Raw genomic sequence first — 224,975 nt, 5'->3', positions numbered from 1 at the left:
CCCGGTCGAGCTGGGCCACGCCCGGCAGCAGCGGCTGTACGGCGAAATGTCCCTTAAACCAGAGCAGGTCAGGATCAAGATAAAGGGTTATCTCCAGATACCCGGGGCCAGGCTCGCGTCGTTCGATTTCAGGGATTTTCATGAAACAACTCCTGTAGCTGCGCAGTTACGCGCTTGTTCATGCTGTTGACCGGAATTTCATCAACGATCCGCCAGTAGCGCGGTACGGCAACCGGTTCAAGCCAGGGGCGAAGGGCGCGACGCCAGGCGAGCTCCTGCGCTTTTTTGCTCTGTTCGTGTTGCTGACGCACCGCTTCATTCAGCACCAGCAATACGCCAATACCCTGACGCCCGCCGCGCGTCACCGTCAGCGCGGCGGCTTCGCGGATGCCGTCCAGCGCCAGCAGGCGGCGCTCAATGTCATCGAGCGAAATGCGCTTATCTTCAATTTTGACCACCCGACCGCGGCGCCCGACGAGGCTGAACTGCCCGTCAGCCGTGAAGTGCAGGATATCATCCAGCAGGACCCCCTCCGCCTCGGGGATCAGCGGCGACGTCACGCGATCGCCGTGAAACGTCACGCCGGGGAAAGGCTGCCAGCGGATGCTTTCCTCCTGACGGTTGCGCCAGGCCATTACGCCTGTTTCCGTGCTGCCGTATATTTCATCCGGCCAGACGTTGAGCCAGGCCTGAACCGCAGCGACCTCCTGCCAGGGCAGCGCGCCGCCTGCGGAGACGAGCAGGTTGACGGGGGGCGGCGTCAGTGACGCGTCCAGCCGCTTGAGAAACGCCGGACTGCTGATGAAAAGATAGCGTTTATCGTCGGGAAGGGCAGAGAGCTGCTCGGCATAGTTGAGCAGGCTGGCGTGCAGCGGCAGGCCGAGCGCCATGGGTAAGACGACACGAAACGTCAGGCCATACAGGTGGTGCAGCACCACGGAAGCGACGACGTGACAGCCTGCCAGACGATCGCCAAAATGTTCCGCCAGCAGACGAGCCTCACGATCCAGGCTGACCACCGGCTTACTCACCCGCTGCGGCTTGCCGGTCGAGCCGGAGGTGTAAAGCTCGATCGTGCGCATCTCATCGATGGCAGGCAGCGGTGAAAAGGGATGGCCTGCCCGCTGAACGGAAGCCACCCGCAGCTGTCGCCCCTGAAAATCGAGCGTGGTGTCGCTCAGGACGCCGCTGAACAGCGCCCGCTGTTCGTTAAGCTGTGCCGCCCGGCTGTGCCCGGGGAGGACCGGCGTTTTACCCGCATGCAGCGTCGCCAGCAGCGCGACAATAAACAGATAGCCGTTTTCGATGCACAGCGCCCAGCGCTCGCCTTCTTCATCACGCAGCGTGTCGACCAGCTGAGTGACATCGTGGCGCAGATCGCCAAGCGTCCAGAGATGGTTGTCCTGCCAGGCGACAGGGGTGTCGTCAGGGCGGGGGGCACTGAGCCACTGGCTAAGCGGGAGAGGGTTAAGCATCGTTTTTCATCACCCGTTGTCGCACCAGCCACTCGCCGGCCATCAGCGTGCCCATCAGGAGATAGGCAATCATCCCGTTCCACAGCGTCCACAGACGGATATCGGCGTGTAATACGGTAAACAGCGCGATCGCCCCGTTAATAATAAAAAAGCCGCACCAGACCTGGGTAACCCGGCGCGTGTAACGTACCCCGACGGGGGAGAGGTCCGGTTCACGCAGGCGCGCCAGCCGTTCAACGACAGGCATTGCCGTCCACAGCGAACCACCAAACACCACCAGCATCACCAGATTCACCACCACCGGATAAAACAGCACCCACTGGTGCGCGTGCAGGACGTAGCTCGCCGCGCAAAGCGCTATGCCAGCCAGCGCCACGCTCACGAAAAGATAACGCAGGGGACCGCCCTGCCGACGGGCCTGGCAGACGCGTAACAGCAGCACCAGCGCCATCACGGGCAGTATCCCGTGCAGGCTATTATTTGCCAGCCCAAAGCCGATCAAAAACGGCCATGCCAGCAGCATCAGCCCCGTCAGGGCGGGAAGAACTGGAATCGAACGCACGTTACGCGTCGCGCTGAAGCTGTTCCACAACGTCCACGACGTCCTGCACCGTGCGCACCGCTTTGAAGGTTTCGGGCTTGATTTTATGGCCCGTTTTCTTTTGCAGGTGCACTACCATATCGACGGCATCAATGCTGTCGAGATCCAGATCCTCGTAAAGCCGTGCCTCAGGGGTAATATCCTCCGGGGCGACTTCAAACAGCGTAATAAGAAGCGCAGAGACTTCCTGATAAATCGTTTGTTGTTCTGTCATAGCGGTCATTCTCAGGCGCGTTGTTGATGAATAAAAGCCGCGAGCGTGGCAACGGAATAGAAGTGCTGACGCATCTCGTCACTTTCGGCAGAAAGCACTACGCCGTACTGATTTTTTACCGCCAGCCCCAGCTCAAGGGCGTCGATTGAGTCCAGACCGAGGCCGTCGCCAAAGAGCGCGGCGTCTGTATCAATATCCTCTGGGGTAAGTTCTTCCAGATTCAGCGTAGAGATAATGAGATTCTTAATTTCAAGATAGAGCGCTTGCATCTTTCGTTCCTGACAAAGATTGAAGACCGGTTGTTAACTGATGCTGCATATGCCGGTTTAACTGCCTTGCTGCCAGCGCCGGTTCGTGCTGACTCGCATCATAAAAATCATGAATGTTGATGCGTTCGCGAACATCCACGGTGAAAACAGGTTTGTTGGGGGGCACGTTATACCAGTTGCTCTGTTTATCCAGCATCCGTTCGCTACAGTGGATCACCACCACGCGCACGGCGCTGTTGCAGCGAACGGCGATATTCGCCGCCCCACGTTGCAGGGTAATGGCTTCCCCCACCCGGGTGCGGGTGCCTTCAGGGAAGATAAGCAGGGTGTCGCCCTGGGCCAGACGCTGCTGGCTTGCGGCAAGCAGCGTGTCGGCTTCGCTGTTAATCAGATAGTCCGCCGCGCGGATCACGCCGCTGACGAACGGGTTACGCAGCAACGCGCTTTTCACCAGACAGTCAGTTTCGTTCATCACCGACGCCAGCAAAACGTAGTCCAGCAGCGAGGGATGGTTCGCAATCACCAGACAGCCTCGCTCGGCGCGCAAAACGTCCAGGTTGTTGAAACGGTAATCCAGTACCCCTACACCGCGTACCACCGCGAGGAACAGGCGGAAACTGGCAGAAATAGTGCGGCGTGCCAGGCGGCGACGTTGAGTGCGGTCACGCTGGAAAATCAGCAGCAGGTTAAACCACACCAGCGACAGCGTCAGCCCGCCGAGGCCGAACAGGGCGAAGCACAATCCGGTCATCAGCATGCGCCATACCCGATCGAGGCGGGAACGTAACCCTCTCATTGGCGCGTCCATTGCCACAGCAGGCGCTCGCCCGGCAGCGTAAACTGGCGCTCGTCCCGCAGGTAATGGCGCAGGAACTGCAGGCTTTGCGGCAGCGCGGGCTCTTCAGGCCTGCGGTTGGCGTGCGTTTCACAGCTGAGCGTATTTCCGGCCTCAATTACCAGCGCCAGCGCGTAGGGCCAGACGGGCATCTGCGGCGGCAGCCCGGCGTGATAAAACTCCGGCAGCTGACCGTCGAAATCTACCAGCAACACGCGTGAGTAGCCCGCATGCAGCAGGCTCAGCACCTCGCATAAGCTCTGCTGGAAGGTATCCATACCGGCGGAAACCGACGAAGAGACAACCGGCTGACGCGCGGCGATAGTGAGATTGCCGACCGCCGAGTTGTGTACCGACATGGCAAAATCGGTGGGGGAAACGGGCTGATCTGTCGCCAGGGCCTGGAGAATACGAAAATTGCGTTCCAGCTCCCCGTGACGGCTGCTGTAGACGACGGCGTCGATGCGGTGTTTGCGCAGCATCATCAGGCCAAGATCAACGGCCAGCTTGCTGCCTGAATTCAGGCGGCGGGCGGTCATCATCGGCAGATCGGTCAGTTTCGCCAGCGGTGCATCAGGATCGATGGCGTCAGACCGGCGTGACCATGCCTGCCATTCGTCGGCATCGCTGAGTCCTGGCGCTCTTGCCTGCCAGTCGATAAGGGTAAGTGTAAATTTCATCTACGCGCGTCCGCGATAAACCTGTTTCTGTGACTTTTTCTTCGCCAGCGCGATTTGCTGCGCACATCGTACAATGTTGTCGTCGCGCTGGCGAATAAACGTCACTTTTAACCCTTTCCACCCGGTTATCCCGGCAAACGGCTTTTTGGCCGACCCGGACCCAGCAGAATGGCGAGTTTACTGCCTCCTTTCGTGGTTTCCATCCAGATTTTACAGACGCTGGTGAGCGGCACGGAGAGCAACATGCCCACCGGTCCCAGCAGCCATCCCCAGATCAGTAACGATAAAAACACCACCATCGTCGACATGCCCAGACGGTGACCCATCATGCGCGGTTCGAGAATATTGCCCAGCACCATATGCACGACGAGGAACAGCGCTCCTACCAGCATGCACTCATAAAAACCGTTAAACAGGAACGCCTGGATCATCGGCGGAACGGCAGAAAGCACCGCGCCGATATTGGGCACGTAGTTCAGTAAAAACGCCAGCACGCCCCACATCAGCGCGAACTGCACGTCCAGCAGCACCAGCCCCAGCCAGACGATCACGCCGGTCCACAGGCTTAACAGCGTTTTCAGCGCCAGATATTTGGACACACCCTTCAGCGCGCGATGCAAGCCGGCAATGTGGATCTGCGGATTGTTCAGGGCAAAACGCAGCTTATACGGCACGTGGCGCACTTCGAACAGCATAAACACCACCGTCATCACCAGCAGCAGAATGCTGGCCATTGCCCCGGAAAGCCCGGTCATCAACGTGGTGGCGTAGGTCATCACCTTCTCGGAATCCATCCGGCGCAGCATCCGTTCCGGTGAGATATGCAGATTAACGAACGGCAACATGCGCTGGAGATCGACCAGCTTGCGCGTCAGCTCTTTATTGTACTGCGGCAGCATGGTGGAAAATTCGCTCAGCGAGGCGGCGAGCACGCCGAACAGCGCCGTCAGGACAACCAGCATCACCATCACCACAATGGTAATCGCGACCGGGCGGCTGATGCCCCGGCGTAAAAACCACGTCACCAGCGGGTTGAGGACGATGGCGAAAAACAGCGCCAGCAGAAGCTGAACAATGATATCCGCCGCCGCATGGATACCCGCAAGGATAACCACCAGGCAGGCGAGTTTTAATAAAATATGAAGTCCGGCTTTGTCGGGCGGGCTGGCAGTCATAAGAATTCCTTTTTCCGGGGGGCTTGCTAATTGTAGTGCGCCGGATTCGCTTCGTCTGGAGCGTTAGTCTTAAAGTCATGGAAAAAAAATGGCCCCCGGCGCAAGCGACGGAGGCCACGTCATCCTGGTGAACGATTACTGGATCACGAGGGTGTTAATGATGTTTTCAGCGGTTGCCTGCGCTTTTTGCTGATTATCTGCAGGCAGAGTGATCTGCATGGTTAGCAGTTTATTATCTACCTTGCCGAGAACCACGGAGGAGTAAGCGGTCTGGCCTTTGGCGGAGATGATGCTGTCCAGCTGTTGCAGCGTGTGGCCTTTCAGCTCGATAGACTTATTGGTCACCACCTGAAGCTGCGGGTCGCGGCTGCGCTGCTGATCTTCCAGACGTTTGGACAGCACACCCAGATCTTCGCTGGTATCGTCACCGACAATCACAATGACTGCTTTTTGCCCGGTGGCATCGGAGTAGACGTGCATGTTGTTCGCCTGGGTGCCCAGCTTACCGCTCTGATCGGTCATGTCCGCGGGCAGAGAGAAACTGAGTTTGCCATCCATCAGGCTCACCGGCTGACCGGTGGCGTTGCTTTCTGCTGACGCGCCCTGAGCAGGCGTTTTGGTGTCGCTGTTATCACAGGCTGCAAGGCCAACAACCAGCAGGCCAATCCCGACATATTTAACCAGATTGCGCATTGACTTCTTCCTTTCGATAAACGGCCATAGCGGCTCATTCGTTCATCTTATCACAACTGATAAAGCGAACCCTTAACCTGCCTGCAATGCGGAGATTTCAGATTTATCTGCCAGTCTTTTCAGCAGCATATTCAACAGCACGCCGTACATCGGCAGGAAGAAGACCAGGCTGATAAGCACCTTAAAGGCGTAGTCCACCAGAGCGATTTCCATCCAGTGTTCTGCCATGAAGGCGTCCGGGCTGCGCCAGAAGGCGATGAAGAAGAAGGCCACCGTATCGCTCACGTTACCGAACAGCGTGGAGGCCGTTGGCGCCATCCACCAGCGATGGTTCTGACGCAGGCGGTTAAACACGTGGACATCGAGGATCTGCCCCAGAGCATAGGCCATAAAGCTGGCGGCGGCAATACGCGCGACGAACAGGTTGAAATGCGTCAGGGCTTCGAAGCCCTGCCAGCTTCCCATGTAAAACAGCGAGGAGATGGCGTAGGAGACAAACAGTGCCGGGATCATCACCGCAAAAATAATCCGCCGCGCCAGCGGTGCGCCAAAAATACGCACGGTTAAATCCGTCGCAAGGAAAATAAACGGGAAACTGAACGCGCCCCAGGTGGTATGGAAACCAAAAATGGAGATGGGGAGCTGTACCAGATAGTTACTGGAGATGATCACCAGCAGATGAAATAGCGAAAGCCAGAACAACGCCTTGACGCGCTGCGATTGTGTAAAGGAGTTCATATTGTACCTTTTTGATTAATATTTGGGGTGAGGGAACCCAATAAAGCCGCCGCATGATACTGCTTTGACGACACTTTGCAATGGCTAATTTTCACGCAATCGTTAACCTGGTTTGCATTGGCGATAGCGGGGCGTAAACTACAGCCGTTTTTACCTGAACGAGAAGAACATGACCGACCTGTTTTCCAGCCCAGACCACACGCTTGATGCTCAGGGCCTCCGTTGCCCGGAGCCGGTAATGATGGTGCGTAAGACCGTCCGTAACATGCAGAGCGGCGAAACGCTGCTGATCGTCGCCGATGACCCGGCCACTACCCGCGATATTCCCGGTTTTTGTACCTTTATGGAACATGAACTGGTAGCGCAGCAAACCGAGACCTTGCCGTACCGGTATTTGATTCGTAAGGGGTAAGCCCTCACCCCGGCCCTCTCCCAAAGGGCTGAGGGATCCCCAGTAATTTTTTATGCAGAAGCAATAAAGTTGCTTTCTAAATGACTGAGGGCTGTCAGCGATGCCCTGGTCCGGCTGTAAATCGCTGAGGCGTTTCCTGCAGGCCGGGGCGAGGCGCAGGGATGCGCCGAGAGGGCGGCTTTACAGGGACGTTGCCTCCGCCCGTACCCGATAAGCCGGAAGGAATAAGCCGAGGGCACCGCGAAGCGGCGATTTACCGCCGGGAGCCCGGGTCGCCAGGGTGGTGGCGACTGAGCCACCCTGGCACGTTCACCGGTCATGTCGTTACAGAGTAGCAAGGAACATAAAGTGAACGAAATGACCACCACCGCCGTATGTTCCCCTCACCCTAACCCTCTCCCCGGAGTGGCGAGGGGATTGCTCAGTGCTCGCATTAATTTGTGGGGAACCCTCAGCCCAAAGTGAGAGGGCGAAAACCTTTCTAAACCATCGTTTCAAAATTTCGCGCTTTTTGTGAGGCGCTTCACCCTCCTTTTTCCAGCCGTAGTCTAATTTTTAAACGTCAAAAACTAAAACATCGTTTTAACGCTTATTTCACTACCCTGGAGTTGACTCAATGAAAACGACCCTCAAGCCGTTACTGGCTGCTCTGTGCCTGTCTGCTTTTGCCTGCACCGTTTCTGCCCAGACCATCAAAGCCGCCGATGTGCATCCTGAAGGCTACCCGAACGTGGTGGCGGTTCAGCAGATGGGTGAAAAACTCAAACAACAAACCGATGGCAAGCTGGAGATTAAGGTCTTCCCCGGCGGCGTGCTGGGGGATGAAAAGCAGATGATTGAGCAGGCGCAGATGGGGGCGATAGACATGATCCGCGTCTCTATGGCGCCGGTTGCCGCCATCCTGCCGGATATCGAAGTGTTTACGCTGCCCTACGTATTCCGCGATGAAGACCACATGCACAAGGTGATCGACGGGGATATCGGCAAGCAGATTGGCGACAAGCTGACCGCCAACCCGAAATCGCGCCTGGTCTTCCTCGGCTGGATGGATTCCGGCACCCGCAACCTGATCACCAAAGAGCCAATCGTTAAACCGGAAGACCTGAAAGGGAAGAAGATCCGCGTCCAGGGTAGCCCGGTGGCGCTGGCCACGCTGAAAGCGATGGGGGCGAACTCGGTGGCGATGGGCGTCAGCGAGGTTTACAGCGGCATGCAGACCGGGGTGATCGATGGCGCGGAGAACAACCCGCCAACCTTTATCGCCCACAACTACATGCCGATCGCCAAAAACTACACGCTGAGCGGCCACTTTATCACTCCGGAAATGCTGCTCTACTCCAAAGTGAAATGGGACAAGCTCAGCGCTGACGAACAGCAAAAGATCCTGACGCTGGCCCGCGAAGCGCAGTTCGAGCAGCGCAAGCTGTGGAATGCGTATAACGACCAGGCGCTGGCAAAAATGAAGGCTGGCGGCGTGCAGTTCCACGATATCGACAAAACGGTGTTCATCAAAGCCACTGAGCCGGTGCGCGCGCAGTATGGCGACAAGCATCAGGATCTGATGAAAGCCATCGCTGACGTTCAGTAATCCGGAGTACGTATGTCCGAACTCTACCTGAAGTGGATGGATCGTCTGTACCTGCTCGCCATGGCGGTGGCGGGTCTCTCGCTGCTGGTGATGACGATAGTGATCCCCATCGGCATCTTCTCACGCTACGTGCTCAATCGCGGCGAATCCTGGCCGGAACCGATCGCCATTATCTGCATGGTGACGTTTACCTTCATCGGCGCGGCGGTAAGCTACCGCGCCGGGTCGCATATTGCGGTCAACATGCTTACCGACCGCCTGCCCGCGTCGCTGCAAAGGCTGTGCGCGCGGGTAGTGGATCTGCTGATGCTGCTTATTTCTGGCCTGATGTGCTGGTACAGCTACTGGCTGTGCGTCGAGCTGTGGGAGCAGCCGGTGGCGGAGTTTCCGCTCCTGACCTCCGGCGAAAGCTATCTGCCTCTGCCTGTCGGGTCGGCCATTTTGATCCTGTTTGTGCTTGAACGCCTGCTGTTTGGCTCGCAGGAAAACCGTCCGGTCGTGCTGATCGGCAATCACAGTTAAGGGGTGAACAATGGATGCTTTTGTTTTGTTATTCACCCTCGCCATTTTGCTGGCGCTGGGGATGCCGGTGGCCTTCGCCGTCGGCTTAAGCGCCGTGGCGGGCGCGCTGTGGATTGACCTGCCGCTGGAGGCGCTGATGATCCAGATCACCAGCGGGGTCAATAAATTTACCCTGCTGGCAATCCCGTTCTTCATTCTTGCCGGGGCGATCATGGCGGAAGGGGGCATTGCCCGACGGCTGGTGAATTTCGCCTACGTGTTCGTCGGCTTTATCCGCGGTGGGCTGTCGCTGGTGAACATTGTCGCCTCGACGTTCTTCGGCGCGATTTCCGGCTCGTCGGTGGCGGATACGGCGTCTATCGGCAGCGTGATGATCCCGGAGATGGAGAAGAAGGGTTATCCGCGCGAATACGCGGCGGCGGTGACGGCCAGCGGGTCGGTGCAGGCGATTCTGATCCCGCCCAGCCACAACTCGGTGATTTACTCCCTGGCGGCGGGGGGAACGGTCTCCATCGCCACGCTGTTTATCGCGGGCGTGCTGCCGGGCCTGCTGCTGGGGGTGAGCCTGATGGTGCTCTGCCTGTGCTTCGCCCGCAAGCGCGGCTACCCGAAGGGGGACAAAATCCCGTTCAGGCAGGCGCTGAAAATTATGCTCGATGCCCTGTGGGGGCTGATGACGGTGGTGATTATCCTAGGTGGGATCTTGTCCGGGATTTTTACCGCCACCGAATCTGCCGCCGTGGCCTGTCTGTGGGCGTTCTTCGTCACCATGTTTATCTACCGCGACTACAAGTGGAGCGAACTGCCGAAGCTGATGTGCCGCACGGTGAAAACCGTCACCATCGTGATGATTTTAATCGGCTTTGCCGCGGCGTTTGGGGCGGTGATGACCTACATGCAACTGCCGATGCGCATCACCGAATTCTTCACATCGCTCTCCGATAACAAGTACGTGATCCTCATGTACCTCAACATCATGCTGCTGCTGATTGGCACGCTGATGGACATGGCGCCTATCATCCTGATCCTCACGCCGGTGCTGCTGCCGGTGACCAATGCACTGGGTATCGACCCGGTGCATTTTGGGATGATCATGATGGTTAACCTGGGGATTGGGCTGATCACGCCGCCGGTCGGGTCGGTGCTGTTTGTGGCGAGCGCGGTGAGTAAGCAGAAGATCGAACACGTGGTGCGGGCGATGCTGCCGTTTTACGGTATGTTGCTGGTCGTGCTGGGGATGGTGACGTACATTCCGGCGATTTCATTGTGGTTGCCGGGGCTGTTAGGGATGCATTGACGCGTGCGGCCTGATGCCCTCACCCCGGCCCTCTCCCGCGGGGAGAGGGGGCAAACACGAGAAACGGCAACCCGGTTGCCGTTTCACTTTTACCTTTGACGCAACAACCGCAACGCGTTCGCCGTAACCAGCACCGTCGCCCCCGTATCCGCCAGTACCGCCAGCCACAGTCCGGTCATGCCGAGCAGCGTGGTGATCAGGAAAATCCCCTTCAGACCCAGCGCAATGCCGATGTTCTGCCGAATATTGGCGCGCGTCGCCCGCGCAAGTTCTATCATCTGCGCCAGCCCGGTCAGGCGGTTGTGCGTCAGCGCCGCATCGGCGGTCTCCAGTGCCACGTCGGTGCCGCTGCCCATCGCAATGCCGATGCTGGAAGCTTTCATTGCCGGGGCATCGTTTATTCCGTCCCCGACCATCGCCAGCGGGGCGTTGCTGTTCAGCTCGGTTACCGCGCTGACTTTATCCGCAGGCAACAATCCGGCCTTAAACTCCAGCCCCAGCGCGCCTGCAATCGCCGCCGCCGCGCGCGGATTATCGCCGGTCAGGATCACGCCCTGTACTCCCAGCCTGTGTAGCGCGTCGACGGCGTCTTTCGCATCGTCACGCAGGGTGTCGCGCAGCGCCAGCATGCCCATCGGCACACCGTCCTGCATCACGGTAATGACCGTCTGCCCGGCCTGCTCCAGCGCCTCAACCTGTGGAGTAGAGCGCGCGTCCGCCGCGGCGATCAGCACTTTTTTGCCTTCGACCACAGCTTCAATCCCTGACCCGACCAGCGCTCGCTGGGCCGTTGCCGGAGGGATGTTCAGCCCGCGGCGCTGTGCTTCACGCACAATCGCCTGCGCCAGAGGGTGGGTGGAACCCTGCTCCACGGCAGCGGCCAGCGTCAGCAGGGCGTCTTCACTGATGTCCTGCGGATACACGCCGGTCACCTGCGGCCTGCCGACGGTCAGCGTGCCGGTTTTATCGAAGGCGATGTGCTGGACCTGGCTCAGCTGTTCCAGCGCCGCGCCGCCCTTAATCAGCGCCCCGCGACGTGCCGCCGCCGCCAGCCCGGAGGTAATCGCCGCCGGGGTGGAGATCACCAGCGCACACGGACAGCCGATCAGCAGCAGCGTCAGCCCTTTGTAAATCCAGCCCTCCCACGGCGCGCCGAAGAACAGCGGCGGGACGACGGTGACCAGCAGCGCCACCAGCATGATGGCGGGGGTGTAAATCCGGCTGAAGCGATCGATAAAGCGTTCTACTGGCGCGCGGCGCTCCTCGGCGTCTTCAATCAGCCTGAGGATGCGGTCGATGGCGCTGTCGCCCGGTTCGGAAAGGACCGTCAACTGCACCAGTCGGTCGACGCTGGTGGCGCCCGCAGGCACCTTTTCACCCGCCGCGCGCGCAACCGGGATGGATTCCCCGGTCAGGGCACTTTCGTCAAAACTTGCGGTGGCGGTAACGAGGGCCCCATCGGCTGGCAGACGTCCGCCTGCGGGCACTTCAATCACGTCACCCGGGCGCAGGGTGTTGATGGCGACCGTTTCACGCTGACCATCAATAACCCGCGTGGCGGTTTCCGGCTTTAGCGCCATCAGCGCGCTCACCCCTTTACGCGCCCGGCTCGCCGCCCAGCCCTCAAGGCGTTCGCCAATTAAGAACAGCAGCAGCACCATCGCCGCTTCCGCCGTCGCGCCAATAAACAGCGCCCCGATAGCCGCCACGCTCATCAGCGTTTCGATGGCAAACCAGCTGCCGCTTCTCATCAGACGCAGCGCCTGACGGGCAATCGGGAACAGGCCAACCAGCGTGGTGGCGATAAACGCCAGGTTGCCGAACGGGTGGTTGATCTGCTCCAGCCCCCAGCTCAGGGCCATCATGATGATGAGGGTGATAAGGGGCAGGTTTTCTTTTAGCGGGGACGTTTTTTCTGCGGGCGCCGTTTCGCTGCGCAGGGTATAACCCGCTTTGCTGACGGCGGCTTCAACCTGTCTGCTGACGTCGTTTTCGGCGCTGACCAGCAGCTTTTCGGTAGCGAACAGCACCTGAACGTGGCTCACGCCCGGCACCTGCTTCACCGCGTTTTCCACTTTGCGGGCGCAGGCCGCGCAGTCCATGCCGTTGACGACCCAGCTGTAGTGATTGCCGCTTTCAGGCAGCGTTTGAGTTTGCGTTTCGCATGCGCCCTCGCAGCAGCAGTCCTCTTTTGGCGGAACCGGGCTGAGCTTAAGTGCCGAGAATTTGGGAACTTTTTTAGGTATTTCTGGAGTCGACATGGCAGTCTCCGGTAATGATAATTTTCTCATTAACCGCAGCATACACTCTGGAGTCGACTCCAGAGTCAAGCGTTATTTAGATATACAGTGAACGCACAATCAGGAAGTGTCCGGCAAAGTAACAGGCGGCAGAAATCGCATTATCCGCACGGAAGCGGCGGCGATAGTGGCTGCCCAGCCAGACGATGTTACCCAACAGCAACAGTGCGGCACCGAAGAACGCGGACATCGCAGGCGCTGTCGGACGGAAGAACCACAGCTCGCCTGCCAGCCACACCATCACCAGCGTCATGGCGATAAACGTACACACCGGCAGACGCATCTCTTCCAGACGCGACCAGATCACCGCGATCAGCAGGGCGCCAATCACCAGCAGCACCAGCGGCAGCGGCCAGAAGATGGAGAGCGTCATCTGGCTGGCAAAGTAGATGGTATAGAGCAGATGCGACAGGAAGAATGCCCCCACGGCGTACAGCAGACGCTGGCGCGGCAGCAGGGTTAAGGCATCGCCAATCAGGGACGCACACAGCCCCGCGAGGACAAGATAGCTGATGGCGTTAAACATCGGTGCCTGCCAGGCAAGCAACAGCAGGAGCAATAGCGTGACGGGTTTAAACAACCAGCGCTGCCAGGCTGGGCCACGGTAAGACGCATCGACGTAAAGCCATGCGGAAAAACAGACAGCGATAAATGACCAAAGCATATTAACTCCCTGTAACTGTTGAGGCTGAATGATCAGTTTCTGATCCAGTGTAGTGACGCGAGCGGGCGTTTGGCAATGCCGGGGCAGGCGAGGTATCCTGAATTCCGCATAATCTGATGGGATTTTTCAATGAGCAAGATGCCGCTGTTTTTTATTGTCGTGCTGGCGATTATCGTCATTGCCGCCTCGTTTCGCTTCGTGCAGCAGCGCCGTGAGAAGGCCGACAACGATGCCGCGCCGCTGATGCAAAAGCGCGTGGTGGTGACGAACAAGCGCGAGAAACCGCTTAATGACCGCCGATCCCGCCAGCAGCAGGTGACGCCTGCGGGCACAACGATGCGCTATGAAGCGAGCTTTAAGCCGGAAACCGGCGGGCTGGAGATGACCTTCAGACTGGAGGCGCAGCAGTACCACCAGTTGACGGTGGGGGAGAAAGGCACGCTGAGCTACAAAGGGTCGCGGTTTGAAGGGTTTGAACCGGAGCAGTAATTTTCCCCTCACCCCGGCCCTCTCCCCGAAGGGGAGAGGGTGTAAGCGTCCCCTCTCCCCTTCGAGGAGAGGGTTAGGGTGAGGGGGTTACTTCTTCACCTGCGCCTTAAACTTCTTCATCCACACCAGCAGCTCAAATACGCCGAAAATAAACACCCGTAGCTGCTGCCAGCCGGTCATCGGTGGGCTATCTTTCGGCAGTCCGTTTTTCAGCATCACCATCTGCAAGGCATGCATGAACGCGGTGAAAATCAGCGCCACGTTAATGAAGATATTCAGCGGACGCGGGAACGGGTGCACCAGATTCAAAATCAAAAATGCCCAGACGCCCAGCATCAGCAAGCGCCCTACGTTAATCAGTACTGGCATCGGATCCTCCTTGTGCCTGACGGTGATACAGACGATAAGCCACCTGGCCGGCGACCTTCTCGCGGTGCAGATCCCAGTGAACGGGAACGGACGGCAGACCATTTTCCACTTCGCTTTCAACGTAAATCAGCGCGTCGTCTGCCAGCCAGCCATTTTTTTCCAGCAACGATAATGTCTCTTCCAGCAGCCCTTTACGGAACGGCGGGTCAACAAACACCACGTTGAACGGCGTCCCCTGTTGCGCGAGGAAGCTCAGCGTGTTGGTATTCACCACTTTGGCGTTGGTTGCTTTCAGCGTAGCCAAATTTTGCTGCAACGTCTGCGCGACGCCGCGCTCCATCTCCAGCAACGTGGCGCTCGCAGCATAGCGCGACAGCGCTTCCAGCCCTAATGCACCGCTTCCGGCGAAGCAGTCCAGGCAATGGGCGTCTACCATTGACGGGGCGAGCCAGTTAAACAGCGTCTCGCGAACGCGGTCCGTGGTAGGGCGTAAACCGGGGCTGTCCGGCACCGGTAATTTCCGGCCTCGCCACTGACCGCCGATAATGCGAATTTGACCGGCCGGGGCGCGGGTGGGTTTCTTCATCTCAGGAAAGCTCTGTTAACAATGCCCTGCGATTGCGGGCGGTGATGTCAATTAAGTAAAGTGTTAGACTATTTCATCATTTTTTTAGCTTCCCTGTATATAGCGCCGCGAGGAGTGTAGTCGCAGATGGCAAAACAAAAAAAACGTGGCTTCTTTTCCTGGTTGGGTTTCGGTGAAAAAGAGCAAGAAACAGAACAGAAAACCGAAGAACAGCAGGTTGTAGAAGAGCAGTCACAGCCTGAAACGCCTGTCGAAACCGCTGCGGTTGTCGAAGCGGAAGAGCCAGCCCACAGCAAAGAAGAGATTGAATCCTTTGCCGAAGAGGTGGTTGAGGTTACCGAACAGGTTCAGGAGAGCGAAAAACCAGAGCCGGTTATCGTTGAAACCCTTACCGAAGCGCCGCAGGCCGCTATCGAACACGAAGCGCTGCCGCTGCCGGAAGAGGTGAAAGCTGAAGAGGTTTCTGCCGAAGAGTGGCAGGCCGAAGCGGAAACCGTTGAAATTGTTGAGGCAGTGGAAGAAGAAGCGGCCCTTGAGCCAGAGCTGACCGACGAAGAGCTGGAGGCCCAGGCGCTGGCGGCGGAAGCGGCTGAAGAAGCGGTCATCGTCGTGCCGGTGGAAGAGCAGGCCGAAGAAGAGATCGTTCAGGAGCAGGAAAAACCGACCAAAGAAGGTTTCTTCGCGCGCCTGAAGCGCAGCCTGCTCAAAACCAAAGAAAACTTAGGTTCCGGATTTATCAGTCTGTTCCGCGGCAAGAAGATCGACGACGATCTGTTTGAGGAGCTGGAAGAGCAACTGCTGATTGCGGACGTGGGCGTGGAGACCACCCGGAAAATCATCGCCAACCTGACCGAAGGAGCGAACCGCAAACAGCTGCGTGACGCCGAGGCGCTGTACGGCCTGCTGAAAGACGAGATGGGTGAAATTCTCGCAAAAGTTGACGAACCGCTTAATATTGAAGGCAAAATGCCCTTTGTTATTCTGATGGTTGGCGTCAACGGCGTGGGTAAAACCACCACCATCGGCAAGCTGGCGCGCCAGTTTGAGCAGCAGGGCAAATCGGTGATGCTGGCGGCGGGCGATACCTTCCGTGCGGCAGCGGTGGAACAGCTCCAGGTGTGGGGCCAGCGCAACAATATTCCGGTCATTGCCCAGCACACCGGCGCGGATTCCGCGTCCGTGATTTTCGATGCCATCCAGGCGGCGAAGTCGCGTAACGTGGACGTGCTGATTGCAGATACCGCAGGGCGTTTGCAGAACAAATCGCACCTGATGGAAGAGCTGAAGAAAATCGTTCGCGTCATGAAGAAGCTGGACGAAGATGCACCGCATGAAATTATGCTGACTATCGACGCCAGCACCGGACAGAACGCCATCAGCCAGGCGAAGCTGTTCAATGAAGCGGTAGGACTGACCGGGATCACGCTGACCAAGCTGGACGGCACCGCGAAAGGCGGGGTGATCTTCTCCGTGGCCGACCAGTTCGGCATTCCTATCCGTTATATCGGTGTGGGCGAGCGTATTGAGGATTTACGTCCGTTTAAAGCGGACGACTTTATTGAGGCACTATTTGCCCGAGAGGACTAACAATGATTCGCTTTGAACACGTCAGCAAGGCCTATCTCGGCGGGAGACAAGCGCTGCAGGGGGTAACATTCCACCTCCAGCCAGGCGAGATGGCATTCCTGACCGGCCATTCCGGCGCGGGGAAAAGTACCCTGCTCAAGCTGATCTGTGGGATCGAGCGGCCAAGTGCCGGGAAAATCTGGTTCAGCGGCCATGAAATTAGCCGTCTTAAGAACCGTGAAGTGCCGTTCCTGCGTCGTCAGATTGGCATGATTTTCCAGGATCACCACCTGCTGATGGATCGCACGGTTTTCGATAACGTCGCGATCCCGCTGATTATTGCCGGCGCCAGTTACGATGATATCCGCCGACGCGTTTCGGCGGCGCTGGATAAGGTCGGGCTGCTGGACAAAGCGAAGAACTTCCCGATCCAGCTCTCCGGCGGTGAGCAGCAGCGCGTGGGCATCGCCCGTGCGGTGGTGAACAAGCCTGCCGTCTTGCTGGCGGATGAACCGACCGGTAACCTGGACGATGCCCTCTCTGAAGGGATCCTGCGTCTGTTTGAGGAATTTAACCGCGTGGGGGTCACGGTACTGATGGCGACGCACGACATGGGGCTGATCTCACGCCGTTCGTACCGCATGCTGACCCTGAGCGACGGGCATTTGCACGGAGGCCACGGTGAATAAGCGTGATGCAATGAACCAGATTCGGCAGTTCAGCAACCGGTTTGACCGTTTCCGCAAGCCTCAGGGCGGCGGGGACGGCAATCGCCATGCGCCTAAGCGTGCCAAAGCGACACCGAAACCGAACTCCCGTAAAACCAACGTCTTCAACGAACAGGTGCGCTACGCCTTCCAGGGCGCGTTGCAGGATCTAAAAAGCAAACCGCTGGCGACGTTCCTGACGGTGATGGTGATTGCCATCTCCCTGACGCTGCCGAGCGTCTGCTACATGGTTTACAAAAACGTGAACCAGGCGGCGTCCCAGTACTATCCGTCGCCGCAGATTACCGTTTATCTGGATAAAGCCCTCGACGATAACGCGGCGGCTCAGGTAGTGGGGCAGATTCAGGCCGAGCAGGGCGTGGAGAAAGTGAACTATCTTTCCCGCGATGAAGCGCTGGGCGAATTCCGCAACTGGTCCGGGTTCGGCGGCGCGCTGGATATGCTGGAAGAGAACCCGCTGCCCGCCGTGGCGGTGGTGATCCCGAAGCTCGATTTCCAGGGCACCGATTCGCTCAACACCCTGCGCGACCGCATTACCCGCATCAATGGGATTGATGAAGTGCGCATGGACGACAGCTGGTTTGCCCGTCTTGCCGCCCTGACCGGGCTGGTGGGGCGCGTATCGGCGATGATCGGCGTGCTGATGGTGGCGGCGGTGTTCCTCGTCATCGGTAACAGCGTGCGCCTGAGCATCTTCGCCCGTCGCGATACCATCAACGTGCAGAAACTGATTGGCGCAACGGATGGTTTCATCCTCCGCCCGTTCCTCTATGGCGGCGCGTTATTAGGTTTTTCTGGTGCATTTCTTTCATTGATTTTGTCAGAAATTTTGGTGATGCGGCTGTCGTCTGCCGTCACCGAGGTGGCGCAGGTTTTCGGAACGAAGTTTGATATCAGTGGCTTAGGGTTCGATGAGTGCCTGCTGTTGCTGCTGGTCTGCTCCATGATCGGCTGGGTGGCGGCATGGCTGGCAACGGTTCAACATTTACGCCACTTTACTCCCGACTAATAAAAGCGTGATATAATCTTTCCCTGCACCGAGATGTTCGCTTGCAGGGAAAGCGTCCCTGTTGTCTCTTCCCCTGTAATCATCTTCATGTCACATTTTGTGCGTAATTTATTCACTGTTGCACCTGGAACTTGTGGATAAAATCACTGTCTGATAAAAGAGTGAATGCTAATCTCGTTGCTCAAACGCTTTGGCATGGTTGTTGCCTGACGGGGACAACCTGGACCAGAAGAAACATTGAGAGGAATGAATGACCAAAGAAATGCAAACTTTAGCTTTAGCCCCTGTTGGTAACCTGGAATCTTACATCCGGGCTGCGAACACCTGGCCGATGTTAACGGCTGAGGAAGAAAAGGAGCTTGCTGAAAAGCTGCATTACCAGGGCGATCTGGAAGCAGCTAAAACGCTGATCCTGTCTCACCTGCGCTTTGTTGTTCACGTTGCTCGTAATTATGCGGGCTACGGCCTGCCGCAGGCGGACCTGATTCAGGAAGGTAACATTGGCCTGATGAAGGCGGTACGTCGCTTCAACCCGGAAGTGGGTGTGCGACTCGTCTCCTTCGCCGTGCACTGGATCAAAGCGGAAATTCACGAATACGTCCTGCGTAACTGGCGTATTGTGAAAGTCGCTACGACGAAAGCGCAGCGCAAACTGTTCTTCAACCTGCGTAAAACCAAGCAGCGTCTGGGCTGGTTCAATCAGGATGAAGTGGAAATGGTGGCGCGCGAGCTGGGTGTTTCCAGCAAAGACGTCCGCGAGATGGAATCCCGAATGGCCGCGCAGGACATGACGTTTGATATGTCTGCCGACGACGATGCCTCCGACAGCCAGCCGATGGCCCCGGTCCTGTATCTGCAGGATAAAACCTCTAACTTTGCTGACGGCATTGAAGAGGATAACTGGGAAGACCAGGCGGCAAACAAGCTGACCTTCGCGATGGAAGGCCTCGACGAGCGTAGCCAGGATATCATCCGTGCCCGCTGGCTGGACGAAGATAACAAGTCCACGTTGCAGGAACTGGCCGACCGCTACGGCGTCTCCGCTGAACGTGTGCGTCAGCTTGAGAAGAACGCCATGAAAAAACTTCGCGCCGCTATCGAAGCGTAATTTCCTCGAAGTACACCGAGAACCCCTGGATGAGAGTCTGGGGGTTTTGTTTTTTTAGCGCCCGCTCTGGCGAATTTCTTCCCCCTGGCAAACACTTACTGATGCGCTAAGCAGGCGACATTCAGAGGGTGACAGGGTGAAAAATAACGAACTGAACGACCGGCGTTTACAGGCGACGCCGCGCGGTATCGGCGTCATGTGTAACTTCTATGCCGATAAAGCCGAAAACGCCACGGTGTGGGACGTAGAAGGTAACGAGTATATTGATTTTGCCGCCGGGATCGCCGTGCTGAATACCGGGCATCGCCATCCTAAAGTTATCGCCGCCATCGAAAAACAGCTTCATGCCTTTACCCATACCGCTTACCAGATCGTCCCCTATGAAGGTTATGTGGCGCTTGCCGAGCGCATCAACCAGCGCGTACCCATAGAGGGGCCAGCCAAAACCGCCTTTTTCTCAACGGGTGCAGAAGCGGTCGAAAATGCGGTGAAAATTGCCCGGGCGTACACCAGACGTCCCGGCCTTATCACCTTCGGCGGCGCGTTCCACGGCCGTACCTTTATGACCATGGCGCTGACCGGCAAAGTGGCGCCCTATAAGCTCGGCTTCGGCCCGTTCCCCGGCTCGGTGTACCACGCGCAATTCCCCAACAACCTGCACGGCGTCAGTACCGCCGAAGCGTTAAAAAGCCTGGAGCGCATCTTCAAAGCCGATATCGCGCCCGATCAGGTGGCGGCAATCATTATTGAACCGGTTCAGGGCGAGGGCGGATTCAACGTCGCGCCCGCTGATTTTATGCAGGCGCTGCGTGCCCTGTGCGATACCCACGGGATTTTACTGATCGCCGACGAAGTGCAAACCGGCTTCGCCCGTACCGGCAAGCTATTCTCCATGGAAAACCACTGCGTGAAGCCCGATCTGATCACCATGGCGAAAAGCCTGGCGGGCGGAATGCCGCTCTCTGCCGTCTCTGGCCGGGCAGAGGTGATGGACGCGCCCGCTCCGGGCGGACTGGGCGGCACCTACGCGGGTAACCCGCTGGCGATTGCGGCGGCCCATGCGGTGCTGGACGTGATTGACGAGGAAGATCTCTGCACGCGCGCGTCTCATCTCGGCCATCATCTTGTCGAGGTGCTGAATAAAGCGAAGGATGGCTGTCCCTGGATCGCCGATATCCGTGGACAGGGCTCGATGGTGGCGGTGGAATTTACCGATCCGCAAACCGGACAGCCGTCGCCGGAATTTACCCGTCAGGTTCAGGAGCGCGCGTTGAACGAAGGGCTGCTGCTTTTGAGTTGCGGCGTCTACGGCAACGTTATCCGCTTCCTCTACCCGCTCACCATCCCCGAAGCGCAGTTCCGTAAAGCGCTGGATATTATTTCCGCCTCGCTGACACGATAAAGCCAAAAGCCCGGCTGAAATGACAGTCGGGCTTATCATATTTTCATTTCAAATTAGCTATTCCAAAATCATAAAAATGGGGTATGTTTTAGCAGAGTATGCTGAAAAAGCGCGAACAGCACGCCTATAATTGAAATAAAGCGCTACACAACAACATCACAACAATCGTTATAACCATAATAATGGGGAATCTCAGGATGAACATGAAGGGTAAAGCGTTACTGGCAGGATGTATCGCGTTGGCATTCAGCACTATGGCGCAGGCCGATATTAAAGTGGCCGTGGTGGGCGCGATGTCCGGTCCGGTAGCACAGTACGGCGACCAGGAATTTACGGGCGCGGAACAGGCGGTTGCAGACATTAATGCTAAGGGCGGCATCAAGGGCGAAAAGCTGCAAATCGTAAAATATGACGATGCCTGTGACCCGAAACAGGCGGTCGCGGTGGCGAACAAAGTGGTAAATGACGGGATCAAATACGTTATCGGTCACCTGTGCTCCTCTTCCACCCAGCCCGCGTCTGACATCTACGAAGACGAAGGCATTCTGATGATCACGCCGGCTGCGACGGCACCAGAGCTGACCGCGCGCGGCTATAAGCTGATCCTGCGTACCACCGGTCTGGACTCGGATCAGGGGCCAACCGCCGCGAAATACATCGTGGAAAAAGTGAAGCCGCAGCGCATCGCGATTGTTCATGACAAACAGCAGTACGGCGAAGGCCTGGCCCGTGCGGTGCAGGATAACCTGAAAAAAGCGAATGCCAACGTGGTGTTCTTTGACGGTATCACCGCCGGTGAGAAAGACTTCTCGACTCTGGTAGCGCGTCTGAAGAAAGAGAATATCGACTTCGTTTATTACGGCGGCTACCACCCGGAAATGGGGCAGATCCTGCGTCAGGCGCGTGCGGCGGGTCTGAAGACACAGTTCATGGGGCCAGAAGGCGTGGCGAACGTTTCCCTGTCTAACATCGCGGGTGAGTCTGCTGAAGGGCTGCTGGTGACCAAACCGAAAAACTACGACCAGGTGCCTGCGAACAAACCTGTTGTAGATGCCATCAAGGCGAAGAAACAGGATCCAAGCGGTGCGTTCGTCTGGACCACTTACGCAGCGTTGCAGTCTCTGCAAGCGGGCCTGAACCAGTCAGCCGATCCGGCGGAGATTGCCACCTGGCTGAAAGCGAACTCGGTGGAAACCGTGATGGGGCCGCTGTCCTGGGATGAGAAGGGTGACCTGAAGGGCTTCGAGTTCGGCGTGTTTGACTGGCATGCCAACGGCACGGCGACAGACGCAAAATAAAAGCAAAAAGGCAACGTAAGTTGCCTTTTTTAATGTTTTCTCCCTCTCCCCGTGGGAGAGGGCCGGGGTGAGGGCATCAGGCCGCAGAGCCCCGCTTTTGCCCGGTGGCGCTTCGCTTACCGGGCCTACAATCAGCCTGGGAAAATGCGGCAGATAATGAATGTAGGCCGGGTAAGGCGCAGCCGCCACCCGGCTTTCTTTTAGCGCTTCTCCCACCCGTTCGCCTGCGCCGTAAACCCTAACGCCTGCATAAACGCCGCCATTACGCCGCGATCCTCCACGCCCACGTCGGCCATCCACCAGGAGGTCACGCTCGGGTTTTCGCGGATCACCTCTTCAATCAAATACTGCCCGACCCCGCGACGACGGGTCACGTCGCGCACGCGCAGGGAGTCCAGCGCCCCTTCCGTGCCGCTCAGCGTTACGCGGACGGCGGCCAGCAGGCGCTCGTTAAAGCGCGCGGCATAGATGCGGTGGTTCTCATCGACGGCCAGCGATGAAGAAGAATATTCCGGCCAGATCTTGCCCAGGTCGATATGATCCTGGTCGCTAAAGGTCACCAGACGCACGATAGTCAGTTTCATTAGCTGCTTGTCCAAATCAAAAAGAGTACGGCCAGTGTACTCAATTTAATTGCTCAGGCACTTTCTCTTTTCCTTCCCATTTACCAGGTGATTAGTTTTTTGGCAACGCGATGGGCAGTTTGAAAACACATGGATCGAAAAATAAGCAGAATTTTAACCTGAATGGTAGTGATTTATTCGGCGCTTTGTACCGTTATTTTATGCTGCAAACTGCGCTTTTATTTGTTTATCTCCGTCTGATTTCAGAATATTATCTTTGCTTAATCGCCTGAAAAATAGAGATATTAGTCTGGTTTTTGTTAAAAACCTGCGCTAAACCATTAAAGGCACTGGTAAAAATAGCGTTGTTCATTAAAAGTACAGAATGCTTTTTAACCATAATAAAACAAAATATATACATCACTTCACGAATGGGGATTCTGAGATGAAAAGGAACGCGAAGACGTTAATCGCGGGGATGGTCGCACTGTCGATCTCGCATGCCGCTATGGCAGACGACATTAAAGTTGCGGTAGTGGGTGCGATGTCCGGCCCCGTTGCCCAGTGGGGCGATATGGAGTTCAACGGCGCGCGTCAGGCCATCAAAGATATCAATGCTAAAGGCGGCATCAAAGGCGACAAGCTGGTGGGCGTGGAGTATGACGACGCCTGCGATCCAAAACAGGCCGTCGCGGTCGCTAACAAAATCGTTAACGACGGTATCCAGTACGTCATCGGGCACCTGTGTTCCTCCTCCACGCAGCCTGCGTCTGATATCTACGAAGACGAAGGCATCCTGATGATCACCCCGGGCGCCACCAACCCGGAACTGACCCAGCGCGGTTACCAGCACATTATGCGTACCGCCGGTCTGGACTCCTCGCAGGGGCCAACCGCCGCCAAATACATCCTCGAAACCGTTAAGCCACAGCGCATTGCCATCATTCATGACAAACAGCAGTACGGTGAAGGCCTGGCGCGCTCCGTACAGGACGGCCTGAAAAAAGGCGGGGCGAATATCGTCTTCTTCGACGGCATTACCGCCGGTGAGAAAGACTTCTCCGCGCTGATCGCCCGCCTGCAAAAAGAGAATATCGACTTCGTTTACTACGGCGGCTACTACCCGGAAATGGGGCAGATGTTGCGCCAGGCGCGCGCCACCGGTCTGAAAACCCAGTTTATGGGGCCTGAGGGCGTCGGTAATGCCTCCCTGTCGAACATCGCGGGCGATTCTGCCGAAGGCATGCTGGTGACGATGCCAAAACGCTATGACCAGGATCCGGCGAATAAAGCTATCGTGGATGCGCTCAAGGCACAGAAGAAAGATCCGAGTGGCCCATACGTCTGGATCACCTACGCGGCCGTGCAGTCGCTGGCCACGGCCATGGATCGCACCGGCAGCAAAGAGCCGCTGGATCTGGTGAAAGATTTAAAAGCACACGGGGCGAACACCGTGATTGGGCCGCTGAACTGGGATGAGAAAGGCGATCTGAAGGGATTTGAATTTGGTGTCTTTAAGTGGCACGCCGACGGTTCGTCCTCGGTCGCCAGATAATAATCCCACCGCCCGGTTTACCGGGCGGGTATAAAAAGGTTTTCTTATGTCCGAGCAGTTTCTCTACTTTTTGCAGCAGATGTTTAACGGCGTCACGCTGGGAAGCACCTACGCGCTGATCGCCATCGGCTACACGATGGTTTACGGCATTATCGGCATGATCAACTTCGCCCACGGCGAGGTGTACATGATCGGTAGCTACGTCTCCTTTATGATCATCGCCGCGTTGATGATGATGGGCATCGACAGCAGCTGGTTGCTGGTGGCCGCCGGGTTTGTCGGCGCGATTGTGATTGCCAGCGCCTACGGCTGGAGCATCGAACGGGTGGCCTACCGGCCGGTGCGCAGCTCCAAGCGCCTTATTGCGCTGATCTCCGCCATCGGTATGTCCATCTTCCTGCAAAACTACGTCAGCCTGACAGAAGGTTCGCGTGACGTGGCGCTGCCAAGCCTGTTTAACGGCCAGTGGATTGTGGGGGCCAGCGAAAACTTCTCTGCCTCTGTCACCACCATGCAGCTGGTTATCTGGATTGTGACCTTCCTGGCGATGCTGGCCCTGACCGTTTTCATCCGCTACTCCCGCATGGGACGCGCCTGCCGCGCCTGCGCGGAAGACCTGAAGATGGCGAGCTTGCTCGGGATCAACACCGACCGCGTGATTGCCCTGACCTTCGTGATCGGTGCAGCGATGGCGGCGGTGGCGGGCGTGTTGCTCGGCCAGTTCTACGGCGTAATCAACCCGTACATCGGCTTTATGGCCGGGATGAAAGCCTTCACCGCCGCGGTACTGGGCGGTATCGGCAGCATTCCGGGCGCGATGATTGGCGGCCTGATTTTGGGCGTGGCCGAAGCGCTCTCCTCGGCGTACCTGAGCACCGAATATAAAGATGTGGTCTCGTTTGCCCTGCTGATTCTGGTTCTGCTGGTGATGCCTACCGGTATTCTGGGCCGTCCGGAGGTAGAGAAAGTATGAAACCGATGCATTTTGCGATGGCGCTGCTTTCTGCCGCCATGTTCTTCGTCCTGGCGGGCGTCTTTATGGGCGTCCAGTTAGGGCTGGACGGCACGAAGCTGGTGGTGGATACCGCCCCCGATATCCGCTGGCAGTGGGTGTTTATCGGTACTGGCGTGGTGTTCCTGTTCCAGCTGCTGCGTCCGCTGTTCCAGAAGACGCTGAAGAACGTCTCCGGGCCGAAATTCGTCCTGCCGGCGATCGACGGTACAACCGTGAAGCAGAAGCTGTTCCTTGTGGCGCTGCTGGTGGCTGCCGTGGCGTGGCCGTTTATGGTATCGCGCGGGACGGTGGATATTGCCACCCTGACCATGATCTACGTGATTCTGGGGCTAGGTCTGAACGTGGTGGTGGGGCTGTCTGGCCTGCTGGTGCTGGGCTACGGCGGGTTCTACGCCATCGGTGCCTACACCTTCGCGCTGCTGAACCATTATTACGGCCTCGGCTTCTGGACCTGTTTGCCGCTGGCGGGGCTGGTCTCTGCCGCCGCGGGCTTCCTGCTCGGCTTCCCGGTGCTGCGCCTGCGCGGTGACTACCTGGCTATTGTGACCTTAGGCTTCGGCGAAATCGTCCGTATCCTGCTGCTCAACAATACCGAAGTGACCGGCGGTCCGAACGGCATCAGCCAGATCCCGAAACCGACCTTCTTCGGCCTGGAGTTCAGCCGTACCGCCCGCGAAGGCGGCTGGGATACCTTCAGCAACTTCTTTGGCATCAAATACGACCCGTCCGACCGCGTGATCTGGCTCTACCTGGTGGCGCTGCTGCTGGTGGTGATTACCCTGTTTGTGATCAACCGTCTGCTGCGCATGCCGCTGGGCCGCGCATGGGAAGCGCTGCGTGAGGATGAGATCGCGTGCCGTTCCCTGGGCCTGAATCCGACCCGTATCAAGCTGACCGCGTTTACCATCAGCGCCGCGTTTGCCGGTTTCGCCGGAACGCTGTTTGCCGCGCGTCAGGGCTTCGTCAGCCCGGAATCGTTCACCTTTGCCGAATCGGCCTTCGTGCTGGCGATTGTGGTGCTCGGCGGGATGGGTTCCCAGTTCGCCGTGATCCTCGCGGCCATCCTGCTGGTGGTCTCGCGCGAGCTGATGCGCGACTTTAACGAATACAGCATGCTGATGCTGGGTGGCTTGATGGTGCTGATGATGATCTGGCGTCCGCAGGGCTTGCTGCCGATGACGCGTCCACAGCTGAAGCTTAAGAGCGCGGAAGCGAAAGGAGAGCAGGCATGAGTCAGCCATTATTATCCGTTAACGGTCTGATGATGCGTTTTGGTGGCCTGCTGGCGGTCAACAACGTGAATCTGGATCTGCATAAGAAAGAGATTGTCTCCCTGATTGGCCCGAACGGCGCAGGGAAAACCACAGTATTCAACTGCCTGACCGGTTTTTACAAGCCGACAGGTGGCACCATCATGCTGCGCGACCAGCACCTCGAAGGGCTACCGGGCCAGCAGATTGCCCGCATGGGCGTGGTGCGTACCTTCCAGCACGTGCGTCTGTTCCGGGAGATGACGGTGATTGAGAACCTGCTGGTGGCGCAACATCAGCAGCTCAAAACCGGCCTCTTTTCCGGCCTGCTGAAAACCCCGGCCTTCCGCCGCGCGCAGGAGGAGGCGCTCGATCGCGCCGCCACCTGGCTCGACCGTATCGGCCTGCTCCAGCACGCCAACCGTCAGGCGAGCAACCTCGCCTACGGTGACCAGCGTCGCCTTGAGATCGTGCGCTGCATGGTGACCCAGCCGGAGATCCTGATGCTCGACGAACCGGCGGCGGGCCTTAACCCGAAAGAGACCAAAGAGCTGGACGAGCTGATTGCCGAGCTTCGCGATCATCACGACACCACCATCCTGCTGATTGAGCATGACATGAAGCTAGTGATGGGCATTTCGGACCGTATCTACGTGGTTAACCAGGGCACGCCGCTGGCGAACGGCACGCCGGAAGAGATCCGCAGCAACCCGGACGTGATCCGCGCATACCTTGGTGAGGCATAAGATGGAAAAAGCGATGTTAACGTTCGACAAGGTCAATGCGCACTACGGCAAGATCCAGGCGCTGCACGACGTCAGCCTGCATATCAATCAGGGCGAGATCGTCACCCTGATTGGCGCCAACGGCGCGGGGAAAACCACGCTGCTCGGCACCCTGTGCGGCGATCCGCGCGCCACCTGCGGGCGGATTGTGTTTGACGGCAAAGATATTACCGACTGGCAGACGGCTAAAATTATGCGTGAAGCGGTAGCGATCGTCCCGGAAGGGCGTCGCGTGTTCTCGCGCATGACGGTCGAAGAGAACCTGGCGATGGGCGGTTTCTTCGCCCACCGGGATGAATACCAGACCCGCATCAAATGGGTATACGAACTCTTCCCGCGCCTGTGGGAGCGGCGAATTCAGCGCGCGGGCACCATGTCCGGCGGGGAGCAACAGATGCTGGCGATTGGCCGCGCGCTGATGAGCCAGCCGCGTCTGCTGCTGCTGGATGAACCGTCGCTCGGTCTGGCGCCTATCATCATTCAGCAGATTTTCGACACCATCGAGCAGCTGCGCAAAGAGGGGATGACCATCTTCCTCGTCGAGCAGAACGCCAACCAGGCGCTGAAGCTCGCTGACCGTGGCTACGTGCTGGAGAACGGCCGCGTGGTGCTCTCCGATACCGGCGATGCGCTGCTGGCGAACGAAGCGGTGCGGAGCGCGTATTTGGGCGGCTAAGCCGTCTGTATCGCCCGGTGGCGCTGCGCTTACCGGGCCTACGGATACCATGTAGGCCGGGTAAGGCGAAGCCGCCACCCGGCTTTTTTTCATATTAACCCCTTCACACAACCATCATCCCTCTGACGCCTGGCTGTCACCTATCTGTAAACAAACAGTTATTTTTCTGTCATTCGAGCATGTCATGTTACCTCGCGAGCACAAAACGCGTGATATCGCGCATCCGGCATAATAAGAGAGATGACAATGACATCGTTACGACACACCGCTTTGGGTCTGGCAATCGGTCTGGCTTTTGCGGCGAACGCAATGGCTGTGACCACCATTCCGTTCTGGCATTCTATGGAAGGGGAGTTGGGTAAAGAGGTTGACTCCCTGGCGCAACGTTTCAACGACACCCACCCGGATTACAAAATTGTGCCGGTGTACAAAGGCAACTACGAGCAGAGCCTGAGCGCGGGCATCGCCGCCTTCCGTACCGGCAATGCGCCAGCCCTGTTACAGGTTTATGAAGTCGGCACCGCGACCATGATGGCCTCCAAAGCCATCAAGCCGGTCTATGAAGTGTTCAAAGACGCGGGCATCAACTTTGACGAATCCCAGTTTGTGCCGACCGTCTCCGGTTACTACACCGATTCCAAAACCGGCCACCTGCTGTCCCAACCGTTTAACAGCTCCACGCCGGTGCTGTACTACAACAAAGATGCCTTCAAAAAAGCCGGTTTAGATCCGGAACAGCCGCCAAAAACCTGGCAGGATCTGGCGGAGTACACCGCGAAGCTGAAAGCGGCGGGGATGAAGTGCGGCTACGCCAGCGGCTGGCAGGGCTGGATCCAGATTGAAAACTTCAGCGCCTGGCACGGCCTGCCGGTTGCCACCAAAAACAACGGCTTCGATGGCACCGCCGCGGTTCTGGAATTTAACAAGCCGGAGCAGGTGAAGCACATCGCGCTGCTGGCCGATCTGAACAAGAAGGGTGACTTCAGCTATTTCGGGCGCAAAGACGAATCCACCGAGAAGTTCTACAACGGTGACTGCGCCATTACTACCGCGTCTTCCGGTTCGCTGGCGGACATCCGTCACTACGCCAAATTCAACTACGGCGTGGGCATGATGCCGTACGACGCTGATGTAAAAGGCGCGCCGCAGAACGCCATCATCGGCGGGGCGAGCCTGTGGGTGATGCAGGGTAAAGACAACGGCACCTACAAAGGCGTGGCCGAGTTCCTCGACTTCCTGGCGAAGCCGGAAAACGCCGCCGAGTGGCACCAGAAGACCGGCTACCTGCCGATCACCAAAGCCGCGTACGACCTGACCCGGGAGCAGGGCTTCTACAGCAAGAACCCGGGCGCGGACATCGCGACGCGTCAGATGCTGAACAAGCCGCCGTTGCCGTTCACCAAAGGCCTGCGTCTGGGCAACATGCCGCAGATCCGCACCATCGTTGATGAAGAGCTGGAAAGCGTCTGGACCGGGAAGAAAACGCCACAGCAGGCGCTGGATTCAGCGGTAGAGCGCGGCAACCAACTGTTACGCCGCTTTGAGCAGTCGACGAAATCGTAATTAAAACCTTACCCCTCACCCTAACCCTCTCCCCATAGGGGAGAGGGGACTGCACGGAGCCGTCTTTTCTCCCTCGCCCCTATGGGGAGAGGGCCGGGGTGAGGGGCGAAAACCTACTTGAGCTAACCTATGTCATCATCCCGTCCGGTGTTCCGTTCCCGCTGGCTGCCGTACCTGCTGGTCGCGCCGCAGCTGGTCATCACCGTTATCTTCTTTATCTGGCCTGCGGGCGAAGCGCTGTGGTACTCGGTACAAAGCGTCGATCCGTTCGGGCTTTCCAGCCAGTTTGTCGGGCTGGACAACTTTACCGCGCTGTTCCATGACAGCTACTACCTGGACTCCTTCTGGACGACGATCAAATTCAGCGCGCTGGTCACCGTGAGCGGTCTCGTCGCGTCGCTGTTCTTCGCCGCGCTGGTGGATTACGTAGTGCGCGGCAGCCGTCTGTATCAGACCCTGATGCTGCTGCCTTACGCTGTGGCTCCCGCCGTGGCCGCCGTGCTGTGGATCTTCCTGTTTAACCCGGGGCGCGGGCTGATTACCCACTTCCTGGGCGAGTTTGGCTATGACTGGAACCACGCCCAGAACAGCGGTCAGGCCATGTTCCTGGTGGTGTTCGCCTCGGTGTGGAAGCAGATCAGCTATAACTTCCTGTTTTTCTTCGCCGCGCTACAGTCTATCCCGCGTTCGCTGGTGGAGGCCGCCGCGATTGACGGCGCAGGGCCAGTGCGCCGCTTCTTCCGGCTGTCGCTGCCGCTGATCGCCCCGGTGAGTTTCTTCCTGCTGGTGGTAAACCTGGTGTACGCCTTCTTCGACACCTTCCCGGTGATCGACGCCGCCACTGCGGGCGGTCCGGTACAGGCGACGACCACGCTGATTTATAAAATTTACCGCGAAGGCTTTGCCGGGCTTGATCTCTCTGCCTCTGCCGCCCAGTCCGTGGTGCTGATGTTCCTCGTCATCATCCTCACGGTGGTGCAGTTCCGCTATGTCGAAAGTAAGGTGCGCTACCAATGATTGAGAACCGTCGCGGGCTGACGATTTTCAGCCATACCCTGCTGATCCTGGGCATCCTCGTCATCCTGTTTCCACTGTACGTGGCCTTCGTCGCCGCCACGCTGGACACCAAAGCGGTGTTCGACACGCCGATGACGCTCGTCCCCGGCGGGCATCTTTTCGAGAACATGAAAACTATCTGGACCCAGGGCGTGGGGGCCAACAGCGCGCCGTTCTGGCTGATGATGCTCAACAGTTTCATCATGGCGTTCGGCATCACCGTCGGCAAAATCACGGTGTCGATGCTCTCGGCGTTTGCCATCGTCTGGTTCCGCTTTCCGCTGCGTAACCTGTTTTTCTGGATGATTTTCATCACTCTGATGCTGCCTGTGGAGGTGCGTATCTTCCCGACGGTGGAGGTGATCGCCAACCTGAAGATGCTCGACAGCTACGCGGGCTTAACCCTGCCGCTGATGGCTTCGGCGACCGCCACCTTCCTGTTCCGCCAGTTCTTTATGACCCTGCCGGATGAGCTGATTGAAGCCGCGCGTATTGACGGCGCCTCGCCGATGCGCTTCTTCCGCGACATCGTGCTGCCGCTGTCGAAAACCAACCTTGCGGCGCTGTTTGTGATCACCTTTATCTACGGCTGGAACCAGTACCTGTGGCCGCTGCTGATCGTTCAGGACGTCAACCTCGGCACCGCCGTGGCAGGCATCAAAGGCATGATCGCCACCGGCGAAGGCACCACCCTCTGGAACCAGGTAATGGCGGCGATGCTGCTCACCCTTATCCCCCCGGTCGTTATCGTTTTAGCCATGCAGCGTGCGTTTGTGCGTGGTTTAGTGGACAGTGAGAAATAAGATGGCAGGTTTAAAATTACAGGCAGTAACCAAAAGCTGGGACGGCAAAACCCAGGTCATTCAGCCGCTGACGCTCGACGTGGCGGACGGGGAATTTATCGTCATGGTCGGTCCGTCCGGCTGTGGGAAATCCACGCTGCTGCGCATGGTGGCGGGGCTGGAACGCGTGACGTCCGGGGATATCTGGATTGACCGCCAGCGCGTTACCGAGATGGAACCCAAAGATCGCGGCATCGCGATGGTGTTCCAGAACTACGCCCTCTATCCGCACATGAGCGTGGAAGAGAACATGGCCTGGGGGCTGAAAATTCGCGGCATGGGCAAAGGCCATATCGAGGAGCGCGTGAAAGAAGCCGCGCGCATTCTGGAGCTTGACGGCCTGCTCAAGCGTCGCCCGCGTGAGCTTTCGGGCGGCCAGCGTCAGCGCGTGGCGATGGGGCGCGCCATCGTGCGCGATCCGGCGGTCTTTCTGTTCGACGAACCGCTGTCAAACCTCGACGCCAAGCTGCGCGTGCAGATGCGCCTTGAGCTACAGCAGCTGCATCGCCGCCTGAAAACCACGTCCCTCTACGTGACCCACGATCAGGTAGAGGCCATGACTCTCGCCCAGCGCGTGATGGTGATGAACAAAGGCATCGCCGAGCAGATTGGCACCCCGGTGGAAGTCTACGAAAAACCGGCCAGCCGTTTTGTGGCGAGTTTTATCGGCAGCCCGGCGATGAACCTGCTGGACGGGCGGATCAATGCTGCAGGAACCCATTTTGAGCTGGAAAGCGGGATGGCGTTGCCGATCAACTGGTACTATCGTGGCTACGCCGGGCGTAAGATGACGCTCGGTATCCGCCCGGAGCATATTGGTTTGACGTCTCAGGCGGACGGCGGCGTGCCGCTGGTGATGGACACGCTGGAGATGCTGGGCGCAGACAACCTGGCGCACGGACGCTGGGGCGAACAAAAGCTGGTGGTGCGCCTGCCGCATCAGGAGCGCCCGAAGGCAGGCAGCACGCTGTGGCTGCATATGCCGGAAAATCACCTGCACTTATTTGACGGTGAAACAGGACAACGAGTATGAGCAACTGGCCTTACCCCCACATTGTCGCCCACCGTGGCGGCGGTAAACTGGCGCCGGAAAACACCCTGGCGGCAATTGACGCTGGCGCGCGCTACGGCCACACGATGATCGAGTTCGACGCCAAGCTGTCGAAGGACGGCGAAATTTTCCTGCTGCATGACGACAACCTTGAACGCACCAGCAACGGCTGGGGCGTGGCGGGCGAACTGCCGTGGCGCGATCTGCTGAAGGTGGACGCCGGAAGCTGGTTCAGCGGCGAATTCAAAGGCGAGCCATTGCCGCTACTGGCGGAAGTGGCGGACCGCTGCCGACAGCACGGCATGATGGCCAACATCGAAATCAAACCGACCACCGGCACCGGGCCGCTGACGGGCAAAGTCATCGCGCTGGCCGCGCGTGAGCTGTGGGAAGGGATGACGGTACCGCTGCTGTCGTCATTTGACATCGACGCGCTGGAAGCGGCACAGGCGGCCGTACCAGAGCTGCCGCGCGGGCTGCTGCTGGATGAGTGGCGAGAAGACTGGCGCGCGCTGACTGCCCGCTTAGGTTGCGTGTCGATCCACCTCAACCATAAGCTGCTGGATGAAGCGCGCGTGACGCTATTGAAAGAGGCTGGTCTGCATATCCTGGTCTACACCGTCAACAAACCCCAGCGTGCAGCCGAGCTGCTGCGCTGGGGCGTGGACAGCATCTGTACCGATGCGATTGACCAGATCGGGCCGAACTTTATTTATTAAGCATACTGCCGTTCTGCTGGGTCGGCAGCATATGCTGCTGACCGCTGCTTTGCGACACCCCGCCCCCTAACATCCCACCGTTTGAGTTTGACAGCGGCTGCTCGCGCATCTGGCCCTGCTGCACGCGCTGGGTATTAGCGTTCATCTGGTTTTGCAGGTGCTGCTGCTGCACCTGGGTCTGCGTCTTTAACTGCTGATTAAGCATCCCTTTCTGCTGCTGTTGCTGGCTCATCATCTCCGTCTGCATACGCTGCTGGCTCGGAATGACATAGCCCTGCTGGTTCGGGTTGTTCAGCGTGTTTATCGGCTGTGCGAGCGCGGCGAACGGAAGCAGCGCGATCAGGATCGGTAATCGTTTCATGGTTATCTCCTCCTTTGAGGCTTCTCTTAAGTTTATCCTGATTCCGGCATAACGATGATTTTTTAAGAGTTGTGAACCAGGCTTAAGCGGGGAATATAGGCCCCTTCACCTGGAGAACAATAATGATGAAACAAACCTTTTTGCGCTGGGTCGCCATCGCTGCGCTTATGGCAGGCGGCACATTTACCGTGGCGGCCAACCCGCCCGCCGCTCCTCCGGTCTCTTACGGCGTGGAGGAGGATGTTTTTCATCCCGTGTGGGCGACGCACGGCATGGTGGCCTCGGTTGACGCGCTGGCAACTCAGGTGGGCGTCGATATTCTTAAACAGGGCGGTAACGCGGTGGATGCGGCGGTCGCGGTCGGGTACGCACTGGCGGTAACGCATCCACAGGCGGGGAACCTGGGCGGCGGCGGGTTTATGATGCTGCGCACGAAAGACGGTAAAACTACGGCCATCGACTTTCGTGAGATGGCACCGAATCAGGCCTCCCGCGATATGTTCCTCGACGATCAGGGCAATCCGGACAGTAAAAAATCCCTGACCTCGCACCTTGCCTCCGGCACGCCGGGCACCGTTGCGGGGTTCTCGCTGGCGCTGGAAAAATACGGCACGCTGCCGCTGAATAAAGTGGTACAGCCTGCCATCAGGCTGGCGCGCGACGGCTTCGTCGTCAACGACGCGCTGGCGGACGACCTCAAAACCTACGGCAGCGAAGTTATTCCCAATCATGAAAACAGCAAGGCTATCTTCTGGAAAGACGGCGAGCCGCTGAAAAAGGGCGATAAGCTGGTGCAGAAGAACCTCGCAAAAAGTCTCGAACTGATTGCCGAAAACGGTCCGGACGCCTTCTATAAGGGGCCGATTGCCGATCAGATTGCCGATGAGATGCAGAAGAACGGCGGGCTGATCACCAAAGCGGATCTGGCGGAATATAAGGCGGTGGAGCGCGAGCCGATTAGCGGCACCTATCGCGGCTACGAGGTCTTCTCCATGCCGCCGCCGTCCTCCGGGGGCATTCACATTGTGCAGATCCTCAATATTCTGGAAAACTTCGATATGCACAAGTTCGGCTTCGGTAGTGCCGATGCCATGCAGGTGATGGCGGAGGCGGAAAAGCGCGCCTACGCGGACCGCTCGGAATACCTTGGCGATCCGGATTTCGTGAAGGTGCCGTGGCAGGCGCTGACCAACAAAGCCTATGCCAAATCGATTGCCGATGAGATCGACATCAACAAGGCTAAACCGTCCAGCGAGATCCGCCCGGGCAAGCTGGCGCCGTATGAAAGTAACCAGACCACCCACTTCTCGGTCGTGGACAAAGACGGAAACGCGGTGGCGGTGACATACACGCTCAACACCACCTTCGGCACCGGGATTGTGGCGGGCAACAGCGGTATTTTGCTGAACAACGAGATGGATGACTTCTCGGCCAAGCCGGGCGTGCCGAACGTCTACGGGCTGGTCGGCGGCGATGCAAATGCGGTCGGGCCGAAGAAGCGCCCGCTGTCGTCCATGTCGCCCACCATCGTGGTGAAAGACGGCAAAACCTGGCTGGTGACCGGCAGCCCGGGCGGGAGCCGGATTATCACCACCGTGCTGCAAATGGTAGTGAACAGCATCGACTTTGGGATGAACGTCGCCGAAGCGACCAATGCGCCGCGTTTCCATCACCAGTGGCTGCCGGACGAGTTGCGCGTGGAGAAGGGCTTTAGCCCGGATACCCTCAAGCTGCTTGAGCAGCGCGGGCAGAAGGTGGCGGTGAAGGAGGCGATGGGCAGCACCCAGAGCATTATGGTCGGGCCGGACGGGGCACTGTTTGGCGCGTCGGATCCGCGGTCGGTGGATGATTTAACGGCGGGGTATTGAGGGCTCCCCTCACCCTAACCCTCTCCCCATAGGGGAGAGGGGATTGCACGGTGCGGTCTTTTCTCCCTCGCCCCTTCGGGGAGAGGGTCGGGGTGAGGGGTTACTTCATCCGCGCCATATAATACGCGTCCACGTACTCGCCGTTGCGCAGGGCGTAGCGCCTGCCGGTGCCTTCAATCTCAAACCCGTGCTTTTTGTACACCGCGATTGCCGGTGCGTTATCGACAAACACCGTTAACTCGATGCGGTCGACGCGCAGCCAGTTGTCGCACATATCAATCATGGTGCGTATCAGCGCGCTGGCGACGCCCCGGTTTTGCCACTGCGCACCCACACAAATTCCAAAATCGGCAACGTGGCTGCGGCGCGGACGCTGGGCTACGGCAATGCACAGATGCCCGGCGACGGTATCATCAATACAGGCGACAAGCTGCTTGATACCGGGCTGATCGGTTAGCCGGTCATGCCACATCTGCTCTGAGGGATGAGGAACCTGTAGCGTGTTGTGGTACACCTCCGGCTGGGCGTGGATCTGACGAATGGCGTCGTAATCTTTCGGTTCAGCGTGGCGTATCACTATCTCACTCATTCCTTGTTCCTCAGTCAGTTAAAAGTCCCTTCCAACATCAGTGACTTTAAAAGTTGAGTCAATCGCTATTTTTTGCAAAAAGTGTTGGACAAGTGCGAATGAGAATGATTATTATTGCTCTGCATTCAGGAAGACCTCCTACGGGAACCTGAAAGCACGACATTGCTCACATTGCTTCCAGTATTACTTTAGCCAGCTTCTCGCTGGCTTTTTTTTTGTTATGGTTAGACTCAGTAACCTTCCAAAAGGACTGAGCCATGACACTACATTGTGCATTTATTGGATTTGGCAAAAGCACCACGCGTTACCACCTTCCGTATGTTCTTAACCGAAAAGAGACCTGGCACGTGGCCCATATCTATCGCCGCCGCGCGAAGCCAGAAGAGCAGTCTCCGCAGTATTCCCATATTCATTTCACCAGCGATCTTGATGAAGTGTTAAATGATCCGCAGGTGAAGCTGGTGGTGGTCTGTACCCACGCCGACAGCCACTTTGACTACGCGAAACGCGCGCTGGAAGCGGGTAAAAACGTGCTGGTGGAAAAACCGTTCACCCCGACCATCGTCGAAGCGAAGGAACTCTTTGCGCTGGCGAAAAGCAAAGGGCTGACCGTCACGCCGTACCAGAACCGTCGCTTTGACAGCTGCTTCCTGACGGCAAAAAAGGCAATCGAAAGCGGCAAGCTCGGCGAGATCGTTGAAATCGAAAGCCACTTCGATTACTACCGCCCTGTGGCAGAAACCAAACCCGGCCTGCCGCAGGACGGTTCGTTCTACGGTCTGGGCGTACACACCATGGACCAGATCATCTCCCTGTTTGGCCGCCCGGACCACGTGGCGTACGACATCCGCAGCCTGCGCAATAAGGCCAATCCGGACGATACCTTCGAAGCACAACTGTTCTACGGCGACCTGAAAGCCATCGTCAAAACCAGTCATCTGGTGAAAATCGACTACCCGAAATTTATCGTTCACGGCAAGAAAGGCTCATTTATCAAGTACGGCATCGACCAGCAGGAGACCAGCCTGAAGGCCAACATCATGCCGGGCGAACCGGGCTTTGCGGCAGATGATTCCGTGGGCGTGCTGGAGTACGTGAACGACGAGGGCCTGACGGTCAGGGAAGAGCTGAAGCCGGAAACGGGCGATTATGGACGCGTCTACGATGCGCTGTATGAAACCCTCTCCAGCGGCACGCCGAATTACGTCAATGAATCTGACGTTCTGACGAACCTGGAAATCCTTGAACGGGCCTTCGAACAGGCTTCCCCTGCCACGGTAACCCTCGCCAGATAAGCAAAAATGGCTCCTTTGCGCTTGTTCTAAATTTTTGAACAGAGGAGTCAATTTTCACCCTCTATGATCCCTGAGCGTTTGCGTCCACACTTACTCCATCGAAACGAACTGAGGGTGAAAACAATGATCTACTTACGCAAAGCAAACGAACGTGGTCACGCGAATCATGGCTGGCTGGACTCATGGCATTCATTCTCGTTTGCCGACTACTACGACCCGAACTTCATGGGCTTCTCCGCGCTGCGCGTCATTAACGACGACGTGATTGATGCAGGCCAGGGCTTCGGTACCCACCCGCACAAGGACATGGAAATCCTGACCTATGTGCTGGAAGGGGCGGTTGAGCACCAGGACAGCATGGGCAATAAAGAGCAGGTTCCGGCGGGCGAGTTCCAGATTATGAGCGCGGGGACCGGGGTGCGTCACTCTGAGTACAACCCGAGCAAAACGGAAAAACTGCACCTGTATCAAATCTGGATCATTCCAGAAGAGACCGGCATCACGCCACGCTACGAACAGCGCCGCTTCGATGCGAAACAGGGTAAACAGCTGGTGCTCTCCCCGGATGCGCGTGAAGGTTCCCTGAAAGTGCATCAGGATATGGAGCTGTACCGCTGGGCGCTGGCGAAAGATGAACAGTCTGTGCACCAGATCGCCGCCAACCGCCGCGTCTGGATCCAGGTGGTGAAAGGCGAGGTGTCCATCAACGGCACCAAAGCCACCACCGCCGATGGCCTGGCAGTCTGGGATGAGCAGGCGCTCTCCGTGCATGCCGACAGCGAAAGTGAAATTCTGCTGTTTGATCTGCCGCCGGTCTAAATAATTTCTCAACCTTCCCTTTAAACGGGGAAGGTTGAGCTTTGTCCGTGATAAACTGAGCAAATCTCTCACTTCAAGATTTCTCAGGACGATGAAAAAGAAACGCCCCGTACTTCAGGATGTCGCCGATCGCGTCGGTGTGACCAAAATGACGGTCAGCCGTTTTTTACGTAACCCGGAGCAGGTTTCCGTGGCGTTGCGTGGCAAGATTGCCGCCGCCCTTGATGAACTGGGTTATATCCCCAACCGCGCGCCCGATATTCTCTCTAATGCGACCAGCCGTGCGGTGGGCGTCCTGCTTCCTTCCTTAACCAACCAGGTTTTCGCTGAAGTGCTGCGTGGCATCGAAAGCGTGACCGATGCCTTTGGTTATCAGACCATGCTCGCCCACTATGGGTACAAGCCGGAACTGGAAGAGGAACGTCTTGAATCGATGCTTTCCTGGAACATCGACGGCCTGATTTTAACGGAACGTACTCACACCCCGCGCACGCTGAAAATGATTGAAGTGGCAGGCATTCCGGTGGTGGAGCTGATGGACAGCCAGTCGCCGTGCCTCGACATCGCCGTGGGGTTCGATAACTTTGAAGCGGCGCGTCAGATGACGGCGGCGATCATCGCCCGCGGTCATCGCCATGTGGCCTATCTGGGTGCGCGTCTGGATGAACGTACTATCATCAAACAGAAGGGATACGAGCAGGCGATGCTCGACGCCGGTTTAACCCCGTACAGCGTGATGGTGGAGCAATCTTCCTCTTATACGTCGGGTATTGAGCTGATGCGTCAGGCGCGACGCGAGTATCCGCAACTGGACGGTATTTTCTGTACCAACGATGACCTTGCGGTCGGCGCCGCGTTTGAGTGTCAGCGTCTGGGTTTAAAAATCCCGGATGATATGGCGATTGCCGGCTTCCACGGCCACGACATTGGCCAGGTGATGGAGCCGCGTCTGGCAAGCGTCCTGACCCCGCGTGAACGCATGGGCCGCATTGGTGCAGAACGCCTGCTGGCGCGCATTCGTGGTGAGGCAGTTACCCCTAAAATGTTAGATTTAGGTTTCACCTTGTCACCGGGTGGATCTATTTAATCCGACAAATTTGAAGTAGCTCACACTTATTCACTTCACGCACGTTTGGATATTGCTTCTCTTATGCCCCGGCAGGACAATGTTACCGATAACTGTTACCCGTAACAATTGACTGAGGGACACCCTTTGAGCACGACTAATCACGATCACCACGTTTACGTCCTGATGGGCGTGTCCGGTAGCGGTAAATCTGCCGTGGCGAGCGAAGTGGCGCATCAACTCCAGGCTGCGTTTCTTGATGGTGACTTCCTCCATCCGCGCAGCAACATCATGAAAATGGCTTCCGGCGAGCCGCTGAATGACGACGACCGCAAACCCTGGTTGCAGGCGCTGAATGATGCCGCGTTCGCGATGCAGCGCACCAATAAAGTCTCCCTGATAGTCTGTTCCGCGCTGAAAAAAACCTATCGCGACCTGCTGCGCGATGGCAACCCGAACCTCTCTTTCATCTACCTGAAAGGCGATTTCGGGGTAATTGAAAGCCGCCTGAAGGCGCGTAAAGGCCACTTCTTCAAAACCCAGATGCTGGTAACGCAGTTCGAAGCGTTGCAGGAGCCGGGGGCTGACGAGCAGGATGTCTTAGTGGTTGATATCGATCAGCCGCTGGAAGGTGTTGTTGCCAGCACCATCGAGGTTATTAATAAAAGGCAGTAAGTTTTGAGTACATTAACGCTAGTTTTGACAGCAGTGGGTTCCGTATTGCTGCTGCTGTTTTTAGTGATGAAGGCACGTATGCACGCCTTCGTTGCTTTGATGGTGGTTTCTATTGGTGCCGGTCTCTTTTCCGGAATGCCGCTCGACAAAATTGCGGCGACGATGGAAAAAGGGATGGGCGGCACGCTCGGCTTCCTGGCCATCGTAGTCGCGCTCGGCGCGATGTTTGGCAAGATTTTGCACGAGACGGGCGCGGTCGATCAGATTGCCGTCAAGATGCTGAAATCCTTCGGACACAGCCGTGCGCACTACGCGATTGGTCTGGCTGGTCTGATTTGCGCGCTGCCGCTGTTCTTTGAAGTGGCGGTGGTGCTGCTGATTAGCGTGGCGTTCTCCATGGCACGCCATACCGGTACCAACCTCGTGAAGCTGGTCATTCCGCTGTTTGCGGGCGTGGCGGCGGCGGCGGCGTTTCTGCTGCCGGGGCCTGCGCCGATGCTGCTGGCTTCCCAGATGCATGCTGACTTTGGCTGGATGATCCTGATTGGCCTGTGTGCGGCGATCCCGGGGATGATTATCGCCGGTCCGCTGTGGGGCAACTTCATTAGCCGTTACGTTGAGCTGCACATTCCGGATGACATCTCCGAGCCGCACCTGGGCGAGGGCAAAATGCCGTCCTTCGGCTTCAGTCTGTCGCTGATCCTGCTGCCGCTGGTGCTGGTGGGCCTGAAAACCATCGCTGCGCGTTTTGTGCCGGTGGGGTCAACCGCTTACGAATGGTTCGAATTTATTGGCCATCCGTTCACTGCGATCCTGGTGGCGTGTCTGGTCGCGATTTACGGCCTGGCGATGCGTCAGGGCATGCCAAAAGATCGCGTGATGGAGATATGCGGTGCCGCGCTACAACCGGCGGGGATTATTCTGCTGGTGATCGGGGCGGGCGGCGTGTTCAAGCAGGTGCTGGTGGATTCCGGCGTTGGCCCGGCGCTGGGCGAAGCGCTGACCGGAATGGGCCTGCCGATTGCGGTCACCTGCTTCGTGCTGGCCGCGGCGGTGCGTATCATTCAGGGCTCCGCGACCGTGGCGTGCTTAACCGCGGTGGGGCTGGTGATGCCGGTGATTGAACAGCTGAACTACTCCGGCGCGCAGATGGCGGCGCTCTCTATCTGTATCGCGGGCGGTTCAATTGTGGTATCTCACGTGAACGACGCAGGCTTCTGGCTGTTCGGTAAATTTACCGGCGCAACCGAAGCGCAAACCCTGAAAACCTGGACGCTGATGGAAACTATCCTCGGCACGACGGGTGCGGTTGTCGGGATGATTGCGTTTACGCTGCTGAGCTAACGAGACCGTATTTTGTCGGGTGGCGGCTTCGCCTTACCCGACCTACAAAAAAATCAGGTCCCGTAGGCCGGGTAAGCGTAAGCGCCACCCGGCTTTTTTACATCTTCACCCTTTCATCCATGCCCGGATCCCATCCAGGAACATCTGCGTCGCCATCATCACCAGAATCAGCCCCATCAGGCGCTCAAGGGCGTTCACCCCTTTCTCGCCCAGCAGGCGCAGGAACAGCGATGACTGCAACAGGATAATAAATGTCCCGCCCCAGGCGATCAGCAGGGCAATGACCAGGTGGCTCATCTGATTCGGGTACTGATGCGACAGCAGCATCAGCGTCGCCAGAATCGTTGGCCCGGCGACCAGCGGAATCGCCAGCGGCACGATAAACGGTTCTTCACCCGCAGGCAGGCCGCTGCTGCTGCCTTCCGCGCTCGGGAAAATCATCTTTATGGCAATCAGGAACAAAATGATCCCGCCGGAAATGGAGACCGTTTCGGCACGTAAGTTCAGGAAAGCGAGGATTTTTTCACCGGCGAACAGGAAGATAAACATCACCAGCAGGGCGATGAGCAGCTCGCGGATCATGATCGCCCGACGGCGCTTCGGCTCGGTGTGCTTCAGCACCGACATGAAGATCGGCAGATTACCGAGCGGATCCATAATCAGGATCAATAAAACCGCTGCGGAAATGATTTCACTCATCTTAAATTATCCCTGATACTTATTGTGGTCATTGCGATGATTAGCACTTTTTCTGATTGCCGGGCAATCATCGATTAATTTCGCTTGCGACTTTGGCAGCATTTTGTAATGTGAAGCATATCCCAGTTCAATACTGGCTTGCACAATCAGCACACACCCCTTGCAGGAAAAAAATGCTATGAAAAACGTTGGTTTTATCGGCTGGCGCGGTATGGTCGGCTCTGTACTCATGCAACGCATGGTTGAAGAGCGCGATTTCGACGCCATCCGCCCGGTCTTCTTCTCCACTTCCCAGCTCGGCCAGGCTGCACCGTCCTTTGGTGGTACCACAGGCACGTTGCAGGATGCTTACGATCTGGAAGCGCTGAAGGCACTCGACATTATTGTGACCTGCCAGGGCGGCGATTATACCAACGAAATTTATCCGAAGCTGCGTGAAAGCGGCTGGCAGGGCTACTGGATTGACGCGGCCTCTTCGCTGCGTATGAAAGACGATGCCATCATCATTCTCGACCCGGTTAACCAGGATGTCATTACCGACGGCCTGAACAACGGCGTGAAAACGTTTGTTGGCGGTAACTGCACCGTCAGCCTGATGCTGATGTCCCTCGGTGGCCTGTTCGCACAGGATCTGGTGGAGTGGGTCTCCGTAGCGACCTATCAGGCGGCGTCCGGCGGCGGCGCGCGTCATATGCGCGAGCTGCTGACCCAGATGGGCCAGCTGCACCAGAGCGTCGCGACTGAGCTGGCAAACCCGGCGTCCGCGATCCTCGATATCGAGCGTAAAGTCACTCAGCTCACCCGCAGTGGCGAATTGCCGGTGGATAACTTTGGCGTACCGCTGGCCGGCGGTCTGATCCCGTGGATCGACAAACAGCTGGATAACGGCCAGACCCGCGAAGAGTGGAAGGGCCAGGCTGAGACCAACAAAATCCTCGCCACCGCGAACACCATTCCGGTTGACGGTCTGTGCGTGCGTATCGGCGCGCTGCGCTGCCACAGCCAGGCTTTCACCATTAAACTGAAAAAAGATGTGTCTATTCCGACCGTGGAAGAGCTGCTGGCCGCGCACAACCCGTGGGCGAAAGTGGTGCCAAACGATCGCGATATCACCATGCGCGAACTGACCCCGGCAGCCGTTACCGGCACGCTGACCACCCCGGTTGGCCGCCTGCGCAAGCTGAACATGGGACCGGAGTACCTCTCCGCGTTCACCGTTGGCGACCAGCTTCTTTGGGGTGCCGCCGAGCCGCTGCGCCGCATGCTGCGCCAGCTGGCGTATTAATTTGTTAAACACCGGGGGTGAATGTCACCCCCTTTTTTTGCGTACTACATGGAGTAAAACGCAGATGTCTTATTTTTTATCAGGAGGGCCCACGACGTTGGCTATGCTTTAAGGAAGATTTATTTCTCACCTGAGGGTAGGGCGGAGCAGAGAGGATTAACTGCACCGTTTAGGTCACATTAAAAGTCGTCCCGGAGCGCGTAAAAAGGGCGACATAAAAAAACAGGATGAATACCATGTCCGATCGTATTTCGAGAGACGTGATTAATGCGCTTATTGCGGGTCACTTTGCCGACCCCTTTTCTGTGCTAGGGATGCACCGTACAGAGGCCGGACTGGAAGTTCGGGCGCTGTTACCGGATGCAACAGAAGTGTGGGTTATCGAACCCAAAACCGGCCGCAAGGTGGGTAATCTGGAATGCCTCGACTCGCGTGGCTTCTTCTCGGGCGTCATGCCCCGCCGTAAAAATCCTTTTCGTTATCAGCTTGCCGTTATCTGGCACGGTCAGCAAAACCTGATTGATGATCCCTATAGCTTCGGCCCGCTCTTAAAAGAGATGGACGCCTGGCTGCTGTCCGAAGGGACCCATTTACGCCCCTACGAAACGCTGGGTGCCCATGCGGATACCATGGACGGTATCACCGGCACGCGCTTTGCCGTATGGGCGCCAAACGCCCAGCGCGTCTCCGTCGTCGGGCAGTTCAACTACTGGGACGGTCGTCGTCACCCCATGCGCCTGCGCCGGGAAACCGGCATCTGGGAGCTGTTTATCCCCGGCGCGCACAACGGTCAGCTCTACAAATTCGAGATGATCGATGCCAACGGCAAGCTGCGTATTAAATCCGACCCGTACGCCTTTGAGGCCGAACTGCGCCCGAATACCGCCTCGCTGATTTGCGGCCTGCCGGAGAAGGTTGTCCAGAGCGAGGAGCGCAAGCAGGCCAACCGCTTTGATGCGCCGATCTCCGTCTATGAAGTGCATCTCGGCTCCTGGCGTCGCCACACCGATAACAACTTCTGGCTGAGCTATCGCGAGCTGGCGGACCAGCTGGTGCCGTACGCCAAATGGATGGGCTTTACCCATCTGGAGCTGCTGCCAATCAACGAACACCCGTTCGACGGTAGCTGGGGCTATCAGCCGACCGGGCTATATGCGCCTACGCGCCGCTTCGGCACGCGCGATGACTTCCGCTATTTCATTGATGCCGCGCACGCCGCCGGACTGAACGTGATCCTCGACTGGGTGCCGGGCCACTTCCCGTCGGATGATTTTGCGCTGGCAGAGTTTGACGGTACGAAGCTGTACGAGCACAGCGATCCGCGCGAAGGCTATCACCAGGACTGGAACACGCTGATCTACAACTACGGTCGCCGTGAAGTGTCAAACTACCTGGTCGGGAACGCGCTGTACTGGATCGAACGTTTCGGCATTGATGCCCTGCGCGTCGATGCGGTGGCGTCGATGATCTACCGCGACTACAGCCGCAAAGAGGGTGAGTGGATCCCAAACGAGTATGGCGGGCGTGAAAACCTCGAAGCGATTGAGTTTCTGCGCAACACCAACCGCATTATCGGCGAGCAGGTGGAAGGCGCCGTGACCATGGCTGAAGAGTCAACAGACTTCCCGGGCGTTTCCCGTCCACCGGCAATGGGCGGCCTGGGCTTCTGGTACAAGTGGAACCTCGGCTGGATGCACGACACGCTCGACTACATGAAGCTTGACCCGGTTTATCGTCAGTATCACCACGATAAGCTCACCTTCGGGCTGCTCTACAACTACACCGAAAACTTCATGCTGCCGCTGTCGCACGATGAAGTGGTACACGGCAAGAAATCCGTTCTCGACCGCATGCCGGGGGACGCGTGGCAGAAGTTTGCCAACCTGCGCGCCTATTACGGCTGGATGTTCGCCTTCCCGGGCAAAAAGCTGCTGTTTATGGGCAACGAATTTGCGCAAGGGCGCGAATGGAACCACGACACCAGCCTTGACTGGCATCTGCTGGAAGGCGCGGACAACTGGCACCACGGCGTGCAGCGTCTGGTTCGCGACCTGAACCTGACCTATCGCCACCACAAAGCGCTGCACGAGCTTGACTTCGATCCGTACGGCTTTGAGTGGCTTGTGGTGGACGACCACGAGCGCTCGGTGTTTGTCTTTGTGCGCCGCGACAAGGCGGGTAACGAGATCATCGTCGCCAGCAACTTCACGCCGATACCGCGCGAACACTACCGCTTCGGCATAAACCAGCCGGGCAAATGGCGCGAAATCCTTAACACCGACTCCATGCACTACCACGGCAGCAACGCCGGTAACGGTGGGCTGGTACAGAGCGACGCCATCGAAAGCCACGGTCGTCCGAACTCCCTTGGCCTGACGCTGCCGCCGCTGAGCACAATCTGGCTGGTGCGGGAGGGAGAATGACGCAGCTCTCGGCAGGTAAACCCGAACCGCTCGGGGCGAGTTTTGACGGAAAGGGGGTGAACTTCACGCTCTTTTCTGCCCATGCTGAGCGGGTGGAACTCTGTGTGTTTGACGGGGAAGGTAACGAACACCGTTACGATTTACCGGCGCGCACGGGGGATACCTGGCATGGCTACCTGCCCGGAGGACGGCCGGGGGTGCACTACGGTTTTCGCGTTCACGGCCCCTGGGAGCCCTCTCAGGGGCACTGGTTTAACCCGGCGAAGCTGCTGATTGACCCATGTGCGCACCGCGTGGACGGCGAGTTTAAAGACGACCCGCTGTTCCACGTTGGCTACGGCGAACCAGACCACCGCGACAGCGCACCCGTCGCGCCCAAAAGCGTGGTGGTACACGATCTCTACGACTGGGAAGACGATGCCCCGCCGCGCACGCCGTGGGGCAACACCGTTATTTATGAAGCCCACGTCAAAGGGCTGACGTATCTGCATCCGTCAATCCCCAAAGAGATGCGCGGTACCTACAAAGCGCTTGGGCATCCGACGATGGTCGCGTACCTGAAGCACTTAGGGATCACCGCCCTGGAGCTGTTGCCCGTGGCGCATTTTGCCAGCGAGCCGCGGCTGCAGCGTCTTGGGTTAAGCAACTACTGGGGCTACAACCCGCTGGCGATGTTCGCCCTCGACCCGCGCTACGCGGTGCATCCGGAGAAGGCGCGGGATGAGTTTCGCGATGCGGTGAAGGCGCTTCACGCGGCGGGTATCGAGGTCATTCTGGACGTGGTGTTGAACCACAGTGCAGAAAGCGATCTTGATGGCCCGACGCTCTCACAGCGCGGAATCGATAACCGTAGCTATTATTGGATCAGGGACGACGGCGATTACGAGAACTGGACCGGGTGCGGTAACACCCTCAACCTCAGTCATCCGGCCGTTACGCATTACGCGTACGCGTGCCTGAAATACTGGGTTGAGACGTTCCACGTGGACGGTTTTCGTTTCGACCTGGCGCCGGTAATGGGGCGCACCCCGGCGTTCAGCCAGCAGGCGCCGCTGTTTGAGGCCATCAAAAACTGTCCGGTGCTTTCAAAGGTGAAGCTGATTGCGGAGCCCTGGGACATCGGCGAGGGCGGCTATCAGGTGGGGAACTTCCCGCCGCTGTTTGCCGAGTGGAACGACCACTTCCGCGATGCCGTCCGCCGCTTCTGGCTGACGCGCGATCTGTCGCTGGGGGAGTTTGCCGGTCGCTTTGCCGGCTCCAGCGATCTCTTTAAGCGTGACGGCAAACGTCCGTCGGCCACCATTAATCTGGTGACGGCGCACGACGGTTTTACGCTGCGCGACTGCGTTTGTTTCAATCAGAAACACAATGAGGCAAACGGCGAAGAGAATCGCGATGGGACTAACAACAACCATAGCTTTAACCATGGTATAGAAGGGTTAGGCGGAAGTCTGGATGTGATCGAGCGGCGACGCGCCAGCGTTCATGCGCTGCTGACGACGCTTTTGTTGTCGCAGGGCACGCCGATGCTGCTGGCGGGCGATGAGCACGGTCACAGCCAGCACGGCAACAACAACGCCTATTGCCAGGACAACACCCTGACCTGGCTCAACTGGGAAGAAGCGAACAGCGGGTTGACCCATTTCACCGCGGCACTGATCCATCTTCGCCAGCACATCCCCGCGCTCACCGCCGACTGCTGGTGGGAAGAGGGCGACGGCAACGTTCGCTGGCTGAATAAAGACGCGCAACCGTTAAGCGCGCAAGAGTGGCAACACGGCATACCCTGTCTGCAAATCCTGCTTTCGGATGCGTGGCTGGTGACGCTGAACGCGACGGATGACGTCGCAGAGATTGTTTTACCTGACGGGGAATGGCGAGCCATTCCTCCCTTTGCCGGAGCGGATAATCCGGTTGTTATGGCTGTCTGGCACGGGCCTGCGCACGGAGTGTGCGTATTCCAAAGATGATAAAAAAGGAGTTAGTCATGGTTAGATTAGAGAAGAACGATCCGTTAATGTTGGCGCGCCAGCTACCATTAAAAACAGTTGCCCTGATCCTCGCGGGCGGGCGTGGTACCCGTCTGAAAGATTTGACCATCAAGCGCGCCAAACCGGCCGTTCACTTTGGTGGTAAGTTCCGTATTATCGATTTTGCACTCTCCAACTGCCTGAACTCAGGCATTCGCCGTATTGGCGTCATTACCCAGTATCAGTCGCACACGCTGGTGCAGCACATTCAGCGCGGCTGGTCATTCTTCAGCGAAGAGATGAACGAGTTTGTCGATCTGCTCCCGGCGCAGCAGCGCGTTCACGGGGAGAACTGGTACCGCGGCACGGCGGATGCCGTAACCCAGAACCTCGACATCATTCGCCGCTACAACGCGGAATACATCGTTATCCTCGCCGGGGACCACATCTACAAGCAAGATTACTCCCACATGCTGATCGACCACGTCGAAAAAGGTGCGCGCTGCACCGTGGCGTGTCTGCCGGTGCCTGTTGCAGAAGCAACCGCGTTTGGCGTGATGCATGTAGATGGCGATGACAAGATTATCGACTTTGTCGAAAAACCGGCGAATCCGCCAACCATGCCGGGAGACGACACCAAATCGCTCGCCAGCATGGGGATCTATGTCTTTGATGCCGATTATCTTTATGAGCTGCTGGAAGAAGACGACAAAGACGAAAACTCCAGCCACGACTTCGGTAAAGACATCATCCCGAAAATTACCAAAGCTGGCATGGCGTATGCACATCCTTTCCCATTGTCCTGCGTGCAGTCCGATCCAAATGCGGAACCTTACTGGCGCGACGTCGGCACGCTGGAAGCCTACTGGAAAGCCAACCTCGATTTGGCATCTGTGACGCCTGAACTGGATATGTACGACCAGAATTGGCCGATTCGCACCCATATGGAATCGCTGCCGCCGGCGAAGTTCGTCCAGGATCGCTCCGGCAGCCACGGTATGACGCTGAACTCGCTGGTCTCTGGCGGGTGCATTATCTCCGGTTCGGTGGTGGTGCAGTCCGTGCTGTTCCCGCGCGTGCGTATAAACTCATTCTGTAATATCGATTCGGCAGTCCTGCTGCCGGATGTCTGGGTAGGGCGCTCATGTCGTCTGCGTCGCTGCGTTATCGACCGTGCCTGCGTCATTCCCGAAGGGATGGTGATTGGGGAAAACGCGGAAGAAGATGCACGTCGTTTCTACCGATCGGAAGAGGGGATCGTGTTAGTAACACGGGAAATGTTGCGGAAGCTGCAAATCAAACAGGAGCGATGATGCAGGTTTTACACGTATGTTCTGAGATGTTCCCGTTGTTAAAAACGGGCGGACTGGCGGATGTTCTTGGTGCATTACCGGCGGCGCAAATTGCCGGAGGGGTGGATACCCGCGTGTTGTTACCCGCTTTTCCGGATATCCGGCGTGGTATTCCCGATGCGAAGGTTGTTACCCGCCGCGAGACCTTCGCGGGACGTATCACCCTGCTGTTTGGACATTACAATGGCGTAGGGATTTACCTGATTGATGCGCCGCATTTATACGACCGACCCGGCAGCCCGTATCACGATACCAACCTGTACGCCTATACCGATAACGTGCTGCGCTTTGCCCTGCTCGGCTGGGTGGGGGCGGAGATGGCCGTCGGGCTGGATCCGTTCTGGCGTCCGAACGTGGTGCACGCGCACGACTGGCATGCGGGGCTGGCTCCTGCATATCTGGCGGCGAAAGGACACCCGGCGAAATCGGTGTTTACGGTGCACAACCTGGCGTATCAGGGCATGTATTACGCGCATCATATGAATGACATCGATCTGCCATGGTCGTTCTTTAACATGCACGGACTGGAGTTTAACGGACAGATTTCGTTCCTGAAGGCCGGTCTGTACTACGCCGACCACATCACGGCGGTCAGCCCAACCTACGCGCGGGAAATTACCCAGCCGGAGTTCGGTTACGGTATGGAAGGGCTACTGCAACAGCGCCACCGTGAAGGTCGTCTGTCGGGCATTCTGAACGGCGTGGATGAACAGATCTGGAATCCGGAAACGGACCTCCTGCTGGCAGCGCGCTATGGTCGCGACTCCGTTGAGGACAAAGCGGAGAACAAGCGTCAGCTACAGATTGCGATGGGGCTGAAGGTTAACGACAAGGTACCGCTGTTTGCGGTGGTCAGCCGCCTGACCAGCCAGAAAGGGCTGGATCTGGTGCTGGAAGCGCTGCCAGGATTACTGGAGCAGGGCGGCCAGCTGGCGCTACTCGGCGCGGGCGACCCGGTATTGCAGGAAGGTTTCCTCGCGGCCGCGGCGGAACATCCGGGGCAGGTGGGCGTGCAGATTGGCTATCACGAAGCGTTCTCGCACCGCATCATGGGCGGCGCAGACGTGATTCTGGTGCCGAGCCGTTTCGAGCCCTGCGGCCTGACGCAGCTCTATGGTCTGAAATACGGCACGCTGCCGCTGGTACGCCGCACGGGCGGGCTGGCGGATACGGTGTCTGACAGCTCCCTGGAAAACCTGGCGGATGGTATCGCCAGCGGGTTTGTTTTCGAGGACAGTAATGCCTGGTCGCTACTTCGGGCGATCCGGCGTGCTTTCGTCTTGTGGTCCCGTCCATCCCTGTGGCGTTACGTACAACGTCAGGCGATGTCCATGGACTTTGGCTGGCACGTTGCGGCGCAGTCCTACCGCGACCTTTATCAACGCTTGATGTAACGAGGCGAAGTTACTGATATGAATGCTCCATTTAGCTACTCTTCCCCCACGCTCAGCGTTGAGGCGTTGAAACACTCCATCGCCTATAAGCTGATGTTTACCATTGGGAAAGATCCCGTTATTGCCAACAAACATGAGTGGCTGAACGCCACGCTGTTTGCGGTGCGTGACCGTATGGTCGAACGCTGGCTGCGCTCCAACCGCGCCCAGCTCTCGCAGGAGACGCGACAGGTGTATTACCTGTCGATGGAGTTTTTGATTGGTCGCACCCTCTCCAATGCGCTGTTATCGCTCGGGATTTATGACGACGTCAAAAACGCACTGGAAGAGATGGGGCTGGACTTAGAAGAGCTGATTGACGAAGAGAACGACCCGGGGCTGGGTAACGGTGGTCTCGGGCGACTTGCCGCCTGCTTCCTCGATTCACTGGCGACGCTGGCGCTGCCGGGACGCGGGTACGGTATTCGCTACGACTACGGCATGTTCAAGCAGAACATCGTTGATGGGCGTCAGAAAGAGTCGCCGGACTACTGGCTGGAGTACGGTAACCCGTGGGAGTTCAAGCGCCACAACACGCGCTACAAGGTGCGTTTTGGCGGGCGTATTCAGCAGGAAGGGAAAAAATCCCGCTGGGTGGAAACCGAAGAGATCCTCGCCGTGGCCTATGACCAGATTATACCCGGCTACGACACCGATGCGACCAACACGCTGCGCCTGTGGAACGCGCAGGCCAGTAGCGAGATCAACCTCGGTAAATTCAATCAGGGTGACTACTTCGCGGCGGTGGAAGATAAAAACCACTCTGAGAACGTGTCCCGCGTCCTGTATCCGGATGACTCGACCTACTCGGGCCGCGAGCTGCGTCTGCGTCAGGAGTATTTCCTCGTCTCGGCAACGATTCAGGATATCCTTAGCCGTCACTATCAGCTGCACAAAACCTATGCGAATCTGGCGGAAAAAACCGCTATTCACCTCAACGATACCCATCCGGTGCTGTCGATCCCTGAGCTGATGCGCCTGCTGATTGACGAGCATAAGTTCAGCTGGGATGACGCGTTTGAAGTGACCTGCCAGGTGTTCTCGTACACCAACCATACGCTGATGAGTGAAGCGCTGGAGACGTGGCCGGTGGATATGCTCGGCAAAATTCTGCCGCGCCACCTGCAAATCATCTTCGAGATCAACGACTACTTCCTCAAGACCTTGCAGGAGCAGTACCCGAACGATACCGGCCTGCTGAGCCGCGCCTCGATCATTGATGAATCCAATGGTCGCCGCGTACGCATGGCCTGGCTGGCGGTGGTGATCAGCCATAAGGTTAACGGGGTTTCAGAGCTGCATTCGAACCTGATGGTGCAGTCCCTGTTTGCGGACTTTGCGAAGATCTTCCCGACGCGTTTCTGCAACGTGACCAACGGCGTCACCCCGCGCCGCTGGCTGGCGCTGGCGAACCAGCCGCTGTCTGACGTGCTGGACGAAAATATCGGCCGCACCTGGCGCACCGATTTGAGCCAGCTGAGCGAGCTTGAGCAGCACATTGATTTTCCGACGGTGAACAAAGCCGTACGGGAAGCCAAGCTGCTGAACAAGAAACGGCTGTCAGTCTGGCTGGCGATGCATCTCAACGTGGTGGCGAACCCGAAAGCGCTGTTCGACGTGCAGATCAAACGTATCCACGAGTACAAGCGTCAGCTGATGAACGTCCTGCACGTCATCACTCACTACAACCGCATTAAGGCTGACCCGACGGCGGAGTGGGTGCCGCGCGTGAAAATCTTTGCCGGTAAGGCGGCCTCCGCGTACTACATGGCGAAGCACATCATTCATCTTATCAACGATGTGGCGAAGGTAGTGAACCAGGATCCGGACATTGGTGACAAGCTGAAAGTGGTGTTTATCCCGAACTACAGCGTAAGCCTGGCGCAGCTGATTATTCCGGCGGCGGATCTCTCTGAGCAGATTTCCACGGCGGGGACGGAAGCATCCGGCACCAGCAACATGAAGTTTGCCCTGAACGGCGCGCTGACCATCGGCACGCTGGACGGCGCAAATGTCGAAATGCTGGAGCATGTGGGCGCGGAGAATATCTTTATCTTCGGGAATACGGCGGAAGAGGTGGAGGCGCTGCGCAAGCAGGGCTACTCGCCGCGTGAGTATTATGAAGAGGATGAAGAGTTACGCCAGGTGCTGACGCAAATCGCCACCGGGGTGTTTAACCCTGAGGAGCCTGGGCGCTATCGTGACCTGGTGGACTCGCTGATTAACTTTGGCGATCATTATCAGGTGCTGGCGGATTACCGCAGCTACGTGGATTGTCAGGATAAGGTGGACGAACTGTACCGTCAGCAGGAGAAGTGGACCAGCGCCGCGATGCATAACATCGCCAACATGGGATACTTCTCGTCAGACAGGACCATCAAAGAGTATGCCGAGAATATCTGGCATATTGATCCGGTGAGGTTGTAAAACAAAGCCGGGTGGCGGCTCCGCCTTACCCGGCCTACTCGATCCTGTAGGCCCGGTAAGCGCAGCGCCACCGGGCATTTTTTGTCACCCTCAGGACGCCAGTGACAATTCACGCTTTCCCGCATGCTGTTGCAACCATTGCGCCACGCGAGACTGCTGCTCGGCATTCAGCCACATCCCTTCTTTAGTACGACGCCAGATGGCATCGTCCAGACGGCGCACCCATTCGTGTTCCACCAGGTAGCGCAGTTCCGCTTCGTACAGCTCATGGCCAAAATGCTCGCCCAGATCGGCAATCTCTTTTGCGTCACCGAGGAACAGTTCGGTATTGCTGCCGTAGGTGCGGGCGTAGTGGCGCGCCATTCCTTCGGTAATGAACGGGAAGCGGCGACGCAGCTTCGCGGCGTAATCGTCGCGGTTATTGCCGATATCGCCGCCAGGCAGCACGGCGCCTTTCGTCCACGCCGGGCCGATGCCTTTGTAATACGGCGCCAGTTTCTCCAGCGCATGCTCCGCCAGTTTACGGTAGGTGGTGAGCTTACCGCCAAACACCGACAGCAGCGGCGCCTGACCGTCTACGTCATGAATATCAAGCGTATAGTCACGGGTGATGGCCTGCGGTGAGTCAGACTCGTCATCACACAGCGGACGCACGCCGGAGTAGGTCCAGACCACGTCATCGCGCGCCAGCTGTTTTTTAAAGTGTGCGTTGTACACTTTCAGCAGGTAGCTGACTTCGCTCTCTTCAATCTCAACGTTTTTCGGATCGCCCTTGTACTCCACGTCAGTGGTGCCGATGATGGAGAACTCGTCCATCCACGGGATCACAAACACGATGCGCTTGTCTTCGTTTTGCAGGATATAAGCCTGCTTCTGGGTATGCACGCGCGGCACCACAATGTGGCTGCCCTTGATCAGGCGGATGCCGTACGGAGAAGGCAGGTGCATACCGTCATCGAAGAACTGTTTCACCCACGGGCCGGTGGCGTTCACCAGGCCGCGCGCTTTCCAGCTAAACTTCTCGCCGGTATCCACGTCTTCCGCTTCCACGATCCACAGGCCGTTTTCGCGGCGCGCGGCGATCGCGCGGGTACGGGTTTTCACCTCGCCGCCTTTCTTCTCGACCATCTGCGCGTTAGCCAGCACCAGACGCGCATCGTCCACCCAGCAGTCGGAATATTCGAAACCGCGCACGATTTCAGGCTTAAGGACCGATTCTGAGCCAAAACGCAAACCGGTCGAACCCGGCAGGCTGGTGCGTTTACCCAGATGATCGTACATGAACAGGCCGATGCGGATCATCCACGCCGGACGCAGGTGCGGGCGGTGGGGCAGGCGGAAGCGCATCGGGATCGCCAGATGCGGAGCCATTTTCAGCAGCACTTCGCGTTCGGCCAGCGCTTCGCTGACCAGGCGGAATTCGTAGTGTTCCAGGTAGCGCAGGCCTCCGTGGATCAGCTTGGAGCTGGCGGACGACGTCGCGCAGGCGAGATCGTTAGCTTCCAGCATCAGCACGGATAAACCGCGTCCTGCGGCATCAACCGCAATACCGGCACCGTTGATGCCCCCGCCTATCACAATCAGATCTTTGGTTTCCATAACACCCTCATGCACTTTCGTTAAAGCTCAAAAATGTTCGATATCGCTCATAATAGCAAAGGAACGCGCTTTTGGTAACATCAAAAAAACAATTTAGAGTGATATGGATAACATAATGGCGTTTACCCGCCGCCAGGACGTACACTACGGGGTAAAATCGTGCGACTAACTTTTCTCCCTCTCCCTGTGGGAGAGGGCTGGGGTGAGGGCACCAGAGCGCACCCAACCAGAACAACAGAAAGAGAACACCATGGATCAGTTTGAATGTATTAACGTAGAAGAAGCCCATCAGAAGATGCACCAGAAAACCGCGGTGCTGGTGGATATCCGCGATCCGCAGAGCTTTGCGATGGGCCACACGCCGGGCGCGTTCCATCTCACCAACGACACGCTGGGCGCGTTTATGCGCGATAACGACTTCGACACGCCGGTGATGGTGATGTGCTATCACGGCAACAGCAGTAAAGGCGCGGCGCAGTATCTGCTCCAGCAGGGTTACGACGCGGTATACAGCGTCGATGGCGGCTTCGATGCATGGCATCGTCATTTCCCGGCAGAAGTTGAATACGCGTTTGAGCGCTGATCCCGCTATACTGTCCCCTTTTGTGTGGAAATAAGCGGCCGCTGCCCATGTTGATGATCACCTCTTTTAGCAACCCGCGCGTCGCCCAGGCGTTTGTCGACTATATGGCGACGCAGGGCATTATCCTGACTATTCAGCAGCATACACAGACGGATGTCTGGCTGGCAGACGAAAGCCAGGCTGGGCGCGTGAACGCCGAGCTGGCGCGTTTCCTGGAAAACCCGGGCGACCCGCGTTATCTGGCAGCAAGCTGGCAATCCGGCCAGACCGACAGTGGCCTGCACTATCAACGTTTTCCGTTTCTCGCCACCCTCCGCGAGCGCGCAGGACCGTTTACGCTGCTTTTGATGGCAGCCTGCATCATCGTCTTCATTATTATGAGCGTGGTGGGCGATCAGAGCGTGATGATTGCCCTCGCATGGCCGTACGATCCCTCCCTGCAATTTGACGTCTGGCGCTACTTCACGCATGCGCTGATGCACTTCTCGGTGATGCATATCCTCTTTAACCTGCTGTGGTGGTGGTATCTCGGCGGGGCGGTGGAGAAGCGGCTCGGCAGCGGCAAGCTGATTGTGATCACCCTTATCAGCGCCCTGTTAAGCGGCTATGTGCAGCATAAATTCAGCGGTCCGTGGTTTGGCGGGTTATCCGGCGTGGTGTACGCCCTGATGGGTTACGCCTGGCTCAGAGGCGAGCGCGACCCGGAAAGCGGCATCTATTTACAACGTGGATTAATAACCTTTGCGTTAATATGGCTTATTGCCGGATGGTTTGATCTGTTTGGTATGTCTATCGCCAATGGTGCGCACGTTACCGGCCTGGCGGTCGGGCTGGCGATGGCGCTGGCCGATACGCTCCATGCGCGAAAACGAACATAATTCCCAGGGATATTTCATGAAACAAACACAACGTCATGACGCCATTATCGAACTGGTAAAAAAACAGGGATACGTCAGTACTGAAGAGCTGGTGGAGCAGTTTGCCGTCAGCCCGCAAACCATCCGTCGTGACCTCAACGACCTGGCCGATCAGAACCGTATTCTGCGCCATCACGGCGGCGCGGCGCTGCCGTCCAGCTCGGTGAACACCTCATGGCATGATCGTAAGGCGACGCAAACGGCAGAGAAAGAGCGTATCGCCCGTAAAGTGGCGAGCCAGATCCCGAACGGCGCGACGCTGTTTATTGATATCGGCACCACGCCGGAAGCGGTCGCCCATGCGCTGCTGAACCATGAGAACCTCCGCGTGGTGACCAACAACCTGAACGTGGCTAACACGTTGATGCAGAAAGACGATTTTCGCATCATCCTCGCGGGCGGCGAACTGCGCAGCCGCGACGGGGGCATTATCGGCGAAGCGACGCTCGATTTTATCTCTCAGTTTCGCCTCGATTTCGGCATTCTGGGGATCAGCGGCATCGACACCGACGGCTCGCTGCTGGAGTTTGATTACCACGAGGTGCGCACCAAGCGCGCGATTATTGAGAACTCACGCCACGTGATGCTGGTGGTGGATCACTCGAAATTTGGCCGCAATGCGATGGTCAACATGGGCAGCATTAGCATGGTGAATGCGGTCTACACCGACGAGATGCCGCCGGCGGGCGTGTTGCAGGTGATTAAGGATAACAATTTGCAGCTGGAGTTGTGCTAGCGGTTGTGTCGGGTGGCGCTACGCTTACCCGACCTACAAATTGTTCTCCCTCTCCCTGTGGGAGAGGGTTCCCCACAAATTAATGCGAGCACTGAGCGATCCCCTCGCCCCTCCGGGGAGAGGGTTAGGGTGAGGGGAACATACGGCGGTGGTGGTCATTCCGTTCACTTTATGTTCCTTGCTACTCTGTAACGACATGACCGGTGAACGTGCCAGGGTGGCTCAGTCGCCACCACCCTGGCGACCCGGGCTCCCGGCGGAAAATCGCCGCTTCGCGGTGCCCTCGGCTTATTCCTTCCGGCTTATCGGGTACGGGCGGAGGCAACGTCCCTGTAAAGCCGCCCTCTCGGCGCATCCCTGCGCCTCGCCCCGGCCGGAAGGCAAACGCCTCAGCGATTTACAGCCGGACCAGGGCATCGCTGACAGCCCTCAGTCATTTAGAAAGCAACTTTATTGCTTCTGCATAAAAAAATTACTGGGGATCCCTCAGCCCTGTGGGAGAGGGCCGGGGTGAGGGCATCAGGCCGCACAAAACTAAACTCCGTACCCCATCATCTTCAACAACTGCTGCGCATGCTGTACCGCGTCCTGACGGTGCGCCACGCCCAGCTTCTGATACAGATTGCGAATGTGCGTTTTGATGGTGGTTGCCGCCACCGCCAGCTCACCGGCTATTTGCTCGTTGCTGTAGCCTGAATAGATCAGCCCCAGCACCTGCCATTCACGCTGTGTGAGCGGGCTGGTGCGGATAAGCTCCGGTACTTCCGGATGGTTCAGCAGACGTTCAACAAAGTTCTCATCGAAGTGCGCAAACTTATGGCGATGGTGCTGGTTGATCTCGCGCAGAATGCGCTGGGCGCGATGCTGATCGAGTTCCGGCAGCGTGTTGAGCTGAATCAGCTGGCGCAACTGCTGGGCCATCACTTCACCCTCAATCACAAAGTGGCTGATAAACCCGGTGCGGTTCGCCAGCTGCAACGCTTCCAGCAGCACGCGCTGGGCATCGTTTTTACGTCCCGCCTGCCAGTAAAGCTGGTTTAACAGCAGCAGGTTGCGGTTTAAATCGCTCATCAGGCGCAGGCTGCGGGCGTTTTCGTTTAACTCTTCCAGCACGATTTCGGCAGGCTCGAAGTCACCCAGCAGGATCTGCACGCGGGCAATATTGCGCCACTGGCTTTGCAGGAAGTGGTTATTGGCAAATTCTGGTTTAGGCGTGTGACGCAGCCAGTTGGCGGCGGACTTTTTATCGCCGGTCATCTGCCAGTAAATCACCCGGACCTTATCGGCGTTGGAGACCCAGTCGCTATGGTACTGTCCGTTGCCAAGCAGGTTTTCCAGGCGGTTAAGGTGGTTGCGGGCATTATCCAGGTCGCCTCGCGCCAGCGAGCACTGCACCAGCAGGGCCAGGCACTGGAGTTGCTGCTGCGGCTGGAAGCTCGAAAGCACATTCAGGCCCTGGCGGGCGCAGCTTTCTGCTTCATCCAGACGCGACCATGCCCAGAGCAGCTGAGCGCGAATACGCAACAGGAACTCGTGCATCGGCAGCTGTTCCAGATGCTGTTCACGGATCAGCTGGAACGCTTTCTCCTGGTTTTCCCAGGCGGCCTGCAGGAACCCCTGAGCAAATAAAATCTCGCTTTGCTGGATCAGGCTCCAGAGGGCGTAGTGCCAGACATCGTGGCGGCGGGCCATCTGTTCGGTTTGCTGCATGAGCGAAAGCGAACGCGTGAGGTCGCCCTTACAGTGCAGCACTTCGCCGTGTACCGAGGTGGCCACAATACGGCTGTAGAAATTCGCCAGCGGCAGCTCATCCAGCGCGACCATCGCCAGCCGTTCGGCTTCTTCCGGGTCCCCGTCGTTAATCGCCACCTGCGCACGCAGGGCGTTAAATTCGCCGTGCAGGGTGGCATCCATCTCGCTTTCCATCTCCTGCTCGGCGCGCGCCAGCAGGGTGTTCACTTCGCTGTAGCGATGCTGGCTCTGCATCAGCCAGGCCTGGAGCAGCACCAGACGCGGATTCTCCAGCAGGCTCTCCCACGGCAGCGCTTTTAACGACTCTTCCAGCAGCGTCAGTTCGCTGTGGTTGAACAGTCCCCACGCGTGGTTGAGCAGAATATCGCGCAGCATACCGGCATCTCCGGCGGCCAGCGCATGGTGGATAGCCTCGCTCGGGAAACCTTGCGCCATCCAGCTTTCGGCGGCGGCGCGGTGAATTTCTGGCAGCTCTGCGGCCATCTCCCACTGGCAACGCTGGCGCAGGAAGCTGCCAAACAGCGGATGGTAGCTAAACCATTCGCCGGGATCGTCCATTCGCGTCAGGAACAAACCCTGACGTTCAATCTCTTCGAGCTGAAGCTGCCCGTTTTCAATACCGGTGACGCGTACAATCAGCGCATCGTTCATCGAACGTAGCAGGGAGCTTTTCAGCAGGAAATGGCGGGTAGTGAGGTCTACGCTGTTGAGTACCTCATCCACCAGATAATCCGACAGGTGGCTGGCGTTGATGCCCGCCAGGCGGCGCGCGGACTGGTGCGTTGGGCTATTGTTTTGCCGCGCGGAAAGGGCAATCAGCTGAAGCGCCGTGGCCCAGCCTGCAACGTCATCACACAGGCGGCTGCTTTCCGACGCCTCAATCGGAGAAGTCAGACGGCAGTCAAAGAACTGTTTCGCTTCCTGATGGGTAAAGGCCAGCTGCTGACTGCCAATTTCCAGTAGCTGATCGCGCACCCGCAGGTTGGCAATGCCCAGCTGCGGAAGGTTGCGCGACAGGACGACCAGCGTCAGGTTTTCCGGCTGATGGCGCAGGAAGAACCGCATCGACTCGTGAATAACCGGGTTGGTGATCAGATGATAATCATCAATCACCACATACAGCGGGCGATGCCATTCGGCCAGTTCGATAAACAGCTGGGAGAACAGAGAGGACAGGCTGGCGTACTGGCGCTTTTGCACCATCACCTCGCTGGTGACGCAGTGTCCGTTGGTTGCCTGCTGAATCGCGGCAATTAAATAGCTGGCAAAACGCTCCTGCTGGTTATCACCTTCATCCAGGGAGTACCAGCCAAGATCGCTTTTACCTGCCGCCCATTGCGAAATGAGCGTTGTTTTTCCATAACCCGCAGGACTCGTAACCAGCGCCAGTCGGAAATTATGCGCACCGGAAAGTTTAGCCAGCAGGCGCTCGCGGACCACAGTATGGTCAAGACGAACCGGGCGACTTAATTTGGACGGAATCAACATAGTTTTCACTTCACTGTGGGGAACGAGAGAATTTATTTTTTTTGCGCTTCGTAATTAATATCTATAAGTTCGGCCAATAGAGGAACTATTGCAAGTTATGTCTGGGTTTGGAGGCTCTGAATTTGCACTCTGTCACAAAACATTCTCATCATTGGTGGAACTTTTCATAAATGGCTGGATGCCGCGCTGTTACTGGCTTGTCTGCATGGCGCGCGGTTGCGCTGAAACTGGTTTCAGAAAGAGATAATGACGGTGAAGTTAATTAACTTTGGGGAAAGTTGCTCTGGCTTAATAGTGTTGCTGGAAAGCCGCTGTACGTGAGAAATATTATTCTACGTAAGTAATCATTTCAGCGATGATTAATTTCCTCCGAAACTGCATTTCATTTCTTTGACGCTCTTCCGGGATCGCTTTTTCAGCGAAGCGCACACTTACACAGTGGCCTCGATCACACTTTTATGCTCATCCCCGCTACTCCTCCCTGCCTAATCCCCGACAGGAGGAGGAAGAGGCGCAATGAGCCAGGCACACTAGCGCCAAATGTGTTTTCTCTCTACAGGATGCCGATTCCCTATGTCACAGCCTACTTTCAACAAAGCTCAATTCCAGGCTGCCCTGACGCGTCAGTGGCAGCGTTTTGGCCTTCATGCTGCAAACGAGATGACGCCTCACCAGTGGTGGCAGGCGGTGAGCGGGGCGCTCGCAGAGCAGTTGGACGCTCAGCCCGCGACGAAGCCTGTGAAAGGCCAGCGTCACGTCAACTACATTTCGATGGAGTTCCTGATTGGCCGTCTGACGGGTAACAATCTGCTGAACCTTGGCTGGTATCAGGACGTCGGCGATGTGCTGAAAGAACACGACATCAACCTGACCGATCTGCTGGAAGAAGAGATTGATCCGGCGCTGGGTAACGGCGGTCTGGGACGTCTGGCAGCCTGCTTCCTGGATTCCATGGCAACCGTGGGCCAGTCGGCCATTGGCTATGGTCTGAACTACCAGTACGGTCTGTTCCGCCAGTCGTTCGCTGACGGCCACCAGATGGAAGCGCCGGACGACTGGCATCGTAATACTTACCCGTGGTTCCGCCACAACGCACAGCTGGATGTGCAGGTCGGGATTGGCGGGAAAGTCACGAAGCAGGGGCTCTGGGAACCAGCGTTCACCATTACCGGTGAAGCCTGGGATCTGCCGGTGCTCGGCTACCGTAACGGCGTGGCGCAGCCGCTGCGTCTGTGGCAGGCGAAGCACGCGCATCCATTCAACCTGACTAAATTCAATGACGGTGATTTCCTGCGCGCCGAGCAGCAGGGTATCGACGCCGAGAAGCTGACCAAAGTGCTCTACCCGAACGACAACCATCTGGCGGGTAAAAAGCTGCGCCTGATGCAGCAATACTTCCAGTGCGCCTGCTCCGTGGCGGACATTCTGCGCCGCCACCACCTGGCGGGCCGCAAGCTGGCGCAGCTGCCGGACTTCGAAGTTATTCAGCTCAACGACACGCACCCAACCATTGCCATCCCGGAACTGCTGCGCGTGCTGATCGACGAGCATCAGCTGAGCTGGGACGACGCCTGGGCCATCACCAGCCGCACCTTCGCCTACACCAACCACACCCTGATGCCGGAAGCGCTGGAGTGCTGGGATGAGAAGCTGGTGAAAACGCTGCTGCCGCGCCATATGCAGATCATCAATAAAATTAACGACCAGTTTAACGTGCTGGTGGAGAAAACCTGGCCGGGCGACAAAGCCGTCTGGGCGAAGCTGGCCGTGGTACACAACAAACAGGTGCGCATGGCAAACATGTGCGTGGTAAGCGGCTTTGCGGTGAACGGCGTGGCCGCGCTGCACTCGGATCTGGTGGTGAAAGATCTCTTCCCGGAATACCACCAGCTGTGGCCGACCAAATTCCACAACGTGACCAACGGCATTACGCCGCGTCGCTGGATCAAACAGTGCAACCCGCTGCTGGCCGGCCTGCTGGACAAGACCCTGAAGAAAGAGTGGGCCAACGATCTGGACCAGCTCATCAACCTGGAAAAATACGCTGACGACGCGAAGTTCCGCGAGCAGTACCGCGCCATTAAGCTGGAGAACAAGGTACGTCTGGCCGAGTTCGTGAAAATGCGTACCGGAATTGAAATTAACCCAAATGCGATTTTCGATATCCAGATCAAACGCCTGCACGAGTACAAACGTCAGCACCTGAACCTGCTGCACATTCTGGCGCTGTACAAAGAGATCCGCGAGAACCCTCAGGCCGACCGCGTCCCGCGCGTGTTCCTGTTCGGTGCGAAAGCGGCGCCGGGCTACTACCTGGCGAAAAACATTATCCTTGCCATTAATAAAGTGGCGGCGGCGATCAACAACGATCCGAAAGTGGGCGACAAGCTGAAGGTGGTGTTCCTGCCGGACTACTGCGTCTCTGCGGCTGAAATGCTGATCCCGGCGGCGGATATTTCCGAGCAGATCTCTACCGCCGGTAAAGAAGCGTCCGGCACCGGCAACATGAAGCTGGCCCTGAACGGCGCGCTGACCGTCGGCACGCTGGACGGTGCGAACGTTGAAATCGCCGAGAAGGTCGGTGAAGAGAACATCTTTATCTTCGGCCATACTGTTGAAGAAGTGAAAGCCATCAAAGCCAAAGGGTACGACCCGGTGAAATGGCGTAAAAAAGACAAAGTGCTGGATGCAGTGTTGAAAGAGCTGGAAAGCGGAAAGTACAGCGACGGCGACAAGCACGCGTTTGACCAGATGCTGCACAGCATGGACAAACAGGGCGGCGACCCGTACCTGGTGATGGCGGACTTCACCGCTTACGTTGAAGCGCAGAAGCAGGTCGACGTGCTGTATCGCGACCAGGATGCCTGGACCCGCGCGTGTATCCTGAACACCGCGCGCTGCGGTATGTTCAGCTCTGACCGCTCAATCCGTGATTATCAGGCTCGTATCTGGCAGGCAAAACGCTAAGGAAGCGCGATGGAGAGTAAACGTCTGGACAGTGCCGCGCAGGCGGCGGGAATTAGCCTCAGTTACATCAATGCGCACGGCAAACCGCAGTCTATTGGTGCGGACACCAAAAGACGTTTGCTGGATGCCATGCACAAAACCGACGCGAAAGCGTCGGGAGCGCCGGTGCCGATCGTGAAGGTCTTTACCGCGGGCAAAAAGATGCCGCTGGCGGTGGAAGGACGCGGCGAGTTCAGCTGGCTGCTCACCACCGAAGAGGGGCATCAGCATAAAGGCCATGCCACCGGCGGCAAAACCCTCACCCTTCCGGCGAAGCTGCCGGAGGGCTATCACAGCCTGACGCTCACCCAGAATGACAGCCGCTTCCACTGTCGGGTGATCGTCGCGCCGAAGCGCTGCTATGAGCCGCAGGCGCTACTCGAAGGCAAAAAGCTGTGGGGCGCCTGTGTGCAGCTTTACACCTTGCGTTCAGACAGCAACTGGGGCATTGGCGATTTTGGCGACCTGAAAAAGATGCTGGCATCTGTTGGTGAGCGCGGCGGGGCATTTATCGGCCTCAACCCGATCCACGCCCTCTATCCGGCGAATCCGGAAAGCGCCAGCCCGTACAGCCCGTCTTCCCGCCGCTGGCTGAACGTGATCTACATCGACGTTAACGCGTTAGACGATTTCAAAAACAGCAAAGAGGCGCAGGCGTGGTGGAAGCTGGACACCACCCAACAGATGCTGAAACAGGCCCGCGATGCGGACTGGGTCGATTATGCCTCCGTGACCGCGCTGAAAATGGCGGCGCTGCGTCTGGCCTGGAAGGGCTTTGCGAAGCGTGACGACGAGCAGATGGCAGCCTTCCGCCAGTTTGTGATGCAGGAAGGCGAGAGCCTTTACTGGCAGGCGGCGTTTGATGCGCTGCATGCGTATCAGGTCCAGGAGGATGAGATGCGCTGGGGCTGGCCGGTGTGGCCGGAAGCGTATCAGTCCGTGGATACCCCGGAAGTGAAGGCGTTTTGTGAGACGCATGCCGACGAAGTGGATTTCTATCTCTGGTTGCAGTGGCTGGCGTACAGCCAGTTTGCTGCCTGCTGGCAGGTGAGCCAGGGCTATAACATGCCGATCGGTCTGTATCGCGATCTGGCCGTCGGCGTGGCGGAAGGCGGGGCGGAGACCTGGTGTGACCGTGAACTTTACTGTCTGAAAGCCTCCGTCGGTGCGCCGCCGGATATTCTGGGCCCGCTTGGTCAGAACTGGGGCTTGCCGCCGATGGATCCACACGTGATGGCGGCGCGTGCCTACGAGCCGTTTATCGATCTGCTGCGCGCTAACATGCAGAACTGCGGCGCGTTGCGTATCGACCATGTCATGTCTGTGCTGCGTCTGTGGTGGATCCCGTACGGTGAAACGGCCGATCACGGGGCGTACGTGCAGTATCCGGTGGACGATCTGCTCTCAATCCTCGCGCTGGAGAGTAAACGTCATCAGTGCATGGTGATTGGCGAAGATCTCGGTACCGTGCCGGTTGAGATTGTCAGCAAGCTCCGCGACAGCGGGGTTTACTCCTACAAAGTGCTCTATTTTGAAAACGACCATGAGAAAACCTTCCGCGCGCCGAAAGCGTACCCTGAACAGTCAATGGCAGTCGCGACGACGCATGATCTTCCTACGCTCAGAGGCTACTGGGAAAGCGGCGACCTGACGCTCGGCAAAACGCTGGGTCTCTACCCGGATGAAGAGGTTCTGCGTGGGTTGTATCAGGATCGCGAGCTGGCGAAACAGGGGCTGCTGGATGCGCTGCATAAGCATGGCTGTCTGCCGAAGCGCGCCGGGCATAAGGCGTCGCTGATGTCGATGACGCCAACGCTTAACCGTGGCTTACAGCGCTATATTGCCGACAGCAACAGCGCGTTGCTCGGTCTGCAACCGGAAGACTGGATTGATATGGCGGAGCCGGTAAACATACCCGGTACCAGCTATCAGTACAAAAACTGGCGTCGCAAGCTGTCCACTACGCTTGAAGCGATGTTCGCCGATGACGGGGTGAACAGGCTGATTAAGGATTTGGATAAACGGCGAAAAGCAGCCGCGAAGAAATAATAAAAAACCCGCCAGTGGCGGGTTTTTTATTGCCCGGAGGCGCTAACGCTTACCGGGCCTACAGGTATCGAGTAGGTCGGGTAAGGCGTAGCCGCCTCCCGACTCATGGCATTAAATCACCATATTCAACAGCAGCACCCCGACCAGACCGCACACCGAAATAATGGTTTCCAGCGCGGACCAGGACTTGATGGTTTCACCGATGGTCAGGTTGAAGTACTCCTTGAACAGCCAGAAGCCCGGATCGTTCACGTGGGAGAAAATCACGCTGCCCGAACCGACCGCGATAACCATCAGCTCAGGGCTTACGCCCGTGGTCGCAATCAGCGGCGCAACGATACCACCCGCGGTAATCGCCGCAACGGTTGCAGAGCCCAGCGCGATACGCAGCACCGCGGCAATAGACCATGCCATCAGGAGCGGCGATACGTTGGTTTCATGCATCATGGCAGCAATGTATTTATCCACGCCACTGTCGACCAGCACCTGCTTAAACGCGCCGCCACCGCCGATGATCAGCAGCATCATGGCAATGATTTTGATGGAAGAGGTCAGCGTGTCGTTGATCTGATCCATGGAACGACCACGGTTAAGACCGAAGGTGAACATGGCGATCAGGACCGCAATCAGCGTTGCCATCACCGGGTCGCCCAGGAACTCCGCAACGGACAGGAACGCGTGACCTTTCGGCAGAACCATCTCTGCTACGGCACGCATTGCCATCAGGATCACCGGCACCAGAGAGGTCCAGACGCTGACGCCAAAGCCAGGCATCTCTGCATCTGTGAAGGTTTTGGCGCTGTACAGGCCTTCCGGGATGGGCTTATCAATGCCTTTCAGGAAGCGCGCATAAACAGGACCGGCCAGGATAACCGTTGGGATCGCCAGAATCGTACCGAACAGCAGGGTTTTACCCATGTCGGCGTGGAAGATGGTGGCGATAGCCGTTGGACCCGGATGCGGCGGCAGGAAGCCGTGGGTGACGGACAGCGCCGCAGCCATCGGTACGCCTACGAACAGCAGCGGGATGTTGGCGGCAGCGGCGATGGTGAACACCAGCGGCAGCATCAGGACGAAGCCCACTTCATAGAACAGTGCGAAACCGACGGTAAAACCGGTTAACACCACCGCCCACTGGATGTGCTGCTTGCCAAATTTATCGATAAGGGTAGTGGCAATACGCTGCGCGCCACCGCAGTCCGCGAGCATTTTACCGAGCATGGCGCCGAAGCCCATGATCAGCGCCAGGCTGCCGAGCGTACCGCCGACACCGGCTTTAATGGAGCTGATAACTTTAACCAGCGGCATTCCCTGCATCAGACCGACTGCAAGTGCCACCAGAACCAGAGCGATAAATCCGTTCATTTTGAAGCGGATCATCAAGAGCAGTAATAACACAACACCGATAGCGACGATGACTAATGGCATGATTGACCTGGCCTTTGAATTGTTATGGGTAACGTCATTGTTTCAACGACAAATTCCGGTTGTCCCAACTGGGAACAGAGTATTAACGGCACTCATACTGATGCCTGCGAAAACGATAAGTTTAGTCGGCTGTTATAAGGGTGTTGAGTGCCCATGGGAATGATACGGGTAACATGACGTGATTGAGAATCACCCAGGGAGGCAAAATTTGAATTATGAGACGCAGGTCAACATATAGAGGGGGAGGCAAGAAAAAGCAGGCCCGGTAAGCGCAGCGCCACCGGGCAATACAGACGGGCACTGAATTAGTAGTAAGAGTGCTCGCCGCGCTGGTGTTCGGTCAGATCGCGCACGCCTTTCAGTTCCGGGAATTCGTTCAGCAGCTGCTTCTCGATCCCTTCTTTCAGGGTTACATCGACCATGGAGCAGCCGTTACAGCCGCCGCCGAATTGCAGGATCGCCAGACCATCTTCGGTGATTTCCATCAGGGAAACACGTCCACCGTGGCCGGCCAGCTGCGGGTTGATCTGCGATTGCAGCAGATATTCCACACGCTCCATCAGCGGGGCATCGTCAGAGACTTTACGCATCTTCGCGTTTGGCGCCTTCAGCGTCAGCTGCGAACCCAGCTGGTCGGTGACGAAATCAATCTCCGCATCTTCAAGATACGGCGCGCTCAGCTCATCAACGTATGCGGTGAGCTGTTCAAATTTAAGGGCAGTGTCAGTTGCTTCCACAGCATCCGGAGGACAATAAGAGACACCACATTCTGCATTCGGAGTGCCTGGATTGATCACAAACACGCGGATCTGCGTCCCTTCTTCCTGATTTGCCAGCAGTTTGGCAAAGTGCGCTTGTGCAGAATCGGAAATACGGATCATAGCTTTGGCCTAATAGTTGACTAAATTACCTGGGTATAATCATACGCCCATTGAAGAAGGGCTACAAGGTACGGCACAGACACCATACCTGAACTGACGCGGCGCCGCTTTGCAAAAGCAGTCGGGAAAGTTCAGCCACGGTACTGCCCGTGGTGACGACATCATCCACAATCGCGATATGGAGACCGTTGACCGGCAATTCAAGGCGAAAGGCGTTTTTCAGGTTTCTTTTGCGCGACCGGGCGTTGAGCCGGTGCTGAACGGCAGTGGCATGAATACGTTTCAGCGCAGAGGCGGGGTACCGGCAACCCAGCCAGCGGGCGAGCGGACGGCACAGCAGGTCGCTCTGATTGTATCCCCGCCGCCAGTGCCGACGCTGAAAGAGTGGCACGTTCACGAGCGTGTCGACCGACGGTAGCCCGCGCGTTCTTCGCGCCTGCAATACCGCCAGTAATAACAGGCGTGCCAGTGGCTGCGCCAGCGCGAACTGGCTGGAAAACTTAAACTGATGAACCAGACGACTCAGCGGCAAAACGTAATCATCCACCGCCACCAGCGCGCTCCACGGCGGCGCTTTTTTCAGGCATCGACCACAGGGGAGCGTCTGGCTTACGGCAGGCAAGCCGCATTGCGGACAGCCCTTCAGGTAACCCAGCGCTCCCGTGCAAACGGAACAGACGCCCCACGCGCTCAGCGCAAGTGGCATTCGGCATAGCCAGCACAAGCCGGGCACTGTTAGCATACGCAACCTCCATGTGAAAAAAGAGAACGTTAACTGATGAAGACGCTGTGGTGGCAGACCGTTGGGACGGGAAATTGTCATCTTGTGCTGCTGCACGGATGGGGACTGAACGCCGAAGTGTGGCGTTGCATAAGTGAGGAACTGGCCTCGCAATTTACGGTACACCTGGTGGATCTGCCGGGGTATGGCCGTAGCCACGGCTACGGCGCGATGACGCTCGAGGACATGGCGGAGCAGGTTCTGGAAGCGGCGCCGCAAAAAGCCGTCTGGCTCGGCTGGAGCCTGGGCGGGCTGGTGGCAAGCCAGATTGCGCTGCGCCATCCTGAGCGGGTCCAGGCGCTGATCACCGTTGCCTCATCACCCTGTTTCAGCGCCCGCGAGGCGTGGCCGGGCATCAAACCTGAGGTGCTGGCCGGGTTCCAGCACCAGTTGAGCGAAGATTTCCAGCGGACGGTGGAGCGTTTCCTGGCGTTGCAGACGATGGGAACAGAAACCGCCCGTCAGGACGCGCGAATGCTGAAGCAGACGGTGCTTTCCCTGCCGATGCCGGAGGTTGAGGTGCTGAACGGTGGACTGGAGATCCTGAAAACGGCCGATTTGCGTGAGCCGCTGGCGTCACTGACGGTGCCGCATCTGCGTATTTATGGCTATCTGGATGGGCTGGTCCCGCGCAAGGTGGTTCCGCTGCTGGATGCGCTGTGGCCGGAGAGTGAATCAATGGTGGTTGCCAAAGCGGCACATGCGCCGTTCATCTCTCATCCTGCTGAGTTTTGTTCGGCGCTGACCGGTTTTATCAGCGAAGCGTCCACCACTCCCTGAGGCAGGCTTTACCTTCCGGACAACTTTTACAACTGCCGGACAGACAACTGTCCGGCTCTTCCTGAATGCGCACGGCTTTCCCCATCGCCTCCAGCCTTTCCAGCATGGCATCGATCATCGGCTGCGGCGTATGCAGGCTGAGGCTGAGCTGCTTCGCCTCCATTCGTCCCTGTAACGCCAGTAAGTCACGGACCTGAATCAACGATGCCATCTTTTTTCCCCTCAGTGACAGTCGCCCGCAGGGCTACTACAGCAGGTCGTTGGGGTTTTGCGCGTTGCCAGCAGGTTAACGTCAACGCGGCTACGTGCCCGGCGCAGCAGGCCAATCACCATCACGTTAAACAGGATCACCGCGAGGATACAGACCAGGCTGTAGCGCGGATGCTGGCTGTAATTGACGGTTTGATAAAACACGGTCGCCAGCGAGTAGGCAATGTTCAGCCCCCACAGAATGGAGAAGCCCATCCAGCCGCGGCTGGACTCACGGGCAATGGCGCCCATGACCGAGATGCACGGAATATAGAGCAGGACGAAGATCAGGTAGCTGTAGGCCGCCGACGCGCTGCCAAATTTCTGGCCCATCACGCCCATTGCTCCGGTCGCCATTACGCCGTCGCCTTTGCTGGCTTCAATCGGGTTCGCCAGCACGCTCAGGCTGAAGGTGTCTTTCAGGCTCTGCCAGGTCTCTTCTACTGCACCCAGAAGTTCGTCACCGAGGCTGAACTCAGCCGGGTTGAACTCCTCTTCCTGGATGTTTTCCGCGGTGTAGAGCGTGTTCAGGGTGCCGACAACCACCTCTTTTGCCATCGCGCCAGTGAACAGGCCCACGGTTGCCTGCCAGTTGTCTTCCTGTACGCCAATCGGTTTGAAGACCGGCGTAATGATCCGGCTGACGGAGGCAAGGGCAGAGTCATTAATGTTGTCCGCTGCCTGGCCGCTCAGGGTGAAGCTGTTCAGGGCGCTCAGGAAAATGCTGACCACTACAATCACCTTACCGGCGCGCAGAACGAAGCCCTTCAGGCGCTGCCAGGTTTGAATAATCAGGCTTTTCAGATGCGGAACGTGATAAACCGGCAGTTCCATCACGAACGGCGACGCTTCGCCACGCATGATGGTGTGCTTCAGCATCAGGCCGGTGAGAATAGCCATCACGATACCCAGCACATACAGGGAGAAGACGGCTAGCGCCCCTTCCTGACCAAAGAACGCCGCGGCAAAGACCGCGAAGATCGCCAGACGTGCGCCGCAGGACATGAACGGCGCCATCATGATGGTCATCAGGCGTTCGCGCGGTGCGTCCAGCGTACGCGCGCCCATGACTGACGGCACGTTACAGCCAAAACCGACAATCAGCGGCACGAAGGATTTCCCCGGCAGCCCCAGCGCCTGCATCAGGCGGTCCATCACGAAGGCGGCGCGTGCCATGTAACCGGAATCCTCAAGGAAGGAGAGGAACAGGTACATCATGCCGATCTGCGGCACCAGCGGCAGGACGGTGTTGATCCCGCCGCCGATCCCCTGCGCAAGGAAGATGGTCAACCATTCCGGGAAGTGGAGGGTGTAGCCCAGCCACTGAATACCGTGCACGAAGATAGCGACAGAGCCGCCATCAAAGATGGGTTGTAATGCACCGCCGATGTTTATAGCGAGCAGGAACATTACGTACATCACCAGTAAAAAGATTGGCAAACCGAGGAAGCGGTTGAGCACAATCTTATCCACGGCGGCGGTGAAGCGGCTGGGTTCAGCGGTTAATGCATTGCTGACCACGTCACAGATAGCGGCGATGGCCTGATAGCGCGCATCCGCAATATGCAGGGCCGGGTCGTCGAGCTCGTCGCTCAGGCGAGCCTGTGCAACGCTCAGTTTATCCGCCGCATCGCCTGCGTAGGCGCGGCTGTAGATATCGCCTTCCAGCATTTGCAGGCCAAGCCACAGGCGCTGTCTGGCGGGCATGGCGTTGTCCATCTCCTGCGCCAGCTGCCCGGCCTCGCGCAGCAGCGGCTGGGCGTAGTGCACCAGTTCGACGTCGGCATTGCCCGTGTGGCGGTCAATTGCCAGCTTCAGGGCGTCAATGCCGCGCGCGCGGGTAGAAACCAGCGGAACCACCGGGCAGCCCAGACGGGCGGAGAGGGCGTCGACGTCGATGCGCAGCTTTTGCTTCTCGGCGATGTCGAGCATGTTAAGTGCTACGATGCAGGGGATCCCCAGCTCCAGCAGCTGTAGCGTGAGGTACAGATTTCGTTCGAGATTGGAGGCATCCACCACATTGATGAGCAGATCCGCGTCGCCGCTCAGAATATAGTGGCAGGCAATTTGCTCATCGAGAGAGGTCTGAGATGAAATTGTGGTGAGTGAATAGGTCCCCGGTAAATCAACCAGCGTGACCTGATTATCTGTCGTGGTGAACTGGCCTTCTTTGCGTTCAACCGTTACGCCTGCCCAATTTCCCACACGCTGGCGTGCGCCGGTTAACTGATTAAATAAGGTTGTCTTGCCGGAATTAGGATTGCCAATTAAGCCAATAGTTAATTTTTTCATTGTTTTAGACTCACTGAAACCGCTGGCTTGTTAACGGGATAAAGATTCAACTTCAATTAATGCGAGGTCTTTTTTACGCAGAACCAGATTAACGCGTCGGGTTTCGATATGAACAGGATCGCCCAACGGCGCCACGCGCACCACCTGGAATGATGAGCCGGGTAGCATGCCCAGTGACAGTAGCTTCTGCCGATAGGCCGGGCTTATCTCACGGGTAAAACCGATAATTTTCCACGCACTTTCTGGAGTGAATTGCATAGCGCCTGATTCCACGAGAGGTTAAATAATCAACACTGCGATGATAATGAGAATAGTTTTTATCAGCAATAATAAAAATGTGACGGGATGTTGTTAATCGTATTAATTTGCGGTCTGCTTGACCTTGCTCAATATTTGCGGGAATACCCGGGAAGGAATAAAAAGCGTATTTGTTAATGGAGTGATAAATAGCGGTTTAAATATGGATATGCAATCGGTTTCATATTTTACGATATAATTTTTCCCCTCACCCCGGCCCTCTCCCCAAAGGGGCGAGGGTGTTCAAGTTCCCTCTCCCCTCTGGGGAGAGGGTTAGGGTGAGGGGCATTTACAGGATTAGCGTTTCTTACCCATCGCCGCTGCCAGAGCATCCATCATCGCGCTGTTGCCTGCTGGCTGTGCGTCTCGTCCGCGTGGCTTCGCGGCTTTCGCTGCCGGACGCTGCTGTTCACGGCCACCGCCATTACCGCCACGGCGCGCGTTAGTGTCGCCCGGCTGCTCGTCCAGACGCATGGTCAGGGCGATACGCTTACGCTGAAGATCCACCTCCAGCACTTTCACCTTCACGATGTCGCCCGCTTTGACCACGGTGTGCGGATCTTCAACGAACTTGTCGGCGAGGGAAGAGATATGCACCAGACCGTCCTGATGCACGCCGATATCCACAAACGCGCCAAAGTTGGTGACGTTGGTTACCGCCCCTTCCAGCACCATGCCCGGCAGCAGGTCGTTCATGGTTTCCACGCCGTCAGCAAAGGTCGCGGTTTTAAACTCAGGACGCGGATCGCGGCCCGGTTTTTCCAGCTCTTTGATGATGTCAGTGACCGTCGGCACGCCGAACTGTTCGTCGGTAAAATCCACCGCTTTCAGGTTACGCAGCGCGCTGCTGTCGCCCATCAGGTCTTTCAGCGCCTGCTGGGTGGCGGCCAGGATACGCTCGACAACCGGATAGGCTTCCGGGTGAACGGTAGAGGCATCCAGCGGGTTATCGCCGTGGTTGATGCGCAGGAAGCCCGCGCACTGCTCAAAAGCTTTCGGCCCCAGACGGCTCACCTTCAGCAGCTGCTGGCGGTTCTGGAACTGACCGTTCTCATCACGCCAGGCGACGATATTCTGCGCCATCATACGGGTCAGGCCTGCTACGCGGGTCAGCAGCGGAACGGAAGCGGTATTCAGGTCCACGCCGACGGCGTTAACGCAGTCTTCCACCACCGCATCCAGCTTGCGCGCCAGCTGCGTCTGGCTCACGTCGTGCTGATACTGGCCCACGCCGATGGATTTCGGGTCAATTTTCACCAGCTCCGCCAGCGGATCCTGCAAGCGACGGGCGATAGAGACCGCACCGCGCAGGGAAACGTCCAGTTCCGGGAACTCCTGCGCTGCCAGCTCAGAGGCGGAATAGACAGATGCCCCCGCTTCGCTGACGATCACTTTCTGCGCCGTCACTTTCGGGAACTGCTTCTGCACGTCGAGATAGAAACGTTCGGTTTCGCGGGACGCCGTACCGTTACCGATGGCAACCAGCTCAACGTTGTACTTCTCGCACAGCGCGGCGACCACGACAGCCGCTTTCGCTGCCTGACCGGTGTGCGGGTAAATGGTGTCGGTGGCAACCAGCTTGCCGGTGCCGTCAACCACGGCCACCTTCACGCCGGTGCGCAGACCCGGATCGAGACCCATGGTGGCGCGCAGGCCAGCCGGCGCCGCCATCAGCAGGTCGTGCAGGTTACGGGCGAAGACGTTGATCGCTTCGTCTTCGGCGCGCTCGCGCACGGTGCCCATCAGCTCGGTTTCGAGGTGCATGAGCACCTTGATGCGCCAGGTCCAGCTCACCACGCCTTTGCGCCAGCTGTCCGCCGGGGCGTTGTTCAGGCGCAGACCGAGGTGATCCATAATGATCTGCTCACAGTGGCTCTCTTTAGGCGGCTCGTCAAACTGCGGATCGGCATTCAGGGAGAGCTGCAGCACGCCTTCGTTACGACCGCGGAACATCGCCAGCGCTCGGTGAGACGGCGCGGTAGAAATGGGTTCGTGGTGATCGAAGTAGTCGCGGAATTTCGCGCCTTCGTCCTCTTTGCCGGACACCACGGTGGAGACGATATGGGCGTTCTTCCACAGGTAATCACGCACTTTGGCCAGCAGCGCCGCGTCTTCGGCGAAGCGCTCCATCAGAATGTAGCGAGCGCCGTCCAGCGCGGCTTTGGTGTCCGCTACGCCTTTTTCGGCGTCGATAAATCTGGCGGCTTCGGTTTCCGGATCGTGAGACGGCTCGTTCCACAGCAGGTCGGCCAGCGGCTCAAGGCCGGCTTCGATCGCAATCTGCCCGCGCGTGCGGCGCTTCGGTTTGTACGGCAGATAGAGATCTTCAAGTTCGGTTTTGCTCAGGGTACCGTTAATGGCTTTTTCCAGGTCACTGGTCAGCTTGCCCTGCTCGCCGATAGATTTGAGGATCGCCTGACGTCGGTCTTCCAGCTCGCGCAGATAGCCCAGACGGGTCTCAAGGTTACGCAGCTGCGTGTCATCCAGACCGCCGGTGACTTCCTTACGATAACGTGCAATAAACGGCACGGTGTTCCCTTCATCAAGCAGACGAACGGCAGCTTCTACCTGTTCGGCTCTGGCCTGAATATCACCCGCAATAATGCGGCAGAGCGACTCTTTCATCATGGTCAGTTCATCTTGTGGATCGAAAATCAGGGGGATAGTTATACGGGCTGACACCAAAAAATGCCAGCCGGGGAGGGCGCTCTCGGACTATTTAACATACTCGATTTCGTTGACGTACCAGCTTGCTTCACCCGCGGGCGTCTGGACAACGGCTAAATCGCCCACCTCTTTTTTCAGCAGGGCGCGGGCCATGGGTGAATCGATAGAAATGTAATCCTTACGACCGAAAATTTCATCATAGCCAACGATACGAAAACGCAGGGTGTCGCCGTTGTCGTTTTCAATTTCGACCCACGCGCCGAAAAACACTTTACCTTCCTGCTGCGGGGAGTAATCGACAATTTTGAGATTCTCGAGGCATTTCGTCAGGTAGCGTACCCGGCGATCGATTTCGCGCAGTCGCTTTTTATTGTACTGATAGTCCGCATTCTCGCTGCGGTCGCCCAGACTTGCGGCCCAGGTGACTTTTTTGGTCACTTCCGGACGCTCTTCGCGCCACAGGTAATCCATCTCTTTTTTGAGTTTCTCGTACCCTTCGCGGGTGATCAGAGGCGTTTTCATGGTGCTGCCTTTAATGCCGGTTAACTGTCTTTGCGCACAATACGTAGCGCACAGTGTAACAGACAAGATTAATAATGATTTATGTGATGAAATGAACAGATAAGCTGCTGTTAAATATGCTTTGTAACAATTTCGTCTAGAATTTATACCAGAATTTGCTGGTCGAACCCGTGCACTTTTTTAGAATACGCTGTTCCAGGCTTATCCGAACCTTTGGGAGTACACACAATGCAAGAGAACTACAAAATTCTGGTCGTAGATGACGACATGCGCCTGCGTGCGCTGCTGGAACGTTATCTGACCGAGCAGGGCTTCCAGGTTCGTAGCGTCGCGAACGCGGAACAGATGGATCGTCTGCTGACGCGTGAATCCTTCCACCTGATGGTGTTGGACCTGATGCTGCCTGGCGAAGATGGGCTCTCTATTTGCCGTCGTCTGCGTAGCCAGAGCAACCCGATGCCAATCATCATGGTGACGGCGAAGGGTGAAGAAGTTGACCGTATCGTCGGCCTTGAGATTGGCGCTGATGACTACATTCCTAAGCCGTTCAACCCGCGTGAACTGCTGGCGCGTATTCGCGCCGTGCTGCGTCGTCAGGCGAACGAGCTGCCGGGCGCGCCGTCTCAGGAAGAGGCCGTCATTGCATTCGGTAAGTTCAAGCTGAACCTCGGCACCCGTGAAATGTTCCGTGAAGATGAGCCAATGCCGCTCACCAGCGGCGAGTTTGCGGTACTGAAAGCGCTGGTCAGCCACCCGCGTGAACCGCTTTCACGTGACAAGCTGATGAACCTGGCGCGCGGCCGTGAATACTCCGCAATGGAACGTTCTATCGACGTGCAGATCTCTCGTCTGCGCCGCATGGTGGAAGAAGATCCGGCGCATCCTCGTTATATTCAGACCGTGTGGGGTCTAGGCTACGTGTTTGTCCCGGACGGCTCTAAAGCATGAGGCGAATGCGCTTCTCGCCGCGAAGTTCGTTTGCCCGCACGCTGTTATTGATCGTCACCCTGCTGTTTGTCAGCCTGGTGACGACCTACCTGGTGGTGCTGAACTTTGCGATCCTGCCGAGCCTTCAGCAGTTTAATAAGGTGCTGGCATACGAAGTGCGTATGCTGATGACCGACAAACTGCAACTGGAGGACGGCACGCAGTTGGTTGTCCCCCCGGCGTTCCGTCGGGAAATCTACCGTGAGTTGGGCATTTCTCTCTACTCGAACGAAGCGGCGGAAGATGCCGGCCTGCGCTGGGCGCAGCACTATGAATTCCTTAGCCAGCAGATGGCGCAGCAGCTTGGCGGCCCGACGGAAGTGCGCGTTGAGGTCAATAAAAGCTCGCCGGTTGTCTGGCTGAAAACCTGGCTGTCACCCAACATCTGGGTGCGTGTTCCGCTCACCGAGATTCATCAGGGCGACTTCTCACCGCTGTTCCGATACACCCTGGCGATCATGCTGCTGGCCATCGGTGGCGCATGGTTGTTTATTCGTATCCAGAACCGACCGCTGGTCGACCTGGAGCATGCGGCATTGCAGGTTGGTAAAGGTATTATCCCACCGCCGCTGCGCGAGTATGGCGCATCGGAAGTGCGCTCGGTAACGCGTGCTTTTAACCACATGGCGGCAGGCGTTAAACAGCTGGCTGACGACCGTACGCTGCTGATGGCGGGGGTTAGCCATGACCTTCGCACCCCGCTGACACGTATACGGCTGGCAACAGAGATGATGGGCGAGCAGGATGGTTATCTTGCAGAGTCCATCAACAAGGATATCGAAGAGTGTAACGCCATCATCGAGCAGTTTATCGACTACCTGCGCACCGGGCAGGAGATGCCGATGGAGATGGCGGATCTGAACGCGGTTCTGGGCGAAGTTGTTGCCGCCGAAAGCGGTTATGAACGTGAAATTGCGACCGACCTTCAGGCGGGCGAGATTCAGGTACGTATGCACCCGCTCTCCATCAAACGCGCGGTGGCGAATATGGTGGTCAACGCGGCGCGCTACGGCAACGGTTGGATCAAAGTCAGCAGCGGTACGGAACTCAACCGCGCCTGGTTCCAGGTGGAAGACGATGGCCCGGGCATCAAGCCTGAGCAGCGTAAGCACCTGTTCCAGCCGTTTGTGCGCGGCGACAGCGCGCGCAGCACCAGCGGAACCGGCTTAGGCCTGGCGATTGTGCAGCGTATTGTTGATAACCATAACGGACTGCTGGAAATTGGCACCAGCGAACGGGGTGGTTTGAGCATTCGCGCATGGTTACCGGTGCCGGTTTTACGGGGGCAGGTGAAAGAGAGTTAAAAAAGGGTGGGGCCTGATGCCCTCACCCCGGCCCTCTCCCACGGGGAGAGGGAGAAAACATTAAAAAAGGCAACTTTCGTTGCCTTTTTGCTTTTACCTTGGTCCCGCACTCACCAGCGCAGCACCCGCCGGGGTGTCGGTATACTTCTCAAAGTTTTCGATAAACAGTTTCGCCAGCGATTCTGCCTTCTCGCGCCACTGTTCCGGTGAACCATAGGTGTTGCGCGGGTCAAGGATACGCGTATCCACGCCAGGCAGCTCTGTTGGGATCGCCAGATTGAACATCGGCAGCGTAAAGGTCTCGGCGTTATCCAATGAACCATCCAGAATCGCGTCGATGATGGCGCGTGTATCTTTGATGGAGATACGTTTGCCCGTCCCGTTCCAGCCGGTGTTCACCAGGTATGCCTGTGCGCCGGATGCCTGCATGCGTTTCACCAGCACTTCCGCATACTGCGTTGGGTGTAGCGACAGGAACGCCGCGCCGAAGCATGCGGAGAAGGTTGGGGTTGGCTCGGTCACACCGCGCTCGGTACCCGCCAGCTTAGCGGTAAAGCCAGAGAGGAAGTGGTACTGCGTCTGGCTGGCGGTCAGGCGGGAAACCGGTGGCAACACGCCGAACGCGTCTGCGGTCAGGAAAATCACCTTCGTGGCGTGGCCCGCCTTCGACACCGGCTTCACGATGTTGTCGATGTGGTAAATCGGATAAGAGACGCGGGTGTTTTCGGTTTTGGACGCATCGTCGAAGTCGACAGAGCCATCGGCACGCACGGTGACGTTTTCCAGCAGCGCATCGCGGCGAATCGCGTGGTAGATATCCGGCTCTGCCTCTTCAGACAGGCGAATGGTTTTCGCGTAGCAGCCGCCTTCAAAGTTAAACACACCGTCGTCGTCCCAGCCGTGCTCGTCGTCGCCAATCAGACGACGTTTTGGATCGGTGGACAGAGTCGTTTTACCGGTGCCGGAAAGGCCGAAGAACACCGCCACGTCACCTTTTTCACCGACGTTCGCCGAGCAGTGCATGGAGGCGATACCGCGCAGCGGCAGCAGGTAGTTCATGACCGAGAACATCCCTTTCTTCATTTCGCCGCCGTACCAGGTACCGCCGATCAGCTGGATACGCTCGGTCAGGTTGAAGGCGATGAAGTTTTCGGAGTTCAGACCCTGTTCTTTCCACTGCGGGTTGGTGCATTTCGCGCCGTTCATCACGATAAAGTCAGGGGTGAAGTTTTGCAGTTCTTCATCGGTCGGACGAATGAACATGTTCTTCACGAAATGCGCCTGCCAGGCCACTTCAGTGATAAACCGAACGGAGAGACGGGTGTCGGCGTTAGCGCCGCAGAAAGCATCGACGATGAACAGACGCTTGCCGGAAAGCTGATGGGTGACGAGCCCTTTCAGATGCTGCCAGGTTTCAGGAGAGAGCGGTTTGTTATCGTTCTTCCCTTTGCCTTTATCGGCCCACCACAGCGTATCGCGGGTGGTATCATCTCGGACGATGTATTTATCTTTCGGCGAACGGCCGGTAAAAATACCGGTATCGACGGCGATAGCACCAAGATTCGTCAACACACCTCGCTCGTACCCTTCCAGTGCCGGATTGAGCTCTTCCTGATACAGCGTATCGTAATCGGGGTTGTAGACCACTTCCTGGACGTCGTGAATACCATAAGCCTTGAGATCTTGCGGGGTTAAACCATTAACACGCATATCACTGCTCCTTAGCCAATATGTACTGCCTGAAATTGTAGGGTTTTTCTGGGGATGTTAACCGCGACGGGGCTCATAGATTTACGTATCTGGTCAAAACCCTTACTAACGGAAAACGCTGCGACTCCAGTCACAGGGCGGGCAGATTATCGCAGGAATCGCTTTTTGGTTGGGGAAAATGTTCTTAAAAGGTTAATCTCTGGTGAATTTATCCAGAAGAATGTGAATGTAATCGCATACATGAAAGAAAATTACGTAAGAGTTACATTGGGAAAACGATTCAGGTCTCTTGGGTCAGCTATTTTCAGAGTTTGGTAATGACAACCACGTTGTCTCTTGCCATGACGTCATTCAGAAAGCCATTTTTGTGGCTGTCACTCGGGATGATCGGCGCGGCAGTCGCGGGTATGGGCGGCTGGCTTAAGTGGAGCGTTGCAGAACTCGAAAGCTGGAATCTCAGAGATGAGATGCTCGTTTTCGGCTTTCATCTGCTGCTGATGACGCTGTTCGTGTTGCCATGGCTTCAGCGGCGTCTGGATCCCGTCCCGACTACCTCGTTCTACAGCGACTTTTATCAACGAAACTGGCATAACGCGCTGACGCTGCTCATTATTTTTGTTTCGAATGGTCTCTTCTGGCTGGTGCTTTTCCTCTGGGCCGAGCTTTTCGAACTTATCGGCATCGGCTTTTTTGATCGGCTTTTCTTTCATTCTGACGGGTTTATTTCAGTGGCGATTGGCGTGGTTTCAGCCAGTGCGGCCGTGCTCACGCGTATGCAGGTAAGGTTAATCCTTGCCCTGCAAAATCTGCTGACCCTCATAGCCACCGGTCTGCTTCCCCTGATGGCGGCGCTGGCGCTGCTCTTTATTGGCGCGTTGCCTTTTGTCGGCTTTGAATCCATTTCAGCCAGAATATCCGCCGCGGGCTTGCTGACCACCTTAGCGCTGCTGCTGTTATTCCTGGTGACGATAGTGTGGCATCCACAGCGTCAAACGCTGCCTTACTATGCCCCGCTGCGAGGGATGATTCGCCTTGCTGTGGCTATCGTACCCGCGTATCCGGTTCTGGCGGGGTGGGCGCTGTGGCTACGCATTTCGCAATACGGCTGGTCACCCGAGCGTCTGTACGGGGTATTGATAACCATCGTGGCGCTGGTCTGGGCGGTCGGTTTTTGCGCCAGCGTTCTGATTCAGCGCCGTGAGCCGCAGAAGATCCATGCGTACGTCATCCCGACGACCGGGCTGCTTTCCCTCATCTTCCTGGCGTTGATCCATACCCCCGTGCTGGATCCGTGGCGAATAAGCGTTGCAAGCCATATGGCCCGCTATCAGGACGGCAGAATAACGGCGGATCAAGTCAGCCTGTATATGCTCAGTAACGCTGGACGAAAGGGGCGGGAGGCGATGCTCACGCTGCAAAACGATCCGCAGTTTATCTCTAACCCAAAACGCCAGCGTGAAATAAATGGTCTTCTCTCCAGGAACGCTGGCGGAGCAGGTAAGATGACCGCCGCGATGCTGGAAAAACAGGTCCAGCTCGCACCGGGAATGGCTCGTCCTGATAAGGCATTGTGGCAAGCCATGCTCAGCAATCAGTATCGCTTTGAGAGCTGCGATAGCGCCCAGAGTAACTGTTTACTCATGCCGCTGGATCTTAACGGCGACGGCAAGCCTGAAGCCGTGCTATTTCAATTTACCGATCGCACGATCGTGGCTTACACACAAACCAACACGGGCTGGAGGATCGCCGGGGACGCGTGGAAAATGCCGGAGGCATTGACCAGAGAAGAACTTGACCGCGCATTAAGGCAGAGGAAAGTGAAATCTGTCGTGAAGCCCTGGGCGGATATTGAGATTTTTGGGGAGCGTGTCGATATGAGCTACGACAGTTACAATAATGCGCAGCGGCGTTAGTGCTCTTTCTTGCCGGGTGGCGCTACGCTTACCCGGCCTACAATTAGCAATCATATCAAAAAATTGCACAATTCATTGTAGGCCCGTGCGAGCATAGCGCCGCCGGGCAACAGGCTCAGAGCTTAGTGAACCTGCGGATCCGCCGGAGAGGCGTTATTGCGGATCTCCGCGATATCCATCGAATTGAACACGTAGTGCGTACCGCAGTAGTCACAGTGCATATCGATTTCACCGTCTTCCGCCATGATGCTGTCGATCTCTTCATCCGGCAGCGTTTTCAGGGCGCCAGCACAACGCTCGCGGGAGCAGGTGCACTTAAATTCCACCGCCTGCGGATCGTAAACCGTCACTTCTTCTTCGTGGTAGAGACGCCACAGCACGTCGGTCGCCGACAGGGTGAACAGCTCTTCCGCTTTGATGGTTTCCGTCAGCGTTGCCAGATGCTCGAAATCATTGGTCTGCGCATCCTGCGCAGGCAGAACCTGAAGCAGCATACCGCCGGCAGCAGGCTGGCCATCCACTTCACCGGTGCGGATGAACAGACGGGTTGGCAGCTGTTCGGAACGCATGAAGTAATCTTCCAGGCAGGCGGCAAGCGTATCGCCTTCCAGACCGACAACGCCCTGATAGCGCTCACCTTCTTCAGGCGAGATCGTGATAACCAGGTAGCCATTTCCGACCAGCGTTTTCAGATCCGCATTTTCAGGGATATCGCCCTGAACGCGCGCCACGCCGCGCATCTGCTGCTGGTTATTGCCGTTGATCACCGCCAGCGACATTGGGCCATCGCCCTGCAACTGGACGGTAATATCGCCAGCGAACTTCAGCGTGGCGGTCAGCAGGCTGGTGGCAACCAGCAGTTCGCCCAACAGGGTTTTTACCGGCAGCGGGTAGTTGTGGTTTTCCAGAATCTGTTTCCAGGTTTCGGATACGGTGACCAGCTCGCCGCGCACGGCGAATTGTTCAAACAGATAGCGGTGTAATTGGTCGTGTTGGGCCATTTTCATCTCTCATGCAGGTGAGGGTTACTCGCTCTCACCGTGTTTAAATTTCATCAGATCGCGGCGCTCTTTTTTATCCGGTCGCCGGTCCGGGTGAGGCATCGTCAGCGCGTTCATTTTGCGCGCCAGCGCGGTTTTTTCGCGCTTCTCTATGCTTTCGGCCGTCTCTTCATACAGCAAAACGGCTTCGGTTGCGGGCCGCCGCTGTTCGGTAATGGCTTTCACCACCACCGTTTTCTCATCGTTGCCCTGGCGAAGCGTTAACGTGGCATTCAGTTCAACCAGCTTGCTCGGTTTGCTGCGCTGACCGTTGTAATGCACCTTTCCGCCGTCAACCATTTCTCGGGCAAGGGCGCGCGTTTTGTAAAAACGGGCGGCCCACAGCCATTTATCCAGTCTTACCCCATCAGAGGGTTTTTCTTTCATGGCGTCTCCTTCACGGTGAGTGAGGGGATCATCCGGCGATAGTCGTTCAGCCCCGGATGTCGCAGATAGCTTTTTTCAGCCAGGCCGGAATCAGGATTGGTCACGCCCAGACAATAGCGAATGCCAAATGCGGCCGCAGAATCCAGAATCGGCTCGCTGTCGTCAATGAACAGCGTGCGTTCCGGCTGTAAACCGGTCTCTTCCACCACGGCATGCCACAACCGCTGATCCTCTTTCGGATAACCAAATGTGTGGGTGGAAAGCAATAAATCAAGGTGCGAAGCAAGACCGGTATGTTCCAGCTTCACGGCCAGGTTATGGGGATGCGCATTTGTCAGCAAAATACGGCGCTTACCGCAGGCTTTCAGCGCGTCCAGGAACGGGACCGTATCTTCGCGCAGAACGGCGCGTGCGCCCTGGGCGGTGGTCATGGCGCAAATATCCAGACCGAGTCGCTCGCTCCAGTAGTCAAGACAGTACCAGTTTAGCGTATGCTGCACCGCGCTATATTGCGAACGAATGAATTCCTGCGCTTCCGCCGGGGAGATCCCCTGCTGTTCACCGTACGTTTCCGGAACCAGCTTTTGCCAGAAATAGTTATCAAAGGCGAGATCAAGCAGCGTGCCGTCCATATCAAGCAGGACGGTATCGACCGCCTGCCAGTCGATATTAAGATGCATAAGGGGGAACTCCAGCCAGAAGAAACGTGCGCGACAGGGTAGCACAACTTGTCGCGCAGGGACGTTATCCGATCAGGCTCTCAGAAGAGGAGATCAGTTTCGGGTTTAGGCAATTTTCGTAGTAGGCCTGGATTTCTGCCAGTCGCGTGCGGGAGCGCTGATAGCGGCGTACGGCCTGATAACCATTCCAGATAATACACGCCAGCATCGCAATCAGCAGCAGGGATGTCCCTACATAGCGCCACAGGCCAGCGCTATCCGGCATACGGTGCAGGCCAATATGACGCGTGCCGTTGGCGTCGGTAAAGAGGGTGGTGACGATCCCTTCCGCGCTGAATGGCGTCTGCATCAGCATCTGCGCCAGACGCTGGAATTCGCTCCACTGCTCCTGGGCTGGATAGTCATACAGCGAAACCTGCGGATAGGGTTGATCCACCAGGTCGCTGCCTTCATCGCTGGCAATCACAAAACCGCCAGGCGCCGGGCTGTTAAGCGCCTGGGCGGCACGGGTGGTTTCACGCATCACGAAGGGGGCGGTAGAGGTCGCCACCAGGTTATCCAGCGACTCGGCGCTGACCGGACGCAAAAGCACATTCACACCATCGAGGCGTCCCGCTTCGGCGCGTTTCACCAGCGCGTCCCAGTCTTTGCTGTTGCCGAGGTTGACCAGCGCGTTCTTCAGCCGGATACAGTCATCCTGAGCTGAGCAGAGATCTTCTGTTTTCAGGACGATTTCGCCAAAGTCATCCAGCAGCACCATGCCGGACTTCTGAATGGCCGAACGCAGGGCAGGGCTGACGCGAGAATCATCATCCGGTTTTGGATGGAGCTGGCGATTAATCGTCTGGGTGAGCGCGGTGGCCTTATTGACCACATCCGATTCCGGAAGCGGCAGCGGAGAGGCGTCATTCCAGATGATCTGAGAGCAGTCGAACGGCGCGAACGGCGAGTTCTGGCGCGTGTTCCAGGCGCCCGGTGAGTGGATATTACACATCCCGGTGCCTTTCAGCCGCAACGTATCCCCCACGCGTACACCCGCTTCTTCGAGCTGCTGTACGCTGGTGGCTTCCACGGTTTGCGCCCCTTTGATCCATGACAGGGTAAATTTAATCGGCATATCCAGCGGCACGAAAAGCAGCAGCATGAGGAAGATTAACGCGGCGCCACCGGCAATCACCGCGCTGCGAAGCCAGTGCTGAAGCGGGAAGTTTTTCACTTCGTCGTGCAGGGATAAGTAACGTCCCTGGCGTACAACGTGGCGGTCGAGATAGATATCAATATCCGTTTTGTGGCCCAGGTCCTGCGCAATCCACGGCTGCCAGTGGCGCGGATAGATGAGATCGATGATCCCGAGCGAGATATTGTTGATATGTTCCTGATCGTTTTCGCCGAACAGTCCCCAGCGTTTTGGGGTTCCGCGCAGGCAGTGAATTTCGCGTAATGACGTTTTTGCCGGCGGGGCAAATATGCCCCACAGCCCGGCGGCCAGAAGCAGTACTGCGCCGCCCGCGAGCCACGGAACAAACACGTCCGGCGTCAGCAGGCAGATGAAAAAGAGCAGGAACGAGACGACAATCAGCACCGCTTCGCGAATGCCATCCGGGCGGCTCAGGACGTACTCTTCATGCGTTTCCTGGCGGATGTTGAGCAGTTCAATCTGCTCTGTCTCTTCACCACGAATAGAGGCCTGCGTTCCGCTCGCGCGTTCCAGCGCAAAGCGTGGCGCTTCCTGAACATATTCGCTCAGAGTATGACCATTAAGGGAGATAACCAGCGGCAGCGTATCGGTATGGATGAGCTCGACGCTGTTTTCGTCGTTGATATACTGCTCCCAGAAGGGAGGCAGGTGCACTTCAACAGAGTCGAGATAGTAACGCCATTTGTTGGGATCGTCGGTTGTGATGCCGTAGCGGGTAATAGAGCGCGTTACGCACAAAACGGTGTCGCTTTGTGCGTTAAGGTTGAGCGATACGGGGGCGGCGCTGGCGCCGGTAGGGCCAGGCGAAAGCCGGGATCGGTTCAGCGTGTCGAGATACTGCTCAACGGTGCTGCGTTCCTCTGGCGAAAGCTTGCGCGTGTTTGCCCCGGCAAACGCGTTCAAAAAGGGCAGCCGATAACGGCGATGTACGCGGCGCCTGAATACCCACACCGCAATCGACGCGCAGGCCAGCACAGCAGCGAGAAAAATCAAAATGGTGCTCATGCTTTCCCCATCTTACTTATCTTCTTACAGGTGTTGTCAGTCGCACCTTTTGTACAATGAATGAGATTCTGTGGTCGGCTATCGGCAAGTATGGAGTCTAACTTGAGCATGTTGACGCGCATCCCAGTGACCGGTAATGATAACAAAGCCTGTTCCGGCGCGATATCAGCAAATTCCTGGAAACTTTTCAACCTCTTGACATTTGTTTTGAAATGAGAATTGCCTACAGTTACGTTGCATAAATGTAAATAAAGAGCAATTGACATTGCCGAAACCGTGCGGCGTATCGCACAATAAAGCCAGTTCACCCAGCAAAGACCCGTCAAGATGACCAAACCCTTACAAAAGCCCACCATTCTGAATGTTGAAACCGTCGCAAAATCGCGTCTGTTTAATGTCGAAAGCGTGGATCTGGAGTTCAGCAACGGTGTGCGTCGTGTTTATGAGCGTATGCGCCCCTCCTCGCGTGAAGCGGTGATGATAGTGCCTATCGTCGACGAGCACCTGATCCTCATTCGTGAATACGCCGTGGGCACAGAATCCTACGAGCTGGGCTTCTCCAAAGGACTGATCGATCCGGGCGAAACGGTGTTTGAAGCGGCAAACCGGGAGCTGAAAGAAGAGGTCGGCTTTGGCGCGAAAGAGCTGACGTTCCTGAAAAAGCTGAGCATGGCGCCGTCCTATTTCTCCAGCAAAATGAACATTGTTGTCGCGGAAGATCTCTATCCAGAATCGCTGGAAGGAGACGAGCCGGAACCGCTGCCGCAGGTTCGCTGGCCGCTGGCTCATCTGATGGATTTGCTGGAAGATCCTGACTTTAACGAGGCACGCAACGTGAGCGCACTGTTCCTGGTGCGGGAGTGGCTGAAGGGGCAGGGGCGTTTGTAGCGCCACCATTAAAAACGGCAACCGAAGGTTGCCGTTTTGCATTACGGTGTAGGCCGGGTCAGGCGTCGCCACCGCCCGGCTTTTTTGTTGGCGTCAGAAGAGCTCGTGCGTTTCGCCGTTATCAATGATTTCGGTACCCACCTCATGCACCGCCTGCGTGGTTGGCTGCGTACCCTCGATGAAATACTCGGCACGGCTGTTGCCGCCATTCGCGAGCTGTCCGGTGCTGCGGTCAATATTGATCGTGACAATGCCCGGCGGAGGCGTTAGCGGCTGCTCCGGCACGCCCTCGAGAGCGGCCTTCATGTAAGCATCCCAGGCCGGTTGCGCACTCTTAGCCCCCCCCTCGTAACCGGAAATCTGATCTTTAATTGCGCCAGAAGCGGTTGTGCGTCCCAGAGTGCGGCGGTGATCGTCAAAACCAATCCAGACCGAGGTGACAACGCCCGGGCCATAACCTGAGAACCAGGCATCTTTTGAGCTGTTGGTTGTGCCTGTTTTGCCGCCGATGTCGCGGCGCTGCAAATCGCGGCCCGCTCGCCAGCCGGTGCCTTGCCAGCCCGGTTCGCCAAAGATGTTGGTGTTCAGCGCGCTCTTAATCAGGAACGACAGCGGCGTGCTGATCACGTGCGGAGCATACTCCTGCGCGCCACTCTGGGCGACCAGCGCCTGATTGGCCTGTTCCAGCTGAGGCTGCGGCACCGCCAGATTCTGACGTTCCTGAGAGATGGCAACATCTTCCATATCCTTGTTTTCAAGGACATTGGATTTTGGCGTGTCGCCGTAAATCACCGGAATATCGCATTCAGGGCAGGCAATTTTCGGCTTCGCTTCAAACAGTACGCCGCCCTGATCGTTCTCGATTTTGCTGATGAAATACGGATCGACCAGGAAGCCGCCGTTTGCCATTACCGAGTAGCCACGCGCGACCTGGAGCGGCGTGAAGGACGCGGAGCCGAGCGCCAAAGATTCGGTATGAACGATGTTTTGCGCCGGGAAGCCGAAGCGTTGCAGATACTCTGCCGCATAATCAACGCCCATCGCACGCATCGCGCGAACCATGACCACGTTCTTCGACTGGCCAAGGCCCTGACGCAGACGGATAGGGCCAGCGTATTGCGCCGGAGAGTTCTTCGGCTGCCAGTCAGAGCCCGCACCGGCATCCCATCGGGAAATTGGCACGTCGTTGAGAATGCTGGCGAGCGTTAGCCCCTTGTCCATCGCCGCGGTATACAGGAACGGTTTGATGTTCGAACCGACCTGACGCAGCGCCTGGGTTGCGCGGTTAAATTTGCTCTGGTTGAAATCGAACCCGCCAACCAGCGCCATCACGGCACCGTTCTGCGGATTGATGGAGACCAGGGCAGAGTTGACGTCCGGCACCTGTGCCAGCCACCAGGCATCGCCTACCTGACGCACCCAGATTTGTTGTCCGGTTTGTACCACATCCGTCACTTTACGTGGAGTAGGCCCCTGAAGGGTGTCAGAACGGTACGGACGCGCCCAGCGGATACCCTCCATACGCAGCGAAACGGATGTACCATCGGCCATCATCGCCACCGCTTCCTGCGGATCGGCCTGGGTGACCACCGCCGGACGCAGCGGGCCATAGGTCGGCAGCGCTTTCAGGGAATCAGTAATTTTTTTGCTGTCCCATGCGCCTTCGCCCACTCTCCACAGCACGTTGGACGGGCCGCGATAGCCGTGACGCATATCGTAATCCATCACGTTATTACGCACCGCCTGCTGGGCAGCCTGCTGCACCTTGCGGGTCACGGTGGTGTAAACGCGATAGCCGTCTTCATATGCTTTGTCGCCGTAGCGGCGCACCATCTCCTGGCGAACCATTTCCGTCAGATACGGCGATGAGAAAGCAATTTCCGGTGCATGGTAATTGGCATCAATCACATCGCTGCGTGCCCGATCGTACTCATCCTGGCTGATGTAGCCTTCGCTCAACATACGCGATAGCACAACGTTACGGCGCGCGGTGGCGCGGTCCAGCGAGTAGAGCGGGTTAAACGTTGATGGCGCTTTTGGCAGGCCGGCAATGGTCGCCATTTCGCTCAGCGTGAGCTGATCGATCGACTTACCGAAATAGACCTGAGCCGCAGCCCCTACACCATAGGCGCGGTAGCCCAGATAGATCTTGTTGAGGTAAAGCTCAAGGATCTCGTCTTTGCTCAGCAGTTGCTCAATGCGGATCGCGAGGAACACTTCTTTGATCTTACGTATCAGCGTCTTTTCCGGGCTGAGGAAGAAGTTACGCGCCAGCTGCTGGGTAATGGTACTTGCCCCCTGAGAGGCATGACCGGAGAACAGCGCCACGCTTGCCGCACGGAAAATACCGACCGGATCGACACCGTGGTGCTCGTAAAAACGGCTGTCCTCGGTGGCGATAAAAGCCTTCACCATCACGGGTGGAATTTGATTTAAGGTCAGTGGGATACGACGTTTCTCGCCGTATTGCGCCATCAGTTCACCATCGGCGCTATAGACCTGCATAGGGATCTGAAGCCGCACATCACGAAGTGTGGCGACATCAGGGAGTTGCGGCTCGACATATTTGTACAAACCAATAATCGAGCCTGCTCCCAGCAGAATGCAACAGACTGCAAGGATCAATAAATACTTTACGAACTTCACCGGAGATTTCCCATTTGGTTTAGCCTGGGCAGTTTCTAAACAATCGCGCGGTAGTATAAAGGCAAGCCTGATTCATTGATATAGCCGTCACTCCGACGGGCGATAAGGAGATCGTGAAGTATGGCTTTTAAAACGTGGCAAACAGGCGTTCATATTCAACAGGATAAGGTGAATGCCGTGGCGCTGACCAGAGAGCGGGCCGGCTGGCGTTTACGGCGCTGGTGGGCGGTGCCGCTGTCGGACGGGGTTATCGGTGAAGGCAAAATACTTAAGCCAGAACAACTGGTTAACGCATTACGTGGCTGGCGGAAAACATTGCCGCACTCGCATCGGGTATTTCTCTCATTTCCGGCAACGCGCGTTCTGCAACGCGCGTTGCCCCGTCCATCCGTTACCTTGCGTGACAGCGAACAGCTCACCTGGGTAGGCGCCGCATTAGCGCGTGAGCTGGAGATGCCTCCCGATACGCTCTGCTTTGACTACGCGCAGGATACGTTCAGCAACACTTTTCAGGTTACCGCCGCGCAAAACAGAGAGGTCGATACCCTGTTGTCGCTGGCGAAAGCGCTGCGTTTGCGCCTGGCCGCAATCGTCCCGGATGCCGGCGCGCTGGCTAATCTTCTCTCTGCTGTTGCCCCCGTCCGGTGCGTAGCCTGGAGGGATAAAGACCAGTGGCTGTGGGCGATGCGTCACCAGTGGGGGCGGCGCTACACCACAGAAGCGGCGACGGTGAATGAGCTGGCGGCGTTGCTTGCGCTTTCTCCTTCTGATATCGCCGTGTTTGATGCTGCCCGCGATCCGTGGGAAGCGGTGACGCTGTGTCAGCCGCCGTTGCCAGAATGTGGTGCTGATTACACCGTCGCCCTGGCGCTGGCCATGAGCGAGGCGCCGTAATGAGCATGCCCAATCTTTTACCCTGGCGTCGGCAGCAACGTAATCAGCGCCTGCGTTTTTGGGGGCTGCTGTTTACCGCCTCATTGTTGGTGATGCTGGCGGGAGGCGTCAGCCTTCGGGCGACGCAGACTCTCGCGTCACAGGCGTTGCAGAGCGATCTGGCGGGAACGCGTGCGGTGCAGAAGGTATTGAAAGCCCGTCAGCCGCAGTCTGCGGGGGTGGAAACCCCTTCGCAGCCGCCTGAGACGGTGGCATGGCAACCCGCGCTTGAATCCCTTGCCAGTGCAATGCCCCGGCAGGCGTGGCTGACGGCGCTGCGTTATCAGCCACCCTCGCTGATCCTGACGGGCTATACCACCTCACTCCCGACGCTCTCCGCCATGACCGATGCGCTGAAAAGGGTGACGGGGTTTAACCCCGGACCGGCAGGCGAACTGCAACAGGATAGCCAGGGGCGATGGATGTTCTCTTTTCAACTGCATAGCCGGAGGTAGCCAGTGGGCATCTGGTATCAACGCTGGACAGATGCACGTCCTTCCCGGCGCGTCCTTTGCTGGTTGATCGCGTCGGGGATTGTTGCGTTTGCGATTTGGGGAGCGCTGCTCAGACCCGCTGCTCTGTGCTACGCCGATATTCAGGCGCAGGCCAGCAGTGCGAAGCGAATCAACGCCTCGCTGTGGCCAAAGGCCGGGCGGCGACCTGTGGTTACGCAAGTGAAGCCGGTGCAGCCCTTTTCTCCGCTGGAATTTCAGCGTGAGGACGCAAGGCTGGTGTACTGGAAACCGCAGCAGAGTGGGGGAGAGCTGGCGCTGGATGCCTTGTGGGGCGCAGTTCCGGCGCTCTTTTCCCGGCTGGCGCTTGAGAACGTGCGGGTGAGCGCGTTTTCCATCACCCCACAGGGAAAACAGCTACGCCTTAGCCTGCAACTGGAGATCGGTCATGCGCAGTAAAACCCGTTTGCTGATCCTGCTTTCTCCGCTTTTCCTGACCGGGATGCGGGATCCCTTCTCCGTGCCGGAAGAGCGTTGCGCAGCAGGGCAACTCAGCCAGTGGCGGTATCAGGGAGTAGTCAGCGGCAGCAGGGATATCGGCCTTATGCAGGACGGGCAGAACCGCTGGCACCGGGTAAAAACGCAGATGCGGTTACCGCCAGGCTGGCGGGTGAGTGCGATAGATACACAACAACTGACCGTTGATGTCGGCGAGATGTGCGAGCCGAAGCGATGGACATGGCAGCGAGAAGGAACGAAAAAAAGTGAAGATATGGATAGGGCTGTTACTGGCGGCACTCAGCCAGCCCCTGTGGGCCGCGACGCCAAAACCGGTCACCCTGCTGGTGGATGATGTCCCGGTGGTGCAGGTATTACAGGCGATGGTAGCGCAGGAGGATCGCAATCTGGTGGTGTCGCCGGATGTCAGCGGTTCGCTTTCGCTGAATCTAACGCGGGTGCCCTGGAGGCAGGCGCTTCAGACGGTAGTGAACAGTGCCGGGCTGGTATTGCGGGAAGAGGGCGGCATTTTTTATGTGCATACGGCGGCCTGGCAGCGGGAGCAACAGACGCGTAAAGAGCAGGAGCGGGCCCAGCGTCTGCTCGACGCTCCGCTGCTCTCTCACAGCATTCCGTTTGCTTATGCGGATGCGGCCGAATTGCAAAAAGCGGCGGAAAAGCTCTTAAGCCCGAAAGGCAGTCTCTCCGTCGACAAGCGCACCAACCGTCTCCTGGTCAGGGATAACAAGTCGGTGGTGGATATGCTCCAGCGCTGGGCAGCGCAGATGGATCTGCCCGTCGAGCAGGTAGAACTGGCGGCGCAGATTGTGACCATTAGTGAAAAAAGCCTGCGTGAACTGGGGGTGAAATGGAACCTCGCTGACGCAACGGAGGCCGGTAAGGTGGGTCAGGTCACGACGTTGGGCGCTGACCTGTCGGTGGCCAGTGCAACCACACACGTTGGGTTTAATATCGGGCGCATCAACGGCAGGATGCTGGATCTTGAGTTGTCGGCGCTTGAGCAAAAGCAGCAGGTGGATATCATCGCCAGCCCGCGGCTACTGGCGTCGCACATGCAGCCGGCAAGCATCAAGCAGGGCAGCGAAATCCCGTATCAGGTTTCCAGCGGCGAAAGCGGGGCGACCTCCGTTGAGTTTAAAGAGGCGGTATTAGGCATGGAGGTCACGCCGGTGGTGCTTCCGGGCGGCCGCGTTCGTCTGAAGCTGCATATCAGTGAAAATATGCCTGGCCAGGTGCTGCAACAGGCGGACGGCGAAACGCTGGCGATTGATAAGCAGGAGATCGAAACGCAGGTAGAGGTAAAAAGTGGGGAAACGCTCGCGCTGGGCGGGATCTTTTCGCAAAAGAATAAAACCGGACGCGACAGCGTGCCCGTGCTGGGCAACATTCCGTGGCTGGGTCAGTTGTTCCGCCATGACGGAAAAGATAACGAACGGCGCGAGTTAGTGGTGTTTATCACGCCACGTCTGGTCAGTATTCATTAATGGGTAACGATCCCCGCAATGATTTTGCATTCAGTTTGTTGCAGATGTTTGACGTGGGGCATGAATTAGCATACAAGGAGTACCGATTTGAGTTGGACTTACGTCTTATTTCCTTATGCGCCGGGAACGGTGATTTAATCAGTTGCCAAACAAGCCGGAGTATTGAGATAATTTTTCGTCTGACTCTCGCTCTATTGCAAATGAGGTTTCAGTTCATGTCCTGCTACGCCGGGTGTCTGCGCAGCGGGGATTACCATTAACGAATAGTCTTAGTAGTACCGAAAAAATGGCAGAGAAACGCAATATCTTTCTGGTTGGGCCTATGGGTGCCGGCAAAAGCACTATTGGGCGTCAGTTAGCTCAACAACTCAATATGGAATTTTACGATTCTGATCAAGAGATTGAGAAACGAACCGGAGCGGATGTGGGCTGGGTCTTCGACGTAGAAGGCGAAGAAGGTTTCCGTGACCGAGAAGAAAAAGTGATCAACGAACTCACGGAAAAACAGGGCATTGTGCTGGCAACAGGCGGCGGCTCTGTAAAATCTCGCGAAACCCGCAACCGTCTCTCCGCCCGTGGCGTAGTGGTCTATCTTGAGACGACCATCGAAAAACAGCTGGCACGCACGCAGCGTGATAAAAAGCGCCCGTTGTTGCAGGTTGAAACACCGCCACGTGAAGTTCTGGAAGCTTTGGCCGATGAACGCAATCCTCTGTACGAAGAGATTGCTGATGTGACCATTCGTACTGACGATCAAAGCGCTAAAGTGGTTGCAAACCAGATTATTCATATGCTGGAAAGCAACTGATTCTGGCTTTATATACACTCGCCTGCGGGTAAAAGCATTTAAGGTGGATGTCGCGTCATGGAGAGGATTACAGTTACTCTCGGGGAACGTAGTTACCCTATCACCATCGCGGCTGGTTTGTTTAACGATCCAGCTTCCTTCTTACCACTGAAAGCGGGTGATCAGGCGATGCTGGTCACCAACGAGACGCTGGCTCCGCTTTATCTCGACCGTGTACGCCACCTGCTTGAGCAGGCGGGCGTGAAGGTCGACAGTGTGATTCTGCCCGATGGCGAGCAGTACAAAAGCCTGACGGTACTGGATACCGTCTTTACCGCACTTCTGCAAAAACCGCACGGTCGTGATACAACACTGCTTGCCCTGGGCGGCGGCGTTGTGGGCGATCTGACCGGTTTTGCAGCCGCCAGCTACCAGCGCGGTGTGCGCTTTATTCAAATTCCAACCACGTTGCTCTCACAGGTCGATTCTTCTGTGGGCGGTAAAACGGCGGTTAACCATCCGCTCGGCAAAAACATGATTGGCGCGTTCTACCAGCCTGCATCGGTGGTGGTGGATCTCGACTGTCTGCAAACCTTGCCAGCGCGCGAACTGGCGTCCGGCCTTGCAGAAGTGATCAAATACGGCATTATTCTTGACGGTGAGTTCTTCACCTGGCTGGAAGAGAATATGGATGCGCTGCTGCGCCTCGATGGGCAGGCAATGGCCTACTGTATTCGCCGGTGCTGTGAGCTGAAAGCAGAAGTCGTTGCCGCAGATGAGCGTGAAACCGGCTTACGTGCTTTACTGAATCTGGGGCATACGTTTGGTCATGCGATCGAAGCCGAAATGGGCTACGGTAACTGGCTTCACGGTGAAGCTGTCGCTGCCGGAATGGTCATGGCGGCCCGTGCCTCTGAACGTCTGGGGCAGTTCAGACCGGAAGAGACAGCACGTATCATCACGTTGCTTAAACGTGCTGGCTTGCCGGTGAGTGGTCCGCAGGAAATGTCTGCGCAGGCGTACCTTCCCCACATGATGCGCGATAAAAAAGTATTGGCAGGTGAGATGCGTCTGGTACTCCCGCTTGCAATAGGGAAAAGTGAAGTGCGCGGCGGAGTGCCGCACGAAGTCGTACTTGGCGCTATTGCTGATTGTCAGCAGGCGTAACAACTAGAAAGGTCAGGCTGCTGTAACAGGTGGTCGTTTTAGCTTCAGGTAAATGCAGAGTCGTTGGCAGAAGCCTTTGAGTGGGGTGTTAAATGGATGAATTCAAACCAGAAGACGAGCTGAAACCCGATCCCAGCGATCGTCGTACTGGTCGTTCTCGTCAATCTTCAGAACGTGATAACGAGCCGCAGATCAACTTTGACGATGTCGATCTGGATGCAGACGATCGTCGCCCTTCGCGTAGCCGTAACGCGCGAAATGAGCGTGAAGACGAGGAGTATGAATCCGAAGAAGAGTTAATGGATGAACAGCCTGTTGAACGTCGTCCGCGCAAACGTAAAAAAGCGGTAGCGGCAAAACCGGCCTCCCGTCAGTACATCATGATGGGCCTTGGCGTTCTGGTTCTGGTATTGCTGATTGTCGGCATTGGTTCCGCGCTAAAAGCACCTTCTACCCATTCTACCGAGCAGACAGCGTCTGCCGAGAAGAGCATCGATCTGTCTGGTAACGATGCGAGCAACCAGGCGAATGGCGCTCAGCCAGCGCCGGGCACCACTTCCGCAGAGCAGACCGCAGGTAACACCAGCGCCGGTCAGGATATCTCTCTGCCGCCCGTCTCTGCGACCCCAACTCAGGGCCAGGCGCCTGTTACGCCGGAGGGCCAGCAGCGTGTTGAAGTTCAGGGCGATCTGAATAACGCGCTAACGCAGCCGCAGAATCAGGAGCAGGTTAACGCTGCCGTGGTGAACTCCACGCTGCCTACTGAACCTGCCACCGTTGCGCCAGTTCATGGCAGCAATGCTCAGCAGCAAACGGCGGCAACGGAAACCAAACCGCGCCATACCCAGACTGCGCCGCGTCAGGAGCGTAAGCAGGCTGTGATTGAGCCGAAGCGTGAGACGAAACCGCAGACCGTGGCAAAAGCGCCAGAAACGAAAGCGCCAGCGCAGACAAAACCTGCGGTGAGCCAACCGGTTAAAGCGCCAACGCCTGCGGCAACCGCTGCACCTAAAGCAACGGCGACCACAACCGCGCCTGCTGCAACTGCGGCACCGGCTGCTACGCCAACCGCTAGCGCATCCAGCACCGCGGCAGGTAAAACGACGGGTAACGTGGGTTCTCTGAAATCCGCATCATCCAGCAACTACACGTTGCAGCTGAGCAGTTCGTCTAACTACGACAACCTCAACGCCTGGGCGAAGAAATCGAATCTGAAAAACTATGTGGTTTATCAGACGACCCGTAACGGACAGCCTTGGTACGTTCTGGTAAGCGGAGTTTATGCCTCAAAAGATGAAGCAAAACGAGCCGTCTCCACGCTGCCTGCCGATGTGCAGGCGAAAAACCCGTGGGCGAAGCCAATTCATCAGGTGCAGGCCGATCTGAAGTAATGTTTAAAGCGCAGGATGCTGTCGGAGCTTTCTCCACAGCCGGAGAAGGTGTAATCAGTTAGTCAGCATGAAAAAAAATCGCGCTTTTCTTAAATGGGCAGGGGGGAAATACCCCCTGCTCGACGATATTAAAAAGCACCTGCCGAAAGGCGAGTGTCTTATCGAGCCCTTCGTGGGTGCTGGATCGGTATTCCTGAATACCGATTTTTCTCGTTATATCCTGGCGGATATCAACAGCGACCTTATCAGCCTCTATAACATCGTCAAACTGCGTACCGATGAGTATGTGGAAGAGGCGCGGAAGCTGTTTACGCCAGAGAACAACAACCCGGACATTTACTATCAGTTCCGCGCTGAGTTTAATCAGAGCCAGGACCCGTTCCGTCGCGCGCTGTTGTTTCTTTATCTCAACCGCCATGGCTACAACGGTCTGTGCCGGTATAATCTGCGTGGCGAGTTTAACGTGCCGTTTGGCCGCTATAAGCGTCCCTATTTCCCGCAGGACGAGCTGTATCACTTTGCTGAAAAAGCGCAGAATGCCGAGTTCTACTGTCTCTCCTATGAAGAGTGCATGGAGCTGGCGGGCGTAAACTCGGTGGTCTACTGCGACCCGCCTTACGCGCCGCTGTCTGCCACGGCAAATTTCACCGCCTACCACACCAACAGCTTCAGCCCGGCCGAGCAGGCGCGTCTGGCTGAGATGGCGGAAAAGCTGGTCAGCAAAAGAATTCCGGTGTTAATTTCGAATCACGACACGCCTGATACGCGCGAATGGTACAAAGCCGCGAAGCATTTTCAGGTAAAAGTGCGGCGTAGCATTAGTAGCAATGGCGGCACACGTAAAAAGGTGGACGAACTTCTGGCGCTTTATCGACCCTGAGCCTTTGCCCGCCGGTAAACACATTTCAAGGAGATGCGGATGAAACAGTTTTTGATTGCCCCCTCAATTCTGTCGGCCGATTTTGCCCGCCTGGGTGAAGACACTGCCAAAGCTCTCGCGGCTGGCGCAGATGTCGTCCATTTCGACGTTATGGATAACCACTACGTTCCCAACCTGACCATCGGTCCGATGGTGCTTAAAGCGCTGCGTAACTACGGGATCACCGCGCCCATTGACGTGCATCTGATGGTGAAACCGGTTGATCGCATCGTGCCTGATTTCGCCGCGGCGGGTGCCAGCATCATCACTTTCCACCCGGAAGCCTCCGAACACGTTGACCGCACGCTACAGCTGATCAAAGAGAACGGCTGTAAGGCGGGGCTGGTCTTTAACCCGGCGACCCCGCTGAGCTATCTCGACTACGTGATGGACAAGCTGGACGTGATCCTGCTGATGTCCGTCAACCCGGGCTTTGGCGGCCAGTCGTTTATTCCTCAGACGCTCGACAAGTTGCGTGAAGTGCGCCGCCGCATTGATGAGTCTGGCTATGATATTCGTCTGGAAGTGGACGGCGGCGTGAAGGTCAATAACATCGGTGAGATTGCGGCGGCAGGGGCGGATATGTTCGTCGCAGGCTCCGCCATCTTCGATCAACCGGATTACAAAAAAGTCATTGATGAAATGCGCCGTGAACTGGCGAAGGTAAGTCATGGATAAATTGCAGGCTATTCGGGGTGTAGCATTTGACCTCGACGGCACGCTGGTCGACAGCGCGCCAGGATTAACCCGCGCCGTCGATCAGGCGCTGTATGCCCTTGAACTCCCCGTTGCGGGCGAAGAGCGCGTCGTGACGTGGATTGGTAACGGTGCAGACGTGCTGATGGAGCGCGCGCTGACCTGGGCTCGTCAGGAACGTGCCTCTCAGCGTTCTGCGCAAGGGAAACCGAGTGTTGACCACGCGGATATTCCCCAGGATGAGCAGCAGCGTATTCTGCGCAAACTGTTCGACCGTTTCTACGAAGAGACCGTCGAAGAGGGCAGCTTCCTGTTCCCGGATGTCGCGGAAACGCTGAGCGCGCTACATGCGAAAGGCATCCCGCTGGGGCTGGTGACCAACAAGCCAACACCGTTCGTTGCGCCTCTGCTGGAAGCGCTGGATATCGCGAAATACTTCTCCGTAATTGTGGGCGGCGATGACGTGCAGAATAAAAAGCCGCATCCGGAACCGCTATTGCTGGTGGCAGGAAAATTATCCTTAGCGCCTGCGGAGCTGCTCTTTGTCGGGGATTCCCGCAATGATATTCTGGCTGCCAGAGCGGCAGGTTGCCCGTCTGTTGGGTTGACCTACGGCTACAACTACGGTGAAGCCATTACGCTGAGTGAGCCGGACGTTGTGTTCGACCACTTCAATGATTTGTTGCCCGCACTCGGGCTCTCGCACAGTGAACATCAGGAATTGAATAATGACTAAGCCCATCGTTTTTAGTGGCGCACAGCCTTCAGGTGAACTGACCATTGGTAACTACATGGGTGCGTTACGTCAGTGGGTGAGCATGCAGGATGACTACCACTGCATTTACTGCATCGTGGATTTGCATGCTATCACCGCGCGTCAGGATCCCGAGAAGCTGCGCAAGGCGACGCTCGATACGCTGGCGCTGTACCTGGCGTGCGGTATCGATCCAGAGAAGAGCACCATTTTCGTTCAGTCTCACGTGCCAGAGCACGCGCAGCTGGGCTGGGCGCTGAACTGCTACACCTATTTCGGCGAGCTGAGCCGCATGACCCAGTTCAAGGATAAATCTGCGCGCTACTCTGAAAACATCAACGCCGGTCTGTTTGATTATCCGGTGCTGATGGCGGCAGATATTCTGCTGTACCAGACCAACCAGGTACCAGTGGGCGAAGATCAAAAGCAGCACCTGGAGCTGAGCCGCGATATCGCCCAGCGCTTCAATGCGCTTTACGGCGACGTGTTCAAAGTGCCTGAGCCGTTTATTCCGAAATCCGGCGCGCGCGTGATGTCGCTGCTGGAGCCGACCAAAAAGATGTCCAAGTCTGACGATAACCGCAACAACGTTATCGGCCTGCTGGAAGATCCGAAATCGGTGGTGAAAAAGCTCAAGCGTGCGGTGACCGACTCCGACGAGCCGCCAGTGGTGCGCTACGACGTGCAGAACAAAGCGGGCGTATCCAACCTGCTGGACATTCTCTCCGGTGTGACCGGACAGAGCATCCCTGAGCTGGAAAAACACTTTGAAGGCAAGATGTACGGCCACCTGAAAGGTGAAGTGGCAGACGCCGTTTCCGGCATGCTGACCGAGTTGCAGGAGCGCTATCACCGTTACCGTAACGACGAAGCTTTCCTGCAAAAAGTGATGAAAGAGGGCGCGGAAAAAGCCAGCGCGCGCGCCTCCGAAACCCTGAAAGCGGTGTACGACGCGATTGGGTTTGTGGCGAAACCTTAAGCCGCTTTGCCGGGTGGCGCTTACGCTTACCCGGCCTACGGGACCGTGTAGGTCGGGTAAGGCGGAGCCGCCACCCGACAAAACTGACGAAACAAAAAAACCGGGAAATCCCCGGTTATTTTACGCCTGAAAAACGCTTACTGCTGTGCCGCCGGGCCGCAACCGCCAATGATCTTCGAAATGGAGATTGCCGGATGCAGCAGGTAATCGTAGCTGCAATTATTTTTAGTATTTTGAACGTGACCGGTGCAGGCCGTCAGAGTTGTTAACAGGCCGACCAGAACGGCAGCTTTTGCCAGTTTGAACATACGCATTCCTTGTCAATAAAATCAAAAAATTGGATGTAACACGAGGGAATAAATGGAAAAGTTCCATTACGCGGGCGGTATGTTATCGACTGAGGTAAGAAGGGAGTAGTCCGCTTCAAGACTACTCCCGGAAGAGAGATTGTGCGTTAGTGGCTGGAGAACCAGTTCAGTTTTTCACGCAGTGCTACCACGCGGCCCACCACGATCACCGCCGGGCTTTCAACCTGCTGCGCCAGCTCGCCCAGCTGCGTCAGTACGCCATCGACCACGCGCTGCGTAATGGCGGTACCGTTTTCTACCAGTGCGACCGGCATATCTGCTTCCATGCCGTGCTCCAGCAGTTTCGCCTGAATCGTGGCTGCCTGATTTAGCCCCATATAGAAGACCAGCGTCTGCTTTTCAGCGGCCAGATTATACCAGTCCAGCTCGCTGCCGGTTTTCAGGTGGCCCGTCACCAGGCGCACGCTCTGGGCATAGTCGCGATGGGTTAACGGAATGCCGGAATAGGCAGAACAGCCGGATGCCGCCGTAATGCCCGGCACCACGGAGAACGGAATGCCCGCGTTGCAGAGAGTTTCCAGCTCCTCGCCGCCGCGACCAAAGATAAACGGATCGCCCCCTTTCAGACGCACCACACGCTTACCTTTTTGCGCTTCCCGCAGCAGGATCTGGTTGATCTCCTCCTGCGGTACGCAGTGATAACCTGCCCGTTTGCCGACGAATACGCGGTCAGCATCGCGGCGCACCAGATTCATGATGTCATCAGAGACCAAACGGTCATACACCACGATGTCCGCCTGCTGGATCTGCTGGAGACCCTTCAGCGTCAGCAAGCCCGCATCGCCGGGACCTGCGCCCACCAGTACCACTTCACCGCGATGATCCAGCGGTTCAGAGAGGAGTTGCTCGGTCGTCTCTTCAACCGCTTTGGCGTCCTGATTGGCCAGCGACTGCGCCAGCCTGTCGTTGACAAAGAACTTCTCCCAGAAGCGACGGCGTTCGCCCACGGTTGCGAAGGTTTGCTTCACGCGGGAACGCAGCTGCCCGGCGTAATGGGCAATCTGACCAAGGTGTTGAGGCAGCACGGCTTCCAGTTTTTCCCGCAGCAGACGGGCAAGAACGGGCGAGCGGCCACCGGACGACACCGCAATCATCAGCGGCGAGCGGTCGATAATGGATGGCATGATAAAGCTCGCCTCTTTCGGCGCATCCACCACGTTACAGAAGATGCGGCGCGCTTCGCAGGCGTCGCTGACGCGCTGGTTAACGTCATCGTTATCCGTTGCGGCGATGGTCAGCCAGCAGGTATCCAGCAGGGATTCATCAAATTCGCCCTGCACCTGCGTGAGCATCCCTTCCTGCGCCCAGACGTCAAACTGTGGGGCGAAGGTGAGGGCGTTAACGGTCAGTCTGGCGCCCGCCTCTAACAGCAGGCGCGCCTTGCGTTCAGCCACATCGCCGCCGCCCACGAGCAGGCAGTCGCGGTTGCGTAATTGACAAAAAATCGGCAGGTGATCCACGACGTTACCTCACAGCATTCATGGCGGGGGAAGAATTGACGTCAGGATAACAGCAGGAATCGTACAGGACATACGGTTTTTCCTGCCGTTACCCATAAGGGGTCATAAGCCTTTCCTATTGAAAAGGCGAGGGGTTACGCTTTCAGCTGCACCTCGCCGTCCTTCACGCGGACGTCGTAGTGTTTGACCGAGAAGCTTTCATCTTCCATGCAGCGCCCGTCGGTTAAGCGGAAGCGCTGCTTTTTCAGCGGGCTGGCAACCCACAGTTCGCCCTGGTGCTCCGCAATCAGACCGCGGGAGAGCACGCTGGCCTCGAAGAACGGGTCGATATTGCTGATGGCAAAAACCTGTTCATCGTGGCGAGGGCGGAAAATCGCTACCTGCTCGTTGCCCAGCAGGGCACAGACGCCGGTTGCTGGCAGAATGTCGTTAATGTTGCAGATGTTTACCCACTGGCTCATGCGTTTTCCTCCACCAGCATCACCGGAATACGTTCATACGGGGTCGCTGGACGATGCTGTTCGCGCTCCGGCACCACCTGCACGTTCGGGTCGCGCTGGGTGCTGTTGATAAAGTGTTTGAAGCGCGTCTGCGCCGCTGGCGTGTTCACGGTTTCGGTCCACTCGCAGATAACCGCCTCGCGCAGGCGAGTCATCTCGGATTCCAGCTGTTCATTCAGGCCCAGCTTGTCGTCGATAATGACTGACTTCAGATAGTCGATGCCGCCTTCGAGATTATCCAGCCAGGACGCGGTACGGGTCAGCTTATCGGCGGTACGAATGTAGAACATCATGAAGCGGTCGAGGTATTTGATCAGCGTATCGCGATCGAGATCGGCAGCCAGCAGATCGGCGTGGCGAGGTTTCATCCCGCCGTTACCGCACACGTACAGGTTCCAGCCTTTCTCGGTGGCGATAATACCCACGTCTTTACCCTGTGCTTCCGCACATTCACGGGTACACCCTGAGACGCCGAACTTCATTTTGTGCGGCGTACGGATACCTTTGTAGCGGTTTTCCAGCTCGACGCCGAAGCCCACGCTGTCGCCCACTCCGTAGCGGCACCAGGTGCTGCCCACGCAGGTTTTCGCCATGCGCAGCGCCTTAGCGTATGCGTGACCGGTTTCGAAGCCCGCCTCAATCAGCTGACGCCAGATTTCCGGCAGATCATCTTTCTGCGCACCAAACAGGCCGATACGCTGGGAACCGGTGATTTTGGTGTACAGATTAAACTCACGGGCGATACGGCCCACGGCGACCAGCCCCTCAGGGGTAATTTCTCCCCCGGCAGAACGCGGGATCACCGAGTAAGTCCCGTCTTTCTGAATATTGGCCAGGAAGTTATCGTTGGTGTCCTGAAGCGGAGTGTGTTCTGGTTTGAGCACATATTCGTTCCAGCAGGACGCCAGCAGGGAACCGACGGTAGGCTTACATACTTCACAGCCGTAGCCCTGGCCGTGTTTCTCCAGCAGTTCGTCGAAGGACTTAATGCCCTCCACGCGGATCAGGTGATACAGCTCCTGGCGAGAGTAAGCGAAGTGCTCGCACAGGTTGTTGTTCACTTCAATGCCCTGTTTTGCCAGCTCGGCGTTCAGCACCTGGGTAACCAGCGGGATACAGCCGCCGCAGCCGGTCCCGGCTTTGGTTTCCGCCTTCAGCGCCGCAACGGTGTGGCAGCCTTTGTTAATGGCGGAGATCAGCATGCCTTTGGTCACGTCGAAGCAGGAGCAGATTTGCGCGCTGTCCGGCAGTTTATCCACGCCAATGGACGGCTTACCGCTGGAGGCGTGCGCCGGGAGGATCAGCGCATCCGGGTTTTCCGGCAGCTCAATGGCGTTCAGCACCAGCTGGAGCAGGTTGCCGAAGTCGCTGGTGTCGCCCACCAGCACCGCCCCGAGCAGGGTTTTGTTGTCCTGGCTGACGATAAGACGTTTGTAGACTTCTTTGCTTTCGTCCAGATAAACATAGCTGCGGGAGTTCGGGGTGCGACCATGCGCATCGCCAATACCGCCCACGTCCACGCCCAGCAGCTTCAGCTTCGCGCTCATGTCTGCGCCGGTGAAGGCATTTTCGCTGCCGAGGATATGGTCAACGGCGACCTGCGCCATTTTGTACCCAGGTGCAACCAGACCGTATACGCGGTTATTCCAGCTGGCGCATTCGCCGATGGCGTAGATGCCCGGATCGGAGGTCTGGCAGGTATCGTTGATCATGATCCCGCCGCGCTGCGCAACGGCCAGACCGCACTGGGTGGCCAGCTTGTCGCGCGGGCGAATGCCGGTGGAGAAGACGATGAAATCCACTTCCAGCTCGCTGCCGTCGGCAAAGCGCATGGTTTTACGCGCTTCAGTGCCTTCCTGCACGATCTCTTTGGTGTTCTTGCTGGTGTGAACCTTCACGCCCATGCTTTCGATTTTACGGCGTAACTGGTCGCCACCCATATGGTCCAGCTGTTCCGCCATCAGCATCGGGGCAAATTCGATGACGTGGGTTTCAACGCCGAGGTTTTTCAGTGCGCCTGCCGCTTCCAGACCCAGCAGACCACCGCCGACAACCGCGCCACGTTTGCTTCGACGTGCGCAGGATTCAATGGCGTTGAGGTCTTCAATGGTACGGTAAACGAAGCAATCCTGGGTTTCCGAACCTTTAATCGGCGGGATCCACGGATACGAGCCTGTCGCCATGATCAGCTTATCGTAAAAAACCGTGCGTCCGGCGCTGGAGTGGATCACTTTCTCCTGACGGTTGATGGTGATAGCGCGTTCGCCCACCAGCACTTTTACGCCATGCTTCTCGTAGAAACCTTCACGCACCAGAGAGAGTTCTTCGGCGGTATGGTGAGAGAAGTAGGAAGACAAGTGCACACGGTCGTACGCCTTGCGGGGTTCTTCACAGAACACGGTAATATCGAACTGGTTAGCATCGGCTTTATCGAGAAGATCCTCAATAAAGCGGTGGCCGACCATGCCGTTACCGATGATAGCGAGTCTGACTTTGCTCATTTTTGCCTCGATTTCTTTTCTATTACTGCCTACCTTAACGATTCAGCAGGGGCACTTATTGATGCAAATCAAATACGCCTTCACCTACCCCTTAGGGGGTATATCTATGATTTGTCATGATTTTTATAAGTGACGGATATTGTTTGATTTTTGTGCTTGCTTGTTTTTCGCACAATTTTGGTGGGGTTTTTTACCCATCGGCGGGCAGGGCGGGTGAGGAGGGGAAAACCCCTTTGCAGTACGCAAAGGGGTTACGGCGATTAGTGGGTAGCCGTTGCTGTATTGTGCTGGCGGTGACGGGTCACAAAGCCCAGCACGAAGCACATGATGAACACCACGGCGTACAGACCGTTAGCGGTATGCAGCGCCGCCAGCGGGCCGCTGTGCGCCACAATTGGGCCCGTGACCACGAAGGTCAGCATGGTGCCGATGGTGCCGCAGGTCAGCACGAAGTTCACCAGCTTTGGCGAGGCCACTTTGGTCTGAAGAGAGCCAAGGGTGATGATCGAGGTATAAATCGCGCTGGAGAAGAAGCCCAGGGTCAGGATGAACCACGGCATATGCTCCGGGGAACCGTTGATGAACAGATACATCAGCACGGTTGCCAGACCCGCCAGAACGGTCAGGATCCGTTGCAGGTCGAAGAAGCGCAGGATAAAGCTAAACGCCCACATGCCGAACATGTAAGACATCCAGAAATCGCTCACCAGTTTACCCGCGTCGTTCAGACTCATGCCCAGACCTTTCGCATACTCAGGAACCCAGGAGATAAAGCCCAGCTGGCCCAGGATGTAACACAGCGCGGCGATGGAAAGGAACAGCACGCCGATACCCCATTTTTCTTTCGCAACTGGCTCAGACGTGGTCTGCGCTTTTTTGCCCAGCACCGGGAACTCGCAGCCGAAGGTGAGAATAAAGATCGCGACATAGACCAGACCAATGCAGGCGTACACCCAGTACCACTCAATGCTGCGCGCCAGAAGATACGCGGCAACCATCGGGAAAATCATCCCGGCCATGCTGAAGAAGGAGTCGGTGAACAGCAGACGCGCGCCGCGCTGGCGGCCTTCATACATATGGGTGATCAGGAACGTACCGATCGACATGGTGATCCCGCTCACCAGGCCCAGTACGAACATGGCGGCAGAGAAGAGGGCGATGCTGTGGCTCAGCACCAGGCCCGCCACGGCGGCAACCATTAGCACGAAGCCGAAGCGCAGCTGGGTTTTCAGCGGCACGATTTCCATCAGCCAGGCATTAAGGAAAATAGAGATCAGGATCCCCGCGTTCAGGAAAGTGAAGGTATTGCTCATGCTGGAAACGGGCAACTGGAAATAGTCTGCGATATTTCCCATCACCATCCCGGTGACGATCACCAACGCGCCGGTCAGGGCGTAGGAGAAGAAGCTGATCCATGTGAGCTTGATGCGATTGCTGTTAGTCATGTCTGGCCTGTTAAAAGTAAAGAAAAACGCAATGACTGCGTTTGAGCGGGCAGATTTTAGTCGCGAAAGTGATCTAATTAAATCTTTTCAGAAAATATTGAGCACAATTGCAGGCTTTAACGTGATGGAGATCACATTAAATCGCGGGGTGAACAATCGTTTGCGCGGTAATAATTGTTTCAATTTCGTAAAATTAGGTAAAAGACTGGTCTGGGGTCATACTGCTCTTTAGAATCAAGCCATTCGCTTTTTATACTGCGCTTTGTTAAGGAATTCTCATGCTCAAATCAACACTGGCGGCTGTCGCAGCTGTGTTTGCTCTTTCTGCCGTTTCCCCTGCTGCGCTGGCAGCTAAAGGAGACCCTCACGTCCTGCTGACTACCTCTGCGGGGAATATTGAGCTGGAGCTGGATAGCCAGAAAGCCCCTGTTTCTGTGAAAAACTTCCTCGACTACGTGAACAGTGGTTTTTATAACAACACCACGTTCCACCGCGTGATCCCAGGCTTTATGATTCAGGGCGGCGGTTTCAACGAGCAGATGCAGCAGAAAAAGCCTAACCCGCCAATCAAAAATGAAGCGGATAACGGCCTGCTGAACAAGCGCGGCACCATTTCTATGGCGCGTACGGCGGATAAAGACAGCGCCACCAGCCAGTTCTTCCTCAACGTGGCGGATAACGCCTTCCTGGACCACGGCCAGCGCGACTTTGGCTACGCGGTGTTCGGTAAAGTGGTGAAAGGCATGGACGTGGCGGACAAGATCTCTCAGGTTCAGACTCACGATGTCGGTCCATACCAGAATGTGCCGTCTAAGCCAGTGGTGATTCTCTCCGCGAAAGTGCTGCCGTAATCGTTCCCTCACACGGGCACATCCTGCCCGTGTCTTTCCGCCCTCCCTGCGAAAGCGCGTTTTGCTGCTTATACTTGTGGCAAACGGACTATTCAGGGAGGCGTAGTGAAAAAACTCACCGACAAGCAAAAATCCCGACTCTGGGAGCAACAGCGTAGCGTCAATCTTCAGGCCAGTTGCCTCCTTGAAAAAGGCAAGGGGCCCGCTGAACCCGATATCGAGACGCTGGCACTGGGGCCTTCTGCACCGGGTTTACCCCATCTGTGCCTTATTCACCGCCATTTATTCCGCAACGAAATGAAAGGCGCTGGCGAGCTGCGCACCGCCGATATCTCCAAGGGCGACATTCCATTTTGCCATTTCGAGTACATCGAGAAGGTGGGTAATGAGCTGATGGCTTCGCTGGAAAGCGATAAATATCTGGTGGGCCTTCAGAAAGAAGAGTTTACAGACAGAATCAGTCATTACTACTGTGAAATCAACATGCTACATCCGTTTATGAGCGGTAATGGCGTGGCTCAGCGGATCTTCTTTGAACAGCTGGCGATCCATGCGGGCTACGTGCTGAACTGGCAGGGGATCGACCCGGACGACTGGGCATCCGCCAACCAGAGCGGGGCGATGGGTGATCTGACCGCCCTGAATGCTATCTTTGCCAAAGTTGTGAGCGAAGCGCGGGGATCTGAGTAAAATAGGGCGGCCATTTTTTCAGGAGCCGCCATGATTCTGCTGATTGATAACTACGATTCCTTTACCTGGAACCTTTACCAGTATTTTTGTGAACTGGGGGCAGAGGTGGTTGTCCGCCGTAACGATGAGATCGCGCTGGCTGACATTGACGCGCTGGCGCCCAAGAAAATCGTGATTTCGCCTGGGCCGTGTACGCCGTCGGAGTCCGGCATCTCGCTGGAGGTAATCCGCCACTATGCGGGCAAGCTGCCGATTCTGGGCGTCTGCCTGGGTCACCAGGCCATTGCGCAGGTCTTTGGCGCCAGCATTGTCCGTGCCGCGAAAGTCATGCACGGCAAAACCTCACCGATCACGCACACCGGTACCGGCGTATTCCTGGGGCTAAACAATCCGTTAACCGTGACGCGCTACCATTCTCTGGTGATTGATCCGCCGACCCTGCCCGCAGACTTTGAAGTGACCGCCTGGAGTGCGACCCGGGAAATCATGGGCATTCGCCACCGCGAGTACGATCTGGAAGGGGTGCAGTTCCACCCGGAAAGCATTCTCAGCGAACAGGGGCACGCACTGCTGGCCAATTTCCTTAATCGCTGAATATCTGTTGCCTTGTTGTGATTTTTTATGCATATTTTGTGATTATATTTTCACAATCACTGTGACATAAAAATGGATGGTCATGACATGGCAACTGAACAACCAGCAATTACCCGCGCGACATTCGATGAAGTGATCCTGCCGATTTATGCACCGGCTGAGTTTATCCCGGTGAAAGGGAGAGGCAGCCGCGTCTGGGATCAGCAGGGCAATGAGTATGTTGATTTCGCAGGCGGTATTGCGGTGACGGCGCTGGGCCATTGCCATCCTGCGCTGGTGGACGCGCTGAAAACGCAGGGCGAAACGCTGTGGCACACCAGCAACGTGTTCACTAACGAACCGGCGCTGCGTCTGGGGCGTAAGATCATCGATGCCACCTTCGCCGAACGCGTGCTGTTTATGAACTCCGGCACCGAAGCCAACGAAACCGCCTTTAAGCTTGCGCGCTACTACGCAACCACGCGTCAAAGTCCGTACAAAACCAAAATCATCGCCTTCCATAACGCCTTCCACGGTCGCTCGTTCTTTACCGTTTCCGTTGGCGGCCAGCCGAAGTATTCCGACGGCTTTGGTCCGAAACCTGCGGATATCATCCACGTGCCGTTTAACGATCTGCACGCCGTTAAAGCGGTGATGGACGATCACACCTGTGCCGTGGTGGTCGAACCCATTCTGGGGGAAGGCGGCGTCACGGCGGCCACCCCGGAATTTCTGCAAGGGCTGCGCGAACTGTGCGACGAGCACCAGGCGCTGCTGGTGTTTGATGAAGTGCAGTGTGGGATGGGGCGTACCGGAGACCTGTTCGCTTATATGCACTACGGCGTAACGCCGGATATTCTGACCAGCGCGAAAGCGCTCGGCGGCGGTTTCCCGGTCAGCGCGGTGCTAACCACCCAGGATATTGCTTCCGCATTTCATGTGGGCTCACACGGCTCCACTTACGGCGGTAATCCGCTGGCGTGCGCCGTGGCGGGAGCGGCGTTCGACATCATTAATACGCCGGACGTCCTGAATGGCGTGAATGCGAAACGCGCCCTTTTTGTGAAACATCTTCAGCAGATTGACGAACAGTTTGATGTCTTCAGCGACATCCGCGGGATGGGGTTACTGATCGGCGCCGAGCTGAAACCTCAGTATAAAGGCCGCGCGCGCGATTTCCTGCACGCCGCCGCGCACGAAGGCGTCATGGTGCTCAACGCCGGGCCGGACGTGATGCGCTTCGCGCCGTCGCTGGTGGTGGAAGACAAAGACATCGAAGACGGGTTAACCCGTTTTGCTGCGGCGGTCGCGAAGATCGTCAGAGGCTAATACGCGGTTCGTTTTAACCGGCGCGTTAACCAAATCCCGTGATGCGGACGCTGACGCCATGCCACCGACGAAATGGTGTGCATGGTGTTGAGATGCCCGAGAACGCGCTGTAAATGCTGCTCAAGGGTGCTCATCGGCCCGTGGGTCAGCGTCTCCGGCGCTTCCAGAATGTTCGAATCCCCCGACTCGCCCGGCGCGTCGTACTCCAGACGCTGCTGACAGCGCTGGAGGGCAATTTCACACGACTGCAAATAGCGCTGCGCAAGATCCGGCGTCAGCATGGTGTGCTCGCGCGCCAGCGTGGTCATGGCATTGATGTGTTCGACGATAAACTGGCTGTGCGTGACCCACAGCTTCATGTCTGCCAGATAGTGCGAGTTGAAGCCCGGCTCCTGCATGGCCTGGTTAAGGGAGTTGAACAGGGCATTATGCGCCTGGTTGACCTTCATGCGCTCGTAGGCCAGCGGAGAGGGCTGCGGGTCATCGCTCAGAATAAGACGAATGGCCTGCTGATCGGCTTCGAGCGCGTCGTGGGCGTTCTGCCTCAGCAACCCGCTCTGCCACTGCGGCCACAGCCAGACCATGCCGCCAAAGGCGATCAGGCAGCCAATTAGCGTATCGACCAGCCGGGCAATAATAAACTGTTCCCCGTTAAGCGTGAGCAGTTGCAGGGTATACACCGCCGTTACCGTAAAGCCCACCGTCGCCCAGCCGTAGTTTTTACGGATGATCAGATAACTCACCATCGTAATCGCCAGCATGCCGACCAGCGTATACCCTTCCGGCACGTGGAAGTGCAACGTTACGCCCGCGATAATCAGCCCCGCCATCGTGCCGCCCGCCCGATGCAGAATGCGCACCCGCGTGGCGCCGTAGCCGTTCTGGGTGACAAACAGCACGGTCATTAAGATCCAGTAGGGTTTCGGCAGGTGCAGGGCCATTCCCATCAGGCTGGCGATGCTGAGCATGACGCTAATTCTTGCGGCGTTGCGCAAGGCGGAAGACTTCAGCGACAGGTAGCTTTTGAGCGCAGGCAGCAACGGCAGTCGTTTTTGCTTATCGGCCATCAGGTCCCGGGTATAAAGCGGGCGCTGGGTGCGCAACACCCGGGCGATGCGGCTGAAATGCCAGGCGGCAAACTGCCCGACCGGGTTATCCGCGTGCTGACGCGCAATCTTTTCCAGCGCGCCGAGCTGTTTGTCCATGTTAAAGCGCGTCGGATAGCGGTGATAGAGTATATCGTCAGCCAGCACCCGCAGGCGCGCCGCGACGGTCTGCGCGTTCCAGCGGATCACCGCTTCCGCATGGCTGCGCTCCACCAGCTTTTGCACCTCTTCCGGATTATGAAGGCTGACGGAAATATGCTCCTGCAAATCCAGCCCGACCTGGAAGGTACGCAGCAGCCGCTTATATTCATGATTTTTGTTGGCGGCAAGCATGTGCAACTGCTGATAGCACTGGCTGATCAGATCCACCACTTTTTGCTGGCGTGTCAGCAGCGGCGGCAGGGATTTTTCCGGGTCGGTATGTTGCGTGAGCAGGGTGTATTTTGCTTCACAGTATTCAGCAAGCTGCACGTAGAGCAGGCTCAGGGATTCGCGAAGCGGCTGTTCCCGCCACAACCAGAACCAGAACCAGTTAAACAGCCCGTACCACAGCGTGCCGAGGGCGTAGATCAGCAATGGCTCCCACACCGGCATATTGCCCGCAAGGCTTAAGGTGAAGATGGCGGCAATCAGCGACGCGGGAAGCAGGCGGGCGTGCAGCGAGCTGATTTCAGCGGTTACGCCAAGCGTCATCGCCAGCACGGTCAGGATCAGCGGCAGAGGAATGTCGCGGGCCAGTAAGAGTTGCACGGCAAGGCTACAGCCGGCAAACAGGCAGCCGCCAATAATCAGGCGTTTGAAAAAGCGTTTATGCGGGGTGTCCAGACCGGCAATGTTGCAGCAGGCGGGCACGAGGGAAAACAGCAGGCCTTGCTGAAGATGTCCGAGGATCAGGCCCACGGCCACGGGAAGACACAACACCAGCGTTTGTCGCAGTGCGTAGTTAACTTCCGGGTGATAGATCAGCCTGCGCCACATAAGGAGTAGAGACAAAAACGGCGTGCCACCCTGCGGCGGCACGCCGTTTTACCGGAATTAACGGGTCCCGTAAACCACGATGGTTTTACCGTGGGCGGAGATCAGGTTTTGATCTTCCAGCATCTTCAGGATACGGCCCACTGTTTCACGGGAGCAGCCGACGATCTGACCGATTTCCTGGCGGGTAATTTTAATTTGCATACCGTCAGGGTGGGTCATGGCGTCTGGCTGTTTCGCCAGGTTCAACAGAGTCTGCGCGATACGACCGGTCACGTCCAGGAAGGCGAGGTTACCCACCTTCTCAGAGGTCACTTGCAGACGGCGTGCCATCTGGGAAGAAAGACGCATCAGGATGTCAGGGTTGACCTGAATCAGCTGACGGAATTTCTTGTAAGAAATTTCAGCCACTTCACATGCTGTTTTTGCACGAACCCAGGCGCTACGTTCCTGGCCTTCTTCAAACAGGCCCAGTTCACCGATAAAATCGCCCTGGTTCAGATAAGAAAGGATCATCTCTTTCCCTTCTTCATCTTTGATCAGCACGGCCACCGAGCCTTTAACGATGTAATACAACGTTTCCGCTTTTTCACCCTGGTGAATCAGCGTGCTCTTTGATGGGTACTTATGAATGTGGCAATGAGACAAGAACCATTCGAGAGTCGGGTCTGTTTGCGGTTTGCCAAGCACCATGCGCTGTTATCCTCTGTTATAAGCTGTCACCAGAGTCATAAGATGCATCCGGACTCTGGGGTTGCAATCGAATTCTTACCCATACCTGGGAAGTCGGCTGTCGTAACGTTTCGCAGCCAGTAAAGTTTGATGTCCTCTGCATACATGTGTAACGTCAATGTATTACTGTAGCATCCAGAGTGTTTTAGCATAGCTTTCGCCGCGTGTCTCCTGGTGTCTCGCTTCAGCATGACGCAGGTCGCCTTCCGTTGCGAGAAATGTAACGTACACGTAATCTGTCATAAAAAATGCAACGTTGGAGTGAGTGAATATGCAAGCGCGTGTGAAATGGGTTGAAGGGTTAACGTTCCTGGGCGAGTCTGCTTCCGGGCACCAGGTTTTGATGGATGGCAACTCCGGCGATAAAGCCCCAAGCCCGATGGAAATGGTGCTGATGGCGGCAGGTGGATGCAGCGCGATCGACGTAGTGTCGATCCTGCAAAAAGGCCGTCATGACGTGACCGATTGTGAAGTGAAGCTGACGTCAGAACGTCGCGAAGAGGCGCCACGTCTGTTCACGCATATTAATCTGCACTTTATCGTCACCGGCAAAGAACTGAAGGATGCGGCGGTCTCGCGTGCGGTTGACCTGTCTGCGGAGAAATACTGCTCTGTGGCGCTAATGCTGGAGAAAGCGGTAAACATCACCCATTCGTATGAAGTGATCGAGGCTTAATTTTTGGCGGGTGGCGCTTCGCTTACCCGCCCTACAAAAGCACGCCCGTAGGCCCGGTAAGCGCAGCGCCACCGGGCAAAACAACTCACGCGATTTGCTTTCCTTCCATCAGCCGCTGCACCAGCGGCGTCATGATCAGCTCCATCGCCAGCCCCATTTTTCCGCCCGGTACCACTAACGTATTCATGTGCGAAATAAACGAACCTTGTAGCATCGCCAGCAGCCAGGGGTAATCGATGCCTTCCAGGTTGCGGAAGTGGATCACCACAAAGCTCTCGTCCAGGGAAGGGATGCTTTTTGCGGCGAACGGGTTGGAGGTGTCCACGGTGGGGACGCGCTGGAAGTTAATGTGGGTTCGGGAGAACTGCGGCGTCAGGAAGTTGATGTAATCTTCCATGGAGCGCACCACCGAATCCATTACCGCCTCTCGCGAATGGCCGCGCTCGCTCATGTCACGCGTCAGCTTCTGGATCCACTCAAGGTTAACAATCGGCACCACCCCCACCAGCAAATCCACATGGCGCGCCACGTCGTGCTGAGGCGTCACCACGCCGCCGTGCAATCCTTCGTAAAACAGCACGTCAGTCGGTTCCGGCAGCGGCTGCCAGGGCGTGAACGTGCCGGGGACCTGGTTCCAGGGCACGGCTTCATCGTAGGTGTGGAGATACTTGCGGGACTGCCCGGTGCCGCTCTGCCCGTATTCACGGAAGGTTTGCTCCAGCAGGCCGAAGTCATTGGCCTCCGGGCCAAAATAGCTGATGTGTTTACCCAGATCGCGCGCCTTGCGGATGGCCATATCCATCTCCGGGCGCGTGTAGCGGTGAAAGCTGTCGCCCTCTACCTCTGCCGCCCGTAAGTTAAGCTGGGCGAAAATCTTGCGGAAGGCGAGGCTGGTGGTAGTGGTTCCCGCCCCACTCGAACCCGTAACGGCAATAACCGGATGTCTGGCAGACATAGCAACTCCCTGACTGGAAAAGTGTAAGATCAGCCATGAAACGCGTTGCGGGGCATGATATTCACCGTCTCATGCAGTTCGGACCATACCAACACCACGTCGCCGCTTTTAAGCTGGCGCTTCACATCGTTGACCTTTTGTTCAAGCGAACGTTCATGTTCACCATAATCGGTGCCTTCGCGCAAGACAAAGCTTTCAATCAGATTATCGAGCGTGTCGGGAGAGAGATCCTGCCAGGGAATAATCATTTTTTACCGTCCAGATAGGCCGTTAACCAGTCGGGTATACGCGTCTCAAGCCACATTTTTGGCCGACGCAGCGTGCCGCCAACAAAGCCCACGTGCCCGCCGAACTCGGTGAGCTGATACTCCACGTTATCCGGCAGATAGTCAGGGGCGGGGATCGAGTGATGATCCATAAACGGATCGTCTTTGGCGTGGATAATCAGCGTGGGTTTCGTGATTTGATTCAGTAAAGGCATGGCGCTGCACTGACGGTAATAGTCAATCGCATCGGCAAAGCCGTGAATTTTCGAGGTGATCAAATCATCAAACTCGCGCAGACGCTTCACGCGTTTGAGCTGTTGCAGCGTCACAGGCAGCGTATCCGGATAGGCCTTAAGTTTACGTGCGGCGTTGGCTTTCAGCAGGTTGAGCAGGTAGCGCTGATAGACCCGCGAAAACCCTTTTTCCATATGATAACTGCACTGCTCCAGCATAAAGGGCGCAGAGACAATCACCGCCGCATCCAGCGGTACGGCGTCGCTCTCCTTCGCCAGCAGGCAGGCCAGCATATTCCCGCCCAGCGAATACCCCACCGCTGCCGTTGGTGCTTCGCCGAAATTGTCTCTTAGCCAGCGCAGGAACCAGGAGCCGTCCTCGGTTTCACCCGAGTGATAAATGCGTTTCTGACGGTTAGGCTCGCCGCTGCATCCGCGAAAATGCATCACCACCCCAAGCCAGCCGCGGGCTTTCGCCGCCTCAATGAGACCGTGTGCGTAAGGGCTGTGCAGGCTGCCTTCCAGGCCGTGAAACACCACCAGACGGGGTTTATGTCTGGCCCGATCCGGATCTTCGCTCCAGGCGAGATCCAAAAAGTCACCGTCCGGCAGGTCAATGCGCTGCCAGTGGGGGTTGAACTGCACCTTGCGGCGGATCAGGCGCGGCAGCATGGTTTGCAGGTGAGGGTTAGCCACACCGCGCATGGGCACGAACTCTGCGCTCTCTTCGGCTGCAATGTCGAAGTCTGAGGGAATGATTTGGGTCATAAGGGCGATGCTGATTCTTGTCAGAAATTAACTATACCTTCCGAATTGTACCCCGTTTAGCCCGTTTTTCCGAAACATGAACTGATCCCGATCACATTTCTTTACCTTGATTATTACTCTCAGGCTAATGATTACGTCCTACGCTTAATTGATGCCTTTCTCACCAGAGCGCACACTTTACTCAACGTTAAGCAAATCAGAATGATGTGCTGAATCAGGAGGTTAATAATGTTATCTGGGCAAACACCCACCCGGCAATGGAACACCCGACGCAGCGAGAAAGCGCGTCGTCTGGCGTCCGTACCGGTGCAGGGCAAGGTACTGCCAACCGGCGATCTTGTCGCCATGCTGGAAAAACTGATCGCACCAGGCGACAAAGTCGTTCTGGAAGGCAACAACCAGAAGCAGGCGGATTTCCTTTCCCGTTCACTGGCCGAAGTGAACCCGCAAATCGTGCACGATCTGCATATGATCATGCCGAGCGTGGGCCGCAGCGAACATCTGGACATCTTTGAGAAAGGCATCGCCCGCAAGCTCGACTTCTCCTTCTCCGGTACGCAAAGCCTGCGCATTTCGCAGCTGCTGGAGGATGGTCAGCTCGAAATCGGGGCGATTCACACCTACATCGAACTCTACTCACGTTTATACGTCGACCTTTCGCCAAACGTGGCGCTGATTGCCGGTTTTAAAGCGGACCGTAAAGGTAACCTCTACACCGGGGCGAGTACCGAAGATACCCCGGCGCTGGTGGAAGCCGCCGCGTTCCACGACGGCATCGTCATCGCACAGGTGAACGAGCTGGTGGACGACGAGTGCGACCTGCCGCGCGTCGATATTCCGGGCTCGTGGATCGATTACGTGGTGGTGGCGGACAAGCCGTTCTTTATTGAACCGCTCTTCACCCGCGACCCGCGCCTGATTAAACAGGAACACATCCTGATGGCGATGATGGCGATTAAAGGCATCTACGCTGAACACCAGGTGCAGTCCCTGAACCACGGGATTGGCTTTAATACCGCAGCGATCGAACTGCTGCTGCCAACCTACGGCGAACAGCTCGGACTCAAAGGCAAAATCTGTAAACACTGGACTTTGAACCCGCATCCAACGCTGATCCCGGCCATCGAAAGCGGCTGGGTGGAGAGCGTCCACTGCTTCGGCGGCGAGCTGGGGATGGAAGAGTACATCCGCGCCCGTCCGGACGTGTTCTTTACCGGTGCTGACGGCTCCATGCGCTCTAACCGCGCCTTCTGTCAGCTGGCTGGTCAGTACGCGGTCGATATGTTTATCGGTTCCACGCTACAGGTTGATGGTTACGCTAACTCCTCAACCGTGACCCGCGGCCGTCTCTCCGGCTTCGGCGGCGCACCAAACATGGGCCACGATCCGCACGGTCGTCGCCACGCCACACCGGCCTGGCTGAACATGATCACCGAGCCTGACCCGATGCAGCGCGGTAAAAAGCTGGTTGTGCAGATGGTGGAAACCTTCCAGGCGGGCGTGAAGCCAACCTTCGTGGAGAAACTCGACGCCGTAGACGTGGCGAAAGCCTCCGGCATGCCGCTGGCGCCGGTTATGATTTACGGCGATGACGTCACCCACGTGCTGACGGAAGAGGGGATTGCTTACCTCTACCGGGCAAAAGATCTGGAAGAGCGTCGCGCCATGGTCGCCGCCGTGGCGGGTATCACCGATATCGGTCTGGGCGTTGACGCCAAACGCGTGGCGGAACTGCGCCAGAGCGGCAAGGTTGTGTATCCGGAAGATATGGGCATTCGTCGTACCGATGCCACCCGCTCTCTGCTGGCTGCGGGCAGCGTGGCTGACCTCGTTGAGTGGTCCGGCGGCCTGTATAACCCACCTGCGAAATTCCGGAGCTGGTAATGAAACTTCTGCCCCAGATCCAGGTTGAAGGCGGTGCCGAATGGCTGGCGCGAACCGCCACGCAGTGTCTGATTAACGAAGCACGTTTAAGCCCGAAGCCCGGTCTGGTGGACAGCCGGGGGAACGGCGCGCATCACGATTTATCGCTTGCGCTGATGGAGCGCTCCGCTCACAGCCTGACCCCCACGTTTCAGGCGCTGGCGCAACAGAGCTGGCAGCGTCCGGCGGATATTGCCCTCAGGCAAACCGTTGGCCGCCTGGGTCGTGAAGGCGAACGGCAGATGATGGCCGCTACCGACGGCGTGAACACACACCGTGGCGCGATCTGGGCGCTGGGATTGCTGGTGAGCGCGGTGGCGATGCTGGGCGGCGATGCCCGGGCGCAAACCGTCGCGAACACCGCCGCTCAGCTGGCGAAACTGCCGGATGACGCGGCGCCGAAAGTATTCAGCAAGGGGTTACGCGTCACGCACCGCTACCGTGTACCGGGCGCGCGTGAAGAGGCTCAGCAGGCGTTTCCGCACATCATGCAGCGCGCGCTGCCGCAGCTTCACCTCAGCCGTCTCAACGGCAGCAGCGAAACGCAGGCCAGACTCGACGCGCTGATGGCGATCATGACCTCGCTCACCGATACCTGCGTGCTGTCGCGCGCCGGCATGGAGGGGCTGGATGCCATGCAGAACGGCGCCCGTGCGGTGCTGAACGCGGGAGGATGCGCAACACTTGCGGGGCAGCAGGCGCTGGCGCGGTTAGACCGTCAGATGCTGACGCTTAACGCCTCGCCGGGCGGAGCCGCAGACCTGCTTGCTGCCACGCTGTTTCTTGACCGCGTCGAAACGCCCTATTCAAAGCATTAAGAGGATGTTATGGAAAAAATCACATTGACCGTGCCCGCCAGCCGCGAAGTAAGCGGCAGGGCGCTGGCAGGGGTAGTCGGTTCCGGGGATATGGAGGTGCTTTTCACCGCCGAACCGGGCCAGACCTTAACCATTGATATCACCACCTCCGTCGACAACAGCCGTGGGCGCTGGGAGGCGTTGTTCAATCGCCTGCAAACCGTCAGCAGCCTGCCCGCAGGTAAGCTGACCATCCACGACTTCGGCGCGACGCCGGGCGTGGCACGCATTCGTATCGAACAGGTTTTTGAAGGGGTGAACCATGCGTGATGACAGCAGCTTTATCGAATTAAAAGCGCGCCAGCGTGCGCAGGCGCTGCTCGACGACGGCAGCTACCGCGAACTGCTGGATCCGTTTGAAGGCATTATCTCTCCGTGGCTTGGGCCACAGGGGATTGTTCCTCAGGCCGATGACGGCATGGTAGTCGCGAAAGGGACCATCAACGGCCAGCCTGCAGTGGTGGTGGCGATTGAAGGCACCTTCCAGGGCGGCAGCATGGGCGAAGTGTCCGGTGCCAAAATGGCGGCGGCGCTGGAGCTGGCGGCGGAAGATAACCGCAACGGCATTCCGACTCAGGCGGTACTGTGCCTCGAAACCGGCGGCGTACGTTTGCAGGAAGCCAACCTTGGCCTGGCGGCGATTGCCGATATCCACGCCGCGATCGTTGACCTGCGTCGCTATACCCCGGTTGTCGGGATTGTCGCCGGGACCGTGGGCTGCTTCGGCGGGATGTCTATCGCCGCGGCGCTGTGCAGCTACCTGATTGTAACCCGCGAAGCGCGTCTTGGCCTCAACGGCCCGCAGGTTATTGAGCAGGAAGCGGGCATTGAAGAGTATGACTCCCGCGACCGTCCGTTTATCTGGAGCATGACCGGCGGTGAAGTGCGCTATGAAAGCGGACTGGTGGACGCGCTGGTGGGCGACGGCGTGAACGCGGTGAAAGCCGCGATGAACGAAGCCATCGCCAAAGGCGTACCGGCGAAACATCGCACCGATAACTATGACGATTACCTGAACCGTCTGACGAATTTCGACACCCGCAAACAGGCCGATGCCGAACAGATTAAAGCGCTTTTTGCCCGGGAGGTGAAATGATGACTAACTCAATTAGCCGTGGCGAACTCTGGCTGGAAACTCTGGCCCCGAACGCGAAACGTCTGGAGGGGTTATGCCCGTCCGTGCAGGCCGCAGACGGCGAGCTAAACGGTGAAACGGTGCGTTTTGTCGCCGTGGTGCCGGACGCCAACAACCACTTCCCGCGCGCGGCGCAGGGTGAAGTCGGCCTGCTGGAAGGATGGACGCTGGCAAAAGTGGTCAGCGAAACCGTCGCCGCTGACGCCGATAAAGCCGTGAAGCGCCCGATTGTGGCGGTGATCGATGTCCCAAGCCAGGCCTATGGCCGTCGCGAAGAGGCGTTTGGTATCCACCAGGCGCTGGCCGGCGCCGCTGCCGCCTATGCCAATGCGCGGCTGGCGGGGCATCCGGTGATTGGTCTTATCGTCGGTAAGGCCATGTCCGGCGCGTTTCTGGCGCACGGCTACCAGGCCAACCGCCTGATTGCCTTCAACGATAAAGGCGTGCTGATCCATGCCATGGGCAAAGAGTCTGCGGCGCGCATTACGCTGCGTACCGTGGAGGCGCTGGAAAAACTGGCGGCAACCATTCCGCCAATGGCGTACGACATCAGCAACTACGCCACGCTGGGGCTGCTCTCCGACCTGCTGGATATCAGCAACCCGGATGCCCCTTCCGAAAGCGATCTGACGCGGGTGAAAACTACCCTGCAACAGGCCATCAGCGACGCTCGTCAGGACACCACGTTGAAAAACCGTCTGGGTGCTGACAACCGCCGCAGCTCGGCGCTCGTACGTGAACGTATGCGAGCCAGCTGGTAAGTAAAAAGAGACCTGCCAGATGCATTACCCTGTGGGCGCGCCCGTTGCGTCCACGCGGGAACCTGCATCCTGAAAATAATAAACATCGCGCCAGTGCTTAAACTTTTTTACTACAGGTGATTTATGACTTACGTAATTGTTCATGCTCTTGCACCGATTTTCGTCATCATGCTGCTGGGATTCTGGGCCGGTAAAGCAAAGATGGTCGATAACAAAAATGTTTCCCTGCTGAATATCTTCGTTATGGATTTTGCACTCCCTGCCGCGCTGTTCAGCGCCACCGTGCAAACCCCGTGGACCGGCATCGTGGCGCAGTCGCCGCTGATCCTGGTTCTCACCCTGGCGATGTGGATCACCTATGCGGCCATCTACTTCCTCGCCACCAAAGTCTTTAAAAAATCTCCGCAGGATGCGGCCGTACTGACGCTGACCGTCGCTCTGCCAAACTATGCGGCGCTCGGCCTGCCGATTCTGGGCAGCGTGCTGGGTGAAAGTTCTTCTACTTCACTCTCCGTGGCGGTCTCCATCGCCTGTGGTTCGGTGCTGATGACCCCGTTCTGCCTGCTTATTCTGGAGCGTGAAAAAGCGCGCGCCGAGGGCAATAACTCCGGTTCAACGCTTTCCATGCTGCCGGTGCTGATGTGGCGCTCCATTAAAAAACCGATCGTGATGGGCCCGCTGCTGGGTGTGATCCTGTCCGCTATCGGCATCAAAATGCCAGAGCTGGTACTGGCGGCGATTAAACCTCTGGGACTGTCCGCGACCGCTGCGGCGCTGTTCCTGACCGGGGTGATCCTCTCCGCGCGTAAGCTTCAGATCAACACCATGGTGATCACTTCCACTATCGCCAAGCTGCTGATCCAGCCAGCAATTGCCTGGGGTATCGTTTTAATCTTCGGTCTGCACGGCTCCGTGGCGATCACCGCCATCCTGATGATTGCGCTGTCTGCGGGCTTCTTTGGCGTGGTGTTCGGTAACCGCTTTGGCGTGCAGTCGCCGGATGCTGAAGCCGTGCTGCTGTTGAGCTCCATACTGTGTATCCTGTCGCTGCCGCTGTTTATCTCGCTGACTTCAGGAATGTAATCATGACCACAACATTACGCCCACACGACCTCATCTGGCTTACCGCGCGCGACGCCCTGGAAGGGATTACCGAATCCTGGGTAGACGCGGCCTGGCATACCGGGCTGCCGGTAGTGGTGCGGCGTGATGTTGATAATGAAGGCCGTATTCCCGTTGGCGTGCGCGGATTGCGCCGCGACCAGCGGGCGGCCGGATGGGTGAAGCCTGAGAACGTGTTGCGCGTGGTGTCGCCCGAAGAGTTGAGCGTTGCCGCCGACCTGCTGCGTTCGCCGTTTGTCACTCAGCCGCCGGTTCAGGTGGCGCTTCAGCTTGCGCAGCAGTCGTGGCCGTGGACGTGGGGGATAACCGGCAGTACGGGTTACGCGCTGGCGACCGGCATTCCGGTGATCCACGCCGATAGCGATCTCGATCTGCTGATCCGCACCCCGCGTACCGTTTCCCCTGAGGCGTTTACTGACTGGCAGGCTCAGCTCAGCCGTGCGTTGTGCCGGGTGGATACGCAGGTGGACACGCCCGAGGGCGGATTCGCGCTGGCAGAATGGTTACGCGACGGCAAAACGCTGCTAAAAACGCAATGTGGACCGCGCCTGGTAGCGGATCCATGGCACAGGGAGGAGTAATGAAAATACTGTTTACCTTTCCGGGGCAGGGCACACAGCACGAAGGTATGCTGCAAAACCTGCCGGGAACGGAGCTGGAGCAGGCCCGTGCTGTGCTGGGGGCGGAAGTCGATACCCTGGACAGCGCATCCTCGTTAACCCACACCCGTGCGGTTCAGCTTTCACTGCTGATTGCCGGCGTGGCCTGGGCGCGCGAGCTGGAACGTCGCGGCGTGTCGCCGGATATTGTCAGCGGTCTGTCCATTGGCGCTTATCCTGCGGCGGTCATCGCAGGCTCGCTGGACTTTACGGATGCGCTGAAGCTGGTGGCGCTGCGCGGTGATTTGATGGAGCAGGCGTATCCGCACGGCTACGGCCTGACGGCGATTATGGGGTTGACCCTGCCGCAGGTGGAAAACCTGATTCAGGGGTCTGGAACCTATATCGCTAACCTGAACGCCGAAACGCAGATCGTGATTGCCGGAACCGATGACGGTATGGCGCAGGTGGCGGAGCGCGCGCTGGCGAAGGGTGCAAGCAAGGCCAAACGGCTGGCGGTGAGCGTGCCATCGCACTGCGCGCTGCTGGCGGAACCGGCGAAGAAGCTGGCAGCGGCGTTTGAATCGGTCACGCTTTCCCGTCCCCGCTGCGCGTACCTGAGCGGCAGTACCGGACGCGTGCTCTGGCAGCCGGAGAAAATTGCCGACGATCTGGCAATGAACATGGCGCGAACCGTGCGCTGGCAGGAGGCGGTGATTTCCGCTAACGAGCGTGAAGCGCGGCTGGCGATTGAGATGCCGCCGGGAGGCATATTAACCTGCCTGACGCGGCAGGCGGCGTGGGAAGGCGAATCCATTTCGCTGGAGCGCAGCGGGGTGGACGTGGCGGTGCATCTGGCGGGGCGGCTTCGTGCGTGAGTTTTTTTGCCCGGTGGCGGCTGCGCCTTACCGGGCCTACGGGTTCGGTTGTATTATTTTGTAGGCCGGGTAAGACGCAACGCGTCGCCACCCGGCAAGGCCTCAGGCTCCGTCCTGCAAACTTCTGGCGTACATCCGCCCTTCCGCGGCCAATGCTCGCAGGCTCGGATCCTGCTCGCGGTTGCGGGCAAAGACGATCGCAATCAGCTGCTGCATCTGGTACGGCTGTGCCAGCTTCAGTAGCTGCACCGAATTTTCGTACACTTTCTTCATCCTTCCCGGCATCAGCGTAAAGCCGACGCCCGCCTGCACCAGGCTGAGCATCGAGAAAATATCGTTTACCCGCGTCACAATCTCCGGCTCGAAACCGGCAATATGAAACGCTTCCTGAAACCCGGCGTAAGTGGCGAACCCTTCCGCGAGGGCGACAAACTTCTGATCTTTATAGTCACGCAGATCGGCGGGACCGCTGGTATTCAGCGTGGCAGAGGCCGGTGCGGCAAGGAAAATATCGTCATGGAACAGGGGCAGCACTTCGAGGCTGTTACGGTCGATATCGCTCTCGGAGATAGAGATTAAAATCGCATCCAGCGAACCCTCATCCAGCATATGGAGCAGGGTTTCGTTCGAGCCCATCGTCAGATCCATCTCCAGATCCGGACGGCGCAGCTTCATGCCCATTATCAGGCGCGGCACGGTTTCCAGCGTCAGCGAGTAAAGCGTACCGACGCGCAACCGTCCCTGGCCGATACCGGCAATCTTGCGCGACTCTTCCAGCCCGCGCTCCATCACCTGCATCACCTCCTGACAATACTCCAGCAGCGTCCACGCGGAGGGGAGGGCAATCAGGTTACGCCCTTTGTGAGCAAAGAGCGGGCAGCGGACGTTCTCTTCGAGGGTATGCAGCGCGCGGTGCACGCTGACACCGCTCAGGCCGAGCGTTTCGGCGGTACGTGCGATATTGCCCTTGTCCATGAACGTCATGAAGATGCTGAGCTTACGGAATGTAATCTCGCTCGTGGTATCGAAGCCCATAACCCTCCCGGCGTGTTAGTCGGCTTGCAGCATCGCTTCCAGCTGTTCCTGCGCGTCCAGCCATGCCATTTCGCACTCTTCGAGACTGGATTTGGTTTTCGCCTGCGTTTGCAGACAGTCCGTCAGCTCCGCTTTGCGGCTCTGATCGTACAGTTCGCTGTCGCCCAGCTTCTCTTCGACGGCGGCAAGCGTGGCGTTAAGCTTTTCCATCTCTTTTTCGAGACGGGTAATCTCTTTACGCAGCGGCTGAGTCTGGGTGCGCAGTTCCGCTTCACGGCGCTTCTGGTCTTTACGCGCCTGGGCGCTGTTGGCGTTGTCTTTCGCTGACTCTTCCGGCTGGTTTTCCTGCTTCTGCACGTCCGTCAGCCACTGCTGGTAATCTTCCAGGTCGCCGTCGAACGGTTCCACTTTGCCGCCGTGAACCAGATAGAGATCGTCGGTGGTGGAGCGGATCAGGTGGCGATCGTGCGAAACGACAACCAGCGCCCCTTCGAACTCGATCAGCGCTTCGGTCAGCGCCTGACGCATGTCGAGATCGAGGTGGTTGGTCGGTTCATCGAGCAGCAGCAGGTTTGGACGCTGCCAGACGATCAGCGCCAGCACCAGACGCGCTTTTTCGCCGCCGGAGAAACGCGCTGTATTTTCAGTCACCTTATCGCCCTGGAAGCCAAAGCCGCCGAGGTAGTCGCGCAGCTTCTGCTCCATCTCCTGCGGCGCCAGGCGCGCCAGGTGCTGGATCGGCGATTCATCGGCGCGTAAAAATTCCAGCTGATGCTGAGCGAAGTAGCCAAGCTTGATGCCCTTCGCCAGCCCGATTTCGCCGCTGACCGGGTTAAGCTCGCCCGCCAGCAGCTTGATCAGCGTCGATTTACCGGCGCCGTTACGCCCCAGCAGACCGATGCGTGAACCCGGCACCAGGTTGAGCTTGATAGAGTCGAGAATAATGCGATCGCCATAGCCCGCGCTCACTTTTTCCATCTTCAGCAGCGGGTTCGGCAGGCTCTCCGGCTCGCGGAAGCTAAAGTGGAACGGGTTATCCACGTGCGCGGGGGCGATCATCTCCATGCGTTCCAGCATTTTGACGCGGCTCTGCGCCTGCTTGGCTTTTGACGCCTTGGCCTTGAAGCGATCCACAAAGCTTTGCAGGTGCGCCACGCGCTGCTGCTGGCTTTCATACATCGCCTGCTGCTGGGCGAGGCGCGTCGCGCGCTGGCGCTCGAAAGAGCTGTAGTTGCCGGTGTACTCGAACAGGCTTTGCTGTTCGATATGAATGATTTTATCCACCACCGGGTCGAGGAAGTCGCGGTCGTGGGAGATCAGAATCAGAGTGCCCTGATAGCTCTTGAGCCACTTCTCCAGCCAAATAACCGCATCGAGATCGAGGTGGTTGGTCGGTTCATCGAGCAGCAGGAGGTCAGAGCGGCAGATCAGCGCCTGCGCCAGGTTAAGGCGCATACGCCAGCCACCCGAGAAATCGCTCACCGGGCGTTCAAGCTGTTCGTTGCTGAAGCCCAGGCCGTGCAGCAGGCTGGAGGCGCGGGAGCGAATGGTCCAAGCGTCGATGGCGTCCAGCTTGCCGTGGACGGTGGCGATGGCGTGGCCGTCGTTGCGTTCGTTGGCGGCGTTGAGCTCCGCTTCGAGCTTGCGGTATTCACGGTCGCCGTCGATAACATAGTCGAGCGCCGGTTCGCTCAGCGCGGGGGTCTCCTGGTTTACCCAGGCGAGCTGCCAGTTGCCCGGGAAGGTAAAGTTCCCGCCATCCGCGCTTATCTCGTTTTTCAGCAGTGCCAGCAGGGTGGATTTACCGCAGCCGTTTTTGCCGACCAGACCCACTTTCTGGCCCGGGTTGATGGTAGCAGTCGCGTTATCCAGCAGGACGCGCACGCCGCGACGAATTTGTAACGAGGAGAAAACAATCATAGAAGCGCCGTATGTTCCGACTATGTTAATTTGTCATTATGATAATGTAAGGTGTGGGCCAATTTCCCCACCGGGCCGCCATGGTAGCCCAAAACGACAACAATACACAAAAACAGAACCGGGAGGGGAGTGATGTCTCAGACAGCGAAAGTGCTGCTGCTGTATGCCCATCCGGAATCACAGGACTCGGTGGCAAACCGGGTGCTGCTTAAGCCGGCCACACAGCTCAGTAACGTAACGGTGCACGATCTCTACGCGCACTATCCCGATTTCTTTATTGATATTCCTTACGAGCAGGAACTGCTGCGTCAGCACGACGTGATTGTGTTCCAGCATCCGCTTTATACCTATAGCTGTCCGGCGCTGCTGAAAGAGTGGCTGGACCGCGTGCTGAGCCGGGGCTTTTCCAGCGGGGTGGGGGGCAACCAGCTGGCGGGAAAGTACTGGCGGAGTGTCATCACCACCGGTGAGCCGGAAAGCGCTTACCGTCACGACGGGCTGAACCGTTACCCCATGAGCGACATTCTGCGGCCGTTTGAGCTGACGGCGGCGATGTGCCGTATGCACTGGATGAGCCCGATTATTATCTACTGGGCACGGCGGCAGGATCCGAAAGCGCTGGCGAGCCATGCCAGGGCCTATGGCGAATGGCTGGCGTCACCGATTCCGGCGGGAGGACGCTAATGGACGGTTCGAATTTACTCCTCGCCGGGGTGCTGTTTTTGTTTGCCGCCGTCGTCGCGGTCCCCCTTGCCGCGCGTCTCGGCATTGGCGCGGTGCTGGGCTATTTGCTGGCGGGGATAGCCATTGGTCCCTGGGGGCTTGGGTTTATCAGCGATGTGGATGAAATTCTCCACTTCTCCGAGCTGGGCGTGGTGTTCCTGATGTTTATCATCGGGCTTGAGCTTAATCCGTCCAAGCTGTGGCAACTGCGGCAATCTATTTTTGGCGTCGGGGCGGCGCAGGTGTTGCTCAGCGCCGCCATTCTGGCGGGCCTGCTGATGCTGACGCAGTTTTCCTGGCAGGCCGCGGTGATTGGCGGGATCGGTCTTGCGATGTCGTCGACGGCGATGGCGCTTCAGCTGATGCGCGACAAAGGGATGAACCGCAACGAGGCGGGGCAACTGGGCTTTTCGGTGCTGCTGTTCCAGGATTTAGCGGTGATCCCGGCGCTGGCGCTGGTGCCGCTGCTGGCAGGCTCCGGAGACGATCATTTCGACTGGATGAAGATCTCCATGAAGGTGCTGGCCTTCGCGGGGATGCTGATCGGCGGACGGTTTTTACTGCGTCCAGTGTTCCGGTTTATTGCGGCATCCGGCGTACGCGAGGTCTTCACCGCCGCAACGCTGCTGCTGGTGCTTGGTTCAGCGCTGTTTATGGATGCGCTGGGGCTGTCGATGGCGCTCGGGACGTTTATCGCCGGGGTGCTGCTTGCGGAAAGCGAGTACCGCCACGAGCTGGAGACCGCCATCGATCCGTTTAAGGGGCTGCTGTTAGGGCTGTTCTTTATCTCGGTGGGTATGGCGCTTAATCTTGGCGTGCTCTATACCCATCTGCTGTGGGTTATTGCGAGTGTCGCCGTGCTGGTGGCGGTCAAAACGCTGGTGCTGTATCTCCTCGCGCGGATTTACGGGCTGCGCAGCTCGGAAAGGATGCAGTTTTCCAGCGTGTTAAGTCAGGGCGGAGAGTTTGCGTTTGTGCTGTTTTCCACTGCGTCGTCTCAGAAGCTGTTCAAAGATGACCAGATGGCGCTGCTACTGGTGACGGTCACGCTGTCGATGATGACCACGCCGCTGCTGATGAAGCTGGTGGACAAACTGCTGTCGCGCCGCCTGAATCCCGCAGACGATGAAGACGAAGCGCCGTGGGTGGAAGATGATAAACCGCAGGTGATCGTCGTGGGCTTTGGCCGCTTCGGACAGGTGATTGGTCGCCTGTTGATGGCAAATAAAATGCGCATTACGGTGCTGGAGCGCGATATCAGCGCCGTCAACCTGATGCGCAAATATGGTTATAAGGTGTACTACGGGGATGCGACGCAGCTTGAGCTGTTGCGCTCGGCGGGCGCAGAGGCTGCGGAGTCCATCGTCATCACCTGTAACGATCCGGAAGACACAATGAAGCTGGTGGAGCTGTGCCAGCAGCATTTCCCGCATCTGCATATTCTGGCGCGTGCGCGCGGACGTGTTGAGGCTCACGAACTTTTGCAGGCGGGTGTGAAACACTTCTCCCGCGAAACCTTCTCCAGCGCGCTGGAGCTGGGGCGTAAGGCGCTGGTTTCGCTGGGTATGCATCCTCACCAGGCGCAACGCGCCCAGATGCATTTCCGCCGGCTGGATATGCGAATGCTGCGTGAACTGATGCCTGTGCACAGCGACACGGCGCAGATCTCCCGCGTGCGGGAAGCGCGTCGCGAACTGGAGGAGATCTTCCAGCGTGAGATGCAACAGGAACGACGCCAGCTCGACGGCTGGGATGAATTTGAATAAAGGGTAACGAAAGATGGCTTTACGTAAACGCTTTATCGCGGGCGCAAAATGCCCGTCCTGCCAGGCGCAAGATACGCTGGCCATGTGGCGTGAGAATAATATCGATATTGTTGAATGTGTTAAGTGCGGTCACCAGATGCGTGAGGCCGACAAAGAAGCCCGCGATCACGTTCGCAAAGAAGAGCAAGTGATCGGCATTTTTCATCCAGACTAGCGATATGCTCTGAGTTTTTTTAAGCTTAAGGGTACACGGGTGCAGAATTCCGCTACAATCTGCGCCAGCAATTTTCCCACGCTCAGGAGATATCATGAAAGTAGCAAAAGACCTGGTGGTCAGCCTGGCCTATCAGGTACGTACAGAAGACGGTGTGTTGGTTGATGAGTCTCCGGTGAGTGCGCCGCTGGACTACCTGCATGGTCACGGTTCCCTGATTTCCGGCCTGGAAACGGCGCTGGAAGGTCATGAAGTTGGCGACAAATTCGACGTTGCTGTCGGCGCGAACGACGCTTACGGTCAGTATGATGACAACCTGGTTCAGCGCGTTCCTAAAGACGTGTTCATGGGCGTTGACGAGTTGCAGGTTGGCATGCGCTTCCTGGCTGAAACTGACCAGGGTCCGGTTCCGGTTGAAATCACAGAAGTTGAAGACGACCACGTTGTGGTTGACGGCAACCACATGCTGGCTGGTCAGAACCTGAAGTTCAACGTAGAAGTTGTTGCTATCCGTGAAGCGACCGAAGAAGAGCTGGCTCATGGCCACGTTCATGGTGCGCACGGTCACGACCATGACCACGATCACGGCCACGACGGCTGCTGCGGTGGTCACGGCCACGATCATGGTCATGACCACGGCCACGGTAAAGGTGGTTGCGGTAACGGCGGCTGCGGCTGCCACTGATTCCGTACTGCGGAAAATAAAAAAGCGGGATAATCCCGCTTTTTTTACGCCTCAATAATGAGGTGGTGGCGTCTCTTCAGCCTGAGAGGCGATGTGCGACGACTGCGTTGCCTTCACTTTTTCAGTGAGAAGTCGCATCAAATCGCGCATTTTTGCCATTTCAAGCTCATGAGCCGTCACGGTCTGGTTCAGTTCTTCGATGGTGATGTCCTGAAAAGCCAGGCGGCTTTCCAGCTCAGCCAGTCTCGCTTCGATCGTTGTATCCTTCATCATTCACCTCGTTTATCTCTCATGCGCCATAATGGACCAGCGGCGGCGAAGTTTATCTGACTTTTTCCTTAAGTACAGTATCCATCTCCCTGACAAGAAACTTATTTAAACAAAAATAGTCTGAAAAGAAGCGACATTCGGGGGAGTCTGTCTGTAGATTTCTTCCACAACGTTTTATAGTACGTCACTCATTTACGTTTAACACTGGGGTGAGAGACCTCAGGTCCTGGAGATATGGATGAAATCACTGTTTAAAGTTACGCTGCTGGCGACCACTATGGCTGTAGCGCTCAATGCGCCGCTGTCTTTCGCTGCTGATACTGCTGCGAAGCCTGCTGCGACTACAGACAGCAAAGCGGCATTCAAGAATGACGACCAGAAATCCGCCTACGCACTTGGCGCGTCTCTGGGCCGTTACATGGAAAACTCTCTGAAAGAACAAGAGAAACTGGGCATCAAACTGGACAAAAACCAGCTGATCGCAGGGGTTCAGGATGCGTTCGCAGACAAGAGCAAACTGTCTGACCAGGAAATCGAGCAGACTCTGCAAGCGTTTGAAGCGCGCGTGAAAGGCGCCGCTCAGACCAAGATGGAAGCAGACGCTAAAGATAACGAAGCGAAAGGCAAAGCCTACCGCGATAAGTTCGCTAAAGAGAAAGGCGTTAAAACGTCTTCTACTGGCCTGATCTATAAAGTTGAGAAAGAAGGTACCGGCGACGCGCCTAAAGACAGCGACACCGTTGTAGTTAACTACAAAGGTACGCTGATCGACGGTAAAGAGTTCGATAACTCTTATACTCGCGGTGAGCCTCTCTCCTTCCGTCTGGACGGTGTGATCCCGGGCTGGACCGAAGGCCTGAAGAACATCAAGAAAGGCGGTAAAATCAAGCTGGTCATCCCACCGGATCTGGCTTACGGCAAAACCGGCGTTCCGGGTATTCCGGCTAACTCTACGCTGGTATTTGATGTAGAACTGCTGGACATCAAACCGGCGCCGAAAGCGGATGCGAAAACAGACGCACCGGCTGACGACAAAGCCGCAGCAGCTAAGAAGTAATGCTGAAAAAAACCGCCGCCTTTACAGGCGGCGGTTTTTTTATTGTGGGGCAGATATAATTAACACTGGAAAGCGTTATACACGCTGTATTAATTTAGTTGTCCGTGTAGATAATGAGCCTGCCCTGAAAACCTAACGACAGGCTCCTGAAAAGGAGTGTTTTTTTCATGTCCAGGTCGCTTTTAACCAACGAAACCAGTGAACTTGATTTGCTGGATCAACGTCCATTTGACCAGACCGACTTCGATATTCTGAAATCCTACGAAGCGGTAGTGGACGGGTTAGCGATGCTCATTGGTTCCCACTGCGAAATCGTATTGCATTCCCTGCAAGATCTTAAGTGTTCCGCTATCCGCATTGCGAATGGTGAGCACACTGGCCGTAAAATTGGTTCGCCAATCACCGACCTTGCATTGCGTATGTTGCATGACATGACCGGCGCGGACAGCAGCGTCTCAAAATGCTATTTCACCCGCGCCAAAAGCGGCGTGCTGATGAAATCAGAAACTATCGCGATTCGAAACCGCGAACACCGGGTGATCGGTCTGCTGTGCATCAACATGAACCTTGATGTGCCATTCTCGCAAATCATGAGCACTTTCATTCCGCCAGAAACGCCGGACGTGGGCTCATCGGTGAACTTTGCCTCTTCTGTTGAGGATCTCGTGACACAGACGCTGGAGTTCACCATTGAAGAGGTGAATGCCGATCGCAACGTATCCAACAACGCCAAGAATCGTCAGATCGTCCTGAACCTCTATGAGAAAGGGATTTTTGATATCAAAGATGCCATCAACCAGGTGGCCGATCGCCTGAATATCTCCAAACACACGGTTTACCTCTATATTCGCCAGTTCAAAAGCGGCGACTTCCTGGGGCAAGACAAGTAATGCGTTTTGCGTTAATGGTGACGGGCCCGGCGTACGGTACCCAGCAGGCCAGCAGCGCGCTACAGTTTGCCCATGCGCTGCTTGATGCCGGTCATGAACTGGCAAGCGTCTTCTTCTATCGTGAAGGGGTCTATAACGCGAACCAGTTTACGTCCCCGGCGAGCGATGAGTTTGACCTTGTGCGCGCCTGGCAAAAATTAAACGAGACGCAGGGCGTCGACCTGCATATCTGCGTCGCGGCGGCACTGCGTCGCGGCGTGACGGATGCGACTGAAGCCGAACGCCTTGGTCTGGCAGGGGCTAACCTGCTACCGGGCTTTTCGCTCAGCGGATTAGGCGCATTAGCACAGGCGGCGTTGACCTGCGACAGAGTGGTGCAATTTTGATGAAGCGCGTAGCGTTTGTTTTTACTTCTGCCCCGCATGGCAGCGCTTCAGGCCGGGAAGGGCTGGATGCATTGCTCGCGACCTCGGCTTTAACCGAAGATATTGGCGTCTTCTTTTTAGGCGATGGCGTATTCCAGCTTCTGGCAGGCCAACAACCGCAGGCCATTCTTGCGCGCGACTACATTGCGACCTTTAAAGTTCTGCCGCTCTATGACATTGAAACCTTCTATGTGTGCGCCGACTCGCTGGCCGCTCGTGGGTTAAATGAGAAAATACCGTTCGTGCTGGACGTGACGATCCTGACATCTTCTGCGCTGCGCGAACAACTTTCTCACTACGATATCGTTCTGACTTTCTGAGGCTGTCATGCTCCATACCCTGAGCCGTTCACCGTGGCAATGCGATATCGACACGTTACTGAGCATGCTGCGCGAAGGCGATGATCTGCTGCTGATTCAGGATGGCGTGCTCGCGGCGCTTGATGGCAGCCGTTTTGTTGAAATCCTCGCTAATGCCCCCATAACAGTCTCTGCGCTTAAAGAGGATCTGGATGCGCGGGGTCTTTCTGGTCAAATTTCAGCCAAAATTGACGTGGTTGGCTATACTGATTTCGTCAATCTTACTGTGACGCACGCCAGTCAAATGAACTGGTGATTTGAGATCGTTGTATATTTCTTGACACCTTTTCGACGTAGCCCTAAAATTTCGCGTCCTCATATTGTATGAGGTCGTTTTATTACGTGTTTACGAAGCAAAAGCTAAAACCAGGAGCTATTTAATGGCAACAGTTAACCAGCTGGTACGCAAACCACGTGCACGCAAAGTTGCAAAAAGCAACGTGCCTGCGCTGGAAGCCTGCCCGCAGAAACGTGGCGTATGTACTCGTGTATATACCACCACTCCTAAAAAACCAAACTCCGCACTGCGTAAAGTATGCCGTGTGCGTTTGACTAACGGTTTCGAAGTGACTTCCTACATCGGTGGTGAAGGTCACAACCTTCAGGAGCACTCCGTGATCCTGATCCGTGGCGGTCGTGTTAAAGACCTTCCGGGTGTTCGTTACCACACCGTTCGTGGTGCGCTGGACTGCTCAGGTGTTAAAGACCGTAAGCAGGCTCGCTCCAAGTACGGCGTGAAGCGTCCTAAGGCTTAATGGTTCTCCGTTAAGTAAGGCCAAACTGATTTATCTTAATGTCAAACTAAACTCGTAGAGTTTTGGACAATCCTGAATTAACAACGGAGTAATCCCATGCCACGTCGTCGCGTCATTGGTCAGCGTAAAATTCTTCCAGATCCGAAATTCGGATCAGAACTGCTGGCAAAATTTGTAAATATCCTGATGGTAGATGGTAAAAAATCTACTGCAGAAGCAATCGTATACAGCGCGCTGGAGACCCTGGCTCAGCGTTCTGGTAAAAATGAACTGGAAGCTTTCGAAGTCGCTCTCGACAACGTGCGCCCGACTGTAGAAGTTAAGTCTCGCCGCGTTGGTGGTTCTACTTATCAGGTTCCAGTTGAAGTTCGTCCGGTTCGTCGTAATGCTCTGGCAATGCGTTGGATCGTTGAAGCTGCTCGTAAACGCGGTGATAAATCCATGGCTCTGCGTCTGGCGAACGAACTTTCTGATGCTGCAGAAAACAAAGGTACTGCAGTTAAGAAACGTGAAGACGTTCACCGTATGGCAGAAGCCAACAAGGCGTTCGCACACTACCGTTGGTAATCCCTTCGGAGTCGTAGTCACCAGGCGGGCGCTTCAGAGAAGCCGCCCGCTCTGGGTAACTTAACTGAACGCCTAAAGATATAAACGAGGAATCAAATGGCTCGTACAACACCCATCGCACGCTACCGTAACATCGGTATCAGTGCGCACATCGACGCCGGTAAAACCACAACTACCGAACGTATTCTGTTCTACACCGGTGTAAACCATAAAATCGGTGAAGTTCATGACGGCGCAGCCACCATGGACTGGATGGAACAGGAGCAGGAGCGTGGTATTACTATCACCTCCGCAGCGACTACTGCTTTCTGGTCAGGTATGGCTAAGCAGTACGAACCGCATCGCGTAAACATCATCGACACCCCAGGGCACGTTGACTTCACCATCGAAGTAGAACGTTCCATGCGTGTTCTTGACGGCGCGGTAATGGTTTATTGCGCAGTTGGTGGTGTTCAGCCACAGTCTGAAACCGTATGGCGTCAGGCTAACAAATATAAAGTTCCACGCATCGCGTTCGTTAACAAAATGGACCGTATGGGTGCTAACTTCCTGAAAGTTGTTGGCCAGATCAAAACCCGTCTGGGCGCGAACCCTGTTCCGCTTCAGCTGGCAATTGGTGCTGAAGAAGGCTTCACCGGTGTTATCGACCTGGTGAAAATGAAAGCCATCAACTGGAACGAAGCAGATGCGGGCGTTACCTTCGAATACGAAGATATCCCGGCAGAGATGCAGGACCTGGCTGACGAATGGCACCAGAACCTGATCGAATCCGCAGCAGAAGCTTCTGAAGAGCTGATGGAGAAATACCTGGGTGGTGAAGAACTGACTGAGCAAGAGATCAAATCTGCTCTGCGTCAGCGTGTTCTGAACAACGAAATCATCCTGGTAACCTGTGGTTCTGCGTTCAAGAACAAAGGTGTTCAGGCAATGCTGGATGCGGTAGTTGACTACCTGCCATCCCCGGTTGACGTTCCTGCGATCAACGGCATCCTGGACGACGGTAAAGATACTCCGGCTGAGCGTCACGCAAGTGATGACGAGCCGTTCTCTGCGCTGGCGTTCAAAATTGCTACCGACCCATTCGTGGGTAACCTGACCTTCTTCCGCGTTTACTCTGGTGTGGTTAACTCCGGTGACACCATCCTGAACTCCGTGAAATCGGCGCGTGAACGTTTTGGCCGTATCGTACAGATGCACGCTAACAAACGTGAAGAGATCAAAGAAGTTCGTGCGGGCGACATCGCTGCTGCTATCGGTCTGAAAGACGTGACTACTGGTGACACCCTGTGTGACCCGGATCACCCGATCATTCTGGAGCGTATGGAATTCCCTGAGCCGGTAATCTCCATCGCGGTTGAACCAAAAACCAAAGCTGACCAGGAAAAAATGGGTCTGGCTCTGGGCCGTCTGGCGAAAGAAGACCCATCATTCCGCGTATGGACTGATGAAGAATCTAACCAGACCATCATCGCTGGTATGGGTGAACTGCACCTGGACATCATCGTTGACCGTATGAAGCGTGAATTCAACGTTGAAGCGAACGTGGGTAAACCTCAGGTTGCTTACCGCGAAGCGATTCGCGCGAAAGTTACCGATGTTGAAGGTAAACACGCTAAGCAGTCTGGTGGTCGCGGTCAGTACGGTCACGTTGTGATCGACATGTACCCACTGGAGCCGGGCTCTAACCCTAAAGGTTACGAGTTCATCAACGACATCAAAGGTGGTGTGATTCCTGGCGAATACATCCCTGCCGTTGATAAAGGCATCCAGGAGCAGCTGAAAGCTGGTCCTCTGGCTGGTTACCCGGTTGTAGACATGGGTGTTCGTCTGCACTTCGGTTCTTACCACGACGTTGACTCCTCTGAACTGGCGTTTAAACTGGCTGCGTCTATTGCCTTTAAAGAAGGCTTTAAGAAAGCAAAACCAGTTCTGCTTGAGCCAATCATGAAGGTTGAAGTAGAAACTCCGGAAGAGAACACCGGTGACGTTATCGGTGACTTGAGCCGTCGTCGCGGTATGCTGCGTGGTCAGGAATCCGAAGTAACTGGCGTTAAGATCCACGCTGAAGTTCCGCTGTCTGAAATGTTCGGATATGCAACTCAGCTGCGTTCTCTGACCAAAGGTCGTGCATCATACACTATGGAATTCCTGAAGTATGATGATGCGCCGAACAACGTTGCTCAGGCCGTTATCGAAGCCCGTGGTAAGTAATCCACAGGATTAAAACCTAAGTCCCGTGCTCTCTCCGAAGGGGAGAGCACTATAGTAAGGAATATAGCCGTGTCTAAAGAAAAATTTGAACGTACAAAACCGCACGTCAACGTTGGTACTATCGGCCACGTTGACCATGGTAAAACTACCCTGACTGCTGCAATCACTACCGTACTGGCTAAAACCTACGGCGGTGCTGCTCGTGCTTTCGACCAGATCGATAACGCACCAGAAGAAAAAGCTCGTGGTATCACCATCAACACCTCTCACGTTGAGTATGACACCCCGACTCGCCACTACGCACACGTAGACTGCCCAGGCCACGCCGACTATGTTAAAAACATGATCACCGGTGCTGCGCAGATGGACGGCGCGATCCTGGTTGTTGCTGCGACTGACGGCCCTATGCCTCAGACTCGTGAGCACATCCTGCTGGGTCGTCAGGTAGGCGTTCCTTTCATCATCGTGTTCCTGAACAAATGCGACATGGTTGATGACGAAGAGCTGCTGGAACTGGTAGAGATGGAAGTTCGTGAACTGCTGTCTCAGTACGATTTCCCAGGCGACGACACTCCAATCGTTCGTGGTTCCGCGCTGAAAGCGCTGGAAGGCGAAGCAGAGTGGGAAGAGAAAATCATCGAACTGGCTGGCTACCTGGATTCTTACATCCCAGAACCAGAGCGTGCGATTGACAAGCCATTCCTGCTGCCAATCGAAGACGTATTCTCCATCTCCGGTCGTGGTACCGTTGTTACCGGTCGTGTAGAGCGCGGTATCATCAAAGTTGGTGAAGAAGTTGAAATCGTTGGTATCAAAGAGACTGCGAAGTCTACCTGTACTGGCGTTGAAATGTTCCGCAAACTGCTGGACGAAGGCCGTGCTGGTGAGAACGTTGGTGTTCTGCTGCGTGGTATCAAACGTGAAGAAATCGAACGTGGTCAGGTTCTGGCGAAGCCAGGCTCAATCAAGCCACACACCAAGTTCGAATCTGAAGTGTACATTCTGTCCAAAGACGAAGGCGGCCGTCATACTCCGTTCTTCAAAGGCTACCGTCCACAGTTCTACTTCCGTACAACTGACGTGACCGGTACCATCGAACTGCCAGAAGGCGTAGAGATGGTAATGCCAGGCGACAACATCAAGATGGTTGTGACTCTGATCCACCCAATCGCGATGGATGACGGTCTGCGTTTCGCAATCCGTGAAGGCGGCCGTACCGTTGGCGCGGGCGTTGTTGCTAAAGTTCTGGGCTAATTAATTATCCCTGAAATAAAAAGGACGCTTCGGCGTCCTTTTTTGTTTTCTGCCGTTGGGCATTGTCATAAAAATTCGCATTTTTTGCTTTCTCCCGCCACGTATTCCGACGCCCGTGCTATTGTAATCATAACCATTCTCACTTACACTTTGCGCATATTTTGAACGGGAGTCTTTATGTACGTTTGTTTATGTAATGGTGTAAGCGACAAAAAAATTCGTCAGGCCGTTCGCCAGTTTCAACCACAATCTTTCCAGCAGCTTCGTAAGTTTGTTCCGGTGGGAAATCAATGCGGTAAATGCGTTCGCGCAGCGCGTGAGATCATGCAGGACGAACTGATGCAGATCCCGGAATTCAAAGAGATCGCGTAAGCCTCCATCTTTTTTTTGACATCCCCGTAGCCCGATCTACGCTTCAATGAGTGGAAGCGGAGGGACTATATAATGAAAGGTGATGTTAAAATCATAAGTTATCTCAATAAATTATTGGGAAATGAGCTTGTCGCAATCAATCAGTATTTTCTCCATGCAAGAATGTTCAAAAACTGGGGACTGACTCGCCTCAACGATGTTGAATACCATGAGTCCATTGATGAAATGAAACACGCCGATAAATATATTGAGCGTATTTTATTCCTCGAAGGCATTCCTAACCTACAGGATCTCGGAAAACTGGGCATCGGAGAAGATGTTGAAGAGATGCTGCGTTCTGATCTCCGGCTAGAGCTGGAGGGTGCAAAAGACCTGCGTGAAGCCATTGCCTATGCGGACAGCGTACATGACTACGTCAGCCGGGATATGATGATCCAGATCCTGGCCGATGAAGAAGGGCACATCGACTGGCTTGAGACCGAACTGGATCTCATTAGCAAAATTGGCCTACAGAACTACCTTCAGTCACAGATCAAAGTGGAAAGTTAATCAGGCTTTCCCAGCCAACGCATAAACCCGCTGCCGCCAGAAATGGCCCAAAAGGCAGTGGGTTTTTTAATGCCTGCTTATTAGGGTTGAACAACGAGAAACCAACCAGATACAGCAGAGCCATTAACGCGGCCACTAATGCCAGTACTGGCAGTACACACCAGCCATGCCATGCTCCCAGCGCCGCCAGATATTTTATGTCGCCATACCCCATCCCTTCACATCGGCAGATGAGTCGATATCCCCAATAGATAACGGCGAATCCGGCGTATCCTGCGGTCGCACCCAGTACCGCGCTCGGCAAAAAATCAGGATGAAGACAAAGCTGGTAGAGCAGGCCCGTCCATAGCAGCGGGCAAAGGAATTTATCGGGAAGCAGCCCCGTGCGAATATCGGTGCGTACAAGCAAGGCCGATAACGCAAAATAGATCAGCAGAAAGGGGAGGGACATTAGCATAGCGAGAGCCTCAAAATGGTTTGAGCGCATACTCGTAATAATCAGCATGCCCGGCAATGTGTAAAAACACCAATTGCGCAGCGGCTTCAGACAAAGAGTTGAGAAGGGATACTTTGCATAAAAAATTGCGAGGCCTTACGCAGAGTACGACTTTGGCGCTTAATTTCTAAACGGCACTTGCGTCTTTCGCTGATTTACGTATAATGCGCGGGCTTGTCGTAATTGACGGCGGGTTCAATCTGAACCAGAGTAGCTCACTTTGTTACTCAACAATGCTCCCAATTGGGGAGCTACGTAAGAACGGTTACACTCTCCCATCAATCGTAATGGGTTTGAGGAGTAATCATTTTCGTTTATAAAATAATTGGAGCTCTGGTCTCATGCAGAACCAAAGAATCCGTATCCGCCTTAAAGCGTTTGATCATCGTCTGATCGATCAATCAACCGCGGAAATCGTCGAGACTGCTAAGCGCACTGGTGCGCAAGTCCGTGGTCCGATCCCGCTGCCGACCCGCAAAGAGCGCTTTACCGTTCTGATCTCTCCGCACGTTAACAAAGATGCGCGTGATCAGTACGAGATCCGCACTCACAAGCGTCTGGTTGACATCGTTGAGCCAACTGAGAAAACCGTTGATGCTCTGATGCGTCTGGATCTGGCTGCCGGTGTAGACGTGCAGATCAGCCTGGGTTAATCAGGTCATCGAGCGATTGAGAGGTTGATACAATGATTGGTTTAGTCGGTAAAAAAGTGGGCATGACCCGCATCTTCACTGAAGATGGCGTTTCAATCCCAGTAACCGTAATCGAAGTTGAAGCAAACCGCGTTACCCAGGTTAAAGATCTGGCTAACGATGGCTACCGCGCTGTTCAGGTGACCACTGGTGCTAAAAAAGCTAACCGTGTAACCAAACCAGAAGCGGGTCACTTCGCTAAAGCTGGCGTAGAAGCTGGCCGTGGTCTGTGGGAATTCCGTCTTGCTGAAGGCGAAGAGTTCACCGTAGGTCAGGACATTAGCGTTGAGCTGTTTGCTGACGTTAAAAAAGTTGACGTAACCGGTACCTCTAAAGGTAAAGGTTTTGCTGGTACCGTTAAGCGCTGGAACTTCCGTACCCAGGACGCTACTCACGGTAACTCCTTGTCTCACCGCGTTCCGGGTTCTATCGGTCAGAACCAGACTCCGGGCAAAGTGTTCAAAGGCAAGAAAATGGCAGGTCAGCTGGGCAACGAACGTGTAACCGTTCAGAGCCTGGACGTAGTACGTGTTGACGCTGAGCGCAACCTGCTGCTGGTTAAAGGTGCGGTCCCGGGTGCAACCGGTAGCGACCTGATCGTTAAACCAGCTGTGAAGGCGTAAGGGGATAGCAATGGAATTAGTATTGAAAGACGCGCAGAGCGCGCTGACTGTTTCCGAAACTACCTTCGGTCGTGATTTCAACGAAGCGCTGGTTCACCAGGTTGTTGTTGCTTATGCAGCTGGTGCTCGTCAGGGTACTCGTGCTCAGAAGACTCGTGCTGAAGTAACTGGTTCAGGCAAAAAGCCATGGCGCCAGAAAGGTACCGGCCGTGCGCGTTCAGGTTCTATCAAGAGCCCGATCTGGCGTTCAGGTGGCGTGACCTTCGCTGCGCGTCCACAGGACCACAGTCAAAAAGTTAACAAAAAGATGTACCGCGGCGCGCTGAAAAGCATCCTGTCCGAACTGGTACGTCAGGATCGTCTGATCGTTGTCGAGAAGTTCTCTGTTGAAGCGCCTAAAACTAAGCTGCTGGCACAGAAACTGAAAGACATGGCTCTGGAAGATGTGCTGATCATCACCGGTGAGCTGGACGAGAACCTGTTCCTGGCCGCGCGTAACCTGCACAAGGTTGACGTACGCGACGCGACTGGTATCGACCCGGTTAGCCTGATCGCCTTCGACAAAGTCGTAATGACTGCTGATGCTGTTAAGCAAGTTGAGGAGATGCTGGCATGATTCGTGAAGAACGTCTGCTGAAGGTGCTGCGCGCACCGCACGTTTCTGAAAAAGCGTCTACTGCGATGGAAAAAACAAACACCATCGTTCTCAAAGTTGCTAAAGACGCGACCAAAGCAGAGATCAAAGCTGCTGTGCAGAAACTGTTTGAAGTCGAAGTCGAAGTCGTTAACACCCTGGTAGTTAAAGGGAAAGTTAAACGTCACGGACAGCGTATCGGTCGTCGTAGCGACTGGAAAAAAGCTTACGTCACCCTGAAAGAAGGCCAGAACCTGGACTTCGTTGGCGGCGCTGAGTAAGTCGGAGGAGTAATACAATGGCAGTTGTTAAATGTAAACCGACATCTCCGGGTCGTCGCCACGTAGTTAAAGTGGTTAACCCTGAGCTGCACAAGGGCAAACCTTTTGCTCCGTTGCTGGAAAAAAACAGCAAATCCGGTGGTCGTAACAACAATGGCCGTATCACCACTCGTCACATCGGTGGTGGCCACAAGCAGGCTTATCGTATTGTTGACTTCAAACGCAACAAAGACGGTATCCCAGCAGTTGTTGAGCGTCTTGAGTACGATCCGAACCGTTCCGCGAACATCGCGCTGGTTCTGTACAAAGATGGCGAACGCCGTTACATCCTGGCCCCTAAAGGCCTGAAAGCTGGCGACCAGATTCAGTCTGGCGTTGATGCTGCAATCAAAGCAGGCAACACCCTGCCGATGCGCAATATCCCGGTTGGTTCTACCGTTCATAACGTAGAAATGAAACCAGGTAAAGGCGGTCAGCTGGCGCGTTCCGCGGGTACTTACGTTCAGATCGTTGCGCGTGACGGTGCTTATGTCACCCTGCGTCTGCGTTCTGGTGAAATGCGTAAAGTCGAAGCAGACTGCCGCGCTACTCTGGGCGAAGTTGGCAATGCTGAGCATATGCTGCGCGTTCTGGGTAAAGCTGGTGCTGCACGCTGGCGTGGTGTTCGTCCTACCGTTCGCGGTACTGCGATGAACCCAGTCGATCACCCACATGGTGGTGGTGAAGGTCGTAACTTTGGTAAGCACCCGGTAACTCCGTGGGGCGTTCAGACCAAAGGTAAGAAGACCCGCAGCAACAAGCGTACTGATAAATTTATCGTACGTCGCCGTAGCAAATAATTTTAGAGGATAAGCCATGCCACGTTCTCTCAAGAAAGGTCCTTTTATTGACCTGCACTTGCTGAAGAAGGTAGAGAAAGCGGTGGAAAGCGGAGACAAGAAGCCCCTGCGCACTTGGTCCCGTCGTTCAACGATCTTTCCTAACATGATCGGTTTGACCATCGCTGTCCATAATGGTCGTCAGCACGTTCCAGTCTTTGTTACCGACGAAATGGTTGGTCACAAACTGGGTGAATTCGCACCGACTCGTACTTATCGCGGCCACGCTGCTGATAAAAAAGCGAAGAAGAAATAAGGTAGGAGGAAGAGATGGAAACTTTAGCTCAACATCGCCATGCTCGTTCTTCTGCACAGAAGGTTCGCCTTGTTGCTGACCTGATTCGCGGTAAGAAAGTGTCGCAGGCCCTGGACATCCTGACCTATACCAACAAGAAAGCTGCGGTATTGGTCAAGAAAGTACTGGAATCTGCCATTGCTAACGCTGAACACAACGATGGCGCTGACATCGACGATCTGAAAGTCGCGAAAATTTTCGTAGATGAAGGCCCAAGCATGAAGCGCATTATGCCGCGTGCGAAAGGTCGTGCAGATCGCATCCTGAAGCGCACCAGCCACATTACTGTGGTTGTGTCCGATCGCTGAGACTCTGGAGACTAGCAATGGGTCAGAAAGTACATCCTAATGGTATTCGCCTGGGTATTGTAAAACCATGGAACTCTACCTGGTTTGCGAACACCAAAGAATTCGCTGACAACCTGGACAGCGATTTTAAAGTACGTCAGTACCTGACTAAGGAACTGGCTAAAGCGTCTGTATCTCGTATCGTTATCGAGCGTCCAGCTAAGAGCATCCGTGTGACTATTCACACTGCTCGCCCTGGCATCGTTATCGGTAAGAAAGGCGAAGACGTAGAAAAACTGCGCAAGGTCGTAGCGGATATCGCTGGCGTTCCTGCACAGATCAATATCGCTGAAGTTCGTAAGCCTGAACTGGACGCTAAATTGGTTGCTGACAGCATCACTTCTCAGCTGGAACGTCGTGTTATGTTCCGTCGTGCTATGAAGCGTGCTGTACAGAACGCAATGCGTCTGGGCGCTAAGGGTATCAAAGTTGAAGTTAGCGGCCGTCTGGGCGGCGCGGAAATCGCACGTACCGAATGGTACCGCGAAGGTCGCGTACCGCTGCACACTCTGCGTGCTGACATCGACTACAACACCTCTGAAGCGCACACCACTTACGGTGTAATCGGCGTTAAGGTATGGATCTTCAAAGGTGAGATCCTGGGTGGTATGGCTGCTGTTGAACAACCGGAAAAACCGGCTGCTCAACCTAAAAAGCAGCAGCGTAAAGGCCGTAAATAAGGAGCGTCGCTGATGTTACAACCAAAGCGTACAAAATTCCGTAAAGTGCACAAAGGCCGCAACCGTGGTCTGGCGCAGGGTACGGATGTTAGCTTCGGCACTTTCGGTCTGAAAGCTGTTGGCCGTGGTCGTCTGACTGCACGTCAGATCGAAGCAGCACGTCGTGCAATGACCCGTGCAGTTAAGCGTCAAGGTAAGATCTGGATCCGTGTATTCCCGGACAAACCGATCACCGAGAAGCCACTGGAAGTTCGTATGGGTAAAGGTAAAGGTAACGTGGAGTACTGGGTTGCCTTGATCCAACCGGGCAAAGTCCTTTATGAAATGGACGGTGTTCCGGAAGAGCTGGCCCGTGAAGCCTTCGGCCTGGCAGCAGCGAAACTGCCTATCAAAACCACCTTTGTAACTAAGACGGTGATGTAATGAAAGCAAAAGAGCTGCGTGAAAAAAGCGTTGAAGAGCTGAACGCTGAGCTGCTGAACCTGCTGCGTGAGCAGTTCAACCTGCGTATGCAGGCTGCAAGTGGCCAGCTGCAACAGACTCACCTGCTGAAGCAAGTGCGTCGCAATGTTGCGCGCGTTAAGACTTTACTGACTCAGAAGGCGGGTGCGTAATGACCGATAAAATCCGTACTCTGCAAGGTCGTGTTGTTAGCGATAAAATGGAGAAATCCATTGTTGTAGCTATCGAACGTTTTGTGAAACACCCGATCTACGGTAAATTCATCAAGCGTACGACCAAACTGCACGTACATGACGAGAACAACGAATGTGGTATCGGCGACAAGGTTGAAATCCGTGAATGCCGTCCACTGTCCAAGACTAAGTCCTGGACGCTGGTTCGCGTTGTAGAGAAAGCGGTTCTGTAATAGAGTACGCATTCTCAATACGAATAAACGGCTCAGCAATGAGCCGTTTATTTTTTCTACCCATATTGCAGAAGCGGTGTTATAATGCCGCGCCCTCGATATGGGGCTTTTTAACGGCTCTGATTTTAGAGTCTCAGGTAGTAGTTGACATTAGCGGAGCACTAAAATGATCCAAGAACAGACTATGCTGAACGTCGCCGACAACTCCGGTGCACGTCGCGTAATGTGTATCAAGGTTCTGGGTGGCTCGCACCGTCGCTACGCAGGCGTAGGCGACATCATCAAGATCACCATCAAGGAAGCAATTCCACGTGGTAAGGTCAAAAAAGGTGATGTGCTGAAGGCGGTAGTGGTGCGCACCAAGAAGGGTGTTCGTCGCCCTGACGGTTCTGTCATTCGCTTCGATGGTAATGCATGCGTTATTTTAAACAATAACAGCGAGCAGCCTATCGGCACGCGTATCTTTGGGCCGGTAACTCGTGAACTTCGTACTGAGAAGTTCATGAAAATTATCTCTCTGGCACCAGAAGTACTCTAAGGAGCGAATCATGGCAGCGAAAATCCGTCGTGATGACGAAGTTATCGTGTTAACCGGTAAAGATAAAGGTAAACGCGGTAAAGTAAAAAATGTTCTGTCTTCCGGCAAACTCGTCGTTGAAGGTATCAACCTGGTTAAGAAACATCAGAAGCCGGTTCCGGCCCTGAACCAACCAGGCGGCATCGTTGAAAAAGAAGCTGCTATTCAGGTTTCTAACGTTGCAATCTTCAATGCGGCTACCGGTAAGGCTGACCGTGTAGGCTTTAGATTCGAAGACGGCAAAAAAGTCCGTTTCTTCAAGTCTAACAGCGAAACTATCAAGTAATTTGGAGTAGTACGATGGCGAAACTGCATGATTACTACAAAGACGAAGTAGTTAACAAACTCATGACTGAGTTTAGCTACAATTCTGTCATGCAAGTCCCTCGGGTCGAGAAGATCACCCTGAACATGGGTGTTGGTGAAGCGATCGCTGACAAGAAACTGCTGGATAACGCAGCAGCTGACCTGACAGCAATCTCCGGTCAAAAACCGCTGATCACCAAAGCACGCAAATCTGTTGCAGGCTTCAAAATCCGTCAGGGCTATCCGATCGGCTGTAAAGTAACTCTGCGTGGCGAACGCATGTGGGAGTTCCTTGAGCGCCTGATCACTATTGCTGTTCCACGTATCCGTGACTTCCGTGGCTTGTCCGCTAAGTCTTTCGACGGTCGTGGTAACTACAGCATGGGTGTCCGTGAGCAGATCATCTTCCCAGAAATCGACTACGATAAAGTCGACCGCGTGCGTGGTTTGGATATTACCATTACCACTACTGCGAAATCTGATGAAGAAGGCCGTGCTCTGCTGGCTGCCTTTGACTTCCCGTTCCGCAAGTAAGGTAGGGTTACTGAATGGCTAAGCAATCAATGAAAGCACGCGAAGTAAAGCGCGTAGCTTTAGCTGATAAATTCTTCGCTAAACGCGCTGAACTGAAAGCGATCATTTCTGATGTGAACGCTTCCGACGAAGATCGTTGGAATGCGGTTCTCAAGCTGCAGTCTCTGCCGCGTGATTCCAGCCCGTCTCGTCAGCGTAACCGCTGTCGTCAAACAGGTCGTCCACATGGTTATGTGGGCAAGTTTGGGTTGAGCCGTATCAAACTGCGTGAAGCCGCCATGCGCGGTGAAGTACCAGGCTTGAAAAAGGCTAGCTGGTAATTACCAATTGAATCACGGGAGTAAAGACAGATGAGCATGCAAGATCCGATCGCGGATATGCTGACCCGTATCCGTAACGGTCAGGCCGCGAACAAAGTTGCGGTCACCATGCCTTCCGCCAAGCTGAAAGTGGCAATTGCCAACGTGCTGAAGGAAGAAGGTTTTATCGAAGATTTTAAAGTTGAAGGCGACACCAAGCCGGAACTGGAACTTACTCTCAAGTATTTCCAGGGTAAAGCTGTTGTAGAAAGCATTCAGCGTGTCAGCCGCCCAGGCCTGCGCATCTATAAGAAAAAAGATGAGCTGCCAAAAGTAATGGCTGGTCTTGGTATCGCAGTTGTTTCTACCTCTAAAGGTGTTATGACTGATCGTGCAGCGCGCCAGGCTGGTCTTGGTGGCGAAATTATCTGCTACGTAGCCTAATCGGAGGAAAGAATGTCTCGTGTTGCTAAAGCACCGGTCGTTATTCCTGCCGGCGTTGATGTCAAAATCGACGGTCAGGTTATTACGATCAAAGGTAAAAACGGCGAGCTGACTCGTACCCTCAACAAAGCTGTTGAAGTTAAACATGCAGATAACGCTCTGACCTTCGGTCCACGTGATGGTTTCGTGGATGGATGGGCTCAGGCTGGTACCGCGCGTGCCCTGCTGAACTCAATGGTTGTTGGTGTTACCGAAGGCTTCACTAAAAAGCTTCAGCTGGTTGGTGTAGGTTATCGTGCAGCTATCAAAGGGAATGCAGTAGGCCTGTCTCTGGGCTTCTCACACCCTGTTGAGCATCCGCTGCCGGCCGGAATCACTGCAGAATGCCCGACTCAGACTGAAATCGTGCTGAAAGGCGCTGATAAACAGCTGATCGGTCAGGTTGCAGCAGATCTGCGCGCCTACCGTCGTCCTGAGCCTTATAAAGGCAAGGGTGTTCGTTACGCCGACGAAGTCGTGCGTACCAAAGAGGCTAAGAAGAAGTAAGGTAACACTATGGATAAGAAATCTGCTCGTATCCGTCGTGCGACCCGCGCACGCCGCAAGCTCAAAGAGCTGGGTGCAACTCGCCTGGTGGTACATCGTACCCCGCGTCATATTTACGCACAGGTAATTGCACCGAACGGTTCTGAAGTTCTGGTAGCTGCTTCTACTGTAGAAAAAGCTATCTCAGAACAATTGAAGTATACCGGTAACAAAGACGCCGCTGCAGCTGTAGGTAAAGCTGTTGCAGAACGCGCTCTGGAAAAAGGCATCAGCAATGTTTCCTTTGACCGTTCCGGGTTCCAATATCATGGTCGTGTCCAGGCACTGGCAGATGCTGCCCGTGAAGCTGGCCTTCAGTTCTAAGGTAGAGGTGTAAGATGGCTCACATCGAAAAACAGGCTGGCGAACTGCAGGAAAAGCTGATCGCGGTAAACCGCGTATCTAAAACCGTTAAAGGTGGTCGTATTTTCTCCTTCACAGCTCTGACTGTAGTGGGTGATGGTAACGGTCGCGTTGGTTTTGGTTACGGTAAAGCGCGTGAAGTTCCAGCAGCGATCCAGAAAGCGATGGAAAAAGCCCGTCGCAATATGATTAACGTCGCGCTGAACAACGGTACCCTGCAACACCCAGTTAAAGGTGTTCACACGGGTTCTCGTGTATTCATGCAGCCAGCTTCCGAAGGTACCGGTATCATCGCCGGTGGTGCAATGCGCGCCGTTCTGGAAGTTGCTGGAGTTCATAACGTTCTGGCTAAAGCATATGGTTCCACCAACCCGATCAACGTGGTTCGTGCAACTATTGATGGCCTGGAAAATATGAATTCTCCAGAAATGGTCGCTGCCAAGCGTGGTAAATCCGTTGAAGAAATTCTGGGGTAATTGACCATGGCAAAGACTATTAAAATCACTCAAACCCGCAGTGCAATCGGTCGTCTGCCGAAACACAAGGCAACGCTGCTTGGCCTGGGTCTGCGTCGTATTGGTCATACCGTTGAGCGCGAGGATACTCCTGCTGTTCGTGGTATGGTCAACGCGGTTTACTTCATGGTTAAAGTTGAGGAGTAAGAGATGCGTTTAAATACTCTGTCTCCGGCCGAAGGCTCTAAAAAGGCGGGTAAACGCCTGGGTCGTGGTATCGGTTCTGGCCTCGGCAAAACCGGTGGTCGTGGTCACAAAGGTCAGAACTCTCGTTCTGGCGGTGGCGTACGTCGCGGTTTCGAGGGTGGCCAGATGCCACTGTACCGTCGTCTGCCGAAGTTCGGCTTCACCTCTCGCAAAGCAGCGATTACAGCGGAAATCCGTCTGTCTGACCTGGCGAAAGTTGAAGGCGGCGTTGTAGACCTGAATACGCTGAAAGCGGCTAACATTATCGGCATCCAGATCGAGTTCGCGAAAGTGATCCTGTCTGGTGAAGTTTCTACTCCGGTAACTGTTCGTGGCCTGCGTGTTACTAAAGGTGCTCGTGCTGCTATCGAAGCTGCTGGCGGTAAAATTGAGGAATAAGTAGCAGATGGCTAAGCAACCGGGATTAGATTTTCAAAGTGCCAAAGGTGGATTTGGCGAGCTGAAACGCAGACTGCTGTTTGTAATCGGCGCGCTGATTGTGTTCCGTATTGGCTCTTTTATTCCGATCCCTGGTATTGATGCCGCTGTACTTGCCAAACTGCTTGAGCAACAGCGAGGCACCATCATTGAAATGTTCAACATGTTCTCTGGTGGTGCTCTCAGCCGTGCTTCTATTTTCGCACTGGGTATTATGCCGTACATTTCGGCATCGATTATTATCCAGCTGCTGACGGTCGTTCATCCGGCCCTGGCAGAGTTGAAGAAAGAAGGGGAGTCTGGACGTCGTAAGATTAGCCAGTACACCCGTTACGGCACTCTGGTGCTGGCAATATTCCAGTCGATCGGTATTGCTACCGGTCTTCCGAATATGCCTGGTATGCAGGGCCTGGTATTAAACCCAGGCTTTGCATTCTATTTCACCGCTGTTGTAAGTCTGGTCACAGGGACCATGTTCCTGATGTGGCTCGGCGAACAGATTACTGAACGAGGTATCGGTAACGGTATCTCAATCATTATCTTCGCCGGTATCGTTGCGGGTCTCCCGCCGGCCATCGCCCATACTATCGAGCAAGCGCGTCAAGGCGACCTGCACTTCCTCCTGTTGCTGTTGGTTGCAGTATTAGTATTTGCAGTGACGTTCTTTGTTGTCTTCGTTGAACGTGGTCAACGCCGCATTGTGGTGAACTACGCTAAACGTCAGCAGGGTCGTCGTGTCTATGCTGCACAGAGCACACATTTACCGCTGAAAGTGAATATGGCGGGGGTTATCCCGGCTATCTTCGCTTCCAGTATTATTCTGTTCCCGGCAACCATCGCGTCATGGTTCGGGGGCGGTACTGGTTGGAACTGGCTGACAACAATTTCGCTGTATTTGCAGCCTGGGCAACCACTTTATGTGTTACTCTATGCGTCTGCGATCATCTTCTTCTGTTTCTTCTACACGGCGTTGGTCTTCAACCCGCGTGAAACAGCAGATAACCTGAAGAAGTCCGGTGCATTTGTACCAGGAATTCGTCCGGGAGAGCAAACGGCGAAGTATATCGATAAAGTAATGACTCGCCTGACTTTGGTTGGTGCGCTTTATATTACTTTTATCTGCCTGATCCCGGAGTTCATGCGTGATGCAATGAAAGTACCGTTCTACTTCGGTGGGACCTCACTGCTTATCGTTGTTGTCGTGATTATGGACTTTATGGCTCAAGTGCAAACTCTGATGATGTCCAGTCAGTATGAGTCTGCATTGAAGAAGGCGAACCTGAAAGGCTACGGCCGCTAAATGGTCGTCTGAGAAGTTACGGAGAGTAAAAATGAAAGTTCGTGCTTCCGTCAAGAAATTATGCCGTAACTGCAAAATCGTTAAGCGTGATGGTGTCATCCGTGTGATTTGCAGTGCCGAGCCGAAGCATAAACAGCGCCAAGGCTGATTATTTCGCATATTTTTCTTGCAAAGTTGGGTTGAGCTGGCTAGATTAGCCAGCCAATCTTTTGTATGTCTGTACGTTTCCATTTGAGTATCCTGAAAACGGGCTTTTCAGCATGGTGCGTACATATTAAATAGTAGGAGTGCATAGTGGCCCGTATAGCAGGCATTAACATTCCTGATCAGAAACATGCTGTGATCGCATTAACTTCGATCTACGGCGTCGGCAAGACCCGTTCCAAAGCCATTCTGGCTGCAGCGGGTATCGCTGAAGATGTTAAGATCAGTGAGCTGTCTGAAGAACAAATCGACACGCTGCGTGACGAAGTTGCCAAATTTGTCGTTGAAGGTGATCTGCGCCGTGAAATCAGCATGAGCATCAAGCGCCTGATGGATCTTGGTTGCTATCGCGGTTTGCGTCATCGTCGTGGTCTGCCAGTGCGCGGTCAGCGTACTAAGACCAACGCACGTACCCGTAAGGGTCCGCGCAAACCGATCAAGAAATAATCGGGGTGATTGAATAATGGCAAAGGCACCAGTTCGTGCACGTAAACGTGTAAGAAAACAAGTCTCTGACGGCGTGGCTCATATCCATGCTTCTTTCAACAACACCATCGTTACTATTACTGATCGTCAGGGTAACGCATTGGGTTGGGCAACAGCCGGTGGTTCCGGTTTCCGTGGTTCTCGCAAATCCACTCCGTTCGCAGCTCAGGTTGCAGCAGAGCGTTGCGCTGAAGCCGTAAAAGAATACGGCATCAAGAATCTGGAAGTTATGGTTAAAGGTCCGGGTCCGGGTCGTGAATCTACTGTTCGCGCTCTGAACGCCGCTGGTTTCCGCATCACGAATATTACTGATGTGACTCCGATCCCTCATAACGGTTGTCGTCCGCCGAAAAAACGTCGCGTATAACGCTCGTTTTTTAGGTTAGTTGGAGATAGAAAATGGCAAGATATTTGGGTCCTAAGCTCAAGCTGAGCCGTCGTGAGGGCACCGACTTATTCCTTAAGTCTGGCGTTCGCGCGATCGATACCAAGTGTAAAATTGAACAAGCTCCTGGCCAGCACGGTGCGCGTAAACCGCGTCTGTCTGACTATGGTGTGCAGTTGCGTGAAAAGCAAAAAGTTCGCCGTATCTACGGTGTGCTGGAGCGTCAGTTCCGTAACTACTATAAAGAAGCAGCACGTCTGAAAGGCAACACAGGTGAAAACCTGCTGGCTCTGCTGGAAGGTCGTCTGGACAACGTTGTATACCGTATGGGCTTCGGCGCGACTCGTGCTGAATCACGCCAGTTGGTTAGCCATAAAGCAATCATGGTAAACGGTCGTGTTGTTAACATCGCTTCTTATCAGGTTAAAGCGAATGACGTTGTTAGCATTCGTGAGAAAGCGAAAAAGCAATCTCGCGTGAAAGCCGCTCTGGAGCTGGCTGAGCAGCGTGAAAAGCCAACCTGGCTGGAAGTTGATGCTGGCAAGATGGAAGGTACGTTCAAGCGTCAGCCTGAGCGTTCTGATCTGTCTGCGGACATTAACGAACACCTGATCGTCGAGCTTTACTCCAAGTAAAGCTTAGTACCAAAGAGAGGACACAATGCAGGGTTCTGTGACAGAGTTTCTAAAACCGCGCCTGGTAGATATCGAGCAAGTGAGTTCGACGCACGCCAAGGTGACCCTTGAGCCTTTAGAGCGTGGCTTTGGCCATACTCTGGGTAACGCACTGCGCCGTATTCTGCTCTCATCGATGCCGGGTTGCGCGGTGACCGAGGTTGAGATTGATGGTGTACTTCATGAGTACAGCACCAAAGAAGGCGTTCAGGAAGATATCCTTGAAATCCTGCTCAACCTGAAAGGGCTGGCGGTGAGAGTTCAGGGTAAAGATGAAGTTATTCTTACTCTGAATAAATCTGGCATTGGCCCTGTGACTGCAGCCGACATCACCCACGACGGTGATGTTGAAATCGTCAAGCCGCAGCACGTGATCTGCCACCTGACCGATGAGAACGCAGCTATTAGCATGCGTATCAAAGTTCAGCGCGGTCGTGGTTATGTGCCGGCTTCTGCCCGAATTCATTCGGAAGAAGATGAGCGCCCAATCGGCCGTCTGCTGGTCGACGCATGCTACAGCCCTGTAGAGCGTATTGCCTACAATGTTGAAGCAGCGCGTGTAGAACAGCGTACCGACCTGGACAAGCTGGTCATCGAAATGGAAACCAATGGCACAATCGATCCTGAAGAGGCGATTCGTCGTGCGGCAACCATCCTGGCAGAACAACTGGAAGCTTTCGTTGACTTACGTGATGTACGTCAGCCGGAAGTGAAAGAAGAGAAACCAGAATTCGATCCGATCCTGCTGCGCCCTGTTGACGATCTGGAATTGACTGTCCGCTCTGCTAACTGCCTCAAGGCAGAAGCTATCCACTATATCGGTGATCTGGTACAGCGTACCGAGGTTGAGTTGCTGAAAACGCCGAACCTGGGTAAAAAATCTCTTACCGAGATTAAAGACGTGCTGGCTTCACGTGGTCTGTCTCTGGGCATGCGCCTGGAAAACTGGCCACCGGCAAGCATTGCTGACGAGTAACCGGATCACAGGTTAAGGTTTTACTGAGAAGGATAAGGTCATGCGCCATCGTAAGAGTGGTCGTCAACTGAACCGCAACAGCAGCCATCGCCAGGCTATGTTCCGCAACATGGCAGGTTCACTGGTTCGTCATGAAATCATCAAGACGACCCTGCCTAAAGCGAAAGAGCTGCGTCGCGTAGTTGAGCCGCTGATTACTCTTGCCAAGACTGACAGCGTTGCTAATCGTCGTCTGGCATTCGCCCGTACTCGTGATAACGAGATCGTGGCAAAACTGTTTAACGAACTGGGCCCGCGTTTCGCGAGCCGTGCCGGTGGTTACACTCGCATTCTGAAGTGTGGCTTCCGTGCAGGCGACAACGCGCCGATGGCATACATCGAGCTGGTTGATCGTTCAGAGAAAGCAGAAGCTGCTGCAGAGTAATCTGTAGTAACGTAAAAAAACCCGCCTCGGCGGGTTTTTTTATATCCGCAGAATCTCCACTTATCTACAATGTCTGTATCTTTTCTGCTCATCCCCTGGAGTTCATTATGTGGTTGCTCGATCAGTGGGCTGAACGCCATATTAGCGATGCCCAAAACAAAGGCGAGTTTGAAAATCTCCCCGGTAGCGGTGAGCCACTGGTGCTGGACGATGATTCACACATTCCCTCTGAATTACGGGCCGGTTATCGCTTACTGAAAAACGCAGGTTGTTTACCCCCTGAACTTCAGCAACGCAATGAAGCCGTCGAGCTTGCCGATCTGCTTAAAGGCATTCATAAGAATGACCCGCGGTACTCCGAAATCAGTCGTCGGTTAGCGCTCATCGAGCTAAAACTGCGCCAGACGGGAATGAATACTGACTTTTTGCATGGTGAGTACAGTGAAAGGTTAATGCAAAAAATAAACGAGGAGTAGCCATGTACCGCATAGGTGAACTTGCGAAGCTTGCTAACGTAACGCCGGATACTATCCGCTACTACGAAAAGCAGCAGATGATCGATCATGAGGTCAGAACAGAAGGTGGATTTCGCCTTTATACGGATAACGACCTGCAACGCCTTCGTTTTATCCGCTATGCCCGGCAACTCGGCTTCACGCTGGAGTCGATCCGTGAACTGCTGTCGATCCGTATCGATCCTGAACATCATACGTGTCAGGAATCTAAAAGCATCGTTCAGGCCCGGCTGGATGAAGTTGAAGGACGAATTCAGGAGCTGCAGGCCATGCAACGATCTCTACAAAGGCTGAATGACACGTGCTGCGGTACTGCTCACAGCAGTGTTTATTGCTCAATACTGGAAGCCCTTGAACAGGGCGCCAGTAGTGAAACTCAGGGTTGTTGATTTTTTATCAGCCACGGACTAGACTCCCGCCGATATTAACTATGCTCAGGAGAAATGATGAGCCGCTATCAGCATACTAAGGGACAAATTAAGGATAACGCCATTGAGGCATTGCTTCACGACCCGCTTTTTAGACAGCGTGTTGAGAAGAACAAGAAGGGAAAAGGGAGTTATTTGCGTAAAGGTAAACATGCACAACGTGGTAACTGGGAGGCCAGTGGCAAGCAAGCTAATCGCTTTTTTACCACTGGCCTTTCTGTTTCTCTCGCCTGATTAAACGCGGTTATTCTGCTCTTTTAACAGATCGCGAATTTCAGTCAGTAAGACTTCTTCTTTAGTTGGTGCTGGCGGGGCAGCAGCCGGTTCTTCTTTTTTACGGTTAAGTCTGTTGATAAGTTTGATCGCCATGAAAATGGCAAATGCCACGATCACGAAATCAAATACGTTCTGAATGAATACGCCGTAGTGCATTACAACCGCAGGGATATCGCCCTGAGCTTCCCGAAGGGTGAAGGCGAATTGTTTGAAATCAATGCCTCCAATCAACAGTCCTAACGGCGGCATAATAATGTCGGCGACTAATGATGAAACGATCTTACCGAACGCCGCACCAATAATGACACCCACAGCCAAATCCACCACATTCCCGCGCATCGCAAATTCGCGAAATTCTTTAATAAAACTCATTATGTTCTCCTTGTGCCAGCTGACGCCTATAAGTTTAACAAATGATTAGCTAATTGCCATTGGGGATAAATAATCGTTATGAAAAATAAAAGGCATGAAAATTAGAAGGTTAATATTTGGGTGCCCTCGTCTGAGCACCCAAATCATTACAGGAAGAACGGGCTTGGCTGGAATAAACGCTCGACGTCGGTAATAAATTTTTTATCGGTCAGGAACATAATAACGTGGTCACCCTGCTCAATACGTAAATTATCATTGGCGATCATCACATCATTACCTCGCACTACTGCGCCGATAATGGTGCCTGGTGGAAGTTTAATTTCATCGATTGCGCGACCAACAACGCGTGACGTCGTTTCATCCCCGTGAGCGACGGCTTCAATGGCTTCAGCAACACCACGACGAAGAGATGACACGCCGACAATATCCGCTTTACGCACATGGCTTAGCAGGGCAGAGATGGTGGCTTGCTGGGGTGAAATAGCAATATCAATTACGCTACCCTGTACCAGATCGACATAAGCCTTACGCTGGATAAGCACCATAACTTTTTTCGCCCCCATACGTTTAGCGAGCATGGCGGACATAATATTCGCTTCGTCGTCGTTGGTGACGGCAATAAAAAGATCAACCTGATCGATATGCTCTTCGGCCAGCAATTCCTGATCCGAAGCATCGCCATAAAACACGATGGTATTCTGAAGTTTTTCAGCCAGCTCTGACGCGCGTTGTTGATCCCGTTCGATCAGCTTCACGCTATAGTCTTTTTCCAGCCGTCTCGCCAGACCTGCGCCAATATTACCGCCGCCAACCAGCATAATACGTTTATACGGTTTTTCGAGACGCTGTAGTTCACTCATCACCGCACGGATATGCTGAGAAGCCGCAATAAAGAAGACTTCATCCCCGGCTTCTACAATGGTGGAACCTTGCGGACGAATAGGTCTGTCGTGACGGAAAATCGCCGCAACACGCGTATCGATATGTGGCATATGCTCGCGCATTGTCGACAGGGCATTACCAATCAGCGGGCCCCCGTAATAAGCCTTCACGACCGCCAGGCTTACTTTCCCTTCAGCAAAGTTCACAACCTGCAACGCGCCCGGGTACTCAATCAGACGATAAATACTGTCGATAACCAGCTGTTCAGGCGCAATAAGATGGTCGATGGGTACCGCTTCGGAATTAAACAGCTTCTCCGCATCCCGGACATAGTCCGGAGAACGAATGCGGGCGATGCGGTTTGGGGTGTTGAAAAGCGAGTAGGCCACCTGACATGCAACCATGTTGGTTTCATCAGAACTGGTTACTGCAACCAGCATGTCGGCATCGTCCGCGCCCGCTTCCCGAAGCACACGTGGATGAGAGCCGTGCCCCTGAACAACGCGGAGGTCGAACTTGTCCTGCAAAACGCGCAGGCGATCGCCATTGGTATCCACAATGGTGATATCGTTGTTTTCACCCACGAGATTTTCCGCCAGCGTTCCGCCAACTTGCCCTGCGCCCAGAATGATAATTTTCATCTTTCGTGACCTGTTCTCAACATCACTCTTTGATTAGCTTAGCGTAAAAGAAGCCATCACCCTCTTCTGCGCCCGGCAGGTTTTGCAGACCCGGGTGCTCAGGCGTTCCCGTATCGTGCAGCGTAGCGTCCGGGGTGCGTTTCAGGAAAGCCGCAATTTGCTGACTGTTCTCTTCCGGGAGAACAGAGCAGGTTGCATACACGAGGGTTCCGCCGGGTTTGAGATGCGGCCAGATGGCATCCAGAATTTCGGATTGCAACTGGGCAAGCTCCTTGATATCACGATCGCGACGCAGCCATTTGATATCGGGATGACGACGAATCACGCCGGTTGCTGAGCAGGGGGCGTCCAGCAAAATGCGATCGAACCGGGTATCACCACACCAGTCAGCGGGTTTGCGTCCATCGCCTTGCTTAACCTGTGCTTTCATACCCAGACGCTTAAGGTTGTCATAGACGCGTGAAAGGCGCTGCTCATCAACATCCACGGCCATCACGCTGGCCTGCGGCGCCACTTCCAGGATGTGCGTTGTTTTCCCCCCTGGCGCCGCACAGAGATCGAGGATCTGCTCCCCGTCTTTCGGCTCAAGCCAGGTCATGCAGCCCTGAGCAGATGCGTCCTGTACCGTTACCCAGCCCTCTTCAAAACCGGGTAATGCATGTACCGGTGCAGGGGAGGCTAAACGAACCGCATCAGGATAAGCAGCGTGTGTGAAGCCGCTCATTCCGGCCTCTTCCAGCAGGGCCAGCCATGCGTCGCGTGTATGATGGTTACGATTGACGCGTAACCACATCGGCGGACGTTGATTATTGGCATCCACAATGTCTTGCCATTGCTGTGGGTAGGCTTTTTTAAGGCGATTCAGCAGCCATTCAGGGTGAAGGAAGCGCGCTTCGCTTTGCGCAAATTCTGCCAGCAGTTCGTCCTGCTGACGCTGGAACTGACGCAGCACGCCGTTGATCAATCCTTTTAGCTGAGGACGTTTAATCGCAACGGCACCCTCCACTGTCTCGGCCAGCGCAGCATGAGGTGGAATGCGGGTATGAAGAAGCTGGTAGAAACCGACCATGATCAAATAATGCACGGTACGCTGCTTGCCGCTCATCGGGCGTGACATCAGCTTGTTAATCAACCACTCAAGCTGAGAGAGGGTGCGCAGCACGCCAAAGCACAGCTCCTGAAGCAGGGCTTTGTCTTTATCGGAAACCTTTTGTTGCAGTGGAGGCAGGACATTACTCAGTGACTGGCCCTGCTCGATAACCTGCTCAACGGCCTGAGCCGCCATAGTGCGTAGATTTTGTCTTTTCATAACCGTAAAAATAAAAATGCCCGGAAACACCGGGCCTTAAGAATAAATTTGTTCAGGCAAGGCGATTGCCAGGGATGAACCATTCACGACGAGAATTTAATAGATCCTGCGCGCTCATTGCCTTTTTACCGGCCGGTTGCAGCGATTCAAGATTCAGTATCCCTTCTCCGGTCGCAACCTGGATACCGTTTTTGCTGGCGTCGATAATCGTACCGGGCTCTGCCGATGCATTGCCGTTAATAACTGAAGCTTTCCAGACTTTCACTGGCTGCTCATCAATCATCAACCAGCTCATCGGCCATGGATTAAAGGCGCGAATGCAGCGTTCGAGTTGAGCTGCTGACAGGGACCAGTCGATCCGGGCTTCTTCTTTACTCAGTTTCTCAGCATAGGTCACCTGTGCCTCATCCTGCACTTCAGGTGTCGCTGTATTGTCAGCAAGCTGTTGCAGCGTCTCAATCAGCCCCTGCGGGCCGAGATCCGCCAGCTTGTCATACAGCGTGGCGCTGGTATCTTCTGCGGTGATGGGACACGCCAGTTTATACAGCATGTCGCCCGTGTCTAAACCTACGTCCATCTTCATGATTGTCACGCCAGTTTCAGCATCGCCTGCCCACAGAGCGCGCTGAATAGGGGCTGCACCACGCCAGCGTGGGAGCAAAGAACCATGAACGTTAACACAGCCCAGGCGGGGCATATCAAGTACCGCTTTCGGCAGAATGAGGCCGTAAGCCACAACTACCATCACGTCCGCGTTCAGGTCTGCCACTAACTTCTGGTTTTCCTCAGGTCGTAATGACGCAGGCTGGAAAACCGGTAAACCATGTGTTTCTGCCAGTACCTTAACCGGGCCAGGCATCAGTTTTTTACCGCGGCCAGCCGGACGGTCCGGCTGAGTAAATACGCCAACAATCTGATGGCCAGACGTTAACAGCGCGTCGAGATGACGCGCTGCAAAATCAGGGGTACCCGCGAAGATTATACGTAGTGATGTAGACACGTTATTCCTTGTATCCGGGGGCGTTAAGCGCGAGAACGCAAACGATCCAGTTTCTCAACTTTCTGACGAATACGCTGTTGCTTCAGAGGTGAGAGGTAATCGATAAACAGTTTACCGACCAGGTGATCCATCTCATGCTGAATGCAAATCGCCAGCAGATCGTCGGCTTCCAGCTCAAACGGATTGCCGTCACGATCCAGTGCGCGGATTTTAACTTTTTCGGCACGTGGCACCAAAGCGCGCTGTTCAGGGATAGACAGACAGCCTTCCTCAATACCTGTTTCGCCGCTTTTTTCCAGCAGCTCAGGGTTGATCAGCACCAGGCGCTCATCACGACTTTCAGAAACGTCGATCACAATAATACGTTTGTGAATGTCTACCTGGGTCGCGGCAAGGCCAATGCCTTCTTCAGCGTACATGGTATCGAACATATCATCGACGATACGCTGAATTTCTGCATTCACTTCTTTAACCGGTTCCGCGACGATGCGAAGGCGCTCGTCAGGAATATGTAACACTTGCAAAACTGCCATAAATTTCCAGAGTCGTGTTCAGGAGTTGATAAGAATATTACTTCTATTCTAGACAAATCCCCGGTCGATTGACAGCATCAGTGACCAATCGCAAAGATTGCTGAGGCTGCTTATGGCAGGGAAAAGGATGACGTCCACAGAGGTATGGTTACGGCTTATAAACATCGGGTCGTTATACGGTGATGCAATGCTGGAGATTGCGCAGAGGCTGCTTCGCCAGGCAACCGTCGATGCTGAAGCTGTCAACGCGTCAGGGCTTTCGCCCAAACATGCCGTAAAGTTTTTTTCGTTCAGCGAGAGTGAGCTTGAACGTAGTCTGGAATGGCTGGAACACGCCGACAACCACCTTCTCACGGCGGATGATCCTCGCTTCCCGCCATTGTTGCGTTCTATCCCTGATTTTCCCGGGGCGCTATTTGTGAGAGGCCGCGTTGACGTGCTTAATAGCATGCAGCTTGCGGTTGTGGGCAGCCGTGCGCCCTCGTGGTACGGCGAGCGTTGGGGGAAAATGCTGAGTGAACAGCTGTCCCAATGTGGCTTTACGATCACCAGTGGCCTGGCTTGCGGCATCGACGGTGTAGCACATCATGCGGCGTTGTCCGCAAAAGGGCGAAGTGTCGCCGTGCTTGGCAATGGTCTTTTTAGTCTCTATCCGCGTCGTCATCACATTCTGGCTGAGCAACTTATCGCTTCAGAGGGGACAATAGTGTCTGAGTTTTCACTCTCAACACCGCCCAGACCGGGTAACTTTCCACGGCGTAACCGGATCATCAGTGGGTTAAGCCAGGGTGTGCTGGTGGTCGAAGCTGCGATTCGGAGTGGATCGCTGGTTACCGCAAGGTGCGCACTGGAGCAGGGGCGTGAAGTTTTTGCGCTGCCCGGCCCGTTGGGGAACCCCGGCTGCGAAGGCCCTCACTGGCTGATAAAATAGGGGGCGACGCTGGTGACCTGCAAAGAAGATATCCTTGAAAATTTGCAGTATGGACTGCATTGGTTGCAGGATGATCTCCAAAAGCGACATATTTCATCGGATCAGGAGGCAGTAGCATTGCCATTTCCCAAGCTCCTGGCTAACGTAGGAGATGAGGTAACACCTGTTGACGTTGTCGCTGAACGTGCCGGCCAACCTGTGCCAGTAACGGTAGCACAGCTACTCGAACTGGAGTTAGCAGGGTGGATCGCAGCTGTACCCGGCGGCTATGTCCGATTAAGGAGGGCATGCCATGTTCGACGTACTGATGTATTTGTTTGAGACTTACATCCACAACGAAGCAGAAATGCAGGTGGATCAGGACAAATTAACACGGGATCTGACCGACGCAGGTTTTGAGCGGGAAGATATATATAATGCGTTGATGTGGCTGGATAAGTTGGCTGATTATCAGGACGGCCTCGCCGAACCGATGCAGCTTGCTTCTGACCCATTGTCTGTGCGCATCTATACAGCTGAAGAGTGTGAAAGGCTGGATGCCAGCTGCCGGGGATTCATTTTATTCCTCGAGCAGATTCAGGTGCTAAACCTCGAAACGAGAGAGATGGTGATAGAGCGCGTCATGGCGCTGGATACTGCTGAGTTTGAACTGGAAGATCTGAAATGGGTGATCCTGATGGTTCTGTTCAACATTCCAGGCTGTGAAAATGCCTATCAGCAAATGGAAGAATTACTCTTTGAAGTGAATGAAGGTATGCTGCATTAATTCTATGTGCAGCAACAAGAGTTGTTATGGCCAAATCAGCACTCTTCACGGTGCATAAAAACGAGCCCTGCCCACAGTGCGGGGCAGAACTTGTTATTCGGTCCGGGAAACACGGTCCGTTTCTCGGTTGTTCACACTATCCGGAATGTGATTATGTCCGTCCCCTGAAAAGCCAGGCGGATGGACATATCGTCAAAATTCTGGAGGGACAGCTTTGTCCTCTCTGTGGCGGTGAACTGGCGCTGCGGCAGGGGCGGTTCGGGATGTTTATCGGATGCAGCCGCTACCCGGAGTGTGAACATACGGAACAAATTGATAAGCCAGATGAAACGGCAATTGCCTGCCCTCAGTGCCAGCGTGGCCAATTGGTGCAGCGGCGCTCTCGTTATGGCAAGACCTTCCATTCGTGCGATCGCTATCCTGAATGCCAGTTCGTCATCAATTTCAAACCAGTAGCGGGCGTCTGCTCTCATTGCGATTATCCGTTACTTATAGAGAAGAAAACCGCGCAAGGCTTGAAACGCTTTTGCGCCAGTAAACAATGTGGAAAGCCGGTTTCGGCGGATCAAATCAGTGAATAATAACCTGCCATCAGGCTCCATCGCGCAGGCGGTGGAAATCCTGAAAAAAGAAGAAGTCATCGCCTATCCAACAGAAGCCGTTTTCGGGGTCGGGTGTGATCCTGACAGCGAAGTCGCCGTTAACCGTCTGCTGGCGCTAAAACAGCGGCCTGTCGAAAAAGGATTGATTTTGATCGCTGCGAACTACGAGCAGCTTAAGCCTTATATTGATGATTCCATGCTGACACCTGCACAGCGGGAAACCATTTTCTCTGCGTGGCCTGGTCCCGTGACGTTTGTTTTTCCTGCACAGCCGACAACGCCGCGCTGGTTAACCGGGCGTTTCGATTCACTCGCGGTACGTGTCACCGACCATCCGCTGGTGGTGGAGTTATGCCAGGCATTTGGTAAACCTCTGGTTTCAACCAGCGCCAACCTGACCGGGCTTCCCCCTTGTCGGACAACCGAAGAAGTTCTGGCGCAGTTCGGGAATGATTTCCCGGTAGCCGTGGGTGAAACCGGTGGTCGTCTTAACTCGTCAGAAATTCGCGATGCCTTGACCGGCGAACGTTTTCGCCAGGGATAATGTGATGGAAACCTATGCTGTTTTTGGTAACCCGATCGCGCACAGCAAGTCGCCTCTGATCCATCGGCTGTTTGCGGAGCAATTGCATATAGATCACCCGTATGGTCGGGTTCTTGCGCCTGTTGATGCATTTATACCGACGCTGAATAGCTTTTTTGATGCGGGTGGTAAAGGTGCGAACGTCACGGTGCCTTTTAAAGAAGAGGCTTTCGGGCGCGCGGATGAACTGACCGAACGTGCGTCGCTCGCTGGCGCCGTCAATACTCTTAAGCGGCTTGAAGATGGTCGCCTTCTGGGCGATAACACCGATGGCATAGGTTTACTCAGCGATCTGGAGCGACTGTCGTTTATTAAACCAGGCTTTCGGATCCTGCTGATCGGTGCGGGTGGCGCGTCGCGCGGTGTATTGCTTCCTCTTCTTTCGCTGGATTGTGCGGTGACAATCACCAACCGTACTTTCTCCAGAGCAGAAGAACTGGCGGCGTTGTTCGCACACACAGGCAGCGTAGCTGCGGTAGCACTTGAGGATCTCGCGGGTCACGAATTTGATCTTGTGATTAATGCCACCTCAAGCGGTATTAATGGAGAGATCCCGGCGATTCCTGCATCCCTGGTTCATTCCCACATCTACGCCTATGACATGTTTTATCAAAAAGGGAAAACGCCATTTCTGACCTGGTGCGAACAACAGGGGGCAAAACATGTGGCTGATGGTCTGGGCATGCTGGTGGGGCAGGCGGCTCATGCGGTGCTACTCTGGCATGGCGTGTTACCTGTTGTAGAACCGGTGATCGAAAAGCTGAAACAGGAACTGTTGGCATGAATCAGGCGATTCATTTTCCCGACAGAGAAATCTGGGATGAAAACAAGCAAGCGGTGTGTTTCCCGGTGCTGGTGCATGGAATGCAGCTCACCTGTGCGATTAAAGGGGAGACGTTGCATCAGCGCTTAGGTGGTTCAGATCCATTAGCGGTCTTTTGCGAAAATCGCTGGGATCTGGAAGAGGAAGCCAGCGATTTGATCCGCGATCAGCAGGAAGACGATCAGGGTTGGGTCTGGTTATCCTGATCCAGATAGTCATTCTTCCATTTAACGTAATTGTTCGCTGAGTATTTCAATCCTTCGATCTCCGCCTCTTTTAGGGGGCGGATCTGTTTAACCGGACTGCCTAAATAGAGATAGCCACTTTCCAGGCGTTTGTTTTGCGGAACTAGGCTTCCTGCGCCAATCATTACGTCATCTTCTACTATGACGCCATCCAGCAAAATCGATCCCATCCCAACGAGAACCCTGTTACCGATCGTGCAGCCGTGGAGCATTACTTTATGACCGACGGTAACATCTTCCCCAATGATGAGCGGATTGCCCTCAGGGTTATAAGATGACTTATGAGTCACATGCAGCACGCTGCCGTCCTGAATATTGGTGCGTGCACCGATTGCAACGTAGTTAACATCGCCCCGGATCGCGACAAGTGGCCAGATGCTGACATCATCGGCCATGCGAACATCACCAATGACCACGCTGCTGGCATCGATCATCACGCGATCGCCTTTTTGGGGGAACAGATGTTTATAAGGACGTAATACTGCAAACATATCTACCTCGATACAGATGAGCGTTATTAAAGAAGACTTTGATCGTATTCCTGGAGCGAGGCAAGGCAAAATGCGTCAATTTTTAAGCGGATCGGATGGGTTTTCAGCGAAAAGCACGGAAAATCATCAGTTGGAAAAAAAGATCTAAAAAATACTTGTGCTAAAAACTGGGATCCCTATAATGCGCCTCCATCGACACGGCAGATGTGAATCACTTCACAGACTACCCGGTCGGTTGAAGAGAAAAATCCTGAAATAACGGGTTGACTCTGAAAGAGGAAAGCGTAATATACGCCACCTCGCGACAGAGCGCTGAAGCGCGTCGCAACTGCTCTTTAACAATTTATCAGACAATCTGTGTGGGCACTCAAAGTGACATGGATTCTTAACGTCCTCGGACGAAAAATGAATACCAAGTCTCAACGAGTGAACACGTAATTCATTACGAAGTTTAATTCATTGAGCATCAAACTTTTAAATTGAAGAGTTTGATCATGGCTCAGATTGAACGCTGGCGGCAGGCCTAACACATGCAAGTCGAACGGTAACAGGAAGCAGCTTGCTGCTTTGCTGACGAGTGGCGGACGGGTGAGTAATGTCTGGGAAACTGCCTGATGGAGGGGGATAACTACTGGAAACGGTAGCTAATACCGCATAACGTCGCAAGACCAAAGAGGGGGACCTTCGGGCCTCTTGCCATCGGATGTGCCCAGATGGGATTAGCTAGTAGGTGGGGTAACGGCTCACCTAGGCGACGATCCCTAGCTGGTCTGAGAGGATGACCAGCCACACTGGAACTGAGACACGGTCCAGACTCCTACGGGAGGCAGCAGTGGGGAATATTGCACAATGGGCGCAAGCCTGATGCAGCCATGCCGCGTGTATGAAGAAGGCCTTCGGGTTGTAAAGTACTTTCAGCGGGGAGGAAGGCGACAGGGTTAATAACCCTGTCGATTGACGTTACCCGCAGAAGAAGCACCGGCTAACTCCGTGCCAGCAGCCGCGGTAATACGGAGGGTGCAAGCGTTAATCGGAATTACTGGGCGTAAAGCGCACGCAGGCGGTCTGTCAAGTCGGATGTGAAATCCCCGGGCTCAACCTGGGAACTGCATTCGAAACTGGCAGGCTAGAGTCTTGTAGAGGGGGGTAGAATTCCAGGTGTAGCGGTGAAATGCGTAGAGATCTGGAGGAATACCGGTGGCGAAGGCGGCCCCCTGGACAAAGACTGACGCTCAGGTGCGAAAGCGTGGGGAGCAAACAGGATTAGATACCCTGGTAGTCCACGCCGTAAACGATGTCGACTTGGAGGTTGTGCCCTTGAGGCGTGGCTTCCGGAGCTAACGCGTTAAGTCGACCGCCTGGGGAGTACGGCCGCAAGGTTAAAACTCAAATGAATTGACGGGGGCCCGCACAAGCGGTGGAGCATGTGGTTTAATTCGATGCAACGCGAAGAACCTTACCTACTCTTGACATCCAGAGAACTTAGCAGAGATGCTTTGGTGCCTTCGGGAACTCTGAGACAGGTGCTGCATGGCTGTCGTCAGCTCGTGTTGTGAAATGTTGGGTTAAGTCCCGCAACGAGCGCAACCCTTATCCTTTGTTGCCAGCGGTCCGGCCGGGAACTCAAAGGAGACTGCCAGTGATAAACTGGAGGAAGGTGGGGATGACGTCAAGTCATCATGGCCCTTACGAGTAGGGCTACACACGTGCTACAATGGCGCATACAAAGAGAAGCGACCTCGCGAGAGCAAGCGGACCTCATAAAGTGCGTCGTAGTCCGGATTGGAGTCTGCAACTCGACTCCATGAAGTCGGAATCGCTAGTAATCGTGGATCAGAATGCCACGGTGAATACGTTCCCGGGCCTTGTACACACCGCCCGTCACACCATGGGAGTGGGTTGCAAAAGAAGTAGGTAGCTTAACCTTCGGGAGGGCGCTTACCACTTTGTGATTCATGACTGGGGTGAAGTCGTAACAAGGTAACCGTAGGGGAACCTGCGGTTGGATCACCTCCTTACCTTAAAGAACCTGCCTTTGTAGTGCTCACACAGATTGTCTGATGAAAAGTAAATAGCAAGGCGTCTTGCGATTGAGACTGTACGTCCCCTTCGTCTAGAGGCCCAGGACACCGCCCTTTCACGGCGGTAACAGGGGTTCGAATCCCCTAGGGGACGCCACTTGCTGGTTCGTGAGTGAAAGTCACCTGCCGTCATATCTCAAAACTGACTTGCGAGTCATGTTTGAGATATTTGCTCTTTAAAAATCTGGATCAAGCTGAAAATTGAAACGACACACAGCTCATGTGTGTTCGAGTCTCTCAAATTTTCGCAATCAGAAGTGAAACATCTTCGGGTTGTGAGGTTAAGCGACTAAGCGTACACGGTGGATGCCCTGGCAGTCAGAGGCGATGAAGGACGTGCTAATCTGCGAAAAGCGCCGGCGAGGTGATATGAACCTTTGACCCGGCGATGTCCGAATGGGGAAACCCAGTGCAATCCGTTGCACTATCGTTAACTGAATACATAGGTTAACGAGGCGAACCGGGGGAACTGAAACATCTAAGTACCCCGAGGAAAAGAAATCAACCGAGATTCCCCCAGTAGCGGCGAGCGAACGGGGAGCAGCCCGGAGTCTGAATCAGCTTGTGTGTTAGTGGAACGGTCTGGAAAGTCCGACGGTACAGGGTGATAGTCCCGTACACGAAAGCACACATGCTGTGAACTCGAAGAGTAGGGCGGGACACGTGGTATCCTGTCTGAATATGGGGGGACCATCCTCCAAGGCTAAATACTCCTGACTGACCGATAGTGAACCAGTACCGTGAGGGAAAGGCGAAAAGAACCCCGGCGAGGGGAGTGAAAAAGAACCTGAAACCGTGTACGTACAAGCAGTGGGAGCCTCTTTATGGGGTGACTGCGTACCTTTTGTATAATGGGTCAGCGACTTATATTCTGTAGCAAGGTTAACCGTATAGGGGAGCCGAAGGGAAACCGAGTCTTAACTGGGCGTTAAGTTGCAGGGTATAGACCCGAAACCCGGTGATCTAGCCATGGGCAGGTTGAAGGTTGGGTAACACTAACTGGAGGACCGAACCGACTAATGTTGAAAAATTAGCGGATGACCTGTGGCTGGGGGTGAAAGGCCAATCAAACCGGGAGATAGCTGGTTCTCCCCGAAAGCTATTTAGGTAGCGCCTCGTGAACTCATCTTCGGGGGTAGAGCACTGTTTCGGCTAGGGGGCCATCCCGGCTTACCAACCCGATGCAAACTACGAATACCGAAGAATGTTATCACGGGAGACACACGGCGGGTGCTAACGTCCGTCGTGAAGAGGGAAACAACCCAGACCGCCAGCTAAGGTCCCAAAGTCATGGTTAAGTGGGAAACGATGTGGGAAGGCACAGACAGCCAGGATGTTGGCTTAGAAGCAGCCATCATTTAAAGAAAGCGTAATAGCTCACTGGTCGAGTCGGCCTGCGCGGAAGATGTAACGGGGCTAAACCATGCACCGAAGCTGCGGCAGCGACACTATGTGTTGTTGGGTAGGGGAGCGTTCTGTAAGCCGTTGAAGGTGTCCTGTGAGGGGTGCTGGAGGTATCAGAAGTGCGAATGCTGACATAAGTAACGATAAAGCGGGTGAAAAGCCCGCTCGCCGGAAGACCAAGGGTTCCTGTCCAACGTTAATCGGGGCAGGGTGAGTCGACCCCTAAGGCGAGGCCGAAAGGCGTAGTCGATGGGAAACAGGTTAATATTCCTGTACTTGGTGTTACTGCGAAGGGGGGACGGAGAAGGCTATGTCAGCCGGGCGACGGTTGTCCCGGTTTAAGCATGTAGGCGGAGGTTCCAGGTAAATCCGGTACCTTGTTAACGCTGAGGTGTGATGACGAGGCACTACGGTGCTGAAGTGATAAATGCCCTGCTTCCAGGAAAAGCCTCTAAGCATCAGGTAACACGAAATCGTACCCCAAACCGACACAGGTGGTCAGGTAGAGAATACCAAGGCGCTTGAGAGAACTCGGGTGAAGGAACTAGGCAAAATGGTGCCGTAACTTCGGGAGAAGGCACGCTGATATGTAGGTGAAGCCCCTGCGGGCGGAGCTGAAATCAGTCGAAGATACCAGCTGGCTGCAACTGTTTATTAAAAACACAGCACTGTGCAAACACGAAAGTGGACGTATACGGTGTGACGCCTGCCCGGTGCCGGAAGGTTAATTGATGGGGTTAGCGGCAACGCGAAGCTCTTGATCGAAGCCCCGGTAAACGGCGGCCGTAACTATAACGGTCCTAAGGTAGCGAAATTCCTTGTCGGGTAAGTTCCGACCTGCACGAATGGCGTAATGATGGCCAGGCTGTCTCCACCCGAGACTCAGTGAAATTGAACTCGCTGTGAAGATGCAGTGTACCCGCGGCAAGACGGAAAGACCCCGTGAACCTTTACTATAGCTTGACACTGAACACTGGTCCTTGATGTGTAGGATAGGTGGGAGGCTTTGAAGCGTGGACGCCAGTCTGCGTGGAGCCAACCTTGAAATACCACCCTTTAATGGCTGGTGTTCTAACGTAGACCCGTAATCCGGGTTGCGGACAGTGTCTGGTGGGTAGTTTGACTGGGGCGGTCTCCTCCCAAAGAGTAACGGAGGAGCACGAAGGTTGGCTAATCCTGGTCGGACATCAGGAGGTTAGTGCAATGGCATAAGCCAGCTTGACTGCGAGCGTGACGGCGCGAGCAGGTGCGAAAGCAGGTCATAGTGATCCGGTGGTTCTGAATGGAAGGGCCATCGCTCAACGGATAAAAGGTACTCCGGGGATAACAGGCTGATACCGCCCAAGAGTTCATATCGACGGCGGTGTTTGGCACCTCGATGTCGGCTCATCACATCCTGGGGCTGAAGTAGGTCCCAAGGGTATGGCTGTTCGCCATTTAAAGTGGTACGCGAGCTGGGTTTAGAACGTCGTGAGACAGTTCGGTCCCTATCTGCCGTGGGCGCTGGAGAATTGAGGGGGGCTGCTCCTAGTACGAGAGGACCGGAGTGGACGCATCACTGGTGTTCGGGTTGTCATGCCAATGGCACTGCCCGGTAGCTAAATGCGGAAGAGATAAGTGCTGAAAGCATCTAAGCACGAAACTTGCCCCGAGATGAGTTCTCCCTGAGACTTTAAGTCTCCTGAAGGAACGTTGAAGACTACGACGTTGATAGGTCGGGTGTGTAAGCGCAGCGATGCGTTGAGCTAACCGATACTAATGAACCGTGAGGCTTAACCTTACAACGCCGAAGCTGTTTCGGCGAAGAGACAGACACGATTTTCAGCCTGATACAGATTAACAGAATTTGCCTGGCGGCTTTAGCGCGGTGGTCCCACCTGACCCCATGCCGAACTCAGAAGTGAAACGCCGTAGCGCCGATGGTAGTGTGGGGTCTCCCCATGTGAGAGTAGGGAACTGCCAGGCATCAAATTTAGCGTGCTGATATGGCTCAGTTGGTAGAGCGCACCCTTGGTAAGGGTGAGGTCCCCAGTTCGACTCTGGGTATCAGCACCACTTTATACTTAGGTTAAAGTTCGGCAAGAAGTAAAAGAATTTGTCTGGCGGCTTTAGCGCGGTGGTCCCACCTGACCCCATGCCGAACTCAGAAGTGAAACGCCGTAGCGCCGATGGTAGTGTGGGGTCTCCCCATGTGAGAGTAGGGAACTGCCAGACATCAAACAAGTAGAAAGGCCATCCGAAAGGATGGCCTTTTTGCGTTATGCCCTCAGCTAAACCAATTTCCTTATCAGATATTCCAACGAGTGCCGTTAATACCTTACTTGACGTATTAAAGCGTCTTAACCCAGCTATAAATGAATTCACGGAATGCATAATGCTTACTCGCAGCAGCGTTAAATCAATTCAGTGATTCAGACGGAGGTTGTATAGGTAAGGAAATAGGACTATAAAAAAACAGGATACTGAATCTAAAAATTATCTGATGATATCTGAGAGGGGAAATATACATCCCTTTGATTAGATAAAATAAAAGCGCGGCGATGGCCGCGCTTTTAAAAGTATTATTTAGTCAGGGCGACAATACCGAGAGTCAGGCCAGCTATTGCTGCGGCGCCACCGGCAATCGCACCTGCTGTTTCCCAGTTATCCTGGGTAGTCCCCTTCATACAGGTATTGGTGTGAACCAGTCGCCCCTGATCGTCGTATACCGGTACACAGGGAGAGTCGTGCGCGCAACCAGCAAGCAGCGCAGCGAGAAGTGCAACGGAAAGGAATCTTTTCATGATGTTACCTCAATATGATCGCTTATTCGCTTAAGAGCCGATGCGGCAATTTACGAATTGATGATTATTTTACCACCGCACTAATACCATACAGCACGGGGAATAATCTCAAATTGTGTGGATTGTAAAAATCATGGAGAAAAAAGAGGGGCGTTGATTATTTATGGAGGAAATGTGAAGAGATGTCTTTTTATTAGAATGCTGACAGGAAATAAAAAAGGCACCAGAGGTGCCTTTATGATTTTCATTAATCCTTATGCTTTGTAAACCGTCTCCGGACAACAACGAAGAAAACAGGAACAAAGAAAATGGCCAGCAGAGTGGCTGACAGCATCCCGCCCATCACGCCCGTCCCGACAGCGTTTTGTGCCCCACTACCTGCGCCACTACTGATGACCAGAGGCATAACACCAAGGATAAATGCCAGAGAGGTCATCAGGATAGGGCGCAGACGCATACGTGAGGCTTCCAGCGTGGCTTCAATAATCCCTTTGCCTTCTTTATCCATAAGATCCTTGGCGAACTCAACGATCAGTATGGCGTTTTTGGCTGATAAACCAATTGTCGTAAGCAGACCAACCTGGAAGTAAACGTCATTGTTCAGCCCACGTATTGATGCAGCCAGAAGCGCGCCGATCACCCCCAGGGGCACAACCAGCATGACCGAGAATGGAATTGACCAGCTTTCATAGAGAGCCGCCAGACACAGGAACACCACAATCAGTGAAATGGCATACAGTGCTGGAGCCTGATTTCCGGAAAGACGTTCCTGATAAGACATCCCCGTCCAGTCGTAGCCAATTCCGGAAGGCAGTTTCGACGCAAGGCTTTCCATCATCTCCATTGCCTCACCGGTACTTTTGCCTGGCGCAGACTCACCGAGGATCTCCATTGATGGCATCCCATTGTAACGTTCCAGACGAGGTGAGCCGTACACCCAGTGAGAGCTGCTAAAGGCAGAGAAAGGCACCATTTCGCCGTTAGCACTACGCACATACAGGTCGTTAATATCTCCTGGTAACATACGGAAGCGAGCATCAGCCTGGACATAAACTTTTTTCACGCGTCCATGATCGATAAAGTCGTTCACATAAGTGCCACCCAATGCTGTTGAGATGGTCTGATTGACATCAGATATGCTCACACCCAGCGCCTGGGCCTTCTCCTGGTCGACATCCAGTTTGTACTGTGGCGTATCTTCCAGTCCGTTAGGACGCACGCGGACCAGTAAGTCAGGATGTTCCCTTACCATGCCAAGCAGTTGGTTACGTGCCTGCGTGAGCTGCGTATGTCCCAGGTTTGCCTGGTCAATCAGTTCAAAGTCAAAGCCTGTTGCGGTACCCAGTTCAATAATGGCAGGGAGGTTAAACGGAAATACAAGACCATCTTTGATCTGGCTAAACGCTTTCGTTGCGCGGCTGACAATCGCCTCAACGCCGTTTTCCTTGCCCGGGCGTTCTTCCCATGGCTTCAGGCTGACGAAAGCGATACCGGAGTTCTGCCCCTGCCCGCTAAAGCTAAATCCGTTTACGGTAAAGACCGATTCAACGTTCGCTTTCTCTTTCGTCAGATAATAGTCCTGAACCTGATCGAGTACCTGCTGGGTACGCATCTGCGTCGCCCCTGCCGGCAGCTGAACCATCGTCATAAACACCCCCTGATCCTCTTCCGGCAGGAAGGAGGAAGGCAGGCGCAGGAACAGTATTGCCATGCCGCCGACGATGATGACGTAAACCAGCAGATAGCGTCCGGTCTTACGTAAAATGCCGCTCACGCTGTTGCTGTAGTGCTCCACGCTCTTATCAAAAAGCGCGTTAAACCAGCCGAAGAATCCACCTTTCTTTTCATGATGGTCGCTGGAAACCGGTTTGAGCAGCGTTGCACATAAAGCAGGCGTTAATATCAACGCCACCAGCACCGATAAGGCCATCGCGGAGACAATGGTCAGCGAGAACTGGCGATAGATAGCCCCGGTTGAACCTCCAAAAAATGCCATCGGAATAAACACCGCTGAAAGCACCATGGCAATGCCCACCAGAGCGCCCTGGATTTGCTCCATCGACTTCTGGGTCGCCTCTTTTGGCGGCAGCTTGTCCTCAACCATGACGCGTTCTACGTTCTCAACCACCACGATGGCATCATCGACGAGCAAACCTATCGCCAATACCATCCCGAACATCGTCAGGGTGTTAATGGAGAAACCAAACGCAGCCAGTACCGCGAAGGTACCCAGTAGCACCACGGGCACGGCAATAGTCGGAATAAGGGTCGCCCGCAGGTTTTGCAGGAACAAGTACATCACCAGGAACACGAGAACGATCGCTTCAAACAGCGTCTTCACCACTTCATGGATTGAGATCTTCACGAAAGGTGTGGTGTCGTACGGATAAACGACTTTCAGGCCCTGAGGGAAGAAGGGCTGCAACTGCGCCAGTTTACTCTTAATGGCGGCAGCGGTATCCAGCGCGTTTGCGCCAGTCGCCAGCTTGATCCCGAGCCCCGTTGCTGCCTGGCCATTGATTTTGGTGACCATGTTGTAGTTTTCGCCACCCAGCTCAATGCGGGCCACATCTTTCAGGTGGACCATTGAACCGTCCTGGTTCACCTTCAGCGTCACACGGCCAAACTCCTCCGGCGATTTCAGGCGCGTTTGAGCAATAATTGAGGCGTTCAGTTGCTGCCCTGGTACGGACGGCGTACCTCCCAACTGGCCCGCAGCAATCTGGTCGTTCTGCGTTTTCAGTTGGTTAATGACATCCAACGGCGTGAGCTGATATTTATTCATCGCGTTGCTGTCCAGCCAGATGCGCATTGCATACTGCGCACCGAACAGCTGCACATCACCGACGCCGGAAGTACGGCTGATCGCATCTTTTACGTTAGAAGCGACATAGTCGGAGATATCATCCTGAGTGAGGTTTTTATTATCCGACACAAATCCCGCGACCAGCAGGAAGCTGCTGCTGGATTTTTCCACGCCGATCCCCTGTTGCTGTACTTCTTGCGGTAGCAGCGGCATAGCGAGCTGGAGTTTGTTCTGAACCTGCACCTGCGCGATATCAGGATCCGTACCCGACTCGAACGTCAGGGTGATGGTGACGTTACCGGCAGAATCACTGGTGGACGACATGTACATCAGATTGTCGATTCCGTTCATGTTCTGTTCGATAACCTGCGTCACGGTATCCTGGACCGTCTGGGCATCAGCGCCAGGGTAGGTCGCTGTCACCGCAACTGCTGGCGGCGCAATGGTTGGATATTGCGCCACCGGCAGTTTTAAAATGGCCAGCCCGCCCGCAATCATCAGAATGATGGAGAGCACCCAGGCGAAAACAGGCCGTTGAATAAAGAAATTAGCCATCTCGTTATCCCTTAACTGGCTGGAGTCGCGGCGGTATCAGGAATAGCCACGGCGGTGACGCCAGGGCGAACTTTTTGCAGGCCGCTGATAATGACGCGGTCGCCATTTTTCAGACCTTCCGTGATCAACCACCGATCGCCAATCGCCTGCGGTGCAACGACAGTGCGAGATTCCACCTGGTTTTTATCGTTTACCACAAGCACGGTTGCATCACCGCGAGGTGTACGGGTTACCCCCTGCTGGGGAACAAGGATGGCATCAGGCTGTGTGCCTTCGTCAATGCGTGCACGGACAAACATACCCGGTAACAGCATATGCTGAGGGTTAGGGAAGAGAGCGCGAAGGGTGATTGAGCCGGTACTTTCATCTACCGTGACATCAGAGAACTGGAGCGTTCCTTTCAGCGGATAAGGCTGGCCATTTTCCATCAGCAACTCAACGCTGCTGGTGTCTCCCTTTTGCAGGCTCGTCTGCTGCTTCAGACGCATAAAATCGCTGCTGGATTGCGTTACATCGACATAAATGGGATCGAGCTGCTGAACTGTCGCCAGTGCGGTTGACTGACCATTAGTGACTAACGCCCCTTCAGTGACGCTGGATTTGCCAATGCGCCCGTTGATTGGCGATGTGACTTTCGTATAAGCAAGATTGATCCGCGCGCTCTCAACGCCAGCTTTCGCGGCAACGACGCTTGCATCCGCCTGCTGGGCGGTTGCCACCGCCTGATCATACTCCTGCTTGCTCACATATTGCGTACCGACCAGCGGAAGGTAACGTTTTACCGTCAGATGGGCTATGTTTGCCGCCGCCTGCGCTTTTACCAGTTCACCTTTCGCATTGTCGTAGGCTGCCTGATAGGTGGCCGGATCGATCTGATAAAGTGATTCACCCGCTTTGACGTCGCTGCCTTCGGTAAAATTACGGTGCAGAATGATACCACTTACCTGGGGACGAACCTCCGCTACACGATAAGCGTCAGTTCTGCCTGGCAATTCCGTCGTTACGGCCAGTGGCGCGCTTTTGACAATATGAACACTGACCTGAGGAGCTTGCCCATGCTGCTGTGGGTTTTCTTGCCCATCGCACCCGGCGAGCAGTGCAGCACAGACAATGAAACCGGATAAGGGTAAGCGTCTGAAGTGATTCGTCATTACTGTTCCTTAAACTACCCTTGAACCGATATATGCCATAAGTCGGTGAAAGGGTGTGAGGCAAAAAAAGAAATGTAGCTGCGTATAATAATGAGGGTATTCAAGGTTTTTTAATTTATAAGTGCTGATGGAGGCAATAAAAAGCAAAATCAGATTCTGAACCAGTGTATTCGAAATCCGGCTTCTGTCAGGATAATCAACGGAATACTTATGAGTAAATACAAACTATTTATTTAATGAATTTGATTCGCTCAATTTATTCGTATGAATTATAAATTAAATGAATTGACTTTTTTTGTGCAAAACTAAAACGGGTTATGGTGAATACTTTGACTTACACGACCCTTTAATAACGTTTGATGTCGTATCAACCGTATAAGTAATGAGTAGCAGGCTATGGCGCGTAAAAAGAAAGAAGAGGCTCAAAAGACCCGGCAGCAGCTGATTGAAGCCGCTATCGGGCTATTCGCGACACGTGGCGTGGCTAATACCACGCTTACCGACATCGCCGATGCTGCTCAACTTACTCGCGGGGCGGTTTACTGGCATTTTTCGAGTAAAGCGGAAATATTTAACGCCATCTGGGAACAGCAATTGCCGCTGCGTGAAATGATTCGTGACAGGTTAATACTTTCTGAAAAAGATGACCCTTTGTTAATGCTTCGTGAACAGTTTATTGTCGCGCTGCAATATATTGCGAGCGAGCCACGCCAGTATGCTCTTTTACAAATTCTGTATCATAAGTGTGAATTTCATGACGATGTGATTTCAGAATGTGAAATACGCAAGCGGATCGGTTTAAACGATACTTATCTTCGCAGGACGTTGAGACAATGCGTTGCGCGTAGCATTATTTCTTCCCAAACTAATATTGAACTGGCGCTGATTGTTTTCCACGCATTTTTTAGCGGAGTCATTAAAAACTGGTTAATGGATAGCAACAGTTTTAATCTGTACAAACAGGCGCCGGCGCTGGTGGATAATATTCTTGCGACACTAAATATCACTCGAGTGGCGCCAGTGTTCTACGATACAGCCTCATGATTGCATACGGGATGGTGACATCTCCCCGTGCTGGCACTGTTCCATAATAGCCTGCGCGGTAATCGGTTTGCCCAGCAGATAACCCTGTAGCGTATTGCATCCCAGTTCTGTCAGAAAGGTCTGCTGCGCTGCGGTTTCGACCCCTTCTGCCACGACCTTCAGATTCAGCGTTTTTGCCAGGGCGATAATCGCCGAGACGATCGTCGCATCTTCACTCTCTCCACTTAACTCTTTTACAAAAGCACGATCGATTTTCAACTCGCAGGCAGGGAGTCGCTTAAGATAAAGAAGGCTTGAATAACCTGTACCAAAATCGTCTATCGAGGCTTTTACGCCCGCATCCGTCAGCGCTGTCAGGACACGAACGCTTTCGTCCGGATTGCTCATCGCCGTGGTTTCGGTCACCTCCAGGATCAACATGCCGGGCGGTACGCTATGGCGCGTCAGACAATCGAGAACCGTTTTAACCAGCGACGGCTGTTCGAACTGCAACGTAGAAAGATTCACCGCCATTGACCAGTCCGTGTGGCCCTGAAGGTGCCATTCTCGCAGCTGGCGGCAGGCCTCGTCGATTACCCAGTTTCCAATTGGAATAATCAGCCCGGTTTTCTCTGCAAGCGGTAGAAACAGGTCGGGGGGCAGTAATCCCTGTTTGGGATGCTGCCAGCGTAACAGCGCTTCGAATCCGATGACCGGCCCGGCAGGGGCGTGGAATTTAGGTTGATAAAGCAGACGTAACTCATTACGGTCGATGGCCTGCCACAGATCATTCATCAGCTGAAGATGCGTCTGCGCCAGCGTATTCATTGACGGCTGAAAGAAGTGATAACCGTTACGACCCATATGTTTCGTGTGGTACATCGCAGCATCAGCGTTAAACATCAGTTCACGATCGGTTTTGCCATCGTGTGGATAGAGCGCAATGCCAATGCTCAGGGTGACCATCAGTTCGTAAGGATCGAGATGGAACGGGCTATCAATGACGCGTACCAGTGAATTTGCCAGTGAGGCAGCATCATCCGGGGTAGTGGTTTCTGCCAGCAGGACGAATTCATCCCCACCGATACGCGCCAGCGTGTACTGACCTTTCAACTGCAACAGCAAACGCTGAGTCACCGCAACCAGAAGATTGTCACCGACATCATGACCATAGGCATCGTTGACGGTTTTAAAGCCATCAAGATCCATAAACATCAGCGCGAAAGGGCTTCCTTCGCGATCGGCCTTGCTGATGGCCTGATCGAGGCGATCCTCAAGCAGAATACGATTGGGTAAGCGCGTCAGCGTATCATGCAACGCCAGCTGAGCGAGTTCACGGTTAGCTTCTGCCAGTGATGAGGCCAGCAGCGAGGTACGAGCCTGAAGGCGGGCATCGAACATCGATACCAGCAGCGTAATCCCCAGAATAGCGAGCGCGACCACGCTAACCAGTATCGCCAGCCAGCTCCCGTTAATGCCATGATGGTGGACCATCGTCGACATTGGAAATTGTGCTGCTTCCATGCCGGCGTAATGCATGCCAGCGATAGCGATGCCCATGGTGATCGCCGCCCCCAGACGCATCAACGCCATTCGTGCAGCTTCCTGACGTAAACGGAACGTCAGCCAAAGAGCGGCCAGTGAAGCGGCAAGGGCTATGCCCACAGAGATAGCCATCCACGTTTTATCCCAGACAATACCCGGAGTGACCTCCAGGGCAGCCATACCGGTGTAGTGCATGGTAACTATGCCTGCACCCATCACGACGGCGCCAGGCAGCAGTCGGCGCAAATGTAGCTGCTCGCCGCTAACGAGCCACAGGGCGAACATTGACGAGCTGATGGCGATAATCATCGAAAGCACGGTCAGGGTCGCGTTGTAACTCATGCTCATGGAAAGATCCATCGCCAGCATACCGATGAAATGCATCGCCCACACGCCAATCCCCATCGAAACACCGCCACCTGCCAGCCAGACGCGTGCAGCGACGCCCTGGCTTCCGGCAACGCGCGCAGCCATATTCAGCGCGGTATAGGCGGCAAGAATGGCGACAATAAAGGAGATGACGACGAGGATTTGGTTGTATTGGCTAACCAGCATGGTCTGTTCACTCGTTGTGAGACGTTAAGCAAGAGCGGTTGAAAAGGGCACAGACATTATCATCGTCAGGAAATGACGAAAAGTGATTTAAGCCCCTGTTTTTATTGGGTGATAACAGAGGGGTACAGGATGGAAGAGGCTAGTCCAGCTCTGAGCAGTTGACCAGTTTTAGCGGGTTCACGGAATTCATATTGCGACATTTATCGGTTTCGGTGCTCATCAGTTCAATCCACTGCATCAGCAGCGCATCGAAAATGAAAACAGAGACAGCAAAAACGACCAGCCACCAGTATTTACGAATCATGTGTCATTCCGCGAAAAGAGAGCCTGTAAGGTGGTGGAAATATACACGAAAAGCGGGCGTTGAAAAGTGGGGAAGGAGAAGGTTTACAAAGCGTTGACGGTCGCTCATCCGGGCAATAAAAAAGGCGCTTCCCCATGCCGAAGAGCGCCTTTTTAAACAAGCATTTAACTGATTAGTATCAGTTCATGCCGTATTTTTTCAATTTCTTACGCAGGGTACCACGGTTGATGCCCATCATCAGGGCAGCGCGGGTTTGATTACCACGGGTGTATTGCATCACCATGTCCAACAGTGGCTGTTCAACTTCAGCCAGTACCAGCTCATACAGGTCATTAACATCCTGACCGTTCAGTTGAGCAAAATAGTTCTTCAGTGCCTGTTTAACCGAGTCACGCAGGGGCTTTTGAGTCACCTGATCCTGAGAGTTAACGGTAGAAACGGTCAGTACGTCAGAATTTACGCGTTGTTCGAACATAGTTCTGTCAGCTCTTTATTTCATTACGCAAGATTTTCGAAGTATGCCTCCAACGCCTCCAGCTGTTCGCTGGCATCCTCAATGGCGTTGAATGTGCGCCGAAACTGGTCATTTGGAGCGTGCTCCTGGAGATACCAGGATACGTGTTTACGCGCAATTCGGTACCCTTTTGCCTGGCCGTAGTGGTCATGCAGTTCCCGAACATGCGAACAAAGCAAGCGCTTAACCTCTGCCAGAGGCAGCGGGGCAAGCAGCTCCCCAGTGTCCAGATAATGCTGGATTTCCCGAAAGATCCAGGGTCTTCCCTGAGCGGCACGTCCTATCATCAGAGCATCAGCTCCCGTATAGTCGAGCACAGCTCTGGCTTTAAGCGGGTCAGTTATGTCGCCATTCGCGATAATCGGAATGGAAACTTTCTGCTTAACTGCCCGAATGCTGTCGTATTCAGCTTCACCGTTGAACAAACAGGCGCGAGTGCGTCCATGAATGGTCAGGGCCTGAATGCCACAGTCTTCGGCCAGTTGGGCAATCTCTACACAGTTACGGTGTTCCGGCGACCAACCCGTGCGAATCTTCAACGTAACAGGAACGTCCACTGCGCTGACAACCGCCGTCAGGATTGACTTCACCTGGTCGGGGTATTGCAGAAGGGCTGAACCTGCAAGCTTGCGATTCACCTTTTTGGCCGGGCAACCCATATTGATATCAATAATCTGGGCGCCACTTTCCACGTTAATACGCGCGGCATCTGCCATCTCTTCAGGCACGCTTCCGGCAATTTGCACGGTGCGGATACCTGGCTCATCCACGTGCACCATCCGAAGGCGGGACTTGTCGCTTTCCCAAACCTGCGGGTTAGACGACATCATCTCGGAAACGGTTAATCCTGCTCCCATCTCGTAGCACAGCGTCCTGAACGGCCGGTCGGTAATACCTGCCATTGGGGCTGCGATCAGGCGATTTCTAAGCTGGTGGTGTCCGATGCGCATGAGTTAAGAAATGACCATACTGTGACTGCAAGGCGGCGTATATTACGCATTTTTTGCACGAGATGAAAGGCCAAACTTTGAACAATCCTCTGTTGTAGATCAAGGAATCGCCAGTCATTCTTTTCGGATAAGATTATTCGCTATTTAAATCATTGTGTTATGAAGAAATGAACATTTTGTGGGCGCTTACAATTTCCCGTAACTTCTCATCATTTCTGAATAAATGAATCAATTGGCCGGGATAATCTGCTGCGATATGCAGCAGATTATGGCGCTTCTTTGCGATCTGCGTCGCATTTCAGCACAGGATATCAGCGCAAAAAATCGGCTTATTCAACAACCAGACGGCCATGAAGCGGCTGAACCGGGCGGCTGTTTTCGTGGTGCATAGTGTGAGTGAATTTTTGCAGCTGTTCAGCAGAGACGGTCAGCGGATGCTTGAGCACCAACCATGTCACCCCTTCTGAGCACGGTGGTGTGGTCAGGGAGCCGCTAAAACGCCAGTAGGTTTTATCCGCAGGCAGTAATTTATTCATATCGAGGGTTGGCTTAATTGTAACGTTCTGGTCAACCTGCCCTGGCATCACGCCCCAGAGTTTATCCAGTGCAGCGTTTGCCGCGCCCTGATCGAACATAACGGCAACGACCGTCAGTTCGCCGTCAGCGTTTTTATGGACCAGATGCATTTCCATTGCGTATTTTTTACCGTGCACCGTGTTTTCGGATGGCGCATGGAAATGGAACTGCTGTAATGTCCAGGTCTGTTTATCAAGCGTGATGCTGTCGCGTGTATCGGCATTTTCACTCGCCTGGATAGTATGGCCGTTGTTTGTCAGGGTGACCGGGCCGTCGATATAGTGCGTTTCCAGCGGAGAGATGTGAGCTTTGACCGTATTATCAATGTTAACCGGCGACTGATACATCCCGCTTTTACACGTCTTGTACGCCTCGTCCAGTTCGCCCCAGTGTGCCGGTGCGCCTTCTCCTTGATAGCTCCAGTGTGAGGCGTAAGTTGAAGCCGAAATCACGCTCAGCGCCAGCAGCGCTGCCTTGCCTGAAATGTGTTTCATCGTATTCTTCCTGTGAATTTTATTATCCAAATCAATGATTAACATTATGATTTGTGCGGTTATTTTATCGAAGAAAGGATGAAGGGGGGAGAAAAAACCGAAGGGAAAAGGCGTGGTCAGACGACCACGCCAAAGGCTTATTTTTTACGACCGGTGATGCGACACCACTCTTCTTTCTCGACAACCGGGTCGAGCGCAAAGAGATCGGCGTAGGCTTCACAGACGCTGTCTGCCTGGCTGGCAAGGATACCGGACAGGCCCAGCAGACCGCCTTCAACCGGCAGCACGCTGATTAACGGCGCCAGCTCGCGTAACGGGCCAGCCAGGATATTCGCGACCACCACATCGGCTTTCATGGCCTCTGGCTGTGCATCGGGCAGATACAGTTCAAGGCGATCGGAAACGCCATTACGCTCGGCGTTATCACGGCTGGCCTGAATCGCCTGCGGATCGATGTCGATCCCGATGGCTTTTGCCGCGCCCAGTTTCAGCGCCGCGATAGCGAGGATCCCGGATCCGCAACCGAAGTCGATCACGGTTTTGCCTTCCAGATCCAGGCCATCCAGCCATTGCAGGCACAGGGAGGTTGTCGGGTGGGTACCGGTGCCGAACGCCAGACCCGGATCCAGCATTACGTTGACCGCATTTTCATCGGGAACGTCGCGCCAGCTTGGGCAGATCCACAGACGCTGACCAAACTGCATCGGATGGAAGTTGTCCATCCACTCGCGTTCCCAGTCTTTGTCTTCCAGCTGTTCGATTTTATGCGCGAAACCCGCGCCCAGTAGCGGATGGTTTTCCAGAATCGCCACGACCTCTTTCATGTCGGTTTCTGCATCGAACAGGCCGATAACGTCCGTATCACCCCACAGGCGCGTTTCGCCTGGTAGCGGCTCAAAGACCGGCGTGTCATGCGTGTCCTGGAACGTGATAGAGACCGAACCGGCCTCCATCAGCGCATCACTCAGTTCTTCGGCGTTCGCGCCGGTTGTGTTCAGTTTCAATTGGATCCACGGCATGGCAAAACTCTTTATTTATCAGTAGAAATCAGGGTGGCGGGTGGAACGGGACGGCCAAAACGGTTACCCACCACAAACGCCAGTAAACTTAACAGTAACGAAGGCACGATCGGGTGAAAGCCAAGATACTGAATTTTCAACGTGGCGAGAACGGCATACAGGACGCCCCCGACAATCATGCCGCTTAATGCACCCGCGGCATTCGCGCGTTCCCAGTACAGCCCCAGCACCAGCGGCCACAGGAAAACGGCTTCCAGCCCGCCAAAGGCGAGCAGGTTCAACCAGATGATCATCTCCGGTGGACGCCACGCGGCCAGCAGCAGCAACGCCCCCAGCACCAGGGTAATCACCGCCGACATGCGCTTGAGGCGTCGCTCATTTTCGACCTGTTCAGGGCGCAAATTCAGATAGAGATCTTTAATGATCGTAGCGGAACTTTGCAGCAACTGAGCGTTGATGGTCGACATAATGGCCGCCATGGGTGCGGCGAGGAAAATTCCGGCGGCAAACGGCGGAAGTACTTTCACCATCAGGGTTGGAATGACCAGATCCGGTACGGTAAGGTCAGGGATCACCGCGCGTCCCAGCGCGCCCGCCAGGTGCATACCAAACATCAGGATTGCCACCACAATTGTCCCGATAATAATCCCGCGGTGTACCGCTTTGCTGTCTTTATATGAGATGCAGCGCACGGCGGTATGCGGCAGGCCAATCACGCCAAAGCACACCAGCACCCAGAACGAGGTCATAAAGGTTGGAGAGAGGATGTCATCCGCCCCCTGCGGCGAGACCAGTTTCGGATCGATCGCTTCCAGGGTTTCAACCGCATGGCTCAGGCCCCCTGCGGCATGCACGATACCCACCAGCAGAACGAGAGTGCCAATAAGCATCACCATTCCCTGCATCGTGTCGTTCAGAACGCTGGCACGGAACCCGCCAAACGCGGTGTACAGCGCGATACTCACACCGAAAATGACCAGACCCGTCTCGTAGGGGATCCCGGCTGCCGTTTCCAGCAGACGTGCGCCGCCGATAAACTGCACCGTCATCGCACCAATAAACGCCACCAGCAGACTCAGGCTTGCCAGCCATACCAGCAAGCGACTCTGATAGCGGGCAAACAGCATATCGTTCAGCGTCACGGCATTGTAGCGACGGGCCAGAATGGCAAACTTTTTACCCAGTATGCCCAGAGAGAGCCAGATGGCAGGCAGCTGGATCATGGCCAGCAGTACCCAGCCCAGTCCGTACTTATAAGCGGCGCCCGGGCCACCGATAAACGAGCTGGCGCTGATGTAAGTAGCGGTCAGCGTCATGGCCAGCACGACGCCACCCATTGAGCGGCTCCCGAGGAAATACTCGTTCAGAAAGGTACCGGTTGAACGTTTACGCATCGCATAAACCGACAGGCCAAACACCAGGAACAGGTAAGCGACAAGCGGCAGAATGACTTCAAGCTGCATCATCGTCCTCCAGGGAGATATCGCGATAGATGAATTTCACCATCGCCCAGCACAGCACAATAAACACCAGCGGCAGCAGCAGGCAGGCCATTTCAAACCAGTGCGGGAGGCCGGTAATGCCAATCGCTGAATCAGGTAAGTAAGCAGTTACTAACCATGCAGCGAGATAGAGAAGGGTCAGCCACAGCGCCCAGCGCGCTTCTTTATGGGCCTGAACAAAACGTTTGTCCATTTTTTGTCCCTTGTGGATGAAGAAAGCGGGGATTGTACATGATGGGGCTTTGCGATCCCCAGAAATAAAAAAGGCCGGATAATCCGGCCTTTTAGCAACACTGGTCTCTTACTTCTCGTTCAGACCGAGTTTTTTCTCCAGGTAGTGGATGTTAGTACCACCATTCTGGAAGTGCTCGTCGCTCATGATGCGCATCTGGAGATCTACGTTGGTTTTGATCCCGTCGATGATCAGCTCCTGAAGGGCGTTCTTCATGCGGGCAATGGCCACGTCACGGTTTTCGCCGTAGCAGATCAGCTTACCGATCATTGAGTCATAATACGGCGGTACGGTGTAACCGGCGTAAATATGGGACTCCCAGCGCACACCAAAGCCACCCGGCGCGTGGAAACGCGTGATTTTACCCGGGCTTGGCAGGAAGGTGTTCGGGTCTTCGGCGTTGATACGGCACTCTACCGCATGGCCTTTAACCACAACTTCTTCCTGTTTGATGGACAGCGGCTGACCGGCTGCGATACGCAGCTGTTCTTTGATCAGGTCAACGCCGGTGATCATTTCGGTAACCGGGTGTTCAACCTGAATACGGGTGTTCATCTCAATGAAGTAGAACTCGCCGTTTTCGAACAGGAACTCAAAGGTACCCGCCCCGCGATAGCCGATATCGACACACGCTTTGGCGCAACGCTCACCGATGTAGCGACGCAGTTCCGGCGTAATGCCCGGCGCTGGCGCTTCTTCGACGACTTTCTGGTGACGACGCTGCATGGAGCAGTCACGTTCAGCCAGATAGATCGCGTTGCCCTGACCGTCAGCCAGCACCTGAATTTCGATGTGGCGTGGGTTTTCCAGGTATTTTTCCATGTACACCATGTCATTGCTGAAAGCCGCTTTCGCTTCCGCTTTGGTCATGGAGATGGACTGCGCCAGTTCAGCATCGCTGCGTACAACGCGCATACCGCGACCGCCGCCGCCGCCAGACGCCTTGATGATAACCGGGTAGCCAATGCGTTTAGCATGGGCGCGGTTAGCATCCATATCGTCGGTCAGCGGGCCGTCAGAGCCCGGTACGGTTGGCACGCCGGCTTTTTTCATCGCGGTGATGGCAGACACTTTGTCACCCATCAGGCGAATGGTGTCGGCTTTCGGGCCAATGAAGATAAAGCCAGAGCGTTCAACCTGCTCAGCAAAGTTGGCGTTCTCAGAGAGGAAACCATAACCCGGGTGAATCGCGACCGCGCCAGTGATTTCGGCGGCGCTGATGATCGCCGGGATGTTCAGATAGCTTTTTACGGACGGAGCCGGACCGATACAGACCGTCTCATCCGCCAGCAATACGTGTTTTAAATCGCGATCCGCGCTTGAGTGCACGGCCACGGTCTTGATGCCCAGTTCTTTACAGGCACGAAGAATACGCAGTGCAATCTCGCCACGGTTGGCGATAACAATTTTATCCAGCATGTTCGCCTCGTTACTCGATGACGACCAGCGGCTCGTCAAATTCTACCGGCTGACCACTTTCGACCAGAATCGCTTTCACAGTACCTGATTTGTCTGCTTCGATCTGGTTCATCATTTTCATGGCTTCAACGATGCACAGGGTATCGCCTACGTTGACTTTCTGACCCACTTCGATGAACGCTTTCGCGTCCGGGCTCGGGGTGCGGTAGAAAGTACCAACCATTGGGGAACGTACGATGTGACCACTGATTTCTGCAGCTGCTGCAGGTGCGGCTTCTGCTGCTGGTGCAACGGCTGCGGAGAGCGCAGGCTGCTGCACTGGCGCAGCATAAGCTTGCTGCATTACCGGGAAGCTAGCGGCTGGGGCTGCACGGCTGATGCGTACAGACTCTTCGCCTTCAGAAATTTCCAGTTCGGAGATGCCTGATTCTTCAACCAGCTCGATCAGTTTTTTAATCTTACGAATATCCATGAGTGGGTTCCGTACTCTTGTTTAGTGTGATTGTGACAAGCGTTTTACCGCTGTCTGTAAAGCGTATGAATAGCCGTCTGCACCCAGCCCACATATCACGCCAGCGGCGATATCTGACAAGTAGGAATGGTGGCGGAACGGCTCTCGGGCGTGCACGTTACTCAGATGGATCTCGATAAACGGGATACTCACCGCGAGCAGTGCGTCGCGTATAGCAACACTGGTGTGCGTAAACGCGGCCGGATTGATCAGGATATAGTCCACAGTGTCTTTAGCCTGATGAATACGGTCGATGATTGCGTACTCCGCGTTTGACTGAAAATGGTCCAAATCCACATTCAGCGAGGCTGCTTCCGTACCCAGACGGTTAACAATTTCGCTCAATGTCAGCGTGCCGTACTTCTCTGGCTCACGGGTGCCGAGCATGTTCAGGTTCGGTCCGTTCAATACTAAAATTTGGAATTTGTCAGCCATTGTGCCGCTATCTCCTGCGATTTTCGGGTAAAAAACAACATATACCCTCAACACGCAATTGTCACCCTTTCAGAGGCCAAAAACCCCTGTCCGGAAAACCGAAGTCGCACATTATAACGATTTCGTAGCATTTGGCAGCTAAATACTGGTCTTATCAGGGAAGATTATCAACCGCTATCCGAAAAAGATTCGCGGCTGATAAATAATCTGCGGGAAAACGCACAGTTTCGTGGACTATCGTACCCACTGGCGGAACTTCTTATAACGCCATGCTAAAAGGGCCAATGCCAGCAGGGTGTAGATGACCGGCTGAGGAGATAATATCTTCACCGACCACAGGTAATGGATGGGCGCGAGGATCGCGACAAGATAGACGAAGTTGTGCAGCAGTTGCCAGCGCCGTCCCATTTTTCGCTGCGCGTACTGCGTGGATGTCAGCGTCAGCGCCAGTAAAACCAGCCAGCATACGATACCCAGCGTCAGATAAGGACGCGTAACCAGTTCGCTGCCAAGGAGTGCCAGGTTGTTAATGCCCAGTTCCAGCAGGGCGTAACTGGTGAGATGCAGCGTCGCCCAGGCGAAACACCATAGCCCCAAAAGCCGACGGGTACGTATTAGCAATGGCTGTTTAGCGTAGCGCGCAAGCGGTGAGACGAGCAAGGTCGCCAGCAAAAATTTCAGAGCCATCCGACCCGTAAAATGCTGAATATCTTTAGCCGGATCGGCACTGAACTGTCCCTGGCTGGCTGCCCAAAAGAGCCAGATAAAGGGGAGCAATCCGGCTAAATGCAGGAGTACCTTCAGCCAGGTTATCTGCTTTGCCGTTAAACGCACTTAGAAGTTCTCCCGTAAATTCAGCCCACGATAGAGGGATGCCACCTCATCTGCATAGCCGTTAAACAGCAGCGTTGGCTGGCGTTTAACATCCAGCGCGCCGCCGGAACCGATAAAACGTTCCGTCGCTTGCGACCAGCGTGGATGATCAACGTGCGGGTTAACGTTGGCAAAAAAACCATACTCATCTGGCGCTGCGAGGTTCCAGGTGGTGGGTGGGCGTTCACGGGTGAGCTTAATGCTGACGATCGATTTGATGCCCTTGAAACCGTATTTCCACGGTACGGTCAGGCGAATGGGCGCCCCGTTTTGCGGCGGCAGCGCTTTGCCGTAAACCCCGACGGTGAGCAGCGTAAGCGGATGCATGGCTTCGTCGAGACGTAAACCTTCAACGTAGGGATACTCCAGCCCGCCGCCGATAAACCGATCCTTCTGGCCTGGCATCTCGTCCGGGGCATAGCGCGTCTGGAAGGAAACATACTTCGCGTTGCTGGTGGGCTCAACCAGCGCCAGCAGTTTATGCAAAGGGAAACCTACCCACGGCACCACCATCGACCAGGCTTCCACACAGCGCATACGGTAAATGCGTTCTTCAAGTGGGAAGCGGGTGGTGAGGTCATGATGATCCAGCGTCAGCGGCTTTGCCACTTCGCCATCAATCTTCAGCGTCCAGGGATCGGTTTTCATGCTCCCGGCGTTGGCGGCAGGATCGGCCTTATCGAGGCCAAACTCATAGAAGTTGTTATAGCCGGTGACTTTATCTTCCGGCGTCAACGTCAGTTTATTCTGCCACTGCGCCGGTTTCGTGAAGTTAAGCGGTGCGCCAGAGGGGACTTTCGGGCGGTCGTTGCCCTTAAACCAGTCGAGCAGATCGGCGTGGGCCGCAGGGGTGAGCGTCAGGGCAGTGGCGCTGATGCCAAGCATTTTCAGGATCTGGCGACGCTGTAGCATAAAGACAGACTCGGACGTTACGTCGGCTTCCGTCAGTTTTCGGGTTTTCATGGCATCCTCCGTCAGGCGTTTTTCTAAGCATGACGGAGGAGGAGGGTTAGCGCGAATATGTCACGAAAATTTGAAGATTAGGCGATTTTAACCAGCGCACGACCGTGGAACTGGTTGTCCATGATTTTATTGGCGTACTCTGGCGCCTGGCTCAGGGTGATCTCAGTGGCGCTCTGCTCATAGAATGAGGCGGGCAGATCCCGCGCCAGACGTTCCCAGGCCTCAGCCCGCCGCTCGGCTGGGGTCATGACCGAATCGACACCCTGAAGACGCACGTTACGCAGAATAAATGGCATCACCGTCGTCGGCAGGGCAAAACCACCCGCCAGACCACAGGCCGCCACGCAGCCACCGTAATTCATTTGCGCCAGCACCTTCGCCAGCACTTTGTCGCCGACGGTATCTACAGCGCCAGCCCAGACCTGTTTTTCCAGCGGACGGGTCTCGGCGAATTCGTCGCGGCTCAGAATACGGCTTGCGCCCAACTGACGTAGATAATCATGCGTACTTTCGCGGCCAGAGACGGCGGCGACCTGGTACCCCAGCTTGTGCAGCAGCGTGACGGCCGTGCTGCCCACGCCACCGCTGGCGCCGGTCACGACAATTTCGCCAGAGTCAGGACGGATCCCGGCCTCTTCCAGCGCCATCACGCAGAGCATGGCGGTGAAACCTGCCGTGCCGACGATCATCGCCTTACGGCCGTCCAGGCCTTTCGGCATCGGGACCAGCCAGTCACCTTTTACGCGCGCCTGCGCTGCCAGTCCTCCCCAGTGGTTTTCACCTACGCCCCAGCCGGTGAGCAGCACCTGCTGTCCGGCGTGAAAACGCGGATCTTCACTGGTATGCACGCGACCAGCCAAGTCGATGCCTGGCACCATTGGGAAATTTCGGATGATTTTACCTTTTCCCGTAATGGCCAGTGCATCTTTATAGTTCAGGCTTGACCAGTCGATATCTACGGTCACGTCGCCCTCCGGCAGGCGGCTCTCGTCAATGGCTTGCACCGAGGCAACGGTTTTGCCGTCCTGCTGTTCTAAGATCAAAGCCTGCATACAGGGTCCTCACTAGGATTGATGATGGGAAAATATGTACTGAAGACTATACTCGCTCAATGAAACGCAGTGCCGATTTAACGCAATAAATTGCCAGATACACCAGGTTTGGTAGTATGCCGCATTTGAAATGCAAGTTAGCGCTCACTTGCGACCCCTTCAACCCACGGAGTAATCTCAAGGATGCGATTAACGACGAAGTTCTCAGCTTTTATCACCTTGCTGACGGGACTGACCATATTTGTCACGCTAATCGGCTGCTCGCTGAGCTTTTATAATGCCATCCAGGATAAGCTGGTTAACCGGGTAGAATCGGTTGCATCGGTTATCGACACTCGCCTGATTACAACCTCCTTCCCGGCACTTTCGCGTGAACTGGATGAGTTAATGGTGCCTGTGGATATCGTGCAGATCGACATTAAACAGGGGAAGCAGACCGTTTTCAGCCATACCCGTCAGGGCAGCTACCGTCCTGCCGGCACGGTAGATCAGTATCGGGACATAACGGTACGCTCACTTAAACATCCGGGTATGACAATCCATCTGATGTACCAGGATCCGATGAGCAACTATTTACGCTCGCTCATGACCACCGCGCCCTTAACCATCGCCGTAGCCTTGATCGTCCTGCTGATTTTCCTCGCCGTTCGCTGGCAGCGTCGTCAACTTTCCGGCCAGGAACTGCTGGAAACACGCTCGGTGCGAATACTGAATGGCGAGCGGGGTCCGCAGGTACGGGGATCGGTTTATGAATGGCCATCACGTACCAGTAGCGCCCTGGACGTGCTGCTCTCCGAAATCCAGTTTGCCAGCGATCAGCGTAGCCGTATGGACACGTTGATTCGCTCCTACGCCGCGCAGGATAACAAAACGGGCCTTAACAACCGTCTCTTCTTTGATAATCAGCTGGCTACGCTTCTTGATGACCCCGAAAAGGTGGGGACGCATGGCGTGGTAATGATGATTCGCCTGCCCGACTTCGATCTGCTCCGTGATACCTGGGGCCAGCGCGTGGCGGAAGAGAACCTCTTCACGCTGATTAACCTGCTGTCCACCTTTATTATGCGCTACCCCGGCGCGTTACTGGCACGCTACCACCGCAGCGACTTTGCCGTCTTGCTGCCGCATCGCACCTTAAAGGAGTCCGAGAGTATCGCCAGCCAGCTGTTGAAAGCCGTCGATGCGCTACCCCAGAGCAAAATGCTCGACCGCGACGACATGGTGCATATGGGCATCTGTGCCTGGCGCGGCGGTCAGTCGACGGAGCAGGTGATGGAACATGCAGAAGCGGCCACGCGCAACGCCGTATTGCAGGGGGCGAACGGATGGGCGGTCTATGATGATACGCTACCGGAAAAAGGGCGCGGCAACGTACGCTGGCGAACCCTGATTGAACAGATGCTGAGCCGGGGTGGACCGCGCATCTATCAAAAACCGGCGGTCATAAAAAATGGTCATGTCCATCATCGTGAGCTGATGTGCCGTATTTTTGATGGGACCGAGGAGGTTATCTCCGCAGAGTATTTGCCGATGGTGCTGCAATTCGGATTGTCCGAAGAGTATGACCGCCAGCAAATCACCCGCCTCATTCCGTTTTTATCGTACTGGCCTGAAGAAAATCTGGCTTTACAGGTGACCGTCGAATCGCTGATCCGTCCGCGTTTTCAGCGTTGGTTACGTGACACGTTAATGCAATGCGAAAAATCGCAACGCAAACGCATTATTTTTGAACTTGCAGAGGCAGATGTAGGTCAACACATCAGCCGATTGCGCTCGGTTGTGCGTTTAATCAATGCGCTTGGGGCTCGCGTGGCGGTAACACAGGCGGGTCTTACCCTGGTCAGCACCAGCTGGATCAAAGAGCTGGATGTCGAATTATTGAAGCTGCATCCGGGTCTGGTAAGGAATATCGAAAAGCGCACGGAAAACCAGCTGCTGGTACAAAGCCTGGTGGAGGCGTGCAAAGGAACGCAAACGCAAGTATTTGCCGCAGGCGTACGTTCACGCAGTGAATGGCAGATGTTGACAGAGCGCGGCGTGACGGGCGGTCAGGGGGATTTTTTTGCCGCCTCTCAGCCGCTTGACACCAATGTGAAAAAATATTTGCAAAGATACTCTGTTTGACCTGCCGTTTACTTTGTTTTCACGTAGAATATCGCGCCTGTAGCTTTGAGTAAGACGAGCATAAAAGCCAGTGAACGACCTTTTATAGGTTACAAGTGAAAGTGAGGGACGCTGCTGTTTACTCAGCCCTGAGGGATTCAGGGGATGAATTTGTAACAAAGGAAACGTGCTGCACTAATTTTCACCGTAGCAGACGATTTTTGCGCCTTGTCGCTGCTGCGTGTGGTTGGTAAAGTAAGCGGATTTTGTTTTCCGCCCCAGCTTTCAGGATTATCCCTTAGTATGTTGAAAAAATTTCGTGGCATGTTTTCCAATGACCTGTCCATTGACCTGGGTACCGCGAATACCCTTATCTATGTAAAAGGACAAGGCATCGTATTGAATGAGCCTTCCGTTGTGGCCATTCGTCAGGATCGTGCTGGCTCGCCAAAAAGCGTGGCCGCAGTAGGCCATGATGCGAAGCAGATGCTGGGCCGTACGCCGGGCAACATTGCCGCGATCCGCCCAATGAAAGATGGCGTTATTGCTGACTTCTTCGTGACCGAAAAAATGCTTCAGCACTTCATCAAGCAGGTTCACAGCAACAGCTTCATGCGCCCAAGCCCGCGCGTACTGGTGTGTGTGCCGGTTGGCGCAACCCAGGTTGAACGCCGTGCAATCCGTGAATCCGCTCAGGGTGCCGGTGCGCGTGAAGTGTTCCTGATTGAAGAACCGATGGCTGCGGCAATTGGTGCGGGTCTGCCGGTTTCTGAAGCAACCGGTTCTATGGTGGTGGATATCGGTGGCGGTACCACTGAAGTGGCCGTTATCTCCCTGAACGGCGTGGTGTACTCCTCTTCCGTGCGTATCGGCGGCGACCGTTTCGACGAAGCCATCATCAATTACGTTCGCCGTAACTACGGCTCTCTGATCGGTGAAGCGACCGCAGAGCGCATCAAGCATGAAATCGGTTCTGCCTACCCGGGTGATGAAGTTCGCGAGATCGAAGTTCGCGGTCGTAACCTGGCAGAAGGCGTGCCACGCGGATTCACCCTGAACTCCAACGAAATCCTGGAAGCGTTGCAGGAGCCGCTGACCGGCATCGTGAGCGCGGTGATGGTTGCGCTGGAACAGTGCCCGCCAGAGCTGGCCTCCGATATCTCCGAGCGCGGTATGGTTCTGACCGGTGGTGGTGCGCTGCTGCGTAACCTCGACCGCCTGTTAATGGAAGAGACAGGTATTCCTGTCGTAGTTGCAGAAGATCCACTGACTTGCGTCGCCCGTGGTGGTGGCAAGGCGCTGGAAATGATCGACATGCACGGCGGCGACTTGTTTAGCGAAGAGTAGTCGGGTGTGAGAGGGTAGCAAATGGCTACCCTTTCTCTCTGACGCGAGAATACGCATAGCCTATGAAGCCAATTTTTAGCCGTGGCCCGTCGCTACAGTTTCGCCTGATCCTGGCGGTTCTGGTGGCGCTCGGGGTCATTATTGCCGATAGCCGCCTCGGTACGTTCAGCCAGATCCGAACGTACATGGATACCGCCGTCAGTCCTTTCTACTTTATTTCAAATGGTCCCCGTGAACTGCTCGACTCCGTGTCGCAAACGCTTTCATCGCGTGACCAGCTCGAACTCGAAAACCGTGCATTACGCCAGGAACTGCTGCTGAAAAACAGCGAGCTACTGATGCTGGGGCAATATAAGCAGGAAAACGCGCGTCTGCGGGAACTGCTTGGCTCGCCGCTGCGCCAGGATGAACAGAAAATGGTCACCCAGGTGATCTCCACCGTAAACGATCCATACAGCGATCAGGTGGTGATTGATAAAGGCAGCGTGAACGGCGTATACGAAGGTCAGCCTGTCATCAGCGATAAAGGCGTTGTGGGCCAGGTCGTGGCGGTTGCCAAACTGACCAGCCGTGTGCTGCTGATTTGCGATGCCACCCATGCACTGCCGATTCAGGTGCTGCGTAACGATATTCGCGTAATTGCCGCCGGTAATGGTTGTACGGACGATCTGCAACTGGAACACCTGCCCGCCAACACGGATATCCGCGTGGGTGACGTGCTGGTGACGTCTGGTCTGGGCGGTCGTTTCCCTGAAGGCTACCCGGTTGCGGTTGTCTCTTCCGTGAAGCTCGACACTCAACGTGCCTACACCGTGATCCAGGCGCGTCCAACGGCTGGCTTGCAGCGTTTACGCTACCTGCTGCTGCTATGGGGCGCCGATCGCAACGGCGCTAACCCGATGACGCCGGAAGATGTGCATCGCGTGGCCAATGAGCGCCTGATGCAGATGATGCCGCAGGTGCTGCCTGCGCCGGATGCAATGGGGCCACCTGCGCCCGTACCGGCTCCGGCGACGGGGTTAACGCAGCCGCTACCGGATGCGCCGCCACCGCCGCAAGTCTCGGGTGGAGGGCAGTAGTGGCCAGTTATCGTAGCCAGGGGCGCTGGGTAATCTGGCTCTCATTCCTCGTTGCATTGTTGCTGCAAATTATGCCCTGGCCGGACGACATTCTTGTTTTCCGGCCAAACTGGGTATTACTCATTTTGCTCTACTGGATCCTTGCCCTGCCGCACCGCGTAAATGTCGGCACAGGTTTTGTGATGGGTGCCATACTGGATCTTATCAGTGGCTCTACGCTTGGCGTCCGCGCCTTATCCATGAGCATTATTGCGTATCTCGTTGCACTCAAATTCCAGCTCTTTCGTAACCTTGCGCTCTGGCAACAGGCGCTGGTGGTGATGTTGTTGTCGCTCGCTGCGGATATCGTTGTTTTCTGGGCAGAGTTTTTAGTGATCAACGTCTCTTTCCGACCGGAAGTGTTCTGGAGTAGTGTAGTAAACGGTGTGCTCTGGCCGTGGCTGTTCCTGCTGATGCGTAAAATTCGCCAGCAGTTTGCCGTGCAATAAAAGGTTTCTATGACGTCTTTGTATCTTGCCTCCGGTTCTCCGCGTCGCCAGGAACTGCTCGCGCAGTTGGGTGTATCCTTCGAACGCATCGTTACCGGTATCGAAGAAAAACGTGCTGAGGGCGAAAGCGCTCAGCAGTATGTCTCCCGTCTGGCGCGTGAAAAAGCGCAGGCGGGCGTTGCATGCGTGCCGCGTGACTTACCGGTGCTGGGGGCCGATACCATCGTCATCCTCAATGGTGAGGTGCTTGAGAAACCCCGCGACGCAGACCATGCTGCGCGGATGCTGCGTAACATGTCCGGACAAACCCATCAGGTGATGACGGCGGTAGCGCTGGCAGACAGCCAGTACGTTCTGGATTGCCTTATGGTAACGGAAGTGACGTTCAGAGTCCTCACCGACGAGGAGATCGCCGGCTATGTCGCCAGCGGTGAACCTATGGATAAAGCAGGTGCATACGGTATTCAAGGGTTGGGTGGCTGTTTTGTCAGGAAGATAAATGGCAGCTATCACGCCGTAGTCGGCTTACCGCTGGTGGAAACGTATGAGTTGCTGAGCAATTTTAACTCACTGCGTGAGGGAAGGGATAATTATGACGGCTGAATTGTTGGTAAACGTAACGCCATCGGAAACCCGTGTGGCCTACATTGATGGTGGCATTCTTCAGGAAATTCATATTGAGCGTGAAGCGCGGCGCGGAATCGTAGGCAATATCTACAAAGGTCGTGTCAGTCGTGTACTGCCGGGTATGCAGGCGGCTTTTGTAGATATTGGGCTCGATAAAGCGGCGTTTTTACACGCCTCCGACATCATGCCGCATACCGAATGCGTGGCAGGCGAAGAGCAAAAGCAGTTTGCCGTGCGCGACATCTCTGAGCTGGTGCGTCAGGGCCAGGATCTGATGGTGCAGGTGGTAAAAGATCCGCTGGGCACCAAAGGCGCGCGTCTGACCACCGACATCACCCTTCCTTCACGTTATCTGGTCTTTATGCCGGGGGCGTCGCACGTCGGCGTGTCACAGCGTATTGAGAGCGAAAGCGAGCGTGAACGCCTGAAAAAGGTGGTCAGCGCCTACTGCGACGAGCAGGGTGGGTTTATTATCCGTACCGCAGCGGAAGGGATCAGCGAAGAAGACCTGGCCTCGGATGCGGCCTATCTGAAGCGCGTCTGGACCAAAGTGATGGAGCGTAAAAAACGCAACCAGACCCGCTACCGGCTGTACGGTGAGCTGGCGCTCGCTCAGCGCGTATTACGTGATTTCGCCGATGCGCAGCTCGACCGAATCCGCGTGGACTCGCGTCTGACGTACGAAGCCTTACTGGAGTTCACCGCCGAGTACATCCCGGAAATGCCGGGGCTGCTGGAGCATTACACCGGACGCCAGCCGATATTTGATCTCTATGACGTTGAAAACGAGATCCAGCGTGCGCTGGAGCGTAAGGTTGAGCTGAAATCGGGTGGCTATCTGATTATTGATCAGACCGAAGCGATGACCACCGTCGACATCAACACCGGCGCGTTTGTCGGCCATCGCAACCTCGATGACACCATCTTTAATACCAATATAGAAGCGACGCAGGCCATCGCACGCCAGCTTCGCCTGCGTAATCTGGGCGGTATTATCATCATCGACTTTATCGATATGAATAATGAAGACCACCGCCGTCGCGTGCTGCACTCCCTGGAGCAGGCGCTGAGTAAAGATCGCGTGAAAACCAGCATCAATGGCTTCTCGCAGCTCGGTCTGGTGGAAATGACCCGGAAACGGACCCGCGAAAGCGTGGAACATGTCCTGTGTAATGAGTGTCCAACCTGCCATGGACGCGGAACGGTAAAGACGGTGGAGACGGTCTGCTACGAGATCATGCGTGAGATTGTCCGTGTCCATCATGCCTACGACTCAGACCGTTTTCTGGTCTATGCTTCCCCTGCGGTGGCGGAGGCCCTGAAAGGGGAAGAGTCGCACGCGCTGGCGGAAGTGGAAATCTTTGTCGGCAAACAGGTAAAAGTGCAAATTGAGCCGCTCTATAACCAGGAGCAGTTTGACGTCGTCATGATGTAAACGCAGTTCGCTGCGAGATTTAAGGCTGACAAGGAGAGACGCGTGAGGCGATTGCCGGGGATTTTACTGCTTACAGGGGCAACGCTGGTCGTGATTGTCGCGTTGCTCGTGAGCGGGCTGCGTCTCGCCTTGCCGCATCTGGACAGCTGGCGGCCGCAGATCCTGGCAAAAATCGAATCTGCCACCGGTCTGCCGGTGGACGTGAGCCATATCGAGGCAAGCTGGCAGAACTTTGGCCCGACGCTTGATGCGCGGGATATCAGCGCCATCCTGAAAGATGGCGGCCATCTTAAAATCAAACGCGTCACCCTGGCGCTGGATGTCTGGCAAAGCCTGCTGCATCTGCGCTGGCAGTTTCGCGATCTCACCTTCTGGCAACTTCAGCTTATGACCAACACGCCGCTGCAAAGCGGCGACAGCGATCGTGGGCTGGAAACCAGCCGTATCAGCGATCTCTTCCTGCGTCAGTTCGATCATTTCGATCTCCGCGACAGCGAAGTGAGCTTTATAACCCTTTCCGGACAGCGCGCTGAGCTGGCGATCCCACAGCTGACCTGGCTAAACGGGAAAGATCGCCACCGCGCCGAGGGGCAGGTGAATCTCTCCAGCCTGAACGGGCAGCACGGCGTTATGCAGGTGCGGATGGATCTGCGCGACGACAATGGCCTGCTGAACAACGGCAGGGTGTGGCTACAGGCGGACGACGTGGACGTGAAGCCGTGGCTGGGTGAGTGGCTACAGCAGAACATGCAGCTGGAAACCGCGCGCTTCAGCCTGGAAGGCTGGATGACCCTGACGAACGGGGCATTCGCCAGCGGCGATATCTGGCTTAAGCAGGGGGGCGCGAGCTGGAAGGGGGAAAACCATCAGCATCAGCTTTCCGTCGATAACCTCACCGCACACGTGACGCAGGATAAAGGCGGCTGGCAGTTCGCTATTCCGGATACGCGCATCTCCATGGATAACAAACCCTGGCCGCGCGGCGCGCTGACGCTGGCGTGGATGCCGGAGCAGGACGTCGGCGGGATAAACGGTAAACGCAGCGATGAGCTGCGTATCCGCGCCAGTAACCTGGATCTGACGGCGATCGAAGGGCTGCGTTCAATGGCCGCAAAACTCTCCCCGGAGCTGGGCGAAATCTGGCTGGCGACGCAACCGAGCGGGCAGATAAACCGGCTGGCGCTGGATATTCCGCTCCAGGCCACGGAAAAGACGCGTTTTCAGGCGGCATGGAAAAATCTCGCATGGAAAAAGTGGAAGCTGCTGCCGGGTGCCGAGCACTTCAGCGGTAAACTGGAAGGAAGCGTGGAAAACGGCAGGCTGACGGCAGAAATGCAGGAAGCAAAAATGCCGTACGAAACGGTCTTCCGTGCGCCACTGGAGATCGAAAAGGGAAACGCCACCCTCAACTGGCTGAAGAATGACAAAGGTTTTCAGCTCGATGGTCGCGATATTGATGTAAAAGCCAAAGCGGTACATGCCCGCGGTAATTTCCGTTATCTACAGCCTGAAGGCGATGAGCCGTGGCTGGGCATTCTGGCGGGCATCAGCACGGATGATGGTTCGCAGGCGTGGCGCTACTTCCCGGAAAACCTGATGGGGAAAGCGCTGGTAGACTATCTCAGCGGCGCCATTCAGGGCGGTCAGGCGGATAACGCCACGCTGGTCTACGGCGGCAATCCGCACCTGTTCCCGTATAAGCATAACGAAGGCCAGTTCCAGGTTCTGGTGCCGCTACGCAACGCCACCTATGCCTTCCAGCCGGACTGGCCCGCGCTGAAGAATCTGAATATCGAACTCAACTTCCTGAATGACGGCTTGTGGATGAAGACGGACAGCGTTGCGCTGGGCGGCGTAACGGCAAGCAACCTGACGGCAAACATCCCGGATTACTCCAAAGAGAAACTGCTGATTGATGCGGATATTAATGGGCCGGGTAAAGCGGTTGGCCCATATTTTGAAGATACGCCGCTGGATGACTCCCTGGCGGCCACTCTCCAGCAGTTGCAGTTAGATGGTGATGTGAATGCTCGCTTACATCTGGATATCCCGCTCGACGGTGAAATGACCACCGCCAAAGGCGACGTTCGTCTGAACAATAACAGCCTCTATATCAAGCCGCTGGACAGCACGCTGAAAAACCTTAGCGGTCAGTTCAGCTTTGTTAACGGCAATCTGAAAAGTAAGCCGCTGAAAGCGACCTGGTTCAATCAACCCGTCAATATCGATTTCTCCACCACCGAGGGCGATAAAGCCTACCAGGTGGCGGTCAATATGGACGCGAACTGGCAGCCGTCACGCATGGATGTTCTGCCGAAGCCGATTGAGAATGCGGTGGACGGCGCGGTGTCATGGAATGGCAAGGTCGCCATCGATCTGCCTTATCATGCCGGTGCGCGCTATAACGTCGACATTACGGGCGATCTGAAAAACCTCAGTAGCCAGCTTCCCGCACCGCTGAACAAGAAAAGCGGTGAAGCACTGCCCGTCAACGTAAAGGTTGCGGGCAACCTTAACAGCTTCGATTTAACCGGAAACGCTGGCGGAACAAACCACTTCAACAGCCGCTGGCTGCTTAACCGCAAGCTGACGCTGGACAGGGCGATCTGGACGACGGACAGCCGTACCACGCCGCCGCTGCCGGAGCAGGCGGGCATTGAACTGAATCTCCCGCCGATGGATGGCGCAGAGTGGCTGGCACTGTTTCAGAAAGGTGTCGGGCAAAACGTCGATCAAACGGCGCAGTTCCCGCAGTCCATTACCTTGCGCACGCCTGCGCTGACGCTAGGTGGGCAGCAGTGGAACAACCTGAGTATTGTCTCCCGGCCGACGGTGAACGGCTCAAAGGTCGAGGCGCAGGGGCGTGAAATTAACGGTTCGTTGACGATGCGCGATAACGCGCCATGGCAGGCGGCTATCCGTTATCTCTATTACAACCCGACCTTTACGGCGTCTAAAACACAGTCGACAAGTACGTCTCCTTTCAGCAGCAGTGGAACGTCGCGCGTGGATTTCAGCAACTGGCCCGATCTCCAGCTGCACTGTGCGGAGTGCTGGCTGTGGGGACAGAAATATGGCCGTATCGACGGTGATTTTGCTATTCAGGGCAATACGCTGAGCCTCTCTGGTGGGCTGGTGGATACCGGCTTTGGCCGCATGACCGCCGCTGGCGAGTGGGTGAACAAACCGGGTGAACAGCGCACCTCGCTGAAGGGCGATATTAAAGGCAACAAGCTGGACTCCGCGGCTAACTTCTTTGGGATCAGCACGCCGCTTCGCGGATCGTCCTTCGATGTGAATTACGATCTGCACTGGCGCGCGGCACCGTGGCAGCCGGACGTTGCCTCGCTGAACGGTATCCTCAGAACCCGTTTTGGTAAGGGACAAATTGCCGATGTTAGCACCGGTCATGCAGGGCAAATACTGCGCCTGCTGAGCTTTGACGCGCTGCTGCGCAAGCTGCGCTTCGATTTCAGCGATACCTTCAACGACGGTTTCTATTATGACTCCATTCGCGGAACGGCCTGGATCAAGGACGGCGTGATGCATACCGATGATACGCTGCTGGACGGCCTGGAAGCGGACATCGCCATGAAAGGATCAGTGAACCTCGTGCGCCGGGAGCTGGATATGGAAGCGGTTGTTGCCCCGGAAATCTCCGCTACAGTGGGTGTCGCTACCGCTTTTGTGGTCAATCCGATAATCGGCGCGGCGGTATTTGCCGCCAGCAAAGTGCTGGGGCCGCTCTGGAGCAAAGTCTCGATTCTGCGCTACCGCATTACGGGCCCAATCGATAAACCGCAGATTAATGAAGTGCTGCGCCAGCCGCGCAAAGAAGCACAGCAATGATTTGACGTGGGCAGGTAATTGCCTCACTCTCAATAATATTGATTTTATACCGCCACCGGCGGCAACGAACGAGTAGCAATACGATGAGTCTGAACCTGGTAAGTGAACATTTGCTCGCAGCGAACGGCCTGAGCCATCAGGACCTGTTCTCCATTCTTGGTCAACTGACCGAACGCCGCCTCGACTACGGCGATCTCTATTTCCAGTCGAGCTATCACGAATCCTGGGTTTTAGAAGACAGCATCATTAAAGATGGTTCTTATAACATTGACCAGGGCGTCGGCGTGCGCGCCGTCAGCGGCGAAAAAACCGGTTTTGCTTATGCAGACCAGATAAGCCTGGCCGCGCTGGAGCAGAGCGCGCAGGCGGCGCGAACCATTGTGCGTGATACCGGCGACGGTCGCGTGAAAACCCTGGGTGAAGTGCAGCACGCTGCGCTCTATACCAGCATCGATCCGTTGCAGAGCATGAGCCGCGAAGAGAAGCTGGACATCCTGCGTCGCGTGGACAAAGTGGCTCGCGCGGCGGACAAACGCGTGCAGGAAGTCTCTGCCAGTCTGAGCGGGGTCTATGAGCTGATTCTGGTGGCGGCGACGGACGGTACGCTGGCCGCCGACGTGCGTCCGCTTGTGCGCCTCTCTATCAGCGTGCAGGTGGAAGACGACGGCAAGCGCGAGCGCGGCTCAAGCGGTGGCGGCGGTCGTTTTGGCTACGACTGGTTCCTCGGCGACGTTGACGGCGAAGCACGCGCGGATACGTGGGCAAAAGAAGCCGTGCGCATGGCGCTGGTCAACCTGTCTGCCGTGGCGGCACCTGCCGGTACGCTGCCGGTGGTTCTGGGCGCAGGCTGGCCTGGCGTGCTGCTGCACGAAGCGGTCGGTCACGGCCTGGAGGGGGATTTCAACCGTCGCGGGACGTCCGTATTCAGCGGTCAGATGGGGCAGCTTGTCTCCTCCGAGCTGTGTACCGTGGTGGATGATGGCACTATGCTCGACCGTCGCGGCTCGATTTCTATCGACGATGAAGGCACGCCGGGCCAGTACAACGTGCTGATCGAAAATGGCGTACTGAAAGGTTACATGCAGGACAAGCTTAACGCGCGTCTGATGGGCGTTGCGCCAACGGGTAACGGTCGTCGCGAATCCTACGCACACCTGCCGATGCCGCGCATGACCAACACCTACATGCTGCCGGGTAAATCCACGCCGCAGGAGATTATCGAATCCGTTGATTACGGGATCTTCGCGCCGAACTTTGGCGGCGGCCAGGTGGATATCACCTCCGGTAAATTTGTCTTCTCTACCTCAGAGGCGTATCTGATTGAGAAGGGCAAAGTGACCAAAGCGGTGAAGGGCGCAACCCTGATTGGCTCTGGCATTGAGGCCATGCAGCAGATTTCCATGGTGGGTAACGACCTGAAGCTGGATAACGGCGTGGGCGTTTGCGGCAAAGAGGGCCAGAGCCTGCCTGTGGGCGTCGGTCAGCCTACGCTGAAGGTTGATAACCTGACGGTGGGCGGCACGGCGTAATTTTTTCATTTTCCCCTCACCCTAACCCTCTCCCCAACGGGGAGAGGGGACTGCTCCGTGCCGTCTTTTCTCCCTCGCCCCTTTGGGGAGAGGGCCGGGGTGAGGGGGAGGCCTACTCTTTCCTTCTTCCCCGCATCCCCTGAAACAGCTCTGCCACTTCCACAAAATAGTCCGTCAGATAGTTAATACAGACCTGCACCTTCAGCGGCAGCTTGTCCTTTTCGGTATAGAGCGCGTACACCGGGCGCGGATCCGACTGGTAGCGCGGGAAGAGGATCTCCAGTTCGCCGCTGTTGATCTCGTTGATCACCCACATCAGCGGCACGTAGGCGATCCCGGCCCCGGCCACCAGCCAGCGTGAGATGGTCATCGGATCGTTGGTCACGAAACGGCCTTCAGGCAGCAGTTTGGTGGAAAGCCCTTCTGGCGCGATCAGTTCAAATTCGTTATCTGGGCGAACGCTGTATTCCAGCCACGAGTGGTTGCTAAGGTCGGCAGGTTTTTCCGGTACGCCATACTGTGCCAGATAGCTTTTCGAAGCGCAGACCACCATCGGCATGCTGCCCAGTCGACGCGAGAACAGGCTCGAGTCCTGCAATGCGCCAACGCGGATCACCACGTCTAACCCATCGGCAATCAGATCCGGTGCCGGAATACCCGTTACCAGATTAACGGTTAAACCGGGATACTCTTTCAGCATTTCCGCCGTCATGGCAGCGAGAACATTTTGTGCCATAGTTGAAGAACACCCGATACGCAGCGTGCCGATAGGCGTGTTGTTAAAGGCGTAGAGCTGCTCGTGAACATCCTGCACTTCATGCAGCATTCGACGGCAGCCCTGATAGTAAATTTTACCCGCTTCCGTCAGCCCAATGCTGCGGGTGCTGCGGTTGAGCAGCTTCACCTGGAGCTCATCTTCCAGTTTTGACACTGTCTGGCTAATGGATGAGACGCTCATTTGTAGCTGACGTGCTGCGGCGGTAAAAGAGCCTTGCTCAACCACTTTCGCAAAGACGGACATGCGTTTTAGACGTTCCATTATTCACTCTGGCTTAAAAGTGATTTAGATCACATATGATAGATAACAGCATAACAGTTACGTTAATATATTATTAATTACATAACGGCTGCGCCACTCTCACCCGGCAATTCATGCTCTCCTGCGGCGGCGTGAGCTTAATAATCCAGTAACCTGCATCTCTTTAATCAAGGTCAACATGAGTCTGTTTCCCGTTATCGTGGTGTTCGGTCTGTCGTTCCCACCGATATTTTTCGAGCTTCTTTTATCACTGGCGATCTTCTGGCTGGTGCGCAAGGTGCTGGTCCCTACCGGGATTTATGATTTCGTCTGGCATCCTGCATTGTTTAATACCGCGCTGTATTGCTGCCTGTTCTATTTAATATCGCGCATGTTTGTCTGAGGTTGATGTGAAAACGCTAACAAGAAAAATCTCCCGCACTGCCATCACTATGGCGCTGGTCATCCTGGCGTTCATCGCTATTTTTCGCGCCTGGGTTTATTACACCGAATCCCCGTGGACGCGCGATGCGCGTTTCAGCGCGGAGGTGGTCGCGATAGCGCCCGATGTCGCCGGTCTCATTACGGCGGTCAATGTCCACGATAACCAGCTGGTGAAAAAAGATCAGGTACTGTTCACTATCGACCAGCCGCGCTATCAAAAAGCGCTGGAAGAAGCGGAAGCCGACGTAGCGTATTACAACGCGCTGGCCGCTGAAAAACGCCGTGAAGCAGGACGTCGTAACAAGCTGGGCATCCAGGCCATGTCCCGGGAAGAGATTGATCAGTCCAATAACGTGCTGCAAACCGTGCTGCATCAGCTGGCAAAAGCGCAGGCGACGCGCGATCTGGCGAAGCTCGATCTGGAACGTACCGTTATCCGCGCCCCGTCCGATGGCTGGGTAACCAACCTCAACGTCTATGCGGGTGAGTTTATCACGCGCGGCTCTACGGCCGTGGCGCTGGTGAAACAGAACTCTTTCTACGTCCTCGCCTATATGGAAGAGACCAAGCTGGAAGGCGTGCGTCCGGGCTATCGCGCCGAAATCACGCCGCTCGGCAGCAACCGGGTCCTGAAAGGAACCGTGGACAGCGTGGCCGCGGGGGTGACCAACGCCAGCAGTACCAATGATTCAAAAGGGATGGCGACCGTCGATTCTAACCTCGAGTGGGTTCGTCTGGCGCAGCGCGTACCGGTACGCATTCGTCTGGATGAGCAGCAGAGCAACCTCTGGCCCGCTGGCACCACGGCGACGGTAGTGATCACCGGTGAAAAAGACCGTGATGCCAGCCAGGATTCTATCTTCCGTCAAATCGCCCATCGCCTGCGCGAGTTTGGTTGATCGCTATGGGCATTTTTTCCATCGCCAGCCAGCACATCCGCTTCGCCGTGAAGCTGGCATGCGCCATTGTGCTGGCGCTGTTTGTTGGCTTCCATTTCCAGCTTGAAACGCCGCGCTGGGCTGTTCTGACCGCCGCGATCGTCGCCGCCGGTCCTGCCTTCGCGGCGGGTGGCGAACCTTACTCCGGGGCAATTCGCTATCGCGGGATGCTGCGTATTATCGGTACCTTTATCGGCTGTATCGCCGCCCTGACCATTATCATCCTGATGATCCGCACGCCGCTGCTGATGCTGATTGTATGCTGTATCTGGGCGGGTTTTTGCACCTGGGTCTCTTCGCTGGTGAAGGTGGAGAACTCGTACGCCTGGGGCCTGGCGGGATATACCGCGCTGATTATTATCATCACCATTCAGAGTGAACCGCTGCTTGCTCCGCAGTTCGCCGTGGAACGTTGCAGCGAGATTGTCATTGGTATCGTCTGCGCGATTGTCGCCGATCTGCTCTTCTCTCCGCGATCCATCAAGCAGGAAGTCGATCGTGAGCTGGACGCGCTGATTGTTGCCCAGTACCAGCTCATGCAGCTGTGCATTAAGCACGGCGACAGCGAAGAGGTCGACAAGGCCTGGAGCGCGCTGGTGCGCCGCACGCAGGCGCTGGAAGGGATGCGCAGTAATCTCAATATGGAGTCTTCCCGCTGGGAGCGTGCCAATCGTCGTCTAAAAGCGATCAATACCGTCTCGTTAACGCTGATCACCCAGGCGTGTGAAACCTACCTGATTCAGAACACTCGCCCCGAAGTGGTAACGGATACCTTCCGCGAACTGTTTGATGAGCCTGTGGAGACGGTGCAGGACGTGCATCGACAGCTTAAACGCATGCGTCGTGTGATTGCCTGGACGGGCGAACGGGATACGCCAGTCACCATTTATACCTGGGTTGGCGCCGCAACGCGCTACCTGCTTCTGAAACGCGGCGTGATTAGCAACACCAAAATCAGTGCGGCGGAAGAAGAGGTGTTACAGGGCGAAGTGGTGATCAAACCGGAATCCGCCGAGCGTCATCATGCGATGGTTAACTTCTGGCGTACCACCCTGGCCTGTATACTCGGCACGCTGTTCTGGCTGTGGACCGGCTGGACGTCCGGCAGCGGCGCGATGGTGATGATTGCCGTCGTTACCGCGCTGGCGATGCGTCTGCCCAACCCGCGCATGGTCGCTATTGATTTTCTGTACGGCACCATTGCGGCGTTACCCATTGGCGCGCTCTACTTCCTGGTAATCATCCCCTCGACGCAGCAAAGCATGCTTTTGCTCTGTATCAGCCTGGCGGTGATGGCGTTCTTTATCGGGATTGAGGTACAAAAACGCCGTCTGGGATCGTTAGGTGCGCTGGCGAGTACGATTAACATCCTCGTGCTGGATAACCCGATGACCTTCCATTTCAGCCAGTTCCTGGATAGCGCATTAGGCCAGCTGGTGGGCTGTTTCCTGGCGATGATGGTGATCCTGCTGGTGCGGGATAACTCTCAGGCGCGGACAGGGCGCGTGCTGCTCAATCAGTTTGTGTCGGCCGCCGTATCGTCCTTGACCACCAACACCGCGCGGCGCAAGCAGAACCACCTTCCGGCTCTTTACCAGCAACTGTTCCTGCTGTTGAATAAATTCCCGGGCGATGTCGCTCGCTTCCGTCTGGCGTTAACCATGATTATCGCGCACCAGCGTCTGCGGAACGCGCCAGTGCCGATCAACGACGATTTGTCCGCTTTCCACCGCCAGCTACGGCGAACGGCGGACCATGTGATATCGGCATCCAGTGATGACAAACGTCGCCGCTACTTTAAGCAACTGCTGGAGGAGCTGGATATCTACCAGGAGAAACTGCGAGTCTGGGAAGCCCCGCCGCAGGTTACCGAGCCGGTAGAGCGGCTGGTGTTTATGCTGCACCGCTACCAGAATGCGCTGACAGACAGCTAACGAAGAGAAAACCGACGCCAAAAGCGTCGGTTTTTTTGTGGCTATACTTATTCTTGCAGGTTCAAACATTCAGGAAGGGAGGACACATGACAACCCAGGCTCTTCAGGACAGTATTCTTTTTCAGACCGGGTATCTGGTTAACGGTATCTGGAAAACACTCGACACCACGTTTGATGTGCTAAACCCGGCCACGGGTGAGGTGGTTGCGAAAGTGGCGAAAGCAGGGAAAGCCGAAACCGAAGAGGCCATTGCGGCCGCGACGAAAGCCTTTCCCGCATGGCGCGCAAAAACGGCAAAAGAGCGTTCCGCGATCCTCTATCGTTGGTATGAACTGATTATCGAGAACAAAAGCTGGCTCGGGCGGCTGATGACCACCGAGCAGGGCAAGCCGCTGAAAGAGGCTGAGGGCGAGGTGGACTACGCTGCCAGCTTTATTCAGTGGTTTGCGGAGCAGGCCAAGCGCGCTAACGGTGAAATCATTCCTCCGGTTAAACCCGGCTCCCGTATTCTGGCCACTCGTGAACCTGTTGGGGTGGTTGCTGCTATCACGCCATGGAATTTCCCGATGGCTATGCTCACCCGTAAGCTCGGCCCGGCGCTGGCAGCAGGATGTACCGGCGTCATCAAGCCTGCAAACAACACGCCGCTGAGCGCCTTTGCGCTGCTGACGCTGGCGAAGCAGGCCGGTGTGCCGGATGGTGTGCTGAATGCGGTCGCGGGGAGCACCTCAGAAATTAGCGACGCCATTATGGCCAGCCATGACGTGCGCAAAATCTCGTTTACGGGGTCAACCGCCGTCGGGAAAACGCTGGTTCGCAATTCCGCTGAGACCATGAAAAAGGTATCGATGGAGCTGGGCGGCAATGCGCCGTATATCGTTTTCGAGGACGCGGATATTGAGGCCGCCGTCAAAGGCGCCATCGCCAATAAATTCCGTAACGCCGGGCAGGTCTGCGTCAGCGTAAACCGTTTCTATATTCAGGAGACGGTCTATGACAAGTTTGTCAATCAGCTTGCCGATGCGGTGAAGGCGCTGAAGGTGGGTAACGGTCTGGACGAAGGCGTCGTTGTCGGCCCGCTGATTGAGCCTTCGGCTGTCGAGAAAGTCCGTGAGCACGTCGAAGATGCGGTAGCGAAGGGGGCCACGGTGCTGGCTGGGGGTAAACCGCACGAACTTGGCGGCAACTTCTGGATGCCAACCGTACTCGGTGACTGCCATGAAGGCATGAAGCTGGCAGAAGAGGAGACCTTTGGTCCCGTTGCCGCCTGCTTCCGCTTCACGTCGGAAGACGAAGTGGTTATGCGCGCTAACAATACGCCTTACGGGCTGGCGGCCTACTTTTATACCCAGAATCTCTCGCGCGTGTTCCGCGTCTCACAGGCCATTGAGAGCGGCATGATCGGAATTAATGAATGTGCGGTCTCGACCGAGCTGGGTCCGTTTGGGGGCGTAAAAGAGTCCGGGCTGGGGCGCGAGGGGTCCGTGCTGGGGCTGGAGGAGTTTCTGGAAGTTAAAACCCTGCATATCGGGGGCTTATAATAGACAGGGCGGCATCTGCCGCCCGCCTGTACCGGGTGGCTGGCAATGAAAATTTATACCTTTGATTTTGACGAAATTGATAGTCAGGAAGACTTCTACCGCGAGTTTATCCGGGCGTTCGACCTGGAGCGGGGCAGCGTAAACAATCTTGATATGCTATGGGATGTGGTTACCGGCGACAGGCTGCCGTTACCGCTGGAGATCGAATTTACCCATCTGCCTGAAAAACTGCGCAGACGCTTTGGCGCATTGATTTTATTGTTTGATGAAGCGGAGGAGGAGCTGGAAGGGCAACTGCGTTTCAACGTGCGCCAGTGATAAAAAAGCCCCTGACCGGGAGGTCAGGGGCAAGTCGTATGATGAGATACGACGAGGGTTTATTTGTACAGTTCTGCGGTAGCGTGCCAGTGGTCGCCACTGCGCGCTTCGATGATGCGATAAGATGACGCACCCTGTTCTTCCGCTTTTTTGTTCAGCATTTCGTGCATGTCCATCGGAGAAGTACCAATGGCACCAACAGAAACGGTCCCGATAGCCTGACGGGATTGTGCCTGTTCGGCGTTAATAGTGTCGGCTGCAAACGCACCGAATGACAGGACTGACAGTACGCTCAGGGCAGCTACAGTGGTTTTAATTTTCATGATTATTTACCTCGTCAATTATTTTACTGGGGTCTTTGTTCTGTGACCCTCATCACAAAATCAAGTATACACTAATCACGCAAAAAATTAATACCAGACTAATGGTTTCGCCTGTTATTACGTGTTAAAAACATCATTTTTTATAACGGGAATGAATAAAAAAGGGCGTTACTCTGCAGGTGTTATGATTTTTTCTTATGTAAATCAATTGGATAGGTGGCTTTGATTTTTAGTGCGATTTTACGGCAGATCATTCACTGAATGAATGTTAACAGGCGGTAAAAAGCACTATTTGCAAAAGCAGCAGGCAGAGAAAAGCAGGGTAAAACGAGGCGGCAGCAGAATGATCCCCGTAGCCAGGCGCTACGGGGCAGAAGATTACAGTTCCTGTTCGAACAGGACCAGAATCGCTTCGTAGAGGTCTTTCACCGAGAAACCATTTGCCGGGGTCGTAAAAATGGTGTCATCGCCGGCGATGGTCCCGAGGATCCCCTCTGCTTTACCCAGCGAGTCCAGCAGGCGGGCAATCAGCTGGGCTGCACCCGGGCTGGTGTGGATCACGACCACGGCATCGTTATAGTCAATGTCCAGAACCAGGTTTTTCAGCGGGCTGGAGGTCGTTGGCACGCCAAGTTCAGCAGGCAGGCAATAAACCATCTCCATTTTGGCGTTGCGCGTACGCACTGCACCAAACTTGGTTAACATGCGGGAGACCTTCGACTGGTTGATGTTGTCGAAGCCTTGCTCCTGCAACGCCTGAACAATTTCTCCCTGAGAACTGAATTTCTCTTCTTTGAGTAGCGCTTTAAACGCTTTCACTAATTCTTCTTGCTTAGACGAGCTTCGCATAAGTCACCCGGAATATGACGATAGAAACAACATTATTATGCATGTGGATGAATTTTTATGCAAATTATCTACCTGGCACCAGGCTGAAATAATGTTATGAAAGGGAGAGATTTTATCAGATTTCGTTATCAGAAAACATGCCTGGGTCACGCCGCGCAAATAAGCTTAAAAGTAAATTAAATGTTATCAAAATGATGTTGTTTTGGTGGCGTGGCAGGGTGTATTGTAACCCCCTCTTAATTCGTTGTTGCCCACAGCCTGATAGCATTCGGGTGAAGGTCAAAGACGTGCGACCTCAAATTCTTTAGCGATGAAAATTGTAATTAATGACGTGCTGAATTATGGTCGCCGCAACGGAGTTACAGATACTTAAGTTAACCATAATAAGGAGTTTAGGATGAAAGTCGCAGTCCTCGGCGCTGCTGGTGGTATCGGCCAGGCGCTTGCCCTACTACTGAAAACCCAACTGCCTTCAGGCTCAGAACTCTCCCTGTACGATATTGCTCCGGTAACCCCAGGTGTGGCGGTTGACCTGAGCCACATCCCGACAGCTGTGAAAATCAAAGGCTTCTCCGGTGAAGATGCGCGTCCTGCGTTGCAGGGTGCCGATGTGGTGCTGATCTCCGCGGGTGTTGCACGTAAACCGGGTATGGATCGTTCAGACCTGTTCAACGTCAACGCGGGCATCGTGAAAAACCTGGTTCAGCAGATCGCTGAAACCTGCCCGAAAGCGTGCATCGGTATCATCACCAACCCGGTGAACACCACCGTTGCCATCGCAGCAGAAGTGCTGAAGAAAGCGGGCGTTTACGACAAGAACAAACTGTTCGGCGTAACTACGCTGGATATCATCCGTTCCAATACCTTCGTGGCTGAGCTGAAAGGCAAGCAGCCAACGGAAGTGGAAGTGCCGGTTATCGGCGGACACTCTGGCGTGACCATCCTGCCTCTGCTGTCGCAGATCCCGGGCGTGAGCTTCACCGAGCAGGAAGTGGCTGACCTGACCAAACGTATTCAGAATGCAGGCACCGAAGTGGTGGAAGCGAAGGCGGGTGGCGGTTCTGCAACCCTGTCTATGGGCCAGGCGGCGGCGCGTTTCGGCCTGTCTCTGGTTCGCGCGCTGCAGGGCGAGAAAAACGTGGTTGAATGCGCTTACGTAGAAGGCGACGGTGAACACGCGCGCTTCTTCTCTCAGCCGCTGCTGCTGGGTAAAAACGGCGTTGAAGAGCGTAAGTCTATCGGCACGCTGAGCGCGTTTGAGCAAAACGCGATGGAAGGCATGCTGGATACGCTGAAGAAAGACATCACGCTGGGCGAAGAGTTCGTTAACAAGTGATCTTGTCCCGGTAAAAAAAACGGAGCGCTAAGCTCCGTTTTTTTATGCCCGTCAGTTAGTGGCCGGGTATTCCTGGATGGTGACCTGAATCGTGAGCTTCTTGTCATTACGCATGACTTCTACGGGGATGATAGAGCCCGGTCGAATTTCCGCCACCTGGTCCATCGTTTCCAGCGCAGAGACCGCCGGCGTGCCGTTGACGGAAAGAATAACGTCGTTCACCTGGATACCTGCATTGGCCGCCGGGCCGCCAGGTGCCACTTCGTTGACCACAATCCCCTGGATCTGATCGATACCACCGCCCTGCGTATGCATCGGCGCGATTTCACGCCCGCCAATACCGATGTAGCCACGGATCACGCGGCCATCGCGGATCAGCTTGTCCATGATCTTGGTCGCCAGCTGGAACGGAATGGCAAAGCCAATCCCTTCCGGTGTTTCGCCATCGTTGCTCTTGTCGAAGGAGAGGGTGTTAATGCCCATCAGTTCGCCCAGAGAGTTCACCAGCGCACCGCCGGAGTTACCGTGGTTGATCGAGGCATCGGTTTGCAGGAAGTTCTGCCGCCCTGACGGGTTCAGTCCAATTCGACCTGTCGCGCTGATGATCCCCTGAGTGATGGTCTGGCCCAGGTTATACGGGTTACCGATCGCCAGCACCACATCGCCGATATGCGGCGTTCGTTTGCGATTAATCGGGATAGTCGGCAGACCGCCCGTGGCGTTGATCTTCAGCACCGCCAGATCGGTCAGGCTGTCCGACCCCACCAGCAGGGCTTCAAACACGCGGCCATCCTGCAAGGCGACGATAATCTGGTCGGCATCGTTGATCACGTGTTTATTGGTGATGATGTAACCCCGGTCATCCATGATCACACCGGAACCGAGCGTGCGGATCTCCAGCTGGTTATGAGCGGAACTGTTAAGCCCGCGGTTATAGACGTTAACCACGGCGGGGGCGGCACGGCGTACCGCCTGATTGTACGTTGCAGGCGTTTCATCCGTGCTGTCGAACTGAGGAGCCGACAGTTTGTTGAACTGGCGTAAAGATGGCATAGCCACCAGCAGCAGACCGGCAACGATCAAACCAATGACAATTGAACGAAAGAGCTTTAAAAGCATGATGCGTGTGTCGTTAAAAAAGGAACGGTTTGCAGCATAACATGAGTTATCCGGACATCACACGCAGCGGCGATGCCCGGAGTCGCAAATGGTTAACGCAGTAAAATGTAGAGGGTGTCGTTGCCACGGATAATTTGCAGGGCAATGACCGCCGGTTTACTCTCCAGCACCTTACGCATTTCGGCAATAGACTGCACGCGAGTGCGGTTCACGCCCACGATCACGTCGTCCTGATGTAAACCTGCCTGCGCGGCTGGACTGCTTTTCTCAACGGCAGTGACAGAAATGCCTTTCGTGCCGTCTTTAAGCTGACCGTCGCTCAGCGTTGCGCCCTGTAGCGCCGGGGAGATCTGTTCTGCACTGGCGGAAGAGGAGGTGCTCTTGTCCAGTGTCACTTCCACGGTCAGCGGTTTGCCCTCGCGGATCAGGCCCAGCTTCACTTTAGCGCCAGGCTCCGTGGTGGCAATACGCGAACGTAATTCAGCGAAGCTGCTCAGCGGTTTATCGTTCAGGCTGACAATAACGTCACCGGATTTCACGCCCGCTTTCGCAGAGCCTGAGTTGGGCAGCACTTCGCTGACAAACGCCCCGCGCTGGACGTTGAGCTTAAAGGCTTTGGCGATATCAGCGCTCATCTCCATGCCTTTAATGCCCAGCAGCCCGCGCTTAACCTCGCCAAACTGTATCAGCTGTTGAGACAGGGTTTTAGCCATGTTACTCGGAATGGCAAAACCAATCCCGATGCTGCCGCCGCCTGGTGCGAGGATAGCGGTATTAATGCCGATCAGTTCGCCGTTCAGGTTAAGCAGCGCACCGCCGGAGTTGCCCCGGTTGATGGAGGCATCGGTCTGGATGAAATTTTCCAGCCCTTCGAGATTCAGGCCGCTGCGCCCCAGGGCAGAGACAATCCCGGAGGTGGCGGTCTGCCCTAAACCGAACGGATTACCGACCGCGACGGCAAAATCACCCACGCGCAGCTTATCGGAATCGGCGATGGCGATCTGGGTCAGGTTGCTGGGGTTTTGCACCTGTAGCAGGGCGATATCACTCTGATCGTCACCGCCGATCAGTTTGGCGTCAAACTCCCGGCCATCGTTCAGCTGAACGCTGATTTTATCAGCCTGGCTGATCACGTGGTTATTGGTCAGGATATAGCCTTTGGCCGCGTCGATAATCACGCCCGAACCAAGGCCTTCAAACGGCTGAGCCTGCTGATCCGGCGCCTCTTCGCCAAAATATTTCTTCAGCTCTTCGGGAATACGCTGGCTTTGGCGTGCCGTCCCTTCCACCTGAACGCTGACTACCGCAGGCAGGACTTTTTCAAGCATCGGCGCAAGGCTGGGAATGGCTTCTTGTCCTGGCACCTGCGAAGGTAGTGCCGCACTGGCGGGGAAGGACGCCGAGAGAGATAACCCGACACTTAACGCTAAGGCGCTCAACAGCTGGTTTTTTTTCTTCATCGATGCTGACTCTCGTATCCTGGAATGAAAAAGAACGGCCCCAAAAACATCTTGATGTTATTGAATTTTCAACCGCTGAACAATGAGGTGTTTGACTAAATAATAGCTGGGGACGGGAAGAAAGGACGGGCGCATAAGGTGCGCCCGTAAAATTTATTCAGGTTGTGCGATTAATCGCGTTTTACGCCACCGCGCAGCAGGCCGGACGCGCCGTCTGAATAGTCGCGTGGCATCTGAACCGGTGCCTGATCGTTACCGGCTTCAGAGTCCGCCAGACGATTGCGGAAGGGGTTGCTCTCCGCGGTCATTTCCGGCAGCAGGCTGCTGGAGCTTTTCGCCATGTGCTGGTAGAGCTGGCGATAATCTGTCGCCATGTTGTCCAGCAGCTCAGCGCTACGGGCAAAGTGGCTGACCAGCTCTTCGCGGTATTCTTCCAGTTCGGCTTTGTTCTTTTCCAGTTCGTATTGCAGTGACTGCTGCTGACGCAATTTGCGGTTACCGAAACGCATGGCCACAGCACCAATGATGATGCCGACGACTAAACCGATTAGCGCATATTCCCAGGTCATGAACTTCTCCCGTTGTCTTGTTGTTCCGTAGGGTGTTGGCTCGGCTCCTGCCTGTGCCTGATTATGCCACTATAACCGCTATTTCCGCAGAAGTGGAATCCTGACGTATCATCGCGTAGTGTAGAACGGCCTTTTTTTCATCAGCCACGACCGCTGATGAGGTTTAACTAAAGGAATAACAATAACATCATGCAAAACCTGTCCCCATCATCGCGTTACCAACTCGCCCTGAGTGAGGGCACACACCAGCCGGATGATGTCCAGCGTGAAGCGGTAAACCGCCTGGACACGATTTACCAGGAGCTTCTGGCGAAACCCGCCGATGCGGTGCAGAGCAGTGGGCTGAAGGCGGCATTCGGCCGTTTACTGGGCAAAAAAGAGCCCACGGTAAACGCACCGGTTCGTGGCTTATATATGTGGGGCGGCGTTGGGCGGGGTAAGACCTGGCTGATGGACATGTTCTACCAGAGCCTGCCCGGCACGCGTAAGCAGCGTCTGCACTTTCACCGTTTTATGCTCCGGGTCCATGAAGAGCTGACGGCGCTCCAGGGCGAAACCGACCCGCTGGAAATCGTGGCGGACCGCTTCAAAGCGGAAACGGACGTACTCTGCTTCGACGAATTCTTTGTTTCCGATATTACGGACGCGATGCTGCTGGGGGGGCTGATGAAAGCGCTGTTTGCGCGTGGGATCACCCTGGTGGCGACCTCAAATATCCCGCCGGATGAGCTTTATCGCAACGGTCTCCAGCGGGCGCGTTTCCTGCCAGCCATAGATGCCATTAAGCAGTACTGCGACATCATGAATGTCGACGCTGGCGTCGACTATCGTTTGCGTACGCTGACGCAGGCGTACCTGTGGCTTTCACCGCTGAACGCCGACACAGCCAGCGAGATGGATAAACTCTGGCTGGCGCTGGCAGGGGCACCGCGGGATAACGCACCAGCGCTGGAGATTAATCATCGTCCGTTGCCGACGCTTGGCGTAGAGAACCAGACGCTGGCCGTCTCGTTTGCAACGCTCTGCGTGGACGCCCGCAGCCAGCATGACTACATTGCGCTTTCGCGACTGTTCCATACCGTTATGTTATGGGATGTGCCCGTCATGACCCCTCTCATGGAGAGCGAAGCGCGCCGCTTCATCGCGCTGGTGGACGAGTTTTATGAGCGCCACGTCAAGCTGGTAGTCAGTGCCGAGGTGCCTTTATATGAGATCTATCAGGGCGAGCGCCTGAAGTTTGAGTTCCAGCGCTGCCTGTCGCGCCTGCAAGAGATGCAGAGCGAAGAGTACCTCAAGCGTGAGCATATGCCATAAATGCTACCCTCTCCCCGTGGGAGAGGGGCTGTGGGTGAGGGCACCAGACCTTAACAAACGCTACCCTCTCCCTGTGGGAGAGGGGCTGGGGGTGAGGGCACCAGACCGCACAGTACGCAACCCCGAAAAACCCATCCCAAATCACATTTAAGGGTCGATCTTTGACCTCAACTTCTCTATAATCTTGCGACCCCACGTTACGAGAAGGTTTTTTTCCCGAAACTTTCTATGTGTCGGCATGTGCTATTCGAAGGGGTAGGTTTGCCGGACTTTGTCGTGTGAACCTCAACTGACTAAACGTTTGGGTGTTCACCAACGTGTAACTTATTATTTGGGTAAGCTTTTAATGAAAACTTTTACAGCTAAACCAGAAACCGTACAGCGCGACTGGTATGTTGTTGACGCGACCGGTAAAACTCTGGGCCGTCTGGCTACTGAACTGGCTCGTCGCCTGCGCGGTAAGCATAAAGCGGAATATACTCCGCACGTTGATACCGGTGATTACATCATCGTTCTGAACGCTGACAAAGTTGCTGTTACCGGCAACAAGCGTACTGACAAAATGTACTACCACCACACCGGCCACATCGGTGGTATCAAAGAAGCGACCTTTGAAGAGATGATTGCCCGCCGTCCTGAGCGTGTGATTGAAATCGCGGTTAAAGGCATGCTGCCAAAAGGCCCGCTGGGTCGTGCTATGTTCCGTAAACTGAAAGTTTACGCAGGCAACGAGCACAACCACGCGGCACAGCAACCGCAAGTTCTTGACATCTAATCGGGATTATAGGCAATGGCTGAAAATCAATACTACGGCACTGGTCGCCGCAAAAGTTCCGCAGCTCGCGTTTTCATTAAACCGGGCAGTGGTAAAATCGTAATTAACCAGCGTTCTCTGGAACAATACTTCGGTCGCGAAACTGCCCGCATGGTAGTTCGCCAGCCGCTGGAACTGGTTGATATGGTAGAAAAACTGGATCTGTACATCACCGTTAAAGGTGGTGGTATCTCCGGTCAGGCAGGTGCGATCCGTCACGGTATCACCCGCGCGCTGATGGAGTACGACGAATCCCTGCGTTCTGAACTGCGTAAAGCTGGCTTCGTTACTCGTGACGCTCGTCAGGTTGAACGTAAGAAAGTGGGTCTGCGTAAAGCACGTCGTCGTCCACAGTTCTCCAAACGTTAATCTATTCTGCTTACGCAGAACGATTGGCGAAAAACCCGCTTCGGCGGGTTTTTTTATGGATAATGCGCAGGTTATCCACAGTAACATTTCATATATCTTCTCTTTTTCCACATTTCCGGCATCCCCTCACCACAAAGCCATCAAAATCTGGTAAACTATCATCCAATTTTATGCCCAAATATCGGTGAATACTCGATTTTTGTTCGATTCTTGAACAATGTGTTTTCTCTGGGATGGGCGATACATCATCTGGCTGGCCCCGTTGGGCTGGTAGCAGTAAAAATTCTGAATATACCTGGAGGTTTTCATGGCTGTCGCTGCCAACAAACGTTCGGTAATGACGCTGTTTTCTGGTCCTACTGACATTTATAGCCATCAGGTTCGTATCGTGCTGGCCGAGAAGGGTGTCAGTTTTGAGATCGAGCATGTGGAAAAGGATAACCCGCCTCAGGATCTGATCGATCTCAACCCGAGCCAAAGCGTACCGACGCTGGTGGATCGCGAGCTGACCCTGTGGGAATCCCGTATCATTATGGAATACCTGGATGAGCGTTTCCCGCATCCGCCGCTGATGCCTGTTTACCCTGTTGCGCGTGGTGAAAGCCGCCTGTACATGCAGCGTATCGAGAAAGACTGGTACTCGCTGATGAACGTTATCGTTAACGGTTCCTCTTCAGAAGCGGATGCTGCGCGTAAACAGCTGCGTGAAGAGCTGCTGGCGATTGCGCCGGTATTTGGTCAAAAACCTTTCTTCCTGAGCGATGAGTTCAGCCTGGTAGATTGCTACCTGGCACCGCTGCTGTGGCGCCTGCCAACCCTGGGCGTAGAATTCAGCGGTCCTGGCGCGAAAGAGCTGAAAGGCTACATGACTCGCGTATTCGAACGCGACTCTTTCCTGGCATCCTTAACTGAACCGGAGCGCGAAATGCGTCTCGGCCGAGGCTAATGACTGTGGAAATGTCACAACTTTCACCACGCCGTCCGTATCTGCTGCGCGCCTTCTATGAATGGCTGCTGGATAACCAGCTCACGCCGCACCTGGTTGTGGATGTGACGTTGCCGGGCGTGCAGGTTCCAATGGAATACGCACGCGACGGACAGATTGTACTGAATATTGCGCCACGTGCAGTGGGTAACCTGGAACTGGCGAACGACGAAGTGCGCTTTAATGCGCGTTTCGGCGGCGTGCCGCGTCAGGTTTCCGTTCCGCTGGCTGCGGTTCTGGCTATCTACGCCCGTGAAAACGGTGCAGGTACCATGTTCGAACCGGAAGCGGCTTATGATGAAGAGGTCGCCAGCCTGAACGATGATGGGACATCCGATGAACGTGAAAGCGACACGGTAATGTCTGTGATTGATGGCGATAAACCCGATCATCACGACGACAATGACCCTGATGACGATCCGCCTCCGCGCGGTGGTCGTCCGGCACTCCGTGTCGTCAAATAAACTTCATAAAGCACAATATTTTTTCCGAACCTGCACAGCTGTGCAGGTTTTTTTATTTTCTGCATAAAATTACTCTCTAAAAAACTTGTGTCTTTGCAAAAGATATAGGTCTATTAATTGGCATGGGATTAATCTTGTTGGGTTATTTTCTGTAGGACAGTTAAATTTATCTTCAATAATGTTTTATTTTAATTTGATTGTATCCGATATCACCCTGTGAAAATATATATGTGCGTTAACAAAAACGGATTTTCTTTTAAGGACAAATTATGAATATCACTTTTAAAAAATTATTTTCATCTGCTGCTATTTGTGCAGCCCTCGCCATGTCAAATGCACACGCTGCTAATGATGTGACGTTGAAAGTTATTGGTAATATCGTTCCTGGTTCTTGCGTACCCTCACTGCCAAACGGTGGAGTGGTAGATTATGGCACAATGCCAGCTTCTACCATCAATCCAACTGGCACGGCGAATACACTGGTTCAGTTGGGGGCTAAAAGTATTACTCTCACTATTACCTGTGACAGCGATACCAGCGTTGGGGTGACTTCTACGGATAACCGCCATGATACTCGTGTGGGCCTGGGGAGCGCCGCTTATATTGAAAATGGGTTTTTCGATAATGTAAATGCTAACGCTTCAGGAAACGCCTATGGCTTGGGTAAAACGAGTGCGGGTGTGAATATTGGCTCCTATGTAATTGCAGCAGATCCCGTTAATACAACAACAGATGGTGTTGTCGCTGATCTCATTGCAGCCACAGGTACCGATACATCAAATTATACCTGGGTAAAATCCAGTACGGGTGCTTTTGCACCAGTTAACAGTGGCACAGGCCAGACACGTGTCTTTACGGCTGCTGCATCGGGAACCACCACACCAAAAGCTTTTAAAGTTATGAATATGCCGTTACGCATTACGACTGCGCTTCAGGACAACACTGTATTGGGTACAGGCGATACTATCACGCTTGACGGTAATGCCACGCTGAGCCTTGTTTATCTTTGATATTCGTTATTGCTAAATGCTGTAGAAAATAAATCGGGAAATGAAAATAATGGAATTTAAAAAAGTACTCTCGGCAGCAACCGTCGCCGTAGCCTTCGGTTTATCCGCTTTTGCTGCCCAGGCCGCTAACGATGTTACGCTGAAAGTTGTCGGTACGATTAACCCGGCTGCATGTACGCCGACCCTGCCTGATGGCGGCGTTGTAGATTATGGAACGGTACTGAACCAAAATATTGCACCGACCGGTGCGACAAACAAGCTGGTACAATTGGGGCAGAAAAGCATCACGCTAAATATCAGTTGCGAAAGCAACATGAGCGTTGCTTTTACCTCCACCGATAACCGCCTGGACAGTCGCGTTAACCTGTCTTCAACCGCGTTTATCGCAGGTAGCGGTACGGATAAATCAGACTTCAGCAACACCGCTGGTGCCTTTGGTCTGGGTAAAACCACCGCTGGCGTGAGCATTGGTGCTTACACCGTTGCCATCAATACTGAAGCGGTCACAGCGGATGGCGCGAATGTTGACACCCTGGTAACAGGGAGCATCACTGAAGGCCAGCGTTCCTGGGAGAAAGTTGCGCCAGGCCTGGGTTACCTCTGCTCGCTTAATGGCTGCACGGGCTACCAAAAAGCGAATACCGTAGCAACAGCCGGTACCACGCAGCCAAAAGCCTTCAAACAGCTTAGCGTGCCGTTGCTGGTTACCTCTGCAGTGCAGGATAACTCGGTATTAGGTACGACTGACGTAATTACGCTGGACGGTAACGCAACCATTAGTCTGGTATATCTCTAATAATTTAACGCTTAATTAACGTGGCAATGGTTAGAGTATTTAAAAGCCATTGTCACGCTTTTTTTGCATTAAAATAGCTTTCTCTGCCGCAAGAATAATAAAAATAATGCCGGTATGATTTTTATTTATTTATGTGAGTGGAAAGTCATGAAGAAAATTCTATATCTTGCGTTGTTGGCTGTAGCGACAAAGTGTTGTGCCACCGGTATGGTTCCAGAAACATCGGTTTTATTAGTCGATGCACAAAAAGGCGAAGCCAGTATGAATGTTAAAAATACGGATTCGCAACCTGCATTGCTTTATACAAACATTGTAGATTTACCTGATAGCGATAAATCTCTTCGTTTAATCGTTTCTCAACCTGTAGTCCGTGTCGACGCCGGGGAAACACAGCGAATGCGTTTTCTGCTGCAAACCAGCAAACCCATGAAGTATGAAGAACTTAAACGCGTCACGTTCGAAGGCATTCCTCCAAAGGAGAAAGGAGAAGATAAAGTTGCGTTGACTATCCGCCAGGATCTTCCTGTAGTAATTCATCCTGCGGGTCTACCTGAGGAGACGCAGCCATGGAAATTTTTGACATGGAACAAAAAGGGCGATGGCCTGGTTATCAACAATCCCAGCGATTACGTTGTTCGTATAACGGCATCCTTTAAAACATTACCCTCAGGAAAAGCGGGTGTGCTGGATAAGACCTACATCCTTCCTCACACCTCGATAAAAACAACATTACCAAATTTCTCTGATAATAAAGTTGAATTCTATCCGGCGAGTCGTTACGGCTATAAAGGGGATCGCTTTACTACAGATTTGAAGTAAGCCTCTATAAGGACAGCAAAGGATATGCAGCAAAAAACGTTACTCGCCTGTCTCATTGGCCTGGTCTGTTCTGGCCAGGCGATGGCTCAGCAGATGGAGACTGCTGCCATTAATTTTGATCAGGAAACGCTTCGTTCACTGGGGATAAACCCGGACGTATCAAATTATTTCTCTCGCAAGACGAAGTATTTACCGGGTAGCGTTTCCGTCGCTCTGAAGGTGAATGGTGATAATAAAGGCAACGTTATTGCTCGTTTCGACAACAACGGCGATCTCTGTTTCGACAAACCTTTTATGGAGCAGGCAGGATTAAAAGTTCCCTCTGACTATGAGTCCGGCTGCTACGATTATACCGGTCATATCCCGAGCGCTATTGTGGAGGCTTCGCCTGCGCAAGAATCTCTAAGTCTGGTTGTACCGGCGGATCGGGTAGCAAACAGCGAATCGGATATCGGAGCTTATACTTCCGGTGGCACTGCTGCGCTGTTGAATTATTCTCTTCTCTCCTCGCGCAATGAGTTTGGTGACGGGCACTCTGACTATTCACAGGCCATGCTGGACGGTGGGGTCAATTTCGACGACTGGATCTTACGTACTCAGCAACTGCTGAGCCGGAGCGACGGAGAATTCGAGAGTAATAACTCGTCGACCTATTTGCAGCATACTTTTGTCCCCCTGAAAAGTACCCTGAGGGCGGGCGAGGTCAATATCAATAACTCCCTTCTTCAGGGAACGGGAATCTATGGTATCGAGCTTTCACCGGAGAGCGCCTTACAACAGGGCGGTAGCGGAGTGAGCGTGTCCGGTATCGCCAATACGCCTCAGGCCCGTATTGAAGTGCGTCAGCAAAATGTTCTGGTGTACAGCACACTGGTGCCGGTCGGGCCGTTTAATCTCACCGATGTGCCGGTACGTAACGGCGTTAGCGATCTGAACGTGACGGTAGTGGAAACCGATGGCAGCCAGCACAGCTATGTGGTGCCCGCAGCGCTGTATAACCAGAGCGCAGGGGCGCCTTCAGGATATCACTTCGCGCTGGGACGAGTGAGCGATAGCTATAGTGAAACGCCATGGGTAGCCAGCCTTTCTGGAGGCTGGAAACTAAGCGAACGGGTGAATGTCAACGCAGGCTCAATCGTAGGCGAAGATTACCAGGCTGTCGCCACCAGCCTTGATACAGTGCCGCTACCAGCCTGGCTTGTTTCACTCCAGGCGAACCAGTCCAACGATTCGAAAGATTCACTGAAAGGGCAGAGGTACACGCTATCGGCAACATGGAGTTCTGACCCCGCATTTGGCATGGGGGCTAACGCCTCTGTTACACATAAATCGCAAGACTATCGCGAACTTTTTGAAGCACTGGATGATGATTTCGACAGCGGTAATAAAAATGAGTATTCCGCTGGGCTGACCTGGAGTGTGCCCTACTTAGGCACGCTTAGCACCAGCTACTACCAAACGCAGGGTTATGATAAGTCAGATGATTCCCGCTTCATCTCTGCGGGTTGGAACAAGTCATTCAAGTACGCCACGATTTCCATGAACTGGCAACATCAGTTGAGTGCAGATGAGGAGAATGAGGATGATGGCGATCTGTTCTACGTCAACCTCAGTATTCCTTTTGGTGCCAGCAATAGCGTTAGCCTGTACAGCCGTCATGATGACCATAAAACGCGGTATGGCGCCTCTGCGCTTGGCGTTGTAAGTGATACCACATCCTGGTCGCTGGGAGCTGAACACGATCAGGCCACGAATCGCGATAATGTAAACGGTGGGATAAGCAGCAACCTTCACTATACGCAGCTTGGCCTGAGCGCCAGTTCTGATAATGAGAATAGCCGCAGCTATTCAGGATCGCTACAGGGGGGCATCGCGGTTCATGGACAAGGCGTTACGTTCTCTCCATGGGCGATCCGCGACACGTTCGCGATCGCTGCTCTGGATAAACCCGTCTCCGGTGTGAGGATTGACACGCCCCAGGGGCCGGTATGGACCGACTTCCGTGGTCAGGCAGTGGTACCGTCAGTGGGAGCCTGGCGCCCAGCGCGGGTAGAAGTGGATACGGAAACATTGCCGAAAAATATGGATATCGGGAATGGAACCCGTGTCGTCACGCTTGGCAAAGGAGCGGTAGGGCATCTTGATTTTACTGCGTTAACCCAGCGACGTGCACTGGTGAACGTTACCCTGGCAAACGGTAAAAAGCTGCCGAAAGGGATCGCCCTTGAGGATTCGCACGGAAATTATCTTACGACCTCAGTGGATGACGGCGTGGTCTTTTTTAACGATGTTGAACCTGCTCAACAGGTGGTGGCAAAACTGGATAACGGCACCTGTGCATTTGGTCTGAAGCTTCCGAAAGAGGCAAATACCGATACATTCTATGAAACTGTCAATGAGGTGTGTAAATGAAGGCGCTTATTTTAGCCGTGTGCGCAATGGCGTTTTCTCTGCATGCTATGGCTGACTGCCAGTTAGTATCAAGCCAGCAAAAACTCAGCTATGGCCGTATGAGTGCCGCAGAGCGCCAGGCGGAAGGGAACACGTTGATTGAGATGCCGGAGAAACAGATTGTCCTGAACGTGATATGTGATGAACCGTCGCGTATTCGTCTCTTTCTGGGCAGTAACGTACCGAAAGGGAATGAATTTGGTTTTGGTGATAACGGCGTCATGCGCGTTACTGCCGCGCAGGCAACGGTGGACGATCGTACAGTCAATCTGGCGGCTATCCATGCCGGCGACCCGTGGGTTACCAATGGCGGCGTGAGAGAGATCGCGCCAGCGCTTAACGAAGGGATTGCGTTTATCAACGGTCAGGAGCTGCGGGGAAAAACGGCGTCTGTCACGCTTACCATCAAACCGCGCTTCAAAAGTAACCATATTACGGACAGAGAAGTGTGGCGCGGAAATTTACGCGTAAGGATGGATGTACAATGAAAAAGCGTATAGCGCTATTACTCTGCGGAATGTCTGCCGCTTCAGCGGTATGGGCAACTGATACGGTCAATATTGATGTGGATGTCACCGTTGACGCTGCCGCCTGTACACCGTCGTTGAGCAATGGCGGTGTGGCAGATTTCGGCACGCGCTATGCGGGGTCGCTCTCCTCCAGCGCATTCACACAGCTTGGTACTCGCGATCTTACACTATCGGTGACGTGTGAATCTTCTACGGGAGTTGCGATTACCGCGCGTGATACCCGCGCCAGTTCCGTGGTCGTTGGCAAAGATAAATCCGGGCAAGAAGGGGTAAAATTCCAGATAAATAACGGTGCCTATGTGCGTGATACGACCCGCCTGTTTGGTTTAGGATTGACCAGCGAGCAGAAGCCGATTGGCAGTTATGGGGTGCAAATTAACGCGGCAGGCGTGACGGCAGCCGACGAAAGTGCCGCTGTTCAGGTGGAGATCGCCGGGGCCGCGACCAAAAATGGTCCATGGACGCGCACGACGCTATTGCCCTTGCCGACCCAGCAGGACTTTTTCTATACGTTTGTGCAAAAAGGCACGGATATTCCGCAGCCGATCTCATCGGCGGTTGTTCCGCTACAGGTGAGCGCCGCTGTCGCCAACGGGCTTGGCAGCGGGCAAGAGATCAAGCTGGACGGCGAGGCGGTGATTACGCTGGTCTATTTATAATCTCTTTTCTGTAAAAGAATATCGAAAATAGACGCGCCAGTTCACCACTGGCGCCGCGCTTACCAGGTCTGCAAAGAGGCTGCGATTTGTAGACCTGATAAAGCGTAAACAGGCTGATACGTCTCCGGATGAGATTTCCTGAAGCGATAATTACCGTTTAAAGGTCACCGCTTCCGGCTGCGTCAGATGCAGCGTTGTCTGGCTGGGTACCGTCTCGGCGATAACCCGCCCGTGACGAACAGAATAACGCGCAGGCGTCTGGCGACGAACCGCATCAAAGCCATTTTCGGCCGGTAAAACAACCAGGTTCGCAGAATTACCCACCTTCACGCCGTAGTCCTGCAGGTTGAGCGTTTTCGCGCTGTGGGTGGTGATCAGATTCAGCCCGTCGTTAATCTGCCCGTACCCCATCAGCTGGCAGACGTGTAAACCCATATGCAGCACCTGCAACATATTGGCGGTGCCCAGGGGATACCACGGATCGAAAACGTCATCATGCCCAAAGCAGACGTTGATCCCCGCCTCCAGCATCTCTTTCACGCGCGTTACGCCGCGGCGCTTAGGATAGGTGTCGAAACGGCCCTGAAGGTGTATGTTCACCAGCGGATTGGCGACGAAGTTGATGCCCGACATTTTCAGCAAACGAAACAGGCGGGACGCGTAGGCGCCATTATAGGAGTGCATCGCTGTGGTATGGCTGGCGGTAACGCGCGCGCCCATCCCGTCACGGTGCGCCAGCGCGGCGACGGTTTCCACGAAGCGCGACTGTTCATCATCGATTTCGTCGCAGTGTACGTCGATCAGCCTGTCGTACTTCTGCGCCAGTGCGAAGGTTTTGTGCAAAGACTCCACACCATACTCGCGGGTAAATTCAAAGTGCGGAATTGCGCCAATAACGTCCGCCCCCATACGCACCGCCTCTTCCAGCAACGCTTCGCCGTTGGGATAAGAAAGAATGCCCTCCTGGGGGAACGCCACGATTTGCAGATCGACCCACGGGGCGACCTCCTGCTTCACTTCCAGCATCGCTTTCAGCGCCGTCAGCGTGGGATCGGAGACGTCAACGTGAGTACGCACATGCTGAATGCCGTTGGCCATCTGCCACTTCAGCGTCTGCATTGCGCGGGTCTTAACATCTTCGTGGGTGAGCAGCGCCTTACGTTCAGCCCAGCGCTCAATCCCCTCGAATAAGGTACCAGACTGGTTCCAGCTCGGTTCACCAGCCGTTTGAGTGGTATCCTGATGGATATGCGGCTCAACGAAAGGGGGAATGATCAGCCCGCCTTCAGCATCAAGCACCTGGCCCACCGGTGACGATGCCGCGTCCTGCGGTTCAATACGGCTAAAGCGCCCGTTTTCAATTGCGATCTACCATAACCCCTCTTGCCCCTGTAAACGGGCCTGACGAATGGTGAGGGTATTATTCTGCATGGGGAGCCTCCGGGGCGGTAGCAAAGGTACGTCTGACAAAGGGGGTTAACAGAAGGTAGCTGAATACGCCACCGAGGACCGCATTCACCGGCACTATACCGGGAATAATATTCCCGGCAGCCACGCCGAGCGCGACCGAAAGAATGGCTACCCAGTTGACCGGCACAAAGGTAGCGCTATGGAAGCTGGCGTAGCGGCGGCGGTTGATCAGATAGTCGGCGATAATCACCCCACCGACGGGAGGGATCGCCGCCGACAGAAAGGTGAGCCAGCCGACAAAGTTATTGTACAGCCACAGCGCGCAGAGCGTGCCGATAATACCGTTAACCACCGACAGCGTGCGGCTGGAAAGGCCGGTCACGTTGGCAAAGCCCAGACCCGACGCATAGAGCGCGTTGTCGTTGGTTGTCCAGATGTTCAGGCCGAGAACGATAATGGCGGGCAGCAGTAGCCCCTGAGCGATCATCACGTCCGAGATATCCGCCTGTCCAACTGCCGCGGCGCCTGCCGCACCGAAGATAAACATCAGCGAGTTGCCAAGGAAAAACGCCACCATTGCCACCACCACGGCGCCTTTCGCGTTACGCCCAAAGCGGACGAAGTCGGCGGTCAGCGTTCCGGCGCTGATGAAGGAGCCGACGACCAGCGCCAGCGCGCCTGAAAAATTGAGCGGGGTCTGTGGCACCATCGCTTTTAAATGATCCAGCCCGCCCACGCCGTCCACCGCCAGCCAGACGGAGTAGCTGCCGAGGATAACTATCGCGGGAACGGCGATGATCGACAGAATCGTCAGCGCTGAGATACCAAAGAAGATGGTCATAGTCATCAACAGACCGGATACCGCGATCAGGATATTGACGTCGATGCCCGTGGCTTTACTCACCGGGATGGCAAACATCGCTACGCCGACGCCAAACCATCCTACCTGCGTACCGCCTAAAAGCATGGAGGGAAGCCAGGAACCTTTTATACCGAACGAGTAACGCGCAAGAAGATGGGTTGAGAGGCCGGTTTTTGCGCCAATGTAGCCAAGAAAAGCAGTGTAAATACCGAGGAGGAGATTGCCGAAGAGAACTGCGAGGAAGAAATCATTATAGGAAAGACCGGTACCGAGCGTACCTCCGGTCCACATACTGGCGGAAAAAAAGGTTAACCCTAACATCACAAAAGTGAGTGGAATCACGCCTTTCCGCGCCGCCAGAGGGACGGGGCCCTGGCTATAATTGTTATCTTGCGACACAACGCCTCCTTGAATTTTGGCCAAAAAATCCGCCGCATAATATACATTTTTTTCATGAAAGCAAACGTTTACGTCAGGATTTACGCTGCTTTTTTGCTTAAAAAGGTATCATTAACTTAAGGGCAGGCTACTGAAAACAGGCTCCCCAGCGTTCCGCTTTATGCTTCTGCCGGGGAGTCAGAGGGGCTTACACTTCCAGGAAGTTCATGATCCCGTCAGCCGCTTTACGGCCTTCGGCAATCGCCGTGACCACCAGGTCAGAGCCGCGAACGATGTCGCCACCGGCGAAGATTTTCGGGTTGCTGGTCTGGAACGCGTTGTCGCTGCCTTCCGGCGCAATTATGCGGCCCTGAGAGTCCAGCTCTACGCTGTGCTTCGCCAGCCACTCCATGCTGTGAGGACGGAAACCAAACGCCATCACCACGGCGTCAGCCGGGATCACGTGTTCAGAACCGGCCACGATCTCCGCGCGACGACGGCCTTTCGCATCCGGCGCGCCCATCTCCGTGCGCGCCATCTTCACGCCGCTCACTCTACCGTTGGCATTCACCTCAATACCCAGAGGCTGGATGTTGAACTGGAACTCCACGCCCTCTTCACGCGCGTTTTTCACTTCGCGCTTAGAGCCCGGCATGTTCTCTTCGTCACGACGGTAAGCACAGATGACGTGCGCCGCGTTCTGACGAATGGAGGTACGCACGCAGTCCATCGCGGTATCACCGCCGCCCAGCACCACCACGCGTTTGCCTTCCATGCTGACGAACGGCTCATCGGCGGTCTCGCCGTAGCCCATTAGCTGTTTGGTATTCGCAATCAGGAACGGCAGCGCGTCGTACACGCCTGGCGCATCTTCGTTCTCCAGACCACCGCGCATGGACTGATAAGTGCCTACGCCCAGGAACACGGCGTCGTAATCTTTCAGCAGGTCGTCGAGCTGCACGTCGCGGCCCACTTCGGTGTTGAGTTTGAACTCAATGCCCATGCCGGTGAAGATTTCGCGGCGGCGGGTCATCACCTCTTTCTCCAGCTTGAAGGCCGGGATACCGAAGGTCAGCAGGCCGCCAATCTCCGGGTGGCGATCAAAGACCACCGCCTTCACGCCGTTACGGGTCAGCACGTCCGCACAGGCCAGGCCTGCCGGGCCCGCGCCGATAATCGCCACGCGCTTGTCGGTTTGACGCACGCCGGTCATATCCGGACGCCAGCCCATTTCGAACGCTTTATCGTTGATATAGCGTTCGATGTTGCCGATGGTCACCGCGCCAAACTCGTCGTTCAGCGTACAGGAGCCTTCACACAGACGATCCTGAGGGCACACGCGGCCGCACACTTCCGGCAGGGTGTTGGTCTGATGAGACAGCTCGGCGGCTTCAAAAATACGCCCTTCGTTGGCCAGCTTCAGCCAGTTCGGGATGTAGTTATGGACCGGACACTTCCATTCGCAGTAAGGGTTACCGCAGGACAGGCAGCGGTCTGCCTGTGCTTTGGCCTGGCCTTCTGAAAACGGCTCGTAGATTTCAACAAATTCAATTTTACGGATCTTCAGCGGTTTCTTTGGCGGATCAACACGCTGAAGGTCGATAAACTGGTAAACGTTCTGGCTCATCTGAATTCCTTACTGCGCCTGCACGCGCAGCTCTGCTGCGCTACGACTACGGTGACCCAACAGGGCTTTAACATCGCTGGACTTCGGCTTAACCAGCGCGAATTTCGCAGAGAACGCCGGCCAGTTGGCCAGGATCTCTTCGCCGCGCGAAGAACCGGTATGCTGCACGTGTTCGGTAATTAAGCCGCGCAGGTGTTCTTCGTGGATGGCCAGCGTATCAACGTCCA

225 protein-coding genes, 2 tRNA genes, 4 rRNA genes and 2 pseudogenes (2 of these 233 cut by a window edge) are annotated in these 224,975 nt (G+C 55.4%); 152 read left to right on the top strand and 81 right to left on the bottom strand.

Annotated features, from left to right (window positions below; translation table 11 throughout):
* The 10 genes from ACQG1K_RS21060 to ACQG1K_RS21015 all read right to left on the bottom strand — a co-directional run.
* A protein-coding gene (locus ACQG1K_RS21060; RefSeq protein WP_022649683.1) for a (3R)-hydroxymyristoyl-ACP dehydratase crosses the window boundary here: on the bottom strand, window positions 1-142 show its 5' end (the start). 209 nt of this gene lie to the left of the window's left edge; the window shows 142 of its 351 coding nt (coding positions 1-142); it begins with the start codon at window positions 140-142; its stop codon lies beyond the left edge, outside the window.
* Complete coding sequence (locus ACQG1K_RS21055) at window positions 129-1,475, bottom strand: AMP-binding protein (RefSeq protein WP_367075816.1); 1,347 nt, start codon at window positions 1,473-1,475, stop codon at window positions 129-131. Before ACQG1K_RS21055 ends, ACQG1K_RS21060 begins: the two co-directional genes overlap by 14 nt.
* Window positions 1,468-2,067: a hypothetical protein gene (locus ACQG1K_RS21050; RefSeq protein WP_045622193.1), complete on the bottom strand. Its 600-nt coding sequence runs from the start codon at window positions 2,065-2,067 to the stop codon at window positions 1,468-1,470. The genes ACQG1K_RS21055 and ACQG1K_RS21050 overlap by 8 nt, the downstream gene beginning before the upstream one ends.
* Entirely contained in the window at window positions 2,039-2,290 is a 252-nt protein-coding gene (locus tag ACQG1K_RS21045) for an acyl carrier protein (RefSeq protein ID WP_022649680.1), read from the bottom strand. The genes ACQG1K_RS21050 and ACQG1K_RS21045 overlap by 29 nt, the downstream gene beginning before the upstream one ends.
* Window positions 2,291-2,301: 11 nt before the next feature.
* On the bottom strand, window positions 2,302-2,559 hold the full coding sequence (locus ACQG1K_RS21040) for a phosphopantetheine-binding protein (RefSeq protein WP_003861263.1): 258 nt from the start codon (window positions 2,557-2,559) through the stop codon (window positions 2,302-2,304).
* The gene (locus ACQG1K_RS21035) at window positions 2,540-3,355 is read right to left on the bottom strand and encodes a lysophospholipid acyltransferase family protein (protein ID WP_058677289.1); all 816 of its coding nucleotides are present in this window, start codon (window positions 3,353-3,355) and stop codon (window positions 2,540-2,542) included. Before ACQG1K_RS21035 ends, ACQG1K_RS21040 begins: the two co-directional genes overlap by 20 nt.
* On the bottom strand, window positions 3,352-4,074 hold the full coding sequence (locus tag ACQG1K_RS21030) for a beta-ketoacyl synthase chain length factor (protein ID WP_367075821.1): 723 nt from the start codon (window positions 4,072-4,074) through the stop codon (window positions 3,352-3,354). The genes ACQG1K_RS21035 and ACQG1K_RS21030 overlap by 4 nt, the downstream gene beginning before the upstream one ends.
* Before the next feature lie 125 nt (window positions 4,075-4,199).
* Window positions 4,200-5,249: an AI-2E family transporter gene (locus ACQG1K_RS21025; protein WP_003861270.1), complete on the bottom strand. Its 1,050-nt coding sequence runs from the start codon at window positions 5,247-5,249 to the stop codon at window positions 4,200-4,202.
* A 135-nt stretch (window positions 5,250-5,384) separates the two neighbouring features.
* Window positions 5,385-5,942 (bottom strand): DcrB family lipoprotein, encoded by a 558-nt coding sequence (locus ACQG1K_RS21020; protein ID WP_022649677.1) that lies wholly within the window; start codon window positions 5,940-5,942, stop codon window positions 5,385-5,387.
* Window positions 5,943-6,014: 72 nt separating this feature from the next.
* Entirely contained in the window at window positions 6,015-6,680 is a 666-nt protein-coding gene (locus ACQG1K_RS21015; RefSeq protein ID WP_367075824.1) for a 7-cyano-7-deazaguanine/7-aminomethyl-7-deazaguanine transporter, read from the bottom strand.
* A 169-nt stretch (window positions 6,681-6,849) separates the two neighbouring features.
* Between ACQG1K_RS21015 and tusA the strand changes: the two genes are divergently transcribed.
* From tusA to ACQG1K_RS20995, 4 genes are all read left to right on the top strand, one after another.
* The gene (gene tusA / locus ACQG1K_RS21010) at window positions 6,850-7,092 is read left to right on the top strand and encodes a sulfurtransferase TusA (protein ID WP_000130627.1); all 243 of its coding nucleotides are present in this window, start codon (window positions 6,850-6,852) and stop codon (window positions 7,090-7,092) included.
* Window positions 7,093-7,708: 616 nt separating this feature from the next.
* Complete coding sequence (locus ACQG1K_RS21005) at window positions 7,709-8,680, top strand: TRAP transporter substrate-binding protein (protein WP_058677291.1); 972 nt, start codon at window positions 7,709-7,711, stop codon at window positions 8,678-8,680.
* Window positions 8,681-8,692: 12 nt separating this feature from the next.
* Window positions 8,693-9,202, top strand: coding sequence for a TRAP transporter small permease (locus ACQG1K_RS21000; protein WP_023298808.1), 510 nt, complete (start codon window positions 8,693-8,695; stop codon window positions 9,200-9,202).
* Between the two features lie 10 nt (window positions 9,203-9,212).
* Window positions 9,213-10,499: a TRAP transporter large permease gene (locus ACQG1K_RS20995; RefSeq protein WP_367075827.1), complete on the top strand. Its 1,287-nt coding sequence runs from the start codon at window positions 9,213-9,215 to the stop codon at window positions 10,497-10,499.
* A gap of 89 nt (window positions 10,500-10,588) precedes the next feature.
* Here ACQG1K_RS20995 and zntA read toward each other — a convergent pair whose 3' ends face one another.
* Both zntA and ACQG1K_RS20985 read right to left on the bottom strand, forming a co-directional pair.
* Window positions 10,589-12,760, bottom strand: coding sequence for a Zn(II)/Cd(II)/Pb(II) translocating P-type ATPase ZntA (gene zntA, locus ACQG1K_RS20990; RefSeq protein ID WP_367075829.1), 2,172 nt, complete (start codon window positions 12,758-12,760; stop codon window positions 10,589-10,591).
* A gap of 76 nt (window positions 12,761-12,836) precedes the next feature.
* On the bottom strand, window positions 12,837-13,463 hold the full coding sequence (locus tag ACQG1K_RS20985) for a lysoplasmalogenase (RefSeq protein WP_022649672.1): 627 nt from the start codon (window positions 13,461-13,463) through the stop codon (window positions 12,837-12,839).
* 129 nt (window positions 13,464-13,592) lie between these two features.
* On the opposite strand from ACQG1K_RS20985, the gene ACQG1K_RS20980 reads away from it, so the two are divergent.
* Window positions 13,593-13,952, top strand: coding sequence for a DUF2500 domain-containing protein (locus ACQG1K_RS20980; RefSeq protein ID WP_022649671.1), 360 nt, complete (start codon window positions 13,593-13,595; stop codon window positions 13,950-13,952).
* A gap of 87 nt (window positions 13,953-14,039) precedes the next feature.
* Here the strand turns inward: ACQG1K_RS20980 and ACQG1K_RS20975 are convergent, their stop codons facing one another.
* Window positions 14,040-14,321 carry a DUF1145 family protein gene (locus ACQG1K_RS20975; RefSeq protein ID WP_022649670.1) on the bottom strand — a complete coding sequence of 94 codons (282 nt, stop codon included), beginning with the start codon at window positions 14,319-14,321 and terminating at the stop codon, window positions 14,040-14,042.
* On the bottom strand, window positions 14,305-14,907 hold the full coding sequence (gene rsmD, locus ACQG1K_RS20970; protein WP_126315235.1) for a 16S rRNA (guanine(966)-N(2))-methyltransferase: 603 nt from the start codon (window positions 14,905-14,907) through the stop codon (window positions 14,305-14,307). The genes ACQG1K_RS20975 and rsmD overlap by 17 nt, the downstream gene beginning before the upstream one ends.
* A gap of 126 nt (window positions 14,908-15,033) precedes the next feature.
* Here rsmD and ftsY point away from each other — a divergent pair, with 126 nt between their 5' ends.
* From ftsY to livJ, 6 genes are all read left to right on the top strand, one after another.
* Complete coding sequence (gene ftsY, locus ACQG1K_RS20965) at window positions 15,034-16,494, top strand: signal recognition particle-docking protein FtsY (RefSeq protein ID WP_023298805.1); 1,461 nt, start codon at window positions 15,034-15,036, stop codon at window positions 16,492-16,494.
* A gap of 2 nt (window positions 16,495-16,496) precedes the next feature.
* The gene (ftsE, locus tag ACQG1K_RS20960; RefSeq protein WP_006812284.1) at window positions 16,497-17,162 is read left to right on the top strand and encodes a cell division ATP-binding protein FtsE; all 666 of its coding nucleotides are present in this window, start codon (window positions 16,497-16,499) and stop codon (window positions 17,160-17,162) included.
* On the top strand, window positions 17,155-18,210 hold the full coding sequence (gene ftsX / locus ACQG1K_RS20955) for a permease-like cell division protein FtsX (RefSeq protein ID WP_022649667.1): 1,056 nt from the start codon (window positions 17,155-17,157) through the stop codon (window positions 18,208-18,210). Before ftsE ends, ftsX begins: the two co-directional genes overlap by 8 nt.
* A gap of 250 nt (window positions 18,211-18,460) precedes the next feature.
* Window positions 18,461-19,318 carry an RNA polymerase sigma factor RpoH gene (rpoH, locus tag ACQG1K_RS20950; RefSeq protein ID WP_000159624.1) on the top strand — a complete coding sequence of 286 codons (858 nt, stop codon included), beginning with the start codon at window positions 18,461-18,463 and terminating at the stop codon, window positions 19,316-19,318.
* A 136-nt stretch (window positions 19,319-19,454) separates the two neighbouring features.
* On the top strand, window positions 19,455-20,720 hold the full coding sequence (locus tag ACQG1K_RS20945) for a 4-aminobutyrate--2-oxoglutarate transaminase (RefSeq protein WP_032626831.1): 1,266 nt from the start codon (window positions 19,455-19,457) through the stop codon (window positions 20,718-20,720).
* Window positions 20,721-20,917: 197 nt separating this feature from the next.
* Entirely contained in the window at window positions 20,918-22,018 is a 1,101-nt protein-coding gene (gene livJ / locus ACQG1K_RS20940; RefSeq protein WP_015571474.1) for a branched chain amino acid ABC transporter substrate-binding protein LivJ, read from the top strand.
* A 200-nt stretch (window positions 22,019-22,218) separates the two neighbouring features.
* Here livJ and panM read toward each other — a convergent pair whose 3' ends face one another.
* Window positions 22,219-22,602 carry an aspartate 1-decarboxylase autocleavage activator PanM gene (panM, locus tag ACQG1K_RS20935; protein ID WP_022649664.1) on the bottom strand — a complete coding sequence of 128 codons (384 nt, stop codon included), beginning with the start codon at window positions 22,600-22,602 and terminating at the stop codon, window positions 22,219-22,221.
* Between the two features lie 424 nt (window positions 22,603-23,026).
* Here panM and livK point away from each other — a divergent pair, with 424 nt between their 5' ends.
* The 10 genes from livK to ugpQ all read left to right on the top strand — a co-directional run bounded on the left by livK (window position 23,027) and on the right by ugpQ (window position 33,093).
* Complete coding sequence (livK, locus tag ACQG1K_RS20930; RefSeq protein ID WP_023307130.1) at window positions 23,027-24,136, top strand: high-affinity branched-chain amino acid ABC transporter substrate-binding protein LivK; 1,110 nt, start codon at window positions 23,027-23,029, stop codon at window positions 24,134-24,136.
* 46 nt (window positions 24,137-24,182) lie between these two features.
* Window positions 24,183-25,109, top strand: a complete 927-nt coding sequence (gene livH, locus ACQG1K_RS20925) for a high-affinity branched-chain amino acid ABC transporter permease LivH (RefSeq protein ID WP_022649662.1) — start codon at window positions 24,183-24,185, stop codon at window positions 25,107-25,109.
* Entirely contained in the window at window positions 25,106-26,383 is a 1,278-nt protein-coding gene (locus ACQG1K_RS20920; RefSeq protein ID WP_006812275.1) for a high-affinity branched-chain amino acid ABC transporter permease LivM, read from the top strand. The genes livH and ACQG1K_RS20920 overlap by 4 nt, the downstream gene beginning before the upstream one ends.
* Entirely contained in the window at window positions 26,380-27,147 is a 768-nt protein-coding gene (gene livG / locus ACQG1K_RS20915) for a high-affinity branched-chain amino acid ABC transporter ATP-binding protein LivG (protein WP_022649661.1), read from the top strand. Before ACQG1K_RS20920 ends, livG begins: the two co-directional genes overlap by 4 nt.
* Window position 27,148: 1 nt before the next feature.
* A complete protein-coding gene (livF, locus tag ACQG1K_RS20910; RefSeq protein ID WP_367075836.1) occupies window positions 27,149-27,862 on the top strand; it encodes a high-affinity branched-chain amino acid ABC transporter ATP-binding protein LivF in 714 nt (237 codons plus the stop codon).
* Between the two features lie 246 nt (window positions 27,863-28,108).
* Window positions 28,109-29,425 (top strand): sn-glycerol-3-phosphate ABC transporter substrate-binding protein UgpB, encoded by a 1,317-nt coding sequence (gene ugpB, locus ACQG1K_RS20905; protein WP_367075838.1) that lies wholly within the window; start codon window positions 28,109-28,111, stop codon window positions 29,423-29,425.
* A gap of 129 nt (window positions 29,426-29,554) precedes the next feature.
* A complete protein-coding gene (ugpA, locus tag ACQG1K_RS20900) occupies window positions 29,555-30,442 on the top strand; it encodes a sn-glycerol-3-phosphate ABC transporter permease UgpA (protein WP_003861551.1) in 888 nt (295 codons plus the stop codon).
* Window positions 30,439-31,284, top strand: coding sequence for a sn-glycerol-3-phosphate ABC transporter permease UgpE (ugpE, locus tag ACQG1K_RS20895; protein ID WP_023298800.1), 846 nt, complete (start codon window positions 30,439-30,441; stop codon window positions 31,282-31,284). Before ugpA ends, ugpE begins: the two co-directional genes overlap by 4 nt.
* A gap of 1 nt (window position 31,285) precedes the next feature.
* Entirely contained in the window at window positions 31,286-32,356 is a 1,071-nt protein-coding gene (locus tag ACQG1K_RS20890) for a sn-glycerol-3-phosphate import ATP-binding protein UgpC (protein WP_022649656.1), read from the top strand.
* On the top strand, window positions 32,353-33,093 hold the full coding sequence (gene ugpQ / locus ACQG1K_RS20885) for a glycerophosphodiester phosphodiesterase (RefSeq protein WP_038416862.1): 741 nt from the start codon (window positions 32,353-32,355) through the stop codon (window positions 33,091-33,093). The genes ACQG1K_RS20890 and ugpQ overlap by 4 nt, the downstream gene beginning before the upstream one ends.
* Here ugpQ and ACQG1K_RS20880 read toward each other — a convergent pair.
* Window positions 33,083-33,454: a DUF2756 family protein gene (locus ACQG1K_RS20880; RefSeq protein ID WP_023298798.1), complete on the bottom strand. Its 372-nt coding sequence runs from the start codon at window positions 33,452-33,454 to the stop codon at window positions 33,083-33,085. The genes ugpQ and ACQG1K_RS20880 overlap by 11 nt on opposite strands.
* A gap of 122 nt (window positions 33,455-33,576) precedes the next feature.
* On the opposite strand from ACQG1K_RS20880, the gene ggt reads away from it, so the two are divergent.
* On the top strand, window positions 33,577-35,322 hold the full coding sequence (ggt, locus tag ACQG1K_RS20875; protein WP_367075840.1) for a gamma-glutamyltransferase: 1,746 nt from the start codon (window positions 33,577-33,579) through the stop codon (window positions 35,320-35,322).
* A gap of 100 nt (window positions 35,323-35,422) precedes the next feature.
* Here the strand turns inward: ggt and yhhY are convergent, their stop codons facing one another.
* Window positions 35,423-35,911: an N-acetyltransferase gene (gene yhhY, locus ACQG1K_RS20870; RefSeq protein WP_023298796.1), complete on the bottom strand. Its 489-nt coding sequence runs from the start codon at window positions 35,909-35,911 to the stop codon at window positions 35,423-35,425.
* Window positions 35,912-36,168: 257 nt separating this feature from the next.
* On the opposite strand from yhhY, the gene ACQG1K_RS20865 reads away from it, so the two are divergent.
* The 5 genes from ACQG1K_RS20865 to gntU all read left to right on the top strand — a co-directional run bounded on the left by ACQG1K_RS20865 (window position 36,169) and on the right by gntU (window position 41,110).
* The gene (locus ACQG1K_RS20865) at window positions 36,169-37,206 is read left to right on the top strand and encodes an oxidoreductase (RefSeq protein WP_367075842.1); all 1,038 of its coding nucleotides are present in this window, start codon (window positions 36,169-36,171) and stop codon (window positions 37,204-37,206) included.
* Between the two features lie 123 nt (window positions 37,207-37,329).
* Entirely contained in the window at window positions 37,330-38,025 is a 696-nt protein-coding gene (locus ACQG1K_RS20860) for a pirin family protein (RefSeq protein ID WP_003861565.1), read from the top strand.
* Between the two features lie 91 nt (window positions 38,026-38,116).
* Window positions 38,117-39,112, top strand: a complete 996-nt coding sequence (gene gntR / locus ACQG1K_RS20855) for a gluconate operon transcriptional repressor GntR (RefSeq protein WP_003861567.1) — start codon at window positions 38,117-38,119, stop codon at window positions 39,110-39,112.
* A gap of 126 nt (window positions 39,113-39,238) precedes the next feature.
* Window positions 39,239-39,766: a gluconokinase gene (gene gntK, locus ACQG1K_RS20850; RefSeq protein WP_003861569.1), complete on the top strand. Its 528-nt coding sequence runs from the start codon at window positions 39,239-39,241 to the stop codon at window positions 39,764-39,766.
* Between the two features lie 3 nt (window positions 39,767-39,769).
* Complete coding sequence (gntU, locus tag ACQG1K_RS20845) at window positions 39,770-41,110, top strand: gluconate transporter (RefSeq protein WP_017693851.1); 1,341 nt, start codon at window positions 39,770-39,772, stop codon at window positions 41,108-41,110.
* 105 nt (window positions 41,111-41,215) lie between these two features.
* Here the strand turns inward: gntU and yhgN are convergent, their stop codons facing one another.
* Window positions 41,216-41,809 carry an NAAT family transporter YhgN gene (gene yhgN / locus ACQG1K_RS20840; RefSeq protein ID WP_003861574.1) on the bottom strand — a complete coding sequence of 198 codons (594 nt, stop codon included), beginning with the start codon at window positions 41,807-41,809 and terminating at the stop codon, window positions 41,216-41,218.
* Between the two features lie 178 nt (window positions 41,810-41,987).
* Between yhgN and asd the strand changes: the two genes are divergently transcribed.
* The 6 genes from asd to glgP all read left to right on the top strand — a co-directional run bounded on the left by asd (window position 41,988) and on the right by glgP (window position 52,699).
* Window positions 41,988-43,094: an aspartate-semialdehyde dehydrogenase gene (asd, locus tag ACQG1K_RS20835; RefSeq protein ID WP_367075845.1), complete on the top strand. Its 1,107-nt coding sequence runs from the start codon at window positions 41,988-41,990 to the stop codon at window positions 43,092-43,094.
* A gap of 236 nt (window positions 43,095-43,330) precedes the next feature.
* Window positions 43,331-45,517, top strand: coding sequence for a 1,4-alpha-glucan branching enzyme (gene glgB / locus ACQG1K_RS20830; RefSeq protein ID WP_023298793.1), 2,187 nt, complete (start codon window positions 43,331-43,333; stop codon window positions 45,515-45,517).
* Entirely contained in the window at window positions 45,514-47,487 is a 1,974-nt protein-coding gene (gene glgX / locus ACQG1K_RS20825; RefSeq protein ID WP_193131677.1) for a glycogen debranching protein GlgX, read from the top strand. Before glgB ends, glgX begins: the two co-directional genes overlap by 4 nt.
* 17 nt (window positions 47,488-47,504) lie before the next feature.
* Complete coding sequence (gene glgC / locus ACQG1K_RS20820) at window positions 47,505-48,800, top strand: glucose-1-phosphate adenylyltransferase (protein ID WP_003861582.1); 1,296 nt, start codon at window positions 47,505-47,507, stop codon at window positions 48,798-48,800.
* Complete coding sequence (gene glgA / locus ACQG1K_RS20815) at window positions 48,800-50,233, top strand: glycogen synthase GlgA (protein WP_022649646.1); 1,434 nt, start codon at window positions 48,800-48,802, stop codon at window positions 50,231-50,233. Before glgC ends, glgA begins: the two co-directional genes overlap by 1 nt.
* 18 nt (window positions 50,234-50,251) lie before the next feature.
* Window positions 50,252-52,699, top strand: a complete 2,448-nt coding sequence (gene glgP / locus ACQG1K_RS20810) for a glycogen phosphorylase (protein WP_023307123.1) — start codon at window positions 50,252-50,254, stop codon at window positions 52,697-52,699.
* A 90-nt stretch (window positions 52,700-52,789) separates the two neighbouring features.
* Here glgP and glpD read toward each other — a convergent pair whose 3' ends face one another.
* Window positions 52,790-54,298, bottom strand: a complete 1,509-nt coding sequence (glpD, locus tag ACQG1K_RS20805; RefSeq protein ID WP_022649644.1) for a glycerol-3-phosphate dehydrogenase — start codon at window positions 54,296-54,298, stop codon at window positions 52,790-52,792.
* A 250-nt stretch (window positions 54,299-54,548) separates the two neighbouring features.
* Between glpD and glpE the strand changes: the two genes are divergently transcribed.
* Genes glpE through ACQG1K_RS20790 form a run of 3 tightly spaced genes read left to right on the top strand, consistent with a single transcriptional unit; the run spans window position 54,549 to window position 56,534 of the window.
* Entirely contained in the window at window positions 54,549-54,881 is a 333-nt protein-coding gene (gene glpE / locus ACQG1K_RS20800; protein WP_022649643.1) for a thiosulfate sulfurtransferase GlpE, read from the top strand.
* Window positions 54,882-54,928: 47 nt separating this feature from the next.
* On the top strand, window positions 54,929-55,759 hold the full coding sequence (glpG, locus tag ACQG1K_RS20795; protein WP_022649642.1) for a rhomboid family intramembrane serine protease GlpG: 831 nt from the start codon (window positions 54,929-54,931) through the stop codon (window positions 55,757-55,759).
* Window positions 55,760-55,775: 16 nt separating this feature from the next.
* On the top strand, window positions 55,776-56,534 hold the full coding sequence (locus ACQG1K_RS20790) for a DeoR/GlpR family transcriptional regulator (protein ID WP_022649641.1): 759 nt from the start codon (window positions 55,776-55,778) through the stop codon (window positions 56,532-56,534).
* A gap of 534 nt (window positions 56,535-57,068) precedes the next feature.
* Here ACQG1K_RS20790 and malT read toward each other — a convergent pair.
* Window positions 57,069-59,774, bottom strand: a complete 2,706-nt coding sequence (malT, locus tag ACQG1K_RS20785) for an HTH-type transcriptional regulator MalT (protein ID WP_022649640.1) — start codon at window positions 59,772-59,774, stop codon at window positions 57,069-57,071.
* 573 nt (window positions 59,775-60,347) lie between these two features.
* Between malT and malP the strand changes: the two genes are divergently transcribed.
* Both malP and malQ read left to right on the top strand, forming a co-directional pair.
* Window positions 60,348-62,741 (top strand): maltodextrin phosphorylase, encoded by a 2,394-nt coding sequence (malP, locus tag ACQG1K_RS20780; RefSeq protein ID WP_063841668.1) that lies wholly within the window; start codon window positions 60,348-60,350, stop codon window positions 62,739-62,741.
* Window positions 62,742-62,750: 9 nt separating this feature from the next.
* On the top strand, window positions 62,751-64,829 hold the full coding sequence (malQ, locus tag ACQG1K_RS20775; protein ID WP_367075849.1) for a 4-alpha-glucanotransferase: 2,079 nt from the start codon (window positions 62,751-62,753) through the stop codon (window positions 64,827-64,829).
* A 111-nt stretch (window positions 64,830-64,940) separates the two neighbouring features.
* Here malQ and gntT read toward each other — a convergent pair whose 3' ends face one another.
* From gntT to gntX, 3 genes are all read right to left on the bottom strand, one after another.
* A complete protein-coding gene (gene gntT, locus ACQG1K_RS20770) occupies window positions 64,941-66,257 on the bottom strand; it encodes a gluconate transporter (protein ID WP_023298788.1) in 1,317 nt (438 codons plus the stop codon).
* A gap of 305 nt (window positions 66,258-66,562) precedes the next feature.
* Window positions 66,563-67,138 (bottom strand): Fe-S biogenesis protein NfuA, encoded by a 576-nt coding sequence (gene nfuA, locus ACQG1K_RS20765; RefSeq protein ID WP_003861601.1) that lies wholly within the window; start codon window positions 67,136-67,138, stop codon window positions 66,563-66,565.
* A gap of 61 nt (window positions 67,139-67,199) precedes the next feature.
* Window positions 67,200-67,880 carry a DNA utilization protein GntX gene (gene gntX / locus ACQG1K_RS20760; RefSeq protein WP_023298787.1) on the bottom strand — a complete coding sequence of 227 codons (681 nt, stop codon included), beginning with the start codon at window positions 67,878-67,880 and terminating at the stop codon, window positions 67,200-67,202.
* Between the two features lie 36 nt (window positions 67,881-67,916).
* Here gntX and bioH point away from each other — a divergent pair, with 36 nt between their 5' ends.
* On the top strand, window positions 67,917-68,699 hold the full coding sequence (gene bioH / locus ACQG1K_RS20755) for a pimeloyl-ACP methyl ester esterase BioH (RefSeq protein ID WP_045622171.1): 783 nt from the start codon (window positions 67,917-67,919) through the stop codon (window positions 68,697-68,699).
* Here bioH and feoC read toward each other — a convergent pair.
* The 5 genes from feoC to greB all read right to left on the bottom strand — a co-directional run bounded on the left by feoC (window position 68,674) and on the right by greB (window position 74,726).
* The gene (gene feoC / locus ACQG1K_RS20750; protein WP_015571443.1) at window positions 68,674-68,910 is read right to left on the bottom strand and encodes a [Fe-S]-dependent transcriptional repressor FeoC; all 237 of its coding nucleotides are present in this window, start codon (window positions 68,908-68,910) and stop codon (window positions 68,674-68,676) included. The two genes, bioH and feoC, sit on opposite strands and share 26 nt — an antisense overlap.
* Window positions 68,911-68,921: 11 nt before the next feature.
* On the bottom strand, window positions 68,922-71,240 hold the full coding sequence (gene feoB / locus ACQG1K_RS20745; RefSeq protein ID WP_022649634.1) for a Fe(2+) transporter permease subunit FeoB: 2,319 nt from the start codon (window positions 71,238-71,240) through the stop codon (window positions 68,922-68,924).
* A gap of 30 nt (window positions 71,241-71,270) precedes the next feature.
* On the bottom strand, window positions 71,271-71,498 hold the full coding sequence (gene feoA, locus ACQG1K_RS20740) for a ferrous iron transporter A (RefSeq protein ID WP_022649633.1): 228 nt from the start codon (window positions 71,496-71,498) through the stop codon (window positions 71,271-71,273).
* A 336-nt stretch (window positions 71,499-71,834) separates the two neighbouring features.
* Entirely contained in the window at window positions 71,835-74,165 is a 2,331-nt protein-coding gene (locus tag ACQG1K_RS20735) for a Tex family protein (RefSeq protein ID WP_046620723.1), read from the bottom strand.
* Between the two features lie 87 nt (window positions 74,166-74,252).
* Window positions 74,253-74,726 carry a transcription elongation factor GreB gene (gene greB, locus ACQG1K_RS20730; RefSeq protein ID WP_022649631.1) on the bottom strand — a complete coding sequence of 158 codons (474 nt, stop codon included), beginning with the start codon at window positions 74,724-74,726 and terminating at the stop codon, window positions 74,253-74,255.
* A gap of 228 nt (window positions 74,727-74,954) precedes the next feature.
* On the opposite strand from greB, the gene ompR reads away from it, so the two are divergent.
* Both ompR and envZ read left to right on the top strand, forming a co-directional pair.
* Window positions 74,955-75,674: a two-component system response regulator OmpR gene (gene ompR / locus ACQG1K_RS20725; protein ID WP_001157751.1), complete on the top strand. Its 720-nt coding sequence runs from the start codon at window positions 74,955-74,957 to the stop codon at window positions 75,672-75,674.
* Window positions 75,671-77,017, top strand: a complete 1,347-nt coding sequence (gene envZ, locus ACQG1K_RS20720) for a two-component system sensor histidine kinase EnvZ (RefSeq protein WP_003861615.1) — start codon at window positions 75,671-75,673, stop codon at window positions 77,015-77,017. The genes ompR and envZ overlap by 4 nt, the downstream gene beginning before the upstream one ends.
* 93 nt (window positions 77,018-77,110) lie before the next feature.
* Here envZ and pckA read toward each other — a convergent pair whose 3' ends face one another.
* Window positions 77,111-78,727 (bottom strand): phosphoenolpyruvate carboxykinase (ATP), encoded by a 1,617-nt coding sequence (gene pckA / locus ACQG1K_RS20715; protein WP_046620356.1) that lies wholly within the window; start codon window positions 78,725-78,727, stop codon window positions 77,111-77,113.
* 317 nt (window positions 78,728-79,044) lie between these two features.
* Here pckA and ACQG1K_RS20710 point away from each other — a divergent pair, with 317 nt between their 5' ends.
* On the top strand, window positions 79,045-80,640 hold the full coding sequence (locus tag ACQG1K_RS20710) for a DUF4153 domain-containing protein (protein WP_367075853.1): 1,596 nt from the start codon (window positions 79,045-79,047) through the stop codon (window positions 80,638-80,640).
* 122 nt (window positions 80,641-80,762) lie between these two features.
* Here the strand turns inward: ACQG1K_RS20710 and hslO are convergent, their stop codons facing one another.
* The 4 genes from hslO to ACQG1K_RS20690 form a co-directional block, all read right to left on the bottom strand.
* The gene (gene hslO / locus ACQG1K_RS20705) at window positions 80,763-81,647 is read right to left on the bottom strand and encodes an Hsp33 family molecular chaperone HslO (protein ID WP_006812239.1); all 885 of its coding nucleotides are present in this window, start codon (window positions 81,645-81,647) and stop codon (window positions 80,763-80,765) included.
* A gap of 18 nt (window positions 81,648-81,665) precedes the next feature.
* Window positions 81,666-82,067 (bottom strand): ribosome-associated heat shock protein Hsp15, encoded by a 402-nt coding sequence (hslR, locus tag ACQG1K_RS20700; RefSeq protein ID WP_003861618.1) that lies wholly within the window; start codon window positions 82,065-82,067, stop codon window positions 81,666-81,668.
* Window positions 82,064-82,747 carry a GMP/IMP nucleotidase gene (gene yrfG, locus ACQG1K_RS20695; RefSeq protein WP_003861619.1) on the bottom strand — a complete coding sequence of 228 codons (684 nt, stop codon included), beginning with the start codon at window positions 82,745-82,747 and terminating at the stop codon, window positions 82,064-82,066. Before yrfG ends, hslR begins: the two co-directional genes overlap by 4 nt.
* Window positions 82,748-82,811: 64 nt before the next feature.
* Window positions 82,812-84,950, bottom strand: a complete 2,139-nt coding sequence (locus tag ACQG1K_RS20690; protein ID WP_023298780.1) for an intracellular growth attenuator family protein — start codon at window positions 84,948-84,950, stop codon at window positions 82,812-82,814.
* Between the two features lie 327 nt (window positions 84,951-85,277).
* Here ACQG1K_RS20690 and nudE point away from each other — a divergent pair, with 327 nt between their 5' ends.
* Window positions 85,278-85,838, top strand: a complete 561-nt coding sequence (gene nudE / locus ACQG1K_RS20685; RefSeq protein ID WP_003861622.1) for an ADP compounds hydrolase NudE — start codon at window positions 85,278-85,280, stop codon at window positions 85,836-85,838.
* A gap of 93 nt (window positions 85,839-85,931) precedes the next feature.
* Here nudE and mrcA read toward each other — a convergent pair whose 3' ends face one another.
* Window positions 85,932-88,484 carry a peptidoglycan glycosyltransferase/peptidoglycan DD-transpeptidase MrcA gene (gene mrcA, locus ACQG1K_RS20680; protein WP_045308980.1) on the bottom strand — a complete coding sequence of 851 codons (2,553 nt, stop codon included), beginning with the start codon at window positions 88,482-88,484 and terminating at the stop codon, window positions 85,932-85,934.
* Window positions 88,485-88,604: 120 nt separating this feature from the next.
* Here mrcA and pilM point away from each other — a divergent pair, with 120 nt between their 5' ends.
* The 12 genes from pilM to trpS all read left to right on the top strand — a co-directional run bounded on the left by pilM (window position 88,605) and on the right by trpS (window position 98,565).
* The gene (pilM, locus tag ACQG1K_RS20675; RefSeq protein ID WP_367075856.1) at window positions 88,605-89,378 is read left to right on the top strand and encodes a pilus assembly protein PilM; all 774 of its coding nucleotides are present in this window, start codon (window positions 88,605-88,607) and stop codon (window positions 89,376-89,378) included.
* Entirely contained in the window at window positions 89,378-89,872 is a 495-nt protein-coding gene (locus ACQG1K_RS20670; protein WP_023298777.1) for a PilN domain-containing protein, read from the top strand. The genes pilM and ACQG1K_RS20670 overlap by 1 nt, the downstream gene beginning before the upstream one ends.
* A 3-nt stretch (window positions 89,873-89,875) precedes the next feature.
* A complete protein-coding gene (locus ACQG1K_RS20665; protein WP_171932528.1) occupies window positions 89,876-90,328 on the top strand; it encodes a DNA utilization protein HofO in 453 nt (150 codons plus the stop codon).
* Entirely contained in the window at window positions 90,318-90,722 is a 405-nt protein-coding gene (locus tag ACQG1K_RS20660) for a HofP DNA utilization family protein (protein ID WP_032621951.1), read from the top strand. The genes ACQG1K_RS20665 and ACQG1K_RS20660 overlap by 11 nt, the downstream gene beginning before the upstream one ends.
* Window positions 90,634-91,872 (top strand): DNA uptake porin HofQ, encoded by a 1,239-nt coding sequence (gene hofQ / locus ACQG1K_RS20655; RefSeq protein WP_045308978.1) that lies wholly within the window; start codon window positions 90,634-90,636, stop codon window positions 91,870-91,872. Before ACQG1K_RS20660 ends, hofQ begins: the two co-directional genes overlap by 89 nt.
* Before the next feature lie 286 nt (window positions 91,873-92,158).
* Window positions 92,159-92,680 carry a shikimate kinase AroK gene (gene aroK / locus ACQG1K_RS20650; RefSeq protein ID WP_003861630.1) on the top strand — a complete coding sequence of 174 codons (522 nt, stop codon included), beginning with the start codon at window positions 92,159-92,161 and terminating at the stop codon, window positions 92,678-92,680.
* Between the two features lie 57 nt (window positions 92,681-92,737).
* On the top strand, window positions 92,738-93,826 hold the full coding sequence (aroB, locus tag ACQG1K_RS20645) for a 3-dehydroquinate synthase (protein WP_022649622.1): 1,089 nt from the start codon (window positions 92,738-92,740) through the stop codon (window positions 93,824-93,826).
* Between the two features lie 92 nt (window positions 93,827-93,918).
* The gene (gene damX, locus ACQG1K_RS20640; RefSeq protein ID WP_022649621.1) at window positions 93,919-95,217 is read left to right on the top strand and encodes a cell division protein DamX; all 1,299 of its coding nucleotides are present in this window, start codon (window positions 93,919-93,921) and stop codon (window positions 95,215-95,217) included.
* Window positions 95,218-95,284: 67 nt separating this feature from the next.
* Window positions 95,285-96,097 (top strand): adenine-specific DNA-methyltransferase, encoded by an 813-nt coding sequence (dam, locus tag ACQG1K_RS20635; RefSeq protein ID WP_022649620.1) that lies wholly within the window; start codon window positions 95,285-95,287, stop codon window positions 96,095-96,097.
* 39 nt (window positions 96,098-96,136) lie between these two features.
* The gene (rpe, locus tag ACQG1K_RS20630) at window positions 96,137-96,814 is read left to right on the top strand and encodes a ribulose-phosphate 3-epimerase (protein WP_003861634.1); all 678 of its coding nucleotides are present in this window, start codon (window positions 96,137-96,139) and stop codon (window positions 96,812-96,814) included.
* Window positions 96,807-97,568 (top strand): phosphoglycolate phosphatase, encoded by a 762-nt coding sequence (gph, locus tag ACQG1K_RS20625; RefSeq protein ID WP_320680140.1) that lies wholly within the window; start codon window positions 96,807-96,809, stop codon window positions 97,566-97,568. Before rpe ends, gph begins: the two co-directional genes overlap by 8 nt.
* Complete coding sequence (gene trpS, locus ACQG1K_RS20620; RefSeq protein ID WP_015571430.1) at window positions 97,561-98,565, top strand: tryptophan--tRNA ligase; 1,005 nt, start codon at window positions 97,561-97,563, stop codon at window positions 98,563-98,565. Before gph ends, trpS begins: the two co-directional genes overlap by 8 nt.
* A 137-nt stretch (window positions 98,566-98,702) precedes the next feature.
* On the opposite strand, the gene ACQG1K_RS20615 is transcribed toward trpS, so the two are convergent.
* From ACQG1K_RS20615 to tsgA, 5 genes are all read right to left on the bottom strand, one after another.
* The gene (locus ACQG1K_RS20615) at window positions 98,703-98,873 is read right to left on the bottom strand and encodes a YhfL family protein (protein ID WP_003861638.1); all 171 of its coding nucleotides are present in this window, start codon (window positions 98,871-98,873) and stop codon (window positions 98,703-98,705) included.
* A gap of 146 nt (window positions 98,874-99,019) precedes the next feature.
* Window positions 99,020-100,393, bottom strand: coding sequence for a siroheme synthase CysG (gene cysG, locus ACQG1K_RS20610; protein WP_367075862.1), 1,374 nt, complete (start codon window positions 100,391-100,393; stop codon window positions 99,020-99,022).
* A gap of 134 nt (window positions 100,394-100,527) precedes the next feature.
* Window positions 100,528-100,854 carry a nitrite reductase small subunit NirD gene (nirD, locus tag ACQG1K_RS20605; protein WP_022649617.1) on the bottom strand — a complete coding sequence of 109 codons (327 nt, stop codon included), beginning with the start codon at window positions 100,852-100,854 and terminating at the stop codon, window positions 100,528-100,530.
* Window positions 100,851-103,394 carry a nitrite reductase large subunit NirB gene (nirB, locus tag ACQG1K_RS20600; RefSeq protein ID WP_426760335.1) on the bottom strand — a complete coding sequence of 848 codons (2,544 nt, stop codon included), beginning with the start codon at window positions 103,392-103,394 and terminating at the stop codon, window positions 100,851-100,853. The genes nirD and nirB overlap by 4 nt, the downstream gene beginning before the upstream one ends.
* Before the next feature lie 260 nt (window positions 103,395-103,654).
* A complete protein-coding gene (tsgA, locus tag ACQG1K_RS20595) occupies window positions 103,655-104,839 on the bottom strand; it encodes an MFS transporter TsgA (RefSeq protein ID WP_045621719.1) in 1,185 nt (394 codons plus the stop codon).
* Window positions 104,840-105,117: 278 nt separating this feature from the next.
* Between tsgA and ppiA the strand changes: the two genes are divergently transcribed.
* The 4 genes from ppiA (at window position 105,118) to argD (ending at window position 108,282) form a co-directional block, all read left to right on the top strand.
* On the top strand, window positions 105,118-105,690 hold the full coding sequence (gene ppiA, locus ACQG1K_RS20590) for a peptidylprolyl isomerase A (protein ID WP_022649614.1): 573 nt from the start codon (window positions 105,118-105,120) through the stop codon (window positions 105,688-105,690).
* A 105-nt stretch (window positions 105,691-105,795) separates the two neighbouring features.
* Window positions 105,796-106,380: a putative adenosine monophosphate-protein transferase Fic gene (locus ACQG1K_RS20585; RefSeq protein ID WP_023298771.1), complete on the top strand. Its 585-nt coding sequence runs from the start codon at window positions 105,796-105,798 to the stop codon at window positions 106,378-106,380.
* Between the two features lie 30 nt (window positions 106,381-106,410).
* Window positions 106,411-106,974 carry an aminodeoxychorismate synthase component 2 gene (gene pabA / locus ACQG1K_RS20580; protein WP_367075866.1) on the top strand — a complete coding sequence of 188 codons (564 nt, stop codon included), beginning with the start codon at window positions 106,411-106,413 and terminating at the stop codon, window positions 106,972-106,974.
* 87 nt (window positions 106,975-107,061) lie between these two features.
* Window positions 107,062-108,282 (top strand): bifunctional acetylornithine/succinyldiaminopimelate transaminase, encoded by a 1,221-nt coding sequence (gene argD, locus ACQG1K_RS20575; protein ID WP_367075868.1) that lies wholly within the window; start codon window positions 107,062-107,064, stop codon window positions 108,280-108,282.
* Here the strand turns inward: argD and ACQG1K_RS20570 are convergent.
* Together ACQG1K_RS20570 and crp are read right to left on the bottom strand one after the other, a co-directional pair.
* Entirely contained in the window at window positions 108,279-110,366 is a 2,088-nt protein-coding gene (locus ACQG1K_RS20570; RefSeq protein ID WP_367075877.1) for a YccS/YhfK family putative transporter, read from the bottom strand. The two genes, argD and ACQG1K_RS20570, sit on opposite strands and share 4 nt — an antisense overlap.
* Window positions 110,367-110,423: 57 nt before the next feature.
* Complete coding sequence (crp, locus tag ACQG1K_RS20565; RefSeq protein ID WP_000242758.1) at window positions 110,424-111,056, bottom strand: cAMP-activated global transcriptional regulator CRP; 633 nt, start codon at window positions 111,054-111,056, stop codon at window positions 110,424-110,426.
* A 310-nt stretch (window positions 111,057-111,366) separates the two neighbouring features.
* Between crp and ACQG1K_RS20560 the strand changes: the two genes are divergently transcribed.
* Window positions 111,367-111,771: an OsmC family protein gene (locus tag ACQG1K_RS20560; RefSeq protein WP_022649609.1), complete on the top strand. Its 405-nt coding sequence runs from the start codon at window positions 111,367-111,369 to the stop codon at window positions 111,769-111,771.
* An 85-nt stretch (window positions 111,772-111,856) separates the two neighbouring features.
* Here ACQG1K_RS20560 and ACQG1K_RS20555 read toward each other — a convergent pair whose 3' ends face one another.
* Genes ACQG1K_RS20555 through ACQG1K_RS20545 form a run of 3 tightly spaced genes read right to left on the bottom strand, consistent with a single transcriptional unit; the run spans window position 111,857 to window position 113,993 of the window.
* On the bottom strand, window positions 111,857-112,726 hold the full coding sequence (locus ACQG1K_RS20555; protein WP_003861663.1) for a phosphoribulokinase: 870 nt from the start codon (window positions 112,724-112,726) through the stop codon (window positions 111,857-111,859).
* Between the two features lie 29 nt (window positions 112,727-112,755).
* A complete protein-coding gene (locus ACQG1K_RS20550; protein WP_014171926.1) occupies window positions 112,756-112,974 on the bottom strand; it encodes a YheU family protein in 219 nt (72 codons plus the stop codon).
* Window positions 112,971-113,993, bottom strand: a complete 1,023-nt coding sequence (locus ACQG1K_RS20545) for a hydrolase (RefSeq protein WP_048966613.1) — start codon at window positions 113,991-113,993, stop codon at window positions 112,971-112,973. Before ACQG1K_RS20545 ends, ACQG1K_RS20550 begins: the two co-directional genes overlap by 4 nt.
* Window positions 113,994-114,221: 228 nt before the next feature.
* Here ACQG1K_RS20545 and mdcA point away from each other — a divergent pair, with 228 nt between their 5' ends.
* The 8 genes from mdcA to mdcH all read left to right on the top strand — a co-directional run bounded on the left by mdcA (window position 114,222) and on the right by mdcH (window position 121,268).
* Window positions 114,222-115,877: a malonate decarboxylase subunit alpha gene (gene mdcA / locus ACQG1K_RS20540; protein WP_023298766.1), complete on the top strand. Its 1,656-nt coding sequence runs from the start codon at window positions 114,222-114,224 to the stop codon at window positions 115,875-115,877.
* Window positions 115,877-116,734, top strand: coding sequence for a triphosphoribosyl-dephospho-CoA synthase (locus tag ACQG1K_RS20535; RefSeq protein WP_367075870.1), 858 nt, complete (start codon window positions 115,877-115,879; stop codon window positions 116,732-116,734). The genes mdcA and ACQG1K_RS20535 overlap by 1 nt, the downstream gene beginning before the upstream one ends.
* 9 nt (window positions 116,735-116,743) lie before the next feature.
* The gene (gene mdcC, locus ACQG1K_RS20530; RefSeq protein WP_000411786.1) at window positions 116,744-117,043 is read left to right on the top strand and encodes a malonate decarboxylase acyl carrier protein; all 300 of its coding nucleotides are present in this window, start codon (window positions 116,744-116,746) and stop codon (window positions 117,041-117,043) included.
* On the top strand, window positions 117,036-117,869 hold the full coding sequence (locus tag ACQG1K_RS20525; RefSeq protein WP_003861672.1) for a biotin-independent malonate decarboxylase subunit beta: 834 nt from the start codon (window positions 117,036-117,038) through the stop codon (window positions 117,867-117,869). The genes mdcC and ACQG1K_RS20525 overlap by 8 nt, the downstream gene beginning before the upstream one ends.
* Window positions 117,869-118,669, top strand: a complete 801-nt coding sequence (mdcE, locus tag ACQG1K_RS20520; RefSeq protein ID WP_003861675.1) for a biotin-independent malonate decarboxylase subunit gamma — start codon at window positions 117,869-117,871, stop codon at window positions 118,667-118,669. Before ACQG1K_RS20525 ends, mdcE begins: the two co-directional genes overlap by 1 nt.
* Window positions 118,670-118,792: 123 nt before the next feature.
* Complete coding sequence (locus tag ACQG1K_RS20515; RefSeq protein ID WP_023307100.1) at window positions 118,793-119,752, top strand: AEC family transporter; 960 nt, start codon at window positions 118,793-118,795, stop codon at window positions 119,750-119,752.
* Between the two features lie 2 nt (window positions 119,753-119,754).
* Window positions 119,755-120,372 (top strand): malonate decarboxylase holo-ACP synthase, encoded by a 618-nt coding sequence (locus ACQG1K_RS20510; RefSeq protein ID WP_046620301.1) that lies wholly within the window; start codon window positions 119,755-119,757, stop codon window positions 120,370-120,372.
* Window positions 120,372-121,268, top strand: a complete 897-nt coding sequence (mdcH, locus tag ACQG1K_RS20505) for a malonate decarboxylase subunit epsilon (RefSeq protein WP_154850207.1) — start codon at window positions 120,372-120,374, stop codon at window positions 121,266-121,268. The genes ACQG1K_RS20510 and mdcH overlap by 1 nt, the downstream gene beginning before the upstream one ends.
* A 102-nt stretch (window positions 121,269-121,370) precedes the next feature.
* Here the strand turns inward: mdcH and ACQG1K_RS20500 are convergent, their stop codons facing one another.
* Window positions 121,371-122,303 (bottom strand): LysR substrate-binding domain-containing protein, encoded by a 933-nt coding sequence (locus ACQG1K_RS20500; RefSeq protein ID WP_022649599.1) that lies wholly within the window; start codon window positions 122,301-122,303, stop codon window positions 121,371-121,373.
* A gap of 15 nt (window positions 122,304-122,318) precedes the next feature.
* A complete protein-coding gene (locus ACQG1K_RS20495; RefSeq protein WP_023298762.1) occupies window positions 122,319-124,223 on the bottom strand; it encodes an ABC transporter ATP-binding protein in 1,905 nt (634 codons plus the stop codon).
* Window positions 124,224-124,355: 132 nt separating this feature from the next.
* On the opposite strand from ACQG1K_RS20495, the gene kefG reads away from it, so the two are divergent.
* From kefG to slyD, 4 genes are all read left to right on the top strand, one after another.
* Window positions 124,356-124,907: a glutathione-regulated potassium-efflux system ancillary protein KefG gene (gene kefG / locus ACQG1K_RS20490; protein ID WP_003861686.1), complete on the top strand. Its 552-nt coding sequence runs from the start codon at window positions 124,356-124,358 to the stop codon at window positions 124,905-124,907.
* Window positions 124,907-126,712 (top strand): glutathione-regulated potassium-efflux system protein KefB, encoded by a 1,806-nt coding sequence (gene kefB / locus ACQG1K_RS20485; RefSeq protein WP_003861688.1) that lies wholly within the window; start codon window positions 124,907-124,909, stop codon window positions 126,710-126,712. Before kefG ends, kefB begins: the two co-directional genes overlap by 1 nt.
* Window positions 126,713-126,725: 13 nt before the next feature.
* Complete coding sequence (locus ACQG1K_RS20480) at window positions 126,726-126,926, top strand: YheV family putative zinc ribbon protein (RefSeq protein WP_022649597.1); 201 nt, start codon at window positions 126,726-126,728, stop codon at window positions 126,924-126,926.
* A 94-nt stretch (window positions 126,927-127,020) separates the two neighbouring features.
* Window positions 127,021-127,611, top strand: coding sequence for a peptidylprolyl isomerase (gene slyD / locus ACQG1K_RS20475; RefSeq protein ID WP_003861691.1), 591 nt, complete (start codon window positions 127,021-127,023; stop codon window positions 127,609-127,611).
* 51 nt (window positions 127,612-127,662) lie between these two features.
* Here the strand turns inward: slyD and ACQG1K_RS20470 are convergent, their stop codons facing one another.
* Entirely contained in the window at window positions 127,663-127,881 is a 219-nt protein-coding gene (locus ACQG1K_RS20470; RefSeq protein ID WP_023298761.1) for a protein SlyX, read from the bottom strand.
* A 238-nt stretch (window positions 127,882-128,119) separates the two neighbouring features.
* On the opposite strand from ACQG1K_RS20470, the gene fkpA reads away from it, so the two are divergent.
* From fkpA to bfr, 11 genes are all read left to right on the top strand, one after another.
* Window positions 128,120-128,938, top strand: a complete 819-nt coding sequence (fkpA, locus tag ACQG1K_RS20465; protein WP_003861695.1) for an FKBP-type peptidyl-prolyl cis-trans isomerase — start codon at window positions 128,120-128,122, stop codon at window positions 128,936-128,938.
* A gap of 167 nt (window positions 128,939-129,105) precedes the next feature.
* The gene (locus tag ACQG1K_RS20460) at window positions 129,106-129,828 is read left to right on the top strand and encodes a helix-turn-helix transcriptional regulator (protein WP_003861697.1); all 723 of its coding nucleotides are present in this window, start codon (window positions 129,106-129,108) and stop codon (window positions 129,826-129,828) included.
* Window positions 129,828-130,214 carry a sulfurtransferase complex subunit TusD gene (tusD, locus tag ACQG1K_RS20455; protein ID WP_320680126.1) on the top strand — a complete coding sequence of 129 codons (387 nt, stop codon included), beginning with the start codon at window positions 129,828-129,830 and terminating at the stop codon, window positions 130,212-130,214. Before ACQG1K_RS20460 ends, tusD begins: the two co-directional genes overlap by 1 nt.
* Window positions 130,214-130,573, top strand: coding sequence for a sulfurtransferase complex subunit TusC (tusC, locus tag ACQG1K_RS20450; RefSeq protein WP_063152844.1), 360 nt, complete (start codon window positions 130,214-130,216; stop codon window positions 130,571-130,573). Before tusD ends, tusC begins: the two co-directional genes overlap by 1 nt.
* A gap of 7 nt (window positions 130,574-130,580) precedes the next feature.
* Window positions 130,581-130,868 carry a sulfurtransferase complex subunit TusB gene (tusB, locus tag ACQG1K_RS20445; RefSeq protein WP_022649592.1) on the top strand — a complete coding sequence of 96 codons (288 nt, stop codon included), beginning with the start codon at window positions 130,581-130,583 and terminating at the stop codon, window positions 130,866-130,868.
* A 124-nt stretch (window positions 130,869-130,992) separates the two neighbouring features.
* Window positions 130,993-131,367 (top strand): 30S ribosomal protein S12, encoded by a 375-nt coding sequence (gene rpsL / locus ACQG1K_RS20440; protein ID WP_000246815.1) that lies wholly within the window; start codon window positions 130,993-130,995, stop codon window positions 131,365-131,367.
* A gap of 96 nt (window positions 131,368-131,463) precedes the next feature.
* Complete coding sequence (gene rpsG, locus ACQG1K_RS20435; RefSeq protein ID WP_003861706.1) at window positions 131,464-131,934, top strand: 30S ribosomal protein S7; 471 nt, start codon at window positions 131,464-131,466, stop codon at window positions 131,932-131,934.
* Between the two features lie 96 nt (window positions 131,935-132,030).
* Window positions 132,031-134,145, top strand: coding sequence for an elongation factor G (gene fusA / locus ACQG1K_RS20430; protein WP_022649591.1), 2,115 nt, complete (start codon window positions 132,031-132,033; stop codon window positions 134,143-134,145).
* Window positions 134,146-134,214: 69 nt separating this feature from the next.
* Window positions 134,215-135,399, top strand: coding sequence for an elongation factor Tu (tuf, locus tag ACQG1K_RS20425; protein WP_017693880.1), 1,185 nt, complete (start codon window positions 134,215-134,217; stop codon window positions 135,397-135,399).
* Window positions 135,400-135,576: 177 nt separating this feature from the next.
* The gene (gene bfd / locus ACQG1K_RS20420; RefSeq protein ID WP_003863268.1) at window positions 135,577-135,771 is read left to right on the top strand and encodes a bacterioferritin-associated ferredoxin; all 195 of its coding nucleotides are present in this window, start codon (window positions 135,577-135,579) and stop codon (window positions 135,769-135,771) included.
* Between the two features lie 72 nt (window positions 135,772-135,843).
* On the top strand, window positions 135,844-136,320 hold the full coding sequence (bfr, locus tag ACQG1K_RS20415) for a bacterioferritin (protein ID WP_003863270.1): 477 nt from the start codon (window positions 135,844-135,846) through the stop codon (window positions 136,318-136,320).
* Here bfr and ACQG1K_RS20410 read toward each other — a convergent pair.
* Entirely contained in the window at window positions 136,304-136,777 is a 474-nt protein-coding gene (locus ACQG1K_RS20410; RefSeq protein WP_045622654.1) for a prepilin peptidase, read from the bottom strand. The two genes, bfr and ACQG1K_RS20410, sit on opposite strands and share 17 nt — an antisense overlap.
* Before the next feature lie 380 nt (window positions 136,778-137,157).
* Here ACQG1K_RS20410 and rpsJ point away from each other — a divergent pair, with 380 nt between their 5' ends.
* From rpsJ to ACQG1K_RS20255, 31 genes are all read left to right on the top strand, one after another.
* On the top strand, window positions 137,158-137,469 hold the full coding sequence (rpsJ, locus tag ACQG1K_RS20405; protein ID WP_001181005.1) for a 30S ribosomal protein S10: 312 nt from the start codon (window positions 137,158-137,160) through the stop codon (window positions 137,467-137,469).
* Window positions 137,470-137,501: 32 nt separating this feature from the next.
* Window positions 137,502-138,131, top strand: coding sequence for a 50S ribosomal protein L3 (gene rplC / locus ACQG1K_RS20400; RefSeq protein ID WP_006178923.1), 630 nt, complete (start codon window positions 137,502-137,504; stop codon window positions 138,129-138,131).
* Window positions 138,132-138,141: 10 nt separating this feature from the next.
* Window positions 138,142-138,747 carry a 50S ribosomal protein L4 gene (rplD, locus tag ACQG1K_RS20395; protein ID WP_000424395.1) on the top strand — a complete coding sequence of 202 codons (606 nt, stop codon included), beginning with the start codon at window positions 138,142-138,144 and terminating at the stop codon, window positions 138,745-138,747.
* Window positions 138,744-139,046, top strand: a complete 303-nt coding sequence (rplW, locus tag ACQG1K_RS20390) for a 50S ribosomal protein L23 (RefSeq protein ID WP_000617546.1) — start codon at window positions 138,744-138,746, stop codon at window positions 139,044-139,046. The genes rplD and rplW overlap by 4 nt, the downstream gene beginning before the upstream one ends.
* 17 nt (window positions 139,047-139,063) lie before the next feature.
* Window positions 139,064-139,885, top strand: coding sequence for a 50S ribosomal protein L2 (gene rplB, locus ACQG1K_RS20385; protein WP_000301859.1), 822 nt, complete (start codon window positions 139,064-139,066; stop codon window positions 139,883-139,885).
* Between the two features lie 16 nt (window positions 139,886-139,901).
* Entirely contained in the window at window positions 139,902-140,180 is a 279-nt protein-coding gene (rpsS, locus tag ACQG1K_RS20380; RefSeq protein ID WP_001138117.1) for a 30S ribosomal protein S19, read from the top strand.
* 14 nt (window positions 140,181-140,194) lie between these two features.
* The gene (gene rplV, locus ACQG1K_RS20375; RefSeq protein WP_002919773.1) at window positions 140,195-140,527 is read left to right on the top strand and encodes a 50S ribosomal protein L22; all 333 of its coding nucleotides are present in this window, start codon (window positions 140,195-140,197) and stop codon (window positions 140,525-140,527) included.
* 17 nt (window positions 140,528-140,544) lie between these two features.
* Window positions 140,545-141,246, top strand: coding sequence for a 30S ribosomal protein S3 (gene rpsC, locus ACQG1K_RS20370; protein ID WP_000529945.1), 702 nt, complete (start codon window positions 140,545-140,547; stop codon window positions 141,244-141,246).
* 12 nt (window positions 141,247-141,258) lie between these two features.
* Complete coding sequence (gene rplP, locus ACQG1K_RS20365; protein WP_002919759.1) at window positions 141,259-141,669, top strand: 50S ribosomal protein L16; 411 nt, start codon at window positions 141,259-141,261, stop codon at window positions 141,667-141,669.
* Window positions 141,669-141,860, top strand: a complete 192-nt coding sequence (gene rpmC, locus ACQG1K_RS20360) for a 50S ribosomal protein L29 (protein ID WP_003863282.1) — start codon at window positions 141,669-141,671, stop codon at window positions 141,858-141,860. The genes rplP and rpmC overlap by 1 nt, the downstream gene beginning before the upstream one ends.
* On the top strand, window positions 141,860-142,114 hold the full coding sequence (gene rpsQ, locus ACQG1K_RS20355) for a 30S ribosomal protein S17 (RefSeq protein ID WP_002438707.1): 255 nt from the start codon (window positions 141,860-141,862) through the stop codon (window positions 142,112-142,114). The genes rpmC and rpsQ overlap by 1 nt, the downstream gene beginning before the upstream one ends.
* Before the next feature lie 166 nt (window positions 142,115-142,280).
* Window positions 142,281-142,652, top strand: coding sequence for a 50S ribosomal protein L14 (gene rplN, locus ACQG1K_RS20350; protein WP_002919748.1), 372 nt, complete (start codon window positions 142,281-142,283; stop codon window positions 142,650-142,652).
* 10 nt (window positions 142,653-142,662) lie between these two features.
* Window positions 142,663-142,977: a 50S ribosomal protein L24 gene (rplX, locus tag ACQG1K_RS20345; RefSeq protein WP_003863287.1), complete on the top strand. Its 315-nt coding sequence runs from the start codon at window positions 142,663-142,665 to the stop codon at window positions 142,975-142,977.
* Window positions 142,978-142,991: 14 nt separating this feature from the next.
* Window positions 142,992-143,531, top strand: coding sequence for a 50S ribosomal protein L5 (gene rplE / locus ACQG1K_RS20340; RefSeq protein ID WP_022649589.1), 540 nt, complete (start codon window positions 142,992-142,994; stop codon window positions 143,529-143,531).
* Between the two features lie 14 nt (window positions 143,532-143,545).
* Window positions 143,546-143,851, top strand: a complete 306-nt coding sequence (gene rpsN / locus ACQG1K_RS20335; RefSeq protein WP_003863291.1) for a 30S ribosomal protein S14 — start codon at window positions 143,546-143,548, stop codon at window positions 143,849-143,851.
* Window positions 143,852-143,881: 30 nt separating this feature from the next.
* The gene (gene rpsH, locus ACQG1K_RS20330; RefSeq protein WP_006178918.1) at window positions 143,882-144,274 is read left to right on the top strand and encodes a 30S ribosomal protein S8; all 393 of its coding nucleotides are present in this window, start codon (window positions 143,882-143,884) and stop codon (window positions 144,272-144,274) included.
* A 12-nt stretch (window positions 144,275-144,286) separates the two neighbouring features.
* On the top strand, window positions 144,287-144,820 hold the full coding sequence (rplF, locus tag ACQG1K_RS20325) for a 50S ribosomal protein L6 (RefSeq protein WP_003863296.1): 534 nt from the start codon (window positions 144,287-144,289) through the stop codon (window positions 144,818-144,820).
* A gap of 9 nt (window positions 144,821-144,829) precedes the next feature.
* Window positions 144,830-145,183: a 50S ribosomal protein L18 gene (gene rplR / locus ACQG1K_RS20320; protein ID WP_003863297.1), complete on the top strand. Its 354-nt coding sequence runs from the start codon at window positions 144,830-144,832 to the stop codon at window positions 145,181-145,183.
* Window positions 145,184-145,197: 14 nt separating this feature from the next.
* Window positions 145,198-145,698: a 30S ribosomal protein S5 gene (gene rpsE, locus ACQG1K_RS20315; protein WP_003863299.1), complete on the top strand. Its 501-nt coding sequence runs from the start codon at window positions 145,198-145,200 to the stop codon at window positions 145,696-145,698.
* Between the two features lie 6 nt (window positions 145,699-145,704).
* Window positions 145,705-145,884 (top strand): 50S ribosomal protein L30, encoded by a 180-nt coding sequence (gene rpmD / locus ACQG1K_RS20310; protein ID WP_003863301.1) that lies wholly within the window; start codon window positions 145,705-145,707, stop codon window positions 145,882-145,884.
* Between the two features lie 3 nt (window positions 145,885-145,887).
* Window positions 145,888-146,322 carry a 50S ribosomal protein L15 gene (rplO, locus tag ACQG1K_RS20305; protein WP_014885468.1) on the top strand — a complete coding sequence of 145 codons (435 nt, stop codon included), beginning with the start codon at window positions 145,888-145,890 and terminating at the stop codon, window positions 146,320-146,322.
* Between the two features lie 7 nt (window positions 146,323-146,329).
* A complete protein-coding gene (secY, locus tag ACQG1K_RS20300) occupies window positions 146,330-147,661 on the top strand; it encodes a preprotein translocase subunit SecY (RefSeq protein WP_003863305.1) in 1,332 nt (443 codons plus the stop codon).
* 31 nt (window positions 147,662-147,692) lie between these two features.
* Complete coding sequence (gene rpmJ, locus ACQG1K_RS20295) at window positions 147,693-147,809, top strand: 50S ribosomal protein L36 (protein ID WP_000868187.1); 117 nt, start codon at window positions 147,693-147,695, stop codon at window positions 147,807-147,809.
* Between the two features lie 146 nt (window positions 147,810-147,955).
* The gene (rpsM, locus tag ACQG1K_RS20290; protein ID WP_003863308.1) at window positions 147,956-148,312 is read left to right on the top strand and encodes a 30S ribosomal protein S13; all 357 of its coding nucleotides are present in this window, start codon (window positions 147,956-147,958) and stop codon (window positions 148,310-148,312) included.
* 16 nt (window positions 148,313-148,328) lie between these two features.
* A complete protein-coding gene (gene rpsK / locus ACQG1K_RS20285; protein ID WP_003863312.1) occupies window positions 148,329-148,718 on the top strand; it encodes a 30S ribosomal protein S11 in 390 nt (129 codons plus the stop codon).
* 32 nt (window positions 148,719-148,750) lie between these two features.
* Window positions 148,751-149,371: a 30S ribosomal protein S4 gene (rpsD, locus tag ACQG1K_RS20280; RefSeq protein ID WP_003863314.1), complete on the top strand. Its 621-nt coding sequence runs from the start codon at window positions 148,751-148,753 to the stop codon at window positions 149,369-149,371.
* 25 nt (window positions 149,372-149,396) lie between these two features.
* A complete protein-coding gene (locus ACQG1K_RS20275; protein WP_002919219.1) occupies window positions 149,397-150,386 on the top strand; it encodes a DNA-directed RNA polymerase subunit alpha in 990 nt (329 codons plus the stop codon).
* Window positions 150,387-150,426: 40 nt separating this feature from the next.
* Window positions 150,427-150,810, top strand: a complete 384-nt coding sequence (gene rplQ / locus ACQG1K_RS20270) for a 50S ribosomal protein L17 (protein WP_001216368.1) — start codon at window positions 150,427-150,429, stop codon at window positions 150,808-150,810.
* Window positions 150,811-150,917: 107 nt separating this feature from the next.
* Complete coding sequence (locus tag ACQG1K_RS20265) at window positions 150,918-151,286, top strand: DUF1992 domain-containing protein (protein ID WP_155024841.1); 369 nt, start codon at window positions 150,918-150,920, stop codon at window positions 151,284-151,286.
* 2 nt (window positions 151,287-151,288) lie between these two features.
* A complete protein-coding gene (gene zntR / locus ACQG1K_RS20260) occupies window positions 151,289-151,714 on the top strand; it encodes a Zn(2+)-responsive transcriptional regulator (protein WP_367076562.1) in 426 nt (141 codons plus the stop codon).
* A 57-nt stretch (window positions 151,715-151,771) separates the two neighbouring features.
* Entirely contained in the window at window positions 151,772-151,987 is a 216-nt protein-coding gene (locus ACQG1K_RS20255) for an alternative ribosome-rescue factor A (protein WP_022649585.1), read from the top strand.
* On the opposite strand, the gene mscL is transcribed toward ACQG1K_RS20255, so the two are convergent.
* The 5 genes from mscL to def all read right to left on the bottom strand — a co-directional run bounded on the left by mscL (window position 151,988) and on the right by def (window position 156,766).
* On the bottom strand, window positions 151,988-152,401 hold the full coding sequence (mscL, locus tag ACQG1K_RS20250) for a large-conductance mechanosensitive channel protein MscL (protein ID WP_003863335.1): 414 nt from the start codon (window positions 152,399-152,401) through the stop codon (window positions 151,988-151,990).
* Window positions 152,402-152,547: 146 nt separating this feature from the next.
* On the bottom strand, window positions 152,548-153,924 hold the full coding sequence (gene trkA / locus ACQG1K_RS20245) for a Trk system potassium transporter TrkA (protein ID WP_003863337.1): 1,377 nt from the start codon (window positions 153,922-153,924) through the stop codon (window positions 152,548-152,550).
* A 22-nt stretch (window positions 153,925-153,946) separates the two neighbouring features.
* A complete protein-coding gene (gene rsmB / locus ACQG1K_RS20240) occupies window positions 153,947-155,233 on the bottom strand; it encodes a 16S rRNA (cytosine(967)-C(5))-methyltransferase RsmB (protein ID WP_026080642.1) in 1,287 nt (428 codons plus the stop codon).
* A 52-nt stretch (window positions 155,234-155,285) separates the two neighbouring features.
* Window positions 155,286-156,233, bottom strand: coding sequence for a methionyl-tRNA formyltransferase (gene fmt, locus ACQG1K_RS20235; RefSeq protein ID WP_023298756.1), 948 nt, complete (start codon window positions 156,231-156,233; stop codon window positions 155,286-155,288).
* 23 nt (window positions 156,234-156,256) lie between these two features.
* The gene (def, locus tag ACQG1K_RS20230; protein WP_150312970.1) at window positions 156,257-156,766 is read right to left on the bottom strand and encodes a peptide deformylase; all 510 of its coding nucleotides are present in this window, start codon (window positions 156,764-156,766) and stop codon (window positions 156,257-156,259) included.
* A gap of 127 nt (window positions 156,767-156,893) precedes the next feature.
* On the opposite strand from def, the pseudogene dprA reads away from it, so the two are divergent.
* The 6 genes and pseudogenes from dprA to ACQG1K_RS20200 all read left to right on the top strand — a co-directional run bounded on the left by dprA (window position 156,894) and on the right by ACQG1K_RS20200 (window position 160,677).
* A pseudogene (dprA, locus tag ACQG1K_RS20225) lies at window positions 156,894-158,018 on the top strand (DNA-protecting protein DprA).
* A complete protein-coding gene (gene smg / locus ACQG1K_RS20220) occupies window positions 157,990-158,463 on the top strand; it encodes a DUF494 family protein Smg (protein ID WP_000460665.1) in 474 nt (157 codons plus the stop codon). Before dprA ends, smg begins: the two are co-directional and overlap by 29 nt.
* A gap of 26 nt (window positions 158,464-158,489) precedes the next feature.
* Window positions 158,490-159,044, top strand: a complete 555-nt coding sequence (locus ACQG1K_RS20215) for a DNA topoisomerase family protein (RefSeq protein ID WP_023298754.1) — start codon at window positions 158,490-158,492, stop codon at window positions 159,042-159,044.
* Window positions 159,037-159,609, top strand: a complete 573-nt coding sequence (gene tsaC / locus ACQG1K_RS20210; protein WP_426720992.1) for an L-threonylcarbamoyladenylate synthase type 1 TsaC — start codon at window positions 159,037-159,039, stop codon at window positions 159,607-159,609. The genes ACQG1K_RS20215 and tsaC overlap by 8 nt, the downstream gene beginning before the upstream one ends.
* A 4-nt stretch (window positions 159,610-159,613) precedes the next feature.
* A complete protein-coding gene (gene aroE / locus ACQG1K_RS20205; protein WP_367076568.1) occupies window positions 159,614-160,432 on the top strand; it encodes a shikimate dehydrogenase in 819 nt (272 codons plus the stop codon).
* Window positions 160,429-160,677, top strand: a complete 249-nt coding sequence (locus ACQG1K_RS20200) for a DUF1488 domain-containing protein (protein ID WP_150312974.1) — start codon at window positions 160,429-160,431, stop codon at window positions 160,675-160,677. The genes aroE and ACQG1K_RS20200 overlap by 4 nt, the downstream gene beginning before the upstream one ends.
* On the opposite strand, the gene ACQG1K_RS20195 is transcribed toward ACQG1K_RS20200, so the two are convergent.
* Complete coding sequence (locus tag ACQG1K_RS20195) at window positions 160,653-161,207, bottom strand: gamma carbonic anhydrase family protein (protein WP_367076570.1); 555 nt, start codon at window positions 161,205-161,207, stop codon at window positions 160,653-160,655. The genes ACQG1K_RS20200 and ACQG1K_RS20195 overlap by 25 nt on opposite strands.
* Before the next feature lie 476 nt (window positions 161,208-161,683).
* Here ACQG1K_RS20195 and ACQG1K_RS20190 point away from each other — a divergent pair.
* The 6 genes from ACQG1K_RS20190 (at window position 161,684) to rrf (ACQG1K_RS20165) (ending at window position 166,906) form a co-directional block, all read left to right on the top strand.
* Window positions 161,684-163,225: ribosomal RNA gene (locus ACQG1K_RS20190) — 16S ribosomal RNA — on the top strand.
* An 84-nt stretch (window positions 163,226-163,309) separates the two neighbouring features.
* A tRNA-Glu gene (locus tag ACQG1K_RS20185) sits at window positions 163,310-163,385 on the top strand.
* Between the two features lie 182 nt (window positions 163,386-163,567).
* Window positions 163,568-166,472: ribosomal RNA gene (locus ACQG1K_RS20180) — 23S ribosomal RNA — on the top strand.
* A 69-nt stretch (window positions 166,473-166,541) separates the two neighbouring features.
* A 5S ribosomal RNA gene (gene rrf / locus ACQG1K_RS20175) occupies window positions 166,542-166,657 on the top strand.
* Between the two features lie 14 nt (window positions 166,658-166,671).
* Window positions 166,672-166,747: transfer RNA gene (locus ACQG1K_RS20170), tRNA-Thr, on the top strand.
* A gap of 43 nt (window positions 166,748-166,790) precedes the next feature.
* A 5S ribosomal RNA gene (gene rrf, locus ACQG1K_RS20165) occupies window positions 166,791-166,906 on the top strand.
* Together the 16S, 23S and 5S rRNA genes with 2 tRNA genes alongside form the textbook arrangement of a ribosomal RNA operon.
* Window positions 166,907-167,253: 347 nt before the next feature.
* Here the strand turns inward: rrf (ACQG1K_RS20165) and ACQG1K_RS20160 are convergent.
* From ACQG1K_RS20160 to ACQG1K_RS20150, 3 genes are all read right to left on the bottom strand, one after another.
* A complete protein-coding gene (locus tag ACQG1K_RS20160; protein WP_003860364.1) occupies window positions 167,254-167,475 on the bottom strand; it encodes a lipoprotein in 222 nt (73 codons plus the stop codon).
* Between the two features lie 247 nt (window positions 167,476-167,722).
* A complete protein-coding gene (locus ACQG1K_RS20155; RefSeq protein WP_048206623.1) occupies window positions 167,723-170,836 on the bottom strand; it encodes an efflux RND transporter permease subunit in 3,114 nt (1,037 codons plus the stop codon).
* An 11-nt stretch (window positions 170,837-170,847) separates the two neighbouring features.
* Window positions 170,848-171,987: an efflux RND transporter periplasmic adaptor subunit gene (locus ACQG1K_RS20150; protein ID WP_022649575.1), complete on the bottom strand. Its 1,140-nt coding sequence runs from the start codon at window positions 171,985-171,987 to the stop codon at window positions 170,848-170,850.
* A 396-nt stretch (window positions 171,988-172,383) separates the two neighbouring features.
* On the opposite strand from ACQG1K_RS20150, the gene envR reads away from it, so the two are divergent.
* Complete coding sequence (gene envR, locus ACQG1K_RS20145; RefSeq protein WP_022649574.1) at window positions 172,384-173,031, top strand: acrEF/envCD operon transcriptional regulator; 648 nt, start codon at window positions 172,384-172,386, stop codon at window positions 173,029-173,031.
* On the opposite strand, the gene ACQG1K_RS20140 is transcribed toward envR, so the two are convergent.
* The 14 genes from ACQG1K_RS20140 to ACQG1K_RS20075 all read right to left on the bottom strand — a co-directional run bounded on the left by ACQG1K_RS20140 (window position 173,026) and on the right by ACQG1K_RS20075 (window position 185,954).
* Entirely contained in the window at window positions 173,026-175,110 is a 2,085-nt protein-coding gene (locus tag ACQG1K_RS20140; protein ID WP_038417078.1) for a putative bifunctional diguanylate cyclase/phosphodiesterase, read from the bottom strand. The two genes, envR and ACQG1K_RS20140, sit on opposite strands and share 6 nt — an antisense overlap.
* Window positions 175,111-175,249: 139 nt before the next feature.
* Window positions 175,250-175,414, bottom strand: a complete 165-nt coding sequence (locus ACQG1K_RS20135) for a DUF2556 family protein (protein ID WP_003860373.1) — start codon at window positions 175,412-175,414, stop codon at window positions 175,250-175,252.
* 178 nt (window positions 175,415-175,592) lie between these two features.
* Window positions 175,593-175,889, bottom strand: coding sequence for a DNA-binding transcriptional regulator Fis (gene fis / locus ACQG1K_RS20130; RefSeq protein WP_000462905.1), 297 nt, complete (start codon window positions 175,887-175,889; stop codon window positions 175,593-175,595).
* Between the two features lie 23 nt (window positions 175,890-175,912).
* Entirely contained in the window at window positions 175,913-176,878 is a 966-nt protein-coding gene (dusB, locus tag ACQG1K_RS20125) for a tRNA dihydrouridine synthase DusB (protein WP_006812176.1), read from the bottom strand.
* Window positions 176,879-177,207: 329 nt separating this feature from the next.
* Entirely contained in the window at window positions 177,208-177,948 is a 741-nt protein-coding gene (locus ACQG1K_RS20120) for a carbonic anhydrase (protein WP_046620923.1), read from the bottom strand.
* Between the two features lie 137 nt (window positions 177,949-178,085).
* Complete coding sequence (gene prmA / locus ACQG1K_RS20115) at window positions 178,086-178,967, bottom strand: 50S ribosomal protein L11 methyltransferase (RefSeq protein ID WP_022649571.1); 882 nt, start codon at window positions 178,965-178,967, stop codon at window positions 178,086-178,088.
* 11 nt (window positions 178,968-178,978) lie between these two features.
* Window positions 178,979-180,430 carry a sodium/pantothenate symporter gene (panF, locus tag ACQG1K_RS20110; RefSeq protein WP_022649570.1) on the bottom strand — a complete coding sequence of 484 codons (1,452 nt, stop codon included), beginning with the start codon at window positions 180,428-180,430 and terminating at the stop codon, window positions 178,979-178,981.
* Entirely contained in the window at window positions 180,420-180,662 is a 243-nt protein-coding gene (locus ACQG1K_RS20105) for a YhdT family protein (RefSeq protein ID WP_022649569.1), read from the bottom strand. The genes panF and ACQG1K_RS20105 overlap by 11 nt, the downstream gene beginning before the upstream one ends.
* A 108-nt stretch (window positions 180,663-180,770) precedes the next feature.
* A complete protein-coding gene (accC, locus tag ACQG1K_RS20100) occupies window positions 180,771-182,120 on the bottom strand; it encodes an acetyl-CoA carboxylase biotin carboxylase subunit (RefSeq protein ID WP_003860388.1) in 1,350 nt (449 codons plus the stop codon).
* A gap of 10 nt (window positions 182,121-182,130) precedes the next feature.
* Entirely contained in the window at window positions 182,131-182,592 is a 462-nt protein-coding gene (accB, locus tag ACQG1K_RS20095; protein WP_010436174.1) for an acetyl-CoA carboxylase biotin carboxyl carrier protein, read from the bottom strand.
* Between the two features lie 21 nt (window positions 182,593-182,613).
* The gene (gene aroQ, locus ACQG1K_RS20090) at window positions 182,614-183,066 is read right to left on the bottom strand and encodes a type II 3-dehydroquinate dehydratase (RefSeq protein ID WP_022649568.1); all 453 of its coding nucleotides are present in this window, start codon (window positions 183,064-183,066) and stop codon (window positions 182,614-182,616) included.
* A 234-nt stretch (window positions 183,067-183,300) separates the two neighbouring features.
* Complete coding sequence (msrQ, locus tag ACQG1K_RS20085) at window positions 183,301-183,900, bottom strand: protein-methionine-sulfoxide reductase heme-binding subunit MsrQ (RefSeq protein WP_199126326.1); 600 nt, start codon at window positions 183,898-183,900, stop codon at window positions 183,301-183,303.
* Window positions 183,901-184,902: a protein-methionine-sulfoxide reductase catalytic subunit MsrP gene (msrP, locus tag ACQG1K_RS20080; RefSeq protein WP_199126324.1), complete on the bottom strand. Its 1,002-nt coding sequence runs from the start codon at window positions 184,900-184,902 to the stop codon at window positions 183,901-183,903. It abuts the gene before it with no gap.
* Between the two features lie 77 nt (window positions 184,903-184,979).
* Window positions 184,980-185,954 carry an MDR family oxidoreductase gene (locus ACQG1K_RS20075; protein ID WP_023298743.1) on the bottom strand — a complete coding sequence of 325 codons (975 nt, stop codon included), beginning with the start codon at window positions 185,952-185,954 and terminating at the stop codon, window positions 184,980-184,982.
* 183 nt (window positions 185,955-186,137) lie between these two features.
* On the opposite strand from ACQG1K_RS20075, the gene csrD reads away from it, so the two are divergent.
* From csrD to tldD, 8 genes are all read left to right on the top strand, one after another.
* Entirely contained in the window at window positions 186,138-188,078 is a 1,941-nt protein-coding gene (csrD, locus tag ACQG1K_RS20070) for an RNase E specificity factor CsrD (protein ID WP_022649564.1), read from the top strand.
* 282 nt (window positions 188,079-188,360) lie between these two features.
* On the top strand, window positions 188,361-189,404 hold the full coding sequence (gene mreB, locus ACQG1K_RS20065; RefSeq protein WP_000913396.1) for a rod shape-determining protein MreB: 1,044 nt from the start codon (window positions 188,361-188,363) through the stop codon (window positions 189,402-189,404).
* A gap of 62 nt (window positions 189,405-189,466) precedes the next feature.
* On the top strand, window positions 189,467-190,483 hold the full coding sequence (gene mreC / locus ACQG1K_RS20060; RefSeq protein ID WP_003860400.1) for a rod shape-determining protein MreC: 1,017 nt from the start codon (window positions 189,467-189,469) through the stop codon (window positions 190,481-190,483).
* Window positions 190,483-190,971 carry a rod shape-determining protein MreD gene (mreD, locus tag ACQG1K_RS20055; RefSeq protein WP_003860402.1) on the top strand — a complete coding sequence of 163 codons (489 nt, stop codon included), beginning with the start codon at window positions 190,483-190,485 and terminating at the stop codon, window positions 190,969-190,971. Before mreC ends, mreD begins: the two co-directional genes overlap by 1 nt.
* A 9-nt stretch (window positions 190,972-190,980) precedes the next feature.
* On the top strand, window positions 190,981-191,574 hold the full coding sequence (locus ACQG1K_RS20050; RefSeq protein ID WP_367074900.1) for a Maf family protein: 594 nt from the start codon (window positions 190,981-190,983) through the stop codon (window positions 191,572-191,574).
* Window positions 191,564-193,033, top strand: a complete 1,470-nt coding sequence (gene rng, locus ACQG1K_RS20045) for a ribonuclease G (protein WP_003860405.1) — start codon at window positions 191,564-191,566, stop codon at window positions 193,031-193,033. The genes ACQG1K_RS20050 and rng overlap by 11 nt, the downstream gene beginning before the upstream one ends.
* A 42-nt stretch (window positions 193,034-193,075) precedes the next feature.
* A complete protein-coding gene (gene yhdP / locus ACQG1K_RS20040) occupies window positions 193,076-196,882 on the top strand; it encodes an AsmA2 domain-containing protein YhdP (RefSeq protein ID WP_367074902.1) in 3,807 nt (1,268 codons plus the stop codon).
* An 83-nt stretch (window positions 196,883-196,965) separates the two neighbouring features.
* On the top strand, window positions 196,966-198,411 hold the full coding sequence (gene tldD / locus ACQG1K_RS20035) for a metalloprotease TldD (protein WP_199126317.1): 1,446 nt from the start codon (window positions 196,966-196,968) through the stop codon (window positions 198,409-198,411).
* A 112-nt stretch (window positions 198,412-198,523) separates the two neighbouring features.
* On the opposite strand, the gene aaeR is transcribed toward tldD, so the two are convergent.
* A complete protein-coding gene (gene aaeR / locus ACQG1K_RS20030) occupies window positions 198,524-199,450 on the bottom strand; it encodes an HTH-type transcriptional activator AaeR (protein WP_022649561.1) in 927 nt (308 codons plus the stop codon).
* Between the two features lie 178 nt (window positions 199,451-199,628).
* Here aaeR and aaeX point away from each other — a divergent pair, with 178 nt between their 5' ends.
* The 5 genes from aaeX to ACQG1K_RS20005 all read left to right on the top strand — a co-directional run bounded on the left by aaeX (window position 199,629) and on the right by ACQG1K_RS20005 (window position 204,604).
* Window positions 199,629-199,832, top strand: a complete 204-nt coding sequence (gene aaeX, locus ACQG1K_RS20025) for a p-hydroxybenzoic acid efflux pump operon protein AaeX (RefSeq protein WP_003860416.1) — start codon at window positions 199,629-199,631, stop codon at window positions 199,830-199,832.
* Window positions 199,833-199,839: 7 nt separating this feature from the next.
* Window positions 199,840-200,772: a p-hydroxybenzoic acid efflux pump subunit AaeA gene (gene aaeA, locus ACQG1K_RS20020; RefSeq protein WP_023298740.1), complete on the top strand. Its 933-nt coding sequence runs from the start codon at window positions 199,840-199,842 to the stop codon at window positions 200,770-200,772.
* A 5-nt stretch (window positions 200,773-200,777) separates the two neighbouring features.
* Complete coding sequence (gene aaeB, locus ACQG1K_RS20015; RefSeq protein WP_023298739.1) at window positions 200,778-202,745, top strand: p-hydroxybenzoic acid efflux pump subunit AaeB; 1,968 nt, start codon at window positions 200,778-200,780, stop codon at window positions 202,743-202,745.
* A gap of 86 nt (window positions 202,746-202,831) precedes the next feature.
* Window positions 202,832-204,286, top strand: coding sequence for an NAD-dependent succinate-semialdehyde dehydrogenase (locus ACQG1K_RS20010; protein ID WP_022649558.1), 1,455 nt, complete (start codon window positions 202,832-202,834; stop codon window positions 204,284-204,286).
* A 45-nt stretch (window positions 204,287-204,331) separates the two neighbouring features.
* Window positions 204,332-204,604, top strand: coding sequence for a barstar family protein (locus tag ACQG1K_RS20005; protein WP_022649557.1), 273 nt, complete (start codon window positions 204,332-204,334; stop codon window positions 204,602-204,604).
* 59 nt (window positions 204,605-204,663) lie between these two features.
* Here ACQG1K_RS20005 and yhcN read toward each other — a convergent pair whose 3' ends face one another.
* Together yhcN and argR are read right to left on the bottom strand one after the other, a co-directional pair.
* Window positions 204,664-204,927 carry a peroxide/acid stress response protein YhcN gene (yhcN, locus tag ACQG1K_RS20000; protein ID WP_006812160.1) on the bottom strand — a complete coding sequence of 88 codons (264 nt, stop codon included), beginning with the start codon at window positions 204,925-204,927 and terminating at the stop codon, window positions 204,664-204,666.
* Between the two features lie 378 nt (window positions 204,928-205,305).
* The gene (gene argR, locus ACQG1K_RS19995) at window positions 205,306-205,776 is read right to left on the bottom strand and encodes a transcriptional regulator ArgR (RefSeq protein ID WP_003860428.1); all 471 of its coding nucleotides are present in this window, start codon (window positions 205,774-205,776) and stop codon (window positions 205,306-205,308) included.
* Window positions 205,777-206,173: 397 nt separating this feature from the next.
* Here argR and mdh point away from each other — a divergent pair, with 397 nt between their 5' ends.
* The gene (gene mdh, locus ACQG1K_RS19990) at window positions 206,174-207,112 is read left to right on the top strand and encodes a malate dehydrogenase (RefSeq protein ID WP_023298737.1); all 939 of its coding nucleotides are present in this window, start codon (window positions 206,174-206,176) and stop codon (window positions 207,110-207,112) included.
* Between the two features lie 51 nt (window positions 207,113-207,163).
* On the opposite strand, the gene degS is transcribed toward mdh, so the two are convergent.
* The 3 genes from degS to zapG all read right to left on the bottom strand — a co-directional run bounded on the left by degS (window position 207,164) and on the right by zapG (window position 210,260).
* Entirely contained in the window at window positions 207,164-208,231 is a 1,068-nt protein-coding gene (gene degS / locus ACQG1K_RS19985) for an outer membrane-stress sensor serine endopeptidase DegS (RefSeq protein ID WP_003860430.1), read from the bottom strand.
* 92 nt (window positions 208,232-208,323) lie between these two features.
* Window positions 208,324-209,691 carry a serine endoprotease DegQ gene (degQ, locus tag ACQG1K_RS19980; protein WP_022649555.1) on the bottom strand — a complete coding sequence of 456 codons (1,368 nt, stop codon included), beginning with the start codon at window positions 209,689-209,691 and terminating at the stop codon, window positions 208,324-208,326.
* A 170-nt stretch (window positions 209,692-209,861) separates the two neighbouring features.
* Window positions 209,862-210,260 (bottom strand): Z-ring associated protein ZapG, encoded by a 399-nt coding sequence (zapG, locus tag ACQG1K_RS19975; protein ID WP_022649554.1) that lies wholly within the window; start codon window positions 210,258-210,260, stop codon window positions 209,862-209,864.
* 189 nt (window positions 210,261-210,449) lie between these two features.
* Between zapG and zapE the strand changes: the two genes are divergently transcribed.
* The 11 genes from zapE (at window position 210,450) to ACQG1K_RS19920 (ending at window position 220,471) form a co-directional block, all read left to right on the top strand.
* On the top strand, window positions 210,450-211,574 hold the full coding sequence (gene zapE / locus ACQG1K_RS19970) for a cell division protein ZapE (protein ID WP_192970792.1): 1,125 nt from the start codon (window positions 210,450-210,452) through the stop codon (window positions 211,572-211,574).
* Window positions 211,575-211,920: 346 nt separating this feature from the next.
* On the top strand, window positions 211,921-212,349 hold the full coding sequence (rplM, locus tag ACQG1K_RS19965) for a 50S ribosomal protein L13 (protein ID WP_003860434.1): 429 nt from the start codon (window positions 211,921-211,923) through the stop codon (window positions 212,347-212,349).
* 15 nt (window positions 212,350-212,364) lie between these two features.
* Complete coding sequence (rpsI, locus tag ACQG1K_RS19960; protein ID WP_003860436.1) at window positions 212,365-212,757, top strand: 30S ribosomal protein S9; 393 nt, start codon at window positions 212,365-212,367, stop codon at window positions 212,755-212,757.
* A 307-nt stretch (window positions 212,758-213,064) separates the two neighbouring features.
* Window positions 213,065-213,703: a stringent starvation protein SspA gene (sspA, locus tag ACQG1K_RS19955; RefSeq protein ID WP_003860438.1), complete on the top strand. Its 639-nt coding sequence runs from the start codon at window positions 213,065-213,067 to the stop codon at window positions 213,701-213,703.
* 5 nt (window positions 213,704-213,708) lie between these two features.
* Window positions 213,709-214,206 (top strand): ClpXP protease specificity-enhancing factor, encoded by a 498-nt coding sequence (gene sspB, locus ACQG1K_RS19950; RefSeq protein ID WP_032622090.1) that lies wholly within the window; start codon window positions 213,709-213,711, stop codon window positions 214,204-214,206.
* Window positions 214,207-214,475: 269 nt separating this feature from the next.
* Window positions 214,476-215,216, top strand: coding sequence for a DUF1120 domain-containing protein (locus ACQG1K_RS19945; RefSeq protein ID WP_022649551.1), 741 nt, complete (start codon window positions 214,476-214,478; stop codon window positions 215,214-215,216).
* Window positions 215,217-215,265: 49 nt separating this feature from the next.
* Window positions 215,266-216,012 (top strand): DUF1120 domain-containing protein, encoded by a 747-nt coding sequence (locus ACQG1K_RS19940; RefSeq protein WP_022649550.1) that lies wholly within the window; start codon window positions 215,266-215,268, stop codon window positions 216,010-216,012.
* A 147-nt stretch (window positions 216,013-216,159) separates the two neighbouring features.
* Window positions 216,160-216,831 (top strand): fimbria/pilus chaperone family protein, encoded by a 672-nt coding sequence (locus ACQG1K_RS19935; RefSeq protein ID WP_367074910.1) that lies wholly within the window; start codon window positions 216,160-216,162, stop codon window positions 216,829-216,831.
* Between the two features lie 24 nt (window positions 216,832-216,855).
* The gene (locus ACQG1K_RS19930; protein ID WP_023298733.1) at window positions 216,856-219,243 is read left to right on the top strand and encodes a fimbrial biogenesis usher protein; all 2,388 of its coding nucleotides are present in this window, start codon (window positions 216,856-216,858) and stop codon (window positions 219,241-219,243) included.
* On the top strand, window positions 219,240-219,770 hold the full coding sequence (locus ACQG1K_RS19925; protein WP_367074911.1) for a hypothetical protein: 531 nt from the start codon (window positions 219,240-219,242) through the stop codon (window positions 219,768-219,770). Before ACQG1K_RS19930 ends, ACQG1K_RS19925 begins: the two co-directional genes overlap by 4 nt.
* On the top strand, window positions 219,767-220,471 hold the full coding sequence (locus ACQG1K_RS19920; RefSeq protein ID WP_241973728.1) for a DUF1120 domain-containing protein: 705 nt from the start codon (window positions 219,767-219,769) through the stop codon (window positions 220,469-220,471). Before ACQG1K_RS19925 ends, ACQG1K_RS19920 begins: the two co-directional genes overlap by 4 nt.
* Window positions 220,472-220,621: 150 nt before the next feature.
* On the opposite strand, the pseudogene ACQG1K_RS19915 reads toward ACQG1K_RS19920, so the two are convergent.
* The 4 genes and pseudogenes from ACQG1K_RS19915 to gltB form a co-directional block, all read right to left on the bottom strand.
* Window positions 220,622-221,902 (bottom strand): annotated as a pseudogene (locus ACQG1K_RS19915) (cytosine deaminase).
* Window positions 221,892-223,142, bottom strand: a complete 1,251-nt coding sequence (gene codB / locus ACQG1K_RS19910; RefSeq protein WP_038416800.1) for a cytosine permease — start codon at window positions 223,140-223,142, stop codon at window positions 221,892-221,894. Before codB ends, ACQG1K_RS19915 begins: the two are co-directional and overlap by 11 nt.
* Before the next feature lie 187 nt (window positions 223,143-223,329).
* Window positions 223,330-224,748 (bottom strand): glutamate synthase subunit GltD, encoded by a 1,419-nt coding sequence (gene gltD / locus ACQG1K_RS19905; RefSeq protein ID WP_023298729.1) that lies wholly within the window; start codon window positions 224,746-224,748, stop codon window positions 223,330-223,332.
* A gap of 9 nt (window positions 224,749-224,757) precedes the next feature.
* Window positions 224,758-224,975, bottom strand: partial view of a glutamate synthase large subunit gene (gltB, locus tag ACQG1K_RS19900; protein ID WP_022649542.1) — the end only. The gene runs 4,243 nt beyond the window's last position; the window shows 218 of its 4,461 coding nt (coding positions 4,244-4,461); its start codon lies beyond the right edge, outside the window; its stop codon occupies window positions 224,758-224,760.

The sequence above is a fragment of the Enterobacter cloacae complex sp. 402C9 genome (genome assembly GCF_050030745.1).
In the GTDB taxonomy this organism is placed as follows: Bacteria; Pseudomonadota; Gammaproteobacteria; order Enterobacterales; family Enterobacteriaceae; genus Enterobacter; species Enterobacter intestinihominis.
The sequence above is the reverse complement of the archived record's forward strand: the minus strand, read 5'-3'. Positions and strand labels throughout refer to the sequence as shown.

What these genes read in the sequence shown, in the direction of transcription:
- ACQG1K_RS21055 (WP_367075816.1), bottom strand. Translation starts at nt 1,475, where the DNA reads ATGCTTAACCCTCTCCCGCTTAGCCAGTGGCTCAGTGCCCCCCGCCCT.
- ACQG1K_RS21045 (WP_022649680.1), bottom strand. Translation starts at nt 2,290, where the DNA reads ATGACAGAACAACAAACGATTTATCAGGAAGTCTCTGCGCTTCTTATT.
- ACQG1K_RS21040 (WP_003861263.1), bottom strand. Translation starts at nt 2,559, where the DNA reads ATGCAAGCGCTCTATCTTGAAATTAAGAATCTCATTATCTCTACGCTG.
- ACQG1K_RS21035 (WP_058677289.1), bottom strand. Translation starts at nt 3,355, where the DNA reads ATGAGAGGGTTACGTTCCCGCCTCGATCGGGTATGGCGCATGCTGATG.
- ACQG1K_RS21030 (WP_367075821.1), bottom strand. Translation starts at nt 4,074, where the DNA reads ATGAAATTTACACTTACCCTTATCGACTGGCAGGCAAGAGCGCCAGGA.
- ACQG1K_RS21025 (WP_003861270.1), bottom strand. Translation starts at nt 5,249, where the DNA reads ATGACTGCCAGCCCGCCCGACAAAGCCGGACTTCATATTTTATTAAAA.
- ACQG1K_RS21020 (WP_022649677.1), bottom strand. Translation starts at nt 5,942, where the DNA reads ATGCGCAATCTGGTTAAATATGTCGGGATTGGCCTGCTGGTTGTTGGC.
- ACQG1K_RS21015 (WP_367075824.1), bottom strand. Translation starts at nt 6,680, where the DNA reads ATGAACTCCTTTACACAATCGCAGCGCGTCAAGGCGTTGTTCTGGCTT.
- tusA (WP_000130627.1), top strand. Translation starts at nt 6,850, where the DNA reads ATGACCGACCTGTTTTCCAGCCCAGACCACACGCTTGATGCTCAGGGC.
- ACQG1K_RS21005 (WP_058677291.1), top strand. Translation starts at nt 7,709, where the DNA reads ATGAAAACGACCCTCAAGCCGTTACTGGCTGCTCTGTGCCTGTCTGCT.
- ACQG1K_RS21000 (WP_023298808.1), top strand. Translation starts at nt 8,693, where the DNA reads ATGTCCGAACTCTACCTGAAGTGGATGGATCGTCTGTACCTGCTCGCC.
- ACQG1K_RS20995 (WP_367075827.1), top strand. Translation starts at nt 9,213, where the DNA reads ATGGATGCTTTTGTTTTGTTATTCACCCTCGCCATTTTGCTGGCGCTG.
- zntA (WP_367075829.1), bottom strand. Translation starts at nt 12,760, where the DNA reads ATGTCGACTCCAGAAATACCTAAAAAAGTTCCCAAATTCTCGGCACTT.
- ACQG1K_RS20985 (WP_022649672.1), bottom strand. Translation starts at nt 13,463, where the DNA reads ATGCTTTGGTCATTTATCGCTGTCTGTTTTTCCGCATGGCTTTACGTC.
- ACQG1K_RS20980 (WP_022649671.1), top strand. Translation starts at nt 13,593, where the DNA reads ATGAGCAAGATGCCGCTGTTTTTTATTGTCGTGCTGGCGATTATCGTC.
- ACQG1K_RS20975 (WP_022649670.1), bottom strand. Translation starts at nt 14,321, where the DNA reads ATGCCAGTACTGATTAACGTAGGGCGCTTGCTGATGCTGGGCGTCTGG.
- rsmD (WP_126315235.1), bottom strand. Translation starts at nt 14,907, where the DNA reads ATGAAGAAACCCACCCGCGCCCCGGCCGGTCAAATTCGCATTATCGGC.
- ftsY (WP_023298805.1), top strand. Translation starts at nt 15,034, where the DNA reads ATGGCAAAACAAAAAAAACGTGGCTTCTTTTCCTGGTTGGGTTTCGGT.
- ftsE (WP_006812284.1), top strand. Translation starts at nt 16,497, where the DNA reads ATGATTCGCTTTGAACACGTCAGCAAGGCCTATCTCGGCGGGAGACAA.
- rpoH (WP_000159624.1), top strand. Translation starts at nt 18,461, where the DNA reads ATGACCAAAGAAATGCAAACTTTAGCTTTAGCCCCTGTTGGTAACCTG.
- livJ (WP_015571474.1), top strand. Translation starts at nt 20,918, where the DNA reads ATGAACATGAAGGGTAAAGCGTTACTGGCAGGATGTATCGCGTTGGCA.
- panM (WP_022649664.1), bottom strand. Translation starts at nt 22,602, where the DNA reads ATGAAACTGACTATCGTGCGTCTGGTGACCTTTAGCGACCAGGATCAT.
- livK (WP_023307130.1), top strand. Translation starts at nt 23,027, where the DNA reads ATGAAAAGGAACGCGAAGACGTTAATCGCGGGGATGGTCGCACTGTCG.
- livH (WP_022649662.1), top strand. Translation starts at nt 24,183, where the DNA reads ATGTCCGAGCAGTTTCTCTACTTTTTGCAGCAGATGTTTAACGGCGTC.
- ACQG1K_RS20920 (WP_006812275.1), top strand. Translation starts at nt 25,106, where the DNA reads ATGAAACCGATGCATTTTGCGATGGCGCTGCTTTCTGCCGCCATGTTC.
- livG (WP_022649661.1), top strand. Translation starts at nt 26,380, where the DNA reads ATGAGTCAGCCATTATTATCCGTTAACGGTCTGATGATGCGTTTTGGT.
- livF (WP_367075836.1), top strand. Translation starts at nt 27,149, where the DNA reads ATGGAAAAAGCGATGTTAACGTTCGACAAGGTCAATGCGCACTACGGC.
- ugpB (WP_367075838.1), top strand. Translation starts at nt 28,109, where the DNA reads ATGACATCGTTACGACACACCGCTTTGGGTCTGGCAATCGGTCTGGCT.
- ugpA (WP_003861551.1), top strand. Translation starts at nt 29,555, where the DNA reads ATGTCATCATCCCGTCCGGTGTTCCGTTCCCGCTGGCTGCCGTACCTG.
- ugpE (WP_023298800.1), top strand. Translation starts at nt 30,439, where the DNA reads ATGATTGAGAACCGTCGCGGGCTGACGATTTTCAGCCATACCCTGCTG.
- ACQG1K_RS20890 (WP_022649656.1), top strand. Translation starts at nt 31,286, where the DNA reads ATGGCAGGTTTAAAATTACAGGCAGTAACCAAAAGCTGGGACGGCAAA.
- ugpQ (WP_038416862.1), top strand. Translation starts at nt 32,353, where the DNA reads ATGAGCAACTGGCCTTACCCCCACATTGTCGCCCACCGTGGCGGCGGT.
- ACQG1K_RS20880 (WP_023298798.1), bottom strand. Translation starts at nt 33,454, where the DNA reads ATGAAACGATTACCGATCCTGATCGCGCTGCTTCCGTTCGCCGCGCTC.
- ggt (WP_367075840.1), top strand. Translation starts at nt 33,577, where the DNA reads ATGATGAAACAAACCTTTTTGCGCTGGGTCGCCATCGCTGCGCTTATG.
- yhhY (WP_023298796.1), bottom strand. Translation starts at nt 35,911, where the DNA reads ATGAGTGAGATAGTGATACGCCACGCTGAACCGAAAGATTACGACGCC.
- ACQG1K_RS20865 (WP_367075842.1), top strand. Translation starts at nt 36,169, where the DNA reads ATGACACTACATTGTGCATTTATTGGATTTGGCAAAAGCACCACGCGT.
- ACQG1K_RS20860 (WP_003861565.1), top strand. Translation starts at nt 37,330, where the DNA reads ATGATCTACTTACGCAAAGCAAACGAACGTGGTCACGCGAATCATGGC.
- gntR (WP_003861567.1), top strand. Translation starts at nt 38,117, where the DNA reads ATGAAAAAGAAACGCCCCGTACTTCAGGATGTCGCCGATCGCGTCGGT.
- yhgN (WP_003861574.1), bottom strand. Translation starts at nt 41,809, where the DNA reads ATGAGTGAAATCATTTCCGCAGCGGTTTTATTGATCCTGATTATGGAT.
- asd (WP_367075845.1), top strand. Translation starts at nt 41,988, where the DNA reads ATGAAAAACGTTGGTTTTATCGGCTGGCGCGGTATGGTCGGCTCTGTA.
- glgB (WP_023298793.1), top strand. Translation starts at nt 43,331, where the DNA reads ATGTCCGATCGTATTTCGAGAGACGTGATTAATGCGCTTATTGCGGGT.
- glgX (WP_193131677.1), top strand. Translation starts at nt 45,514, where the DNA reads ATGACGCAGCTCTCGGCAGGTAAACCCGAACCGCTCGGGGCGAGTTTT.
- glgC (WP_003861582.1), top strand. Translation starts at nt 47,505, where the DNA reads ATGGTTAGATTAGAGAAGAACGATCCGTTAATGTTGGCGCGCCAGCTA.
- glgA (WP_022649646.1), top strand. Translation starts at nt 48,800, where the DNA reads ATGCAGGTTTTACACGTATGTTCTGAGATGTTCCCGTTGTTAAAAACG.
- glgP (WP_023307123.1), top strand. Translation starts at nt 50,252, where the DNA reads ATGAATGCTCCATTTAGCTACTCTTCCCCCACGCTCAGCGTTGAGGCG.
- glpD (WP_022649644.1), bottom strand. Translation starts at nt 54,298, where the DNA reads ATGGAAACCAAAGATCTGATTGTGATAGGCGGGGGCATCAACGGTGCC.
- glpE (WP_022649643.1), top strand. Translation starts at nt 54,549, where the DNA reads ATGGATCAGTTTGAATGTATTAACGTAGAAGAAGCCCATCAGAAGATG.
- glpG (WP_022649642.1), top strand. Translation starts at nt 54,929, where the DNA reads ATGTTGATGATCACCTCTTTTAGCAACCCGCGCGTCGCCCAGGCGTTT.
- ACQG1K_RS20790 (WP_022649641.1), top strand. Translation starts at nt 55,776, where the DNA reads ATGAAACAAACACAACGTCATGACGCCATTATCGAACTGGTAAAAAAA.
- malT (WP_022649640.1), bottom strand. Translation starts at nt 59,774, where the DNA reads ATGTTGATTCCGTCCAAATTAAGTCGCCCGGTTCGTCTTGACCATACT.
- malP (WP_063841668.1), top strand. Translation starts at nt 60,348, where the DNA reads ATGTCACAGCCTACTTTCAACAAAGCTCAATTCCAGGCTGCCCTGACG.
- malQ (WP_367075849.1), top strand. Translation starts at nt 62,751, where the DNA reads ATGGAGAGTAAACGTCTGGACAGTGCCGCGCAGGCGGCGGGAATTAGC.
- gntT (WP_023298788.1), bottom strand. Translation starts at nt 66,257, where the DNA reads ATGCCATTAGTCATCGTCGCTATCGGTGTTGTGTTATTACTGCTCTTG.
- nfuA (WP_003861601.1), bottom strand. Translation starts at nt 67,138, where the DNA reads ATGATCCGTATTTCCGATTCTGCACAAGCGCACTTTGCCAAACTGCTG.
- gntX (WP_023298787.1), bottom strand. Translation starts at nt 67,880, where the DNA reads ATGCTAACAGTGCCCGGCTTGTGCTGGCTATGCCGAATGCCACTTGCG.
- bioH (WP_045622171.1), top strand. Translation starts at nt 67,917, where the DNA reads ATGAAGACGCTGTGGTGGCAGACCGTTGGGACGGGAAATTGTCATCTT.
- feoC (WP_015571443.1), bottom strand. Translation starts at nt 68,910, where the DNA reads ATGGCATCGTTGATTCAGGTCCGTGACTTACTGGCGTTACAGGGACGA.
- feoB (WP_022649634.1), bottom strand. Translation starts at nt 71,240, where the DNA reads ATGAAAAAATTAACTATTGGCTTAATTGGCAATCCTAATTCCGGCAAG.
- feoA (WP_022649633.1), bottom strand. Translation starts at nt 71,498, where the DNA reads ATGCAATTCACTCCAGAAAGTGCGTGGAAAATTATCGGTTTTACCCGT.
- ACQG1K_RS20735 (WP_046620723.1), bottom strand. Translation starts at nt 74,165, where the DNA reads ATGATGAAAGAGTCGCTCTGCCGCATTATTGCGGGTGATATTCAGGCC.
- greB (WP_022649631.1), bottom strand. Translation starts at nt 74,726, where the DNA reads ATGAAAACGCCTCTGATCACCCGCGAAGGGTACGAGAAACTCAAAAAA.
- ompR (WP_001157751.1), top strand. Translation starts at nt 74,955, where the DNA reads ATGCAAGAGAACTACAAAATTCTGGTCGTAGATGACGACATGCGCCTG.
- envZ (WP_003861615.1), top strand. Translation starts at nt 75,671, where the DNA reads ATGAGGCGAATGCGCTTCTCGCCGCGAAGTTCGTTTGCCCGCACGCTG.
- pckA (WP_046620356.1), bottom strand. Translation starts at nt 78,727, where the DNA reads ATGCGTGTTAATGGTTTAACCCCGCAAGATCTCAAGGCTTATGGTATT.
- ACQG1K_RS20710 (WP_367075853.1), top strand. Translation starts at nt 79,045, where the DNA reads ATGACAACCACGTTGTCTCTTGCCATGACGTCATTCAGAAAGCCATTT.
- hslO (WP_006812239.1), bottom strand. Translation starts at nt 81,647, where the DNA reads ATGAAAATGGCCCAACACGACCAATTACACCGCTATCTGTTTGAACAA.
- hslR (WP_003861618.1), bottom strand. Translation starts at nt 82,067, where the DNA reads ATGAAAGAAAAACCCTCTGATGGGGTAAGACTGGATAAATGGCTGTGG.
- yrfG (WP_003861619.1), bottom strand. Translation starts at nt 82,747, where the DNA reads ATGCATCTTAATATCGACTGGCAGGCGGTCGATACCGTCCTGCTTGAT.
- ACQG1K_RS20690 (WP_023298780.1), bottom strand. Translation starts at nt 84,950, where the DNA reads ATGAGCACCATTTTGATTTTTCTCGCTGCTGTGCTGGCCTGCGCGTCG.
- nudE (WP_003861622.1), top strand. Translation starts at nt 85,278, where the DNA reads ATGACCAAACCCTTACAAAAGCCCACCATTCTGAATGTTGAAACCGTC.
- pilM (WP_367075856.1), top strand. Translation starts at nt 88,605, where the DNA reads ATGGCTTTTAAAACGTGGCAAACAGGCGTTCATATTCAACAGGATAAG.
- ACQG1K_RS20670 (WP_023298777.1), top strand. Translation starts at nt 89,378, where the DNA reads ATGAGCATGCCCAATCTTTTACCCTGGCGTCGGCAGCAACGTAATCAG.
- ACQG1K_RS20660 (WP_032621951.1), top strand. Translation starts at nt 90,318, where the DNA reads ATGCGCAGTAAAACCCGTTTGCTGATCCTGCTTTCTCCGCTTTTCCTG.
- aroK (WP_003861630.1), top strand. Translation starts at nt 92,159, where the DNA reads ATGGCAGAGAAACGCAATATCTTTCTGGTTGGGCCTATGGGTGCCGGC.
- aroB (WP_022649622.1), top strand. Translation starts at nt 92,738, where the DNA reads ATGGAGAGGATTACAGTTACTCTCGGGGAACGTAGTTACCCTATCACC.
- damX (WP_022649621.1), top strand. Translation starts at nt 93,919, where the DNA reads ATGGATGAATTCAAACCAGAAGACGAGCTGAAACCCGATCCCAGCGAT.
- dam (WP_022649620.1), top strand. Translation starts at nt 95,285, where the DNA reads ATGAAAAAAAATCGCGCTTTTCTTAAATGGGCAGGGGGGAAATACCCC.
- rpe (WP_003861634.1), top strand. Translation starts at nt 96,137, where the DNA reads ATGAAACAGTTTTTGATTGCCCCCTCAATTCTGTCGGCCGATTTTGCC.
- gph (WP_320680140.1), top strand. Translation starts at nt 96,807, where the DNA reads ATGGATAAATTGCAGGCTATTCGGGGTGTAGCATTTGACCTCGACGGC.
- trpS (WP_015571430.1), top strand. Translation starts at nt 97,561, where the DNA reads ATGACTAAGCCCATCGTTTTTAGTGGCGCACAGCCTTCAGGTGAACTG.
- ACQG1K_RS20615 (WP_003861638.1), bottom strand. Translation starts at nt 98,873, where the DNA reads ATGTTCAAACTGGCAAAAGCTGCCGTTCTGGTCGGCCTGTTAACAACT.
- nirD (WP_022649617.1), bottom strand. Translation starts at nt 100,854, where the DNA reads ATGAGCCAGTGGGTAAACATCTGCAACATTAACGACATTCTGCCAGCA.
- nirB (WP_426760335.1), bottom strand. Translation starts at nt 103,394, where the DNA reads ATGAGCAAAGTCAGACTCGCTATCATCGGTAACGGCATGGTCGGCCAC.
- tsgA (WP_045621719.1), bottom strand. Translation starts at nt 104,839, where the DNA reads ATGACTAACAGCAATCGCATCAAGCTCACATGGATCAGCTTCTTCTCC.
- ppiA (WP_022649614.1), top strand. Translation starts at nt 105,118, where the DNA reads ATGCTCAAATCAACACTGGCGGCTGTCGCAGCTGTGTTTGCTCTTTCT.
- pabA (WP_367075866.1), top strand. Translation starts at nt 106,411, where the DNA reads ATGATTCTGCTGATTGATAACTACGATTCCTTTACCTGGAACCTTTAC.
- argD (WP_367075868.1), top strand. Translation starts at nt 107,062, where the DNA reads ATGGCAACTGAACAACCAGCAATTACCCGCGCGACATTCGATGAAGTG.
- ACQG1K_RS20570 (WP_367075877.1), bottom strand. Translation starts at nt 110,366, where the DNA reads ATGTGGCGCAGGCTGATCTATCACCCGGAAGTTAACTACGCACTGCGA.
- crp (WP_000242758.1), bottom strand. Translation starts at nt 111,056, where the DNA reads ATGGTGCTTGGCAAACCGCAAACAGACCCGACTCTCGAATGGTTCTTG.
- ACQG1K_RS20560 (WP_022649609.1), top strand. Translation starts at nt 111,367, where the DNA reads ATGCAAGCGCGTGTGAAATGGGTTGAAGGGTTAACGTTCCTGGGCGAG.
- ACQG1K_RS20555 (WP_003861663.1), bottom strand. Translation starts at nt 112,726, where the DNA reads ATGTCTGCCAGACATCCGGTTATTGCCGTTACGGGTTCGAGTGGGGCG.
- ACQG1K_RS20550 (WP_014171926.1), bottom strand. Translation starts at nt 112,974, where the DNA reads ATGATTATTCCCTGGCAGGATCTCTCTCCCGACACGCTCGATAATCTG.
- ACQG1K_RS20545 (WP_048966613.1), bottom strand. Translation starts at nt 113,993, where the DNA reads ATGACCCAAATCATTCCCTCAGACTTCGACATTGCAGCCGAAGAGAGC.
- mdcA (WP_023298766.1), top strand. Translation starts at nt 114,222, where the DNA reads ATGTTATCTGGGCAAACACCCACCCGGCAATGGAACACCCGACGCAGC.
- ACQG1K_RS20535 (WP_367075870.1), top strand. Translation starts at nt 115,877, where the DNA reads ATGAAACTTCTGCCCCAGATCCAGGTTGAAGGCGGTGCCGAATGGCTG.
- mdcC (WP_000411786.1), top strand. Translation starts at nt 116,744, where the DNA reads ATGGAAAAAATCACATTGACCGTGCCCGCCAGCCGCGAAGTAAGCGGC.
- ACQG1K_RS20525 (WP_003861672.1), top strand. Translation starts at nt 117,036, where the DNA reads ATGCGTGATGACAGCAGCTTTATCGAATTAAAAGCGCGCCAGCGTGCG.
- mdcE (WP_003861675.1), top strand. Translation starts at nt 117,869, where the DNA reads ATGACTAACTCAATTAGCCGTGGCGAACTCTGGCTGGAAACTCTGGCC.
- ACQG1K_RS20515 (WP_023307100.1), top strand. Translation starts at nt 118,793, where the DNA reads ATGACTTACGTAATTGTTCATGCTCTTGCACCGATTTTCGTCATCATG.
- ACQG1K_RS20510 (WP_046620301.1), top strand. Translation starts at nt 119,755, where the DNA reads ATGACCACAACATTACGCCCACACGACCTCATCTGGCTTACCGCGCGC.
- mdcH (WP_154850207.1), top strand. Translation starts at nt 120,372, where the DNA reads ATGAAAATACTGTTTACCTTTCCGGGGCAGGGCACACAGCACGAAGGT.
- ACQG1K_RS20500 (WP_022649599.1), bottom strand. Translation starts at nt 122,303, where the DNA reads ATGGGCTTCGATACCACGAGCGAGATTACATTCCGTAAGCTCAGCATC.
- ACQG1K_RS20495 (WP_023298762.1), bottom strand. Translation starts at nt 124,223, where the DNA reads ATGATTGTTTTCTCCTCGTTACAAATTCGTCGCGGCGTGCGCGTCCTG.
- kefG (WP_003861686.1), top strand. Translation starts at nt 124,356, where the DNA reads ATGTCTCAGACAGCGAAAGTGCTGCTGCTGTATGCCCATCCGGAATCA.
- kefB (WP_003861688.1), top strand. Translation starts at nt 124,907, where the DNA reads ATGGACGGTTCGAATTTACTCCTCGCCGGGGTGCTGTTTTTGTTTGCC.
- ACQG1K_RS20480 (WP_022649597.1), top strand. Translation starts at nt 126,726, where the DNA reads ATGGCTTTACGTAAACGCTTTATCGCGGGCGCAAAATGCCCGTCCTGC.
- slyD (WP_003861691.1), top strand. Translation starts at nt 127,021, where the DNA reads ATGAAAGTAGCAAAAGACCTGGTGGTCAGCCTGGCCTATCAGGTACGT.
- ACQG1K_RS20470 (WP_023298761.1), bottom strand. Translation starts at nt 127,881, where the DNA reads ATGAAGGATACAACGATCGAAGCGAGACTGGCTGAGCTGGAAAGCCGC.
- fkpA (WP_003861695.1), top strand. Translation starts at nt 128,120, where the DNA reads ATGAAATCACTGTTTAAAGTTACGCTGCTGGCGACCACTATGGCTGTA.
- ACQG1K_RS20460 (WP_003861697.1), top strand. Translation starts at nt 129,106, where the DNA reads ATGTCCAGGTCGCTTTTAACCAACGAAACCAGTGAACTTGATTTGCTG.
- tusD (WP_320680126.1), top strand. Translation starts at nt 129,828, where the DNA reads ATGCGTTTTGCGTTAATGGTGACGGGCCCGGCGTACGGTACCCAGCAG.
- tusC (WP_063152844.1), top strand. Translation starts at nt 130,214, where the DNA reads ATGAAGCGCGTAGCGTTTGTTTTTACTTCTGCCCCGCATGGCAGCGCT.
- tusB (WP_022649592.1), top strand. Translation starts at nt 130,581, where the DNA reads ATGCTCCATACCCTGAGCCGTTCACCGTGGCAATGCGATATCGACACG.
- rpsL (WP_000246815.1), top strand. Translation starts at nt 130,993, where the DNA reads ATGGCAACAGTTAACCAGCTGGTACGCAAACCACGTGCACGCAAAGTT.
- rpsG (WP_003861706.1), top strand. Translation starts at nt 131,464, where the DNA reads ATGCCACGTCGTCGCGTCATTGGTCAGCGTAAAATTCTTCCAGATCCG.
- fusA (WP_022649591.1), top strand. Translation starts at nt 132,031, where the DNA reads ATGGCTCGTACAACACCCATCGCACGCTACCGTAACATCGGTATCAGT.
- bfd (WP_003863268.1), top strand. Translation starts at nt 135,577, where the DNA reads ATGTACGTTTGTTTATGTAATGGTGTAAGCGACAAAAAAATTCGTCAG.
- bfr (WP_003863270.1), top strand. Translation starts at nt 135,844, where the DNA reads ATGAAAGGTGATGTTAAAATCATAAGTTATCTCAATAAATTATTGGGA.
- ACQG1K_RS20410 (WP_045622654.1), bottom strand. Translation starts at nt 136,777, where the DNA reads ATGCTAATGTCCCTCCCCTTTCTGCTGATCTATTTTGCGTTATCGGCC.
- rpsJ (WP_001181005.1), top strand. Translation starts at nt 137,158, where the DNA reads ATGCAGAACCAAAGAATCCGTATCCGCCTTAAAGCGTTTGATCATCGT.
- rplC (WP_006178923.1), top strand. Translation starts at nt 137,502, where the DNA reads ATGATTGGTTTAGTCGGTAAAAAAGTGGGCATGACCCGCATCTTCACT.
- rplD (WP_000424395.1), top strand. Translation starts at nt 138,142, where the DNA reads ATGGAATTAGTATTGAAAGACGCGCAGAGCGCGCTGACTGTTTCCGAA.
- rplW (WP_000617546.1), top strand. Translation starts at nt 138,744, where the DNA reads ATGATTCGTGAAGAACGTCTGCTGAAGGTGCTGCGCGCACCGCACGTT.
- rplB (WP_000301859.1), top strand. Translation starts at nt 139,064, where the DNA reads ATGGCAGTTGTTAAATGTAAACCGACATCTCCGGGTCGTCGCCACGTA.
- rpsS (WP_001138117.1), top strand. Translation starts at nt 139,902, where the DNA reads ATGCCACGTTCTCTCAAGAAAGGTCCTTTTATTGACCTGCACTTGCTG.
- rplV (WP_002919773.1), top strand. Translation starts at nt 140,195, where the DNA reads ATGGAAACTTTAGCTCAACATCGCCATGCTCGTTCTTCTGCACAGAAG.
- rpsC (WP_000529945.1), top strand. Translation starts at nt 140,545, where the DNA reads ATGGGTCAGAAAGTACATCCTAATGGTATTCGCCTGGGTATTGTAAAA.
- rplP (WP_002919759.1), top strand. Translation starts at nt 141,259, where the DNA reads ATGTTACAACCAAAGCGTACAAAATTCCGTAAAGTGCACAAAGGCCGC.
- rpmC (WP_003863282.1), top strand. Translation starts at nt 141,669, where the DNA reads ATGAAAGCAAAAGAGCTGCGTGAAAAAAGCGTTGAAGAGCTGAACGCT.
- rpsQ (WP_002438707.1), top strand. Translation starts at nt 141,860, where the DNA reads ATGACCGATAAAATCCGTACTCTGCAAGGTCGTGTTGTTAGCGATAAA.
- rplN (WP_002919748.1), top strand. Translation starts at nt 142,281, where the DNA reads ATGATCCAAGAACAGACTATGCTGAACGTCGCCGACAACTCCGGTGCA.
- rplX (WP_003863287.1), top strand. Translation starts at nt 142,663, where the DNA reads ATGGCAGCGAAAATCCGTCGTGATGACGAAGTTATCGTGTTAACCGGT.
- rplE (WP_022649589.1), top strand. Translation starts at nt 142,992, where the DNA reads ATGGCGAAACTGCATGATTACTACAAAGACGAAGTAGTTAACAAACTC.
- rpsN (WP_003863291.1), top strand. Translation starts at nt 143,546, where the DNA reads ATGGCTAAGCAATCAATGAAAGCACGCGAAGTAAAGCGCGTAGCTTTA.
- rpsH (WP_006178918.1), top strand. Translation starts at nt 143,882, where the DNA reads ATGAGCATGCAAGATCCGATCGCGGATATGCTGACCCGTATCCGTAAC.
- rplF (WP_003863296.1), top strand. Translation starts at nt 144,287, where the DNA reads ATGTCTCGTGTTGCTAAAGCACCGGTCGTTATTCCTGCCGGCGTTGAT.
- rplR (WP_003863297.1), top strand. Translation starts at nt 144,830, where the DNA reads ATGGATAAGAAATCTGCTCGTATCCGTCGTGCGACCCGCGCACGCCGC.
- rpsE (WP_003863299.1), top strand. Translation starts at nt 145,198, where the DNA reads ATGGCTCACATCGAAAAACAGGCTGGCGAACTGCAGGAAAAGCTGATC.
- rpmD (WP_003863301.1), top strand. Translation starts at nt 145,705, where the DNA reads ATGGCAAAGACTATTAAAATCACTCAAACCCGCAGTGCAATCGGTCGT.
- rplO (WP_014885468.1), top strand. Translation starts at nt 145,888, where the DNA reads ATGCGTTTAAATACTCTGTCTCCGGCCGAAGGCTCTAAAAAGGCGGGT.
- secY (WP_003863305.1), top strand. Translation starts at nt 146,330, where the DNA reads ATGGCTAAGCAACCGGGATTAGATTTTCAAAGTGCCAAAGGTGGATTT.
- rpmJ (WP_000868187.1), top strand. Translation starts at nt 147,693, where the DNA reads ATGAAAGTTCGTGCTTCCGTCAAGAAATTATGCCGTAACTGCAAAATC.
- rpsK (WP_003863312.1), top strand. Translation starts at nt 148,329, where the DNA reads ATGGCAAAGGCACCAGTTCGTGCACGTAAACGTGTAAGAAAACAAGTC.
- rpsD (WP_003863314.1), top strand. Translation starts at nt 148,751, where the DNA reads ATGGCAAGATATTTGGGTCCTAAGCTCAAGCTGAGCCGTCGTGAGGGC.
- ACQG1K_RS20275 (WP_002919219.1), top strand. Translation starts at nt 149,397, where the DNA reads ATGCAGGGTTCTGTGACAGAGTTTCTAAAACCGCGCCTGGTAGATATC.
- rplQ (WP_001216368.1), top strand. Translation starts at nt 150,427, where the DNA reads ATGCGCCATCGTAAGAGTGGTCGTCAACTGAACCGCAACAGCAGCCAT.
- ACQG1K_RS20265 (WP_155024841.1), top strand. Translation starts at nt 150,918, where the DNA reads ATGTGGTTGCTCGATCAGTGGGCTGAACGCCATATTAGCGATGCCCAA.
- zntR (WP_367076562.1), top strand. Translation starts at nt 151,289, where the DNA reads ATGTACCGCATAGGTGAACTTGCGAAGCTTGCTAACGTAACGCCGGAT.
- ACQG1K_RS20255 (WP_022649585.1), top strand. Translation starts at nt 151,772, where the DNA reads ATGAGCCGCTATCAGCATACTAAGGGACAAATTAAGGATAACGCCATT.
- mscL (WP_003863335.1), bottom strand. Translation starts at nt 152,401, where the DNA reads ATGAGTTTTATTAAAGAATTTCGCGAATTTGCGATGCGCGGGAATGTG.
- trkA (WP_003863337.1), bottom strand. Translation starts at nt 153,924, where the DNA reads ATGAAAATTATCATTCTGGGCGCAGGGCAAGTTGGCGGAACGCTGGCG.
- rsmB (WP_026080642.1), bottom strand. Translation starts at nt 155,233, where the DNA reads ATGAAAAGACAAAATCTACGCACTATGGCGGCTCAGGCCGTTGAGCAG.
- def (WP_150312970.1), bottom strand. Translation starts at nt 156,766, where the DNA reads ATGGCAGTTTTGCAAGTGTTACATATTCCTGACGAGCGCCTTCGCATC.
- smg (WP_000460665.1), top strand. Translation starts at nt 157,990, where the DNA reads ATGTTCGACGTACTGATGTATTTGTTTGAGACTTACATCCACAACGAA.
- ACQG1K_RS20215 (WP_023298754.1), top strand. Translation starts at nt 158,490, where the DNA reads ATGGCCAAATCAGCACTCTTCACGGTGCATAAAAACGAGCCCTGCCCA.
- aroE (WP_367076568.1), top strand. Translation starts at nt 159,614, where the DNA reads ATGGAAACCTATGCTGTTTTTGGTAACCCGATCGCGCACAGCAAGTCG.
- ACQG1K_RS20200 (WP_150312974.1), top strand. Translation starts at nt 160,429, where the DNA reads ATGAATCAGGCGATTCATTTTCCCGACAGAGAAATCTGGGATGAAAAC.
- ACQG1K_RS20195 (WP_367076570.1), bottom strand. Translation starts at nt 161,207, where the DNA reads ATGTTTGCAGTATTACGTCCTTATAAACATCTGTTCCCCCAAAAAGGC.
- ACQG1K_RS20160 (WP_003860364.1), bottom strand. Translation starts at nt 167,475, where the DNA reads ATGAAAAGATTCCTTTCCGTTGCACTTCTCGCTGCGCTGCTTGCTGGT.
- ACQG1K_RS20155 (WP_048206623.1), bottom strand. Translation starts at nt 170,836, where the DNA reads ATGGCTAATTTCTTTATTCAACGGCCTGTTTTCGCCTGGGTGCTCTCC.
- ACQG1K_RS20150 (WP_022649575.1), bottom strand. Translation starts at nt 171,987, where the DNA reads ATGACGAATCACTTCAGACGCTTACCCTTATCCGGTTTCATTGTCTGT.
- envR (WP_022649574.1), top strand. Translation starts at nt 172,384, where the DNA reads ATGGCGCGTAAAAAGAAAGAAGAGGCTCAAAAGACCCGGCAGCAGCTG.
- ACQG1K_RS20140 (WP_038417078.1), bottom strand. Translation starts at nt 175,110, where the DNA reads ATGCTGGTTAGCCAATACAACCAAATCCTCGTCGTCATCTCCTTTATT.
- ACQG1K_RS20135 (WP_003860373.1), bottom strand. Translation starts at nt 175,414, where the DNA reads ATGATTCGTAAATACTGGTGGCTGGTCGTTTTTGCTGTCTCTGTTTTC.
- fis (WP_000462905.1), bottom strand. Translation starts at nt 175,889, where the DNA reads ATGTTCGAACAACGCGTAAATTCTGACGTACTGACCGTTTCTACCGTT.
- dusB (WP_006812176.1), bottom strand. Translation starts at nt 176,878, where the DNA reads ATGCGCATCGGACACCACCAGCTTAGAAATCGCCTGATCGCAGCCCCA.
- ACQG1K_RS20120 (WP_046620923.1), bottom strand. Translation starts at nt 177,948, where the DNA reads ATGAAACACATTTCAGGCAAGGCAGCGCTGCTGGCGCTGAGCGTGATT.
- prmA (WP_022649571.1), bottom strand. Translation starts at nt 178,967, where the DNA reads ATGCCGTGGATCCAATTGAAACTGAACACAACCGGCGCGAACGCCGAA.
- panF (WP_022649570.1), bottom strand. Translation starts at nt 180,430, where the DNA reads ATGCAGCTTGAAGTCATTCTGCCGCTTGTCGCTTACCTGTTCCTGGTG.
- ACQG1K_RS20105 (WP_022649569.1), bottom strand. Translation starts at nt 180,662, where the DNA reads ATGGACAAACGTTTTGTTCAGGCCCATAAAGAAGCGCGCTGGGCGCTG.
- accC (WP_003860388.1), bottom strand. Translation starts at nt 182,120, where the DNA reads ATGCTGGATAAAATTGTTATCGCCAACCGTGGCGAGATTGCACTGCGT.
- accB (WP_010436174.1), bottom strand. Translation starts at nt 182,592, where the DNA reads ATGGATATTCGTAAGATTAAAAAACTGATCGAGCTGGTTGAAGAATCA.
- aroQ (WP_022649568.1), bottom strand. Translation starts at nt 183,066, where the DNA reads ATGGCTGACAAATTCCAAATTTTAGTATTGAACGGACCGAACCTGAAC.
- msrP (WP_199126324.1), bottom strand. Translation starts at nt 184,902, where the DNA reads ATGAAAACCCGAAAACTGACGGAAGCCGACGTAACGTCCGAGTCTGTC.
- ACQG1K_RS20075 (WP_023298743.1), bottom strand. Translation starts at nt 185,954, where the DNA reads ATGCAGGCTTTGATCTTAGAACAGCAGGACGGCAAAACCGTTGCCTCG.
- csrD (WP_022649564.1), top strand. Translation starts at nt 186,138, where the DNA reads ATGCGATTAACGACGAAGTTCTCAGCTTTTATCACCTTGCTGACGGGA.
- mreB (WP_000913396.1), top strand. Translation starts at nt 188,361, where the DNA reads ATGTTGAAAAAATTTCGTGGCATGTTTTCCAATGACCTGTCCATTGAC.
- mreC (WP_003860400.1), top strand. Translation starts at nt 189,467, where the DNA reads ATGAAGCCAATTTTTAGCCGTGGCCCGTCGCTACAGTTTCGCCTGATC.
- ACQG1K_RS20050 (WP_367074900.1), top strand. Translation starts at nt 190,981, where the DNA reads ATGACGTCTTTGTATCTTGCCTCCGGTTCTCCGCGTCGCCAGGAACTG.
- rng (WP_003860405.1), top strand. Translation starts at nt 191,564, where the DNA reads ATGACGGCTGAATTGTTGGTAAACGTAACGCCATCGGAAACCCGTGTG.
- tldD (WP_199126317.1), top strand. Translation starts at nt 196,966, where the DNA reads ATGAGTCTGAACCTGGTAAGTGAACATTTGCTCGCAGCGAACGGCCTG.
- aaeR (WP_022649561.1), bottom strand. Translation starts at nt 199,450, where the DNA reads ATGGAACGTCTAAAACGCATGTCCGTCTTTGCGAAAGTGGTTGAGCAA.
- aaeX (WP_003860416.1), top strand. Translation starts at nt 199,629, where the DNA reads ATGAGTCTGTTTCCCGTTATCGTGGTGTTCGGTCTGTCGTTCCCACCG.
- aaeB (WP_023298739.1), top strand. Translation starts at nt 200,778, where the DNA reads ATGGGCATTTTTTCCATCGCCAGCCAGCACATCCGCTTCGCCGTGAAG.
- ACQG1K_RS20010 (WP_022649558.1), top strand. Translation starts at nt 202,832, where the DNA reads ATGACAACCCAGGCTCTTCAGGACAGTATTCTTTTTCAGACCGGGTAT.
- ACQG1K_RS20005 (WP_022649557.1), top strand. Translation starts at nt 204,332, where the DNA reads ATGAAAATTTATACCTTTGATTTTGACGAAATTGATAGTCAGGAAGAC.
- yhcN (WP_006812160.1), bottom strand. Translation starts at nt 204,927, where the DNA reads ATGAAAATTAAAACCACTGTAGCTGCCCTGAGCGTACTGTCAGTCCTG.
- argR (WP_003860428.1), bottom strand. Translation starts at nt 205,776, where the DNA reads ATGCGAAGCTCGTCTAAGCAAGAAGAATTAGTGAAAGCGTTTAAAGCG.
- mdh (WP_023298737.1), top strand. Translation starts at nt 206,174, where the DNA reads ATGAAAGTCGCAGTCCTCGGCGCTGCTGGTGGTATCGGCCAGGCGCTT.
- degS (WP_003860430.1), bottom strand. Translation starts at nt 208,231, where the DNA reads ATGCTTTTAAAGCTCTTTCGTTCAATTGTCATTGGTTTGATCGTTGCC.
- degQ (WP_022649555.1), bottom strand. Translation starts at nt 209,691, where the DNA reads ATGAAGAAAAAAAACCAGCTGTTGAGCGCCTTAGCGTTAAGTGTCGGG.
- zapG (WP_022649554.1), bottom strand. Translation starts at nt 210,260, where the DNA reads ATGACCTGGGAATATGCGCTAATCGGTTTAGTCGTCGGCATCATCATT.
- zapE (WP_192970792.1), top strand. Translation starts at nt 210,450, where the DNA reads ATGCAAAACCTGTCCCCATCATCGCGTTACCAACTCGCCCTGAGTGAG.
- rplM (WP_003860434.1), top strand. Translation starts at nt 211,921, where the DNA reads ATGAAAACTTTTACAGCTAAACCAGAAACCGTACAGCGCGACTGGTAT.
- rpsI (WP_003860436.1), top strand. Translation starts at nt 212,365, where the DNA reads ATGGCTGAAAATCAATACTACGGCACTGGTCGCCGCAAAAGTTCCGCA.
- sspA (WP_003860438.1), top strand. Translation starts at nt 213,065, where the DNA reads ATGGCTGTCGCTGCCAACAAACGTTCGGTAATGACGCTGTTTTCTGGT.
- ACQG1K_RS19945 (WP_022649551.1), top strand. Translation starts at nt 214,476, where the DNA reads ATGAATATCACTTTTAAAAAATTATTTTCATCTGCTGCTATTTGTGCA.
- ACQG1K_RS19940 (WP_022649550.1), top strand. Translation starts at nt 215,266, where the DNA reads ATGGAATTTAAAAAAGTACTCTCGGCAGCAACCGTCGCCGTAGCCTTC.
- ACQG1K_RS19935 (WP_367074910.1), top strand. Translation starts at nt 216,160, where the DNA reads ATGAAGAAAATTCTATATCTTGCGTTGTTGGCTGTAGCGACAAAGTGT.
- ACQG1K_RS19930 (WP_023298733.1), top strand. Translation starts at nt 216,856, where the DNA reads ATGCAGCAAAAAACGTTACTCGCCTGTCTCATTGGCCTGGTCTGTTCT.
- ACQG1K_RS19925 (WP_367074911.1), top strand. Translation starts at nt 219,240, where the DNA reads ATGAAGGCGCTTATTTTAGCCGTGTGCGCAATGGCGTTTTCTCTGCAT.
- ACQG1K_RS19920 (WP_241973728.1), top strand. Translation starts at nt 219,767, where the DNA reads ATGAAAAAGCGTATAGCGCTATTACTCTGCGGAATGTCTGCCGCTTCA.
- gltD (WP_023298729.1), bottom strand. Translation starts at nt 224,748, where the DNA reads ATGAGCCAGAACGTTTACCAGTTTATCGACCTTCAGCGTGTTGATCCG.